The sequence below is a fragment of the Streptomyces cyaneus genome, from assembly GCF_004028635.1.
Classification (GTDB): domain Bacteria; phylum Actinomycetota; class Actinomycetes; order Streptomycetales; family Streptomycetaceae; genus Streptomyces; species Streptomyces cyaneus.
Map to the genome: position 1 here is coordinate 228,235 of NZ_RQJW01000004.1, position 230,686 is coordinate 458,920.

At 69.5% G+C, this 230,686-nt stretch carries 185 protein-coding genes, 4 pseudogenes and 1 riboswitch (1 of these 190 cut by a window edge); of the genes and pseudogenes, 110 read left to right on the forward strand and 79 right to left on the reverse strand.

Features of this window, described 5'->3' with window-relative positions; genetic code table 11:
• The 3 genes from EHO50_RS16390 to EHO50_RS16400 form a co-directional block, all read left to right on the forward strand.
• Positions 1-1,095 carry the 3' portion of a M16 family metallopeptidase gene (locus EHO50_RS16390; protein WP_128430889.1) on the forward strand. It extends 294 nt beyond the left edge of the window, so the window shows 1,095 of its 1,389 coding nt (coding positions 295-1,389); its start codon lies beyond the left edge, outside the window; the stop codon is at positions 1,093-1,095.
• A 253-nt stretch (positions 1,096-1,348) separates the two neighbouring features.
• Positions 1,349-1,512, forward strand: a riboswitch (cyclic di-AMP (ydaO/yuaA leader).
• A 12-nt stretch (positions 1,513-1,524) separates the two neighbouring features.
• On the forward strand, positions 1,525-2,310 hold the full coding sequence (locus tag EHO50_RS16395; RefSeq protein WP_128430890.1) for a M23 family metallopeptidase: 786 nt from the start codon (positions 1,525-1,527) through the stop codon (positions 2,308-2,310).
• A 187-nt stretch (positions 2,311-2,497) separates the two neighbouring features.
• The gene (locus EHO50_RS16400) at positions 2,498-3,193 is read left to right on the forward strand and encodes a GntR family transcriptional regulator (RefSeq protein WP_128430891.1); all 696 of its coding nucleotides are present in this window, start codon (positions 2,498-2,500) and stop codon (positions 3,191-3,193) included.
• A 168-nt stretch (positions 3,194-3,361) separates the two neighbouring features.
• On the opposite strand, the gene EHO50_RS16405 is transcribed toward EHO50_RS16400, so the two are convergent.
• Positions 3,362-3,643: an HPr family phosphocarrier protein gene (locus EHO50_RS16405; RefSeq protein ID WP_128430892.1), complete on the reverse strand. Its 282-nt coding sequence runs from the start codon at positions 3,641-3,643 to the stop codon at positions 3,362-3,364.
• A 179-nt stretch (positions 3,644-3,822) separates the two neighbouring features.
• On the opposite strand from EHO50_RS16405, the gene EHO50_RS16415 reads away from it, so the two are divergent.
• The 4 genes from EHO50_RS16415 to EHO50_RS16430 all read left to right on the forward strand — a co-directional run bounded on the left by EHO50_RS16415 (position 3,823) and on the right by EHO50_RS16430 (position 9,226).
• On the forward strand, positions 3,823-6,672 hold the full coding sequence (locus EHO50_RS16415; protein WP_128430893.1) for a bifunctional acetate--CoA ligase family protein/GNAT family N-acetyltransferase: 2,850 nt from the start codon (positions 3,823-3,825) through the stop codon (positions 6,670-6,672).
• A gap of 52 nt (positions 6,673-6,724) precedes the next feature.
• On the forward strand, positions 6,725-7,312 hold the full coding sequence (locus EHO50_RS16420) for a DUF5998 family protein (protein ID WP_128430894.1): 588 nt from the start codon (positions 6,725-6,727) through the stop codon (positions 7,310-7,312).
• Between the two features lies 1 nt (position 7,313).
• Positions 7,314-8,507, forward strand: coding sequence for an alkaline phosphatase family protein (locus tag EHO50_RS16425; protein WP_128430895.1), 1,194 nt, complete (start codon positions 7,314-7,316; stop codon positions 8,505-8,507).
• Positions 8,508-8,578: 71 nt separating this feature from the next.
• Positions 8,579-9,226, forward strand: a complete 648-nt coding sequence (locus EHO50_RS16430) for a thymidine kinase (RefSeq protein ID WP_128430896.1) — start codon at positions 8,579-8,581, stop codon at positions 9,224-9,226.
• A 59-nt stretch (positions 9,227-9,285) separates the two neighbouring features.
• Here EHO50_RS16430 and EHO50_RS16435 read toward each other — a convergent pair whose 3' ends face one another.
• Complete coding sequence (locus EHO50_RS16435; protein WP_128430897.1) at positions 9,286-10,089, reverse strand: VOC family protein; 804 nt, start codon at positions 10,087-10,089, stop codon at positions 9,286-9,288.
• 296 nt (positions 10,090-10,385) lie between these two features.
• On the opposite strand from EHO50_RS16435, the gene EHO50_RS16440 reads away from it, so the two are divergent.
• On the forward strand, positions 10,386-11,237 hold the full coding sequence (locus tag EHO50_RS16440) for a sulfurtransferase (RefSeq protein WP_128430898.1): 852 nt from the start codon (positions 10,386-10,388) through the stop codon (positions 11,235-11,237).
• A 106-nt stretch (positions 11,238-11,343) separates the two neighbouring features.
• On the opposite strand, the gene sepH is transcribed toward EHO50_RS16440, so the two are convergent.
• From sepH to EHO50_RS16455, 3 genes are all read right to left on the reverse strand, one after another.
• A complete protein-coding gene (gene sepH, locus EHO50_RS16445; protein WP_128430899.1) occupies positions 11,344-12,387 on the reverse strand; it encodes a septation protein SepH in 1,044 nt (347 codons plus the stop codon).
• A 463-nt stretch (positions 12,388-12,850) separates the two neighbouring features.
• Positions 12,851-14,170 carry a D-arabinono-1,4-lactone oxidase gene (locus tag EHO50_RS16450; RefSeq protein ID WP_128430900.1) on the reverse strand — a complete coding sequence of 440 codons (1,320 nt, stop codon included), beginning with the start codon at positions 14,168-14,170 and terminating at the stop codon, positions 12,851-12,853.
• On the reverse strand, positions 14,130-15,368 hold the full coding sequence (locus EHO50_RS16455; protein WP_128430901.1) for an MFS transporter: 1,239 nt from the start codon (positions 15,366-15,368) through the stop codon (positions 14,130-14,132). The genes EHO50_RS16450 and EHO50_RS16455 overlap by 41 nt, the downstream gene beginning before the upstream one ends.
• 259 nt (positions 15,369-15,627) lie before the next feature.
• On the opposite strand from EHO50_RS16455, the gene EHO50_RS16460 reads away from it, so the two are divergent.
• Together EHO50_RS16460 and EHO50_RS16465 are read left to right on the forward strand one after the other, a co-directional pair.
• Positions 15,628-16,755 (forward strand): ferrochelatase, encoded by a 1,128-nt coding sequence (locus tag EHO50_RS16460; RefSeq protein WP_128430902.1) that lies wholly within the window; start codon positions 15,628-15,630, stop codon positions 16,753-16,755.
• Positions 16,756-16,763: 8 nt separating this feature from the next.
• On the forward strand, positions 16,764-17,579 hold the full coding sequence (locus tag EHO50_RS16465; protein WP_128430903.1) for an inositol monophosphatase family protein: 816 nt from the start codon (positions 16,764-16,766) through the stop codon (positions 17,577-17,579).
• A 333-nt stretch (positions 17,580-17,912) separates the two neighbouring features.
• Here EHO50_RS16465 and EHO50_RS44035 read toward each other — a convergent pair whose 3' ends face one another.
• Positions 17,913-18,086, reverse strand: coding sequence for a hypothetical protein (locus EHO50_RS44035; RefSeq protein ID WP_164904867.1), 174 nt, complete (start codon positions 18,084-18,086; stop codon positions 17,913-17,915).
• A gap of 417 nt (positions 18,087-18,503) precedes the next feature.
• Here EHO50_RS44035 and EHO50_RS16475 point away from each other — a divergent pair, with 417 nt between their 5' ends.
• The 4 genes from EHO50_RS16475 to EHO50_RS16490 all read left to right on the forward strand — a co-directional run bounded on the left by EHO50_RS16475 (position 18,504) and on the right by EHO50_RS16490 (position 22,063).
• Entirely contained in the window at positions 18,504-19,157 is a 654-nt protein-coding gene (locus tag EHO50_RS16475) for a response regulator transcription factor (protein ID WP_007385219.1), read from the forward strand.
• A 6-nt stretch (positions 19,158-19,163) separates the two neighbouring features.
• The gene (locus EHO50_RS16480; RefSeq protein WP_128430905.1) at positions 19,164-20,411 is read left to right on the forward strand and encodes a sensor histidine kinase; all 1,248 of its coding nucleotides are present in this window, start codon (positions 19,164-19,166) and stop codon (positions 20,409-20,411) included.
• Between the two features lie 406 nt (positions 20,412-20,817).
• On the forward strand, positions 20,818-21,114 hold the full coding sequence (locus EHO50_RS16485; RefSeq protein WP_003997302.1) for a DUF4193 domain-containing protein: 297 nt from the start codon (positions 20,818-20,820) through the stop codon (positions 21,112-21,114).
• A 13-nt stretch (positions 21,115-21,127) separates the two neighbouring features.
• A complete protein-coding gene (locus EHO50_RS16490; RefSeq protein WP_128430906.1) occupies positions 21,128-22,063 on the forward strand; it encodes a hypothetical protein in 936 nt (311 codons plus the stop codon).
• A 78-nt stretch (positions 22,064-22,141) separates the two neighbouring features.
• On the opposite strand, the gene EHO50_RS16495 is transcribed toward EHO50_RS16490, so the two are convergent.
• Positions 22,142-22,603, reverse strand: coding sequence for a DUF3093 domain-containing protein (locus EHO50_RS16495; RefSeq protein WP_128430907.1), 462 nt, complete (start codon positions 22,601-22,603; stop codon positions 22,142-22,144).
• A gap of 58 nt (positions 22,604-22,661) precedes the next feature.
• Between EHO50_RS16495 and EHO50_RS16500 the strand changes: the two genes are divergently transcribed.
• The 8 genes from EHO50_RS16500 to EHO50_RS16535 all read left to right on the forward strand — a co-directional run bounded on the left by EHO50_RS16500 (position 22,662) and on the right by EHO50_RS16535 (position 30,531).
• The gene (locus tag EHO50_RS16500) at positions 22,662-23,246 is read left to right on the forward strand and encodes a PaaI family thioesterase (RefSeq protein WP_128430908.1); all 585 of its coding nucleotides are present in this window, start codon (positions 22,662-22,664) and stop codon (positions 23,244-23,246) included.
• On the forward strand, positions 23,243-23,803 hold the full coding sequence (gene dut, locus EHO50_RS16505; RefSeq protein WP_128430909.1) for a dUTP diphosphatase: 561 nt from the start codon (positions 23,243-23,245) through the stop codon (positions 23,801-23,803). Before EHO50_RS16500 ends, dut begins: the two co-directional genes overlap by 4 nt.
• 1 nt (position 23,804) lies before the next feature.
• A complete protein-coding gene (locus tag EHO50_RS16510; protein WP_128430910.1) occupies positions 23,805-24,563 on the forward strand; it encodes a DUF3710 domain-containing protein in 759 nt (252 codons plus the stop codon).
• A gap of 170 nt (positions 24,564-24,733) precedes the next feature.
• Positions 24,734-25,900 carry an alginate lyase family protein gene (locus EHO50_RS16515; RefSeq protein WP_128430911.1) on the forward strand — a complete coding sequence of 389 codons (1,167 nt, stop codon included), beginning with the start codon at positions 24,734-24,736 and terminating at the stop codon, positions 25,898-25,900.
• 139 nt (positions 25,901-26,039) lie between these two features.
• A complete protein-coding gene (locus tag EHO50_RS16520) occupies positions 26,040-28,616 on the forward strand; it encodes a sensor histidine kinase (protein ID WP_128430912.1) in 2,577 nt (858 codons plus the stop codon).
• Entirely contained in the window at positions 28,610-29,326 is a 717-nt protein-coding gene (locus EHO50_RS16525; protein WP_128430913.1) for a response regulator, read from the forward strand. The genes EHO50_RS16520 and EHO50_RS16525 overlap by 7 nt, the downstream gene beginning before the upstream one ends.
• Positions 29,327-29,403: 77 nt before the next feature.
• Positions 29,404-29,802 (forward strand): OB-fold nucleic acid binding domain-containing protein, encoded by a 399-nt coding sequence (locus EHO50_RS16530; RefSeq protein WP_037642785.1) that lies wholly within the window; start codon positions 29,404-29,406, stop codon positions 29,800-29,802.
• Between the two features lie 3 nt (positions 29,803-29,805).
• Positions 29,806-30,531 carry a DUF3159 domain-containing protein gene (locus EHO50_RS16535; RefSeq protein ID WP_128430914.1) on the forward strand — a complete coding sequence of 242 codons (726 nt, stop codon included), beginning with the start codon at positions 29,806-29,808 and terminating at the stop codon, positions 30,529-30,531.
• Between the two features lie 416 nt (positions 30,532-30,947).
• Here EHO50_RS16535 and EHO50_RS16540 read toward each other — a convergent pair whose 3' ends face one another.
• Entirely contained in the window at positions 30,948-31,625 is a 678-nt protein-coding gene (locus EHO50_RS16540; protein WP_128430915.1) for a potassium channel family protein, read from the reverse strand.
• The gene (locus EHO50_RS16545) at positions 31,625-32,296 is read right to left on the reverse strand and encodes a potassium channel family protein (RefSeq protein ID WP_128430916.1); all 672 of its coding nucleotides are present in this window, start codon (positions 32,294-32,296) and stop codon (positions 31,625-31,627) included. Before EHO50_RS16545 ends, EHO50_RS16540 begins: the two co-directional genes overlap by 1 nt.
• Positions 32,297-32,831: 535 nt before the next feature.
• Between EHO50_RS16545 and EHO50_RS16550 the strand changes: the two genes are divergently transcribed.
• From EHO50_RS16550 to EHO50_RS16560, 3 genes are all read left to right on the forward strand, one after another.
• Positions 32,832-34,880, forward strand: a complete 2,049-nt coding sequence (locus EHO50_RS16550; protein ID WP_128430917.1) for an APC family permease — start codon at positions 32,832-32,834, stop codon at positions 34,878-34,880.
• Between the two features lie 144 nt (positions 34,881-35,024).
• Positions 35,025-36,353, forward strand: coding sequence for a class I SAM-dependent RNA methyltransferase (locus EHO50_RS16555; RefSeq protein ID WP_128430918.1), 1,329 nt, complete (start codon positions 35,025-35,027; stop codon positions 36,351-36,353).
• A gap of 688 nt (positions 36,354-37,041) precedes the next feature.
• Positions 37,042-38,799 (forward strand): NaeI family type II restriction endonuclease, encoded by a 1,758-nt coding sequence (locus tag EHO50_RS16560; protein WP_164904868.1) that lies wholly within the window; start codon positions 37,042-37,044, stop codon positions 38,797-38,799.
• Positions 38,800-38,852: 53 nt separating this feature from the next.
• Here the strand turns inward: EHO50_RS16560 and EHO50_RS16565 are convergent, their stop codons facing one another.
• From EHO50_RS16565 to EHO50_RS16595, 7 genes and pseudogenes are all read right to left on the reverse strand, one after another.
• The gene (locus EHO50_RS16565; RefSeq protein ID WP_128430920.1) at positions 38,853-39,914 is read right to left on the reverse strand and encodes a phosphorylase family protein; all 1,062 of its coding nucleotides are present in this window, start codon (positions 39,912-39,914) and stop codon (positions 38,853-38,855) included.
• Positions 39,915-39,988: 74 nt separating this feature from the next.
• Positions 39,989-40,282: pseudogene (locus EHO50_RS46040) on the reverse strand (5'-methylthioadenosine/S-adenosylhomocysteine nucleosidase family protein); the annotation flags it as partial.
• 541 nt (positions 40,283-40,823) lie between these two features.
• The gene (locus EHO50_RS16575) at positions 40,824-41,174 is read right to left on the reverse strand and encodes a hypothetical protein (protein ID WP_128430922.1); all 351 of its coding nucleotides are present in this window, start codon (positions 41,172-41,174) and stop codon (positions 40,824-40,826) included.
• A complete protein-coding gene (locus tag EHO50_RS16580) occupies positions 41,171-44,560 on the reverse strand; it encodes a hypothetical protein (RefSeq protein ID WP_128430923.1) in 3,390 nt (1,129 codons plus the stop codon). The genes EHO50_RS16575 and EHO50_RS16580 overlap by 4 nt, the downstream gene beginning before the upstream one ends.
• A 177-nt stretch (positions 44,561-44,737) precedes the next feature.
• Positions 44,738-48,109 carry a PDDEXK family nuclease gene (locus EHO50_RS16585; RefSeq protein WP_128430924.1) on the reverse strand — a complete coding sequence of 1,124 codons (3,372 nt, stop codon included), beginning with the start codon at positions 48,107-48,109 and terminating at the stop codon, positions 44,738-44,740.
• 111 nt (positions 48,110-48,220) lie between these two features.
• The gene (locus EHO50_RS16590; protein ID WP_181449632.1) at positions 48,221-48,760 is read right to left on the reverse strand and encodes a GNAT family N-acetyltransferase; all 540 of its coding nucleotides are present in this window, start codon (positions 48,758-48,760) and stop codon (positions 48,221-48,223) included.
• Positions 48,757-50,040 carry an NsdA family TPR-like regulatory protein gene (locus EHO50_RS16595; protein WP_128430925.1) on the reverse strand — a complete coding sequence of 428 codons (1,284 nt, stop codon included), beginning with the start codon at positions 50,038-50,040 and terminating at the stop codon, positions 48,757-48,759. The genes EHO50_RS16590 and EHO50_RS16595 overlap by 4 nt, the downstream gene beginning before the upstream one ends.
• Positions 50,041-50,281: 241 nt before the next feature.
• Between EHO50_RS16595 and EHO50_RS16600 the strand changes: the two genes are divergently transcribed.
• The 7 genes from EHO50_RS16600 to EHO50_RS16630 all read left to right on the forward strand — a co-directional run bounded on the left by EHO50_RS16600 (position 50,282) and on the right by EHO50_RS16630 (position 59,265).
• The gene (locus tag EHO50_RS16600) at positions 50,282-50,728 is read left to right on the forward strand and encodes an ATP-binding protein (protein WP_128430926.1); all 447 of its coding nucleotides are present in this window, start codon (positions 50,282-50,284) and stop codon (positions 50,726-50,728) included.
• A gap of 227 nt (positions 50,729-50,955) precedes the next feature.
• A complete protein-coding gene (locus EHO50_RS16605; RefSeq protein WP_019759144.1) occupies positions 50,956-51,144 on the forward strand; it encodes a hypothetical protein in 189 nt (62 codons plus the stop codon).
• 190 nt (positions 51,145-51,334) lie between these two features.
• Positions 51,335-51,514: an FxLD family lanthipeptide gene (locus tag EHO50_RS16610; protein ID WP_128430927.1), complete on the forward strand. Its 180-nt coding sequence runs from the start codon at positions 51,335-51,337 to the stop codon at positions 51,512-51,514.
• A gap of 217 nt (positions 51,515-51,731) precedes the next feature.
• Positions 51,732-54,686, forward strand: a complete 2,955-nt coding sequence (locus EHO50_RS16615) for a lantibiotic dehydratase (RefSeq protein ID WP_128430928.1) — start codon at positions 51,732-51,734, stop codon at positions 54,684-54,686.
• A complete protein-coding gene (locus EHO50_RS16620) occupies positions 54,683-55,957 on the forward strand; it encodes a lanthionine synthetase C family protein (RefSeq protein WP_128430929.1) in 1,275 nt (424 codons plus the stop codon). The genes EHO50_RS16615 and EHO50_RS16620 overlap by 4 nt, the downstream gene beginning before the upstream one ends.
• Positions 55,958-55,978: 21 nt before the next feature.
• Complete coding sequence (gene fxlM, locus EHO50_RS16625; protein WP_128430930.1) at positions 55,979-58,060, forward strand: methyltransferase, FxLD system; 2,082 nt, start codon at positions 55,979-55,981, stop codon at positions 58,058-58,060.
• A gap of 86 nt (positions 58,061-58,146) precedes the next feature.
• Complete coding sequence (locus EHO50_RS16630; RefSeq protein WP_128430931.1) at positions 58,147-59,265, forward strand: hypothetical protein; 1,119 nt, start codon at positions 58,147-58,149, stop codon at positions 59,263-59,265.
• Between the two features lie 18 nt (positions 59,266-59,283).
• Here the strand turns inward: EHO50_RS16630 and EHO50_RS16635 are convergent, their stop codons facing one another.
• Positions 59,284-60,249, reverse strand: a complete 966-nt coding sequence (locus EHO50_RS16635) for a helix-turn-helix transcriptional regulator (RefSeq protein ID WP_128430932.1) — start codon at positions 60,247-60,249, stop codon at positions 59,284-59,286.
• Positions 60,250-60,341: 92 nt separating this feature from the next.
• Between EHO50_RS16635 and EHO50_RS16640 the strand changes: the two genes are divergently transcribed.
• A complete protein-coding gene (locus tag EHO50_RS16640; RefSeq protein WP_128430933.1) occupies positions 60,342-60,707 on the forward strand; it encodes a VOC family protein in 366 nt (121 codons plus the stop codon).
• A gap of 201 nt (positions 60,708-60,908) precedes the next feature.
• On the opposite strand, the pseudogene EHO50_RS16645 reads toward EHO50_RS16640, so the two are convergent.
• From EHO50_RS16645 to EHO50_RS16665, 5 genes and pseudogenes are all read right to left on the reverse strand, one after another.
• Positions 60,909-62,623, reverse strand: a pseudogene (locus EHO50_RS16645) (relaxase/mobilization nuclease domain-containing protein).
• Positions 62,620-63,189 carry a MobC family plasmid mobilization relaxosome protein gene (locus EHO50_RS16650; protein WP_128430934.1) on the reverse strand — a complete coding sequence of 190 codons (570 nt, stop codon included), beginning with the start codon at positions 63,187-63,189 and terminating at the stop codon, positions 62,620-62,622. The pseudogene EHO50_RS16645 and the gene EHO50_RS16650 overlap by 4 nt, the downstream one beginning before the upstream one ends.
• 160 nt (positions 63,190-63,349) lie before the next feature.
• Complete coding sequence (locus EHO50_RS16655; RefSeq protein WP_181449633.1) at positions 63,350-64,681, reverse strand: hypothetical protein; 1,332 nt, start codon at positions 64,679-64,681, stop codon at positions 63,350-63,352.
• Between the two features lie 91 nt (positions 64,682-64,772).
• A complete protein-coding gene (locus EHO50_RS16660) occupies positions 64,773-65,471 on the reverse strand; it encodes an ATP-binding protein (RefSeq protein WP_128430935.1) in 699 nt (232 codons plus the stop codon).
• Positions 65,468-66,391 carry a hypothetical protein gene (locus tag EHO50_RS16665; protein WP_128430936.1) on the reverse strand — a complete coding sequence of 308 codons (924 nt, stop codon included), beginning with the start codon at positions 66,389-66,391 and terminating at the stop codon, positions 65,468-65,470. Before EHO50_RS16665 ends, EHO50_RS16660 begins: the two co-directional genes overlap by 4 nt.
• Before the next feature lie 515 nt (positions 66,392-66,906).
• Between EHO50_RS16665 and EHO50_RS16670 the strand changes: the two genes are divergently transcribed.
• The 3 genes from EHO50_RS16670 (at position 66,907) to EHO50_RS16680 (ending at position 69,047) form a co-directional block, all read left to right on the forward strand.
• Complete coding sequence (locus EHO50_RS16670; RefSeq protein WP_128430937.1) at positions 66,907-67,149, forward strand: helix-turn-helix domain-containing protein; 243 nt, start codon at positions 66,907-66,909, stop codon at positions 67,147-67,149.
• Positions 67,150-67,688: 539 nt separating this feature from the next.
• Positions 67,689-67,895 (forward strand): helix-turn-helix domain-containing protein, encoded by a 207-nt coding sequence (locus tag EHO50_RS16675; RefSeq protein WP_128430938.1) that lies wholly within the window; start codon positions 67,689-67,691, stop codon positions 67,893-67,895.
• Positions 67,896-68,060: 165 nt separating this feature from the next.
• Complete coding sequence (locus EHO50_RS16680) at positions 68,061-69,047, forward strand: tyrosine-type recombinase/integrase (protein WP_246101191.1); 987 nt, start codon at positions 68,061-68,063, stop codon at positions 69,045-69,047.
• A gap of 62 nt (positions 69,048-69,109) precedes the next feature.
• Here EHO50_RS16680 and EHO50_RS16685 read toward each other — a convergent pair whose 3' ends face one another.
• The 13 genes from EHO50_RS16685 to EHO50_RS16745 all read right to left on the reverse strand — a co-directional run bounded on the left by EHO50_RS16685 (position 69,110) and on the right by EHO50_RS16745 (position 84,154).
• Positions 69,110-69,358: a hypothetical protein gene (locus tag EHO50_RS16685; RefSeq protein WP_128430940.1), complete on the reverse strand. Its 249-nt coding sequence runs from the start codon at positions 69,356-69,358 to the stop codon at positions 69,110-69,112.
• Complete coding sequence (locus EHO50_RS16690) at positions 69,355-69,930, reverse strand: hypothetical protein (protein WP_246101192.1); 576 nt, start codon at positions 69,928-69,930, stop codon at positions 69,355-69,357. Before EHO50_RS16690 ends, EHO50_RS16685 begins: the two co-directional genes overlap by 4 nt.
• 122 nt (positions 69,931-70,052) lie before the next feature.
• On the reverse strand, positions 70,053-72,299 hold the full coding sequence (locus tag EHO50_RS16695) for a hypothetical protein (protein ID WP_246101193.1): 2,247 nt from the start codon (positions 72,297-72,299) through the stop codon (positions 70,053-70,055).
• A 54-nt stretch (positions 72,300-72,353) separates the two neighbouring features.
• Complete coding sequence (locus EHO50_RS16700) at positions 72,354-73,169, reverse strand: hypothetical protein (protein WP_128430941.1); 816 nt, start codon at positions 73,167-73,169, stop codon at positions 72,354-72,356.
• 102 nt (positions 73,170-73,271) lie between these two features.
• Positions 73,272-73,961 (reverse strand): Crp/Fnr family transcriptional regulator, encoded by a 690-nt coding sequence (locus EHO50_RS16705; RefSeq protein ID WP_342786944.1) that lies wholly within the window; start codon positions 73,959-73,961, stop codon positions 73,272-73,274.
• Between the two features lie 13 nt (positions 73,962-73,974).
• Complete coding sequence (locus EHO50_RS16710; RefSeq protein WP_128430942.1) at positions 73,975-74,466, reverse strand: Pycsar system effector family protein; 492 nt, start codon at positions 74,464-74,466, stop codon at positions 73,975-73,977.
• Positions 74,467-75,101: 635 nt separating this feature from the next.
• Positions 75,102-77,054: an APC family permease gene (locus EHO50_RS16720; RefSeq protein WP_128430944.1), complete on the reverse strand. Its 1,953-nt coding sequence runs from the start codon at positions 77,052-77,054 to the stop codon at positions 75,102-75,104.
• A gap of 218 nt (positions 77,055-77,272) precedes the next feature.
• Positions 77,273-77,635: a hypothetical protein gene (locus EHO50_RS16725; RefSeq protein ID WP_246101194.1), complete on the reverse strand. Its 363-nt coding sequence runs from the start codon at positions 77,633-77,635 to the stop codon at positions 77,273-77,275.
• A gap of 14 nt (positions 77,636-77,649) precedes the next feature.
• The gene (locus EHO50_RS16730) at positions 77,650-78,345 is read right to left on the reverse strand and encodes a GNAT family N-acetyltransferase (protein WP_128430945.1); all 696 of its coding nucleotides are present in this window, start codon (positions 78,343-78,345) and stop codon (positions 77,650-77,652) included.
• 107 nt (positions 78,346-78,452) lie between these two features.
• A complete protein-coding gene (locus EHO50_RS46245; RefSeq protein WP_484422066.1) occupies positions 78,453-78,530 on the reverse strand; it encodes a 50S ribosomal protein bL37 in 78 nt (25 codons plus the stop codon).
• 31 nt (positions 78,531-78,561) lie between these two features.
• Positions 78,562-79,383, reverse strand: a complete 822-nt coding sequence (locus tag EHO50_RS16735) for an SDR family NAD(P)-dependent oxidoreductase (protein ID WP_128430946.1) — start codon at positions 79,381-79,383, stop codon at positions 78,562-78,564.
• Between the two features lie 350 nt (positions 79,384-79,733).
• Positions 79,734-81,887, reverse strand: a complete 2,154-nt coding sequence (gene kdpB / locus EHO50_RS16740; protein ID WP_128430947.1) for a potassium-transporting ATPase subunit KdpB — start codon at positions 81,885-81,887, stop codon at positions 79,734-79,736.
• Between the two features lie 707 nt (positions 81,888-82,594).
• Positions 82,595-84,154 carry a Na+/H+ antiporter gene (locus EHO50_RS16745; protein WP_128430948.1) on the reverse strand — a complete coding sequence of 520 codons (1,560 nt, stop codon included), beginning with the start codon at positions 84,152-84,154 and terminating at the stop codon, positions 82,595-82,597.
• A 172-nt stretch (positions 84,155-84,326) separates the two neighbouring features.
• On the opposite strand from EHO50_RS16745, the gene EHO50_RS16750 reads away from it, so the two are divergent.
• The 3 genes from EHO50_RS16750 (at position 84,327) to EHO50_RS45845 (ending at position 87,601) form a co-directional block, all read left to right on the forward strand.
• Positions 84,327-86,864, forward strand: a complete 2,538-nt coding sequence (locus EHO50_RS16750) for a sensor histidine kinase (RefSeq protein ID WP_128430949.1) — start codon at positions 84,327-84,329, stop codon at positions 86,862-86,864.
• A complete protein-coding gene (locus tag EHO50_RS45835; RefSeq protein ID WP_342786947.1) occupies positions 86,864-87,151 on the forward strand; it encodes a hypothetical protein in 288 nt (95 codons plus the stop codon). Before EHO50_RS16750 ends, EHO50_RS45835 begins: the two co-directional genes overlap by 1 nt.
• Before the next feature lie 123 nt (positions 87,152-87,274).
• Positions 87,275-87,601: a hypothetical protein gene (locus EHO50_RS45845; RefSeq protein ID WP_342786948.1), complete on the forward strand. Its 327-nt coding sequence runs from the start codon at positions 87,275-87,277 to the stop codon at positions 87,599-87,601.
• A 3-nt stretch (positions 87,602-87,604) separates the two neighbouring features.
• On the opposite strand, the gene EHO50_RS16760 is transcribed toward EHO50_RS45845, so the two are convergent.
• The gene (locus EHO50_RS16760; RefSeq protein ID WP_128430950.1) at positions 87,605-88,171 is read right to left on the reverse strand and encodes a hypothetical protein; all 567 of its coding nucleotides are present in this window, start codon (positions 88,169-88,171) and stop codon (positions 87,605-87,607) included.
• A gap of 228 nt (positions 88,172-88,399) precedes the next feature.
• Between EHO50_RS16760 and EHO50_RS16765 the strand changes: the two genes are divergently transcribed.
• From EHO50_RS16765 to EHO50_RS16820, 12 genes are all read left to right on the forward strand, one after another.
• Positions 88,400-90,241 (forward strand): APC family permease, encoded by a 1,842-nt coding sequence (locus EHO50_RS16765; protein WP_128430951.1) that lies wholly within the window; start codon positions 88,400-88,402, stop codon positions 90,239-90,241.
• A 72-nt stretch (positions 90,242-90,313) separates the two neighbouring features.
• Positions 90,314-90,502 (forward strand): hypothetical protein, encoded by a 189-nt coding sequence (locus EHO50_RS16770; RefSeq protein WP_128430952.1) that lies wholly within the window; start codon positions 90,314-90,316, stop codon positions 90,500-90,502.
• Positions 90,499-90,588, forward strand: a complete 90-nt coding sequence (gene kdpF, locus EHO50_RS16775) for a K(+)-transporting ATPase subunit F (protein WP_016434100.1) — start codon at positions 90,499-90,501, stop codon at positions 90,586-90,588. Before EHO50_RS16770 ends, kdpF begins: the two co-directional genes overlap by 4 nt.
• 8 nt (positions 90,589-90,596) lie before the next feature.
• A complete protein-coding gene (gene kdpA, locus EHO50_RS16780) occupies positions 90,597-92,261 on the forward strand; it encodes a potassium-transporting ATPase subunit KdpA (RefSeq protein WP_128430953.1) in 1,665 nt (554 codons plus the stop codon).
• Positions 92,258-94,387, forward strand: coding sequence for a potassium-transporting ATPase subunit KdpB (kdpB, locus tag EHO50_RS16785; protein ID WP_181449634.1), 2,130 nt, complete (start codon positions 92,258-92,260; stop codon positions 94,385-94,387). The genes kdpA and kdpB (EHO50_RS16785) overlap by 4 nt, the downstream gene beginning before the upstream one ends.
• A 24-nt stretch (positions 94,388-94,411) precedes the next feature.
• On the forward strand, positions 94,412-95,080 hold the full coding sequence (locus EHO50_RS16790) for a potassium-transporting ATPase subunit C (protein WP_181449635.1): 669 nt from the start codon (positions 94,412-94,414) through the stop codon (positions 95,078-95,080).
• 130 nt (positions 95,081-95,210) lie between these two features.
• Positions 95,211-95,894 carry a response regulator gene (locus EHO50_RS16795; RefSeq protein ID WP_128430955.1) on the forward strand — a complete coding sequence of 228 codons (684 nt, stop codon included), beginning with the start codon at positions 95,211-95,213 and terminating at the stop codon, positions 95,892-95,894.
• A 12-nt stretch (positions 95,895-95,906) separates the two neighbouring features.
• A complete protein-coding gene (locus EHO50_RS16800) occupies positions 95,907-98,450 on the forward strand; it encodes a sensor histidine kinase (protein WP_128430956.1) in 2,544 nt (847 codons plus the stop codon).
• A 232-nt stretch (positions 98,451-98,682) separates the two neighbouring features.
• Positions 98,683-99,198 (forward strand): toxin-antitoxin system HicB family antitoxin, encoded by a 516-nt coding sequence (locus EHO50_RS16805; protein ID WP_128430957.1) that lies wholly within the window; start codon positions 98,683-98,685, stop codon positions 99,196-99,198.
• Between the two features lie 96 nt (positions 99,199-99,294).
• Positions 99,295-100,137 (forward strand): DUF4097 family beta strand repeat-containing protein, encoded by an 843-nt coding sequence (locus EHO50_RS16810; RefSeq protein WP_128430958.1) that lies wholly within the window; start codon positions 99,295-99,297, stop codon positions 100,135-100,137.
• 61 nt (positions 100,138-100,198) lie between these two features.
• The gene (locus EHO50_RS16815) at positions 100,199-101,218 is read left to right on the forward strand and encodes an ATP-binding cassette domain-containing protein (RefSeq protein ID WP_246101195.1); all 1,020 of its coding nucleotides are present in this window, start codon (positions 100,199-100,201) and stop codon (positions 101,216-101,218) included.
• Complete coding sequence (locus EHO50_RS16820) at positions 101,215-102,006, forward strand: ABC transporter permease (protein ID WP_128430959.1); 792 nt, start codon at positions 101,215-101,217, stop codon at positions 102,004-102,006. The genes EHO50_RS16815 and EHO50_RS16820 overlap by 4 nt, the downstream gene beginning before the upstream one ends.
• Here EHO50_RS16820 and EHO50_RS16825 read toward each other — a convergent pair.
• From EHO50_RS16825 to EHO50_RS16850, 6 genes are all read right to left on the reverse strand, one after another.
• Positions 101,987-102,268 carry a hypothetical protein gene (locus tag EHO50_RS16825; protein WP_128430960.1) on the reverse strand — a complete coding sequence of 94 codons (282 nt, stop codon included), beginning with the start codon at positions 102,266-102,268 and terminating at the stop codon, positions 101,987-101,989. The genes EHO50_RS16820 and EHO50_RS16825 overlap by 20 nt on opposite strands.
• A 30-nt stretch (positions 102,269-102,298) precedes the next feature.
• Positions 102,299-103,021, reverse strand: a complete 723-nt coding sequence (locus tag EHO50_RS16830) for a cation efflux transmembrane domain-containing protein (protein ID WP_128430961.1) — start codon at positions 103,019-103,021, stop codon at positions 102,299-102,301.
• Between the two features lie 2 nt (positions 103,022-103,023).
• Complete coding sequence (locus tag EHO50_RS16835) at positions 103,024-103,359, reverse strand: ArsR/SmtB family transcription factor (protein ID WP_128430962.1); 336 nt, start codon at positions 103,357-103,359, stop codon at positions 103,024-103,026.
• Complete coding sequence (locus EHO50_RS16840; RefSeq protein WP_128430963.1) at positions 103,353-104,261, reverse strand: alpha/beta fold hydrolase; 909 nt, start codon at positions 104,259-104,261, stop codon at positions 103,353-103,355. Before EHO50_RS16840 ends, EHO50_RS16835 begins: the two co-directional genes overlap by 7 nt.
• 43 nt (positions 104,262-104,304) lie before the next feature.
• Positions 104,305-104,976, reverse strand: a complete 672-nt coding sequence (locus EHO50_RS16845) for a DUF4097 family beta strand repeat-containing protein (protein ID WP_128431263.1) — start codon at positions 104,974-104,976, stop codon at positions 104,305-104,307.
• A 475-nt stretch (positions 104,977-105,451) separates the two neighbouring features.
• Entirely contained in the window at positions 105,452-106,243 is a 792-nt protein-coding gene (locus EHO50_RS16850) for an alpha/beta fold hydrolase (RefSeq protein WP_128430964.1), read from the reverse strand.
• Positions 106,244-106,626: 383 nt separating this feature from the next.
• On the opposite strand from EHO50_RS16850, the gene EHO50_RS46045 reads away from it, so the two are divergent.
• The 5 genes from EHO50_RS46045 to EHO50_RS16875 all read left to right on the forward strand — a co-directional run bounded on the left by EHO50_RS46045 (position 106,627) and on the right by EHO50_RS16875 (position 110,747).
• Positions 106,627-106,854 (forward strand): hypothetical protein, encoded by a 228-nt coding sequence (locus EHO50_RS46045; RefSeq protein ID WP_246101222.1) that lies wholly within the window; start codon positions 106,627-106,629, stop codon positions 106,852-106,854.
• A gap of 32 nt (positions 106,855-106,886) precedes the next feature.
• Entirely contained in the window at positions 106,887-107,330 is a 444-nt protein-coding gene (locus tag EHO50_RS46050) for a hypothetical protein (RefSeq protein ID WP_246101196.1), read from the forward strand.
• A gap of 458 nt (positions 107,331-107,788) precedes the next feature.
• On the forward strand, positions 107,789-108,142 hold the full coding sequence (locus EHO50_RS16865; protein ID WP_128430965.1) for an SAV_915 family protein: 354 nt from the start codon (positions 107,789-107,791) through the stop codon (positions 108,140-108,142).
• Positions 108,139-109,491 carry a diaminopimelate decarboxylase gene (gene lysA / locus EHO50_RS16870; protein ID WP_128430966.1) on the forward strand — a complete coding sequence of 451 codons (1,353 nt, stop codon included), beginning with the start codon at positions 108,139-108,141 and terminating at the stop codon, positions 109,489-109,491. Before EHO50_RS16865 ends, lysA begins: the two co-directional genes overlap by 4 nt.
• A gap of 155 nt (positions 109,492-109,646) precedes the next feature.
• Positions 109,647-110,747, forward strand: coding sequence for a magnesium and cobalt transport protein CorA (locus EHO50_RS16875; RefSeq protein WP_128430967.1), 1,101 nt, complete (start codon positions 109,647-109,649; stop codon positions 110,745-110,747).
• 93 nt (positions 110,748-110,840) lie between these two features.
• Here EHO50_RS16875 and EHO50_RS16880 read toward each other — a convergent pair whose 3' ends face one another.
• Genes EHO50_RS16880 through EHO50_RS16895 form a run of 4 tightly spaced genes read right to left on the reverse strand, consistent with a single transcriptional unit; the run spans position 110,841 to position 114,670 of the window.
• Positions 110,841-111,509, reverse strand: coding sequence for a response regulator (locus tag EHO50_RS16880; protein ID WP_128430968.1), 669 nt, complete (start codon positions 111,507-111,509; stop codon positions 110,841-110,843).
• A complete protein-coding gene (locus EHO50_RS16885) occupies positions 111,506-112,870 on the reverse strand; it encodes a sensor histidine kinase (protein WP_128430969.1) in 1,365 nt (454 codons plus the stop codon). The genes EHO50_RS16880 and EHO50_RS16885 overlap by 4 nt, the downstream gene beginning before the upstream one ends.
• A gap of 25 nt (positions 112,871-112,895) precedes the next feature.
• On the reverse strand, positions 112,896-113,741 hold the full coding sequence (locus EHO50_RS16890) for an ABC transporter permease (protein ID WP_128430970.1): 846 nt from the start codon (positions 113,739-113,741) through the stop codon (positions 112,896-112,898).
• Positions 113,741-114,670 (reverse strand): ABC transporter ATP-binding protein, encoded by a 930-nt coding sequence (locus tag EHO50_RS16895; RefSeq protein WP_128430971.1) that lies wholly within the window; start codon positions 114,668-114,670, stop codon positions 113,741-113,743. Before EHO50_RS16895 ends, EHO50_RS16890 begins: the two co-directional genes overlap by 1 nt.
• 678 nt (positions 114,671-115,348) lie before the next feature.
• Here EHO50_RS16895 and EHO50_RS16900 point away from each other — a divergent pair.
• The 4 genes from EHO50_RS16900 (at position 115,349) to EHO50_RS16915 (ending at position 119,658) form a co-directional block, all read left to right on the forward strand.
• Entirely contained in the window at positions 115,349-116,779 is a 1,431-nt protein-coding gene (locus EHO50_RS16900; RefSeq protein WP_128430972.1) for a glycoside hydrolase family 43 protein, read from the forward strand.
• A gap of 254 nt (positions 116,780-117,033) precedes the next feature.
• Entirely contained in the window at positions 117,034-117,429 is a 396-nt protein-coding gene (locus EHO50_RS16905) for a prolyl oligopeptidase family serine peptidase (protein ID WP_246101197.1), read from the forward strand.
• A 345-nt stretch (positions 117,430-117,774) separates the two neighbouring features.
• Positions 117,775-118,740 carry a hypothetical protein gene (locus EHO50_RS16910; RefSeq protein WP_128430974.1) on the forward strand — a complete coding sequence of 322 codons (966 nt, stop codon included), beginning with the start codon at positions 117,775-117,777 and terminating at the stop codon, positions 118,738-118,740.
• Between the two features lie 135 nt (positions 118,741-118,875).
• A complete protein-coding gene (locus EHO50_RS16915) occupies positions 118,876-119,658 on the forward strand; it encodes a DUF899 domain-containing protein (protein WP_128430975.1) in 783 nt (260 codons plus the stop codon).
• A 25-nt stretch (positions 119,659-119,683) separates the two neighbouring features.
• Here EHO50_RS16915 and EHO50_RS16920 read toward each other — a convergent pair.
• Both EHO50_RS16920 and EHO50_RS16925 read right to left on the reverse strand, forming a co-directional pair.
• Positions 119,684-120,431, reverse strand: a pseudogene (locus tag EHO50_RS16920) (alpha/beta fold hydrolase); the annotation flags it as partial.
• Between the two features lie 34 nt (positions 120,432-120,465).
• Entirely contained in the window at positions 120,466-121,440 is a 975-nt protein-coding gene (locus tag EHO50_RS16925; RefSeq protein ID WP_128430976.1) for an SDR family NAD(P)-dependent oxidoreductase, read from the reverse strand.
• 55 nt (positions 121,441-121,495) lie between these two features.
• Between EHO50_RS16925 and EHO50_RS16930 the strand changes: the two genes are divergently transcribed.
• The 3 genes from EHO50_RS16930 to EHO50_RS16940 all read left to right on the forward strand — a co-directional run bounded on the left by EHO50_RS16930 (position 121,496) and on the right by EHO50_RS16940 (position 124,910).
• Entirely contained in the window at positions 121,496-121,939 is a 444-nt protein-coding gene (locus EHO50_RS16930; RefSeq protein WP_128430977.1) for a MerR family transcriptional regulator, read from the forward strand.
• A 105-nt stretch (positions 121,940-122,044) separates the two neighbouring features.
• Complete coding sequence (locus EHO50_RS16935) at positions 122,045-123,379, forward strand: cytochrome P450 (RefSeq protein WP_128430978.1); 1,335 nt, start codon at positions 122,045-122,047, stop codon at positions 123,377-123,379.
• Positions 123,380-123,434: 55 nt separating this feature from the next.
• Complete coding sequence (locus tag EHO50_RS16940) at positions 123,435-124,910, forward strand: flavin-containing monooxygenase (RefSeq protein ID WP_128430979.1); 1,476 nt, start codon at positions 123,435-123,437, stop codon at positions 124,908-124,910.
• 80 nt (positions 124,911-124,990) lie between these two features.
• On the opposite strand, the gene EHO50_RS16945 is transcribed toward EHO50_RS16940, so the two are convergent.
• Positions 124,991-125,485, reverse strand: a complete 495-nt coding sequence (locus EHO50_RS16945; RefSeq protein WP_128430980.1) for a DUF6174 domain-containing protein — start codon at positions 125,483-125,485, stop codon at positions 124,991-124,993.
• Between the two features lie 226 nt (positions 125,486-125,711).
• On the opposite strand from EHO50_RS16945, the gene EHO50_RS16950 reads away from it, so the two are divergent.
• The gene (locus EHO50_RS16950) at positions 125,712-126,479 is read left to right on the forward strand and encodes a carbonic anhydrase (RefSeq protein ID WP_128430981.1); all 768 of its coding nucleotides are present in this window, start codon (positions 125,712-125,714) and stop codon (positions 126,477-126,479) included.
• Positions 126,480-126,849: 370 nt separating this feature from the next.
• Here the strand turns inward: EHO50_RS16950 and EHO50_RS16955 are convergent, their stop codons facing one another.
• Together EHO50_RS16955 and EHO50_RS16965 are read right to left on the reverse strand one after the other, a co-directional pair.
• Complete coding sequence (locus EHO50_RS16955) at positions 126,850-129,987, reverse strand: FAD-binding and (Fe-S)-binding domain-containing protein (protein WP_128430982.1); 3,138 nt, start codon at positions 129,985-129,987, stop codon at positions 126,850-126,852.
• Positions 129,988-130,069: 82 nt separating this feature from the next.
• Positions 130,070-130,552 (reverse strand): MarR family winged helix-turn-helix transcriptional regulator, encoded by a 483-nt coding sequence (locus EHO50_RS16965; RefSeq protein ID WP_128430984.1) that lies wholly within the window; start codon positions 130,550-130,552, stop codon positions 130,070-130,072.
• Positions 130,553-130,660: 108 nt separating this feature from the next.
• Between EHO50_RS16965 and EHO50_RS16970 the strand changes: the two genes are divergently transcribed.
• The gene (locus EHO50_RS16970; protein ID WP_128430985.1) at positions 130,661-131,179 is read left to right on the forward strand and encodes a YceI family protein; all 519 of its coding nucleotides are present in this window, start codon (positions 130,661-130,663) and stop codon (positions 131,177-131,179) included.
• On the opposite strand, the gene EHO50_RS16975 is transcribed toward EHO50_RS16970, so the two are convergent.
• Positions 131,157-132,854: a hypothetical protein gene (locus EHO50_RS16975; RefSeq protein WP_181449649.1), complete on the reverse strand. Its 1,698-nt coding sequence runs from the start codon at positions 132,852-132,854 to the stop codon at positions 131,157-131,159. The two genes, EHO50_RS16970 and EHO50_RS16975, sit on opposite strands and share 23 nt — an antisense overlap.
• A gap of 134 nt (positions 132,855-132,988) precedes the next feature.
• Positions 132,989-137,038, reverse strand: coding sequence for a bifunctional nitrate reductase/sulfite reductase flavoprotein subunit alpha (locus EHO50_RS16980; RefSeq protein WP_128430986.1), 4,050 nt, complete (start codon positions 137,036-137,038; stop codon positions 132,989-132,991).
• Positions 137,039-137,290: 252 nt separating this feature from the next.
• Between EHO50_RS16980 and EHO50_RS16985 the strand changes: the two genes are divergently transcribed.
• From EHO50_RS16985 to EHO50_RS17000, 4 genes are all read left to right on the forward strand, one after another.
• Positions 137,291-137,680 carry a cell division protein SepF gene (locus EHO50_RS16985; protein ID WP_181449636.1) on the forward strand — a complete coding sequence of 130 codons (390 nt, stop codon included), beginning with the start codon at positions 137,291-137,293 and terminating at the stop codon, positions 137,678-137,680.
• A gap of 87 nt (positions 137,681-137,767) precedes the next feature.
• Complete coding sequence (locus EHO50_RS16990; protein ID WP_128430987.1) at positions 137,768-138,970, forward strand: AAA family ATPase; 1,203 nt, start codon at positions 137,768-137,770, stop codon at positions 138,968-138,970.
• Complete coding sequence (locus EHO50_RS16995; protein ID WP_128430988.1) at positions 138,967-139,293, forward strand: nucleotide pyrophosphohydrolase; 327 nt, start codon at positions 138,967-138,969, stop codon at positions 139,291-139,293. Before EHO50_RS16990 ends, EHO50_RS16995 begins: the two co-directional genes overlap by 4 nt.
• Positions 139,294-139,469: 176 nt before the next feature.
• A complete protein-coding gene (locus EHO50_RS17000) occupies positions 139,470-139,940 on the forward strand; it encodes a DUF6099 family protein (RefSeq protein WP_128430989.1) in 471 nt (156 codons plus the stop codon).
• 689 nt (positions 139,941-140,629) lie between these two features.
• On the opposite strand, the gene EHO50_RS44040 is transcribed toward EHO50_RS17000, so the two are convergent.
• Positions 140,630-140,806: a hypothetical protein gene (locus EHO50_RS44040; RefSeq protein ID WP_164904869.1), complete on the reverse strand. Its 177-nt coding sequence runs from the start codon at positions 140,804-140,806 to the stop codon at positions 140,630-140,632.
• A gap of 240 nt (positions 140,807-141,046) precedes the next feature.
• Here EHO50_RS44040 and EHO50_RS17015 point away from each other — a divergent pair, with 240 nt between their 5' ends.
• From EHO50_RS17015 to EHO50_RS17025, 3 genes are all read left to right on the forward strand, one after another.
• Positions 141,047-141,970, forward strand: a complete 924-nt coding sequence (locus EHO50_RS17015; protein ID WP_128430992.1) for an LLM class F420-dependent oxidoreductase — start codon at positions 141,047-141,049, stop codon at positions 141,968-141,970.
• A 366-nt stretch (positions 141,971-142,336) separates the two neighbouring features.
• On the forward strand, positions 142,337-143,842 hold the full coding sequence (locus tag EHO50_RS17020) for a 3' terminal RNA ribose 2'-O-methyltransferase Hen1 (protein WP_128431266.1): 1,506 nt from the start codon (positions 142,337-142,339) through the stop codon (positions 143,840-143,842).
• A complete protein-coding gene (locus tag EHO50_RS17025) occupies positions 143,839-146,385 on the forward strand; it encodes a polynucleotide kinase-phosphatase (RefSeq protein ID WP_128430993.1) in 2,547 nt (848 codons plus the stop codon). The genes EHO50_RS17020 and EHO50_RS17025 overlap by 4 nt, the downstream gene beginning before the upstream one ends.
• 19 nt (positions 146,386-146,404) lie before the next feature.
• On the opposite strand, the gene EHO50_RS17030 is transcribed toward EHO50_RS17025, so the two are convergent.
• Positions 146,405-147,304, reverse strand: a complete 900-nt coding sequence (locus EHO50_RS17030) for a diacylglycerol kinase catalytic domain-containing protein (RefSeq protein ID WP_128430994.1) — start codon at positions 147,302-147,304, stop codon at positions 146,405-146,407.
• On the reverse strand, positions 147,301-148,338 hold the full coding sequence (locus EHO50_RS17035) for an SPFH domain-containing protein (protein ID WP_128430995.1): 1,038 nt from the start codon (positions 148,336-148,338) through the stop codon (positions 147,301-147,303). The genes EHO50_RS17030 and EHO50_RS17035 overlap by 4 nt, the downstream gene beginning before the upstream one ends.
• A gap of 121 nt (positions 148,339-148,459) precedes the next feature.
• Here EHO50_RS17035 and EHO50_RS17040 point away from each other — a divergent pair, with 121 nt between their 5' ends.
• Together EHO50_RS17040 and argF are read left to right on the forward strand one after the other, a co-directional pair.
• Positions 148,460-149,683, forward strand: coding sequence for an arginine deiminase (locus EHO50_RS17040; RefSeq protein WP_128430996.1), 1,224 nt, complete (start codon positions 148,460-148,462; stop codon positions 149,681-149,683).
• A gap of 124 nt (positions 149,684-149,807) precedes the next feature.
• On the forward strand, positions 149,808-150,815 hold the full coding sequence (gene argF, locus EHO50_RS17045) for an ornithine carbamoyltransferase (RefSeq protein WP_128430997.1): 1,008 nt from the start codon (positions 149,808-149,810) through the stop codon (positions 150,813-150,815).
• A 28-nt stretch (positions 150,816-150,843) separates the two neighbouring features.
• Here the strand turns inward: argF and EHO50_RS17050 are convergent, their stop codons facing one another.
• Complete coding sequence (locus EHO50_RS17050) at positions 150,844-151,296, reverse strand: ATP-binding protein (RefSeq protein WP_128430998.1); 453 nt, start codon at positions 151,294-151,296, stop codon at positions 150,844-150,846.
• Between the two features lie 340 nt (positions 151,297-151,636).
• Between EHO50_RS17050 and EHO50_RS17055 the strand changes: the two genes are divergently transcribed.
• Entirely contained in the window at positions 151,637-152,464 is an 828-nt protein-coding gene (locus EHO50_RS17055) for an enoyl-CoA hydratase family protein (protein ID WP_128430999.1), read from the forward strand.
• Positions 152,465-152,466: 2 nt separating this feature from the next.
• Complete coding sequence (locus EHO50_RS17060; protein ID WP_128431000.1) at positions 152,467-154,860, forward strand: bifunctional salicylyl-CoA 5-hydroxylase/oxidoreductase; 2,394 nt, start codon at positions 152,467-152,469, stop codon at positions 154,858-154,860.
• A gap of 97 nt (positions 154,861-154,957) precedes the next feature.
• On the opposite strand, the gene EHO50_RS17065 is transcribed toward EHO50_RS17060, so the two are convergent.
• The gene (locus EHO50_RS17065) at positions 154,958-155,770 is read right to left on the reverse strand and encodes a PaaX family transcriptional regulator (RefSeq protein WP_128431001.1); all 813 of its coding nucleotides are present in this window, start codon (positions 155,768-155,770) and stop codon (positions 154,958-154,960) included.
• 15 nt (positions 155,771-155,785) lie between these two features.
• Complete coding sequence (locus tag EHO50_RS17070; RefSeq protein WP_246101198.1) at positions 155,786-157,399, reverse strand: AMP-binding protein; 1,614 nt, start codon at positions 157,397-157,399, stop codon at positions 155,786-155,788.
• Positions 157,400-157,599: 200 nt separating this feature from the next.
• Here EHO50_RS17070 and EHO50_RS17075 point away from each other — a divergent pair, with 200 nt between their 5' ends.
• Entirely contained in the window at positions 157,600-158,970 is a 1,371-nt protein-coding gene (locus EHO50_RS17075) for an acyl-CoA dehydrogenase family protein (protein ID WP_128431002.1), read from the forward strand.
• Positions 158,967-159,365, forward strand: a complete 399-nt coding sequence (locus tag EHO50_RS17080) for a RidA family protein (protein WP_128431003.1) — start codon at positions 158,967-158,969, stop codon at positions 159,363-159,365. Before EHO50_RS17075 ends, EHO50_RS17080 begins: the two co-directional genes overlap by 4 nt.
• 89 nt (positions 159,366-159,454) lie before the next feature.
• On the opposite strand, the gene EHO50_RS17085 is transcribed toward EHO50_RS17080, so the two are convergent.
• Positions 159,455-159,649, reverse strand: a complete 195-nt coding sequence (locus tag EHO50_RS17085; RefSeq protein ID WP_128431004.1) for a DUF5999 family protein — start codon at positions 159,647-159,649, stop codon at positions 159,455-159,457.
• Positions 159,650-159,899: 250 nt separating this feature from the next.
• On the opposite strand from EHO50_RS17085, the gene EHO50_RS17090 reads away from it, so the two are divergent.
• The 7 genes from EHO50_RS17090 to EHO50_RS17120 all read left to right on the forward strand — a co-directional run bounded on the left by EHO50_RS17090 (position 159,900) and on the right by EHO50_RS17120 (position 173,097).
• The gene (locus tag EHO50_RS17090; protein WP_128431005.1) at positions 159,900-160,349 is read left to right on the forward strand and encodes a DUF6299 family protein; all 450 of its coding nucleotides are present in this window, start codon (positions 159,900-159,902) and stop codon (positions 160,347-160,349) included.
• 847 nt (positions 160,350-161,196) lie between these two features.
• Positions 161,197-167,268 carry a type I polyketide synthase gene (locus tag EHO50_RS17095; protein ID WP_128431006.1) on the forward strand — a complete coding sequence of 2,024 codons (6,072 nt, stop codon included), beginning with the start codon at positions 161,197-161,199 and terminating at the stop codon, positions 167,266-167,268.
• Complete coding sequence (locus EHO50_RS17100; RefSeq protein ID WP_128431007.1) at positions 167,265-169,085, forward strand: non-ribosomal peptide synthetase; 1,821 nt, start codon at positions 167,265-167,267, stop codon at positions 169,083-169,085. Before EHO50_RS17095 ends, EHO50_RS17100 begins: the two co-directional genes overlap by 4 nt.
• A gap of 36 nt (positions 169,086-169,121) precedes the next feature.
• The gene (locus EHO50_RS17105) at positions 169,122-170,906 is read left to right on the forward strand and encodes a beta-ketoacyl synthase N-terminal-like domain-containing protein (RefSeq protein WP_128431008.1); all 1,785 of its coding nucleotides are present in this window, start codon (positions 169,122-169,124) and stop codon (positions 170,904-170,906) included.
• On the forward strand, positions 170,903-172,147 hold the full coding sequence (locus EHO50_RS17110) for a cytochrome P450 (protein WP_128431009.1): 1,245 nt from the start codon (positions 170,903-170,905) through the stop codon (positions 172,145-172,147). The genes EHO50_RS17105 and EHO50_RS17110 overlap by 4 nt, the downstream gene beginning before the upstream one ends.
• Entirely contained in the window at positions 172,147-172,353 is a 207-nt protein-coding gene (locus tag EHO50_RS17115; RefSeq protein WP_128431010.1) for an MbtH family NRPS accessory protein, read from the forward strand. The genes EHO50_RS17110 and EHO50_RS17115 overlap by 1 nt, the downstream gene beginning before the upstream one ends.
• 48 nt (positions 172,354-172,401) lie before the next feature.
• A complete protein-coding gene (locus EHO50_RS17120; protein ID WP_128431011.1) occupies positions 172,402-173,097 on the forward strand; it encodes a formyltransferase family protein in 696 nt (231 codons plus the stop codon).
• A gap of 63 nt (positions 173,098-173,160) precedes the next feature.
• On the opposite strand, the gene EHO50_RS45855 is transcribed toward EHO50_RS17120, so the two are convergent.
• On the reverse strand, positions 173,161-173,403 hold the full coding sequence (locus EHO50_RS45855; RefSeq protein WP_342786950.1) for a Beta-galactosidase C-terminal domain: 243 nt from the start codon (positions 173,401-173,403) through the stop codon (positions 173,161-173,163).
• Between EHO50_RS45855 and EHO50_RS17130 the strand changes: the two genes are divergently transcribed.
• Positions 173,340-174,158: a glycoside hydrolase family 2 TIM barrel-domain containing protein gene (locus EHO50_RS17130; protein ID WP_246101199.1), complete on the forward strand. Its 819-nt coding sequence runs from the start codon at positions 173,340-173,342 to the stop codon at positions 174,156-174,158. The genes EHO50_RS45855 and EHO50_RS17130 overlap by 64 nt on opposite strands.
• Before the next feature lie 5 nt (positions 174,159-174,163).
• Here the strand turns inward: EHO50_RS17130 and EHO50_RS17135 are convergent, their stop codons facing one another.
• From EHO50_RS17135 to argG, 4 genes are all read right to left on the reverse strand, one after another.
• Positions 174,164-175,693, reverse strand: a complete 1,530-nt coding sequence (locus EHO50_RS17135) for a helix-turn-helix domain-containing protein (protein ID WP_128431012.1) — start codon at positions 175,691-175,693, stop codon at positions 174,164-174,166.
• A 64-nt stretch (positions 175,694-175,757) separates the two neighbouring features.
• On the reverse strand, positions 175,758-175,955 hold the full coding sequence (locus EHO50_RS17140) for a DUF4236 domain-containing protein (RefSeq protein WP_128431013.1): 198 nt from the start codon (positions 175,953-175,955) through the stop codon (positions 175,758-175,760).
• Positions 175,956-176,025: 70 nt separating this feature from the next.
• Complete coding sequence (locus EHO50_RS17145; RefSeq protein WP_128431014.1) at positions 176,026-176,565, reverse strand: P-loop nucleotide/nucleoside kinase family protein; 540 nt, start codon at positions 176,563-176,565, stop codon at positions 176,026-176,028.
• Positions 176,566-176,680: 115 nt separating this feature from the next.
• A complete protein-coding gene (gene argG, locus EHO50_RS17150; protein WP_128431268.1) occupies positions 176,681-178,135 on the reverse strand; it encodes an argininosuccinate synthase in 1,455 nt (484 codons plus the stop codon).
• 316 nt (positions 178,136-178,451) lie between these two features.
• On the opposite strand from argG, the gene acnA reads away from it, so the two are divergent.
• Positions 178,452-181,169, forward strand: coding sequence for an aconitate hydratase AcnA (acnA, locus tag EHO50_RS17155; protein ID WP_128431015.1), 2,718 nt, complete (start codon positions 178,452-178,454; stop codon positions 181,167-181,169).
• A 43-nt stretch (positions 181,170-181,212) separates the two neighbouring features.
• On the opposite strand, the gene EHO50_RS17160 is transcribed toward acnA, so the two are convergent.
• Together EHO50_RS17160 and EHO50_RS45095 are read right to left on the reverse strand one after the other, a co-directional pair.
• Positions 181,213-181,515, reverse strand: a complete 303-nt coding sequence (locus EHO50_RS17160; RefSeq protein ID WP_246101225.1) for a transposase — start codon at positions 181,513-181,515, stop codon at positions 181,213-181,215.
• Positions 181,424-182,374 carry an RNA-guided endonuclease InsQ/TnpB family protein gene (locus EHO50_RS45095; protein ID WP_246101231.1) on the reverse strand — a complete coding sequence of 317 codons (951 nt, stop codon included), beginning with the start codon at positions 182,372-182,374 and terminating at the stop codon, positions 181,424-181,426. Before EHO50_RS45095 ends, EHO50_RS17160 begins: the two co-directional genes overlap by 92 nt.
• 149 nt (positions 182,375-182,523) lie before the next feature.
• Here EHO50_RS45095 and EHO50_RS17170 point away from each other — a divergent pair.
• Positions 182,524-182,923: pseudogene (locus EHO50_RS17170) on the forward strand (sensor histidine kinase); the annotation flags it as partial.
• Between the two features lie 3 nt (positions 182,924-182,926).
• Here the strand turns inward: EHO50_RS17170 and EHO50_RS17175 are convergent.
• Positions 182,927-184,177 carry an MFS transporter gene (locus EHO50_RS17175; RefSeq protein WP_246101200.1) on the reverse strand — a complete coding sequence of 417 codons (1,251 nt, stop codon included), beginning with the start codon at positions 184,175-184,177 and terminating at the stop codon, positions 182,927-182,929.
• A gap of 29 nt (positions 184,178-184,206) precedes the next feature.
• Entirely contained in the window at positions 184,207-184,956 is a 750-nt protein-coding gene (locus EHO50_RS17180) for a GntR family transcriptional regulator (protein WP_128431016.1), read from the reverse strand.
• Between the two features lie 383 nt (positions 184,957-185,339).
• Here EHO50_RS17180 and EHO50_RS17185 point away from each other — a divergent pair, with 383 nt between their 5' ends.
• From EHO50_RS17185 to EHO50_RS17195, 3 genes are all read left to right on the forward strand, one after another.
• Positions 185,340-186,434 carry a lytic polysaccharide monooxygenase auxiliary activity family 9 protein gene (locus EHO50_RS17185; protein WP_128431017.1) on the forward strand — a complete coding sequence of 365 codons (1,095 nt, stop codon included), beginning with the start codon at positions 185,340-185,342 and terminating at the stop codon, positions 186,432-186,434.
• 192 nt (positions 186,435-186,626) lie between these two features.
• Positions 186,627-187,892 (forward strand): glycosyltransferase family 4 protein, encoded by a 1,266-nt coding sequence (locus EHO50_RS17190; protein WP_128431018.1) that lies wholly within the window; start codon positions 186,627-186,629, stop codon positions 187,890-187,892.
• Positions 187,889-188,788: a transferase gene (locus tag EHO50_RS17195; protein WP_128431019.1), complete on the forward strand. Its 900-nt coding sequence runs from the start codon at positions 187,889-187,891 to the stop codon at positions 188,786-188,788. Before EHO50_RS17190 ends, EHO50_RS17195 begins: the two co-directional genes overlap by 4 nt.
• A gap of 179 nt (positions 188,789-188,967) precedes the next feature.
• Here EHO50_RS17195 and EHO50_RS17200 read toward each other — a convergent pair whose 3' ends face one another.
• Positions 188,968-190,011, reverse strand: coding sequence for an acetylxylan esterase (locus EHO50_RS17200; protein WP_128431020.1), 1,044 nt, complete (start codon positions 190,009-190,011; stop codon positions 188,968-188,970).
• A gap of 185 nt (positions 190,012-190,196) precedes the next feature.
• Between EHO50_RS17200 and EHO50_RS17205 the strand changes: the two genes are divergently transcribed.
• Genes EHO50_RS17205 through EHO50_RS17225 form a run of 5 tightly spaced genes read left to right on the forward strand, consistent with a single transcriptional unit; the run spans position 190,197 to position 196,443 of the window.
• Positions 190,197-191,192, forward strand: a complete 996-nt coding sequence (locus tag EHO50_RS17205; RefSeq protein ID WP_128431021.1) for an ABC transporter permease — start codon at positions 190,197-190,199, stop codon at positions 191,190-191,192.
• On the forward strand, positions 191,186-192,058 hold the full coding sequence (locus EHO50_RS17210) for a carbohydrate ABC transporter permease (RefSeq protein WP_128431022.1): 873 nt from the start codon (positions 191,186-191,188) through the stop codon (positions 192,056-192,058). Before EHO50_RS17205 ends, EHO50_RS17210 begins: the two co-directional genes overlap by 7 nt.
• Positions 192,059-192,080: 22 nt before the next feature.
• Positions 192,081-193,736 (forward strand): ABC transporter substrate-binding protein, encoded by a 1,656-nt coding sequence (locus tag EHO50_RS17215; protein ID WP_128431023.1) that lies wholly within the window; start codon positions 192,081-192,083, stop codon positions 193,734-193,736.
• A complete protein-coding gene (locus EHO50_RS17220; RefSeq protein WP_128431024.1) occupies positions 193,733-194,422 on the forward strand; it encodes a YesL family protein in 690 nt (229 codons plus the stop codon). Before EHO50_RS17215 ends, EHO50_RS17220 begins: the two co-directional genes overlap by 4 nt.
• A complete protein-coding gene (locus EHO50_RS17225) occupies positions 194,419-196,443 on the forward strand; it encodes a beta-galactosidase (protein ID WP_128431025.1) in 2,025 nt (674 codons plus the stop codon). The genes EHO50_RS17220 and EHO50_RS17225 overlap by 4 nt, the downstream gene beginning before the upstream one ends.
• On the opposite strand, the gene EHO50_RS17230 is transcribed toward EHO50_RS17225, so the two are convergent.
• Both EHO50_RS17230 and EHO50_RS17235 read right to left on the reverse strand, forming a co-directional pair.
• Complete coding sequence (locus EHO50_RS17230) at positions 196,437-198,383, reverse strand: alpha-glucuronidase (protein WP_128431026.1); 1,947 nt, start codon at positions 198,381-198,383, stop codon at positions 196,437-196,439. The two genes, EHO50_RS17225 and EHO50_RS17230, sit on opposite strands and share 7 nt — an antisense overlap.
• A gap of 20 nt (positions 198,384-198,403) precedes the next feature.
• Positions 198,404-202,216, reverse strand: a complete 3,813-nt coding sequence (locus tag EHO50_RS17235) for a GH92 family glycosyl hydrolase (RefSeq protein WP_181449638.1) — start codon at positions 202,214-202,216, stop codon at positions 198,404-198,406.
• Between the two features lie 354 nt (positions 202,217-202,570).
• On the opposite strand from EHO50_RS17235, the gene ngcE reads away from it, so the two are divergent.
• From ngcE to EHO50_RS17285, 10 genes are all read left to right on the forward strand, one after another.
• Entirely contained in the window at positions 202,571-204,034 is a 1,464-nt protein-coding gene (gene ngcE / locus EHO50_RS17240) for an N-acetylglucosamine/diacetylchitobiose ABC transporter substrate-binding protein (protein ID WP_128431027.1), read from the forward strand.
• Between the two features lie 49 nt (positions 204,035-204,083).
• Entirely contained in the window at positions 204,084-205,007 is a 924-nt protein-coding gene (locus EHO50_RS17245; RefSeq protein ID WP_128431028.1) for a carbohydrate ABC transporter permease, read from the forward strand.
• A gap of 14 nt (positions 205,008-205,021) precedes the next feature.
• Entirely contained in the window at positions 205,022-205,957 is a 936-nt protein-coding gene (locus EHO50_RS17250; RefSeq protein ID WP_128431029.1) for a carbohydrate ABC transporter permease, read from the forward strand.
• Positions 205,958-206,167: 210 nt separating this feature from the next.
• Positions 206,168-207,367 (forward strand): ROK family transcriptional regulator, encoded by a 1,200-nt coding sequence (locus tag EHO50_RS17255; RefSeq protein WP_128431030.1) that lies wholly within the window; start codon positions 206,168-206,170, stop codon positions 207,365-207,367.
• A 121-nt stretch (positions 207,368-207,488) separates the two neighbouring features.
• A complete protein-coding gene (locus EHO50_RS17260; protein WP_128431031.1) occupies positions 207,489-208,598 on the forward strand; it encodes a sugar ABC transporter substrate-binding protein in 1,110 nt (369 codons plus the stop codon).
• Between the two features lie 206 nt (positions 208,599-208,804).
• Positions 208,805-209,596 carry an ATP-binding cassette domain-containing protein gene (locus EHO50_RS17265; protein WP_164904870.1) on the forward strand — a complete coding sequence of 264 codons (792 nt, stop codon included), beginning with the start codon at positions 208,805-208,807 and terminating at the stop codon, positions 209,594-209,596.
• The gene (locus tag EHO50_RS17270) at positions 209,593-210,888 is read left to right on the forward strand and encodes a sugar ABC transporter permease (RefSeq protein ID WP_128431033.1); all 1,296 of its coding nucleotides are present in this window, start codon (positions 209,593-209,595) and stop codon (positions 210,886-210,888) included. Before EHO50_RS17265 ends, EHO50_RS17270 begins: the two co-directional genes overlap by 4 nt.
• Positions 210,889-211,119: 231 nt before the next feature.
• The gene (gene dxs / locus EHO50_RS17275; RefSeq protein ID WP_128431034.1) at positions 211,120-213,048 is read left to right on the forward strand and encodes a 1-deoxy-D-xylulose-5-phosphate synthase; all 1,929 of its coding nucleotides are present in this window, start codon (positions 211,120-211,122) and stop codon (positions 213,046-213,048) included.
• Positions 213,049-213,193: 145 nt separating this feature from the next.
• Positions 213,194-214,717 carry an amino acid permease gene (locus tag EHO50_RS17280; RefSeq protein WP_128431035.1) on the forward strand — a complete coding sequence of 508 codons (1,524 nt, stop codon included), beginning with the start codon at positions 213,194-213,196 and terminating at the stop codon, positions 214,715-214,717.
• Between the two features lie 95 nt (positions 214,718-214,812).
• On the forward strand, positions 214,813-216,306 hold the full coding sequence (locus EHO50_RS17285) for an ArnT family glycosyltransferase (RefSeq protein ID WP_128431036.1): 1,494 nt from the start codon (positions 214,813-214,815) through the stop codon (positions 216,304-216,306).
• A 16-nt stretch (positions 216,307-216,322) separates the two neighbouring features.
• Here the strand turns inward: EHO50_RS17285 and EHO50_RS17290 are convergent, their stop codons facing one another.
• The gene (locus tag EHO50_RS17290) at positions 216,323-216,694 is read right to left on the reverse strand and encodes a PIN domain-containing protein (RefSeq protein WP_128431037.1); all 372 of its coding nucleotides are present in this window, start codon (positions 216,692-216,694) and stop codon (positions 216,323-216,325) included.
• 31 nt (positions 216,695-216,725) lie between these two features.
• Positions 216,726-217,625 carry an NAD(P)-dependent oxidoreductase gene (locus EHO50_RS17295; RefSeq protein WP_128431038.1) on the reverse strand — a complete coding sequence of 300 codons (900 nt, stop codon included), beginning with the start codon at positions 217,623-217,625 and terminating at the stop codon, positions 216,726-216,728.
• A 98-nt stretch (positions 217,626-217,723) separates the two neighbouring features.
• Here EHO50_RS17295 and EHO50_RS17300 point away from each other — a divergent pair, with 98 nt between their 5' ends.
• Complete coding sequence (locus EHO50_RS17300; protein ID WP_128431039.1) at positions 217,724-218,740, forward strand: PLL family lectin; 1,017 nt, start codon at positions 217,724-217,726, stop codon at positions 218,738-218,740.
• Positions 218,741-219,008: 268 nt separating this feature from the next.
• On the opposite strand, the gene EHO50_RS17305 is transcribed toward EHO50_RS17300, so the two are convergent.
• From EHO50_RS17305 to EHO50_RS17320, 4 genes are all read right to left on the reverse strand, one after another.
• Positions 219,009-221,138 carry a 3-hydroxyacyl-CoA dehydrogenase NAD-binding domain-containing protein gene (locus EHO50_RS17305; RefSeq protein ID WP_128431040.1) on the reverse strand — a complete coding sequence of 710 codons (2,130 nt, stop codon included), beginning with the start codon at positions 221,136-221,138 and terminating at the stop codon, positions 219,009-219,011.
• Positions 221,135-222,361, reverse strand: a complete 1,227-nt coding sequence (locus tag EHO50_RS17310; protein ID WP_128431041.1) for a thiolase family protein — start codon at positions 222,359-222,361, stop codon at positions 221,135-221,137. The genes EHO50_RS17305 and EHO50_RS17310 overlap by 4 nt, the downstream gene beginning before the upstream one ends.
• A 228-nt stretch (positions 222,362-222,589) precedes the next feature.
• Complete coding sequence (locus EHO50_RS17315; RefSeq protein WP_128431042.1) at positions 222,590-223,624, reverse strand: LacI family DNA-binding transcriptional regulator; 1,035 nt, start codon at positions 223,622-223,624, stop codon at positions 222,590-222,592.
• Entirely contained in the window at positions 223,621-226,008 is a 2,388-nt protein-coding gene (locus EHO50_RS17320; RefSeq protein ID WP_128431043.1) for a glycoside hydrolase family 2 protein, read from the reverse strand. Before EHO50_RS17320 ends, EHO50_RS17315 begins: the two co-directional genes overlap by 4 nt.
• A gap of 152 nt (positions 226,009-226,160) precedes the next feature.
• Between EHO50_RS17320 and EHO50_RS17325 the strand changes: the two genes are divergently transcribed.
• The 3 genes from EHO50_RS17325 to EHO50_RS17335 are packed head-to-tail and all read left to right on the forward strand — an operon-like array spanning position 226,161 to position 229,254.
• A complete protein-coding gene (locus EHO50_RS17325) occupies positions 226,161-227,471 on the forward strand; it encodes an ABC transporter substrate-binding protein (protein ID WP_128431044.1) in 1,311 nt (436 codons plus the stop codon).
• Positions 227,471-228,427, forward strand: coding sequence for a carbohydrate ABC transporter permease (locus EHO50_RS17330; RefSeq protein WP_246101201.1), 957 nt, complete (start codon positions 227,471-227,473; stop codon positions 228,425-228,427). The genes EHO50_RS17325 and EHO50_RS17330 overlap by 1 nt, the downstream gene beginning before the upstream one ends.
• On the forward strand, positions 228,424-229,254 hold the full coding sequence (locus tag EHO50_RS17335) for a carbohydrate ABC transporter permease (RefSeq protein ID WP_128431045.1): 831 nt from the start codon (positions 228,424-228,426) through the stop codon (positions 229,252-229,254). Before EHO50_RS17330 ends, EHO50_RS17335 begins: the two co-directional genes overlap by 4 nt.
• A gap of 29 nt (positions 229,255-229,283) precedes the next feature.
• Here the strand turns inward: EHO50_RS17335 and EHO50_RS17340 are convergent, their stop codons facing one another.
• On the reverse strand, positions 229,284-230,564 hold the full coding sequence (locus EHO50_RS17340; RefSeq protein WP_128431046.1) for a ribonuclease D: 1,281 nt from the start codon (positions 230,562-230,564) through the stop codon (positions 229,284-229,286).
• Positions 230,565-230,686 lie beyond the last annotated feature (122 nt).

The following is a 230,686-nucleotide window of genomic DNA, read 5'->3' on the forward strand; positions in this document are numbered from 1 at the left end:
CTCGACGCCTACGCCGACCACCCCGGCATCCGCGTCAGCCTCGAGGTGCCGGTCTCCCGCCTGCCCAAGGCGCTCGGCCTGCTCGCCGACGCCCTCAGGGCACCCCTGTTCGACGACGCCGAGGTCGAGCGTCTGGTGCGCAACCGGCTCGACGAGATCCCGCACGAGCTGGCCAACCCCTCGCGCCGCGCCGCCAAGGAGCTCTCCAAGGAGCTGTTCCCGGCGACCTCGCGCATGTCGCGCCCGCGCCAGGGCACCGAGGAGACGGTCGCGGGCATCGACTCCGCGGGCGTACGCGCCTTCTACGAGCGGCATGTGCGCCCCGCCACCTCCACGGTCGTGGTCGTCGGCGACCTCACCGGCGTCGACCTCGACGACCTGCTCGGCGACAGCCTCGGCGCCTGGACCGGCTCCCCGGCCCAGCCCCGGCCGGTCCCGCCGGTGACCGCGGACGACACCGGGCGCGTAGTCATCGTGGACCGCCCCGGCGCCGTCCAGACGCAGCTGCTGATCGGCCGTATCGGCCCGGACCGGCACGACCGCGTGTGGCCCGCGCAGGTGCTCGGCACGTACTGCCTCGGTGGCACCCTCACCTCCCGCCTGGACAAGGTCCTGCGTGAGGAGAAGGGCTACACCTACGGTGTGCGCGCGTTCGGGCAGGTCCTGCGCTCCGCTCCGGACGGCTCGGGCGCGGCCATGCTCGCCATCAGCGGCTCCGTGGACACCCCGAACACCGGTCCGGCTCTGGACGACCTGTGGAAGGTCCTGCGCGGTGTCGCCGGCGAGGGGCTCACCGACGCCGAGCGGGACTTCGCCGTGCAGAACCTCGTCGGGGTGGCGCCGCTGAAGTACGAGACGGCCGCCTCTGTGGCGAACACGCTGGCCGACCAGGTCGAGCAGCATCTGCCCGACGACTTCCAGGCGACGCTGTACCAGCGGCTCGCCGCGACCGGCACCGTCGAGGCCACCGCGGCGGCCGTGAGCGCCTTCCCGGTGGACCGTCTGGTGACGATCCTCGTCGGTGACGCGGCCGAGATCCGGGAGCCCGTCGAGGCGCTCGGCATCGGCGAAGTCACCGTCGTGGCCGCCGAGTAGAGACAGCGGCAGTCGAGTAGAGACAGCGGCAGCCGAATAGAGTCAGGCACAGCGCCGGCCGGCGGCACGCGCGCGTAGGGGCCCTGGTGACGAAAGAGTCACCAGGGCTCCTTTATGCCCGAATTGAGGGAGAGGTTGCCTGTCTGGCCTGTGGGATGCGCTACAAAAGCCCGGATCCGTTTGGGGATTGAAAGTTGCCCCGCTTAGCGTCTTCCGGGCTGTCCGTCAGGCAGTGCGCCGCAGCCGCGGCACCGGACAGCCATCGCCGAGTCCCCGTACGGCGCGAGCCAGGGGAGCCGGGGACCCACCGTAGTCCCTGGGGTGAATCGGACGCCCGCGCAACTGCGAGGGGGCCCGTAGGAGACCTTCCTGCTCCGAACCCGTCAGCTAACCCGGTAGGCGAGAGGGAAGGAAAGGACCAGCCACTACATGGCGTTCACCTGCGCCACCGGGAACAAGCGTCCCAGCGGGAAGCACCGTCGTCCCAGCCGGATGCAGCGCACCACCGCCCGCGCGGCGGGCGCCGCCGCACTCACCGCCACCGGCGTCATAGGCGCCCTCGCCGCCCCGGCGCTCGCCGCCGAACCCGCCGTCGAGCAGACCGGCCTCATCCCCGTCGTCACCATCGAGGGCTCGATCGCCGACCAGCTCGACGCCCAGGCCGCCGCCCAGGAGCAGGCCGCCGAGGAGGCCGCGGCCCGGAAGAAGGCCGCCGAGGAGGCCGCGCGCAAGAAGGCGGCCGAGAAGGCCAAGCAGGAGCGCGAGGCCAAGGAGCGCGCCGCCCGCGAGGCCGAGCGCAAGCGCCTGCTGTCCTACGTGGCCCCGATCTCCGGCTCGTACGTCTCCACCGGCTACAAGGCCGGCGGCGCCGTCTGGTCCTCCGGCAGCCACACGGGCGTCGACTTCCACGCCGCCAGCGGCACCTCCGTTCACGCGGTCGGCTCCGGCACCGTCGTGGAGGCCGGCTGGGGCGGGTCGTACGGCAACAACATCGTGATCAAGATGAACGACGGCACGTACACCCAGTACGGCCACCTGTCGTCCATAGGCGTCTCGGTGGGCCAGGCCGTCACCCCCGGCCAGCAGATCGGCCTGTCCGGCGCCACCGGCAACGTCACCGGACCGCACCTGCACTTCGAGGCTCGCACGACGGCGGAGTACGGCTCCGACATCGACCCCGTCGCCTACCTCCGCTCGCACGGCGTGAACGTCTGACGACCTAGGCTCCGCCTCCCTCAGCCCCGGCTCCGCCAGCCGGGGCTTTCGGCGTTTCGGACGACCGTGTGTCCAAAAAATATCCATGGATTCCGACCCGCCATCGGAAATTCCTGCCGGTTGCAATAGAGTCACTGAACACACGTCATTCGTCGACGTTTCACGGGGATTAAAGCGGAGGTCGGTCATGCGTATTCCGGCGCACTCGGTATGCACCGCGATCCGGGACGACATCGTCGCCGGTGTCTACGAGCGCGGCAGCCGGCTCACCGAGGAACTCCTCGCGCGCCGCTACGGCGTCTCCCGCGTCCCCGTGCGGGAGGCCCTGCGCACCCTGGAGGCGGAGGGCTTCGTGGTGACCCGGCGGCACGCGGGCGCGTGCGTCGCCGAACCGACCGAGCAGGAGGCCGCCGACCTGCTGGAGATGCGCACCCTCCTGGAGCCGCTCGGCGCCTCCCGGGCCGCCCAGCGGCGCACCGAGGCCCATCTGAAGGTCCTGCGCGGCCTGGTCAGGCTGGGCCAGGAGCGGGCCAGGCGGGGCAACAGCGAGGATCTGCGCTCCCTGGGCGGCTGGTTCCACGAGACGCTGGCCCAGGCCTCCGGCAGCCCCGCCCTGACCTCGATGCTGACCCAGCTGCGCCACAAGATCGCCTGGATGTACGCGGTGGAGTCGCCGGTCAACCCCGTGGAGTCCTGGACCGAGCACGGTGCGATCGTGGACGCGGTGGCGCGCGGCGACAGCGATCGCGCCCGCGCGATCACGACGCTGCACACCGAGCGCGCGATCGGTGTGCATCGGCTGCGGTTCGGCTCCGGCGGCGACCGCGCGGAGCGTGTGAGGAATTCGCAACATCCCGTAAACATGCCGAGCCTGCGACATTAACACGGGCGCCGTATACAAAGAGGAGATATTTGGCGGCGGGTAATTTCCGCTGCCCTTTTTCGGGTAGCCCGTGAATTCCTTGGCCGCCTGCCGAAAAACAGCGAAGCCGCGTCGGCCGGAAAGGCAGACGCGGCTTCACCGTGTACGGCGGAGGCCCGCTCAGGTCATTCAGACCGTCTCGGGAAGCTCCTCGAGGCCCTCGGAGACCAGCTTCGCCAGCCGGTCCAGGGCGGCGTCCGCACCCTCGGCGTCGGAGGCGAGGACGATCTCCTCACCGCCCTGGGCGCCCAGGCCCAGAACGGCCAGCATGGAGGCCGCGTTGACGGGGTTGCCGTCGGCCTTGGTGATCGTCACCGGGATACCTGCGGCCGTGGCGGCCCGGACGAAGATGGAAGCGGGGCGGGCGTGAAGGCCCTCGGCCCAGCCGACGTTGACGCGGCGCTCAGCCATGTGATGCTGCCCTTCGGTGTTCAGGGTTGTCTAGACCAGTTTCCCACACCCGTGAAGCATGCCGGGAGGGACAAAACGTCCCCTCCTGAGGTGACCGTCGGGTCGCGGCCTCGACCCGTCATACGTCCTCCACAGACTGCCTCGCGCCGTTGTCGTACGCGAGCCGTACTCTGGGCCCCATGCAGAGCGCCTCGGACCGGCACGAGTACCCCGCCCACTGGGAAGCCGACGTGGTGCTGCGCGACGGCGGCACCGCACGCATCCGCCCCATCACCGTTGATGACGCCGAGCGCCTGGTCAGCTTCTACGAGCAGGTGTCGGACGAGTCGAAGTACTACCGCTTCTTCGCGCCCTACCCGCGACTGTCCGCAAAGGACGTCCACCGCTTCACGCACCACGACTTTGTGGACCGGGTGGGACTCGCGGCCACAGTGGGCGGCGAGTTCATCGCAACCGTACGCTACGACCGGATCGGCACCGACGGAATGCCCGCGTCGTCCCCCGCCGACGAGGCCGAGGTCGCCTTCCTCGTCCAGGACGCCCACCAGGGACGCGGCGTCGCCTCCGCCCTCCTCGAGCACGTCGGCGCGGTCGCCCGCGAGCGCGGGATCCGCCGGTTCGCCGCCGAGGTGCTGCCCGCCAACACCAAGATGATCAAGGTGTTCACGGACGCCGGGTACACCCAGAAGCGCAGCTTCGAGGACGGCGTCGTACGCCTGGAGTTCGACCTGGAGCCGACGGACCGCTCGCTCGCCGTGCAGTACGCGCGCGAGCAGCGCGCCGAGGCGCGGTCCGTGCGACGGTTGCTGGTGCCCGGCTCCGTCGCCGTCATCGGCACCGGCCGCACGCCCGGCGGGGTGGGCCGCAGCGTCCTGGGCAACATCAGGGACGCCGGGTTCACCGGGCAGCTGTACGCCGTGAACAAGGCGTTCCCGGAGCACCTCAAGGAGCTCGACGGCGTGCCCGCGCACCGGTCCGTGCGGGACATCGAGGGGCCCGTCGACCTCGCGGTGGTAGCCGTGCCGGCCGAGTACGTCCCCGAGGTGGTCACCGAGTGCGGCGAGCACGGCGTGCAGGGGCTGGTCGTGGTCTCCGCCGGGTACGCCGAGAGCGGGCCCGACGGGCGCGAGCGGCAGCGCGAACTCGTCCGGCACGCACGCGCGTACGGCATGCGCATCATCGGGCCGAACGCCTTCGGGATCATCAACACCTCCGCCGACGTACGACTGAATGCCTCACTGGCGCCCGAGATGCCCCGCCCCGGCCGGATCGGGTTGTTCGCCCAGTCCGGTGCCATCGGGATCGCGCTGCTGTCCCGGCTGCACCGGCGCGGCGGCGGGGTCACCGGGGTCACGGGTGTGTCGACCGTCGTCTCGTCGGGCAACCGGGCCGACGTGTCCGGCAACGATGTCCTTCAGTACTGGTACGACGACCCGGACACCGACGTCGTACTGATGTACCTGGAGTCCATCGGCAACCCGCGCAAGTTCACCCGCCTCGCGCGGCGTACCGCGGCGGCGAAGCCGCTGGTCGTGGTGCAGGGGGCGCGGCACGGCGGCGCGGCACCGCAGGGGCATGCGGTACGGGCCACGCGGTTGCCGCACGCCACCGTGTCCGCGCTGCTGCGGCAGGCCGGCGTGATCCGGGTGGACACGATCACCGAACTGGTCGACGCGGGGCTGCTGCTCGCACGCCAGCCGCTGCCGGCCGGGCCACGGGTGGCGATCCTCGGAAACTCCGAGTCGCTGGGGCTGCTGACGTACGACGCGTGCCTGTCCGAGGGGCTGCGGCCGTTGCCGCCGCTGGATCTGACGACGGGGGCCTCGGCCGCGGACTTCCGGGCGGCGCTGTCCCGCACGTTGGCGGACGACACCTGCGACGCGGTCGTGGTGACGGCGATTCCGGCGATCGGGGAGGTGTCACCGGGCGACGCGGAGCTGGCGGAGGCACTGCGGTCGGCGGCCGAAGGGGTGCCGGGGAAGCCGGTGCTGGTGGTGCACGTGGAACTGGGCGGTCTCGCGGAGGCCCTGTCGGCCGCGGCGAGCACCGCACCGAAGGCGGGCAGGACGCCGCCCGGCGCCACGCTCCGTGCCACCCACCCGTTCCGCCCCCTCGACTTCCCGGCCGAGACACCGCCCGAGCAGTCGGACACCTCGGAGAACGCCCCCCGCCTCATCCCCGCCTACCCCGCGGCCGAACGTGCCGTGCGCGCCCTCGCCGAAGCCGTCAAGTACTCCCAGTGGCGGCGCGAGGCGGCCGACCCCGGGAAGGTGCCGGAGTACGAGGACATCGACGAGAAGGGCGCCGCCCAGCTGATCGACCGGCTGCTCGCGCGCGGGCAGGGACTCACGCTCGGCACGGACGAGACCTGCGACCTGCTCGGCAAGTACGGCATCCAGGTGCACCGCGCCCTGCACGCGCCCACCCCCGACGCCGCCGCCGACGCCGCCCACACCCTCGGCTACCCCGTCGCCCTCAAGGCCACCGCCCCGCACCTGCGCCACCGCGCCGACCTCGGCGGCGTACGGCTCGATCTCGCGGACGAGGAGCAACTGCGGCGGGCGTACACCGAGTTGACCGAGCTGTTCGGCAGACCGGAGGAGCTGCGGCCGGTCGTGCAGAGCATGGCACCGCGCGGCGTCGACACCGTCGTACGGGCCGTGATCGACCCGGCGGCCGGTGCCGTGCTGTCCTTCGGGCTCGCCGGGGCCGCCTCGCAGCTGCTCGGTGACACGGCGCACCGGCTGATCCCGGTCACCGACCGCGACGCGACCTCGATCGTCCGCTCGATCCGGACGGCACCGCTCCTGTTCGGCTGGCGCGGCTCAACGCCCGTCGACACACCTGCCCTGGAGGAGCTGCTGCTGAGGGTGTCGCGGCTGGTCGACGACCACCCCGAGGTCGTCGCGGTCACCCTGGAGCCGGTCGTCGTGGCCACACACGGCCTGAGCGTGCTCGGCGCCTCCGTACGCCTCGCGCCACCGCCCGCCCGCGACGACCTCGGGCCAAGGACCCTCCCGACGTACTGAGACCGCCGTGAGCGGTGCCTCGCAGTCAGTGGGCCCCCGTAGGATGGGCGTCATGGCCAAGACCAGTACGACGACCCAGGGGCTGCGAGCGGCGATCGAGCGCAGCGGCTACTACCCGGCCCTCGTGGCCGAGGCGGTGGACGCCGCTGTGGGCGGCGAGCCCATCCGGTCGTACCTGGTCCATCAGGAGACGACGTTCGACCAGAACGAGGTGCGGCGGCACGTGACCGTGCTCGTCCTCACCGGCAACCGGTTCATCGTCAGCCACACCGACGAGCAGGCCGCCGACACCACCTCCCCGACGCCGTACGCGACGACGTCCACGGAGTCCGTGAAACTCGGCCGGATCTCGTCGGTGGTGGTCAGCCGTGTGGTCGCCAATCCGGAGCAGTACCAGCCGGGCACACTGCCCCGCGAGGTCGTGCTGACCATCGGCTGGGGCGCCGTCTCCCGGATCGACCTGGAGCCCGCCGCCTGCGGCGACCCCAACTGCGAGGCCGACCACGGCTACACGGGCAGTTCGACGGCGGACGACCTCAGCCTGCGTGTCAGCGAGGCCGGTGACGGCCCGGAGACGGTGCGCCAGGCGCTCGCCTTCGCGCAGTCGCTCTCCGAGGCGACGGCGGACGTCGCGCGCTGAGATGATCCAGCCCACCGCCTGGGACGCCCACCCGGAACCCCTCGCCGTCGACTCCGCGCCCGCCCCCGAGTACGGCAGCGGCTCGCTCGCCGATCTGCTGCCCACGCTGGCCGCCGGCATGGCCGTACCGGAGATGACCGCCGCCATCCCCGAGCTGACCGCCACCGACCGGAACTGCGTGTTCCTGGTCGACGGCCTAGGCTGGGAGCAGCTCAAGGCGCACCCCGATGAAGCGCCGTTCATGACCTCGCTCCTGAGCAGCTCGCGCGGCGGCACCGGACGCCCGATCACCGCCGGCTACCCGGCCACCACCGCGACCTCCCTCGCCTCCGTCGGCACCGGCCTGCCGCCGGGCGCGCACGGCCTGCCCGGGTACACCGTGCGCAACCCCGAGACCGGCGAGCTGATGAACCAGCTGCGCTGGAACCCGTGGACGTCACCGCGCGTCTGGCAGCCGTATCCCACGGTCTTCCAACTGGCGCACCAGGCCGGAGTGCACGCGGCCCAGGTGTCGTCGCCCACCTTCGAGAACACCCCACTCACCAAGGTCGCGCTGAGTGGCGGAACGTTCCACGGGCGGCTGGCCGGCGAGGAGCGCATGGACCTCGCCGCCGAGCAACTGGCCGCGGGCGACCGCTCCTTGGTCTACACGTACTACGCCGAGCTCGACGGCGCCGGCCACCGCTTCGGCGTCGACTCGGACACCTGGCGCGGCCAGCTCATGTACGTCGACCGGCTCGTCCAGCGCCTCGCCGAGCAGCTGCCCCCGCGCAGCGCGCTCTACGTCACCGCCGACCACGGCATGATCGACGTGCCCTTCGACGAGCAGCACCGCATCGACTTCGACGAGGACTGGGAACTGCGCGCCGGCGTCGCCCTGCTGGGCGGCGAGGGCCGGGCCCGGCACGTCTACGCGGTGCCCGGCGCCGCGAACGACGTCCTGACCTGCTGGCGCGAGGTGCTCGGCGAGCAGTTCTGGGTGGCCTCCCGGGACGAGGCGATCGCAGCGGGCTGGTTCGGCCCGCAGATCGACGAGCGGGTGTACGACCGCATCGGTGACGTGGTCGCGGCCGCGCGGGACGACGTCCTGATCATCGCGTCCGAGCGGGAGCCGAAGGAGTCGGCGATGGTCGGCAACCACGGTTCGATGACGCCCGCCGAGCAGTTGGTCCCCCTCCTCGAAGTACGCACCTGACACGCTGCACGTCATCGCCGGACGTCGTCACCTCCCGACCGATCTCCTCACCGAAAGGTGCTCAACTCAACATGCCCGAGCTGGTGTTCTTCTCCGGAACGATGGACTGCGGGAAGTCGACGCTGGCCCTCCAGATCGAGCACAACCGTTCGGCGCGTGGCCTCGCGGGCATGATCTTCACGCGCGACGACCGTGCGGGCGAGGGCAAGCTGTCCTCGCGGCTCGGCCTGGTCACGGACGCGGTGGAGGTCGAGGACGGCATGGACCTGTACGCCTACCTCGTCGACCACCTCTCCCGGGGACGCCGCGCGGACTACGTCATCGCCGACGAGGCCCAGTTCCTCGCACCGGACCAGATCGACCAACTCGCGCGGGTGGTCGACGACCTGGGCCTCGACGTCTACGCCTTCGGCATCACGACCGACTTCCGCTCCAAGCTGTTCCCGGGCTCCCAGCGCCTGGTGGAACTCGCCGACCGGGTCGAGGTGCTCCAGGTCGAGGCCCTGTGCTGGTGCGGCGCCCGCGCCACGCACAACGCTCGCACGATAGGCGGCGAGATGGTCGTCGAGGGCGCCCAGGTGGTCGTCGGCGACGTCAACCAGGCGGACGCCGTCGGCTACGAGGTCCTGTGCCGTCGCCATCACCGCCGCCGCATGACGGCGGCCAGCGCACGGGCGGCGGCGCTGTCCCCGGACGTCCTGCCGGTGCAGCCGGCCTGAACCGCGGCCCACTCGGCCATCCCGGCCCCCGAGCCGCCCCGCACCACCCCTGAGTGCCGTCAGCGCGGATTCTGGATCAGGGAGAACCGGGCCCCCTCCGGGTCCGCCACCGTTGCCACGCGGCCGTGCGCGCTGTCGTGGGCCGCTTCGAGGACGTGGCCGCCGAGGTCGACGATCCGCTCCAGTGCCTCGTCCGTGTCGGCGACCTCGAAGTACGTCATCCAGTGCGGGCCCCGGTCGCGGGGCAGGGCGTTGCCGACGCCGTGGATGCCGGCGACCGGGCGGCCGTCGATGTGCAGGGTGACGTAGTCGAAGTCGGCGGAGACCACCGGCTCCTCCTCGTAGGCGAACACGGACTCGTAGAACTTGGCGACGTTCACGGACTCGAAGGTCAGCAGCTCGTTCCAGGCGGGGGTGCCGGGCACGCCCGTGACGGCAGTGCCGAGGTGGGCCGCCGTCTGCCAGATGCCGAAGACGGCGCCGGCGGGGTCGGAGCAGATCGCCATCCGGCCGGCCTCGGCGGCGTCCAGCGGGCCCACTCCGACGGTGCCGCCGCACAGCCGTACCGTCTCGGCGGTCAGGTCCACGTCGTTGGAGGCGAGGTAGGGCGTCCAGGCGATGGGGAGGTGGCGGTCGGGCGGCAGCTGGCCGATGCCGGCCACCTCACGGCCGTCGAGCAGGGCCCGCACATAGGGGCCGAGTTGCTGGGGGCCGGGCTGGAACTCCCAGCCGAACAGCGCCCCGTAGAACTCCTGGGTCGCGGCCAGTCCGTGCACCATCAGGCTCACCCAGCAGGGCGTGCCGGGCGCGTGCCGGGCGTGCGTAGCACCGTTCGGGCCGGCCGACCCCCGTGCCTCGGTCATCGTCACTCTCTCCTCGGCCTCTCGTGGTGGCCGCGTCGCGTCCGTGGTCCGGACCCCCGAGCCGATGCTCGCACCACCCGTGGCCGCGCGCGCTGCGGGCACGCCGCCGCACGACGGCCGGTGCCCGGAGGATGCCCGGTGTGCGATTTACCGCCCGTTTCCGTGCGATTGCCGACGGATGTCGATCGGCTGTACAGCATGTGCCCGATCCCGTACGCCTCGTGATCGAGCCTGTCCGGCGGGCAGAGTAACCGGAGCCGGCCGATGCGGCCACCCCGTGCGCAAGGATGGTGGCCATGAACGCCATCATCTCCGCATCCGAACTCGCGATCGAACTGACGGGCGAGAACCCGCCGGTGCTGCTCGACGTCCGCTGGCAGCTGACCATGGCCAAGGCGGCCGGTGAGCCGCCGTTCGACGGCAGGACCGCATACCGGGCCGGGCACATCCCCGGCGCGGTCTACGTCGACCTGGACCGGGAACTGGCCTCCGCGCCCGGTTCGCACGGCCGTCACCCGTTGCCGGACCTGGCCGAGTTCGGCGCTGCGATGCGCCGGGCGGGCGTGTCGTCGTCGGCGCGCGTGATCGTGTACGACGGCGGGCAGGGCTGGGCAGCGTCCCGGGCGTGGTGGCTGCTGCGCTGGACGGGTCACCCGGATGTGCGGGTCCTCGACGGCGGGTTGCCGACCTGGCAGGGGCCGCTGGAGACGTCCGAGCCGCCTCCGGCGGAGGGCGACTTCGAGCCGGCGCCGGGGGCGACGGGCCTGCTCGACGCCGACGGCGCCGCGGCGCTCGCTCGGTCGGGCGTACTTCTGGACGCGCGAGCGGGGGAGCGGTACCGCGGAGAGGTCGAGCCGATCGATCCGGTCGGCGGCCACATCCCGGGCGCCGTGTCCGCCCCCACGAACGAGAACGTCGGCGCGGACGGCCGCTTCCTGCCCGCCGAGGAACTCGGCGCGCGCTTCAAGGCGCTGGGCGCGTCCGAGGGCACGGAGGTCGGCGTGTACTGCGGCTCGGGCGTCTCCGCCGCCCACCAGGTGCTGGCCCTGGCGGTAGCGGGCATTCCGGCGGCCCTGTACGTCGGCTCATGGTCGGAGTGGTCCTCGGACCCGTCCCGACCGGTGGCTGTGGGGCCGGATCCGCAGTAGGCGGGCGCAGCACGAGGGCCGCGTCGCAACCGACACGGCCCTCGTGCTCGTACGGCCGTATCCACAGCCGAACGACCGACTACTCCTGCTTGCCTACCTCTGCTGCCTACTCCTGCTTCTTCCTGCGCGTGCCGAACACGATCTCGTCCCAGCTCGGGACGGCGGCGCGGCGGCCGGGGCGGACGCCGTCCGCTTCGGCCTGGCGGTCCGTGGCGCCGATGAGGCGGTCACGGTGGCTGCCGACGGAGCGGGGCATGAGTACGTCCGCGTAGGCGGAACCGGCACCGGCCGAGGCAGCGGGGGCGGGCGGCTCCTCCGTGTCCGGTTCGGCGGCGGGTTCCTCCGGGTCCGGCTCCGACGGGCGCTCCGGGACCACCAGGTCGCCCCGGAAGCTGGGCACCGCCTCCAGCAGGCTGGTCAGCGAGTCCCGTTCCTCCGTGGTCTCCTCGGCCGGTTCGGAGGCCTGGGCCGGCAGGCTCGGCCGCGCGGTCTCCAGGGCACGGTCCATGCCACGCTCGCGCGGAAGCCGGGCGATACGCGGCACGAACGGGAAGCTGGGCTCCGGCGCGGCGAGGTCCTCGGACTCGCCGATCAGCGAGCGCGCCTCCTCGTCGACAGCCTGCACGAGCCGCCGGGGCGGGTCGTACGTCCAGCTCGCCGAATGCGGTTCGCCCGCCACCATGTAGACCAGCAGCACTTCCCAGGTGCCGTCGTCACGGCGCCACGAGTCCCACTGCACGGTGTCCTTGTCGGCGCCGCGCAGCAGCAGCCGCTCCTGGACGGCCTCGCCGAGCTGCGGCCCGGCGGCGTTCTCGCCGGGGCGGCGGACGGGAGTCTTGCGTGCCCGTTCGGCCATGAAGGCGCGCTCGGCGAGCACAGGGCCCTCGAAGCGGCGTACGCGGTCGACGGGGATGCCGGCGAGTTGGGCGACCTCTTCCGCGGTCGCACCAGCGCGTATACGCGCCTGGATGTCGCGGGGGCGGAGATGGCTCTCCACCTCGATCTCGATCTGGCCGAGACGGGGACGGTCGCCGCGCACGGCGGCGCGCAGGCGTTCGTCGATCGGAAGCGTGTACTCCGTTGCGTCGGCAGCCTTCAGCACCAGCCGTGTGCCGTCATTTGAGACGGCCACGACACGCAGTTCGGGCATGGGGACCTCCCGGGTGGTGCCTGCCGACGTCACGTGCGTCGCTGCTTCCGCTAGTCGAGTGTGGCCTGCCCGGGTGCAGCCTGCCACAACCTTGCCGAGTTGCCCGGCGTGTCGGGCGCGGGCCCTGGATCGCCGTTATGGCACGGTTACCTGTTCGCAACGCTAAGTGACCAACTCCGTCACCCTGTGCAACTAGCCCCCTCCCGGCAGTCCTTGAAGGCCACGGACGCCCTGGCGGGAGACCGGACCCAGGGCTCGCAACAGTACTCCATTTGGGCCACGTGCGTGGATTGGCGCGCCGCTCAACTTCTGGCAAGGGGTGGGACTCGGCCGTCCGTTGAGCGGTTCTCCGATCTTGAACGTGGTGCACTTCACGTAAACGCCGGAAACGGAACTAATGCTTTCGCCCGCACCTCTCCTGGCTGCGCAGTTGGTCGACCGGGTGGATCGAGCCGATCGAGTGCTACGCCCCCAACACCCTGCGCAGGTAGTCGTTCTGGAACCTGCGGTCCGGATCGAGCCGGTCCCGCAGCGCCGTGAACTCGCCGAAGCGCGGGTACACCTGGGCGAAGTACTCGGCGTCCCGCGTGTGCACCTTCCCCCAGTGCGGACGCCCCTCGTGCGCGGTGAAGATGCGCTCGGCGGCGGTGAAGTACCGCTGGTACGGGGTGCCCTTGACCATGTGGACGGCGATGTACGCGCTGTCGCGGCCCGAGGCGGTGGACAGCGTGATGTCGTCGGCCGGGGCGGTGCGCACCTCGACCGGGAAGCTGACCCTGAGGCCGGAGCGGTCGATCATGGCCTTCAGTTCGCGCAGCGTCTCGACGACGGCCTCGCGCGGGACGGCGTACTCCATCTCCATGAAGCGCACCCGGCGCGGTGATGTGAAGACCTTGTAGGGGATGTCCGTGTAGGTCCGCGCGGACAGCGCCTTGCTGGAGATCCGGGCGATCGAAGGGATCGTGGCGGGCGCCGCGCGGCCGACCCACTGGGCCACCTGGAAGACGCCGTTGGAGAGGAACTCGTCCTCGAACCAGCCGGCGACCTGCCCCACCGGCTTCTCCGGGCCCGCGCTGCGGTTGTTGCGCTTGGTGTTGGTGTTGCCGGTGTGCGGGAACCAGTAGAACTCGAAGTGCTCGTTCTCGGCCCACAGTTCGTCGAAGTCCGCCAGGACCTTGTCGAACGGCATCGGCTCCTCGCGCGCGGAGAGCAGGAAGATCGGCTCCACGGCGAAGGTGATCGCGGTGACGATGCCCAGGGCGCCGAGGCCGATGCGGGCCGCCGCGAAAACCTCCGGATTCTCTTTCTCGGAGCAGCTGAGCACTGACCCGTCGGCCGTGACCAGCTCCAGGCCCTTGATCTGGGCGGCGATGGAGGCCGACTCACGGCCTGTGCCGTGCGTGCCGGTGCTGGTGGCGCCCGAGACCGTCTGCTCCATGATGTCGCCCATGTTCGTGAGCGACAGCCCCTCGCGCGCCAGGGCCATGTTGAGCCTCTTGAGCGGGGTACCGGCCTCGACCGTGACCGTCATGGCATCCCGGTCGATGTTGCGGATGCCGGTCAACAGTTGAGGGCGGATCAGCACGCCGTCGGTGGCGGCTATGGACGTGAAGGAGTGGCCACTGCCGACCGCCTTCACCTTCAGGCCGTCCTCGGCGGCCCGGCGTATCGCCCCTGACAGCTCCTCGACTGAGGCCGGAGTGACCTCACGCGCGGGGCGGGCGGCGACATTGCCGCCCCAGTTACGCCACGTGCCGTTCCTGCCGCTCGCTGTGCTGCTCAACGGTGCCTCCCCGACGCGGAGCCGGCCTGCTGAGCCGGCGATACCCCAGGAAACCGACCACGACCGCGACGGCCCCGGACACCGCCGGAACCCCGTACCCGGCACCCGCACCGGCGGCGTCGATCACCCAGCCGGCGGCGGAGGAGCCGAGCGCGACCCCGACCGCGAGCCCGGTGCTCACCCAGGTCATGCCCTCGGTCAGTTGCGCGCGTGGTACGTGCTCTTCGATCAGGGACATGGTGGTGATCATCGTGGGAGCGACGGCCATGCCCGAGACGAACAGCGCCACGGCCAGAAACGGCAAGTTTCCGACCAGTAGGAGGGGGATCATACTCACGGCCATCGCGCATATGCCCAGCAGCCAGCGAGGTTCGGGCGCCCCCTTGAAGCGCAGCAGTCCGAAGACGAGTCCAGCCGCGCAGGAGCCCGCCGCGTACAACGCGAGGACCACGCTCGCGGCGCCCTTGTGCCCCTGCTCCTCGGCGAAGGCCACGGTGACCACGTCCACGGACCCGAAGATCGCTCCGGTCGCGACGAAGGTGGCCACCAGGACCTGCAGCCCGGGGGAGCGCAGAGCCGAGCTGCCGCCTTGGCGCTCGCGCGGATGCGGGGCGGGCTCGGTGGCCCGCTGTGCGGTCAGCCAGAAGACACCGACGGCCAGGAAGCAGCCGGCGAGCAGCGGGCCCGCCTCCGGGAACCACGCTGTGGACAGCCCGATGGAGATGATCGGCCCGAAGATGAAGCACACCTCGTCGATCACGGACTCGAAGGAGTACGCGGTGTGCAGCTGCGGCGTCTCCCGGTACAGCGCGGCCCAGCGGGCCCGGGTCATCGCCCCGACGCTGGGCACGCAGCCGATGCCGACGCAGGCCACGAACAGCACCCAGTCCGGCCACCCGTAGTGCGCGGCGAGCAGCAGCCCGGCCCCCGCCATGAGCGAGATCAGCGTCGCCGGGCGCAGCACCCGCCGCTGCCCGTACTGGTCGACCAGCCGCGAGACCTGCGGGCCCGCCACCGCCGCGGCGAGTGCGATCGTGGCCGACAGGGCGCCGGCGAGTCCGTAGCGACCGGTCAGCTGGGAGACCATCGTGACCACGCCGATGCCCATCATCGACAGCGGCATCCGGCCGAGGAAGCCCGCGGCGGTGAAGCCCTTGGTGCCGGGGGCGGCGAACAGGGCGCGGTAGGGGCTCGGCACGGGGATCTCCGGTCAGGCGGAAGTGGCGGGACTGCGGCGGACGGGGCGACTCGGAGCGGCGCGGGGCAGCTCATGACGGTCCATGGCGGCGCACGGCTGCTCAGCGCGACTCGGTAACGCCGCGACTCAGTAAGGCGCGTGGGCAGCCGATACAGCTTACGAGTTAGGTGACCCTAACGCACCCGGCCGGACGAACCGGGAACCCGGGTGGTCACCCCGCCGTTTCCCGGCTGTCAGTACCGAATGACAGGATCGATCCATGCCAGACGCGCGCGATGCCACCCCCTACGACGCCCTGCTCCTGCTCTCCTTCGGCGGCCCCGAGGGCCCGGACGACGTGATCCCGTTCCTGGAGAACGTCACCCGCGGGCGGGGCATCCCCACCGAACGCCTGAAGGAAGTCGGCGAACACTACTTCCTGTTCGGCGGAGTCAGCCCCATCAACGACCAGAACCGCGCCCTGCTCGACGCCCTGCGCAAGGACTTCGCCGAGCACGGCCTGGACCTGCCGATCTACTGGGGCAACCGCAACTGGGCGCCGTATCTGACGGACACCCTGCGCGAGATGGTCGCCGACGGCCGCCGCCGCATCCTCGTCTTGGCCACCAGCGCCTATGCCTCCTACTCGGGCTGCCGTCAGTACCGCGAGAACCTCGCCGACTCGCTCGCCGCCCTGGAGGCCGAGGGCCTGAAGCTGCCGAAGGTCGACAAGCTGCGGCACTACTTCAACCACCCGGGCTTCCTGGAGCCGATGATCGACGGTGTCCTCGAGTCTCTCGCCGACCTTCCCGAGGACGTCCGGGACGGGGCGCACATCGCCTTCTCGACCCACTCGATCCCGACCGCGGCCGCGGACAGCTCCGGCCCCGTCGAGGAGCAGGGCGACGGCGGCGCATACGTCGAGCAGCACCTGGACGTCGCGCAGCTGATCGCCGACGCCGTACGCGAGCGCACCGGCGTCGACCACCCCTGGCAGCTCGTCTACCAGTCCCGCTCCGGCGCCCCGCACATCCCGTGGCTGGAGCCCGACATCTGCGACCACCTCGAGGAGCGGCAGGCGGCCGGGGCACCGGCGGTCGTGATCGCGCCCATCGGCTTCGTCTCCGACCACATGGAGGTCCTCTACGACCTCGACACGGAGGCCAAGGCCAAGGCCGAGGAACTGGGCCTGCCGATGCGCCGCTCGGCCACCGTCGGGGACGACCCGAGGTTCGCCGCCGCGATCCGCGACCTCGTCCTGGAGCGCGCCGCCGTCGAGCGCGGCCAGGAGGTCACGCCCTGTGCCCTGGGTGCGCTCGGTGCCGATCACAACCTGTGCCCGATCGGGTGCTGCCCGGCCCGCGCCCCCAAGCCCGCCGCCGCGGGCGCCGACAGCCCGTACGCGTGAGGAGCGTCGTGACCGACCCCCTGCACTCGGAACTGCTCGGGCTGGCCCGGGAGGCCGCCCGCCGCGCCGGCGAGCTGCTGCGCGACGGTCGCCCGGCCGACCTCGCCGTCGCCGCGACCAAGTCGAGCCCGATCGACGTGGTCACGGAGATGGACATCGCGGCGGAGAAGCTGATCACCGACGTGATCTCCGAGCACCGCCCCGACGACGGTTTCCTCGGCGAGGAGGGCGCCTCCACCGAGGGCACGAGCGGCATCCGCTGGGTGATCGACCCGCTCGACGGCACGGTCAACTACCTGTACGGGCTGCCGACTTGGTCCGTCTCCATCGCCGCCGAGCAGGACGGCGAGACGGTCGTCGGCGTCGTGGCCGCCCCGATGCGCGGCGAGACGTACCACGCGGTCCGCGGGGCCGGCGCCTGGGCCACGGGACCCTGGGACGGCGAGCGCAGGCTCAGCTGCCGCCCCACCGCGCCCCTGGACCAGGCCCTCGTCTCGACCGGCTTCAACTACGTCACCGAGGTCCGCACCCACCAGGCCGACGTCGCGCAGCGGCTGATCCCCCTCCTGCGTGACATCCGCCGCGGCGGCTCGGCCGCGATCGACCTGTGCGACCTGGCCGCGGGCCGCCTCGACGGCTACTACGAGCGCGGCCTCAACGCCTGGGACGTGGCCGCGGGCGACCTGATCGCACGAGAAGCGGGCGCCCTGACCGGCGGACGCCCCGGAGAGCGCCCGTCACGCGACCTTGCGGTGGCGGCCACCCCGGGAGTCTTCGAGCCCCTTCAGCGGCTCCTGGAGGACTTGGGCGCCTGGCACGACTGACGTGGGGTGGGTACGTCGGCGCCTGGCACGACTGACGGGGGATACGTCGCCGGCGTTACGAGGCGAGTCCTGTGACGGGGTGCCGAATATTGGCTCGGTCGCCTACGGGCGCTTTCAGCCGGTGTCGAGAGCACGACCGTGCTCAGCCCTTCGGGCCTCCGCGCGCTCGTGCTCTCGACACCGGCGCGCCCTTCGGCTCCCTCGCGGCCGGGGTCGTCGGGGCAGTGGGCCTCGGTGGGCACTCGCCGGTGGCTGCGGGGGCTGTGGTGGCCGACAAAAGAGTGGGCCCCGGCGCTGGATTCGCCGGGGTCCAGTCTTCTGTTCACGTGCTGGTCAGACGCGTGACGCGCCGACTTCCACACCGTGCTCGGCGGCGAGGCGGCGCAGGTCGTCGAGCTCGCCCTGCTCCACCTCGACGAGGAAGTCGTCGCCCTCGTCACGAGCCCGCGTCAGGTCGGACTCGGTCGCCCTTATGCGCTGCAGAAGTCCTGCGGTGAATGCGTCCATGCTGCGCCCCCTCGTCCTGGGTCGTGGGTCGGTGGCACGGGGGTGTGCCGTTCGGAAGGGGCGATCACGTCTCCGGTAGGTGCCCAGCGCTGCCCTTGCTGGGCGGCGACGGTGCCGGACACCCACGCCCGCTCTGCGGGAAGCGGATCGAGTCGTACCGCATGGTGGTGCGGCACGAGCAGAGCGTGATCGCGGGGTGTAAAGCCGTCCTCCCCCCGCTCCCTTCCACGGAAACCTCAACCGGAAGAGAAAATCTCGCATTCCCGGGCTTCACACCCGTCCTGCATGGTCCGCTCACCCGTCTTACCGCCGACTTATGGCGGAAAAGGGCAGGATGGAGGCCAAGACACCAGACCAAGACCCCTGCCCGTGTGCGAGCCAAGCGCTACGCGGGTGGACACAGGAAGGACAAGCGACGTGCGCGTACTCGTCGTCGAGGACGAGCAACTGCTCGCCGATGCGGTGGCCACCGGACTGCGCCGGGAGGCCATGGCCGTCGACGTCGTGTACGACGGTGCGGCCGCCCTGGAGCGCATCGGCGTCAACGACTACGACGTGGTCGTCCTCGACCGCGACCTCCCGCTGGTGCACGGCGACGACGTCTGCCGCAAGATCGTCGAACTCGGCATGCCCACGCGCGTGCTGATGCTCACGGCCTCCGGCGACGTCAGCGACCGCGTCGAAGGGCTGGAGATCGGCGCCGACGACTATCTCCCCAAGCCCTTCGCCTTCAGCGAGCTGACGGCACGCGTGCGTGCCCTCGGCCGCCGTACGAGCGTGCCGCTGCCGCCCGTCCTGGAGCGCGCCGGCATCAAGCTCGACCCCAATCGCCGCGAGGTCTTCCGCGACGGCAAGGAAGTGCAGCTCGCGCCCAAGGAGTTCGCCGTCCTGGAAGTGCTGATGCGCAGCGAGGGCGCGGTCGTCTCCGCCGAGCAGCTCCTGGAGAAGGCCTGGGACGAGAACACCGACCCGTTCACCAACGTGGTGCGGGTGACCGTCATGACGCTGCGCCGCAAGCTGGGGGAGCCACCGGTGATCGTCACCGTGCCCGGCTCCGGCTACCGGATCTGATCGACCATGGCCGCGACTCCCGCGCCTCCCCAGGCGCCCCCCAAGCCCACGTGGGACCCCCGGAGGGTGGAACCACCCTTCCCGTGGCTGCGCCCCACCATCCGGATAAGGCTCACGCTGCTGTACGGCGGCATGTTCCTGATCGCCGGCATCCTGCTGCTGTCGATCATCTACCTGCTGGCCGCGCAGGCGATCAACACGGGCAACGAACCCCTGTTCAAGATCGTGGACGCCACCCAGCTGCGGGTCACGAGCGACAACTGCCCCGCGATCAAGTCCGACAACCTCACGTTCTCCCAGTTCAACGAGGCGATCAGCGCCTGCATCGACGACCAGCGCCGGGTCGCTCTGGACGATCTCCTCAGCCGCTCCCTGCTGGCCCTCCTCGGCCTCGCCGTCATCGCCTTCGCCTTCGGGTACGCCATGGCCGGCCGTGTCCTGTCGCCGCTGGGCCGGATCACCCGGACCGCGCGCGCCGTGGCCGGCTCGGACCTGTCCCGTCGTATCGAGCTGGACGGCCCGGACGACGAGCTGAAGGAACTCGCCGACACCTTCGACGAGATGCTGGAGCGGCTGCAGCGGGCGTTCACGGCCCAGCAGCGCTTCGTCGGCAACGCGTCGCACGAACTGCGCACCCCGCTCGCGATCAACCGCACGCTCCTCGAGGTGCACCTGTCGGACCCGAACGCGCCGATGGAGCTCCAGCAGCTCGGCAAGACGCTGCTGGCCACCAACGAGCGCAGCGAGCAGCTCGTCGAGGGCCTGCTGCTGCTCGCCCGCAGCGACAACCAGATCGTCGAGCGCAAACCGGTGGACCTCGCGGAGGTGGCCGAGCAGGCCGTCGACCAGGTGCACGCGGAGGCGGAGGCCAAGGGCGTGGTGATCCGCGGCGAGCAGAAGGCCGCGGTCGTCCAGGGCAACGGCGTGCTGCTGGAGCGCATCGCACTGAACCTGGTGCAGAACGCCGTCCGGTACAACGTCCCGGAGGGCGGCTGGGTCGAAGTCACCACCGAGGTCCAGCACGGGCAGGCCGTCCTGGTCGTGTCGAACACCGGGCCAGTGGTGCCGGCGTACGAGATCGACAACCTCTTCGAGCCGTTCAGACGGCTGCGTACGGAGCGCACGGGCAGCGACAAGGGCGTCGGCCTGGGATTGTCCATCGTGCGGTCCGTGGCCCGGGCGCACGGCGGGCACATCTCGGCGCAGCCACGCGAGGGCGGAGGTCTCGTGATGCGGGTCACCCTGCCGATCTGAGACCATGTGCGCCGACACCTGACCGACACACGGGGGATGTTCGCTTTGCGCAGAATTTTCTGGGCACTCGGCGAGCAGTCCCATGTGTGATCGATCACAAGGGCGAATTTCCGGCCATCTACTCTCAGTGATCATGCAGCCTGTCGGAAAGCCGGGAAAATCCGGGTTTTCGGGGGTCTTGATCACGGGAAGTACACGGTGAGACGCCTTTGAACTGCGGCATTAGGACCGTGTACGGTCCCGTTCGCCATCCAAGCCGATCACTCTTGAGGAGTCCGGTTGGGTGTCGATTGAGTAACAGACCTTGATGTGAGGCAAAATCTCCGCCTCGGGTCGGGCACAAGTCCGGCCTCTCACGCGTTACGTGCGCTGGAGACACCGCAGACACCCAGAGGGGGAGAGCGACATGGCAACGGATTACGACACCCCACGCAAGACCGACGACGACGTCGACTCGGACAGCCTTGAAGAGCTCAAGGCCCGGCGGAACGACAAGTCGACTTCCTCTGTGGACGTCGACGAGTTCGAGGCCGCAGAAGGCCTTGAGCTGCCCGGCGCGGACCTCTCCAATGAGGAGCTGGCCGTCCGGGTGCTGCCCAAGCAGCAGGACGAGTTCACCTGCATGAGCTGCTTCCTGGTGCACCACCGCAGCCAGCTGGCCCGGGAGAAGAACGGTCAGCCGATCTGCCGCGACTGCGACTGAGGTCGGGTCGGGCATGACTGGCTCGACCCCTCCTTGGAAGCGCCGCTCCCGGCAGTCGGGAGCGGACGAAGGGCCGTCCGACGGCCTGTACGGCGCGCGTGACGACGAGCGGGGCTCATCCGGTACGGGGGCCTCGCTCGAACCGACGTCCGGGGCTGACCTCCCGGCGTCGGCGGAGGTTCCCGCGCCCGTCGTCCGGCGGCGGGCGGCGGTGATCCGGGAGAAGGCCCGGGAGAAGGCCCGGGAAGGCCTCCGTAAGGGCGGCAGCCGCGCCAGAGCGGGCCTTGGGTACCTCGCCGACCGGATCATCGAGAACGCCCCGCGGATCCCCGTACGTGACCTCGCGACCCTTCGCCGGCAGTTCCCGGGCCTGGGGCCCGAGCAGATCGCGGACAAGCTCGTGACGGGCGCGGCGAACGCGAGCTCGACGGTCGGCGCGGGAGTCGGTGCGGCGGCGATGCTGCCGGTGCCGCCCGCGATGCCGACGGAACTGGCCGCCGAGATCACCGGCGTGGCGGCGATCGAACTGAAACTGATCGCCGAGCTGCACGAGGTGTACGGCGTGCGCCCGCCCGGCAATCTGAAGGACCGCAGTACCGCGTATCTGTCCTCGTGGTCCGAGGAGCGCGGCATCGACCCGATGAAGCCGGCGACAGTCAACGCCGCTCTCGGTGGGCAGATGAAGCGGGAGCTGCGTCAGCAGATCATGAAGCGGATGGTCCGGAATCTGCCGAACCTCATGCCCTTCATGGTGGGAGCCGCGGTGGGCGCGGTCATGAACCGCCGGGACACCAAGAGGCTCGCGGCACGGATTCGGGCGGACCTGCGGAAGATCCAGGTGCCGTGGGACGAACTGCCGGAACTGCCCCCGCTGGAGCGCCCGGCGAAGCCGCTGGAGATGGGCGACGTCGGCCGGGTGCACGGGTTCAAGAAGCTCGGGGGCGGCTGAGATCTCGGTGCCGCGACGAAGTTTTTGCCACGGCGGGCACAAATCTTGACCAGGCCGGTGAAGGCCCGCTCGGGTGTGCTAGACCGAGGCCTTCGCCGCCTTGATCGCCTCCGCCAGGCGTTCCGGCTCGCGGGTCGACAGGTACAGGTACGGGGTCGGGTCCTCGGGGTCCGTGACCTCCACGCGCAGAGCCGTCGGGATGTAGGCGCGCAGCAGGAGGAAGGCCCGGGTGTCGGCCTTGTGGGTGCGCCAGGCGCGGGCCTCCTCCGGGTCCAGGACGTGCGCCTCGCCCAGGGCCCGCACCGGGATCTTCGCCTCGCCCGCGATCAGCGAGTCGCCCACCAGACGGATGCGGACCGAGCCGTACGAGCTCGCCATGACCGCTGCCGCGGCGGTGCCGCCGGCGAGCCCCGCGAGCATGGGGAGCGTGCCGAAGGGCAGGAGGATCAGGGCCAGGGAGACCCCGACCAGGAACGAGATCAGCCACCAGGAGCGGGGGGCGGTCAGGCGTTCTTCGTACGGGGCGGCGGAGAGCTGCATGGAGCCAAGCTTGGCACGGTGTCCGGATCGTGCCGACGCGCGGGTAAGGTCTGCGGCTGTGAGTGGTATTTCCCCGTCCCTCAAGCCCCCGGCCGGCGCCGTGAAGCCGGTGCGGCATGCTGAGGCTCCCGCGCCCGGTGAGCTTCTTGGTGCCCATTACGGCCAGTGTTTCGGCTGTGGCGGCGAGCAGGCCCACGGATTGCATCTGGAGGCGCGGGCCGGCGGAGGGGTGTCCCTCACCGCCGAGTTCACCGTGCAGAGCGCCCACCAGGGCGCGCCCGGGCTCGCGCACGGCGGTGTGCTCGCGACCGCCCTCGACGAGACCCTCGGCTCGCTGAACTGGCTGCTGCGCACGATCGCCGTGACCGGGCGGCTGGAGACCGACTTCGTGCGGCCCGTTCCGGTGGGCACGGTGCTGTATCTCGAGGCCGAGGTGACGGCCGTGGCGGGCCGCAAGATCTACTCGACCGCCACCGGACGGATCGGCGGCCCCGACGGGCCCGTCGCCGTCCGTGCCGACGCCCTCTTCATCGAGGTGAAGGTCGACCACTTCATCGACAACGGCCGCCCGGAGGAGATCCGGGCCGCCATGAACGACCCGGACCAGGCCCGCCGTGCCCGTGCCTTCGAGGTGAACCCGTGAGCCGTGAGCCCCGTCGAGAACTCGACGTGCTGATCCGGCGCGTCGACCCCGACGTACCGCTTCCGACATACGAGCACCCCGGTGACGCGGGAGCCGATCTGCGCACCACCGAGAGCTGCGAACTGAAGCCGGGGGAGCGGGCCGTACTGCCGACCGGGGTGTCTGTCGCCCTGCCGGAGGGGTACGCGGCCTTCGTGCACCCGCGTTCCGGGCTCGCCGCCCGCCTCGGTGTCGCCCTGGTGAATGCCCCGGGGACGGTTGATGCCGGGTACCGTGGGGAGATCAAGGTGATCGTGGTGAATCTCGACCCGCATGAGACCGTGCGGTTCGAGCGCTTCGACCGGATTGCCCAACTGGTCGTCCAGCAGGTCGAGAGGGTTCGCTTCCAGGAGGTCGCGGAGCTTCCCGATTCGGCACGGGCCGCAGGGGGCTTCGGGTCCACCGGCGGCCATGCCGCGGTGGGCGGCACAAGCGATGCAAGCGGTCAGGCCGCCGATGGCGGCGCAACGGGTGGGAATCGATACGCTTCGGTCGTATCCGACCGGGAAGGACAGTGACGTGTTCGGACGTCGCAAGAAGAAGGGTGCCGCCGAGGACGCGGCCGGCGAGCCCGAGCAGGTCGTCGACATCGACACTGAGGCGGACGACGACGGCACGCGCGAGCGCGTGAGGCTCGAGCCGGAACCGCGGCCCGACGGGCCCTGGGACAGCACCGAGGTCCGTGAGCCCGGCGAGGGCAGGGTGGACCTGGGCGGCCTGTTGGTGCCGGGCGTCGACGGCATGGAGCTGCGCGTCGAGGTCGCGGGTGACGCGATCGTCGCGGCGACCGTCGTGCTGCGTGACAGCGCCATCCAGCTGCAGGCCTTCGCCGCGCCCAAGCGCGAGGGCATCTGGGGCGAGGTGCGCGAGGAGATCGGCTCCGGCATCACCCAGCAGGGTGGCATCATCGACGAGGTCGAGGGCCCCCTGGGCTGGGAGCTGCGGGCCCAGGTTCCGGTTCAGCTGCCGGACGGCACGGGCGGTTTCCAGGTCGTGCGGTTCGTCGGCGTGGACGGTCCGCGCTGGTTCCTGCGCGGTGTGATCTCGGGCCAGGGCGCGGTGCAGCCGCAGGCGGCCGGTCTGCTCGAGCAGATCTTCCGGGACACGGTCGTGGTCCGCGGCGAAGGCCCGATGGCCCCCCGTGACCCGATCGTCCTGAAGCTGCCGAACGACGCCCAGATGGTTCCCGAGGGCATCCAGCAGGAGGAGGCGGGTTCGCGCTTCTCCGGCGGCATGGGCCAGCTCCAGCGCGGGCCGGAGATCACCGAGGTGCGCTGAGCAACGTAGAAACATCAGGGCCGTACCCCACACACGGGGTGCGGCCCTTTCTCGTGTTCTCGTGCGTGAACTCTTGACGGCGCATTGGTCTGTACCTACCGTCTCCGGCCAACGCGTCTGTTCATAAAGGCGCTTCGCGTTCATATACGAGAACGGAAGGCCCCCCACGCATGCGCAGAACCGCACTCTTCGCGGCCGCGGCCGCCCTCGTCGCCGGTGTCCTCGCCTGGCCCGCCGACGCCGCTCCCAGCACCTTTGCCCACCCCGGAGTCACCGTCACCCAGGGTCAGTTGGACTTCACCCGCTCCAAGGTGAACGCCGGCGCCCAGCCCTGGAAGGGCGCCTTCGACCGGATGATGGCGAGCAAGTACGCCGATCTGAACCGCACCCCCAAGCCCCGCGCGGTCGTCGAGTGCGGCTCGTACTCGAACCCCAACTACGGCTGCACCGACGAGCGCGAGGACGCGATAGCCGCGTACACCCAGGCCCTCGCCTGGTACATCACCCGCGACGAGCGGCACGCGAAGAAGGCCATCGAGCTCATGGACGCCTGGTCCGCGGTGATCCGGGACCACACCAACAGCAACGCGCCCCTGCAGACGGGCTGGGCCGGCTCCTCCTGGCCCAGGGCCGCCGAGATCGTCAAGTACACGTACACCGGGAACTGGGCGAACTCCGGCCGGTTCGCCACCATGCTCCGCAACGTCTATCTGCCCGAGATCATCAACGGCTCGAACTCCAACGGCAACTGGGAGCTGTCGATGATGGAGGCTGCCGTCGGCATCTCCGTCTTCCTGGAGGACAAGGCGTCGTACGACAAGGCCATGGCGAAGTTCCGCACCCGCACCGCCGCCTACGTCTACCTGTCCTCCGACGGTGATCTGCCGAAGACCGTGCCGAGCCAGAACCTCGACACCCGGGACAAGATCGTCAAGTACTGGCAGGGGCAGACCACCTTCGTCACCGGCCTCACCCAGGAGACCTGCCGCGACCTCACCCACACCGGGTACGGCATCTCGGCCATCTCGCACGTCGCGGAGACCAGCCGGATCCAGGGTCAGGACCTGTACGGCACCGACGTCGGTGAGCGGCTGCGGCAGGCGCTCGGGTTCCAGGCCAAGTACGAGCTCGGTACGGCCGTGCCCGGCTGGCTGTGCGGCGGCTCCCTGAAGCTCGGGCTCGGACCGGTCACCGAGGTCGGGCACAACGCCCTGGCCAACCGTCTCGGGCATGCCATGACCAACACCGAGACGCTGACCGAGCGCAACCGCCCGGCCGGCAGCAACAACCTCTTCGTGGCCTGGGAGACCCTCACCCACGGCGACAACGCCGGGTGAGGCGGGGCGGCGCGGCGGCGCGGGCGTCAGAGTTGCGTCAAAGACGCTCCCGCCGCCGCACCCGGCCCCATTTGTCGCGATTATTGGCCGTAAGGTCGACGCTGCGCAGATAGCAGTGGGACCGGAAGACAATGGGGCCATGGGACGCGGCAAGCTTCGGATCTACCTCGGTGCGGCACCGGGCGTCGGCAAGACGTACGCGATGCTGTCCGAGGCGCACCGCCGTGTCGAGCGGGGTACCGACTGCGTGGTCGCGTTCGTGGAGCACCATGAGCGGGCCCGCACCGAGCTGATGCTGCACGGGCTGGAGCAGGTCACCCGTAACGAGCTGAGGTACCGAGGGGCCGTCTTCACCGAGATGGACGTCGACGCCGTACTGGCACGGCGTCCGCAGGTGGCGCTGGTGGACGAGCTGGCCCACACCAACATCCCCGGCTCGCGCAACGCCAAGCGCTGGCAGGACGTGGAGGAGCTGCTGGCGGCCGGGATCGACGTGATATCGACCGTCAACATCCAGCACCTGGAGTCGCTGGGGGACGTGGTGGAGTCGATCACCGGCGTACGGCAGCAGGAGACGGTGCCGGACGAGGTGGTGCGCCGGGCCGATCAGGTCGAACTGGTCGACATGTCGCCGCAGGCGCTGCGCCGGAGGATGGCGCACGGGAACATCTACCAGCCGGACAAGGTCGACGCGGCCCTGTCGAACTACTTCCGCCCGGGCAACCTCACCGCCCTGCGCGAACTGGCCCTGCTCTGGGTGGCGGACCGGGTCGACGAGTACCTCAACGCCTACCGCAGCGATCACCGGGTGTCGACGATATGGGGCTCGCGGGAGCGGATCGTGGTCGGGCTGACCGGCGGTCCGGAGGGCCGGACCCTGATCCGCCGGGCTGCGCGGCTCGCGGAGAAGGGGGCCGGGGGTGAGGTGCTGGCCGTGTACATCGCCCGCAGCGACGGGCTGACGTCCGCCTCGCCCAAGGAACTGGCCGTCCAGCGCACCCTCGTCGAGGACCTGGGCGGCACCTTCCACCACGTCGTCGGCGACGACGTCCCGGCGGCGCTGCTGGACTTCGCGCGGGGCGTGAACGCCACCCAGATCGTCCTCGGCTCCTCTCGCCGCAAGAGCTGGCAGTACGTACTCGGACCGGGCGTCGGCGCCACGGTCGCCCGGGATTCGGGCCCCGACCTCGACGTCCATATCGTCACGCACGAGGAGGCCGCCAAGGGACGCGGACTGCCCGTGGCCCGGGGGGCCAGTCTTGGCCGGTCCCGGATCGTGTGGGGTTGGCTCATCGGCGTCGGCGGCCCGGTGCTGCTCACCCTGCTGCTCACCCACATCGACGCCGACCTCGGTCTCGCGAACGACGTGCTGTTGTTCCTGACCCTGACCGTGGCGGCGGCCCTGCTCGGCGGGCTGCAGCCCGCACTGGCCTCGGCCGCGGTCGGATCGCTGCTGCTCAACTGGTTCTTCACACCCCCGCTGCACCACATCTCGATCGCCGACCCGAAGAACCTGCTCGCGCTCGTGATCTTCGTCTTCGTGGCGGTGTCCGTGGCCTCCGTGGTCGACCTCGCCGCCCGCCGCACCCAACAGGCGGCCCGGCTGCGGGCCGAGTCGGAGATCCTGTCCTTCCTCGCCGGGAACGTGCTGCGCGGCGAGACCGGCCTGGAGGAGCTGCTGGAGCGGGTGCGCGAGACGTTCGGGATGGAGTCGGCGGCGCTGCTGGAGCGGCAGAGCGATGTCGATCCGTGGACGTGCGCGGGCCGAGTGGGGGCGGGGCGGGCGCCGGAGCGGCCGGAGGAAGCGGACGTGGACGTGCCGGTCGGCGACCATATGGCGCTCGCGCTGGCCGGTCGGGTGCTGCCCGCCGAGGACCGCCGGGTGCTGGCCGCCTTCGCCGCGCAGGCCGCGGTGGTCCTGGACCGACAGCGTCTGCAGCGTGAGGCCGACCAGGCCAAGGAACTGGCCGAGGGCAACCGGATCCGTACGGCGCTGCTGGCCGCCGTGAGCCATGACCTGCGTACGCCTCTCGCGGGCATCAAGGCGGCGGTGTCCTCGCTGCGGTCCGATGACGTGGCCTGGTCGGAGGAGGACGAGGCCGAGCTGCTGGAGGGCATCGAGGAGGGCGCGGACCGACTCGACCACCTGGTCGGCAATCTGCTGGACATGTCGCGGCTGCAGACCGGCACGGTGACGCCGTTGATCAGGGAGATCGACCTCGACGAGGTGGTGCCGATGGCACTCGGCGGGGTGCCGGAGGACAGCGTGGAGCTGGACATTCCGGAGACGCTGCCCATGGTCGCCGTGGACCCCGGGCTGCTGGAGCGGTCCGTGGCCAACCTGGTCGAGAACGCCGTCAAGTACAGCCCGAACGGCAGCGCCGTCCTCGTCTCCGCGAGCGCCATCGCCCAACGGGTCGAGGTGCGCGTCGTCGACCGCGGCCCGGGCGTCCCCGACGAGGCCAAGGAGCGCATCTTCGCGCCCTTCCAGCGCTACGGCGACGCCCCGCGCGGTGCCGGAGTGGGCCTCGGGCTCGCGGTCGCGCGCGGCTTCGCCGAGGCCATGAACGGCACCCTCAACGCCGAGGACACGCCCGGCGGCGGCCTCACCATGGTGCTCACCCTCCGGGCGGCGGGAGCGCGCGCGGAGCTTCTCGAAGAGGAGGGTGCGCCAGTGGAGCGCCCCGTGGAACCCGAAAGGCAGGCCACATGCTGAGCCCGACCGGGGGGACCCCCCAGGCCCCCACGAGGGTGCTGGTGATCGACGACGAGCCGCAGATCGTGCGCGCCCTGGTGATCAACCTCAAGGCCCGCAAGTACGAGGTCGACGCGGCCCACGACGGGGCCACCGCCCTCGAACTCGCCGCCACGCGCCACCCCGACGTGGTCGTCCTCGACCTCGGTCTGCCCGACATGGACGGCGTCGAGGTGATCCGGGGGCTGCGTGGCTGGACCCGGGTGCCGATCCTGGTGCTGTCCGCCCGGCACTCCTCCGACGAGAAGGTCGAGGCGCTGGACGCGGGCGCCGACGACTACGTCACCAAGCCCTTCGGCATGGACGAGCTGCTGGCCCGGCTGCGGGCCGCCGTCCGCCGGGCCGAACCGACCGGGGGCGGCGAGGACGACGTCATGGTGGAGACCGGGGAGTTCACCGTCGACCTGGCCGCGAAGAAGGTCAACCGGGGGGGTAGGGACGTACGGCTGACCCCCACGGAGTGGCATCTGCTGGAGGTCCTGGTCCGCAACACCGGGCGGCTCGTCAGCCAGAAGCAGCTGCTGCAGGAGGTGTGGGGGCCGTCGTACGGGACGGAGACGAACTACCTGCGGGTGTACATGGCCCAGCTGCGCAGGAAGCTGGAGGCGGACCCGTCGCATCCGAAGCACTTCATCACGGAGCCTGGGATGGGGTACCGGTTCGAGAAATGAGCCGGTCACAGGGGGTCGGTTCGGGGGTCGGCACCGGGGGTACGAGAGTGTCGGTGCTCCCCGGTAGGCTTCAAGACATGAGTGCTGTTCCTCGTTCCGAAAAGTCGGTGGGCCGGTTCCGGCGCATGCTCGACCGGCTCTCCTCGTCGCAGGAGGACCTGGAGTCCGAGGAGCTGCGGGAGGACGCCGAGACGGCCGGATGCATCAAGATCGGTGACTGCCGTGACCGACAGATCGTGACGGTTACTGGTACCTTGCGCACGGTCACCCTGCGGCCGCGTGCGGGAGTCCCGGCCCTGGAGGCCGAGCTGTTCGACGGCTCCGCCGCCCTCGACGTGGTGTGGCTCGGCAGGCGCTCCATAGTCGGGATAGAGCCGGGGCGCCGGCTGATTGCATCGGGCCGGATCTCCATGAGCCGAGGCCGCCGGGTGCTGTTCAACCCGAAATACGAACTGAGACCCCTCGGACGGGAGTAGCCGGTGACGTCGCTCGACAAGCCGACTGAAGACACCACCGCAGACGCCGAGCACGACGCCCGGGCGGTGACCGAGGCCGCGCTGTTCGAGGCCTTCGGCGGCATGCGCGGCATGATCGAGACGGTGCTGCCCGGTCTGCTCTTCGTCACCATCTACACGATCAACAAGGACCTGCACCTGTCGGCGATCGCCGCGCTCGGAGTGTCCCTATTGCTCGTCGTGGTGCGCCTGGTGATGCGGGACACCGTCAAGCACGCGTTCAGTGGCGTCTTCGGCGTCGCCTTCGGTGTCGTGTTCGCGATGATGACCGGCAACGCGAAGGACTTCTATCTGCCCGGCATGCTCTACACGCTGGGGCTGGGGCTCGCGTACATCATCACGACCTTGTGCGGTGTGCCGCTGATCGGGCTGATCCTCGGGCCGGTGTTCAAGGAGAACCTCTCCTGGCGTAAGCGCAATCCCGGGCGCAAGAAGGCGTATGCGAAGGCCAGTTGGGCCTGGGGGCTGATCCTGCTCGCCAAGTGCGCGATTCTCTTCCCGCTGTACTGGTGGGCGGACACCACGCAGTTCGGGTGGGTGCTGATCGCGCTGAAGATTCCGCCGTTCCTGCTGGCCGTGTGGCTGACGTGGGTGTTCCTGGCGAAGGCGCCGGCGCCGATCGATGTGTTCGCGGAGATGGAGGCGGCCGAGAAGGCCGAGGCGGAGCGGAAGGCTGCGGCGGCGGAATAAACGCCTGGGGTTGTGGTCGGCGTTGTTTCTCGCCCCCGCCGCCCCTACCCTTCCCGTCCTCCAGGGGCTGCCGCCCCTTCGACCCCGCGTTCTGGGGGCCTGCGGCCCCCAGACCCCCGCTTCGGCCCTGAAGGGGCCTCGTCCTCAAACGCCGGACGGGCTGAATTGCCTGGGCCGGCGCTGGGAAGTGACCGTCAGCGCCGGGAGGCAGAGCGCCCAGCGGGTGGGTGGGGGATCGGGATGGCCGCGCCCGTCCTCAAACGCCGGACGGGCTGAATTGCCCGGGCCGGCGTCCAGAAGCGCAGCCCCGGACGGGCTGGATGATGCCAGCGGCGTCGGCATGCGCGACCAAAACCGACACGCGAAGGGCGCCCTGGGTCACAGGGCGCCCTTCGTCGTCGTAAGCCTCGAGTCGGTCAGCCCGCCGTGTCCTCGCGTCGTACCGACAGGAGGTCCTCCAGCTGCTCCTCCCTCGCCTGCGCGGCCACGAACAGCAGCTCGTCGCCTGCCTCCAGGGAGTCCTCGCGGGACGGGGTCAGGACCCGGTTGCCGCGGATGATGGTGACCAGGGAGGTGTCCTGGGGCCACTCCACATCGCCGACCTGGGTGCCGGCCAGGGCCGACTCCTCCGGGAGGGTCAGTTCGACGAGGTTGGCGTCGCCGTGGCTGAAGCGCAGGAGACGGACCAGGTCGCCGACCGAGACCGCTTCCTCGACCAGGGCCGACATCAGGCGGGGGGTGGAGACCGCCACGTCCACGCCCCAGGACTCGTTGAAGAGCCACTCGTTCTTGGGGTTGTTGACGCGGGCCACGACGCGCGGGACGCCGTACTCCGTCTTCGCCAGCAGGGACACGACCAGGTTGACCTTGTCGTCGCCCGTCGCGGCGATCACGACGTTGCAGCGCTGAAGGGCTGCCTCGTCCAACGAGGTGATCTCGCAGGCGTCGGCCAGCAGCCACTCCGCCTGGGGGACGCGCTCGACCGAGATGGCGGTCGGCGCCTTGTCGACGAGCAGGACCTCGTGGCCGTTCTCCAGCAGTTCGCCCGCGATGGAGCGACCCACCGCGCCGGCACCGGCAATGGCGACCCTCATCAGTGACCGCCCTCCTCTTCGGGACCCTTGGCGAACGCCGCCTCGACCTTGTCGACCTCGTCGGTGCGCATCATCACGTGCACCAGGTCGCCCTCCTGCAGCACCGTCTGCGAGGTGGGCAGGATCGCCTCGCCGAGCCGGGTCAGGAACGCCACGCGGACGCCCGTCTCCTCCTGCAGTCTGCTGATCTTGTGGCCCACCCAGGCCGCGGACGCGTGCACCTCGGCGAGCTGGACGCCACCGGTGGGGTCCCGCCACAGCGGCTCGGCGCCCGAGGGCAGCAGACGGCGCAGCATCTGGTCGGCCGTCCAGCGGACCGTGGCCACGGTGGGGATGCCCAGGCGCTGGTAGACCTCGGCGCGGCGGGGGTCGTAGATCCGGGCCGCGACGTTCTCCACGCCGAACATCTCGCGGGCCACGCGCGCGGAGATGATGTTCGAGTTGTCACCGCTGGAGACCGCGGCGAAGGCGCCCGCCTCCTCGATGCCCGCCTCGCGCAGGGTGTCCTGGTCGAAGCCGACGCCGGTGACCCGGCGGCCTCCGAACCCGGGGCCCAGCCGGCGGAACGCGGTGGGGTCCTGGTCGATCACGGCGACCGTGTGCCCTTGTTGCTCCAGGGTCTGGGCCAGAGCGGAGCCCACCCTTCCGCAACCCATGATGACGATGTGCACGGCGTTTACCCCGCACTCCTCGTGAGGCGTCTGACTTGCGTGAACGTGGTGCTCATATCCTTCTCTCGGTTCGCCGGGCAACAGGCGCGGGCCGATCGCGGACCGCTCGGCAAACATCATGCCGGGGAATCCCGTCGATGATCCCTCGCGGGACGGCTCGCGGGCTCGCCTGTGCCTCAGTCCACCGTAACGTCAGGGTCGGACACACAGATCAGGGCGTCCCGTGAGGGGCGAAGGCCCTCCCTCGGCAACCTTCCTCGGCAGCCTTCCCTCAGCGGCGGTTGAAGCTGCGGAGGCTGGCCAGTGCCAGGGCGGCGAGTCCGGCGAGCGAGACGAGGGCACCGACGAGCTGAGCGGTCGTCTGCGACATGAGGCCTCCCGGATGTGATGAGCGTACCGACGCAGGTCATGGAGGCATGGGGACGCCTGCGAGGCCGTCGCCCGGCGCGTGCGCGGCACGGAATTCACCCCGGCGCCGCGCGCGATTTCACCCGGATGTGCTCCGGCCCAGGCCGGGGGCCTACGATTCTCTGTTGTGTCCAAACTGACCGACGTGCCCAAGCGGATTCTGATCGGGCGCGCACTGCGCAGTGACCGGCTCGCGGAAACGCTCCTGCCGAAGCGCATCGCGCTGCCCGTCTTCGCCTCCGACCCGCTGTCCTCCGTGGCGTACGCCCCCGGAGAAGTACTGCTGGTCCTCTCCATCGCGGGCGTGTCGGCGTACCACTTCAGCCCCTGGATCGCGGTCGCGGTCGTGGTGCTGATGTTCACCGTGGTCGCCTCCTACCGGCAGAACGTGCACGCCTACCCGAGCGGTGGCGGCGACTACGAGGTGGCCACCACCAACCTCGGCCCCAAGGCCGGGCTGACGGTGGCGAGCGCCCTGCTCGTCGACTACGTCCTGACCGTCGCCGTCTCCATCTCCTCCGGCATCGAGAACCTCGGCTCCGCGATCCCGTTCGTCGTCGAGCACAAGATCGAGTGCGCGGTCGGTGTGATCGTGCTGCTCACGCTGATGAACCTGCGCGGCGTCAGGGAGTCCGGCAGCCTCTTCGCGATCCCCACGTACGTCTTCGTCGCGGGCGTCTTCATCATGATCGCGTGGGGCGCGTTCCGCGGGCTGGTCCTGGACGACACCATGCGGGCGCCCACGGCGTCGTACGAGATCAAGGCGGAGCACGAGGGACTCGCGGGCTTCGCGCTCGTCTTCCTTCTTCTGCGCGCCTTCTCCTCCGGCTGTGCCGCGCTCACCGGTGTCGAGGCGATCTCCAACGGCGTCCCGGCCTTCCGCAAGCCCAAGTCCAAGAACGCGGCGACCACTCTCGCGGCGATGGGCCTGCTGGCCGTCACGATGTTCTGCGGCATCATCGCGCTCGCCATGGTGACCAAGGTCCGCATGGCCGAGAACCCGGCCGTCGACCTGTTGAAGGACGGTGTCGCGGTCGGCACCGGCTACGTCCAGAACCCGGTGATCACCCAGGTCGCCGAGGCCGTCTTCGGCAAGGGCAGCTTCTTCTTCATCGTGCTCGCCGCGGCCACCGCGCTGGTGCTGTTCCTGGCGGCCAACACCGCCTACAACGGCTTCCCGGTGCTCGGCTCGATCCTCGCCCAGGACCGCTATCTGCCGCGCCAGTTGCACACCCGCGGCGACCGGCTCGCCTTCTCCAACGGCATCGTGCTCTTGGCGGGCGCGGCCATCCTGCTGGTATGGATCTACGGCGCTGACTCCACCCGGCTGATCCAGCTGTACATCGTCGGCGTGTTCGTGTCCTTCACGCTCAGCCAGACCGGCATGGTCCGCCACTGGAACCGCCTCCTGGCGACGGAGACCGACCAGGCCAAGCGCCGCCACATGATCCGCTCCCGCGCGATCAACACCTTCGGCGCCTTCTTCACCGGCCTGGTCCTGATCGTCGTGCTCGTCACGAAGTTCACGCACGGCGCCTGGGTGGCCCTGCTGGGCATGGTGATCTTCTACGGCACGATGACGGCGATCCGCCGCCACTACGACCACGTCTCCGAAGAGCTCGCCGCCCCCGAGGGCCCGAGCGACGACAGCGTACGGCCGTCCCGCGTGCACTCCGTCGTCCTGATCTCCAAGATCCACCGTCCCGCCCTGCGCGCCCTCGCCTACGCCAAGCTGCTGCGCTCGGACACCCTGGAAGCGCTCAGCGTCAACGTGGACCCGGCGGAGACCAAGGCGCTGCGCGAGGAGTGGGAGCGGCGCGGCATCGACGTACCGCTGAAGGTGCTCGACTCGCCGTACCGCGAGATCACGCGGCCGATCATCGAGTACGTGAAGAGCCTGCGCAAGGAGTCCCCGCGCGACGCCGTGTCGGTGATCATCCCCGAGTACGTGGTGGGCCACTGGTACGAGCACCTGCTGCACAACCAGAGCGCACTGCGACTGAAGGGCCGACTCCTCTTCACGCCGGGCATCATGGTCACCTCGGTGCCGTACCAGCTCCAGTCCTCGGAGGTGGCGAAGGCCCGGGCCCGCAAGCAACAGGAGTGGAACGCGCCGGGATCGGTGCGGCGCGGGCCGGCCCAGGAGCGGGCGAAGGAGACGGACGCCCAGCGCTGACGGAAGGCCCGGGGCGCGGCGGGGAGCACGTAGACTGGTGGGCTGTTGTCAGGCGCTGAGTGACCGCCGGTCGGGCCGCGCTCTTGCCCACCTCACGACCGCCGTTCAGGGCCGTATCCCTTCTCGATCTGGAGTCACCCCACCATGCAGGCAGAACCGAAGAAGTCGCTGGTGGGGGAGGAGTACGAGGTCGAGATCGGCCCCGTCGCCCACGGCGGGCACTGCATCGCCCGCACCGACGCCGGCCAGGTGCTGTTCGTCCGGCACACGCTGCCCGGAGAGCGGGTCGTGGCCCGGGTGACCGAGGGCGAGGAGGGCGACCGCTACCTGCGCGCGGACGCGGTCGAGGTCCTGTCGGCATCCAAGGACCGCATCGAGGCGCCCTGCCCCTTCGCCGGCCCCGGCCGCTGCGGCGGCTGCGACTGGCAGCACGCCAAGCCGGGGGCGCAGCGCCGGATGAAGGGCGAGGTCATCGCCGAGCAGTTGCAGCGGCTCGCGGGACTGACGCCGGAGGACGTCGGCTGGGACGGCACGGTGATGCCGGCCGAGGGCGACAAGCTGCCGGCGGGGCAGGTGCCGCAGTGGCGGACGCGGGTGCAGTACGCGGTGGACGCCGACGGGCACGCCGGACTGCGTCGGCACCGCTCGCACGAGGTGGAGCGGATCGACCACTGCATGATCGCCGCCGAGGGCGTCAGCGAGCTGGGCATCGAGAAGCGCGACTGGACCGGCATGGCGGGGGTCGAGGCGATCGCGGCGACGGGGTCGCAGGACCGTCAGGTGATCCTCACCCCGAAGCCGGGGGCGCGGCTGCCGATCGTGGAGCTGGACAAGCCGGTCTCCGTGATGCGGGTCGGCGAGAAGGACGGCGGGACCCACCGTGTCCACGGCCGCCCCTTCGTCCGCGAGCGCGCGGACGGCCGTACGCACCGGGTCGGCAGCGGCGGCTTCTGGCAGGTCCACCCGAAGGCCGCGGACACCCTGGTGACGGCGGTCATGCAGGGCCTGCTGCCCCGCAAGGGCGAGATGGCGCTCGACCTGTACTGCGGCGTGGGCCTGTTCGCGGGCGCACTCGCCGACCGGCTCGGCGACAAGGGCGCGGTCCTCGGCATCGAGTCCGGCAAGCGCGCGGTGGAGGACGCCCGGCACAACCTGGCCGACTTCGACCGGGTACGCATCGAGCAGGGCAAGGTCGAGGCGGTGCTGCCGCGTACGGGTATCACCGAGGTGGACCTGATCGTGCTGGACCCGCCGAGGGCGGGGGCGGGCCGGCAGACGGTCGCGCATCTTGCGTCGCTGGGGGCGCGGCGGATCGCTTATGTGGCTTGCGATCCGGCGGCGTTGGCGCGGGATTTGGGGTACTTCCGGGAGGGGGGGTATCGGGTGCGGATGTTGCGGGCGTTTGATTTGTTTCCGATGACTCATCATGTGGAGTGCGTGGCGATTCTGGAGCCGGTGGCTAAGGGCTCCTGACCTGCGGTTTTGTGCGTGCGCACTATGTGCGGTGTGGGCGTTACGGGCGATATCTTGACGCTGAAATGACGCTCGTGACGCTCATTTGACGCTCGTTCTGATGGGGTGTCAGGCGCGTTGGGGTGCTGGTTAAACGGCCGGTAGCGGCGGGGAAATGGGTGGCTCCACGCATAGCAGCGGGCTCGTGCCCGCCGGAAGCACCTACCTGACGTCCTCCCGCGCAGGGACCTCACCACCGAGATGCGACGCCCTCCCCTCCGCACCCCTCTCAAGCGATCGGAGCTCCTCCTGCCGCACTTCCACCTCAGTGGACGGAGCGACTGGCGACCGGCCCGTGCGCCAAGCGGAGTACAGGCCCGCCAGGGCGATGGTCACGGCAGCGAGGGACTCCGGTGTCAGCCCCAAGGCCACCAGCGTGACCCCGGTTGCGAGCACCATGACGAACGCAACGAGGTCCAGGGCGGGGGAGCGGCGGAGCGGGGTGGGACGGCGCACGGGCGGATTCCTCTCGGTTCAGGCTGTGGTGATCAGCTTTCCTGAGGGCGCCCCCGGTCGCTAGATTTTCTCAGTTCTATCGGAGAAAATAGCCATCTTGTCGAGAGAATTGCGGGCCGTGATGTCCCCATTCCGCGCCAGCGGACGGCCCACCGTGCCTCCATCGACAGGTTCGGATGCCGTAGATGCGCTTGTGCTGCTCCTGCTGGACATACGTACGCAGGCTCGGCTATCCGTCGAGGACGTCCACGAACTACTCAGGACCAGCGGCCAGTTTGATGGTCAACTGGCCGCCCGATCGACGCTCTACCGCAAGCTGAGCGGCGTCGGGTTGAAGAACGAACGGCGTCTGATCGAGGCCATCGTCAGGGTCTGCATCCCCGACGCCCAGCGTGCCAACATGCTCAGGGAACAGGCCATCTCCCTACTGCATCAGGCTTGGTCGGAGGATGCCGAGCCAGATCAGCCGGAGCCCGGAGTGGTTCCGGACGACGGAGGCTCGCTGGCTGAACTGGTCAGAGTTCAGCGCGAGTTGATCGATACTCAGGCCCAGCTCACTGCCGCGCTCCAAACCGCTACCGAGGCTGAGAAAGAATCTGCCAAGTCACGCGCGCTCGTTACCACGCTGTTGGTACTTGGAGCTTTGGGGCGCCCCGCAGCCGGACGGGTCTCGGCTCCTTCCCCTGATGGCCCTTCCTATGCCGTCTCCGGAATCGAGCTGTCCAGACTACGGACCCGCCTCGCGGCCGCCGAGGCCGAACGAGACGAGGCCCAGCAAGTCGCTCGCGCAGCACAACATCGACTGGCCGAAGCAGAGAACCTGCTTACCGCCCACGGCACTGGCTCCACAGACCCCACGGGTCTTTCAGCTCCTGCCGCCACAGGTCCCGTGGAGTGGCCGACGACTCGGACCGATCCTGCCGGCCAGGCTGCCCCAGCCGATACGCTCCGCAGCTCCCGTCAGGCACTGCCGGACACCACCGGCACCGCCATCGAGCGGGAGGTAGAGCAAGGGGAGGTGTCGTCGTTCGAGGGGCACAAGCGCGTCCGGTCACTGGAACAGGATCCGGAACTGGCCGAGGTTCTCGCCGAGATGCTGCGCTTGGACCCAGATGGCAGCCGCATGGGATCCGTGATCGACGGAGCGGGACGGCACCTGCTTGACCCCGCACACACCGGCCGCTACCTGTGGTCCCAGCTCACCAAGGTCGAGAAGACAGGCTTGGGCACCGCCGTGTACCACCGGATGCAGCGCGAGTTGGGCCTCGCTGACGGACTGCACCTGGACTTCATGGTGGCCGGGCACGACGTCGACATGAAGTTCACCCGGGGCAGTAACTGGATGTTCCCGCCTGAACTGCAGGGTGGCCTGTGCCTGGTCGTACGCGCTGATGACGCCAGCGGCCTGTGGAGCATCGGCCTGCTGCGGGTGAGGTCCGAACTGATGAACACGGGTTCGAACCGCGACGGGAAACGCACGCTAAGCGCGCAGGGCCGGGAGGCAATCCACTGGATCCACTCCAACCTTCCCCTGCCCGAGCATGCCCTGCGTCGACTGTCTGCTGACACAGTGAGTTCGATCTTCGCCAAGGCTTCAGGACAGGCTCGCACCGAGGAGCTGTTCCTGCAGGCACAGCTCACTCCGATCACCACTGCGGACCTCTCCGCCGTCACCATGCAGGCTGATGGGGTTAAGCGAGCGCGGGAGGCGCGGCAGAGGCTCGCCCATCGGGGCGTGCTCGTCCTTAATGGCACTCGCCCCCGCGACGTCGAGTGGGCCTGGGGCCTCGGTCTACCTGCCCTTGAACCAAGCACGTGGATGAGTGTCCGGCTCACCCCGGCACAGCCCGGACACGAAGGCACTCCCACGATCATGCTCGACGGTACCCCGTGGTGCGTGGCTCACCCGGAGGATCTAGAAGTCCCCCTGCCCACAGCTGCCTTCGCATGACCGGCGCCAGCCGCACTCGCGGTGCACACGCTCCAGGGCCTTTCCAAAGGACCCTAGCGGCCCGGAGCACGGAAGGCGTAGAGCAGGCGGGCAGCCAGTTCCTCGGCCAGGTCGCTGCCACGGCTGGCAACCACCGCCGCAGTGACAGCTTCTTCGGGTTGGACGCGGACAGGACTATCCGACATACGCATCCCGCTGGACCGGTGGGGATCGACTTCACTCAGACGTTCGACCGTGACCATCATGGTGTTTTCGATACCGGCCGCCGGTGCATATGACGGAGCGGCCTGTCCATCGACAGCTTCCAGCACCTCCAGCAGAGTCGTGATCCGTTCGCGAACATCGTCCTCGTCGAGTACGTACGTGATGCCTGGTTTGGGAAGCGAGTCCCAGGCACTCCTCTGCCCGGATCGAGTGATCGCCAGTCCAGCCGAGCGCCCCCGAGGATTGGCAACGGCGACCACCGTTATCTCAGCGGTGTTGTGGACGTCGACCTGCTCAGCCTTCGTAAACAGCCCCTTCGAACGGCCCAGGTTCACCATTTCCCCGGCCAGTTCCCGCATGCGCGTCGCGGTGATCCTGCTTGTCACCGGAACGGGCACCAAGTGGATCTCCAGCAGGGAAGGGCCATTGGTGTGGCCACTCGACGGCACGAGGTCCCTGTACCAAGCAACGCTGGCCGGTTGATCGAGGGGCTGCCAGATCAGCTCGTCTGTGGGCTGTCCGGAAGAAGGCGCCTTCGGCAGGGATGCAGCGTTCGCGGGTTTGAACTGGGTGATCACTTCCGTCAGGAAGAGGGCCGCGTGCTGCGCTGCGGTTTCCTGCATGCCGGCATCGTCGGTGCTCCGCTTGGTTCCGTTCGCCAAATCACTGATTCCCCGGACCAGAAGGAAGGGGACCCCCGCCTTGGTCGCGGCGTTGGCGAAACCGGCACCTTCCATCTCCACAGCTACGGCGTCGTTGAAGTTCCGGTCCAAGTGGACTCGGGACGGCGACTCGGCCGGAGCGTCCAGCACGAGGTCGCCCGCCGCGATGGGCTTGAAGTGCACCTTGGACGTGGCTCGTTCCGCCTCCGACAGGGCTTCCCGCCATTCATCCACGCTGTGGACGTACATGGCCACCTGCTGGAGCGGATGGGAAGTCTCCCAGCTGCGCGGGCGCCCCTTGAACCCTTCCCGACCTCAAGGGCAACCACCACGTCGCCTGGCGAAACGTCGGACTTGAGTGATCCCGCGATTCCGACGAAGAAGACGGCTTGGGGGCGCACGAAATTGATGGCCCGCTCGGCGATCACCGCCGCAGAGTCGTTCCCCGGCCCGGTGGCAGCCAGATAGACCGTCCAGGACGTACCCGGCAGCCGACCTCGCTCGAACACCGTTCCTGCTTGATCGACTCTCTCCAGCCCCTCCAACAGCCGACGCACCGCCTTGTACTCCAGCGGCAGTGCAGTCAGTACAACGAGCGTTTCCCCAGTTGCGTCCATGACCGCCCCCTTGCCGCCACCGCTGTGTGCGTCTCGCGCTCATACCGTAGATCCAGTGAGCCTCACGGAACGGGGTGGTCACCGGCGTGTCGGCGGCCACGCCGATCCCCGGCCAGCTGTTGCGCAGGCGCCGACGGGCGGGCATCGCGAACTTCCGCTCACGCAGAACCCCGAAAACGCCACAGCGCCCGACCCGACCGAAGCCGACCCGAGCGCTGCGTAGCAGGTCAGAAGGGGTTTCCCCTCCCCGCATCCGTAGGCCCTGTGGGACTCGAACCCACAACCAATGGATTAAAAGTCCTGGCCATGACATGACGGGTGGTTCCGGGCCCTGGTTCGGTGTCCGGAACCACCTGGTCAGAGCATGTGCGCCGTGAGTGCCGATCCGCCGCGCGGCGAGTTGTGCCGCACCGTCCGCTCACGCATCGCTCACGCAGAAGATGCCGCGGACCAGAGCGTTTGCTCCTGCTGCCTCACAAGGTTCGTGTACATCCGCCACTCCCTCTTCGAGTGGCCTTCTCCACCGGGCTCGCACACCGCGTCAGAGCTGGTCGTAGCCGGTGTTCGCGCGGCCACCGTCCTCGGCCCGTGCCTCTGCCGTGCCGTCGACTTCCATGCCTCCGTGCATGCTCCCATGGGCGGTTACACCAGTGTTGGCGTGCGAACTCGCCCCGACTGCGGTGGCTGGACCGGTGTTCGCAACCCGCACCGACCCGACACGGCCCGACACCAGGGCCAAGACACCCGTCCCCAGGGCCACGACGCCCACCAGCGCTGAAACGATCCCGGCGACCTGGTTGGCCCGGTCCCAGCTCAGAAAGCAGAAGACCCCGGCCAGCACCGCCACTGTCAGCCCCGTAAGACCGGCCACCAGTCGCTGCGGTCCGCTCATCGGCCCATCCCCTCCTCATCGTCGCGTCCAAGCTGGTGACCTGCCGAAGTCCCCGATCGGGTCGTAGGCCCATGGGTTGTCCCCGGACGTTTGGTGGCCATCAATCGCGCCAGAAGTTCCACGGCCTCCGGCGCGATGTCGGGCAGACACTCGACCACCTCTTGCAAGGGGCCGATGTCCAGAGCCTCGGCTAGGAGCACACGCCCGTCGAGGATGTCCCGGCACTTTCTCGCCGTGGACGTCAGCACCTTGACCCGCTGCCCAGGGTCTTTGAGGGTACGGGCTGCGTCGACAGCTTCTCGCCCAATGCCTTCGGCCTCCTCCCGACATCCCGTGCGGCTCAGGGCATAGGCTGCGCCCGTCAGTGCCGCCGCGCGTCGGCCGGGGTCCTTGAGCGTACGGGCGAGCTCGGTGGCTGCCTGGGCGAAACTGATGGCCTGCTTGTGGTGTCCGTCGTGGGCCAGCACCTCTGCGGCGGTAACCAACGTTCTTGCGTGCCAGTTCGGGTCCCTGACCTCGTGGGCGAGGTCGATGGCTGTCCGGGAGAGTTCGACGGCCTCCTGCCGGTATCCTGCTCGGTCCATGGTCCTGATTACGAGGGTTAGGGCCCTGACACGGCTGGTCGGCCGGGTGATGCTCAGGGCGAGGTCGGCGGCTTGCTGGTGACATCCCGCATGGGCCAGGGCCGTGGCGACGGCCGTCAGCGCCTTAGCCTTCCGACTGGGGTCGTCGATTCTTCCGGCGAGTTCGATCGCTTGCTGGGGGTGCCCACCATGGGCGATCACCTCGGCCACGGCCCCGTACGCCCGCTCCCGCAAGTCGGATTCGGTGACCATTCGTGCGATGTCGATCGCACGCCGATGGTGGCCGGTGTGAGCCATGGCCCTGGCGGCAAGTGTGAGGGCCATCGCACGTTGACCGGAGTCTTTGGCTAAGAGGGCGAGCTCGGCCGCCATGCTGGCGAGTTCGGCTGCCTGCCCGTGACACCCTGTGAGCGTCATGGCCTCGGCAACGACCGCCAGAATCGCAGCCTTCGGCCTGAGGGCAGGGTGGCCACGAGCGAGCTTGGCTGCCTCGTGGGCGACTTCGGCTGCCTGCTGACCGTCACCCGCGCGGGCCATTTGTGCGGCGACAGCCGCCAGGGTGTCGGCGCGCCGGTAGCTGTCCGAGATAGCGCGGGCGAGTTCGGCGGCCAGAACGCTCTGCCCTCCGCGGGCAATGGCCCGGGCAGCAACCGTGAGTACCCCGTCCCGTTCCTCATGATTGACGATGCTGCGAGCGAGGCGAGCAGCTTCATCAGCGAGCTCGGTGGCCTCCCGGTGGAATCCATTGATGGCCAAGCTCTTTGCTATGGCGCCGAGAGCCTCGGCTTGTTCGGCCGGATCGGAGATGCCGCGGGCGCGTTCGGCGGCTCGCTCTTCGTCCGCCACGAAACGGGCGCCCTCGGCGGGATCAGTCGGGACTGGTTCTTCCCAGCCGCTTGCATGAGTGACGGGGGCGTTCTTGCCGGCTGACTCATCGCCCCCAGCTTCGCCTGCAGCGGCGGACAGCGAGCGCAGGGCCTTCGTTCGTTGCTCGGGGTCGGGGATGCTTTGGGCGAGCTCTGCGGCTTGCTCGCGACGCCCCGACTCTGCCAGTGCCCTGGCCGCAGAGGCGAGGACCCCGGCCTGCTGCTCGGGGTCGGTGATGTCGCGGGCCAGCTCGGCGGCCTGGTGGGGACTTCCGCTCGTGGCCATCGCATAGACGACGACTGCGAGGGCGTCGTCACGCCGGTCCGGTCTCGCGATGCTGCGGGCGAGGTCCGCGGCTTGATTCGGATGTCCTGCGTCGCAGAGGGCGTTGGCAACGTCCCGGAGTTCCCAGGCGTCCTGGACGGGACTCAGGAGCTGACGAGCCACCGACGCCACGAGGGACACAGTGTTGCGATCTGCTCTCCCCCCAAAAAGAAGCCGTCTGACGAGGTCGGGAATCCGCCGCGAACCATGGGCCAGCTGGGCGAGGGCTAGGGCACGTCGAACATGCCCTAGCCTCGCCCAGGTCTCTATGACGGTGTCGGGGATACCGGCGACATGCCCGCGGATCTCGTCGCGGCGGTGAGCCAGGCGCACACACGCCCTCAGGTCAGGATCGCCGGCGGCTCTGTGTAGACGGATGGCGTCAGCGATCTCGGCCAGAGCCTCGGTGTCGGAGCCCGTGGTCTCCCACAGTCTCTCGTGCCGCACCGCATCGGTCGCCAATGCGGTGAGACGAGTGGTGTCCGACAGACTGCGTAATAGCTGCGGGTAGCCGACGAGGGCGTATTCCGGCGTGTCGGGTGGCCAGCCAACGTCGCGCCAGACGTCGGCGAAGGCGTGTACCCGTGCACGGTAACCCTCAAGCGCCGACCGGGATATCCGCTTCAGAGCGCCCTGTTGCAGCTCTTCGTGGGCGAAGGAGAACAGACGCGCCGGCTGTTCGCCGGGTGCCGGCCATTGGGTTGGCCGGTGCTGGAAGGACCGGCCCAATGACCCGCCAAGGACCTCTTCGACTTCCCAAGCGCTCACCTCGCCCATGAGGTCGGCCAAGTCCTGGGGGCTCAAACCACCGTTGGCGGCGGCGATCAGGCATGCCACCTCGCGCCCGAGTCCACCACAAGTCAGCAGGGCGTGAAGGTCGCGCTCTGCGGCTCTCCGAAGCGCCTGGGCCGCGGATGACGGTGCCAGCAGGTGGTTAATGCGCGCGCTGTGCAGCGGGTGGTTCTCCAGTACGTCGCTGGGGATAGGCGGATTCGGACGGCCGGCCACGATAATCCGCAGTCCCGGAGGTGGCACGCGCGGCAGCAGCGCCGCGATGCTGTAACCGCTGCTGGCCGACTCGACGCCGGTGTCCTCGTCGAGGCCGTCGACCAGCAGAGCCAGCTGTCGGCCTTCGGCCGTGGCTCTGTCGGCGGCGCGTTCGAGGGCGTCCAGGAACTGGCCTTGTGAGGCACAGTCCACGTCGGTGTCGCACAGGTACTCGCGCAACTGCCCCTGCAGAGTGGCCAGAAAGGCGGTCCGGTCCGAGCGCCCGGCGTTACGCGCGGTGATGAAGAAGGCAAGCACATCCACGTTTGGTGGAGGGTGCAGCGCGAACTGCGCCATAAGCGCGGTCTTCCCCGACCACGCCGGCGCCAGCCATCGCCAGTAGGCTGTTCCTGCATCTCCGCCCTGGACTTCTTGGAAACCATCGGGTGCGGTGGAGAACTCGGCCATGGCCTCCAGTTCGGCGGCCCGGCCCTCGAACCGGGCGGCTGCTAGCTGGGCGACCTCATGCAGATAGCCAGAACGCAGGACCAGGGGGCGGCGCTGCCCCAAGACCAGATCACCGGTGACCTTCAGGACGCCGCTATTCGCGAGGGCACCGTCCACGGCATACGCCTCACCCGTGTCCTCGGCCCGCTCCTGCCGCCTTCCCGGCCTCACTCGCAACGCTCCTTTGCTGCGCCTTGTGAGCTCCCATTGTGCACTCCTGCACCGTCTTTGCACCGTGTCGGTCGGCGCACCAAGTACGTGGCACGTGCACCCCACCAATTTTGAAAACCCGCGTCAGGAAGTAGAGGTGCTTCGTTCCAGCGTTCGGCGCACGCGCAAGTGTGTATCGGTAGCAAGCTTATCTCGTACAACTGACGAGAGTTCATTTCCCCGACTCGCAACAGCGGCGCGGACTTCGGCACTAGGATCCTCAGCCAATTTGGCAATCATCTCCGGGGTGACTGGTCCGTGTGCCGCCCCACGCGCTCTCACGATTTCATCGTTATGGAAGACCAGCCCAATGGCGTACTCCGCAAACTCCCTGATGCTAGACGCGATGGCAACAACCGTGCTGGCCCCCAGCCTTTGCACCCTTCGATCGCCTTCACGCAGTAGCGGCAGCGCCGAGGCCATAGCTTCTTGAGCGAAGCTTTGTTCCTCGGGCGTCATTTTAGAGTTGCCTTGGCAGGATGCCGCAAACATCTCAGAACTGGCTACCAGGGCCAGTACCGGCAGTTGGTCGCCACCCATATTCAACTTGAATCGACTTAGTGAATGATTTGAGTCGATTTCAAGTTTGTCTGTCTGGGTGTAGTGCGGAGCTCTATGCACTTCAATCAAGCGTAGGGCGAGATCTCTCGCGGTAGCCTTTGGCACCTTAGGTACGAGATATCGCAACGCTCTCACCGTTTCTGCGCGGAATGCAGCTCCCTGCTGCGAATCCTCGGCAATAGCCGTCATATGGGAGGCTACAGCTGCCGCGAGATTCGCTGGCGGTCCAGCAGCAATAAGTGTGGCGTTATCTAGCGTTTCATTCTCTGAGTTCTTCTCCGTATCAGTCGGTGGGGGAGAATCAGACGATGACAAAGTTTGGTGCACTGCTAGTACGCCACCAGCAGGACGAGCCTTTTTTGAGGTGAGTTCTTCGGGAGGGAAATGAGTAAGATTCTCAGCCGTAAGTAGCACGAGTAGCAGGTTCACCGTAGTCGACTGCTGTGTACCCATAGCTGTCATACTTCGCGGAACTCCGACACGCCGTCGCAGTAGTGCCGCGCAGGCCCGACGTGCGGCGAGTTGAACAGGCTGCGTTGCAACGCCCCAACCAGCCAAGACTTCGATTGCCGACTGTTGACCCTCTTCAGCGAGCGTGGTGACAACTGGCAGCAGCGGTTCACGCGCTTCTTTCGGGATGCCTTCTACCAAATTCCAGAGCTCTGGATGCGGCTGTGGAAGTTGCAGCATGCGCCCGATCGCTTTTGCGACGTCCTGGCGACGAGATTCGACTGCCCAATAGGTTTGTACAAGAAGATTCGCGATGACATCGCTGATTCGAGTGCTATTTTTCAGCGCAGGCTCTGCCATCGTAAGTACCCTATCGACAGCTGTCTCAGGGATGCGCATACCGAATCGGGCGATACCATCCAACGCATCACGCTCTGGACGTACCTGGAATGCAGGCGCTTGCCACACGCCCTCGGCAACTTCAAGAAGTCTCTCAATTACCTCTGGCACGTTGTTGTCCGGAATGGTGGAGGATTGCGCGCCGATCACTTGCACTGCAGCAGCGCGACGCCGACGTAGAGGAGAGCCAACCCACATGCTGACATCTACAGTGTCCGGAATTTTCTGAGCGACCTTCCTAGCTTGAGATGCCTCACCGGCACGGATATAGCATTCGAGCGCATCGGCCGGATGTTCGCTCGCTTCAAGGACCTCGCCGAACAGTTTCAGCGCAAGGATTTCTCCCTGTAGGTGCCCGGCCAATCGGTGCTCCCACAAGTGGCGGCGGGTGCTTTCAAATGCATCCGGAAGCCTATTACCGCGTGCAGCCTGCATCGCTTCGAGCTCTGGATCGTATGATGCAGCAAGTAGACGCTGCCGGTTCGGGAGAGAATTGGCAATGTGCTGCAGTCCAGGAAGCTCGAACCGGCCCTTATCCCATTCCAGGAGGCGTGACGACCACATTGCACCCAGTGCATCGCCGTAGTAACTTTCTTCACTGCTGGCGATCGCTGCTTGGCGCCAATAGCTGTCGGCTCGCTCAAAATCCCCGTGAGTAGCGAAAGCATAAGCAGCACGAGAAGCTACCAGGCCACGAACATGAAGGAATCGCCCAGCGAGGGCATCGTCGACCGCTCTGCGATAGGCAGCGTCAACCTCGTCTGGTGACGCTGCCGCAGTCAATGATGCATCGGCAACCGCACAGCGCAGTCGTGCGCGGATCTCTACGTCAGTGCTGGTAGCAGCCGAAGCCATCTCGCGCAATTCAACGAGTCGAGTAGCCGTCTGCTCGTCCGTTGTAGCGACGACCGAGCGTGCAGGAACAAAGTCGTATAGGCCATCAACCACTGCTTGCTCGAGAAGCAGACACGACAATAGTCCGGTTCGTGGGGCCCGTGCGGCAGTCAACGTGCGGAGCGCCGAGACACCGTCATCGAGGTTGCTTCCTTCGCCGTACCAGAAGGCGACACAAGTAAGTGCCGAAAGTTCCGCCCGTTCTACGTCACTACGATGTGGTGCCAAGCTCTCCAAATTACTCAGCAAAGAGCGCACGGTACTCGTTGACCCGGAAAGTACACGCTGCAATGCCAAGTCGAACAATACCCTGAACGCACTTTCGTGATCGCCGCCAGCTTGCGCAGCCTGCGCCTGGCGTCGACGCATTTCTGTTGCGTGCCCTGGGAAATTCCCTTGAAGCAATCCCTCTGCAACCCTCCCAAAGAGTTGGGAAGCCTTAAGTGGATCTATTGGTTCAGCCTGAGTGGCATCGGCTTCCAAAGCGTCCAACTGTAGAACAGCGATTGGGTCTTCAACGAGTCCCAGTGATTTAGGCGCTGCTAGGTCCGAGGGCGATGGTTTGTAGCCACAGTATGTTTTCGCCCACTGAGGCCCGAAAACTGCGTACACTAGATGTGGCATATCGCGCAGCATGCGACTTAGAGTTTCAGCGCCCCATGCGTCGATCTCTAGATCTCCAGCATAACTGGTCTGCAATTCTTCAAGGGTGTCGACATTTTCGGTATCTCTGTCCAGTCCAGCCGATGTCACGACTACAAACCGATATGGAGAAAATCTCCGCGCCTCACCCCTGTATTTTGGCGGCCGAGGCGGCCCTGAATACTCTTGAACAGCCTCGCGCAACTTGGCGCCGGTGAGTTCCTCAAACCGCTTTACTTGATAAAGTACCCTTGCCGATGGGGTCTCTCGCTCGACGATATCTAGGCCGTACTGCTTCTGGCCTCGTCGGCCATAAAACTGAACCCCGATATTGTTCCGGCGACTGACGATTTCTGCGATAAGCCTTTCGAAGACTTCAGGATCGAGGTCAGCGAGTGGCAATAGGGCTGGATTTTGGACAGGAACCGGAAGTTCCCCGGCCTGGGTGCGCCGGAGAACATCCGGCAAAGTCAGCTCAACGACATCGGTTCCAACCTCAACGTTCGCCACGGGATAAGAATACGACCGAACTGTCTCGCTGCCGAGCAGTTCGTAGTGCTTCCTTGTAGCGCCTTACAACCGGCTCGTAGCTCGAAGGCGGCGGATCATCGTGAGTGCTGGTCAGTCGACGCCGCGGATCATGACGTTGAGGACTGGCGAGGCCGGTGACGGCTGGCTCTGGCCGATGTCCTCGTACCCCCACGACTTATAGAGAGCGTGGACTTTTCCATCGCCGGCGGCCGGGTTGACCATGAGCGTGACATACGGCTCGTCGCGGGTGGCGAGGAGGGCGTCATGGATGCGGCGGGCGGTGCCAGTCTTCCGCCAGGTTGGCCGGACGCCGATCTCCTTCAGGGCCACCGCCGGGCGCTCGGTGTACTTCTCGGCGGGCGCCGGGCTGGTGCGCTGCCAGTAGCGGTCGCCGTGCTCGATGGTGTTGCCGTAGGCGTAGCCGACCGGATGCCCGTCCGCGTACGCGAGGACGGCCGTGAACCCCGGCTCGGCGCCGTGCCGGTCCAGGCGTTCGCCGAACGCGGTGACCGCGTAGTTCGGCAGGTGGAGGAGTGGGGCGCGTACGTCGGCGTACACGTCGAGGAGGTCGCCGCGGGCTGAGTCGAGGGTGATGAAGGTGCGCAGTTCGAGGGCGGGCGCCGTGGTCATGCGGCCATCCTCCAGGTGGCGGTGTGCTCGGTCCAGGTCTGCACGGTGGAGCTGCCGGGCGCGGTGGCGCGCAGTGCGGCCCCGAACTCCTGCAGCATGCGCGTGACCCGGGCGTGCTGGGTCGCGGCTTCGGCGGGGACCTTCATCGCGGTGGCCGTGGCTGCGTCGGGGGCGCCCTGGGCGAGCTGGGCGTGGGCGAGCCGGGTTGTGGTGATGGCCCGGGAACGGATCATGTGGGGCCGGAGGGCGGACAGGCAGCGGTGGGCGTGGTACTCGGCGGTCGAGTAGTCGCCGAGCGCCAAGTGCGCGGAGAGCGCCAGGGAGTCCAGCTCGGCCTGATCGTAGAAGGCGAGCATCCACACCGGCCGGTAGTCGGTGGGGTCGGCGCGCAGCATGGCGTCCTGCGCCTGCTCGAAGGCCCGGCGGGTGCCGGTGCGGTCCTGTGCCGTGCCGTGGATGGCGCCCTGGCGGGCCAGACCGAGGGAGGCGAACAGGGGGTCTCGGCGGGTGAGGTGCAGGTTGCGGGCGACGTCGTTGGCGGCGAACGCGTCGGCGGGGCGGCCCATGTGGCGGTACATGGTGCCAGCGTGGCTCCAGATGCGGAACTTGATCGCCTGGTCGCCGGACATCTCGGCGAGGGCCTGGGCCTCGCGCATGTGCGCCATGGCGATGTCGTAGCGCCGGCCGTCGATGGCGGCCCACATCGCGGAGGAGCGGAAGGCGGCTGCGGAGGCGTAGAGGTTGCTGCGTACGCGCTGGGTGGCGCTGCCGGCGTTCTGGAGGTTGAGTGCCTCGTCGGCGAGGGCGGCGGCCCGCTGCTCGATGCCGAGTTGTCCGCCGTGGCGGTGATCGCTGGCGATGATCTCGGCGAAGCGCTTGTTGAGGCGATTGACGTCGCTCATGCCGATACGGCGCGGCGATGCGGTGCCGGGTGCGGCTGCTGCGGCGGCAGCCGCAGCGATGCTGCCGACGAGAGTACGGCGCTTCATGTCAGGGTCCTCCTGCTGCAGTGGGGCCGGGGTGGACGAAGGCCGGCCCCGGGGCACGAACCCTAAAGCGACGGCGGGTAATCCGGTGACGTCCTCAAGTGCCCTGCGGGCAGCTGACTTTGGCCACGTGACCCGGCCCGCTTTCCATGCCCTCACCGATGAGCCGTCGAGCCCTCCAGGGCGCCCGGTCAACCGTTCAATGGCCCTGTTCACGGCCTCGGCGAGGCTGTTGGAGCTGTAGCCGTGTTCGGTCATCCACGCCTCAAGAACGGTGTTGCGGGTGGTGTCCATGCGGGCACGGTAGCCCGCGCGATCCTCACCCGCCAGGTAAAGGAGAGGTCAAAACGCCCTAGGTTGGTCCGTCGACTGAGCACCTGAACGTCCTAACCCTCCTGCTGTGAAAGGGAGTTGTCTGGGTGCTGGTCGCCCGCCGCGCCCCACCGTGCGGGCGGCTGTTGACGGCCCGGCTCGCCCCTGAGGTTCCCCCGCGGGGGCGGGCCGGGCGCCGAGACGACACGAAGGCTCCACCCCAATGACGAGTCTGAGAACACCAGTTGCGGCCCTCTCTGTCGGCCACCCGACGTACAGCCAGACCTTCCCGTGCAAGCCGTCCACGGCCGAGATCGGCCGCGGCCTCGTCCGAGACGTCCTCGGTGTGTGGCACCTCGACGGTCTCGCCCACCGAGCCGCGCTGATCGTCACAGAGCTGATCGCGAACGCCTGCCGGCACACCCCATGTTCCGAGATCCGCCTCACGGTTGCGCGACCGGATGCGACACGACTGCGTGTCGGGGTCGTGGACCGGGAACCAGCGCGTCTGCCCATGCTCAGCCAGGCGGCTGACGACGACGAGTCGGGCCGCGGACTGCTCCTCGTCGATGCGGTCGCCGACCGCTGGGGCTATGACCTGCACGGCTCGGGCAGACGCCCCTGGGGCAAAGAGGTCTGGGCGGAACTCCGCACCGGGGGCGGCGAGTGAGCATCCCGGCCACGGCACCCTCGCCCCTTCCGGATCTCGCTCGACTCCGGCCCCGCCAGCAGATGGCCATCGACTGCGCCCTCTGCGCCTGGCCGCTGGGAGCGAGCGGTCGACGGCTGGGCGAGATACGCCACCGGGGCCGGCCGTTCCAGCTCTGGGCCTGCGCTCCCAACTGCCAGGCCGCCAGATCGACCATCCCGACCAGCTGAGAAAGGGGACGTCCTTCCATGGAGTGGCCGTGGATCACCGGTGATTGCTGGCTCGGCTGCGGGCGTACCGGAGTCCTGGTGATCTGGCTCGGCCCGGTGCAGTGGGACGGGCAGCACGCACCCTTCTACGCGTGCGAGCCCTGCCTCGATCGTCTCAAGGCCCAGGCACTCGCCTACTTCATGGAGCGGCGGCCGGCATCCGCTTGATCGGACTCACGGCACACGACTTCCCGGCGTGAGGCAGGCAGCCCGCGAGGACTTTCCCACGCGGAGCACGTCCCTTCGTGCCGGGCGGCCAGGAGCCGTCCGGGGAGCAGCCGTCTGGCGACGCTCTCGTGGCGGCATCTGGTGGGCGCTCCAGCCCAGTAACACCACAACGATTGTGAGGAGTTGCAGCATGACGCGCAGCACCGATGTTCCCGGCCGCACCGAAGTACGCCCGCAGATCCCGGGGGCGTCGGACGGCTTCGACCTGGACGTCTCCCTCGTCGAGATCGCCGACCCGGCGGGCTTGGTCAACCTGACCGACGACAACTGCGGGTCCACCTGCGGCGCCTGCACCACCAACGTCGCCTGACCTGGACCCCCGGTCACCTCGGCCTGGTGCCGCCGCGTCTCCGCGCGGCGGCACCAGCCCCCGGCCCCCTCACCTACGGAGGTACTTGGTGGTTGCTTCGCCTGCAGCGTTCCGTACCGGTTCCGCTGCTCTCGTGCGCGCCGTGGCCCGGCCCTCGCTGCCGATTCCTCCATGCCCTGACCTGGATGACCGCTCGCCCAGTGGTTCGTCTGCCCGCGTGGCGTGGTTACGCGCGGTCTGGGCGAACAAGGACGTCACCGAGGCACTCCAGCACTCCAGCCCGGTCCTGGCCGCGCAAGTAGGGGCCCTGTGCACAGCCGAGGATCCCGCCCTCCGGGATGTGCAGCGCGCCGCGCTGTCCGTGGCCCGCTACCTGCTCCGGGCGCAGCACCGGGCCACACCCTTCGGCCTGTTCGCCGGCGTGGCCACCGCCGAGTTCGGCCCACAGGCCCGGGCCGACTGGAGCGAGGAGCACGTGGCCGTCGGCCGCGCAGGGGCAGAGTGGCTGGCGGCCCTGGTCGCACGGCTGGAGTCATGCCCGGACCTCCTCGAACGGCTACCCGTTGTCGTCAACAACACCGTGACGTACCGGGGAGACCGGCTCGTCGTGCCGTTCCAGCCCGACGTCCAGGACGACCGGACTCGCGCGGTCGAGGCGTCTCTGGCCCTGACCGAACCGGTGCGCGCCGTCCTTGCCGCGGGCCGACTACCGATCCGGTTCGGCACCCTCGTGGAAAAGCTCCAGGCGGAGTTCCCCCAGGCCGGTCCCGAGAAGGCGCGTCAACTGCTGGCGGAGCTGATCCGGCGGCGGGTACTGATCACGGGCCTGCACGCTCCGAGCACCGAGACCGACGCCCTCGGGTATCTGGTGGGCCAACTCGACGCGATCGGCGCCGGAATCCTCGCCCCGGTCGCCGAGACCGTACGCGAACTCCGCGCGGTCCGGGCGGGTCTGGAGGAGTGCGCCACGCACGGCGGCCGGGACAGCGTCGCGGCGCGGATGCGAGACCTCGTCCCTGGCCTGCGTCACCACCCCGTCGCGCTCGACCTCCGTCTGGACGCGCAGATCGTTCTGCCGGAAGCGGTCGCCCGAGAGATCGAGCGCGCCGCTCTCACCCTGACCCGCTTGAGCATCCGCCCGTACGGGGCCGCCGCCTGGAACGAGTACCACCAGCGGTTCTACGAGCGGTACGGCATCGGCACGATGGTGCCGCTCGCGGACGTCGTCGCGGACAGCGGCACCGGCTATCCCGACGGCTACCCAGGCGCTTCGGCCAGCGCACGCAGGCCCCGCGTCTCCGCTCGGGATGACGCCCTCGTACGGCTGGCTCAGACCGCCGCGCTCGACGGCCGCGACGAAGTGATCCTCACGGACGAACAGATTGAAGCCCTGGACGTGGGTCCCGACAAGCCTCGGTTGCCGCCGCACTTGGAGATCGGGGTGCGGGTGCACGCGGCCAGCCTGGAGGAGTTGCAGCGCGGGCAGTTCCGGTTGGAGGTCGTCAGCGTGTCCCGTGGCGCCGGCGTCTCCACAGGCCGATTCCTCAGCGTGCTGGCCCCCGCCGACCGGGATGCCCTGGTCACAGAGCTTGCCGACCTCCCAGCCGCAGACGGCAACACCATGCCCGCGCAGCTCTCTTTCCCACCCCTCCTCCCCGAGAGCGCCCACGTCACCCGCTCCCCACAGGTGCTACCCACCCTGATCAGCCTTCAGGAGCACCGCGCCCCGCAGGACACCGTCCTCACCCCGGAGGATTTGGCTGTGGGGTGCGACGGCCGCCGCATGTACCTCGCCGTCCCCGAGCGAGGCCACCGCGTCGAGGCCATCGGAATGCACGCGCTGAACCTCCACACCCACACCCCACCACTGGTGCGGTTCCTCACCGAACTGTCCCGCGCCCAGTGCGCGCAGGTCACCGTCTTCGACTGGGGCGCCGCAACGGCGATGCCCTTCCTTCCACGTCTGCGGTACGGCCGGACCGTGCTGGCCCCGGCACGCTGGCGGCTGGAAGCGTCCGAACTGCCCGGCCATGCCCGTCCTCGGGCTGAGTGGGACGTTGCGCTCAGCGACTGGCGTGCCCGGCGGAGGCTGCCGCGCCACGTCCATCTCGTAGAGAACGACCGGCGCCTCTTCCTCGACCTCGACGAGGGCGGCCACCGTGCGCTCCTGCGCAGACACCTCGACCGTACGCGCCTGGCCGTACTCGTCGAGGCCCCGGAACCAGAGGCGTACGGCTGGTGCGGCGGGCGAGCCCACGAGGTCGTGGTGCCCCTCAAAGCAACCAGGCCGTCGACATGGCCGCCACTGCCAGCCCCCAGCCGGGCCCGTGCCCTGTCTGCGGACCAGATGCAGACGCCTGCCTCTTCCTCGGTTCTTCTGGCCGCCCTGTACGGCGATCCCCGCCGCCAAGACGTCTTGCTCTCCCGGCACTTGCCCGGCCTCCTCGAACAGCTCGGCAACCCGCCGTGGTGGTTCATCCGCTTCCGAGACCCGGACCAACACCTCCGCGTACGCATCGCCCTCCCCGACCCGGAAGCCTTTGCCGGCACGGCCCGAACGGTGAGTGCCTGGGCCGACGAGCTACGAAGCATCGGCCTGCTGTCCGATCTGCGCTATCCCACCTCCTACCGGGAGATGGGCCGCTGGGGCTCCGGCGCCGCATGGGAGGCGGCTGAGGAGGTCTTCCGGGCGGACTCGCGCGCCGTCCTGGCCCAGCTCACTCAGCCTCAGCGCCCTGGACCGCGCACGCTGGTGGTGGCGCACACCGTCGCTATCGCCTCCGCGTTCCTCGGCGGCACCGCAGCAGGGATGCGGTGGCTGATCGACCACATCCCTCCGAAAGCCCCCGCTCCCGTTCCACGCCCGCAGTTCATCGACGCCGTACGGCTCGCCGACCCGTCCGACGACTGGGCGGCGCTGCGCCATGTCCCGCGCGGAGACGCCATCGTGTCGGGATGGGCTGACCGGGATACGGCGCTCGCCAGGTACCGGCCGCACCTGCCCGGCCCGGACACCCAAGGCATCTTCGTCGACGACGTCCTGACCTCCCTGCTGCACGTCCACTTCGTGCGCCACGTCGCAGTGAACTTCCCGGAGGAAGAGGTGTGCCTCTACCTGGCGCGCGCCGCCGCCCTGGCCTGGACCGCCCGCACCCGTGGGAGGACCTCGTGACCGCTCACCCCACGCTCGGCCTGGTCCACGCCATCGCCACCCGGCTCGCCGACCCCGACACCGTGCCCCTCGGCTCCAGACTGCTGTCCTCGGACCGGCAGCATCTTGCTTACGGCCCGCCCGGAATCGCGCTCCTGCACATCGAGCTGGCCGCCAACGGCCGAGGCCCGTGGCACCGCGCCCACGACTGGCTCACCGCCGCCTCCCGGCAACCGCTCACCAGCGGCCCGGACAGCCACCCGTTCTACGGAGTGCCTGCCTTCGCCCATGCCCTGAGCTGTGCCGCCGACCACCTTCCTGGCTCCTACCAGCGCGCCCTCGACGCGATGGACGGACAGATCGCAGTCGACGTCGGACGCCGTCTCGACGCCGCACACCGCCGCATCGACGCCGGACGCCTGCCGCAGCTCGTCGAGTTCGACGCCATCCGGGGCCTCACCGGATACGGCGCCTACCTACTGCGCCAAGACCCCGGCAGCTCCACGATGCGCGCCGTTCTCGACTACTGCGTGCGCCTCACCGAACCGATCACCCACCACGGCGAGACCATGCCGGGTTGGTGGACGGAGACCGGGCCCTCGGGCAGCCCCGACGACCGATTCCCTGGAGGGCACGCCAACACCGGTATGGCACACGGCATCGGCGGCGTGCTCGCGCTCCTGGCCCTCGCCGCTCGGAACGGCTTCCTCACCGACGGGCACCACGCAGCACTGCGCACCATCCTGGCCTGGCTGGACCGCTGGAAAGAGAGGGCCGACGGCGGACGGGCCTGGCCGTACTGGGTCACTCAGGGCGAACTGCGCCGGGGGCGTCTCGGCTCGTCAGGCCCCAGGCGGCCGTCCTGGTGCTACGGCACCGCCGGCCTTGCCCGCGCCCAGCAACTTGCCGCCCTCGCCCTCGGCGACACCGACCGCCAGAGCGACGCGGAGAAAGCGCTCGTGGCCGCCCTCACCGATCCCGAGCAGCTGAAGGCCACGACGGACAACGGCCTCTGCCACGGGTTCTCCGGCCTCGCCCACGCAGCCGCGCGTACGGCCGACGACGCCCACCCCTCGACCGCAGAGAAACTCCGCGCCGCGATTCCGGCCCTCCTGGCTGCGGTCACCCCTCCGGGCACCGACCCCCAACTCATGGCCACGGCGCTCATCCAGGACGAGAAAGGCGGCCCCGGTCTACTCGACGGCGCCGCCGGCATAGCCCTGGCCCTCCTCGCGCCCAGCATCACCGCACCACCCCGGTCCGCCTGGGACGCATGCCTCCTCATCGCTTGATCCACCAACCGAAGGACATCCATGCCCCCCGACCGCTGGCAGCAGCACAACATCACCTTCGTCCAGCGCGAGAGCGCCCGGCGCACCATCGCAGAACGCCTCGGCCCAGCCCTTATCGAGGCAGAGGCCGACGGGCAGCTCACCAGCTGGTGGTTCATGAACAAGCAGCCCTGGCCGCTGCGTTACCTCGCCGACGAGCCCTCACCAGCCATTGAGTCGCTCCTGAGCGACCTCATCGGCGACGGCGTGGCCGTCTCGTGCTTGCCCTGCGTCTACGAGCCCGAGACCGACGCATTCGGCGGACCCGAGGCCATGGACGCAGCCCACGAACTGTTCCACAGCGACTCCCGCCACCTGCTCACCTACCAGCCGAGCCCGATGCACTTGGGACGCCGGGAGACCGCCGTCCTGCTGGCGAGCGTCATGATGCGCGGTGCTGGACTCGACTGGTTCGAACAGGGCGACGTATGGGCGAAGGTGGCAGCTCTTCGACCGGCCACCAATCCACCACAACCGGAACGAGCCGCCGAACTGGCTCCGGCTATGCGGAAGCTCATGACCGCCGACACCCACAGCCTCTGCCGCCTGGGTCACCCACTCCACGCGCACGAGGAATGGGTGACCGCCTTCGAACAGGCCGGCGCCACGCTCGCCGAACTCGCAGGCCGCGGCGCCCTCACCCGCGGCCTGCGAGCCGTCATCGCCCACCACGTGATCTTCCACGCCAACCGCGCCGGTCTCCTCCGGGACGACCAGAGCGCCCTGTCCCACATCGCACGAGAGGTAGTCATGGGAACGAGTGACCACACCGAGTCGCCCACCGAGGCAACGGCCGACATCGATAGCGTCAGCGCGGTGAACACCGACACGATCACCACCCCCACGGCGGACGCCGAGCGCCTCCGCAACGCCCTTGTCGACCAGCTCCGTGCGGACGGACACGCCCGCACGCCCGCCGTCGAGACCGCGTTGCGGACCGTGCCCCGCCACGTGTTCGTGCCCGAGGCATCCCTCGAAGACGCCTACGCCAACGCACCGGTGCACATCAAGTACGACACCGACGGAACGTCCATCTCCTGCGCCTCCCAGCCAGGCGTCGTCGCCCTCATGTTGGACCAGCTCGAAGCCCAGCCCGGCGAGCGCATTCTCGAACTCGGTGCCGGCACCGGCTACAACGCCGGTCTGCTCGCCCACCTGGTCGGTGAGAACGGACATGTGACCACCCTCGACGTTGACGACGACCTCGTGGAGGGTGCCCGCACGCACCTCGCCGCCGCCGGGATCACCAACGTCGAGGCCGTGACCCGCGACGGGGCCCTCGGCTACGCCGAAGCAGCGCCGTACGACCGGATCATCGCCACCGTCGGCGCGCACGGTGTACCGCACGCCTGGCTGCAGCAGCTCGCACCCGGCGGCCGGCTCCTCGTCCCCCAGCGTCTCAAGGGCACCGTCTCCCGCTCCATCGCCTACGAGCAGCGCGACGGCCGGTGGGTATCCCTCGGTAGCGAGATGAACACCTTCATGCCGCTTCGGCGGGGCATCGCTGACGACGACCGCCGAGTGATCCCTCTCAGCACGGACGGCGCCGTACGACTCCAGGCCCCCGCCGGGCTCAACATCGACGCCGACGCCCTCGCGGGCGTACTTGACCAGCCGCGCACCGAGGAGTGGACCGGTATGACGGTCCGCGCCATGGAGTCGCCAGAGTGGATGGAACTGTTCGTCACCTGCTCCCTGCCCTCCGGCCTGATCCGGATGCTCTTCCCCCAGAGCGCCAAGGGCGCTCTGCTCACCGAGGACCCCTACCCCTCGTCAACTGCGGTCATCGACAAGGGCGCCGTCACCTACCTCGCCCGGCGCGTATCCAAGGAGAAGACCCCCGAGGACGACAAGCTCTGGGAGTTCGGCGTCATTGGCCACGGCCCCGGCAGCGATGAGCTGGCCGCGAGGGTCGCCGACGCCATCCGCACCTGGGACCGCGACTACCGCGACCGTGAGGCCACGTTCGAAATCCAGCCCCTCGACGCCCCGGAGATCGAGCAGCGCCCCGGCCTCTTCGCCCTCGACACCCCGCTGAACCGCATCGTCGTCGACTGGCGGTGACACCCCACGTGGGGCGGCGGTGCCCGCGGCACGCAGGCGGCGGGCACCGCCGCCCCACCAGCCCTCACTCACACACTGGGGGACCCATGGACCCGCACGGCCCCATAGCCCAGCGCTTCCCGCTCGTCGCGCGATTCCGACCCGCCTGCCTACCCCTGCCTCAACGCGTATGTGCTGTCGTCGACTTGGCCGACACCGCGGTGAGGGCGACCGACCAGGGGCTCGCATCGGCTGTCTACAACCAGGCCGCGCTCATCGCCTCCGACCTCGACCTCCCCGACCTCGCACGCGCGATGTGCCACCAGCACGCCGCCGCCTACCTCCACGCCTGTCCCCTGCCCGGCATGAGCGCGATCCGCGGACTGGAACCAGTCGTCAACCTGGCCCGCCTCCAGATCCGCGCCGGCCACGTCGATGAGGGCCGTCAGCGACTCCTCGACCTGTACAAGGCCGTCGAGTCGGGCACGGCCGCCCGCTTCGAGGGCGTCAACGTACCCGCGGATCTCACTGCGACCGACGAAGACCGCCAGGAGGTTCGCGCGTGGCTGTGGCGCGTCCTCCTCGCCGACGGCACGCGCACCCTCACTACCGAGGGGCAATGGGCCGAGGCCCTGGCGCACATCAAAGCCCACCATGGCATCGGGAAGCGGATGCTCGACGGGCGGCAGGTCGCCGTACTCGCCGCCCTCGTTGCGAACGACACGGCAGGGGCCGCTGGCCTGCTCACCGACACGTTGCCCGGCGATCCATGGGAGCAAGCTGTCACGGCCTGTCTGACCGCCTTCTCCCGGCTCAGCGCCAGGCAGCCCGTCGACAGACACCTGAAGGACCTGTTAGCCGCCTATCTCGGGCGGCAGGCCGAACCCGGGATGACCGTCTTCGACATCCGGCTCGGCCTTACGGTCCTCGACGCGATCGGCTCCGCCGAGGCGCCCGCCGCACACCTGGTGGTCGAGGACCTCCACCGCAGGACAAGGAACGCCGAGGACGGCTACGCAGCCCGCGAGAACCTGGCGCACCCCCTGTTCACCGCGATCGCCACAGACCGGCAGTCAGAGGACTGCCGTGCACTGGTTCGTGCCTGCTCCCTCAGAGCTGGGACCATCCCGGAAAAGTGGCAAGGAGAGCTGAAGGAGGCTCTGCGTGCCTGTGGCAGCGTGATCCGGGAAAGCCTCGGCGCGTCGAGCGACTGCCGGACTGACTGAACACCTAGATGTTGCGGGTCAGGACGTTGGTGACGGCGCATAGTGGTGGGCAAGGTTGGTGGCGAGGTCACGGAGGTGAGTCCTGGCTTCGGTGGGGCCGTGCACAGTGATGGTGCTCCCGAACGGCAGTAGTGTTCGCACGTCCTCCAGGTGCAGGAAGCGGATCCTCACCCTGTGGCCGGTGGCGGATTCCTCTTGATCCTCCTGGACGAGTCGTTGGCCGAGGATCCGTCGCGCTCGCTCGATCTGGGTTTGGTCGATGGTGGCGCTGACCTCTATCGCATGGTTGTGTTCCCACTGGTCAACGAGCGCTGCAGCGACGGTGGCCAGGGTCTGGCTCTCGCGGATCCGTCGTGGCTGGTCGACTTCTTTCCACGTCGTGATCCGTTCGAGTCGGTACATCCGTGGCACTCGGGCACAGTCGGCGACGAGGTACCAGATGCCGGCCTTGGCGAACAGCCCGTAGGGATCCACGACCAGGTCGCGTGAGCATGACTCGCGGGGGCTGTCGTACTCGATCCGTAGCCGGCGACCGCGCCGCACCGGGCCGATCAGCGAAGCCGGAGCCGTGCCGGAAGCACGGGCCTGGAGCCAGGGACGGCTGTCCACGTGCACTACGTCGGTGAGCGGCAGGAGCTCATCAACCCGACGTGGCTGTGCAGCGGCGATCTTGGAGAGCGCGCGCCGGCTCTCGACCGATGCGTTGAGCTCCGCACGCTGCTTCTCATCCAGCCCAGTGAGCGACAGATGATCACGCTCACCCGGCGTGAGTCGCGTGAGGTCAAGTCCGGACCCGGGCAGCATGGTCACGCCTCCGAGGCAGCCCCGTTGCGCGGTCACCGGCAGACCGGCGTCGCGGAGCCAGTTCAGGTCCCGGGTGATGGTTCGAAGGGACACCCCGAGCGCCGAGGCAAGTTCCTGTGTGGTCACGGCATCCCTCGATGCCAGGAGCAGCATCAGGGAGAAGAAGCGGTCTGGGGTCACACACCAAGCTTTTCAGGAATTGCGACATGATGCGGCGCATATCCCGGTCAGGCTGGCGGATGCGTACCCACGACCTGCGAGAAGGAAGAACCATGACCACATCCGTCGTGTCCATCGTCTACGTGAACGACGCTCCCGCCGCAGCGCGTTTCTACGGCGACCTCCTCGGCATGAGCCCGTCGTTCGAGACGCCGGGATACATCACCTTCGACCTCGGGCCAGGCGCTGACCTCGCTGTGTGGTCCGGCCGGTTCGAGGATCTGTCAGCGGACGTCCCGCGCACCAGTGAGGTGTGCCTGGCCACCGACGGTGGGCCCGACGAGGTCAACGCGATCTTCAAGCAGTGGCAGTCCAAGGGTGACACGATCCTGCGCGAGCCTCATGATCTGGGGTTCGGGCTCACCTTCCTCGCAGCCGATCCTGACGGGAACCGTATTCGCGTGGCACCGCGGGGCTGAAAGGCCACAGTGAGGCAGGCGCACACGATGGGTGTCGCGCCTGCCGTCGTCTGACTTCGCAAGGACGACGTGTGCCCCCGCGAATGCGCCCCTGAGCGTCGAGGGTCGTAGGCAGCTCGTGAAGCACGATCACCAGATCCAGCGCGATGCATGCTTGCCACTCTGGCAGTCGCGCAGAGACGCGGCAGGAGTACTCGGCAGCTACCGGCGCGGCCGACGCTGCTGTTCGGCAAGCGTCGTGTTCGCCGCTGCAGGCTGATCGTTTCGGGTCGGCTGGGCAGGGATCGAGCCTGCCATGGTCGACTGTAGGCGTGCGGCCTCGGCAAGGCGGTTGCGTGCCGGGTTTCGGCCGGTGTGTTGGATGCGGGTGATCAGCACGCGCGCGGGCTGGCGGGCGGTGGTCAACTCGCGTCGGGCGGCAGCTTCCTTGAGGAGCTGGTGAGGCTGGTGGCCACGGGCTTCGGCGTCGGCGAGGACGGTGGCGAGTGCCGGCCAGGCCGGGTCGGTGAGGATCCGCTCGGCGTGGTCGGGGAGGGCTGCTCGTACGTCGTTGGCGAGAACACGGCGGGCTTGATCCCTGGGCGGCCGGGCTGTGAGTTCGGCGAGCGTCGGAGCAAGTGCTCGGTCTGCGGCCGCCTGCAGGTGCTGGACGGCTTGACGGGCGGCGTCGGCCTGGTGGGCGTGGCTCTTCGCTTCGTGCCAGCGCCCGGCCACGACGGTCGCCCAGACGAGGGCGGCGACCAGGGCGGCCAGTGCGCTCCCGTCGGGGCCGGTGGCGGTGTGGACGATGTCGCGGGCCGCGCTGCGCAGCGCGTGAGCGGCACGGTCTTCGGCCCGTACCTGGGACCGTTGGGCTCGGGCGAACGCCTTGGCGGCGGCCTGGAGTTCGGCGCGCAGGTGATCCGGGGCCTTCTGAGCAGTGGCTTCAGTCAGTTCGCCGAGGGCGGTGACGTGCGCCTGGGCGTGGCTTTCGTCGGCGAGGTCGATGTGGAGGGTGTCGAGGGCCTCGATGGCCTGCTGCCAGGGGGTGCTGGGGCGGCTGCGGCGGGCGGTGGGGTGTTCTTCGGGGCGGCTGGATTCGAGGCGAGCCTTGATTTGGGCAGGGAGAGGTCGGGGGCGATCTTGCCTCCGGGATGGAAGATCTGCTCGCCGGCCTCGTTGACGTCGCCCGAGCGGCCGGCGGCGTAGCCGAGGAGATCTCCTGATGGGCCGCGTCGGGCCTGGACCTCGACGCCCTCAGCTTGCAGGTAGGCGATGAATTCCTCCACGTTGCTCACGTGCGGGATGGCAGCGCGGATGCGGTCCTGGAGCCACTCGCGGCTGGTCTGGTCCCAGCCGAGGCGTTCGGCCTTGTGCATCTCGGCCTGGCTGGGGCGGCGAGTACCGGTGCGGTCGCCCTTCTTCAGGCGGCGCAGCCCGTAGTCCTTCTCGATCTCGCGGCAGGCGTCGCCGACGCGCAGGCCGCTGTCGTGGAGTTTGGGGCGACGGCCGTCTTCACGGACGGTGGTGGCGAGGATGTGGATGTGGTCATCCGCGTGGCGTACGGCGATCCAGCGGCATGCCAGGTCGTCACCGGCCGGAGCGATGCCAGCGGCTTGGACGATGCGTTGGGCGATCTCGGCCCACTCGGCGTCGGAGAGGCAGCGGTCCTCGCCGGCAGCGCGGACGGGGCAGTGCCAGACATGGTCGGTGACCGGCTTGCCGAACTCGCTGTTGCGCAAGGAGACCGGCTCGTCGAGGTAGCGGGCGAGTTCGGTGAGGGTGGCGTTCTCGTCGCGGCCGGGGTCGGGCATGCCGAGCATCGCGAAGCCGGCCACGATATGCGGGTCGAGGTGCTCGTCGTGCTTGCCGGGACCGTAGAGGTAGGCGAGCAGGCCGCGGGTGTTGGACCCGGCCGGTTTGATGGCGGCGATCACGCGGACGCCTCCGTCTCCGGATCGGCGGGCTGACGCAGGGCTTCGGCGATCAGCTCCAGCAGGTGGTGGAGTTCGGTGAGGCGTTGGCGTATGTCGGGTGGGGTGTGGTCGCTGTTGAGGGCGCGGGCGATCTGGTTGATGTTGACGCCGATCCGGTTGAGCTGGCGCAGGACCTGGGCGCGGAAGATGTGGGTGCGGCGGCGGTCCTCGGACAGGGGCAGGTTGGCGGTGAACCGGCCGGTGATGAAGGCGAGGACGATGTCGGCGGCGAAGCCGGAGTCGCCCTTGTAGCCGTGCTCGGCGGCGGTCTCCTGGAGTTGGGTGTGCTCGTCGCCGGTGAAGCGCAAGGGGCCGACGCGGACGACGCGTTTGGTGCCGGTGAAGCGGCGGATCGCCGGCTGGACGCTCTTCACGACAGGCTCACCGCCGACCGCCTCAGCAGCTCCGGCGGCGCGTACGGGGTGCAGGATCTCGCGCTGAACGGTGTGGAGCGTGTCCAGTTCGGGGTTGCCCTCGGCCCCGAACGTCTGGTCCGGCGCCCCCTGGCGCTGGGCCGTCTCCGCCACCCCCGGGGCGGAGCTCCCCGAAGTCCGGCCTTGAGTCGGACTCGGGGTACTACTGGCTCCCGCCGAGGTGGGGGTGGTCATCTCTGTTGGAGCGACCGGCAGTTCGTGGTGCGAGTCGTGCATTGATCGGTCTTCCATGAGGTTGGGGGCGGGGGCGGTCTCAGTGAGGGTGGTCGGCGCGCGCGGCCTGTTCCCTGTTCTTGACGGTGCGGACGACTTCTCCGGCGATGTCGCTGCCGACGCTGTAGCCGTTCGCGCGCACGGTCTCCTCCAGCAGGTCACGGGAGAGACGTCCGTGCTCGTCGTAGAGGTGATCTGCGTAGTCGATGAGGAGCTCGCGTGTGGCGCGCGGTTTGCGGCCCTGGCCATTCGGCTCTGCCCGCGAGGTCTTGCCCGGATCGTCGCCCGGCGGTTCCTCGCCCGGTTTCGATTCCGGGCTGGAGGTCGTGCGGGCGGGCTGCTGCTGGCGGTTCTCGGGCTGAGGGCGGGCTGCCCGGTCGGCAGTGTCACCGCCCGCGACCTTGGCGGGCGGGCGGCCCGGAGCCTCTGCCCGCTTCGCTGACGTGGCCCGCGGGCGGGCGGTCACGGTGCCGCCCGTCGTGCGCTCGGCAAGATCGGGCCAACGGGCGGGCAACGGGACGGTGACCAGGGCGAGGGCCTGTTGGCGGGTGGCGAGCTTGCGCAGCAGCAGCTCGTCCTGGCGTTCGTCGCGGTCGACGTCGGCCTGCTCCAGGGCCTTGTGCAGGCGGCGGGTGAGGCGTCGGCCTCGCGGTTTGCTGCGTTTCTCGGGCTTCATGGTTTCTGCCCGGAGGATCAGGGTGACCGCCCGGTCGAGGGCGCGCTCGCGGATGATCCGGGCGGAGTCTGCGTCCCGGTCGGCGATCCCCAGGCGGGCCAGCAGCCGTTCGCGTGCCTGTCGGGTGAGGACGGCGGTCAGGCTGCGGGAGTCGGCGTGCGGGCTGCGGTTGCGTAGTTCGATGCCCATGGCCAGGTGCCACAGCACGGCCGCCAGCACCGGGCCGACGAAGGCGCGCACGGTTCCGCCGATCAGTCCGGACTCGGCGTAAGCGGGCACGATCTGCACGCCGGTGATCACCCAGGTGAGGGTGCCGGGCGCTCCGGGTGCCTGCTTGGGGCCGTTGAGGTTCTGCCGGGCCATCAGGGCGGTGGCGAACAGGGCGAGTTCGGCGGCGGCGAACATCGCGGCGCGCTCGACGGTGCCGGCCATGTCGAGGTAGTCGGCGGCGAACCGCCAGCTGGTGTCCGCGCTGTATGCGGTGCAGCCGATCGCAGCGACGGCGGCGACCGGGATGGCGGCGGTGCCACGTTGCTGCCCGTTGCCGCGGTTGCGGGCGCGCTGCCACAGCCATCCAGCGGCCAAGGCGAGGGCAACGAGTGGGACTACGGCTGCTGTGGGTGAGGGGATCCAGTGCGCCAGGGACGCTGCCTGGGACGTTGCGGCGCTTGTGGCCACGGTGCTGCCGGATGTCATGCAGGGGCTCTCCAAGGGCTCGCGCGATCGAGGGCATGCCTGTGGGCGGGCGGGTGAGGTGAAGGTTGGGGGGGGAGACGCGCGGCTGCCGTCAGGTGGCGGGCGCGGTGCGGCGTCGGTCGGGGCCGGTGAGGATGACGCGTTCGGTCATCTCGGCGAGGCGGGAGGCGACGCGGTCGCCGAGTGCGGTGCGTAGCTCGGCGGTGGGGAGGTTGGTGGTGATGAGGGTGGGGAGCATGTGCTCGTACCGGTGGTTGATGAGCCGGTAGGTGAGCTCCTCGGTCCACTCGCTGGTCTTGGCCGCGCCGAGGTCGTCCAGGAGCAGCAGCGGGCAACGGGCCAGCGTCTGCAGTTCCCGTTCTCCGTCGTGGCCGGCGCGGGGGCGGAGCCGCGCGTGGAGGTCGGCGGAGGTGGTGGCCTCCCAGCGCAGGCGGACACCTCGGGTGAGGAGGGCGCGTACGGCGCCGTACGCCTGGTGGGTTTTGCCGGTGCCGGTGGGGCCGGCGATCAGCAGCGACGGTCCCTCGGCGATACCGGGTCCGCTCGGGCCGGGGCGTCCGGCGCGGGCGATCTGGTCGGCCCAGGCAGTGATCTGGGGGTGGTCGGCCAGGGCGCGGCGGTAGCGGGCGGGGATGCGCGCGTCGGCCAGCTCCAGGGCGGTGACGCGCTCGGCAGGTGGTTCCTGGGCGGCAGCGGCGGCGGGGTCGATGCCGCGGCTGGCCAGGATGCCGTTGAGCCGGTCGGCGAGTGGACCGAGCTGGCGGGGCTCTCGGCTGAGGGTGGCGGTCAGAGCTCATCTCCGTAGGCGGCGACGACGTCGGTGGGGTTCGTCCACGCCCGGTGGGAGGCGGGCGTGGCGGGGGAGGCGGCGTTCATGACCTCGTGGACGAGGCTGGGCAGAACGCTCGGGGACAGGCCCTTGACGCGATGCCGTTCGAGGGCGACCCGGAGATGGATGGGGGAGATCCCCTCGTCGAGCAGCTTGCGCACCTGTCCGCCGAGCTGGTTCAGGAAGGCATCCGGCGGGCGGTGGTTGCACGCCGCGACGTACTCGCCGAGGAGCTGCTTGGCCGAGACGGTGTCGGGCGCGAGGGCGCTTGCGCCCCCCGAAGGGGTATCTCCTAGATCCATGATCCTAGGTCCTAGATCCGGGCAGTGAGGCTTCACCGACGGCTCCGGGAATCCTCCGTGAGTCCTCACTGAGGGCTCCGTGTATCCGGCCTGACCTGCGACTTCGTCATCGGTGTCCGGATTCACTGCGGGCTCGCGCATCTCCCGTGAGCCCTCACGGAGGGCTTCGCGAGGCGGCAGTGAGGGCTCCGTGAAGCCGACCTGTGCGGCGCTCGGCCTGGCTCCGGCGGGAACGTCGTGGTGCGGGCAGGCCGGGAGGCGGCTCTTGCTCGGCCGGTTGATCTTCTGGTGCCGGCTCCAGGTGACGATGTGCAGGTACCGCTTGTCGTCCGGCCCCTTGTAGCGGCAGAGCAGCCCGGCGTCGGCGAGCTGGGCGAGGTCCGTCTCGACATCGGACGGGGTGTGCTCCGGGCGCAGCACCCACAACTGGCCCGCGATGATCGCGGCGTGGTCGCGGTGGCGGCCCTGGTCGTCGGCCTGGGTGAGCAGGCCGATGAAGGTGCGCTCCGCAGTCAGGGAGACGGCGGCCAAGGACTCGGAGACGAAGGCTTCGGGCTTGATGGTGCGGATTCGGGCCAAGAGGGGGGTGGTTCCTCACTCGGTTGCAGATGGGCGGGCACCCATTGCTCACCGTCGATGGGCGGTACGGGCTTCAGGGGTGGGGGAGTTGACTGGTTCTGCCGCGCGGGGCGCGTCGATGGCCACTCGCGCTTTCCGGGGGTGTCGTCAACATAGCCACACCCATGCGGCGCAAGTCCAGCCCTGTCCCGCGCAATCTCTCACGGCAGAAAGGCGCAGAGAAAGGAGTCGGGAAGGGGAGGTTGCAAAACTGTAGGGCACGATCGGCGGTTGACGAAATAGTTGCCTTGGTTGCCGAGCCAGAAGCATCACATAGAGAAGCCGTTGACGCCCCGCCGAGAGGGAAGCTACAACACAACACCCCACGTCAGAGCACTCGCAGAGTGGCAGTAGATGTACCGGATTTCGATACATCCCGACCTTCCGCGGTCGCTTACCCAGCCAACCGCGCGAGCGCAACATAGACGACGATCGCCGGTTCACCAAACCGGCGAATGCGAGCTACAAATGGAGCCATGGCAGCACGACCCCTGGAAATCGGTCCGTACGGAATACGGGCCGCCCGCACCATCGAAATCCTCCGCACGGAACGCGGCCTCGCTCAACGCGAACTCGCCGCCCATGTCACCGCCCTCGGCCGCCCGATGTCCAACACGATGCTGCCCCGCATCGAACGCGCCCAACGCCGGTGCGACGTCGACGACCTAGTCGCTCTCGCCCAAGCCCTGGATGTCCCTCTCCTCACCCTGCTCCAGTGATCGGCTCGTGAGGCGAGAAGCAGCCGACTCCTGCGTGTCCGGCCCCCTGCCCTGTCGGCTCGTGAGCTGAGTCTGCCGGGGGCTTATAGCACCCGATCCCCGGTTACCGAAACCGGGGATTCTCCGGATGGTTTGAGGTGTCCAACGGGACCGACCCCTCTGTCCCACGTGGCTAGACGCGCCCCAACCCAACCAAGGGGGTACACGAAGTGCCTGCGCTTTCCCCGCGCTGCCGTACCGAAGAGCCGGCTGTCGCAGAGTTCCGCCCCCACTCCAGCGTCCTCCGACCGACCGTTTCGGCTCTTCCTCACGCCTTCAAGGCGTGAGCTCAGCCCGAGGCCCCGCCTGACAACGGCGCGGTTGCCAAACGCCTGCCCCGCACATCGCCAGCCCTCGTGCCCACGACGCGTCACGCCGTAACCGCTGACGCCTCGATGCCCTGGCAAGGCTGATTGGCCTTCTGCTGAACCGGCCTACAGCCCGGCTGCCGAATCGCCGGGCCACTCATCCCACCCCGCCTGCACCGCCAAGGACTCCCCATGCCTGCCCGCTTGCTCTCCATACCCGCTGTCGCCGCCGCTCTGGACGTCGACCGCCGCACCGTCTACCGCTTCATCGCCGCCGGCGACTTGCCCGTCGTCGATCTCCGTACCGGGCCCGGACGTTCCCGCGTGCGTGTACCCGCTGCCGGTCTGGAGGAGTTCATCAGCAGCAGGACCGTCATCCCGGCCATGGCCCGTCGCTGACCCACACCAGTTTCCGAATCCCTCGGCAGTCGAACAAGGAGTAGATCCACGTACCTCCGGAAACTGGCATCCGGCAAGTGGCAGGCGACCGTACGCAACAGAGCGGGAGACCGGTTCAGCGAGTCGTTCCCCCTCAAAGCACAGGCCCGAGCCTGGGGCGCCGACATGGAGACCCAGTTCGCTCGCGGCGCCCTGCGCGACCCGCGAGCGGGCGAGATCTCTTTCAGCGACTGGCACGACCGGTGGTGGAACGCCCGCATCGTCGAGCCCCACACCTTGCGCGGCGACGCCTCCTCCATCAAGAACCATGTCCTGCCCTACTGGGAGGGCTGGGAGATGCGGGCCATCACCCGCATGGACATCCAGAGCTGGATCCGCGCCCTGGTGGAGAAGGGCGCGGGAGCCTCCGCGATCAAGAGGGCGTACAACCTGACGTCCTCCATGATGCGCGCGGCGGTCGACGACGACATCCTCGCGGTGAGCCCTTGCCGCAACATCGACCTGCCGGCCATCGCGGTCAAGCCGCCGCAGTGGTTCACGCTCGATCAGGCGCAGAGCATTCTGGACGAACTCCCCACGCCCTGGCGGACGATGTGCTTGCTCGGCTTCTACACCGGGCTGCGCTGGGGCGAGCTCTCCGGCCTTCACCGCCACCGCATCGACCAGCGCCGCTCGCGCCTGTTCGTGGTGGAGGTGAACACCAAGAGCGGCATCAAGGAGTATCCGAAGAGCTCCAAGAGTCGTCGCGAAGTCCCCCTCCCGCCCCACGTCCTGGAGGCCCTCGAACGCCACATCCACCGGCTCGAACGGGACGCCGTGGTGTTCACCACCATCACCAAGGGTCGTGCCGGCCGCCTCCTCAGCGACAGCAACTGGCGCACACAGACGTGGTGGCGGGCCGTCGATGGCGCCCGCTACTTCGACGGCGACGGCGAGCAAAAGCCTGTCCCGCACTACCCGCCGCACTCCATGCGCCACACCAGCGCCTCATGGCTGGTCCAGAAGGGAGTCTCGCTCTACGAGGTCCAGCACCTCCTCGGTCACGAGAGCTTCCAGACCACCCAGCGCTACGCCCACCTGCAGCCGGACGCGCACAAGGCGGTACTCGGAGCCTGGGAGCGTCTGGACGCGCCGTTGACCATTGCCGCATGAACGTCCTTTGCCCTGTCCTCCTGGACAGGGCGAAGGTGTTTGTGTGTTTGTGGAGACGTCGGTCAGGGGCGCCGGTCGGTCGGCTCGTCTTTTCTCGGCGCGGCCAAGGGCGACTGCGCACTGGATGCTTGGTCGGGTGCGGTGGCTTGGTGGCCGTGTAGTCGATAGACCATGTCGTCGGGACAACGGTCCAGGCGGGCCCGGCGCCAGGCGACGTCGTAGGACAGGGGTGTTGCGCTGCGCCGTTGAATGAACAGGGCTCGGAGGCTGGTCAGGGGTGCCAGCAGCATCCGCCACAGGGCGAGCTTCATGGGTGCGCCCTTCGGGGTGCTCCGTCAGACCCGGACATGCCCACTGCTGCGATGCCGCTGGGGAGACTGCCGCCGTTGAGAGCCTTAAGGGAGTCGGACAGCACGAGCATGGCCTGCTGTCGCTTCTCGATGTTCGTGAACCCTTGGCCGACCTGCTCCCATTGCTGCAGGAGCGGGAACCACCAGCGGTCGCAGGAGCAGATCAGGCGCGCTAGGCGCTGGAGTTCGGCAACGTGCTCGTCGCCCAGGGCGCCGGGGGCGTGGTGTTCGAGTTGGTCCAGGACGACGAGGTCCGGGTGGTCGTAGAGGTTCTCCTTCAAGAAGCGCAGGCGGCGGACGCGTTGCTCGTCCGCTGCCCGCTGCGCCAGCAGCTCCTGTGCTGCGCTGGGCAGACCGAGAGTCGCCTTGACGTTCAGCAGGCAGTAGTTCGGGGCACGGCGGGGCAGAGTGCCGAGAGCCGCGTTGACGACGTCCTGCGCGGCGGGCACGTCCGAGGCGCGCAAACGTACCGCTGTCTCGGTCGCCGTGGCATGCACGGTGGCGCGTACCGTCTCCTCCACGCTGGGAGGCATCCGCCATAGTGGTCGCCAGGTGATTGTGTATAGGGCCTCGAAGGCGATGCCATCGGTGGCACTGGGCAGCAATCGTGGCTGGGCAGACCTGCTTGTACGGACGGCGCGGCGCCATGGCCACCTCATACGAGGTTCTCTTCGAGCGGGAAGACCGTGCGCACACGGCTGTCGACGAGGTGGTTGTAGAAGTCGTCGGCCACGCTGACACCCTCAACGGTGGAGATGCCGCGCAGCCCGCTCATGAACCTCCAGCCGGCCTCGAACATGTTGTGGCCCCGCAGCGCCGGCAGAAGCTGGTCGCGCAACTGCATATAGGCGCTGGGATCGTCGGCACAAGCACGGATCCAGTCCGTCAGACGCGAGGTGACCTCGGCGGCGGTCTCCGAAGAGGACAGCAGGTCGTGGACGCCGCGCTGTACGTCGATGTCCGTGGGAGGGGTGTCCACGAGCCACGGCGTGCCGTCGTGGCCGAGGGTCATCAATGCAAGGAAGGCCAGGGCGCCGCTGCGAGCGCAGGAGACCTTGCCCTGCTGCCAGCTCACGACTTCACCGGCCAGTCGCAGGGCGACGGTGGGGTGAAGGACCAGAGAGTCGAAGGCAGCCTGGACTTGGCCGATTACGGTGCCCCCGGTGTTCTTGTGCGCGACCCGGCGCAGGCGCACCATTGCCCGCTTGGCCAGAGAAGTGGCGACGGAGGAGTCCTCCAGGACGCGTCGGCACAGTGTAATCACCGCGGGCGCGTAACTCTCCTTCTCCGCCCATCCGTACAGCGCCTCCCACGCCAGGCGTCCCACGTGTTCGTTATGCACGGCACGTTCCATGACTGCACCAAGCACCTTGGGATGACTGCTGCCGACCAGGCCGCCCAGTGTCGTGAGGTAGTCCACCGATCCGTGCCGCACGGTGAGCTCGGCCAACGCAGCCACTGCGTTGTCTTCCGGATCGGCGCTTTGAGCCGTCCCGACGAGCCAGGTCAGCAAGGGTTCACGCATGACGTCGTAGTTGTCCCAGACATACTCCAGCACGGCGCGTCCATAAGCAGGCCGGTCGAAGACCACGGTGTCCTGCAGGTCGACTTCACCCCCGACATCCTGGATGCGCCGGCGCATTCCCCGTCCGGCCAGCGAACTGAGGGGCGGTGAGAATTTTGCTGCTGCGCCGGGAGCGTCGGGGGCGTCGCCGATGGCTTTCAGCAGAGCGGCCGCACTGCGCGCGACGACGGGCATGGGTGCCGTCTGCTGCACAGCTAGGGCCAGCAGCAGACAGCGGTCCTCCACGGTGAGTGAGGGGTTGTCGTGGGCGTACAGGCTGTTCATCTCGCCGAACCGGCCGTCGAGTTCGCCGCGCCAGTCGGTCAGAGCCGCGATGATGCGTTCTTCCAGCGTGGCCGGGGTTCCGCCATCGGAGACTGCCCGCACTCGCGACTGCTGGGAACCGACGTGGATATGTTCCTTCCAAGCCGTCACGGCGGAGTAGGCGGCCCGTACGGCGGCCACCGCCGTCAGTCCGCGCAAGGAAGCCGTGGCCTTGGGGAAGGAGCGAAGCGATGTGACCAGCTGTCCGTAGCCGTTGGCGTCCAGATGCGCCTCTACGACTTCCTGGGCATCGGGAGCCTCGTGCAGACGAACCACTTGGATGCCGTCGCGATCGCTGAGACGGTGATCCTTCCACAGGTCCTGTGCCACGGTCAGCGCCAGATAGGAACCGCAACCCCGGAGGTGGGCGGCGTGTTCCGACAGCGCGTCGAGGAAGTCGGCCGATACCTGATCTTTCTCCGGGTGCTTGAGGTCAAGCTGGTAGGCGTGCGCGATCTCCAGCGGCAGGCGTCCTTTGCTGGGGGTCTTCCAGTCTGCGTCCAACTTGACCAGGGTGGCGTCGTGAGCAGTGTGCTCGGCCAGAAGCCGCAGTGCGAGGGTTGTCGAGCCGTATGAGCGGGGCGCGACGATGATGATCACGGGCTGGTGGGGGCGGCTGGTGGCGGGATTGACGATCTGCTCCCAGATCGTGTTCCAGTGCGCGCTGCGAACGAACGGCTGATCGAGCAGTCGCTCGCGACTTTGCTCGACGCCCTCCAGTAAGTCCTGCTTTCGGGTCTCAAGGATCAGCTGTTTGATGTGGTGGGCGACGACATCGGGGTTCCCATACACGTGTGTCGCCCGGTCCTGCGTTTCATGCACGCGATGCGCGGGCGAGGCGGCATCCGGTGGTAGGGGAGCGAGGGAAGGAGATGGGGCGTCAGGGGTCGCGTCCCGTCGGTCGGGAGCGCCGGATCCGGGGCGCAAGCGATGCAGCCAGCCGCCGGAGCCGTTGGAGTGGTTCTCGGTAGCTTCGCTGGTCGGTTGGATGGGGTCGAACGGCACGTCAGACATACGAGTGCTCCAGGGTGAGTGTGGGAAGAGTGGGAGGGCGGAAGGCCAGGCGACTCACCGCTGGCGGCGATCGATTCGCAGGGTGTCGATGCTGTTGGCGATCGTGGCGTCGCTGACCTGACCGTGGAACTGGAACGTGCCGCCGCTGCCGGAAACCGGTGTCACTGACGCGTCGCTCGGCTGCGCGGTGGAGGAGGGAGCAGCGGCCGGTGATGCGGCGTCCGTGACGTAGGGGCGTACGGCCGGCCCGGTCAGGCCCGGCACATGAATCCGGCAAGGCTGCTCGAAGCCGGGCTTGTCGCTGACGCGGGCAACCGCCTCAAGGAAGTGGTGTGGGCCCAGATCCTGCGTGCGGCCCGCGTGCACGGTGCGCTGGTAGACGATCTCGGAGAGCGCGGCAGCAAGGAAGCCGCCACTGTCCTTCGCGGCGGACAGCGCCTGGCGGTTCGCCTGGCTGTCGAGCAGCCGGGTGGTGTCATTGATGGCGTCACCGCGGTGGTCGGGCAGGGACAGCGGGCCGACGTGCACACTGGCCCGCAGCCGCAGGACGGGACTACTGGCCAGCCGCTGCCGCTCGTAGCGCACCAGAGCCGCATCGAGCCGGCCGAGCAGCGGGTCCACGAGACGTGCCAGCACCGAGGGCGGGAACAGCAGGATCGCCCCGTCGCCACTGTCCTTGTAGCCGCCGGGGAGTTCCTGTGGGTCGGGCAGCTGACATTCGGCGAGCACAGTCGCCACGATGTCGTCCACGTCGCACCGGGCGGCGGCCATCTTCGCCTCGGGGATCTGGCTGTACTTCTCCATGTCGATCGCCACAAGGGCGAGTTCGGCGGGCACATCCAGGGGCTCTGCGTGCAGCGGCGCATCCATTGAGCACCGTCCTTTCAGCACAGGCGGTCAGGGAAGTGCCCATGCTGATCGGGCGGGACGGCCGCCGCTGCCCAGTAGTGGGCACGCCTGAAGTGCGGCCCGTCACGCCTGCGTACGCGCGTGCAACTGAATCGAATGGATGTCGCGAACGAGGAGCCCACCGCTGGAGGTGGTGCGGACCCAGTCCTGCTCACGCCAGGGCTTGAGCGCGTTGACCACCGCGTTGCGGGAAGCGCCAATCATCTGAGACAGCTCCGTCTGGGTCAGACGCACGGCAAGATCCGAAGCCGAAGCGGATGCGGCCTCGACCAGCCGCGACAGAGCCGATGCCAGACGCAGCGGCACAGACGCAGTGGCCAGTTCGAGCCGCACGGCCTCGGATTCCCTGACTCGGGCGATGGCATGGCGCAGGAGCGGGGCCAGCAGATCATGCTCCTCAACGAACGTGAGGAAAGCGGCAGCCGGGATGATGCGGATCTGACAGGACTCGGCGGCGATGACCGTGGCCGTGCGAGGCTGGGAGTCCAACACGGCCAGTTCACCGAGTAACTCACCGGCGCCGCGCACGGCAAGAAGCGTCCTTTCTCCGCAGACCCCGGCCAGGGTGATCAGCGTTGACCCGGACTCCAGCACGATCACGTGAGTTGCTGGATCTCCCTGCCGGAGCAGCACACTCCGAGCCGGCCTGACGCGCTGCGGTGCGAGCGCCTTCAGGCGTGCCCATAACTTGTCGCCGATCACCGTGGCATGCGGCTGATACACGCGTCCCCCTGCTATGCGGCCCAAACACACTTAGGTGATCGTCTCAACTAACCAGAATGTTGCTCAATAGACACATTCCAGCCATCAGGAGTGCTGCTAGGGCAAAGTCGACGGCCAGGCGGGCCGCTCGCAGCTTCCTGTCCGCCAGCCAGGCCAGCACTTGTAGTCGGCGGCCCTCGACATGCCGTTCAAGCTCCCCACGAGCAGTCGTACTCACACCGGCCCGGTCGTGTACGAGTGCCTCGCCCATCAATTCGGTATGCAGCCCCGCCCTTGGGACCACGGGCCGCAGCGCGAGCAGCGCAGCCCCTATCGCGGCCATCAGCAACAGACACATCAGGACAAGGGAAAACACCGCGATGGGGGGCATGCCGTGTGCACTCGACAGCACGGCAACCCCTGCAGCCAGCAGGCCACCGGCTATTCCGCACAACGCCGTTGCTTTTGTATCGGCCCTCTGCACCTCGACGAAGGCGCGTTCAGCGTGCCCTTTCAGCCGGTCCATCTCCGTCGGAATACTGCCTGGCTCGCGCATGTCGTCCCACACCCCTCCGCGGCCGTCGCCTGCTTGTCGTGGCAGTTGCCAGCCTGCTCTCAGCTGACGAGGATTGATGCCAACCGCAGGGCATGAGGAGGGGTAGGTTCCTCACTCCATGGCCTTCCGTGGGGCGTAGTCACGGGGATGTGGGTCGACGTCGGCGGGGCGGCGCCAGCGCCTACCGCTGGCTGAGCCTCGTTGGGCGGAGGCCAGCTCATGCCTCGGCCGTGACGCTCGTTTGACGCTCCGGGCGTCCGTGGGGTCCTTCGGCGGGGCTACAAATGGCGGCTGACCTGCGAATACGTCAGGTCCTCCCCCTTCTGACGTCTTTCCGATGACGCACCACGTTGAGTGTGTCGCGATCCTTGAGCCTGCGGCAAAGGGCTCCTGACCTGCGGGTTCGGGCGATGTGCGTGTCCCAGTCGATCAGGAGGCTCATCACGGGGAACAACAGGGCGCAGCTCAGGGCGAGCCGGGCGCTGCCACGCCAGTGGCGGTCGCCGGCCGGGTCCGCCGGCCCGCTGTGTCGCATGTCCCCGACGCTAGGTGGCCGTACGACGTCCGACGACTGCTGACGGAATCCTGATGCCGTACGGGTCGATCCTGACGGAATCCCTACGCGCTCCCTCGTTTCAGCCGGTGTGCACGCGCGGGCGGCGGGAGCGGTCCGGCTCCGCCTCGCGGAGCACCTCGCGGGTGACCGGGGCGACCTCGCCCTGGCCGAAGAGGAAGAAGCGCAGGAAGTTGGCGAAGGGATTGCCCTCGGTCCACTCGAAGTAGATGTGCGGGATACAGCCGGTCGTGTCGCGGACGTGCAGGAGCAGGGCGGCCAGGGCGTTGGGGACGGAGGAGGACTCCAGGGTCAGGACGCGGTAGCGGTTGTGCATGACCTCGCCGCGGACCCGTAGTCCCGCCTCGAACTCGGAGGGGTCGGTGACCGTCACCTCGAGGAAGACGAAGTCCTCCTGCTCGGGCAGGTCGTTGTCGTTGCGGATCTGCTCGATCTTGTCGCGGTATTCGGCCTTGTCCCGCTGGTCGGGCTCGTTGGCGATGAACCGGATCTTGCGGCTGGCTATGTCCCTGACGAATCGTTCCGCCATGGGGTCGAGCGTCACGCTGGTCACGCGGAGCTCGAAGGCGCGCGTCAGCCGCGAAAGGAGGGAGATGAGGATGATGGCGGCGATGAAGCAGGCGCCGATCTTCACACCGTCGGGGCGCTCGACGACGTTCACGATGGTCGTGTAGAGGAACACCACCGAGATGACCGCGAAGGCGATGAACCAGTTCCGTTGCCTCGCCTTGTGGGCGGCGATGGTCACGGCGATCGCGGCGGAGCTGATCAGTACCAGGACGCCGGTGGCATAGGCGCCGCCCTGGGCGTCGACGTCGGCGTCGAAGATCCAGGTGACCAGGAAGCCCACTAGGGTGAAGACGATGACCATCGGACGGACCGCGCGTGCCCAGTGCGGCGCCATGCCGTAGCGGGGCAGATAGCGCGGCATCAGGTTGAGCAGGCCGGCCATGGCGGAGGCGCCGGCGAACCACAGGATGGCGATCGTCGAGACGTCGTAGACCGTGCCGAAGGCGTTCCCGAGGTAGTCGTGCGCGAGGTAGGCGAGCGCGCGGCCGTTGGCCTGGCCGCCCTCCTCGAACTCCTTCTCCGGGATCAGCAGGGTGGTGATGAAGCTGGTGGTGATCAGGAAGCAGCTCATGATGACTGCCGCGGCGGTCAGCAGCTTCTTGGTGTCCCGGATCCGGCCCTTGGGGCTCTCCTCCGTATCGCCCGGGTCGCCCTTGACGTGCGGCATCACGGCGACGCCGGTTTCGAAGCCGGAGAGGCCGAGCGCGAGCTTGGGGAAGATGATCAGTGCTACGCCGATCATGACGAAGACGTTGCCGTGCTCCGCGGTCAGGGCATTTGACCAGTCGGTGACGACGTGTGGCTCGGTGAGCACATGCCACAGCCCCGTCACCACCACCACGACGTTGAGCGCGAGGTAGACGCCCACCAGGGCGACGGCGACCCCGATCGCCTCCAGGAAGCCCTTGAGGAACACCGCGCCCAGCAGCGCGATGAGGATCAGGGTGATCAGCAGTTGCTTGTCGTGCAGAGGGTCCGCCAAATGGGGGTTCTCCACCAGGTGGGTGGAGGCGTCGGCGGCCGAGAGCGTGATGGTGATCAGGAAGTCGGTGGCGGCGAAGCCCAGCAGCGTCAGGACGAACAGCTTGCCCTTCCAGAACGACAGCAGCCGCTCCAGCATCGCGATCGAGCCCTCGCCGTGCGGGCTCTCCTCGGCCACGCGGCGATAGACCGGCAGGGCGCCGACCAGGGTGACTATCACCAGGACGATGGTCGCGATCGGCGACAGCAGGCCGGCGGCGAGTGCGGCGATGCCCGGCTGATAGCCGAGGGTGGAGAAGTAGTCCACACCGGTCAGGCACATGACCCGGTACCACGGCTGGCCCTTGTGGGCGGGCTCCGGCTCGGCGTGGGGCCCGGTGTGGCCGCCCGCCTTGCCCATGTCGGCCAGGCCCTCCAGCATCCAGGCGCGCAGGCGGTGCGGTGGGCGTTCGGTTGTGGCCATCGGCGTGCTCCTGTGCGTGAATCGGCGTGGGGTTCCGGCCATCACGCGGACGGCGGCTCCAGCGTAAGCACGGAGTGACGCATGGGCCCATGGATGAGTCCTCCGGACGCGTCAAGGCTGCGTTAAGACCCGGTGTGTGCACGCCGGCACCGCAACAAGAGGGCAGGTCAAGTCTTTCAGGCGTCAACTCGCCCCGCAGCCGCAGGAGATCCGCGGGGTCAGCGCCGGACACCCAGCGTGATGTCGCACGACGTTTCCTTGCCGCCCCGCAGGAAGGTCACGCGAAGCTGCAGGCTGCCGGCGTCCGGGTGCAGGGACGGCTGCGCGGTGAGGCTGCCGTCGGTGTGGCTGCCGTCAGGGTGAGTGCCGTAGGCGCCGCCGCGGTCGTCGTACTCGTTGCCCAGGTCGTCCACGGCCTCCAGGACCGGGAGTACGGGCGACTCGTCGCCGGACTCGGGCAGCGGCGGCGTGATCCGGTAGTGGAGCGTGAAGGAGTCGTCCCCGCGCTTCAGCCGGGTGATCGTGAGCTCGTGGCTGCCGCCGAGGATCGGCAGGGTGTGGAGCGGGGGCTTCCTGGGCACGGGGTCTCCTTCTTTCATGTGCGGACCGAGCAGTTCCAGCTGGGCGTGCGGTCGCGGGCGGCGATGTCCTCGCACAGGGCGTTCACGCAAGCCAGGGCGAGGCGGTGGCGTCGGTGGTCCGGGACGGTGAAGACGGCCACGTCCTCGTGGCGGTTGCCCCGGAAGTAGGTGCAGGCGACGGCCAGCACGCGGCCCTTGCGGCTCAGCGCCGCCCAGCCGTGTCCCGAGGAGGCGAGACCGAGCGGTCCGCCCCAGCTTGCCGAGAGCCACGCGGTGTCGGGGCCGAGTGCCTGGAGGGCGTCGGTGTCGGCCCCACGCGGCGGAGCCGCATATCGATGCTGCCAGCCGGCGCAGGGTGATGCCGAATGGGACGGTGGCCGGCTGTGGTTCGGCCTGCCGGGTCCAGACCATGCGCCTCCATGGCGTGAGCCGTTCGAAGGCGGCGCCGAGCGCGGGCAGGAAGCGCTCGGGGGCGTCGATCCGGCTGCTTGCCAGGGGTGCGAGCGCCTCCGGAGTGAGGACGTCCGGGGTGCCGCGCAGCACGACGTGGCCGGCGCAGGACGCGGCGACGACGCGCGGCTGGACGGCGCGGTCGGCCCAGCAGCAGCCGACGCCGGTGGCCATGACGTGCTCGGCGATGCTGGCGGGCCCGGGGGTGCCCGCCGGGAACCAGCGGGTGAGGGCGGGCAGATGGTCGGGGGAGAGCTCAAGCATGGACGCCTCGCAGACGGGGGACGGGGGACGGAGGACGGAGGACGGGGAAGGGCGGGCGAACGGGAGCGCGTTCCCTCCTCGTCGCCCGCCCTGGATGCTGGGCTTAGCGCTGACCGGCCTTGCTTCCGTGGTTCGACTTCTTCTTGCGGCGGGCCTTCTTCTTGCGGGCTCGCTTCGACATGTACGTCAACTCCCGTGCTGTTGTGTGACGTTCAAGTGGTGCGGCGGTCGACGAGCAGGTCGGCGAGCTTGTTGAGGCGCTTGACCGTGCGGTCCTCCGTGGCGGCCGGTGCCGGGTCGACGCGCTCGTCGCAGTCGTAGTAGGCGCCGTTGACGATCTCGGCGGCCGGGTCGCAGAGCCGGACCACGTGTGCGGCGCCCTCGGCGGGCGTGACGCCCTCGTGGGCGTACAGAGGGAGCAGCGCGGTGTCGCAGACGCCGGGGTGCACGGAGACCGCGGTGACGCGCGGGTCGGCTGCGAAGACCGTCAATGCCAGCTGGGACTGGGCGTAAGCGGCGAGCCGGGAGTAGCGGCGGGCGCGGTTGGGGTCGGACCACTGGATCGACGCCGTGCGGTGCAGCGACGACGACACGTTGACGACGCGGCCGCCCGGCTCGGTGGTGAGCGCAGGTTCCAGCAGGCAGGTCAGCAGGTAGTGGGCGAGGAAGTTGACCTGGAAGGCGATCTCGTTGCCGTCGGCGGTGACGGTGTGCCGCTCGGGCGCGGCCATGCCCGCGTTGTTGACGAGGACGTCCAGATGCGGGTGCTCGGCGACGACCTTGTGGGCGAGGGCCTCGACCTCGTCGAGGCGGGCGAAGTCGGCGGCGTACGTGCACAGGCGGTCCGCGTCGCTGCCCGCCGTGGCGACGAGGGCGTCGGCGGCCGCGCGGGACTCCTCGGCGGTACGGCCGTGCAGCAGCACAGTGGCGCCGCGCTCGGCGAGCTGCCGGGCGGTCTCGTAGCCGATGCCGGCGGTGGCGCCGGTGACCAGGACGGTGCGGCCGGACAAGGAGGAAAGGCTTGAGTCGGACATGATCCAATCCGGGGTTGCGGGCACGCCTGCACGGCCCGGCGAGGGCGGTGGGCGGGCGATGGGGAAGGAAGACCGAGGGGCGCCGCAGCCGATCACGGCGCCCACGAATCACGGATAGCGGCGTCGGCGGGACGCGGCGTCGGCGGTACGCGGGCGCTTCCGGTCAGCGCGGCTCACGACGCGACGGCCGAGCGGGACTCGGCGGTCGGTCGAAGAGGAGCCAGGCGCTGTTCACGAGGTCCATGGAAGCCGTACCGCACAGGCGGGGCAAGCCGAAGTCCCGTTCTCTGACGGGGCTCTGACGTGCACATACGGGTCCTTGACGGGCGAGCCACGCGGAGGGACGGGGCTCAGCCGAGGCCGGGCACCCCGGAGATCAGCAAGTCGATCAGTTTGATGCCCACGAAGGGCAGGACAAGACCGCCGAGGCCGTACAGCAGCAGGTTCCGCCGCAGCAGGTCGTGTGCGGAGGACGGGACGTAGCGCACACCGCGCAGGGCGAGCGGGATCAGGGCGACGATGATCAGCGCGTTGAAGATGATCGCGGAGGTGATCGCCGAGGTCGGGCTGTGCAGGCCCATGACGTTCAGGGCCTCCAGGCCCGGGTACGCGCCCGTGAACATCGCCGGGATGATGGCGAAGTACTTCGCCACGTCGTTGGTGATGGAGAACGTGGTCAAAGCACCGCGCGTGATGAGGAGTTGCTTGCCGATCTCGACGATCTCGATGAGCTTGGTCGGGTTGGAGTCGAGGTCGACCATGTTGCCGGCCTCCTTGGCGGCCGACGTGCCGGTGTTCATGGCCACGCCGACATCCGCCTGGGCGAGAGCCGGGGCGTCGTTCGTACCGTCACCGGTCATCGCGACCAGCTTCCCGCCCTCCTGCTCCCGCTTGATCAGCGCGAGCTTGTCTTCCGGCGTCGCCTCGGCCAAGTAGTCGTCCACGCCCGCCTCCTGGGCGATGGCGCGGGCGGTGAGCGGGTTGTCGCCGGTGATCATCACGGTGCGGATGCCCATGCGGCGCAGTTCGGCGAAGCGTTCGCGGATGCCGTCCTTGACGACGTCCTTGAGGTGGATCAGGCCGAGCACCCTGGGGCCGTGCCAGTCGTGCACGGCCACCAGCAGGGGCGTACCGCCTCCGGCGGCCACTGCGTCGGCGTACAGCCTTGCCTCGGGTGGCACTTGGCCGCCGTACATCGCCACCCACTCGATGACCTGCTGGGCGGCACCCTTGCGGATGGCACACACCGCGCCGCCCGACCAGCGCAGGTCGACCCCGCTCATCCGGGTCTGCGCGCTGAACGGCACCCACCGGGCGTTCGCCAACTCGCCCTCGGCGGGTGCCCGCAGCCCGTATCGCTGCTTGGCCAGAACCACTACGGAGCGGCCTTCGGGTGTCTCGTCGGCCAGGGAGGAGAGCTGGGCGGCGTCCGCGAGCTGCCGTTCGTCGATGCCGGGCAGGGGAACGAAGGCGGCGGCCTCGCGGTTGCCGAGGGTGATGGTGCCGGTCTTGTCCAGCAGCAGGGTGTTGACGTCACCCGCCGCCTCAACTGCTCGGCCGGACATGGCCAGCACGTTGTGCTGCACCAGGCGGTCCATGCCGGCGATGCCGATCGCGGAGAGCAGGGCGCCGATCGTGGTCGGGATGAGTGTGACGAGGAGGGCGACCAGCACGGTCGTGGACTGGGCCGCGTCCGCGTACCTGGCCATCGGCTGGAGTGTGACCACGATCAGGGTGAAGATGATGGTCAGTGCCGCCAGCAGGATGTTCAGGGCGATCTCGTTCGGGGTCTTCTGCCGGGAGGCGCCCTCGACCAGGGCGATCATGCGGTCCAGGAAGCTGTGTCCGGGGCGGGCGCTGACCCGTACGACGATCCGGTCGGACAGCACCGTCGTACCGCCCGTGACCCCGCTGCGGTCGCCGCCCGCCTCCCGGATGACGGGCGCCGACTCGCCGGTGACCGCCGACTCGTCCACCGCGGCCACGCCGTCGATGACATCGCCGTCCGCCGGGATCATCTCGCCCGCCTCGACGAGTACGACGTCCAGCGGCTTCAGGTCGGTGGCGACGACGGCCTCCGAGCGGGCGGTGCGGGCATTGGTACCCCAGCGCCAGTCCAGCAGGCGCAGCGCCACCGTGTCCGTACGGGCTCTGCGTAGCGACTCGGCCTGCGCCTTGCCGCGGCCCTCGGCGACGGCCTCGGCCAGGTTGGCGAAGACGACCGTCAGCCACAGCCAGGCGCTGATGACCCAGGTGAAGACCGCGGGGTGCAGCAGCGCCGACAGCGTGGTGAGGACCGCCCCGACGGAGACGACGAACAGCACCGGGTTCTTCACCAGTACGCGCGGGTGGAGCTTGCGCACTGCCTCGGGGAAGGAGCGGACGAGTTGAGCCGGTTCGAACAGCCCGCTCGGGGCGCGGCGCCTCACCGTGCGTTCCGGTCCGTTCCGGGCTCCGCGCTCGGGGCGTGCCGGTGGGGCCTGGTCGGGGGCAGCGGGAAGCATGGACACCTTCGTGTCTCGGTTCGGTCAGGGACAGCGGTCACGGTCCGTGCGGTGCCGGGGCCCCGGCACCGCACGGCGGGCGCACGGACGTCGGCGTGGGACGACGAAGAGACGTCGTCGTGCGCGGGTGCACGCCCTTTCGGGCGCGCACCAGACCGCCTTCGCACCGCTCCGGGGCCATGACTCCGGACCCGGGGAGGCCGCTGACACGCGCGGCCCCGGTTGGCGGCCGAGAGGGAATCTAGCCCTGATCCCGGTGCCGCCGACGCGCTCAGCAGGAAATTTGCGGTACTCATACGGCCCGGGCGCCGGAGCCGTCAAAGTGTCGTCAAGCAGGGCTGGGCAGCCGTCAGGGATCCATCAACGGGGGCCTCATGCGGCCCGGTCCGGCCGCAGACTGGGCGGCAACGGGGACGGGCGACCGTCCGTGGCGTGACGTCGGAGGGGCCGTGTCCCTCACGACCGGCTCAGCAGGGATCCTCGGATCAGGCAAGCGCACCGCCACGGAGTTACGGCGGTCGCCCCGCCCGGGGACAGCCCGGACCGCGGCGGCGAGGGGACTCAAGGCGGCCGGACCCGGTCCCTGGCTGCTCCCGGGCAGTCAGGCAGCCGAGGGCGCGCGGGCCGCTCCGCGCCGCCGCGACCCGGCATCCACGCCCACGCTGCCGCGCCTGGAGCAGGGTGGCCACATTCCCTCAGGGCATTCCTCAGGCATCCGTCAAACGCGCCTCCTCCAGGTCCAGGTTGCGCTGGATCCGGCGGCGGGTCGTGTCGCTGATGGCGTGGGCGTCGTACAGGCGCTGGAGTTCGGAGGTTTCGACGGCTATCAAGTCGCGCCGGAGCTGACGGTAGACCCGGTCGGCGGACTCGATGGACACGCCGTCGGTGCCGTCGGCGCCGTTGTGTTCGGCGAGGCGGTCGCGGGCGTCGTCGAGGCGGGCGCTCAGGCCGCGGCGGAGCCGGTCGAGGACGACGTCCGGTACGACCTCCAACTCGGCGAGCTCTTCCAGGCGGGCGAGCCCGGCGTGGGCGAGATGGGAGCGGGCCTCGGCCTCCTCGCGTGCGGTGTGGGCGGGCTCCAGGGCGATGCCGGAGCGGCGGACGACCGGGGACAGAGTGAAGCCCTGCACGACGAGGGTGACGACCACGACCGAGGTGGTCAGCACCAGGACCAGTGGCCGGTCGGCGAGGGGAGCGCCGTTCTTCATGACCTCCGGGATGGACAGGGCGGCGGCCAGCGGCATGACCCCTCGGGTGCCCGCCCAGGTCAGCACCATCGGCACCCGCCAGTTCACCCGGCCGATCCCACCCTTGCGCTGCACGACCGCGGACAGGGGTGCGAGCCACAGCAGGCGTACGGCGATGAGCGTGGCCGCAACGGCGAGTGCGTACAGCGGCCAGGCCCGGTCGCCGTCGGCCAGGGCACGGACCTGGGCAGGGAGGGCCAGCCCTATGAGGCTGAACACCACGCTCTCCAGAAGGAACACCACCGTGCCGTAGACGGCGTGCAGTTGGAGGCGTATGCGGGCGTTCGTCAGCCGGTCGCCCCGGCCGCCGAGGACCACGCCGGCCACCACGCAGGACGTCACTCCGGAGGTGTGCGCGACCTCCGCCAACAGGTAGGCGGCGTACGGGGTGACCAGGGCGATCACAGTCTCCAGCACCGGGTCCTCGGTACGGCGCCGGATCAGCATGATCACTCCGGCCACCGCCGCCCCGATCACGGTGCCGCCGCCCGCGAGCACCAGGAACTCTCCTGCCGCCGCACCCCAGTTCGCGGCGGCGGAGGCCACGGCGATGCCCGCCGCCACCCGCACCAGCACCAGGGAGGTCGCGTCGTTGAACAGGCTCTCCGCCTGGACCAGGACCTGCACCCGGGGCGGCAGGGCCAGCCGTCGGCCGAGCGCGGTGACCGCCACGGGGTCGGTGCTGGCCAGGACCGCGCCCAGCACGAACGCCATCTGCCACGACAGCGGCGTCACCAGCGCCGCCACCGCACCGACGGCGGCAGCCGAGGCGAGCACCAGCCCTATGGCGAGGATCCCGACCGGCTTCCACACCGCCCGCAGTTCCCGCCAGGGCATGTCCTCCGCACTCGCGTACAGCAGCGGCGGCAGGACCACGAGCCCGATGATCTCGGGGCTGATCTCGATCTGGGGAGTGCCCGGCAGCAGGGCCACGGCCAGACCGGCGACCACCAGCAGGGAGGGGGCGGGAATGCGCCATCGGCGCGCGAAGGTGGCGACCACCGTGGCCAGGACCCACACCCGCCCTCACCCTGTCGGGCCCAGGTCACGTCAAAACAGCGTCAAGGTCCCCGGGAGCGGCGCCAAGGAACCGCTAACAACCGCACCGTCCGATCCGTGAAAGGGCTTCCTTGGGAGGAGAAACCCTTCTGCGAAAACGAGTTGGACCAGTGAGCGGAGCGCGTCGGCAGCGATGAGTGACGTACGGCCCGGACGGCTGAAGGTCTACCTCGGGGCGGCTCCGGGGGTCGGCAAGACCTACCGGATGCTCGACGAGGGGCGGCGCCGCGCCTCGCGCGGGGCGGATGTGGTGGTGGGGTTCGCGGAGTGTCACGGACGCCCGCGCACGGAGGCGATGCTCGACGGTCTGGAGACCGTCCCCCGCGCTTCCTGCACCTACCGCGGCGGACGGTTCGAGGAGATGGACCTCGCCGCGGTCCTCGCGCGCCGCCCGCAGGTCGTGATCGTCGACGAGATCGCCCACAGCAACGTCCCCGGCGACGGCCGCAACGCCAAGCGCTGGCAGGACATCGAGGTGCTGCTCGCCGCCGGCATCGACGTGATCACCGCACTGAACATCCAGCACCTGGAATCCCTCAACGATGTGGTCGAGAAGATCACCGGTGTGCCCCAGCACGAGACGGTGCCGGACGAGGTCGTTCGCCGCGCCTGGCAGATCGAGCTGGTGGACATGGAGCCCGAGGGGCTGCGCCGGCGGATGGCGCACGGCAACATCTACGCCCCGGAGAAGGTCGACGCGGCCCTCGCCAACTACTTCCGGCCGGGCAACCTCACCGCGCTGCGGCAGTTGGCGCTGCTGTGGGTGGCCGACCGGGTCGACGAGGCGCTCCAGGAGTACCGCTCGCAGCACGGTATCGGCCGGGTGTGGGAGACCCGGGAGCGGGTGGTCGTCGCGCTGACCGGCGGCCCGGAGGGCGACACGCTGATCCGGCGGGCCGCCCGTATCGCCGACCGGTCGGCGGGCGGTGATCTGCTGGCCGTGCACGTGGCGCGGAGCGACGGTCTCGCCGCCGGTGTCTCGCACGCCTCGCTCGCCCGGCAGCGCAGGCTCGTGGAAGACCTCGGCGGCAGCTATCACTCGGTGGTCGGCGACGACGTGGCGGGCGCGCTGGTGGAGTTCGCCCGTGCCGAGAACGCCACGCAGCTGGTGCTGGGCACGAGCCGTCGCGGCCGGCTGTCACGGTTCCTGACCGGGCTCGGGACGGGGGAGACCGTGACGGCGCTGTCCGGTGACATCGACGTCCACCGGGTCACCCATGAGCGGGCCGGGCGCGGCACGCTGCTGCCGTCGAGGCGGCGCACGCTGTCGACGGCCCGGCTGATCGCCGGTCCGGTGGCCGGGCTGGTGCTGCCGGTCCTCCTCACGATCGCCCTCGCCCAGCTGCGGGGCACGCTGAACCTGACCAGCGAGGCGTTGCTGTTCCTGCTCGCCGTGGTGGGCGTGGCCTGTATAGGCGGGGTCGTCTCGGCGGTGATCGCGTCGGTGACGGCGTCCGTGTTGCTCCACTACTGGTTCATCCCGCCGATCGGCCAGTTCACGCTGGAGGATCCGAACGCCCTGCTGGCACTGGCGGTGTTCGCGGTCGTGGCGGCCACCGTGGCAGCGGTCGTGGACCGGTCCCTGCGCCTGTCGCGCCGTTCCGCCCGCGCGACGGCCGAGGCGGAGACCATGACGTCCCTCGCTGGCAGCATCGTGCGGGGCGAGGCCACCATCCCGGCTCTGCTGGAGCGGACGCGCGAGACCTTCGGCATGGAGTCGGCGGACCTGGTGGACGAGCCACCCGATACGGCTGGCGTGACGGCAGTTCCCGCAGGTCCCGGCGCCTATCTCGCGCTGTGGGGCCGCACCTTGTCGTCGTCCGAGCGACGGGTGTTGGCCGCGTTCGCCGCACATGTGGGCTCGGCGGTCGAGCGGGCCCGGCTCGCCGAGGCCGCGGCCGAGGTCGAGCCGGTGAAGGCCGCCGACCGCCTGCGCACGGCGCTGCTGCGGGCCGTCGGCCACGACCTGCGCACCCCCCTCGCCGCCGGGTGGGCCGCCGTCACCTCCCTGCGCAGCCGGGACGTCGCCTTCTCCGACGAGGACCGGGACGAACTCCTCGCCACGGCCGACGAGTCCATGGCCAAGCTGAACCGCCTGGTGGAGAACCTCCTCGATCTCAGCCGCCTGGAGGCGGGCGCACTCACTCTGAACCTGCGGGCCACCTCCCTGGAGGAGGTGCTGCCCATGGCGCTGGCGGACGTCCCAGGGGTGGACGTGGCGGACATGGAAGCGATCCCGGCAGTGCTGGCCGACCCGCCGCTGCTGGAGCGGGTCATCGCCAACCTGGTCGGCAATGCTGCCCGCCACACACCGCCCGGGAAGAAGGTGCTGGTCGGCGCCAGTGTCCTGGCGGGCCAGGTGGAGTTGCGGATCGTGGACCGGGGGCCTGGTCTGCCCGCCGACGGCCGTGAGCGGCTCTTCGAGCCCTTCCAGCGGCTCGGCGACACCGACAACACCACCGGCCTCGGCCTCGGGCTGGCCCTCGCCCGCGGACTGACCGAGGCCATGAACGGCACCCTCACTCCCGAAGACACTCCTGGCGGCGGCCTCACGATGGTCGTGTCGCTGCCGTTCGCCGGGGAGACCGGGGAGACCGAGGAGACAGAGACCGGGGAGACAGGGGAGCCCGTGGGTGCCGAACTGACCGAGCAGAGCACAGGAGGTGCGTGATGAGCACTGTGACCGGCATCTGGAAGCTGCAACGTACTGGACAAACCCGCGCCACGCCCCGAACCTGGCCGTTGCGGGACCGGCTCGCCCTGGCGGCGGGCCTGGCCGCCCCCTTCCTGGCGGCCCTCGCGCTGGTCTCGTTCCGCACGAGCCTGTCGCACACGAACGCCGCACTCATTCTCGTCGTGGCGGTCGTCGCGGTGGCAGCGCTGGGCAGCCGTACCGCGGGCGCCGTGGGGGCGTTGTCAGCGGCGGCCTGGTACGCCCGCGGCGCAGCCGCAATCTGATACAGCTTCCTGACCAGGCCCTACCAGACATTCGACATCACCGCCTCGGCGGACATCGAAACGGCGGTCCTGCTGCTCGTCGTTGGCCTGATCGTCTCCCAACTGGCGGCCCGTGCCCGCCGCTTGGAGATCATCACGGTCACGGACGCGGCTCACCTGTCCCGCATCCACCGCCGCTTCGAGTACGGCACCCTGCTGGGACAGCCGCCACGCCTGACGAACGACGGCAGCGTGACGGTGGGCAGGCGCTCCTGGGACGTGGACGCCGCCGGTTGGCCGGACGGCGAGATCGAGCTGCGCGCCTATGGCAACGGCCACTACCTCGGCCGCTTCATGCTCACCCCGGGACCGGGACCGGTACCCCCGCTCCAAGCCCGGCTCGTGGCGGTGACGCCGGCCGACCAGACGGGGGCGGCCTTGGACACAGCCGGACCGTTCGGGGAAGGCTGACGCTCACTCGAGGCCGGAGGCTTTGAACACGGCGCGGGCGGTTTCGCTGTCCACGCGCCGGCCGATGCACCGTAACGCGGTCGCGCCGCACAGCAACGAGCCGTCGGTGGCGGCCTTCCGCGCGCCCTTGTCAAGGCGGAGCCACAGCTGCGGGTTGCGCACCAGGACCTCGGAGTCGATCTCGACACGGCCACCCAGGGAATCCCGCAGCAAGAGCCGCTGGGAGACGCCGTCCAGGCAGCGGACCGACACCAACAGATCCGTTCGTACCCGGTGTTCGCGCACCAGTCGACGCGAGGCCAGCCAGTTCCCGCCCGCGGACACTCGCGCTGGATACAGCACGACGAAGAGCAGCCCGGCGAGAGCGAACCACAGTGCGGCGCGCCCCAGGGTGATCCGGCCGGAGCCCCAGTCGACCAGGAGAAGGAGAGCGAGCAGAACGCCGGCGCAGCGGATCGTGCTCCACAGCTCCTGCGTCCACGCGAGGTCGTTCGTCGCCTCACCGGATCCCTCGGGGCCCTCCGCCTGTGCGTCGAGCGGTCCTCCGCATACGTCGTCACGGCGTCCCATGCCGTCGACGCTAGTGAGCCGAGGAACCTGATCGGCACACCTTGATGCGGCTCTGACGGATGTCCAACGGTTCCTTGCCTGATGGCAGTCGCGCACATCACACGCCCATCAAGGTTCCGTCAAGGTCGGCCGGTTGGGCGCGAAGATGCCGCAAGGAACAGTCGGATGCGGCGGGAAACGGACAGAACCTGGGTGCACGCGAACACCGCACGAAGGAGCACCCGTTCCATGTCCGTTCTGACCGCCGAGCCGGATGCCGTCCCCGTCGGCGATGAGCCGCCCGATACCGGTGAACGTCACCGGCTGACCGCCGTCACGGGCCTGGCCGCCCTGTCCCTGGACGCCATGGCGTCGGTGGCGTACGGCCCCGAGGCGATCGTCCTCGTCCTGGCCGCCGCGGGTGCGCACGGCCTGGGCTTCACGCTGCCGGTCACGCTGGCCATCGCGGCTCTGCTGGCGGTGCTGGTCGCCTCGTACCGGCAGGTGATCGCGGCCTTCCCGGACGGCGGCGGGTCCTATGCCGTCGCCAAGACACACCTGGGTGCGCGCACGAGCCTGGTGGCGGCGGCCTCGCTCGTCCTGGACTACGTGCTCAACGTCGCCGTCGCCGTCACGGCCGGTGTGGCCGCGCTGACCTCCGCCTTCCCGGCCCTCTACGCCGACCGGTTGTGGTTGTGCCTGGCCGTGCTCGTGCTGATCACGGCGGTGAACCTGCGGGGCATCGTGGAATCGGCGAAGGCGTTCATCGTGCCGACCGTCGTTTTCGTCGGCTCGATCTTCGTGCTGATCGTCGTCGGGCTGTTCCGGTCCGAGCCGGTGAGTACGGCGACCGCGGCGGGCCACGCCTCCGTGCTCTCCGACAACGCCACCACCGTGGGCGCCCTGCTCCTGCTGAAAGCTTTCGCTTCCGGGTGCTCCGCCCTCACCGGTGTCGAGGCCATCGCCAACGCCGTCCCCTCCTTCCGCGTCCCGCGCGTCAAGCGCGCCCAGCACGCGGAGGTCGCCCTCGGCGCCGTGCTCGGCGTGATGCTGATCGGCCTGTCGGCGCTGATTTCCCGCTTCCATCTCCAGCCGGTCGAGGGCGTCACCGTTCTCGCCCAGCTCGCGGACGCCGCCTTCGGCCACAACTGGGCCTTCTACGTCATCCAGTTCGCGACGATGATCCTGCTGGCCCTGTCCGCGAACACGTCCTTCGGTGGCTTGCCCGTGCTGCTGAAGCTGCTGGCCCGCGACAACTACCTGCCGCACGTCTTCATGCTCAAGGCCGACCGGCAGGTGCACCGGCACGGCGTCCTCGCCCTCGCCGTCGTATCGGCCGCGCTGCTGGTCTTCTCCGGCGGCGACACCAACACCCTCGTGCCGCTCTTCGCCATCGGCGTCTTCGTAGGCTTCACCATCGCCCAGATCGGCATGGTCCGGCACTGGCGGCTCGAAAAGGGCCCCGGCTGGCAGGGCAAGGCGGTGCTCAACGGCTTCGGCGGGCTGCTGACCGGCGTCTCGGCGATCGTCGTCACCGCGACCAAGTTCGAGGAGGGCGCCTGGCTGATCGTGATCGCCCTGCCCCTGCTGGTTGCCGCCTTCGAGACCGTGCGCCGCGCCTACACCCGGATCGGCGAGCGCCTCGGCCTCGGCCGCATACCCGAGGTCCCGCATCGCGACCGCTCGGTCGTGATCGTGCCCGTCTCCTCGATCTCCCGCCTGACCTCCGAGGCGCTGACCGCCGCCGCTTCCTTGGGCGACGAGGTCCGGGCGGTGACCGTTTGCTACCCCGACCCGGAGGACCGGGCCGCGCTGTACGCCCTGGAGTTGGCCTGGGCGGAGTGGGACCCGGGGGTGCCGCTGGTCCGGCTGAACTGCGAGCGGCGCTCGCTGGGCCGTCCCATCGCCGCGTACGTCCGTGAGGTGGCCGCCACCGAGCCGGGCACGCGTGTCACCGTGCTGATCCCGGAGACGGAGCCGGAGCGGCTGTGGCAGCGGCTGCTGCAGAACCAACGGGGCGCGGTCGTCGCGCATGCCGTGCGGCGGGAGACGGACGCGGTGATCTGCCGCCTGCGCTTCCGGCTGCTGTGAGCCAGGTCACCGACCGTTACAGCGTCCTACTCACAGGTATGGATCGGGTGCCGTAAGAGTTCCGTCAAAGCCGTGGGCGCCGCCGTAAGAGAGCCGTCAACGGACGACCTGATCCGGCCACAGAGGCGCTTTCCTCTAATCGTCCGTTTTCACCGAACCTCACTCCAGGAGTTCGCGATGGCCGATCTGGCCTTCGTCGTCGTCACGATCGCGGGTTTCGCGCTCGTGGCTCTCGTCGCCAAGGGGGTGACCAAGCTGTGACTGCCGAGAACATCGTCGGCCTCGTCGTGGCCGTCGCCCTGCTGGGCTATCTCGTCCTCGCCCTGATCTTCCCGGAGAGGTTCTGAGCAGCGATATGGGTCCCGTACTTGCGGGCGTGCTGCAGCTGCTCGCCCTGATCGCGGCGCTGGCGCTCGCCTACGTCCCCCTTGGCAACTACATGGCCAAGGTCTACTCCTCCGACAAGCACTGGCGCGTCGAGAAGTGGATCTACAAGGGCATCGGTGCCAACCCCGACACGGAGATGCGCTGGCCCGCGTACCTGCGCGGCGTCCTCGCCTTCTCCGCCGTCGGAGTCCTCTTCCTCTACGCCCTCCAGCGACTCCAGGGTGTCCTGCCGGGCTCGCTCGGCTTCTCCTCGATCGACCCGGACCAGGCGTTCAACACCGCCGTGTCGTTCGTGACGAACACCAACTGGCAGTCGTACTACGGCGAGCAGGCCATGGGCCATGTCGTGCAGACCGCCGGTCTGGCCGTGCAGAACTTCGTCTCCGCGGCCGTCGGCATCGCCGTCGCGGTCGCTCTCGTACGAGGCTTCGCCCGGTCCCGCACCGGTGAACTCGGCAACTTCTGGGCCGACTTGGTGCGTGGTGTCGTACGCATCCTGGTGCCGGTGGCCGCGGTTGCCGCGGTCGTCCTGGTGGCGTGTGGTGCCATTCAGAACTTCTCCGGCATTCACGAGGTCGGTCAGTTCATGGGCGGCTCGCAGCAGTGGAACGGCGGCGCGGTCGCCTCCACCGAGGCCATCAAGGAGCTCGGCACCAACGGCGGCGGCATCTTCAACGCCAACTCCGCCCACCCCTTCGAGAACCCCACCCCGCTCTCGAACCTCTTCGAGATCTTCCTGATCCTCGTCATCCCGTTCGCGCTGACCCGCACCTTCGGCCTCATGGTCGGCTCGGTGAAGCAGGGCTACGCGATCCTCGCGACCATGGCCACCATCTGGCTCGGCTTCACGGCCCTGATGATGTGGACCGAGTTCGCCCACCACGGCCCGGCGTTCGACATCGCAGGCGGCGCGTACGAGGGCAAGGAGGTCCGCTTCGGCGTCGGCGGCTCGTCGATCTTCGCGACGTCGACCACGCTCACCTCGACCGGTGCGGTGAACTCCTTCCACTCCTCCTTCACCGGCCTCGGCGGCGGCATCGCCATGCTCGGCATGATGCTGGGCGAGATCGCGCCCGGCGGTACCGGCTCCGGCCTCTACGGCATGCTGATCATGGCGATCATCGCGGTGTTCATCGCGGGTCTGATGGTCGGCCGTACGCCCGAGTACCTGGGCAAGAAGATCGGCACCCGTGAGATCAAGCTGGCGGCCTGCTACATCCTCATCACCCCGGCGCTGGTACTGATCTTCACCGCGTTCGCGATGGCTCTGCCCACGCCGGGCAACTCGATGACCAACAGCGGGGCGCACGGATTCTCCGAGATCCTCTACGCCTACACGTCGGCCTCGAACAACAACGGCTCGGCCTTCGCCGGTCTGAACGCGGACACGCAGTGGTTCAACAGCACGCTGGGTCTGTGCATGCTGCTGGGCCGTTTCGTGCCGATGGTGTTCGTGCTGGCGCTGGCGGGCTCGCTCGCCGAGCAGAAGCCGGTGCCGGCCACCGCGGGCACGCTGCGCACCGAGAAGCCGCTGTTCACGGGGCTGTTGGTGGGCGCGATCCTGATCATCACGGGTCTGACGTACTTCCCGGCCCTGGCGCTGGGTCCGCTGGCCGAGGGGCTGGCGTCATGAGCACCGACGTAACGAACCAAGAGGACTCGATGTCCACAGCCACTCCGACCCGGGCGCCGCACAGCGACGTACCCACCGGGCACAAGTCCCCCGAGGGCCGTGTAGGAGCGGGCCTCTTCGATCCCAAGCAGCTGGTCAAGTCGCTGCCGGACGCCTTCCGCAAGCTCGATCCGCGGGTGATGGTCAAGTCCCCCGTGATGTTCGTGGTGTTGGTCGGGTCCGTGCTCACGACGGTCTTCTCGTTCAAGGACCCGGGCGACTGGTTCGGCTGGACCATCAGCGCCTGGCTGTGGCTGACGGTGCTCTTCGCCAACCTGGCGGAGGCCGTCGCCGAGGGCCGCGGCAAGGCCCAGGCCGACACGCTGCGCAAGGCCAAGACCGACACGGTGGCACGCCGGCTCGTGGGTGACCGTGAGGAGCAGGTGGCCGGCACCGAGCTGAGGATCGGCGACCTGGTCGTCTGCGAGGCAGGCGACGTCATCCCCGGTGACGGTGACGTCGTCGAGGGCGTGGCGTCGGTCGACGAGTCGGCGATCACCGGGGAGTCGGCCCCGGTCATCCGCGAGTCCGGCGGCGACCGCTCGGCCGTCACCGGCGGCACGAAGGTCCTCTCCGACCGCATCGTCATCAAGATCACGACGAAGCCCGGCGAGACCTTCATCGACCGGATGATCAACCTGGTCGAGGGCGCCGCGCGGCAGAAGACGCCGAACGAGATCGCGCTGAACATCCTGCTCGCCTCGCTGACGATCGTCTTCCTGCTGGCCGTCGCCACCCTGCCGCCGTTCGCGGACTACGCGGGCACGCACCTGACGATGGTCGTGTTGATCGCTCTGCTGGTCTGCCTCATCCCGACCACGATCGGCGCCCTGCTGTCCGCGATCGGCATCGCGGGCATGGACCGGCTGGTGCAGCGCAACGTCCTCGCCATGTCCGGCCGCGCGGTCGAGGCCGCCGGTGATGTCTCCACACTGCTGCTCGACAAGACCGGCACCATCACGCTCGGCAACCGCCAGGCCGCCGAGTTCGTGCCGGTGCGCGGGACGACGGAGGCCGAGGTCGCGGACGCCGCCCAGCTGTCGTCGCTGGCCGACGAGACGCCCGAGGGCCGCTCCATCGTCGTACTGGCGAAGGAGAAGTACGGGCTTCGCGAGCGCCACCAGGGCGAGCTGGTCGGCGCCGAGTGGATCGCCTTCACGGCCCAGACCCGTATGTCGGGTGTGGATGTGGACGGTCGCAAGGTCCGTAAGGGTGCGGCCGGTTCGGTCATCGCCTGGGTCGAGCAGCAGGGTGGCACGGTCGCCGAGGACGCGGACCAGATTGCCAACCGGATCTCCGAGGCGGGTGGCACCCCGCTGCTCGTCGCGGTGGACGACGAGCAGGGCGCCCGTGTCCTGGGTGTCATCCACCTCAAGGACGTCGTCAAGGAGGGGATGCGGGAGCGGTTCGAGGAACTGCGCCGCATGGGCATCAAGACCGTCATGATCACGGGTGACAACCCGCTGACCGCCAAGGCGATCGCCGAGGAGGCGGGCGTCGACGACTTCCTCGCGGAGGCGACTCCCGAGGACAAGATGGCGCTGATCAAGCGGGAGCAGGCGGGCGGCAAGCTGGTCGCGATGACCGGTGACGGCACCAACGACGCCCCGGCGCTCGCGCAGGCGGACGTCGGCGTGGCGATGAACACCGGTACGTCGGCCGCCAAGGAGGCCGGCAACATGGTCGACCTCGACTCGAACCCGACCAAGCTCATCGAGATCGTCGAGATCGGCAAGCAACTCCTCATCACCCGGGGTGCGTTGACGACGTTCTCCATCGCCAACGACGTCGCGAAGTACTTCGCGATCATCCCGGCGCTGTTCGCGGCCGTCTACCCGGGCCTGGACAAGCTCAACATCATGGGCCTGTCCTCGCCGGACTCCGCCATCCTGTCGGCGGTCATCTTCAACGCGCTGATCATCATCGCGCTGGTGCCGCTGTCGCTGAAGGGCGTGCAGTACCGGCCGGTCAGCGCCGACAGGATGCTTCGCCGCAACCTCACCATCTACGGCATCGGCGGGCTGATCGCGCCCTTCATCGGCATCAAGCTCATCGACCTGCTCATCTCCCTCATCCCCGGGCTGTAACTTTTCAAAGGCGTGCTGATCCCCATGAACAACTCCGTTACGAACACCGCCCGGTTGCTCGCGGCGGGCCTGCGCGCCCTCCTCGTGCTGACCCTGGTGACCGGTGTCATCTACCCGCTGGTGATCACCGGCATCGCGCAGGGGCTGTTCAACGACAAGGCGAACGGCTCCGAGATCAAGGCGGACGGCAAGGTCGTCGGCTCGTCCCTGATCGGGCAGTCCTACAACCTGCCGCTGAAGGAGGGTCAGGAGACCCCCGAGCCCGACCTGAAGTGGTTCCAGGGCCGCCCGCAGAACGGCCTCGGCACCAACAGCGTCAACACGCAGTACAAGCTCATCCTGTCGGGCGCGACCAACCGGTCCGGCGACAACGAAGAGCTCATCCAGTGGGTGAAGGATGCCCAGGCCGCCGTCGTGAAGGACAACTCAACCGCCGACTACACGGTCAAGCCGTCCGACGTTCCCGCCGACGCGGTGACGTCCTCCGGTTCCGGCCTCGACCCGAACATCTCGCCCGAGTACGCGGAGATCCAGGTCCACCGGATCGCCGAGAAGAACGGCCTGCCCGTCGCCGAGGTCCAGAAGCTCGTCGACGAGCACACCGAGGGCCGCACGCTCGGCTTCATGGGCGAGCCCCGGGTGAACGTCCTTCAGCTCAACATCGCGCTCAAGGAACTCGTGGCCAAGAGCTGATGGCGTTACGCGATCCCCACGGGAGTCGGCGGCCCCGGAGACATCCCGGACCCGCCGACTCCCGTAGCCATAACGTCGGTTTCCCAACCGGCGTGCACGGCCCGACGTACGACTGGAGAGGCACACACCCATGACCCGGGTGCTCGTGGTGGAGGACGACCCGCAGCTCGTGCGGGCCCTCGTCATCAACTTGCAGGCACGTCACTACGGCGTGGACGCCGCCCCCGACGGGGCCACGGCCCTCCGGCTCGCTGCCGCGCGTCAGCCCGACGTGGTCCTGCTCGACCTCGGCCTGCCCGACATGGACGGCGTCGACATCATCAAGGGCCTGCGGGGCTGGAGCCGCATGCCGATCCTGGTCCTGTCCGCCCGCCAGGCGTCCGACGAGAAGGTCGCCGCGCTCGACGCCGGCGCCGACGACTACATCACCAAGCCGTTCAGCATGAACGAACTGCTGGCCCGCCTGCGGGCCGCCGTCCGCCGCACCGAGGACACCACGGCAGCCCCCGAGACGACGCTGGTCGAGACGGACGACTTCAGCATCGACCTGCTCGCCAAGAAGGTCGTCCGCGGCGGGCGGGACGTGCGGCTCACGCCGACCGAGTGGCACCTGCTGGAGATCCTGGTGACCAACCCGGGTCGGCTGATCACGCAGAAGCACCTCCTCCAGGAGGTCTGGGGTGTTTCGCAGAGCAACAAGACCAACTACCTGCGCGTCTACATGGCCCAGCTGCGCCGCAAACTGGAGACGGACCCCTCCCACCCCCGCTATCTGATCACCGAGCCCGGCATGGGCTACCGCTTCGAAGGCTGACCAAGGGACGACATGGCACGCGGCAAGCTCCGGATCTACCTCGGCGCGGCACCCGGCGTCGGCAAGACCTACGCCATGCTGTCGGAGGCACACCGCCGTATCGAGCGGGGCACCGACTGCGTCGTCGCCTTCGTGGAGCACCACCACCGACCGCGCACCGAGGTGATGCTGCACGGCCTGGAACAGGTGCCGCGCCGGGAGATCGAGTACCGGGGCAGTACGTTCACCGAGATGGACGTGGACGCCGTTCTGCGGCGTGCCCCCGCCGTCGCCCTGGTCGACGAGCTCGCCCACACCAACGTGCCCGGCTCCCGCAACACCAAGCGCTGGCAGGACGTCGAGGAACTGCTCGCCGCCGGCATCGACGTCATCTCCACCGTCAACATCCAGCACCTGGAGTCGCTCGGCGACGTGGTCGAGTCGATCACCGGGGTGCGGCAGCGCGAGACCGTCCCGGACGAGGTCGTACGGCGCGCCGACCAGATCGAGCTGGTCGACATGTCCCCGGAGGCGCTGCGCCGCCGTATGGCCCACGGGAACATCTACAAGTCGGACAAGGTCGACGCGGCCCTCTCCAACTACTTCCGGCCCGGCAACCTCACCGCCCTGCGCGAACTGGCGCTGCTGTGGGTGGCCGACCGGGTCGACGCGTACCTGACTGAATACCGCAACGAGCACCGGGTCTCGACCATCTGGGGCTCACGCGAGCGGATCGTCGTCGGCCTGACCGGCGGCCCCGAGGGCCGCACCCTGATACGGCGGGCCGCGCGGCTCGCCGAGAAGGGCGCGGGCGGCGAGGTGCTCGCCGTCTACATCTCCCGCAGCGATGGCCTCACCGCCGCTTCCCCGAAGGAACTGGCCGTCCAGCGCACGCTGGTCGAGGACCTCGGTGGCACCTTTCACCAGGTCGTCGGCGAGGACATACCGGCCGCTCTGCTCGACTTCTCCCGGGGTGTGAACGCCACCCAGATCGTCCTGGGCGTTTCCCGCCGCAGGAGCTGGCAGTACGTCTTCGGACCCGGGGTCGGCGCCACGGTCGCCCGCGAGTCCGGTCCCGACCTCGACGTCCACCTCATCACGCACGACGAGGTGGGTAAGGGCCGCGGCCTGCCGGTCGCGCGGGGAGCACGCCTCGGACGGTCCAGGGTCATATGGGGCTGGCTCGTCGGCGTGCTGGGCCCCGCCCTCCTCAGCTGGCTCTTGACCAGCGCCTTCCCGGACGTCGGCCTCGCCAACGACATGCTGCTGTTCCTGACCCTGACGGTGGCGGCGGCCCTGCTGGGTGGTCTCTTCCCGGCGCTGGCCTCCGCGGTGGTGGGCTCCCTGGTCCTGAACTGGTTCTTCACCCCGCCCGTCCACACTCTGACGATCGCCGACCCGAAGAACATCGTCGCCATCGCGATCTTCGTCGGGGTGGCCGTGTCCGTGGCCTCGGTGGTGGACCTTGCGGCACGGCGCACCCACCAGGCGGCGAGGCTGCGCGCCGAGTCGGAGATCCTGTCCTTCCTTGCTGGGAACGTCCTGCGCGGCGAAACCACACTGGAAGCACTCCTGGAACGGGTCCGCGAGACCTTCGGCATGGAGTCGGTGGCCCTGCTGGAGCGGACCGGCGAGAAGGATCCCTGGACCTGCGCCGGCAGCGTGGGGCCCCGGCCCGCCGGGATCCCTGAGGACGCGGACGTCGACGTACCGGTCGGCGACCACATGGCCCTGTCCCTGCGCGGCCGCGTGCTGCCCGCCGCCGACCGCCGGGTGCTGGCCGCGTTCGCCGCGCAGGCCGCCGTCGTCCTGGACCGCCAGCGCCTGCTGCGCGAGGCCGACCGAGCCAAGGAACTGGCCGAGGGCAACCGCATACGCACCGCGCTGCTGGCCGCCGTCAGCCACGACCTGCGCACCCCGCTGGCCGGAATCAAGGCGGCCGTGTCCTCGCTGCGCTCCGACGACGTCGAGTGGTCAGAGGAGGACCAGGCGGAGCTGCTCGAGGCCATCGAGGAGGGTGCCGACCGGCTCGACCACCTGGTCGGCAATCTGCTGGACATGTCCCGCCTGCAGACCGGCACCGTCACCCCCATCATCCGCGAGACCGACCTCGACGAGGTCGTGCCCATGGCGCTCGGCGGGGTGCCCGAGGACAGCGTGGACCTGGACATTCCCGAGACGCTGCCCATGGTCCACGTGGATCGGGGGCTGCTGGAGCGGGCCGTCGCCAACGTCGTCGAGAACGCCGTCAAGTACAGCCCGCCGCAGGAGAAGGTCCTCGTCTCGGCCAGCGCCATCGCGGAACGCGTCGAGGTGCGGGTGGTGGACCGCGGGCCAGGCGTCCCCGACGAGGCCAAGGACCGCATCTTCGAACCCTTCCAGCGGTACGGCGACGCGCCGCGGGGTGCCGGCGTCGGCCTCGGCCTGGCGGTCGCACGCGGCTTCGCCGAGGCCATCGGGGGCACCCTGAGCGCCGAGGACACGCCCGGCGGCGGCCTCACGATGGTGCTCAGTGTGCCGACGGCAGCGCAACGTCAGCAGGAGCAGCCGGACCTGTCGGCCACGGCCACCTCCTGACGGGCGAGACCCGAGGACCTCAGCCTTCGGCCGCATGGTGCCACGTGGTGCCATTCGGTGCCGCCCGGTGCCATCTAGTGCTCTCGGGAGCTGATGGGTGCGCATGGCATCAAAATGACGCGAGCCGTCCTCCTCGTGTTTCTGCAGCTCAGGGCGGCTTTTCTTCGGCTAGAACCACGCGGGGTGCCATGCGGGGTTGCGTGTGGCGCCACGGTGGTGCCATCATGGCGTCATGGACCTCACGCCGTATGTCGACACCCTCCACCGCGAACTCGCGGTGGCCGCCGAAGCCGGCGGCGACGAAGCCCGCGAGCTGGCCGAGCGGCTCACCGCTCCCCTGGAGTCGGCGACCCGGCTGACCATGCTCAACGTGCTCTCCGCCGCGATGGACGAGATCACCCGTGAACTCGCCCCAGGCTCGGTCGATGTACGGCTGCGCGGGCTCGACCCTGACTTCGTGGTGACGCTGCCGCCCACCTACGGCGGCGCCCCCGCGGAGCCGGCCGCACCCGTCGAACCGCTCAAGGCGCAGGCGCCCGCCGACGGCGACGAGGGCGGCACCGCCCGCGTCAACCTGCGGCTGCCGGCCCACCTCAAGGCCCGTGCCGAGGAGGCCGCGAGCCGCGAAGGCCTGTCGGTCAATGCGTGGCTGGTGCGCGCCGTGTCGGCCGCGGTCGACGGCGGTACGCGACCGCGGCCGACGGAGAGGACCAGTACCGGACAGAGCTTCACGGGCTGGGCGCGCTAGCCGCGCCCGCGCCCGCACCGCCCAAAGAACAGCACTGCACCCACACCACGTCCCACCAGCGGGGACGGCCCAAGGACTCATGAGGACGGGACAGCCATGCCTTCTTTCGACACTCCCGAACCGATTTCGGTTACCGCCTACGTGTACGCAGGTTCTATCCGGTTCATCGCAGGCGACCGCCTCGACACCGTCGTCGAGGTGCGCCCCCGCGCCCCGAAGAAGGACCTGGACGTACGGGCGGCCGACCAGACCGAGGTCGCCTACGCCGGCGGCGTCCTGACCGTCACCACACCCAAGGCCAATCTGCTCGGGCGCGGCGGCACCGTCGACGTGACGGTGGAACTGCCCACGGGCTCGCACATCGACGTGACCAACGCCGCGACCAGTGTGCTCGGCGAGGGCCGGCTCGGCGAGGTCCGTGTGAAGAGCTCGGCGGGCGACGTCCGCCTCGACACCACCGGCCCGCTGAAGCTGACCGCGTCGCACGGCTCGGTCACCGTGGACCGGGTCGAGGGCGCGGCCGAGATCACCAGCAGCACCGGCAATGTGCGCGTCGGCACCGTCGACGGCCCCGCCGTCCTGAAGAACTCGCACGGCGCCACGACCGTCGGCGCCGTGACCGGCGAGCTGCGGGTGAGCGGCGCCCACGGCGGCATCGACATCGCGCGCGCCGAGGCGTCGGTCACCGGCACGGCGACGCACGGCCACCTCCGCGTCGCCGAAGTCGCCCGAGGCGAAGTCCAGTTGGAAACCTCCAACGGGTCCATCGAGATCGGCATCCGCGAGGGTACGGCCGCCTGGCTCGACGTCAGCTCCAACCGCGGGCAGGTGCGCAACACGCTCGCCGCCTCCGAGGCCCCGGAGCAGACCGAGGACACCGTCAAGGTCCGCGCACGGACCAACTGGGGCAACATCGACGTCCTTCGCGCCCGGGCATGAGCATCGGCCCCGCCAACTCGCCCACTCCTCAGTCACTTCAGCCCTCGAATGGGAGAGCTCCATGGCTTCATCTGTCATGTCCACATCCAGGAGCGCTGGCGGTCCGCAGGCGCCCGCCGCCGTCTCCGCCGTCGGCCTGCGCAAGTCGTACGGCGACAAGACCGTCCTCGACGGCATCGATCTGCGTATCCCGGCCGGGTCCGTGTTCGCGCTGCTCGGCCCGAACGGAGCCGGCAAGACCACCGCCGTCAAGATCCTGTCCACCCTCATCACCGCCGACGGCGGGCAGGCCCAGGTCGCGGGCCACGACGTCGCCACGTCACCGGACGGGGTGCGCGCCGCGATCGGCGTGACCGGCCAGTTCTCCGCCGTCGACGGGCTGATCACCGGCGAGGAGAACATGCTCCTCATGGCGGACCTGCACCACCTGCCGAAGCGCGAGGCCCGGCGGGTCACGGCCGAGCTGCTGGACCGGTTCGACCTCACCGAGGCCGCGAAGAAGCCCGCCTCCACCTACTCCGGCGGCATGAAGCGCCGCCTCGACATCGCCATGACCCTGGTCGGCACCCCGCGGATCATCTTCCTCGACGAGCCGACCACCGGCCTCGACCCGCGCAGCCGCCACAACATGTGGGGCATCATCCGCGAGCTGGTCTCCGACGGCGTCACCGTCTTCCTCACCACGCAGTACCTGGAGGAGGCCGACGAACTCGCCGACCGCATCGCCGTGTTGAACGACGGCAAGATCGCGGCCGAGGGCAGCGCCGAGGAGCTGAAGCGGATGATCCCCGGCGGGCAAGTACGGCTCCGCTTCTCCGACCCGGCCGCGTACCAGAGCGCCGCCTCCGCCCTGCGCGAAGCCTCCCGCGACGACGAATCCCTCGCCCTGCAACTGCCGAGCGACGGCAGCCAGCGCGAGCTGCGCTCCCTCCTCGACTGGCTGGACTCGGCCGGCATCGAGGCGGACGAGCTGACCGTGCACACCCCCGACCTCGACGACGTGTTCTTCGCCCTGACCGGCGGCGCCGACATCCCCAACCAGCCGAACCAGCCGAACCAGCCGAAGGAGACGGCCCGATGAGCTCACTGTCCCTCACCGTGCGCGACTCATCCACGATGCTGCGCCGCAATCTGCTGCATGTGCGCCGTTACCCGTCGCTCACCCTGAACCTGCTGCTGTCGCCGGTCGTCCTGCTGCTGCTCTTCGTCTACATCTTCGGCGATGTGATGGGCGCCGGCCTCGACGGCGGCGGGGCGGACCGCTCCGAGTACCTCTCCTACATCCTCCCGGGCATCCTGCTGCTGACCATCGGCGGCACCACGATCGGGACGGCCGTGTCCGTGGCCATGGACATGACCGAGGGCATCATCGCCCGCTTCCGCACGATGGCCATCCACCGAGGGTCGGTGATCATCGGTCACGTCATCGGCAGCGTGTTGCAGTGCCTGATGAGCGTGGTCCTCGTGGGAGCCGTCGCCGTGGCCATCGGCTTCCGCTCCACGGATGCCACCGCTCTGGAGTGGATCCTGGCGGTCGGGCTGCTGACGCTCGTCTCCCTGGCGCTCACCTGGATCGCGGTCGGGATGGGCCTGGTCAGCCCGAATCCCGAAGGGGCCAGCAACAACGCGCTGCCGCTGATGGTCCTGCCGCTCATCTCCAGCGCCTTCGTGCCGGTGGACGCGATGCCGGGCTGGTTCCAGCCGATCGCCGAGTACCAGCCGTTCACCCCGGCCATCGAGACCCTGCGTGGGCTGCTGCTCGGCACCGAGATCGGCCACAACGGGTGGCTGGCCGTGGCCTGGTGCCTGGGGCTGGCGGTGCTCGGCTACGTCTGGTCCAAGTCGCTGTTCAACCGCGACCCGAAGTAGCGGGAGAAAGACCGGTCAGCAGCTTGAGGGCCGCGGCCCGCAGCTCGTCCCGTCCCGTCCCGTCCCAGGGCGGCGTACCCCGACACCCCGTCGGCGTACGCCGCCCACAGCGCTCCGCCGATACCGTCGCGGGGACCGCCTCCCGCAGCTCGGGTTCGCCGGTGAAGCCGAACGCGGCGGCGAAGAGGAAGCCGGGCGAGCCTCGGGAGTGGAAGCGCGCCATGTGGGCTGGTTCGAGGAACCCTTCCAGCAGGTCGGCCACCGGCGTCCGGCGTCCACCACCTCGGGACGGTCAGCTGCAGCAGGCGCAGCCGGGATGGCAGCCGCACGCGTCGCTGCTCGCCCCGGTGCTGGCGCCTGAGGCCGCCGCCGAAGGCGCGCAGCAGCCCTTGCCCTGCCAGGCGTCGCGGCCTTCCTTGATGGCGATGGCGGCGATGACGAGGGCGGCGATCGGATCCGCCCAGGACCAGCCGAGGACGGCGTTGAGGACCAGGCCGACCAGGAGCACCGCCGACAGGTAGGTGCACAGGAGCGTCTGCTTGGAGTCGGCGACCGCGGAGGCGGAGCCGAGTTCCCGGCCCGCCCTGCGCTGGGCGGCGGACAGGAACGGCATCACGGCCAGGGAGAGCGCCGCGAGGATGATGCCTGCAATGGAGCGTTCGGCCTCGCCGGCGCCGGTCAGGGCGCGGACGGCGTCCACGGCGACGTATGCGGCCAGCGCGAAGAACGACACCGCGATGATCCGCAGGGTGGTCGTCTCCCGGGCCTCGCGCACGGCATGCTCCCGGGCGGAGAACTGCCAGGCGACCGCGGCGGCGGAGGAGACTTCGATGACCGAGTCCAGGCCGAAGCCGATCAGTGCGGTGGAGGAGGCGAGGGTGCCGGCGGTGAGGGCGACGATCGCTTCGATGACGTTGTAGGTGATAGTGGCCGCGACCAGCAGCCGTATCCGCCGGGTGAGCGCGTCGCGGCGGGCCGTGGACGGACCGAGGGATATCGGTATCTCGGCAGCCATGGTCAGCAGCACCCCTTCTCGCCGGCCTCGACGCACGTCCGGTCGGTCTCCACGGCCACCACGGCGGTACGCAGATCATCCAGCGCGTGGCCGAGGCGTTCGTCGGCCAGTTCGTAGCGGGTGCGGCGACCGTCAGGCACGGTGACGACCAGGCCGCAGTCACGCAGGCACGCCAGGTGGTTGGACAGACGGGTCCGCGAGATGCCGAGGGCGTCGGCCAGGTCGGCAGGGTAGGCCGGGGCGTCGCGCAGGGCGAGCAGGATGCGACAGCGGATCGGGTCGGCGAGCGCACGGCCGAACCGGGCCAGTACCTCGATGTCGGAAGCAACAGTCAGCACACCAAGACAGTACAGTGAATCCTGAATTCAGGAAACAGTGGATCGATAGTGACGTGTCCTTGAGTGCGCCCGAGGCCGTACGCGCGGTCGAGGGATGCGACCTCGCGTACGGCCTCGGCGACGGCCGCGAAGTCCTTCCTCAGGATCGCGTCGTGGTTGCTGGCGACCTTCGCGCTGAGCCGGATGTTGGGGTTGCGCTCGAAGACCGCATCGAGGCCGGCGCGGATGCGTTCCTGCTCGTCGCCCTTGCTGCCCAGGGACGACCCTGAGGCGAGCACGTACCGCACCGGGACGGTGATGTCGTCCAGCACGGGGCCCAGCTCGCGTTCGCGGGAGATCCTGCCGAGCTCGATGTTGCACTCCGCCATCTGTGCGGCGGTCATCCGCGGGGTCAGGCCTGTCAGGCGCAGCAGCGGCGCGAACCAGCTCACCCGCCGGAACAGCTTGCGGATCCGCTGCTCCATGGCCTCGTCCAGCCAGTCGTACGGTGTCGCGCCGTCGACCAGGACCGCGCCCAGGGCTCGCTCCGGGTTCCGTTCGGCCCAGTGCGCTCCGACGTACGCGCCGTAGGACCAGCCCACCACCAGTGCCCGGTCCACACCCCGGGCCGCGAGGACGGCGTCGACATCCCGGACGGCCGCCTCGAAGGAGTAGTCCGCCGAGCGCTTGGATTTCTTGCCGCGGGCCCGCTCGTCGTAGGTGATGTGTCGCCAGCCCGGGCCCAGTTCGGCGAGGACCCGCCGCCAGTAGCCCTGAGTGGCGAACTGGCCGTTGAGGTAGACCACGGGGATGCCGGGGCCGCCGGTGTCGGTGACGGCCAGGGCTGTGTCATCGACCGGAACCATGCCGGTCCACTGCGAGCCGGCCGTCGAGCTGATCGAGGAAGTGCTGTTCTTCGTCATCTGTTCCACCTGTTCGTGTCGTGGGCCGGGCTTGCTGGCTGCTTCAGAGGCTGCGGGCGGTGATGTCGCCGTAGCCGGTGGTCGCGTGGATGGTGAGCTCGGCGGCGGCGCCTTCGCTGTTCTTGAGCGCGTTGTTGATGCGGCCGTAAGAGGTGTCGGCGTCCAGTGAGGCGGAGGCTCCGCGGGCGGCGCCGACGGAGATGTCGCCGGACTCGGTGCACAGGGTGAGGGTGCCGCGTACGGCCTCGCCGATGCGGAGGGCGCCCTTCTGGGTGCTGATCTCTGCGTCGCCGTCCAGGCGGCCGACCTCGATGTCGCCGGACTGGAGGGCGAGGCGGACGCTTGCGGCCTCGTCCAGCCTGACCGGTCCCTGCGCGCTCTTGAAGGTGACGTCGCCGAGACGTCCGAGGCCCCGGAACTCGGCGCCCGCAGCCTTGGCTTCGACGCGGGAACCGGCGGGCAGCTGGACGTTCACCTCGACGGCACCGGAGGGGCCGAAGAGCTCGTTCTTCGGCTCCGGCGCCTCGATCCGCAGGACGCCGTCGCTGTAGGAGACCTCGATCCGCTCCGCCGCCTTCGCGTCACGGCTCTTCGAGGCGTCCGCGGGCAGTATCTCGACGGTGGTGTCGGCCCGGTCGCCGGCGATGAACTGGACGCGTCCGGCGGGGATGTCGAGGATGGCGGCGATCGGGGCGGGGGTGTCGAACTTCTGCATCATGCTCTCCTGTGACTCGTTGTTTCCGATACAGGAAAAGCTACGTTGCGTTCATCGATCTGACAACCGACTCGTTGCGTAGAAGTGTTATTAGTGCAGGTTAAGTCAAGGAAATCATTGCAATGACCGTAAATTTAATGCAACGTCGACCATCGGTCCGTTGCAATGGTCCGGCGGCGAACGCTATGGCGCTCACTCAAGGCCGGAGGCTTTGAACACGGCGCGGGCGGTTTCGCCGTCCACGCGCCGGGAGATGCGCCGCAAGGCGGTGGTCCCGCACAGCAGTCAGCCGTGGGGAGATGCCGTCCATGCAGCGGACCGAGACCAACAGGTCCGCCCGTACTCGGTGTTCGCGCATCAGCCGGCGTGTGGCCATCCAACGGTTCTCCACCTGTGACGTGCCGTTCGGTTGCTGCCGTAGCAGGGCTGGGCGACCACAATGATCATCACTCGTCCCCGACCGTTACGCGGTAGCTCAGGCGGCCAGGAACGGCTTGATAGTGCGGACGAGTTCCTCAGGGTGATCGAACTGCGGTGTGTGCGTGCCCGGGGTCCGCAGCAACTCAGTCCCGAGGCGGGCGGCGAGCCAGGTTCCGACCTCGTGGAAGAAATCCGGGGAGTCCTGGCTGACCAGGGCTCGGGCGGGCGCGGCGATGCCGGCGAGCGCCGCGTCGTCTGGGCAGTACGGCTCGAACTTCCCCATCTCGACGCCGAAGAGCGTCTCACCGTTCGCGAGCATCCTCTGGCGCAGCCCCGGCTCCAACTGCTCCCAGTTGACGTCGCCGGCGGCCCACCGCATGAAGCGCTCGACGGCCACCTCAGGACCTCCGGCGGCCATGCCTGCTTCGACGACCGCGCCCACGGCGGCCTGGACCTCGCCCGCGTTCTTCACAACAGACAGCAGTGGGGGTTCGTGCAGTACAGCGCCACGGACGACGGCGGGGTGCCGGACGAGCAAGTCCAGGGCGAAGATGGCCCCATAGCTGTTGCCGTACACGGCAGCGGGAGCGAGCCCGAGCGCGGTGAGCAGGGCGGCCGCGTCGTCCGCCTGCTCGGCCACCGAGGTCGTATGCCACCCGGCGGGCCGCGGACTGCGCGAGTTGCCCCGTCGGTCGTAACTGAGCACGGTGAACTCGTCGGCGAGCAGGCCCGCGACCCGGTCGAAGGCGCCGGCATCGCCGCCCGCACCGGCGATGAACAGCACCGACGGGCCGCTGCCACGCCGGTCGTAGTAGATGTCCGTCCCGTTGACAGCAACCGACGGCATGGCCACCCCCTTCACTCGGCGCGGGTCTTCCCGCTCTGCGCTCGGATACTGCCGGTCCGGCCACCCGTGCGCATCGGACGCGGCGCGCGGTGTCGCCTACGGGTGGGCGTGTCGAGCGGCTGAACGGGGGCCGCCGCGTTGCGGCTCCGAGCGGGCGCAAGACCTACTGCCGCATCAGCAAACCTGTGGTGCGGTGACGTGGCGCACCTTTTTGACTCCACTCCGCGACGCGAGTCCGTCAATCCGTGCTGGTGGCAGAGCGAGTGCGGGTTCATGAGATCGATGATGATGAGGGCAGGCGGCTGCTGCGGATCATCCGCAGGGGCACCGGGTCGGTGGTGATCTGGCGGCGGGCGCAGATGGTGTTGCTGTCCGCGCAGGGCATGCCCGTGGCGAAGATCTCCGAGGTGACGTTCACCAGCGCGGATCGAGTCCGGGATGTGATCCACAACTTCAACGCCGGCGGCTTCGACTCGCTCTCCCCCCCGAAGTACTCCGGCGGCCGGCCGGCCGGCCGAAGACCTTCACGCTGCTCGATCGCCCAGAGATCAAGAAGATCGCGAGGTCCAGGCCCACCGAGCACGGCCTGCCGTTTTCGACCTGGAGCCTGACCAAGCCGGCGGACTTTCTGGTTGCCGAGGGGGTGGTCGACGACATCAGCCACGAGGGCCTGCGCATCCTGCTCCGCGAGGAATGCGCCTCGTTTCAACGCCGGAAGACCTGGAAGACCTCCCGCGACCCTGACTACGCAACCAAGAAGGCCCGCGTCGAACACCTCTACGCGATCGCTGACGGCGAGGTCATAGCCGAGGACGGCGAGCCCGAAGCCGTCTTGTGCAAGGACGAGTTCGGGCCGCTCAACCTGATGCCCCACCCGGGGCGGCAGTGGGCCGAACGCGGCGGCAAGCACAAGGACCAAAGCCGTGAACCGCGCCGCAGGCGGCGGGCGACCAACAACCGCTGCGACGGAGTACGGCACCTGTTCGCCGCACTGGACCTGACCAGGGACCGCTACATCATCTGGCGAAACGGCCACGCCGACGACCGGCGCCTACGCGCAGTCGTCGACAGGGCGAACGTTGCCTGACGCAGCACCCGTCGGCCTCTTCCGTTCCGAGCCCGTCAGCACGGTGACGAAGACGCCGGTAGGCACGATGAACGCCTTCGCCGACTCCACGATCCCGCGCAGGTTGACGGCCGTGATCATGGCGAGCACCAGGAGGCACACACATCACCCAACGCCTTGAGCAGCCTCTCCCGCGCCAGCCGCTCCCAGTCCTCGACCAGGACGGCCGCGGCCGGTGGCCTGTGAGCCGCGCACCCCCCACACGGCACTTCTTGGCGCTCTTCTGACGGCCCTTCCCGCGCTCTCACACCGGCCGTGTCAGCACTCCGTCAAGGTCACCGGGATCGCCGTCAGCGTCCCGTCAGGGGACGCCCTGAGGTGGGGGACAGCGGGCATAACGTCGAAGGCGAGCCCCGGTCCGCCTCCCCGCGTCCGGGGCCTCACCCCTCACTCGCTCCCTGCCTTCCAGGAGACACTCCATGGCAGAACTCCTTCAGGACGACGACCCCGAGCCCTCCGATCCGTTCCCGGCCGGCCCCCTTTACGTCCCGGTCCGGCCGGGCCCCTCCGGATGTGCGGCCCGGCTCTTCCGCACCCCGCTTGGCGACCGTACGGCCGTCGGATTCACCTCCGAGCGCAGGCTGACCGCCACGCTCGGCCCGGGCCAGGCGTGGATCCGCCTCGCAGAGCCGGCCCTGAGCGCCCTGACCGCGCCGCTCGGCATCACCACCGTCACGGTGGACCCGCTGTTCTCGGCACCGGCGCCCGCGCCTGTCGAGCCCGCCGCTGCCGTGCCCGGGCCGCGGCTCGTCCGAGAGGGGCAGTCACGATGACCACGGTTCACGAACCCACCGCCAGCTCCACGGCCACCGCCACCGCCACGTCCGCCGGACTGTCGGTGTGGCCCGCCTCGACCACCGAGCCCCGGCACGGCGACCTCGCCGTGGGCGGCGTATCGCTCGCGGAGCTTGCCGACCGCTTCGGCACCCCCGTCTACGTCCTCGACGAGGCCGAGGTCCGCGACCGCTGCCGCACCTACCGGGACGCCTTCCCCGACGCCGAAGTCCTGTACGCGGCCAAGGCGTTCCTGTGCCGGGCCATGGCCCACTGGGTCGACGAGGAGGGCCTCGGCCTGGACGTCTGCTCGGCCGGTGAACTGGAACTCGCCGTCACCACCGGCTTCCCGCCGGAGCGGATCACGCTGCACGGCAACGCCAAGTCCCCTCACGACCTGGACACCGCCCTGCGCCTGGGCGTCGGCCGCATCGTCATCGACAGCCCCTCGGAGATCGCCCGGCTGGCCGCGGCGGTCGGACCCGGCGGCCACCAGAAGGTGATGGTCCGGGTGGTGCCGGGCATCAGCGCCGGCGGCCACGAGAAGATCCGCACCGGTACCGACGACCAGAAGTTCGGCCTCTCCATCACCGACGGCTACGCCCAGCACGCCATCGCCCGCATACTCGACCAGCCGCAGCTCGAACTCACCGGACTGCACTGTCACTTGGGTTCGCAAATCACCAGCGTCAAACCGTATCTGGCGGCCGTACGGCGGGTCGTGGGCCTGATGGCCCGCCTGCACGAACAGCACGGCCTGCTCCTGCCCGAGCTCGACCTCGGCGGCGGCCACGGCATCGCCTACCGCCCCGGTGAGCCCGCCCTGGACCTGACGTCACTGGCCCGCAAGGTCCGTGCCGAACTCGCCGACGCCTGCGCCACGTCCGGACTCCCCGTCCCCCGCCTGATCATCGAACCGGGACGGGCGATCGTGGGCCCGGCGGGCGTCGCGCTCTACCACGTGCTGTCCGTCAAGCACACCGGCTCGCACACCTACGTCGCCGTGGACGGCGGCATGAGCGACAACCCGCGCCCGGCCCTGTACGGCGTCCGGTACGTCCCTCGTCTGATCGGCAGGCACAGCTCCGCGGCCCCGGCCCTGGTGACCGTGGTCGGACGGCACTGCGAGGCGGGCGACATCCTGGCCGCCGACATCGAGCTCCCGGCGGACGTACGCCCCGGTGACGTCCTCGCCGTACCCGTGGCCGGGGCCTACCACCTGTCCATGGCCTCCGGCTACAACCTGGTCGGCCGCCCACCCGTGGCCGCCGTACGCGACGGCATCGCCCGTCTCCTGGTCCGCCGCGAGTCCCTGGAGGACATCCGCAGCCGGGACGTCGGCCTGTAGCGCGTCGACGTGTCGGAGGGGGCGGCAGCCCCCCTCCGACCGAGGCAGCCGTAGGCGCCACCTGGTCTTCCGCAAGAAGCGCCGGCTCTGACATCCGCCTTATCGCCGTTTGGCACACTGTGCGGATCCAACGGTCCGGTGAAGGAGAATCCCGCATGTCGATGGTCGGCAGCCTGCGCAAAGTCGCGAACCTGGCGCGGCGCACCCGCCGTCGCCGCGTGGACCTCAGCCACCCGGCCCGCTCCCCACTCGGCTCGACCGTGGTCAACTGTGTCGTCTATCACGACGGCGTCCGCCGACCCGGACGGGACTCCGTGGCCGAAGCCGTCCGGCACGCCCGCAAGCACCGGGGCGGCTTCGTCTGGCTGGGCCTGCACGAACCGGGCGAGGAGGAGTTCGCCGACGTCGCGGAACTCTTCGGCCTGCACCCGCTCGCTGTCGAGGACGCCGTCCACGCCCACCAGCGCCCCAAGATCGAGCAGTACGGCGAGGTGCTGTTCTCCGTCTTCAAGACCGTCACCTACGTCGAACACACCGAGCTGACGGCGACCAGCGAGGTGGTGAACACCGGCGAGATCATGGTCTTCACCGGCCCCGACTTCGTCGTCACCGTCCGCCACGGCCGCCACGGTTCCCTCGGCCCCCTGCGCGAGGACCTCGAAGCCCACCCGGAACTGCTGGCCAAGGGCCCCTCCGCCGTCCTGCACGCCATCGCCGACCACGTCGTCGACGACTACGTCACCGTCGCCGACGCCGTCCAGAACGACATCGACCAGGTCGAGACCGACGTCTTCTCCCCGCACAGCCCCCGGAACGCCGACGCCGGCCGCATCTACCAGCTCAAGCGTGAACTCCTGGAGCTGAAGCGGGCCGTGGTCCCGCTCGCCCGCCCCCTCGACCGGCTCGCCACCGAACCCCGTGCATGCGTCGACAAAGAGATACAGGCGTACTTCCGGGACGTCGCCGACCACCTCACCCGCGTCACCGAGCAGATCAACTCCTTCGACGCCCTGCTCGACTCCATCCTCCAGGCCCACCTCGCGCAGGTCACCGTCGCCCAGAACGAGGACATGCGCAAGATCACCGCGTGGGCCGCGATCATCGCCGTACCCACCATGGTCTGCGGTGTCTACGGCATGAACTTCGACCACATGCCCGAACTCCGCTGGACCTTCGGCTATCCCCTCGTGCTCAGCGTCATCGCCACCGCCTGCGTCCTCCTCCACCGCAACTTCAAGCGCAACGGCTGGCTGTAAGAGCAGGTTGGTGGGGGGTGGGGGCGGGGTGACCGCCGCCGTACGTCGAGCACTGTGCGGAGCTTCTGGGAACCGACCTGGTGCGGGACGCGGTTACGACTTGGCCCTGACCAGCCCGGCGTCGTAGGCCATGATCACTGCCTGGATGCGGTCGCGGGCCCCGATCTTGGCGAGGACCCTTCCGACGTGCTTCTTCACCGTGGACTCGGTGAGGACGAACCGTTCGGCGATCTCCGTGTTGGTCCAGCCCTGGCCGATGGCGACCAGCACCTCGCGTTCGCGGTCGCTGAGCGTTTGGAGCCGGGGGTCCTGCGGGGCTGGTGCGTCGGTCGGTGCGAGGACCTGGTGGGCGTAGGCGTCCAGCAGTCGGCGGGTCAGTCGGGGGGCCACGACGGCGTCGCCGGTGGCGACCGCGCGGATACCCGCGACGAGTTCCTCGGGGCGGGCGTCCTTGAGCAGGAAGCCGCTGGCTCCGGCGCGCAGACCGTCGTAGGCGTACTCGTCGAGGTCGAAGGTGGTGACGATGAGCACCCGGGTGCGGCCGCCGGTGGCGATGATGCGGCGGGTGGCCTCGATGCCGTCCATGCCGGGCATGCGGATGTCCATGAGGACGACGTCCGGGCGGAGTTCAGCGGCCATGCGGACGGCCTCGGCGCCGTGCTCGGCCTCGCCGACGGGCTCCAGGCCGGGCGTGCCTTCAAGGAGCATGCGCACGCCCATGCGCTGGAGGGGCTGGTCGTCGGCGATGAGTACGGTGGTCATGGCAGGCGGTCTCCTGGTACCGGCGGGGTGGGGGCGGAGGGTACGTCCAGCACGACGTCCACATGCCAGCCGTGTCCGATCCCCCGTGGTCCGATGTCGACGGCGCCGCCGTACATGGCGGCGCGTTGGCGGATGCCGACCAGGCCGTGCCCGGCGTTGCCTGAGTCGGTGGGCGATTCCGGCCGCGTTCGTACGGACACCCCGGGCGGTGTTCCGGTGTCGGCGACCCCGATCCGCACCTTGCCGGCATCGACCGCCACGGTGACGTCGGCCGTGGAGCCTGGACCCGCGTGCTTGAGCGTGTTGGTCAGCGCTTCCTGCACGATGCGATAGACGGTGAGCTGCACGCCGCTGCCCAATGAGTCGAGGTCGCCGACGGTCCGGTAGGTCACCGTCAGACCCGCTGCACGTACCCGAGCCAGCAAGGGATCCAGATCGCCGATCCCCGGCTGTGGGCTGAGCATGCGCACGTCGTCCCGCTCCTCGCGCAGGACGCCCAGCACCCGGCGCAGTTCACTCATGGCCTGGCGGCCGGTGTCGCCGAGGATGCGCAGGGCCTCGGCGGACTGCTCGTTCCTGTTGGCGGCGAGGGTCGCGGCGCCGTCGGCCACACTGACCATGACGGAAAGATTGTGGCCGACGATGTCGTGCATCTCGCGCGCCACCCGGGAGCGTTCGGCGGCGGCGGTGAGTTGTACGCGCTGGTCGCGCTCGATCTCCAGGCGTCTGGCACGGTCCTCCAGCGCCGCCAGATACATCCGGCGGATACGCAGGGTCAGACCGACGGCCATGGCCGCCGTCGCCGTCCCCAGCAGGAAGAAGAGGCCACGCAGCGGATTACCGACATCCACCAGGACGCAGACCGCCACGGTCATTTCGACGACGGTGACCGCGGCGGCCCAGCCCAGCACCCGCAACGAACCGTGCAGAGCCAGCGAGTACAGGGCGATCAGCGTGCTCACCCCGGCCTGCTGCCACACGCCGAACGACCACTGCACGAGGGACACGAGAGCGATCACGAAGAACGCGACGGCCGGGGCCCGGCGACGCCACCACAGCGGCACGATGAGTGCCGCGGCGAAGAGGAACAAGACGCCGGACGGCAGCTGATCGCGGCGGACCGCTTCCCCGAAGGGACCGTGGCTGGTGTCGGAGAGCAGGTCGGGCAGGCTGATGAGGGCGACGATCAGCACCACCGCGGTGTCGAGCAGCCACGGATGCCTGCGGTCCAGCCGCTGCCGGTCCCGCTGGCCGCGCCACATACGGCCCAGGACGGGATGCGCCCAGTCGGCGTCGAACCCGGGGGACGGCGACGCCCCCTGGGCGGTGTCCGCGGCGGCTGCCGCGCGTTCCGCGCTCATGGACACCATTGTCCTCAAGCCCTGGTCAGGCGTCGGTCTTGACGAGTCGGAAGGCGGCCCCGGCGAGTGTCAGCGCCACCCAGCCGGCGAAGACCGCGAGACCCACTCCGGGCGAGAGAGCGTCCGAGGACTCGTGGAGGGCGTAGACGGCCGACCCCGCGTTGCTCGGGAAGTAGGGGCTGAGCGTGTCGTACCACGAGTCCGGCAGCAGCGAGGCCAGGCCGGGAAGGATGAGCAGGACGCCGACCAGGGCCGCGATCGCCCCGGCGGAGGAGCGGATCAGTGCGCCCAGGGCCACGCCGAAGACGGCGACCAGGGCGAGGTAGACGCCGGCTCCGGCCAGGCTGCGCAGCACGCCGTCGTCGGACAGGGCCAGTGAGATCTTCTCGCCGTCCAGTCCCGGTGTCCCCAGCTGGAAGGCGGCCAGTGCGCCGATGGTGGTGAGGACCAGGGCGATGGGTCCGATCACGGCGGCCTTGGACCACAGGACGGGCAGCCGTCGAGGTACGGCGGTGAGGGTGGAGCGGATCATGCCGGTGGTGTACTCGCCCGCGGAAGCCAGCACCCCGAGGACGCCGATGGCCAGGGACGCGAAGGTCACGCCGGTCAGGGCCAGACTGACCGCGTCGCTGTCGCCGCCGGAGCCGCCAGGGCCGGGCGGCCCGCCGGTCGCGACGGCGTCGGGACTGTAGGTGTAGGCCGCCACCGCCCCGAAGAGGACCAGCAGGAACACGGCGACGCCGAGGGTGATCCAACTGGAGCGCAGAGACCAGAACTTGGCCCACTCCGAACGCAGCACCCGAAGGCCGGTCACCTTGTACTTCGTGGTGCGGGCGGAGGAGGGGGCGGGGGCGAGGCTGGTGACGGTCATCAGGCGGCCTTTCGCTCGGTGTCGGCGGGAGCGCTCTGGTACTCGACGACATCGCGGGTGAGTTCCATGAACGCCGTCTCCAGCGAGACGGCCTGCGGGGTGAGTTCGTACAGCGCCACACCGTGCTGGGCGGCGATCGCCCCGATCTCGCGGGTGTCGCGCCCGGAGACGAGAAGTTCCTCGGCGGAGGTGGAGCTGATCGTGACGTCCGGTCCGGCCAGCAGCGAACGCAGCCTCATGGCCTCGGCGGTGGCGACCTTCACGCCCCCGCCACCGGCCTCCCGGGTGAAGTCGTCGACCGTGGTGTCCGCCAGCAGCCGGCCACGCCCGATGATCACCAGGTGGTCGGCGATCAGCGCGGTCTCGCTCATCAGGTGCGAGGAGAGCATCACGGCCCGGCCTTCGTCGGCCAGCGAGCGCAGCAGGTTGCGTACCCACAACACGCCCTCGGGGTCGAGGCCGTTGACCGGTTCGTCGAGCATGACGATCGCCGGGTCGCCGAGGAGGGCCGAGGCGATGCCGAGCCGCTGGCCCATGCCGAGGGAGAAAGCGCCGACCCGCTTGCCCGCCACGCTGCTCAGCCCGGCCAACTCGATGACCTCATCGACCCGGCGCCGCGGAATGCCATGGGTGTACGCGAGTGCCATCAGGTGGTTGAACGCACTGCGGCCGGGGTGGACGGACTTGGCCTCCAGCAGGGTGCCGATCTCGTGCAACGGCGCGGCGTGCTGGGCGTAGGACCGGCCGCCGACAGTGACCGAGCCCCTGGTGGGGGAGTCCAGGCCGACGATCATGCGCATCGTCGTGGACTTGCCCGCGCCGTTGGGGCCGAGGAAGCCGGTCACCTCACCGGGCTTGACGGTGAAGCTCAGGTTGTCGACGACCGTCTTGTCGCCGTACCGCTTCGTCAGCTCACGCGCTTCGATCATGGGAGTGGGCCTTCCTGCCTCGAACCTCGAACCCGTCCGCGGGTTGCGACGTGGTGTCTGCTTTCGAAGCTACGAGCCCCGCAGGTCAGGACTTTGGGACTGCGGGGGAATCTTCGGTGGCCCACTGGTACCGCGGTACCACTCGCGGGTCTTGATCCAGGACCGACGTGACAAATCGCCGAGGTGGCTTGCGTGTGCCTGTGGGTCGCATCGCCGGTTGCCGGCCGGGCCGGCCCTCCCTGTCCGGGGCTGTGGTGCTTCGTGCGTCGAAGGGATTTGGGATCAAACTGGTCCGGCCCATTGACGTGCTCTCGACGGAATCCTATCTTCTGGTCGAACTTGCGAACAGTGTTCGATTTCTCGAACCATGGCCGTCAAAGGAGACAGCCCGTGTTCCGCACCCGCGACCGGCTCACTCCTGGGACAGCTCTGCCGGCCCTCTTCGCCGCTTTCGCCGCCTTCGTCGCCCGGCCCGCCACTGCGGAGTCTCCGGCCGCTGCCACGCTCAGGCGGAAACCGCGGCTCCTTAGCCATTGACCGGCAGATCGCGACGTTCCGCGTCGCACGGAGCAGGCTGCAAGTCCCGTCCCACCACGGGCACGGAGACCGGGCTCCGCGCTCCTCCCTCGACTCCACTTTCACCCGATCGTGGCACCCGCAGAAAGACAGGAGACACACATGGCCAGGCTCCTCGCCCGGCTGGCGGCGACGGTGATCGCCGCCTGTCTGCTCTTCACCTCCCAGGTCCTGACCACACCTCAGCGGGCGGCCGCAGCCGACCCCGGCTATCTGATGACGCACTTCATCGGGGAGGGGGCGACCGGCCAGCAGATGTACTTCTCGTACAGCGCGGACGGTCTGAACTGGACCGATCTCAACGGCGGGGGAATGACCCTGCGCTCCACGGTGGGCACGCGCGGGGTGCGCGACCCCGCACTGGTGCGCTCACCCGACGGCAGCAAGTACTGGATCATCGCGACCGACCTGTGCATCGGCTGCGGCCAGTCCTGGAGCGACGCCATCAACAACGGCAGCCGCAGCTTCGTGGTGTGGGAGTCGACGGACCTGGTCACCTGGTCCAAGCCCTGGCTGCTGAACGTGGCCGGCGCGATCCCCGAGGGGCGCAACGCGTGGGCGCCGGAGGCGATCTGGGACTCGGCGACCAACAGCTACGTCCTGTACTGGGCCACGAACGGGAGCCTCAACGGCGTACAGAAGCACCGCATTTACTTCGCCCGTACGACCGACTTCCGCACCATCACCGCTCCGCAGGTCTACATCGACCGTCCCGGCACCCAGGAGATCATCGACACCCAGATCGTCGAAGTGCCGTCCGGTGTCGGCAACTTCCGCTATGTGCGGGCCTCCGGTGACGGCCAGATCACGATCGAGGGCAGCAACTCGATCCTCGGCACCTGGACCAACCTCGGCAACCTCTCCGGCATCGGCCTCACCGGCTCCCAGGTCGAGGGCCCGATGTGGATGAAGTTCAGGGACCGCAACGAGTGGACCCTGTACCTCGACCAGTACGCGGCCGGAAAGGGCTACATGCCGGTCCTGACGACCAACCCGTCCGCCCCCGGCACCTTCAAGCTCCCGGCGTCGGGCAGCTACTCCCTGGGCGGCACCAAGAAGCGCCACGGCTCGATCCTGAACCTGACGGCCGCCGAGGACGCCCGGATCCAGGCGCGCTGGGCCAACGTCCCGGGCAAGCGGCTGCAGTCCTTCAACTTCCAGGACCGCTACGTGCGACACGCCAACTTCGACGTGCGCATCGACCAGAACGTCACCAACGCGGACGCCCAGTTCCGGCCGCGGCCCGGTCTGGCCGGTACCGGCACCGTCTCCTTCGAGTCGGTGAACTTCCCCGGCTACTACCTGCGGCACGACGGCGCCGACTTCCAGCTGGTCTACAACGACGGCACCACCGCCTTCGCCGAGGACGCCACCTTCCGCCAGGTCGCCGGGCTCGCCGACTCCTCCTGGTCCTCGTTCCAGTCGTACAACCACCCCGACCGCTACATCCGCCACTACGCCTTCCAGCTGAAGCTCGAAACGATCACCACCGCGACGGGGCGCAGCGACGCCACCTTCCGCCTGACCAGCTGATCACTGACCAGCTGACCAGCGGACCAGTTGATTCGGCCGGCTGCCGGCGCCCGCCTCAGGGGGTGCCGGCAGTGCAGCCGGGGTGAAGAACCGCCCCTTCGACGCGGAGTAGTCCGACCCGACGCCACGGAGAGCCGCCCCACTCAGCGACGCGTGTGGGGGAACTCCGGGCTCACTTCCCGAAGTACACGTCGTGGACCGAGATCGTCGACCGGTTGCCCTTCTTGCCAACGATCTGTCATCGCATTGATCCGTTGCGCTCCCCCGAGTCACGGCTGCTCGGCTGCACCATCACGCAGTGCCCGCCCGCCGAGGTCGCCGCCGCCAACCCGCTCACCTACATCGGCCACATCGGCGAGCGGCCCATCCCGCCGACGCTGATCTTCCACGGTGAGCCGGACGCCCTCGTGCCCTATCACCAGGGCCGACTGATGTACGACAAGCTGGCCGCTTCGGGGCACGACGCGCGCATGAATTCCTTCCCGAAGGCAGCACACGGCAGGCTCTTCGAAATGCTCAGCGACGACGCGACCCGCAAGGGCGCCTACGAGGAGGCCGCACGGGGCGGACACTCCACACCCGCCCGCCCGGTCACCCCGACCTGGAACACCGTCATCTCCTTCCTGAACCAGCATCTGGGGCGCGGGTAGTTCATGGTCTCCAAGCCACAGCCTGATCGCTCAGCCGGGTGATTTAGGGCATCGGGGTGGCGTGGATCGGGCCGGTGTACGGCCTGGCGCCACGAAAGCGTTCTGACGAGTACGTAGCTTGTGTGTGTGGTCAGTGCCTCATTTCCTCCGCAGACTTTTCCCCGCGCCGCAGTATCCAGAATTGCTCAGGCGTCAAGTTCACGTTCCTGGTGGGCCGGTGGGCTGTGTGTGGCGGCTTTCGCGCTCGCTGTCTACACGGGGGCTCGACTGCCGTCGCTCTGGGCGGTAACGCTCCAGACGACGTCACTGACCGATGGATTCCACCGCCGTTTCCTCGTAGCCACCGTGCTCTACCCGATCGCCGAGTTGGCAGGGCATTCCTACTGGTTCTATGCGGCGTTCTCGTTCGGAATTCTGGCACTGTTGCTCACCGTCGTCGTCACCGCTGTGCTGCGGGCGACGACACCGGTACGGCGATGGCTGCCGGTGGCGTTCTTCGTTCATCCGGTGGGTGGCTACCTCTTCCATGAGGTTGGCTACCTTGACCAGGTCCTGTTCCTTTTGCTGTTTGTCGCTCTGTGGCTCGGCAGCCGCGGAAAGTGGTGGGCGGGGACACTGGTGATGACGCTGGCGCCGACGGCCCATGAGATCAGCGCGCTGACCGTGATCCCGTTGTGGCTGCTGGCCGTGTGGCGTTCGGCGCTGCCGGTGCGCACCGCATTCGCGGTGAGCATCCTGCCCGTGGCGGTGAATGCGCTGCTGTTTTCCGTGCCACCTGTGGGTTCGGGAGCGCGAGAACATCTGATCACGCGGATCAGGGAGGGCGGATGGAACTGGCGCGAAGACGCGATCGCACTGTTCTTCCGTACGCAGGCCGACAACTGGAGCGCCTACGACCCGTGGAACATCGCTTTGTTCTTGGCTCCGCTCGCCCTTGCCGCCATCACCATGACGGCAGTCGTCGTAGGACCCGGCCACGATGCACGCGGCTGGGCGACACGTGCCCTGGCCGTGGGCGCAAGTGGGGCGCCGTTCTTGCTGGCATTCGGCGGGTGGGATCAGCACCGGTGGGCGTTCTTGCTCTGTGTGAACCTCGCTGTAGTGGCGTGGCTGTGGTGCGACGGTCGCGAGAACGTGAAGCGTGCGGTGGTCACCCTCGGGCTGGGACTCCTGCTGATCACACATGTGCCACTGGGCTACTTCGACGGGTTCAATTCCGTGCCGCTGACCGGCACCGCAGTCAGGAACTACGGAGAGGCAGCGCACTGGGATCCCCACGGTGGTCCGTTCGAAATGCCCGTTCGCTGGTAGAGCGGTCCAGGGAATGCGGCCCACTGGCGGCCCTCGCTGCGATGAGTTCCGGTCGGGTCGGGAGTCTGTTCTGGTGACCGTCGTAGAACGCCGTACGGCGGACGCAGCCCGGCACAAGACACCACGGAGGACACCATGACGACCACTCCGGACGACCCGACCACCGCGCTGCCCGGCCGGCCGCCCGTGGTCGACCTGGCCACCTGGCAGACCGCCCGGGACGAGCTGCTGGTCCGCGAGAAGGCCCACACCCACGAGGGCGACGCCATCGCCGCGGCCCGCCGTCGGCTGCCGATGGTGGAGTTCGACGGGACGGTCGAGGTCGTGGGACCCGACGGCCCGGTTCCGTTCCTGGACCTGTTCCAGGGGCGCGATGAGCTCGTCGTCTACAAGCACATGTGGTACGACGGCGCACCGCACCAGGGGCAGTGCGAGGGCTGCACCACCACCGCCTGGCACCTGAAGGACGCCGTCTACCTCAACGCCCGCGGCGTGTCGTTCGCCGTGCTGACCACGGGCCCGTGGGACGAGGTGGCCTCCTACGTCGAGTTCATGGGCTACACCCAGCCCTGGTACTCGGTGCGCGACGTGGACGGGCCGGCCGGTGGCGACATGGGTTACCTCACCTGCTTCCTTCGCGACGGCGACCGTGTGTTCCTGACCTACTCCACGACCGGCCGCGGCAACGAGCGCGTCAACGGCTCCCTCGGTCTGCTCGACATGACGCCCTACGGCCGCGGCGAGGCGTGGGAGGACAATCCCGAGGGCTGGCCCGAGGGGGACGGCCCTTGCTGGTCCTGGCGCTCGGACGCGGACGGGAACGCCACCTGGGGCCCGACCAGCCGCCCCGTTCCGCAGTGGACCCGCCCCGGCGCGACCCCCGTGGAGACCCTGGGCCGGCACGGCCACCACCACTGACGCGCCTTCGTCGACGGCGCGCCAATCAGCGCTCTCCCGCCAGGAGTGCTTCACCTTCCAGGAATTCGATGAGCGCCGCGTTCACCTCGTCGGGGCGTTCCTGCTGGGTCCAGTGTCCGCAGCCCCTCAAGGGCGGGTGGGGTGACGACGGTGCCGTCCCACGGTGCGGTCAGTTCCCAGTTGCGGTCGAGGTTGCGGTACCAGTTGAGGGCGCCCGTGAAGCCCCTGGAGAAGCTCTCGGTCAGCGCGTCGAGATCGTCCTCGGTGAGCCACGACGGCCGTACTTCAGGGTCCGGCATGGCCGCGAGCCAGCCCCGCTCGGGGTCGACCAGCGGCTGCTTGACCTCGCCGGGCGCGTCGCCGGAAGCCGAGTAGAGGAACTTCCGCAACGCGGTGCGCGTGTCCTTCGCGAACTCGGCGTCGGCGACACCGGGACGGTTGAAGTAGTTCCAGTAGAAGTGCCCGCCGAACCTCTTGTCCATGACGGTCAGCGGAGGCTCCGTCCCTCGGGAGGGCGGCGGCACGCTCAGGCCGGCCACCGCGCGCACGATGTCCGGCCGCAGGAGTGCGGTGTGCCAGGCGACCGGCGCGCCCCAGTCGTGCCCGACGACGTACGCCTTCTCCTCGCCCAGCGCCTGGATCAGCCCGACGACGTCGCCGACCAGGTGGAGGATGGTGTACGCGTCGACGTCGTCGGGATGGTCGCTGCGTCCGTAGCCACGCTGGTCGGGGGCGACCACGCGGAAGCCCGCGACGGCCAGCGGGCCGAACCTGATCTTCGGGCTGCGGCACCGGCGGTGGCTCTGTTCATCGAGTGATCGGGACGGCGGCGCCGGTCGCCGCGGCGGACAGGTCCCACAGCTGTGCCGCCGCGTCCTGGGCGATGGCGTACGCGCGGACGCCGCCGTCATCCATGGGCTCGGCGGGGGCGGAGACGCGCGCGACGTCGCAGTCTTCGAGGTAGAGCCCGCCGCGGTCGTCGAGGAGTGCGGACGTGGCCGCCCACAGACCGGTGGCGGCGCCTTGGGACGGTGTCTTGAAGTCGGCGCCGATCACGTTGCCCTGCTCGTCCACCCATCCACGGTCGATCTGCTCCTGGAGCGTCATCTCCCGCTGGAGCCCGGTAATGATCTTGCCCGGATGGAGGGCGAACGCCCGGATGCCGTCGTCGCGCCCGAGGGCGTCGAGATGCACGGCGAACAGGGAGTTGGCGGTCTTGGACTGGCCGTAGGCAAGCCACTTGTCGTATCCGGTGCGGAAGTGCGGGTCGTGCCGGCGGATGTCGGTCAGGGTGTGCCCCGCGGAGCTGTTGACGACGACGCGCGCACCGTGACCGGCGGCGAGGAGCGGGTAGAGCTCGCAGACGAGCGTGAAGTGTCCGAAGTGGTTGACGGCGAACTGGCCTTCCCAGCCCGGTCCGACGCGCCGCTCCGGGGTGGCCATGACGCCGGCGACGGCCATGAGCAGGTCGAGCCGGTCGAGGGAGTCGTTGATCTGCGCGGCGGCGCTGCGCACGCTGTCGAGGTCCGCCAGATCCATGGGGACGACTTCGCAGCCGTCCACATCCTTGAGTGCGGCGTGGGCGATGCCGGGCCGACGTGCCGGAACGATGACTCGGGCCCCGGCGGCGGCCAGGCCCCGGGTGGTTTCCAGCCCGAGTCCGGAGTAACCCCCGGTCACGACGGCGGTGATGCCGGAAAGGTCGCGGCCGGCCATGACGTCCTCGGCGGTGCTGGTGGCGGAGAAGGGCGAGCCGAGCGGCCGTTGATCAGTGGTGGTCATGCTGACGACGCTACGATCTGGAGCGAGGTCTAGATCAAGTCCTAGGCTGGCCGGCATGGCGACTACCGAGACCCCCGCGGAGCCACTGAGCATCGGCCAAGTAGCCGAGCGGACCGGACTCAGTGTGCACGCACTGCGCTTCTACGAGCGCGAGGGCCTGCTGGTCGGACCGGTCCGGCGCACCGCGGGCGGCCGACGGCGATACACCGCCGCCGACGTCGACTGGCTGCTGATCTGCGTCAGACTGAGGGAATCCGGCATGCCGCTCGCCGACCTCAAGCAGTTCGCCGAGCTGGTGCGGCGCGGTCCGGGCAACGAGGCCGAGCGCCTGCAGCTCCTCGACGCCCATCAGCGGCGTGTCGAGGAGCAGATACAGGCGCTGGAGGAGTGCCGTTCCGTCATCGCCTGGAAGGTCGGCGTCTACGCCGAGCACCTCGCCCGCGACGAGGCCGGCGGCCTCTGGGACCCGACAGTCCGAGACGGCCTGCGGCCGAGTTGACGCGGGCTGTCACCTGATGTGCCTGCTCCCGTACAGTCCGTGATGCAAGTACTCCGGTGCGGCCAAGTCCACGGCCGAGCCCAGCGGTTGACCAGGAGAAGAAACATGGAATCCGAAGCCGGTCTCGCCTCCGCTCCCGGCGTTCCCGGAACCGGGCGGCCGGTCCCCGAAGTCGAGCCGGGGCTCGTGCAGCGGTGGCGGTCGGGGGGAGGTGAACTGGTCGAGCTGCTGGGCCTGGTGCGCGAGCGGGTCGGCGGGGTCGCCGCGTTCCGGATCGGGCCGGCTCCCACCGTTCTCGTCACCGATCCGACGGCGGTCCAGCATGTACTCGCCCGGCACCCGGAGCAGTACGTCAAGCGCTCCCACCGCGCCCGCCTGCTGATCGGCGACGGCGTCATGGCCGCCACCGGTGAGGCGTGGAAGCGGCAACGCCGCGTGCTGCAGTCCCAGTTCACCGGCACCGGGATGCGCCGCTACGAGCAGCGGATCACCGCGGCCGCCCGGACCACCGCCGAGCGCTGGGACGGGTACGCCCGAACCGGGGAGACCTTCGACGTCGGGCGGGAGATGCACCGCTTCGCCCTCGACGCCATCTGGCGCTCCCTCACCGGGCACCCCCTCGACGACGCGACCGAGCGCGAACTGGCCGCCGTGGAGGCCGTGGGGGCCGCCATTCCGACCCTGCCCGCTGATGTCACCGAGGCCCAGGACGCCGTCGCCGCCGACCTCGCCCGGATCGACGCGGTCGCCCGGCGCGCCATCGAGGCCGCCCGCAGCGGGGCCGCCGGTCCCGACGGCCCGGGTCTCGTGCACGTACTGACCGACGCCGCCGCCGAGCGCCCCGAATACACCGACCGGCTGATCCGCGACGAGCTGGTCACACTGCTCGCTGCCGGGCACGAGACCACCGCGACCACGCTGACCTGGCTCTACCTGCTCCTCGACCAGCATCCCGCCGCCCGCGAACAAGCTCTCGCCGCCGGCGAGGAAGGCTCACCGCAACGCCGCCAGGCCATCCAGGCCCTGGTCCACGAGACGCTCCGGCTCTATCCCTCCGCCTGGCTCCTGCCCCGCCACGCCACCGAGGCCGACACCCTCGCCGGCCACACCATCGAGGCGGGCACCGACATCCTCGTATGCCCGTACCTCACCCACCGCGACCCCGAACTCTGGCCGGACCCCGAGCACTTCGACCCCCGGCGCTTCACCGCCCCGGACGGCCGACCCGCCCACCCGGGCGCCTACTTCCCCTTCGGCATCGGCCCCCGCGCCTGCCTCGGCCTGCAGTTCGCGCTCCGCGAATCGACCGTCCTGCTCGAACACCTGCTGCCGGTCCACAGCCCGGCCTTCTCCTCCACCCCCACGAAGGCGACGTACGGCATCACCGTCCGCCCCGACGGCCCCAGCCCCGCAACTCTGGTACCGGCACCGGGAAATTGACACCGGAAATCGACACCGGAAATCGACACCGATCACCCGAGGAGAGTGACAGCGGATGAGAGCGTGTGTGGTCGGGGCCGGCCCCGGGGGAATCGTCACCGCCAAGGTGCTGCTGGAGAACGGCTTCGACGTCACGGTCCTCGACAAGTACCAGCAGGTCGGCGGGATCTGGTCGGCACAAGGCTGCTACGACGGGCTGGCCAACCAGGCCGCGCTGCGCCTCTTCGAATTCGCGGACCTGCCCAACCGCCTGCACTTCGCCGGCGCGGCGGACACGCAGCGCTATCTGGAGAAGTACGCCGAGACCTTCGGTGTGCTGGACCGCGTCCGGCCCGGCACCGAGGTGGTCTCCGTCCGGCCGGTGGACGGGCCCGGGCGGCCGGGCGCCTCCGGCTGGTTGGTCGACTCCCGGCCCGTCGGTGACGAGGCGGCGCGGGTTCAGCGCGAGAGATTCGACTACGTCGTTGTCGCCAGTGGGGCTCATCATCACGCCCACCTGCCCGAGTTGCCCGGGCGTGAGACGTTCCGCGGGACCGTGCTGCACTCCAACGAGGTGCGGGCCGGGACGTTCGCCGGCCGCCGCGTGACCGTCGTGGGAGGCGGCAAGTCCGCGTTGGACCTGGTCACCCGCGCCGCACGCGAGGCGGCCTCGGCCACCCTCGTGCAGCGCAAGGTGAACTGGATGGTCCCCGAGCGGCTCCTGCTCGGTCTGGTCGGCTACAAGTGGATCCTGTTCAGCCGGTTCGGTGAGGCGCTCCTGCCCCGCTACCACGATCCGGCCTGCGTCCGTCCGATCGACCGCATCGACGAGCGGGTCAAGCGAGCTCTGTGGTGGCTCATCACCCGCGACATGCTTTTCTCCACCGGGCTGCACCGGCTGCCGAGGCAGCTGCGACCCGCTCACCCGCTCCCCTTCCACCTCGCGCACGCGGGAGTGATGCCACGCGGCTACGTGCGGGCCGTCCGACGCGGCCTGATCGCCGCCAAGGTGAGTGCCGTCGAGGCGTACACCGACGAGGGGCTGCGACTGGCGACCGGCGAGGAAGTGGCGGCGGACGTCATCGTGTTCGCCACCGGGCACCACAAGGTCTTCCCGTTCCTGGATCCGAGCGTGCGAGTGCACGATTCCGCCGGGCGGCTGCGGCTCTACCGAGGCATCGTGCCGCCCGGCGCCGACCGGCTGGGGTTCGTCGGTTTCCGGCAGGTCTTCAACAACATCATGGGCGTGGAACTCACCGCGCACTGGCTGACCTGCCATTTCCGGGCGGCGCTGCGCTCCAGCCCGAGCGAGCAGGAGATGCGGGAGGCCATCGAGGCCCGCCTGACCTGGCAGGAGCAGGTGCTGCCGGGCTCCGGCGGCTACGACTTCGGCCCGTACGACATCCACTGCGCGGACGAACTCCTGCACGACATGGGGTTGCCGTCCCGCCGCGCCGGCAACCTGCTGGCCGAGTACCTGCTTCCCGGCGGGGTCGCACACCGCTACGCGGGCCTGACTCGACCGAATTCAGCGACGAGATCCGCCGCGTGACGATCGATGGCATGGGGAATCGCGGCGGCGCTTCGACGGCTGACATGTCGAGCGGCTGACACGTCGAGCGGCTGACATGTTCAGCGGCTGACGCGCCGGCCGTCGGTCGGCTCGTAGGCGCTGATGACGTAGAGGGCCTCGTCGTCGATGGCGTTCTCCTCCCAGTCCAGGGAGATCCGCACCGGATGCCCGTCGGCCGCGTACTCTGCCTCGGCCGCGTCCGCGTCGTCCCGTCGCGCCCGGTCCAGTTCGTCGAGGAGTGCCCCGATGGTGGGCATCGCCTCGGGGATGTCCTCGGCCACACGTCGGCCGCTGTCGTCGAGGCCCACCGCCTTGGCCACGGCGCCGTCGTGGACGGTGATCCGGAAGGTGCCGAGCAGGGCCCGCTCGCCTCCGCTCGAGTGGAGCGTGTAGGTGTACGCGGCGGGCTCCTGCCATGTGACCCGGGTGGGCGCCGGTGCAGCCGATGACGCCGACGTCTCGGTGCCGCAGGCGGCGACCGCGCAGATCATCCCTGCGATCAGCGCGACTTGGGACACGGCACGGGCGCGGGCAGCGGGCGGTACGGCGGTCATGGCGGAGGCCCCCCTCGAAGACGGTTACCGCTATGACGCCGGTCGCCCCGGGAACGTTCGGCGGGCGCGGCCACGCTGCAGGCGGCCGCCGAACAGGCCACCACTCTTTGTGATTTGGATGCGCGCTTCCCGTCCCCTGCATCTGGCCTGTACGGGCGTTAACCGCTGCTTCGAAACAGTGGCACCACCCGCCCCACCAGGGGAAACAGCAGAAGGGAAGCGTGCCATGGGCAGTGTCTCGCAACCGCAGCGCCGAGCCGTCATCACCGGAGGGCTCGTGGCGACCGCGGCCGTGATCACCGGCTGTTCGACGAGGACCGACAACGGCGCGGTACCGAAGGCGTCGGCCGTGGCGGTGGCGTCTCCTCCGTCCTCCGCGGTCGCACCCCCCAAGACCCCCTCCGCGGCGCTCGCGCGGCTGCTGGACGGCAACAAGCGCTGGGTGAACGGGACGCTCCAGCGCCCCAACCAGGGGCGCGACCGGAGAGAGTCCGTCGCCGAGGAGCAGGACCCGTACGGCGTCATAGTCTCGTGCATCGACTCCCGGGTGCCGCCGGAGATGGTCTTCGACACCGGGATCGGCGACCTGTTCGCGATACGCACCGGCGGTCAGGTGGTCGCCCCGGTGGTCACCGGTTCCGTCGAGTACGGGCCCGTGACCTCGGGTACCCCGCTGATCGTCGTGCTCGGGCACCAGCGCTGCGGTGCGGTCAAGGCGTCGTACAAGGCCCTGAAGGAGCGCAAGCCGCTGCCGGGCAACCTCCAGTCGATCGCCGAGGCCGTCCGCCCTGCGTACGAGGCCATATCCAAGGTGAAGTACGACGACCCGGTCGACGCCATGATCCGCGCCCACGCCCAGCAGACGGCCGCCGGCCTGCGCACCGATCCCGCCCTCGCCCCGCTCGTGAAGAAGGGCGGCCTGGCCGTCGTCAGCGCCTACTACTCCCTCGACACCGGCCGGGTGGAGATCCTCGACGGGACGCCCTCCGCCTGACCAGCGGCACTTGACCGAGGCGGAGGACTGGAGCACGAGCTACCCAAGCACCGAGCTCCCGTCCACCGCCCCGCCCGGCCCTCTCGCGCCCCCCGATCAGCCGCGCAACCCCCGAACCATCCGAATCACCCCCGCAGCCGCCCCGCCCGCCACCAGGCCAGCCGAAGGGACCGCGAGAGCCGCGCGGGACGCCCTCTGGGGGTCGGCCCCCGGGTCTTTTAGGTCGTCGACGGGGCACCCCCGCCTGACCACCGGCACTTGACCGAGGCGGAGGACTGGAGCACGAGCTACCCAAGCACCGAGCTCCCGTCCACCGCCCCGCCCCGCCCCGACTCCTCTCGCTCCTCCCGGCCCCTCGCCCTCCCCCCGATCAACCGCGCAACCCCCGAACCATCCGAGCCACCCCCGCAGCCGCCCCGCCCGCCGCCACGCCGGCCGATGCGAGTGCCAGAGCGCGTGCCAGGCGTCCCGGAGGTGTCGGCCGGGCGCCCGGAGCAACCCCGTACGCACTGGCCGCCACCTCGGACGCAGGCAGCGCCGATGCCAGTAGTTCCGCGAGGTGGACCGCGTCGTGGCCGCCGCTGTCGAGCTCGTGGATCTGGGTGCGGCAGCTGAAGCCGTCCGCGAGGACCACGGTGCCGGTGTCCTCCTCCCGCAGTCGGGGCAGCAGGACGCGTTCCGCGCAGGCCCGGCTGACCTCCAAGTGGCCTTGCTCGAAGCCGAAGTTGCCGGCCAGGCCGCAGCAGCCGGAGTCCAGTCGCTCCGCGTCGACCCCGGCTCGGCGCAGCAGCTTCTCGTCGGCCTCCCAGCCCAGTACGGCGTGCTGGTGGCAGTGCACCTGGGCCAGCGCGCGGGCCGTGCGGTCGGGCACCTGCGGGGCCTCGTATCCCGGGCTGTGTTCGGTGAGCAGCTCCGACAGCGTCACCGTCTGTTCCGCCAGCCTCCGGACGTCTCGGTCGCCGGGGTACAGCTCGCCCGCGTCCGACCGGAAGACGGCCGTACAGCTCGGCTCCAGGCCGACCACCAGCCCGCCCGCGCGGAGATGACCGGCCAGGTGGCGCACCGTGCGGGACAGGACGCGTTCGGCGGCGCCCAGTTGACCGGTGGAGATCCATGTCAGCCCGCAGCACAGCGGCTCGCCGGGCATGGCCACGCGCCAGCCCGCGTGCTCCAGCAGCTCCACCGCCGCCTGACCGACGTGCGGATGGAAGAAGTTGGTGAACGTGTCCGGCCACAGCAGCACCGTCCCGCGCAACCCGGCGCCGGGGGAGTCGTTCGGCGTACGGCGCGCGAACCACCGTTGCAACGACTGCCCCGCGAACAGCGGCACTTCCCGGTCCTCGACCCCTGCCACCGCGACCGCCGCCCGCGACAGTGGCGGGGTGTGCGTGAACGCGTTGACCACCGGGCCGAGCCCACCGCGGCCCACGGCCTGGGCGACGACCGGCAGCCAGCCCATCGACAGATCGGAGCGGGGCCGCCGCCAGGGACGCCCCGCGTAGTGGTGGGAGAGGAACTCCGCCTTGTACGTCGCCATGTCGACATCGGCCGGACAGTCGCTCTTGCACCCCTTGCAGGCCAGGCACAGGTCCAGCGCGTCCTTGACCGCCTCCGAACGCCAGCCGTCGCCGATCGCGCTGTCGCCGTGCCCGTCGAGCATCTCGAACAGCAGCCTGGCCCGGCCCCGCGTGGAGTGCTCCTCCTCCCGCGTGACCTGGTAGGACGGGCACATCACCCCATCGCCCCCCGTGTCCAGGCGACGGCACTTGCCCACGCCCACACACCGGTTGGCGGCCTCGGCGAACGACCCTCCGTCGTGCGGGAAGCGGAAGTGCAGGTCGTGGGGGTCGTACGGCGCCCAGTCGCCGCCCAGCCGCAGGTTCTCGTCGAGTCCGTACGGCGCCACGACCTTCCCGGGGTTCATCCGGTCGGCCGGGTCGAAGACGGCCTTGAGCCGCCCGAACGCCGCCACCAACTCCTCCCCGAACATCCGCGGCAGCAACTCGCCCCGGCTCTGCCCGTCCCCGTGCTCGCCGGAGAGGGACCCGCCGAACTCGACCACGAGATCGGCCGCCCGCTCCATGAACCGCCGGTAGTCGGCCACGCCCCGAGCGCTGTACAGATCGAAGGGGATGCGTGTGTGCACGCACCCCTGCCCGAAGTGGCCGTAGAGGCTCGGCCCGGTGTCGCTCAGGTACCCGAACTCCTCGAACAGGCCGTGCAGGCGCCGCAGATACTCGCCGAGCCGCTCCGGCGGCACCGCCGAGTCCTCCCAGCCCTCCCAGGTGTCCGGGTGGTCGGGGATGTGCGCGGTGGCGCCGAGACCGGCCTCGCGGACCTGCCAGAGCTGCTCCTCGTGGGCGGGGTCGTCCAGGAAGGCGACCTCCGCGTCGTGCTCGGACTCGTGCAGAGCGTCCAGCATCCGGTGCGCGTGCTCGTCGGCCTCCTCGACGGTCTCGCCGCCGAACTGCACCATCAAGAAGGCGTTCCCCTCGGGCAGTTGGTCGATCGCCTGCCGATTGAGGTGCTTCAGCCGTTCGTCGTGGATCAGATGACGGTCGACGCCCTCCAGCGCGATCGGCTCGTACGGCAGGATCACCGGTACGGCGTCCGCGGCGAGCGCGATGTCGGGGAACCCCAGCACCACCAGCGAGCGTTCCTTCACCACCGGCACCAGCTTCAGCTCCGCCCGCAGGACGGTGACCAGCGTCGACTCGCTGCCGACCAGCAGCCCGGCGACGTCGAAGCCGTGCTCGGGGAGGAGGGAGTCGAGGTTGTAGCCGGAGACCCGGCGAGGGATCCGCGGGAAGCGGCGGCGCACGTCGTCGGCGTAGGCGTCGCGCAGGGCGCGCAACCGCCGGTACACGGCGGCCCGGAGATCGCCGTGCCGCTCGATCTCGGCGTACTCCTCGTCGCTCGTCTCCCCGCACCAGAAGCGGGTGCCGTCGTAGAGGAGCACCTCCAGGCGGGCGATGTTGTCGACGACCTTGCCGTGCGCCTGCGCGGTGGCGCCGCACGAGTTGTTGCCGATCATGCCGCCGATGGTGCAGTTGGCGTGGGTGGCGGGCTCGGGTCCGAAGCGCAGGCCGGTCGGGGCGAGTTGCCGGTTGAGTTCGTCGAGGACGATGCCCGGCTGGACGACGCACGTACGGGCCTCGACGTCGACCGACTCCAGGCCCGTGCAGTACTTCGACCAGTCGATGACGACCGCCGTGTTGGTGCACTGCCCGGCCAGCGAGGTCCCGCCGCCCCGCGACAGCACGGGCGCGTCGTGCTCCCGGGCCACGGCCACCGCCTCCGCGGCCGCCTCGGGGGTGTGCGGTAGGACCACGCCGATCGGCGTCTGGCGGAAGTTCGAGGCGTCGGTGGAGTACGCGGCCCGGCTTCCGGCGTCGAAACGGACCTCCCCGTCGACGCGCTCCCGCAACGCCGCCTCCAGGGCGGCCGGGTCGGGCGGGGGTGCTGTGTCGTGTCGTACGACGGGAGCGGGCAGGTCCGAGGTGCCCATGGACCCCTCCTCGGTGTCGGCGCGGGGACCGCCCGGGTACCCGCGACCGCACCGGCGACTACTCCGGCTGCTGCTACGGCGACTACTCCGGCTTCGCCTCCGCCGCGAAGTCGGGCATCAGCGCGCACATCGCCTCGCGCTGGGTGGGGCCCATGAACCGCGCCAGCGCCTCCTTGACCGTCTCGGCGAGGACCGCGGAGGCCTCCTTGATCAGGCCCCGCGCCTTCTCGGTGAGGGCGACCTCGACGCCCCGCTTGTCGCCGCAGACCGACTTGCGGGTGACCAGGCCGGCGTGCTGGAGGCAGGCGATCTGGTAGGTGAGCCGGGTCTTCGGGCGGCCCAGGAGCTCGGCGATCCGCGTCATGCGCAGCGCCTGGCCGGGGTCCGCGGCGAGCAGGCACAGGACCAGGAACTCGTCGTGCGAGACGTCCAGCCGTTCCTTGACGACGCTGCGCAGCTCCTGCTCGACGGCTCCCGTCGCGGCCAGCATCAGCATCCAGGCGTGCAGCTCGACGGGAAGGAGTCCGTCGCCGGAGGCGGAGGGGCATTCGGAGAGGTCGGCCATGATTTCGAGTGTAGCTGTTGTTCAAAATTGGAGTATCGGCTAGCGTGGGGTCATCCAAATTTGGACTACAACCCCCGTTGATACCCCGATGCTCAGGAGTGAAAGATCATGACCGTCGCCGTCGAAACCGGAACGTGGCAGCTCGACCCCGCCGCCTCCACCGTCGCCCTGCGGCACAAGACCTTCTGGGGCCTGGTCACCGTGAAGGGCGCCTTCGCCGCCGTCACCGGCAACGGCGAGGTACGGCCCGACGGCTCCGCCGTCGGCACGATCACCCTGGACGTCGCCTCCTTGGACACCGGCAACGCCAAGCGCGACGAGCATCTGCGCGCCGCCGACTTCTTCGACGCCGCCAACCACCCCGAGATCACCTTCTCGGTCCGCAGCGCCGAACTGCGCGCCGACGACACCGTGCACGTCGTCGGTCAGCTCACCGTCCGCGGCATCAGCCGCCCCAAGTCTTTCACCGCCCGCCTCGTCGGCGCGGACGCCGACGCGCTCACCCTGGACGCCGAGTTCACCGTGGACCGCGACCAGTTCGGCATGGGCTGGAACCAGCTCGGCATGATCCGCGGTCTGACCACGGTCGCCGGCACGCTCCGCTTCACCCGGACCGCGGCAGCCTGACGTCGGCGCTCGACAGCGTCTGCGGTACGGCCGTGAAGGCCCGCAGCCGGATCCGTACGCCCGGCCGCGGCAGGGCGAACCGCCCTGCGGGCGGACGGAGTTCATAACGCGCCGTCGTGTGAGCGGGCAGCGCGGCCGGTCCTCGTACGACCGTCCAGTACTGGTTCATGCCCTGGCCCGTGGTGAGGGTGAAGTGGGGGGTCAGGGCGGCGGCGCCCGTGTTCCTGACTTCAACATCCATACGGGTCAAGGCGGTTGGCGTCGCCCACCGTGCCGACGTCACCCGCATCCCCAGTGGCGGCGACCCGGTCGCCGCCCATACCGCGCTCACCAGGGCCGGGGTGAGCAGCAGCGCGGCCGCCGCGATCCGCGCCGGGCGGCGGGACAGGAGACGCAGGCGCGGCTGCCAGGCGGTGGCGAACTCCGACGCGGGCGCGGTGACCGCCGCCGCCAGCCACAGCGGCGTCATCATCAGGTAGTAGCCGTCCTGCGACCGGGTCGCCAGAAAGAACGCGCACCACGGCAGGACGGTCGCCGCCGGCCCCAGCCGCCGCACGAACAGCACGAAGAGCGCGAGCAGCCCCGCCGCCAGCAGCATGCTCGCGTGGGCGTACCAGTCGAGCCGGTCGCTGCCGTCGGTGAAATACAGCGAGATGCCGACCACGCCCTGCCCGTGGATCACCGCGCCCTGCGTCAACGGCAGCGCGATGCCCCGGATCCAGGTGCCCGGCTCGCTCACGATGAAGTACGTGTTGATCAGCAGCCATACGACCCCGGCGGCCCGGGCGATCCGCGCCACCACCAGAGCCGCCGCCCGCTGACCCAGCTCCCCGCGCCGCACGGCGTAGATCCCGGCCAGCAGGAACGGCGCGACGAACCACGGCAGCTGCTGCGCCGCGCACGCCGCCCCCAGACACGCCGCCCGTGCCAGCCCCCCGGCCCCGAGCCGCCCGCCCCGCCCGATCCGCGGCCACCGCACCACCACCGGCACCAGCAGAGCCAGCGCCACGATCGCCGGATAGCCGAGCCGGCCGTAGGAGGGCAGGAACCCGAAGCCCAGGTATGCCATGGTCGCCGCCGACCGCCACGGCGTGGGCAGCATCCGCCACAGCGCGACGGCGCCGGCGACGAGGGCGGCCGTGCTCAGCGCGGTGGCGGGCATGCCCCCGTGCCCCAGCCACAGCAGCGGTGCCGTCAGCAGCGGGGCCAGGGGCGGATAGCCGTACGTGAAGTCGTAGCCGCCCGTCACCGTCGGGGTGAGCGCGACGCCGTGGCCGAAGAGCCAGGGCCACGGCTGCCCGTAGACCGGGTGCCCGGCGACCAGTTCGCGGGCGGCCTGGGTGGTGAGGATCGCCTCGTCGCTGCCCGCGTGGTTCATCGCCCACGCGCACAGCGTCAGCGTCACGGCGGTCACCAGGACACAGAGGTCGAGGCGGGCCAGCGACCTCGCCCGCCGCACGACCAGCGCCAGCACGCCACAGACCAGGATCGAGGCGTAGCAGACCGAGATGGCCGCGGCCACGACGAGTCGGTGACTGGCAGCCTGGGTCCAGATCGCGCGTGTGCCGATGAAGAGGCTGATGTCCGCGAGGAGCGTCAGGACGCGGTGCCACTGGGCGGGGGGTTCCTGGATTGTGGCGGGCGCCGACCACTGCGTCCGTCGGCCGGGCGTCACCAGCTGCTGATCTGCCAACTGCACGACACCGGACGGTAATCAGGCCTGGTGAGCGGGGCGCCGAGGGAGGTGAAGAGTCCGGTGTGAGGCAGGTGAGAGATCTCCGTGCCTGCCGGGGCCGCCCCCGGCGGCGGTCAGTAGACGTCCCGGACGTACCGCTTCGCCGACGCCAGCTGCTTCACATACGCCGAGGCCTCCGCCTCCGCCAGCCCGCCGTGCGCGACCGCGATGTCCCGCAGCGCCTGGTCCACGTCCTTGGCCATGCGCGAGGCGTCACCGCAGACGTAGAAGTGGGCGCCGTCCTGGAGCCAGCGCCACAGTTCCGGACCGTGTTCGCGCATCCGGTCCTGGACGTACACCTTGTTGCGCTGGTCGCGGGAGAACGCGGTGTCGAGCCGGGCGAGGGTGCCCTCGTCGAGCAGCGCGGTCAGCTCGTCCTCGTAGTAGAAGTCGCTGGCCCGGTGCTGCTCCCCGAAGAACAGCCAGTTGGGCGCCTTGTGCCCGAGCGCGTGCCGCTCCTGCAGGAAGCCGACGAAGGGCGCGACACCCGTGCCGGGGCCGACCATCACCATCGGCGTGGAGGCGTCCGCGGGCGGCCGGAAGTGCGGGGAACGCTGCACGAAGACCGGCACCTCGGTGTCCGGCTCGGCGTCGGCGAGGAACGGCGAGCAGACCCCGCCGCGAGGCCGGCCGTGCAGGTTCTCGTACCGCACGACGGAGACCGTCAGCGAGACGCTGTTCGGGTCGACGAGCGGGCTGGACGATATGGAGTACAGACGCGGCTGGAGTTTCCTGAGCACCCCGGCCCACTCCTCGGCGCCCGCCCGCACGGGGTGCTCGGCGAGGACGTCCACCGCCTGCCGACCCCAACTCCACTGCGCCAGACCGTCCTTGTTGTCGGGCCGCAGCAGCCGGCGCAACTCCCGGTCGTCACGGACGCGCTCGGCGACGAAGCGGAGCAGGTCAGAGGTGATCTTCGTGATGTCCAGGTGCCAGTGCAGGGCCTCCGCGAAGGAGACCTCGCCCACGCCGTCCAGTGGCACGGCGGTCGAGCCGTCGACGCCCGTCACCGCGAGCCACTCCTCCACCAGCGCGGGCGAGTTGACCGGACGCACGCCGAGCGCGTCGCCCGCCTCGTACGTCAGCGAGGTCCCGCTCGTGTCGAAGGTGAAGCGCCGCACCTCCTTGCCCGCGCCGGGCCGGCTGAGCAGCCGGTTGCCGACGAGGCGGGCGGTGGTGGGGGCAGGCCTGGCGGGAGTTGCGGCATTGGTCTTCGGCTTCTCGACCGGTTTCTCGACCGGCCTCGGGAGCGCGGGTGCGTCCGTGCCGCCCAGTGCCGTGAGGACCTGGTCGAGCCACGCCCCGGCGGACGGCTCGTAGTCCGGTTCGCAGTCCGTACGCGGCGCGAGGCGCACCCCGCCCAGTTCGTCCAGCCGTGCGTCGAGCCGCCGCCCGTGCCCGCAGAAGTCGTCGTACGAGGAGTCGCCGAAGGCGAGCACGGCGTACCGAACCCCGTCCAGCCGTGGAGCCCCCGCGTCGGACAGCGTGTCCCAGAAGCCGGCCCCATTGTCGGGCGCGTCACCGTCGCCGAACGTGCTGGTGATGAAGAGGAGGTCGGCCGCGCGGGTGAGAGCGCGGACATCGGCCTCGTCCATGTCGACCACGGTGGCCCGGTGCCCCGCCGCACCCAACCGCTCGGCGGTGGCGGTGGCGAACTCCTCGGCGTTGCCGGTCTGCGAGGCCCACAGCACGACGACCTCACGGCCGTCATGCGTGACCGGTTCCGCCGCCGTCCGTGAGTACATCCCGGCGAGTACGCCGTTGACCCACATCGCGTGCTCGGGGCTGAAAGGCGCGTCCGGAGGCAGGACAGGGATCCCGGGCGCGCCGGTCTGGATTCCGGCGAGGAAGCCGGTCAGATAGAGGCGTTCCTGGGCGGTCAGCACGGGCGGCGGGGTGGGTTCCAGACCGAAGGGATCAGCCGAGCCGGGGGTGACGGCCGTGGGCGTCAGCGCTTCCACCGGCCCCTCCGGCACCGGAGCCGCCACCCTGGTCAAGGACACCGCGCACACCTTGAACTCGGGCTGGAAGGAGATCGGATCGACCGCGTCGCTCGTCACCGCGTTGACGCTCAGATACTCCCCGAACAGGTCGTTCCAGTGGAACGGAGCGAAACAGCCCCCGGGCCGCACCCGATCGGTCACCACCGCCGGCAGCACCGCCCGCCCGCGTCGCGAGGCGACCTCCACCCGATCACCCTCGGCGATCCCCAGCGCACGCGCGTCCTCGGGATGCACCTCCACGAACGGCCCCGGGTTCAGCTTGTTGAGCTTGGCGACCCTTCCGGTCTTGGTCAGCGTGTGCCACTGGTGCTGAACCCGCCCCGTGTTCAGTACGAAGGGGTAGTCGTCGTCCGGCATCTCGGCGGCCGGCATGTGCGGCCGCGCGTGGAAGACACCCCGCCCGCTCGCGGTCGGGAACCGCAGCTCGCCGTCCGCGTCGACGTACCGGATCGGATTGCGCTCCGGCCCGTCCACCTCGGCGGCCGGCCATTGCACGGGCGTGGCGCGCAGCCGCTCGTACGTCACCCCGCGCAGGTCCCAGCCGGTCACCGGGTTCCAGGCCCGCCGTATCTCCTCGAAGACGTCCTCGGCGCTGTCGTACGAGAACCCCTTCTCGTACCCCATCGCACACGCGACGGCCGCGATGATTTGCCAGTCGGCCATCGCCTCCCCGGGCGGGTCGGCCACCGGCCGGGTCAGCGTCAGATTGCGCTCGCTGTTGACGAAGACACCCTCGCCCTCGGTCCACATGGCGCCCGGCAGCACGACATCCGCGTACGCGTTGGTCTCGGTCTCACCGAAGACGTCCTGCGTGACGACGAACTCGGCGGTCTCAAGGCCCTCGATGACGGTACGGCGATTGGCGACCGAGGCGACGGGGTTGGTGCAGATGATCCAGCAGGCCTTGATCTCCCCGTCGGCCATCTTCTGGAACATCTCGACGGTGCCCTTGCCGACCCCGTCGGCGCGCAGCGTCCCCGGCGACACCTCCCACAGCTCCTCGACGAAGGCCCGCTCGGCGTCGACGAGCACCGACCGCTGCCCCGGCAGCCCCGGCCCCATGTACCCCATCTCACGGCCGCCCATCGCGTTCGGCTGCCCGGTGAGAGAGAAGGGCCCGCTGCCCGGCCGGCAGATGGCACCCGTCGCCAGATGCAGGTTGACCAGGGCGTTCGTGTTCCAGGTGCCGTGCGTGGACTGGTTGAGCCCCATCGTCCAGCAGCTCATCCACTCGCCGGCCTCACCGATCAGCCGGGCGGCCGCGCGCAGGTCGCTCTCGTCGATCCCCGTGATCTCCGCGACGGCGGCGGGCGTGTAGTCGGCGAGGAAGGCGGGCATCGCCTCCCAGCCCTCGGTGTGGGCGGCGATGAAGTCGGGGTCGGTGTGGCCGTTCTCGACGAGCAGGTGCAGCAGCCCGTTCAGCAGCGCGAGGTCCGTACCCGGCTTGACCTGCAGAAACAGATCGGCCTTGGCGGCGGTCGCGGTACGTCGCGGATCGACCACGATGAGTTTCGCGCCCGCCTTGACCCGCTCCATCATCCGCAGGAAGAGGATGGGGTGGCAGTCGGCCATGTTCGAGCCGATGACCAGGAAGACGTCCGCCTTCTCGAAGTCCTCGTACGACCCCGGCGGCCCGTCCGCGCCGAGGGACAGCTTGTATCCCATGCCCGCGCTGGCCATGCACAGCCGCGAGTTCGACTCGATCTGGTTCGTCCCCACGAACCCCTTGGCCAGCTTGTTGGACAGGTACTGCGCCTCCAGGCTCATCTGCCCGGACACATAGAAGGCGACCGCGTCCGGCCCGTGCTCGTCGACGATCGCGCGCAGCCGGCGAGCCGTCTCGGCGATCGCGTCGGCCATCGGGGAGGGCACCGGCTCCTCACCCCGGTCGTCCCTGACCAGGGCGGTCGTCAGCCGCCCGGGCGCGGCGAGCATCTCGGCCGTCGTCGCGCCCTTGGTGCACAGCCGGCCCGCGTTCGCCGGGTGCGCCTTGTCACCGGAGGCCTTCAGGACCGTACGCCGCCCGTCGGGCCCCATCCCGACGTCCAGCAGGATTCCGCAGCCGACCCCGCAGTACGTGCAGACCGTCCGGACCTGAGTCGTGGAGGTGGTCTCGGTCACACGCTGCCCTTCTCCGGCGGTCGGGGTGATGCATGAAGCGTACGAATTGCCCGTTACGTCGATGTCACATCCCTTGATCATGAGGAGTTACGTCGGCCACACAGCCGCCGAAGGCCCGATGTGAGGGCGATGTGAGGGGTGCGGGACGGCGCGATGCGGTCGCGCATCGTGTCGCTGTTGGGCCGAACGGGTGACTTGGCGTAAGAATTGGCTGGTGCAGGCATTGAAGGCGAGTCAAGGCGGGGGGAGCCGGTGAACAGCCACGACGTCACCGATGAACAGTGGGAGGGGCTCGCCCAGGTTGTGCCGTTGCGCGGCCGAGACGCCTGGCCGTCCGCGGTGGACCACCGAGTGCCCCCGGAGGCGGTGACGGAGCCGCGTCGCCGGTTCGTCGTCCTACGGGTCAACGTGTTCGCGGACGCCCGCGACGTCGCCGAGACGCTGATGGCGGGGATTCCGGTGCTGCTGGACCTGACCGGGGCGGAGACCGAGGTCGCCAAACGGGTCCTCGACTTCAGCACGGGCGTGGTCTTCGGCCTGGCGAGCGGGATGCACCGGGTGGACCGGAACGTGTTCCTGCTGACGCCGCCGGGGACCGAGGTGAGCGGGTTGATGGAGGGGGCTGGGGCTCCGGGCTCGTGAGGGGGCTGGGCGGGCCGGTCCCTCGATCGTAGGAAGGGTGCCGGGGTGGAACGGTTCGCCTGACGGCAGGGGTCCTACGGTCCGGACATGGCCGTGTCGTCTGTGTCTGGTGCCGCTTCCCCTGTGTCCGGTGTCGCTTCCCTCTCGTCCTCCGTGCTGTCCGTGGGCGAGGCGCATGCCGCCCGGCCCCGCGTCACCGAGCTGCGGCTGTCCGCGTTCGCGGGGCATCGGCGGGCCGCGCTCCCGCTCGGGGCGTTCACGCTCTTCGCCGGGCCGAGCGGGTGCGGCAAGACGACCGCGCTGCGGGCGTACGAGGCGCTGGCCCGGCTCGGTGCGGGTGCCGGGGTGGGAGAGGTGTTCCCCGATCCGGTGGCTTGCGTTCCGGAGCGGGCTCGGCCCGATGCTCAGCGGCGGCGTGGGTTTCGTATCGGTTGTACCGCCGACGGTCCCGAGGGGCCGGTCCGGCTCGATGTCGCGGTACAGGCCGAGCCCGGACTGCGCATCGTGGGGGAGCGGTTGAGCGCGGGGGGTGTCGTTCTGCTGGAGACGGCCCTGCGTGATCCGAGCCGTCCCTGTGTGCAGGCCGCCTGGCACACGGCCGGTCAGTCGCCGGTGACACGGGCGCCGCTGCCCGACGATCGGCTCGGTACCGCTCTGCTGCCGCTGCGGGTGGCCGGCAAGACGGACGGGCAGCGGCGGGTGCTCGCGGCGGCGGAGCAGATGGTCGTCGCGCTGCGGTCGGTGTTCGCCTGTGATCCTCGGCCCGAGCGGATGCGGGGTGCGGTGTCGATCGGTTCCGGGCGGCTGCTCCGGGGCTGCGACAACCTCGCCGATGTGCTGTGGCGGACCCGTGCCGAGTGCGGGCGACGGCATGCGCAGTTCGTGGCGTCGGTGGGGGCGGGGTGTGCCGGGGCGGTGGCGGATGTGGTCGCCGAGGTGCTGGGGGACGGGACGGTGCGGGGGGTGCTCGACCGGGGGGACGGTGTTCGGACGGAGCTCGGGCGGCTGGGCGACGGTGAGCTGCGGTATCTCGCGCTGTCCTTGGTGCTGTTGACCGGGCCCGGGGTGCTGGAGGTCGACCCGGTCGGTGAGGTGCCCGCGGCGATGCAGACGCTGACCGTGCTGGCGGATGGGCTCGATCGGGGGCTGGATTCGGGGCAGCGCGGGGAGTTGGTGCGGCTGGCGGCGCGGATGTGTGAGCGGGGGCATATTCGGCTGGTCGGGGCGGTGAGTGACGTGACGGCGGTGGCGGGAGTGGATGGCGTCACGGTGGTACACCTGGAGCCGTGAACGAACCCCTTGATGTGGCCGGGCTGCAGCGCCGGCTGGCCGAGTTCGCCGCCGTGCGCAACTGGCAGCCGTATCACACGCCGAAGAACCTCGTCGCCGCGCTCAGCGTCGAGGCGTCCGAACTGGTGGAGATCTTCCAGTGGTTGACGCCGGAGGAGTCGTCCCGGGTCATGGACGACTCGGAGGTCGCGGCGCGGGTGACCGATGAGGTCGCGGATGTGCTGGCGTATCTGTTGCAGCTGTGCGAGGTGCTCGGGATCGATCCGTTGGCGGCGTTGGACGCGAAGATCGACCGGAACGAGCGGAGGTTTCCGGCGCCGTAGGAGGAACAGCGTCCGTTTTCACTCTCTGTGTTCATTTGGAGGGCTGTAGCAGAAAAGTTGTCCGCAGATTTCCGTCTTCCTCTGGCTTTTCGTCTCAAGGGCCTTCACTCTGGGTAGTGGACAAGGGAGTTCGGGCGGACGCGTGGGCAGCGCGTCGGGACAGACGGGGACTGCGGATGGACGCGGTGCGGCTGATCGTGACGAGCAGGCGGGCGCTGGCGGGGGGCAGGGGTGCGCCGGAAATCATGACCGAGGTGTGGCAGGCGCAGGCTCTGGCTCAGGCGATAGGGAGTCGGCTCGCGGTGTTCGGGCCACCTGAACTACGGGGTGAGGCGCTGGGGTTGACGGAGCTGGCGGGGCGTGGCTGCGGGGTCCTTCAGGTGCCGGATCTGGCGGACGGGGACTTACGTGCGGCCCAGCTGACGGAGCTGGGCGATGCGCGGCAGTCGCTGATGCATCTGGGCAGCCTGTTGGGGGAGGTGGGGATCGCGCTTGTCGGGATCGCCAGTTCCGCGGATGACGAAGCGACGTACTGGCAGTGCATGGAGGCGATCGACGCGGCGGACGAGTCTCGGGATCGAGTGCTGGAGATGCTGCGAAGACTGGCGGATCGGGATCAGGTGTTGCCGGAGAGGGAGGCGGGGTAGCGGGGGCCTCCGGCGGTTGAGCGGGGATGCCTGCGGCGGCCTGTGCCGGTTCGGTGGGGGTGCGCGTAGCGCCCAGGGTTCGGTGGGTGGGTCGGGGCCGCGCCGGGGGGTGTCCGTCCTCGGACCGGCGGTCCCCTTATTCCGAGAGGTCCCGCGTGTTGACGCCGGCCACTGCGGGCGGACACCCCCCGGCACGTCCCCTTGCCGCCGTGGGCGACTGCGGCGCCGCGGGGGTGCGCGCCATACCCCCCACACGGCGCGCCACCGATTCCGCCCCGCCACACCTAGCCGGGCAGCCGGCTGGGCGGCGCGCGTAGCCCCGTCGGTCCCAGCCGGAGCAGTGACCCGGCCGCGGCGTGCAGCCTCGTCCGCCTCAGCCGGGGCAGTGACCCCGGCGATGGCGCTACGTCCGTCCCGGGCGGGGCAGTGGCTCGGTGGCGGCGCGTGACCCGTTCGCCCCAGCCGCGGCGCGTAGCCCCGCCCGTCCAGCCGTGGCAGTCGCAACCCGCTCTGCCGGAGCCGCGGGCAGTCGTGCCGCTGGAGCGGTGCGGGTGGGCGCGGGCGCACGCCGTTGGCGCCGGGTTGCGCGGCCCACCCCCCCGCCCAGCCACAACGCCGGGCAACCCGTGAAGCGAACGGCACCCGGGATTTGGCCCAGCCGACGCGGTGAGCCGTAAGCAGGCGGACCGTCAGCCGGTCTCCCCGTCCTGCAGTTGGCCGCGGCCGGGCCCCCCGGTCGACTGCAGGTCCGCGTCGAGGGCCGAGAGGTCCGCGTTCAGGGCTGCCATCAGCTCCTCCATCTGCTGCAGCAGTCCCTTCGGCTGGCCGGTGCCGCCGCCCTGCTCTGGCGGGAAGTTCTCGGACATGACGGCCTCCTCGGCCTCCGGCCCCGATGGAAGTGGGCCGACACGGTGACGCTCCGGCGGTCGACGGCCGGCGCGGGGGCCAGGCGGTCCGGCTCCGACCGAGCCAACGATCACCGTCGGGGGCGGTCACTGGCCCGGGCTAGGGGCGGCAACAGCGCAGCCGGAATTCACCCGACCGTGGCTGCGGAGGCCAGGGGGACCGGTTCGGTCGGCCGGTGTCGCGGAGTGCAGGATGGAGGTATGGATCTTCGCATCTTCACCGAGCCCCAGCAGGGCGCCACCTACGACACCCTCCTCACCGTGGCGAAGGCCACCGAGGACCTCGGCTTCGACGCGTTCTTCCGGTCGGACCACTATCTGAAGATGGGTTCCGGGGACGGCCTTCCCGGCCCCACCGACGCCTGGATCACGCTCGCCGGCCTCGCGCGGGAGACCAAGCGGATTCGCCTCGGGACCCTGATGACCGCCGGCACCTTCCGGCTGCCCGGCGTGCTCGCCATCCAGGTCGCCCAGGTCGACCAGATGTCCGGCGGCCGGGTCGAACTCGGCCTGGGGGCGGGGTGGTTCGAGGAGGAGCACCAGGCGTACGGCATCCCGTTCCCGAAGGAGAAGTTCGGGCGGCTGGAGGAGCAGCTCGCCATCGTCACGGGGCTGTGGGCGACCGAGGTCGGGGAGACCTTCGACTTCCACGGGAAGTACTACGACCTCAGCGAGTCGCCTGCGCTGCCCAAGCCCGCCCAGGGCAAGGTTCCGGTGCTGATCGGCGGGCACGGTGCCACCCGTACTCCGCGGCTGGCCGCCAGGTACGCCGACGAGTTCAACATGCCGTTCGCCTCGATCGAGGACAGCGAGCGACAGTTCGGGCGCGTACGGGCCGCCGCCGAGGAGGCCGGCCGCAAGGGGGACGAGCTCGTCTACTCCAACGCCCTTGTCGTGTGCGTCGGCAAGGACGACCAGGAGGTCGCCCGTCGCGCCGCCGCGATCGGACGTGAGGTGGACGAGCTGAAGCTCAACGGGCTCGCCGGCTCCCCGGACGAGGTCGTCGAGAAGCTCGGCCGATACCAGGAGATCGGGTCGCGGCGGATCTACCTTCAGGTCCTCGACCTGGCCGACCTGGACCACCTCGAGCTCATCTCCTCCCAGGTCCAGTCGCAGCTGTCGTAGGTCGTGCGGGAACCGGGGGGGGGCTTCGGCTGTGGCGTCGGCGCCGCATGTCGTCCGGCCGGGAGACCGCGTGACCGTCGCGGTCGAGGAAGTCGACATCGAGGTCGGATTCGTCATTGGGTCCATCTGGTAAGTCCTCGGTAATTCCGCGGCGCACCGCGGCACCGTGAAAGGGGGGGGCGGGCGTCGCAGCCGGTGGAATTCTCGATTCCCTTTGGGTTTTTCCGCTCCACGGGCAGCCATCTCCGTCGACTCGCTGCACAGCTCGGGCGGAGGCGCTGTGCAGTGGAAAATGCCTGCGTACGGCCGGGTGGTGGGCTGTACGTTGTGGTGTCCGCAGTTCAGACCACATTCGAGGCAACCACCGTGTTCCTGACGATCAGTACCACCGGCACGCCGGAACGCCCGGCCACCGATCTCGGCTTCCTGCTGCACAAGCACCCCGAGAAATCGCAGGCGTTCTCCACCTCCTACGGCAAGGCGCACGTCCTTTACCCAGAGGCGGACGCCGAGCGTTGCACGGCGGCGCTGCTACTGGAGGTCGATGCGGTGGCACTGGTCCGGCGCGGTAAGGGCAAGGGACGGGGCGGTGCGCCCGACGCGGCGTTGGCGCAGTACGTCAACGACCGCCCGTACGCGGCCTCGTCCCTGCTGGCCGTAGCGCTGAGTGCGGTGTTCTCCAGTGCGATGCGGGGCGTGTGCAACGCGCGGCCCGAGCGCGTCGCACAGCCGCTGCCCCTGCGGATCGAGGTGCCCGCGCTGCCGGCCCGAGGCGGCCCGGAGCTCGTACGACGGCTCTTCGAGCCGCTCGGCTGGGCGGTCACCGCCGAGCCCGTGCCGCTGGACGTGGAGTTCCTCCAGTGGGGCGACTCGCGCTATGTGCGGCTCGTACTGGAGTCGGAGGCGTTGACCCTCGCCGAGGCCCTGCGTCACCTGTACGTCCTGCTCCCCGTCCTCGACGACGCCAAGCACTACTGGGTCGCCTCCGACGAGGTCGACAAGCTGCTGCGGGCCGGTGAGGGCTGGCTGCCGGACCACCCGGAGCAGAAGGTGATCACCAGCCGGTATCTGTCGCGGCGCTGGTCGCTGACCCGGGAGGCGATGGAGCGGCTGGAGCTGGTGCGGCTCGCCGAGGCCGACGACAGCGAGGTCGAGGACATCGACAACGCCGTCGAGGCCGAGAGCGAGACGGAGGAGAAGCCGACGCCGCTTGCCGTGCAGCGCCGGGACGCGATCCTCGCCGCGCTCAGGGCGTCCGGTGCCGCCCGCGTGCTCGATCTCGGGTGCGGGCAGGGGCAGTTGGTGCAGGCGCTGCTCAAGGACCCGGCGTTCACCGAGATCGTGGGCGTGGATGTGTCGATGCGGGCGCTCACCATCGCCGGGCGGCGGCTGAAGCTGGACCGGATGGGGGAGCGGCAGGCCTCGCGCGTGAAGCTGTTCCAGAGCTCCCTCGCCTACACCGACAAGCGGCTCGGGGGCTACGACGCCGCAGTGCTCAGCGAGGTCATCGAGCACCTCGACCTGCCACGGCTGCCCGCCCTGGAGTACGCCGTGTTCGGTTCGGCCCGGCCGCGGACCGTCCTCGTGACCACCCCGAACGTCGAGTACAACGTCCGCTGGGAGAGCCTGCCGGCCGGCCACGTCCGGCACGGCGACCACCGCTTCGAGTGGACCCGCGAGGAGTTCCGGGCGTGGGCGCGGACGGTGGCCGAACGGCACGGGTACGGCGTGGAGTTCGTGCCCGTGGGGCCGGACGACCCGGAGGTCGGGCCGCCCACCCAGATGGCCATTTTTGAGATGAGCACAGCCGACCTGGGCACAGCCGACATGAACAGCACCACGAAGGACGAGAAGGAGGCGAAGGCCGCATGACCGAGAACCAGACACCGCAGGGACGCGTCCTGCCCGTCACCGACCTCTCCCTCGTTGTGCTCATCGGCGCCTCTGGCTCCGGGAAGTCCACCTTCGCCCGCCGGAACTTCAAGCCCACCGAGGTCATCTCCTCCGACTTCTGCCGCGGCCTGGTCTCCGACGACGAGAACGACCAGAGCGCGACCCGGGACGCCTTCGACGTCCTGCACTACATCGCGGGCAAGCGCCTGGCCGCCGGCCGCCGTACCGTCGTCGACGCCACCAGCGTGCAGCAGGACTCCCGGCGGCAGCTGGTCGAGCTGGCCAGGCAGTACGACGTGCTGCCGATAGCCATCGTGCTCGACGTGCCCGAGGAGGTGTGCGCCGAGCGCAACGCGGCCCGCACCGACCGCGCCGACATGCCGCGCCGCGTCATCCAGCGGCACACCCGCGAACTCCGTCGGTCCCTGCGGCACTTGGAACGCGAGGGCTTCCGCAAGGTGCACGTCCTGCGGGGGGTGGAGGACGTCGAGAACGCCACCGTCGTCACCGAGAAGCGCTTCAACGACCTCACCCACCTCACCGGCCCCTTCGACATCATCGGCGACATCCACGGCTGCGCCTCCGAGTTGGAGTCGCTGCTCGGCAAGCTGGGCTACGTCGACGGCGCGCACCCGGACGGCCGTACCGCCGTCTTCGTCGGCGACCTCGTCGACCGCGGCCCCGACAGCCCGGGCGTGCTGCGGCGCGTGATGTCGATGGTGAAGTCGGGCAACGCGCTGTGTGTGCCGGGCAACCACGAGAACAAGTACGGCCGTCACCTCAAGGGCCGCAAGGTCCAGCACACGCACGGACTCGCCGAGACCATCGAGCAGATGGAGGGCGAGAGCGACGAGTTCCGGGCCGAGGTACGGGAGTTCATCGACGGACTGGTCAGCCACTACGTCCTCGACGGCGGCCGGCTGGTCGTCTGCCACGCCGGTCTGCCGGAGAAGTACCACGGCCGTACGTCGGGACGGGTGCGTTCGCACGCGCTGTACGGCGACACCACCGGGGAGACCGACGAGTTCGGGCTGCCGGTGCGCTACCCGTGGGCCGAGGACTACCGAGGCCGGGCGGCTGTGGTGTACGGCCACACTCCGGTCCCGGAGGCCACATGGCTGAACAACACCATCTGCCTCGACACCGGCGCCGTCTTCGGCGGCAAGCTGACCGCGCTGCGCTGGCCGGAGCGGGAACTGGTCGACGTACCGGCCGAGCAGGTCTGGTACGAGCCGACCAAGCCGCTGCGGACGGAGGCACCCGGCGGGCACGACGGGCGACCGCTGGACCTGGCGGACGTGCACGGGCGCAGGGTCGTGGAGACGCGGCACGCCGGCCGGGTGTCCGTCCGTGAGGAGAACGCGGCGGCGGCCCTGGAGGTCATGAGCCGCTTCGCGGTCGACCCGCGCCTGCTGCCGTACCTGCCACCGACGATGGCACCGACGGCGACGTCGCACATCGAGGGCTACCTCGAGCACCCGGCCGAGGCCTTCGCGCAGTACAAGGAGGACGGGGTCGAGCGGGTCGTGTGCGAGGAGAAGCACATGGGTTCGCGCGCGGTGGCTCTGGTGTGCCGGGACGCGGAGGCTGCGCGCAAGCGATTCGGGGTCGACGGCCCTACGGGGTCGCTGTACACCCGTACCGGTCGCCCCTTCTTCGACGACGAGTCGGTGACGGAGACGATCCTGGAGCGGTTGCGGACGGCGATCGGAGAGGCCGGCCTCTGGGACGAGCTGGCGACCGACTGGCTGCTGCTCGACGCCGAGCTGATGCCGTGGTCGCTGAAGGCGCAGGGCCTGCTGCGCTCGCAGTACGCGGCGGTCGGCGCCGCCTCCGGGGCGGTGTTCCCGGGTGCGCTGGCCGCCCTGGAGGGTGCTGCGGCGCGCGGCGTCGACGTGTCCGGCCTGCTGGCGCGCCAGCGCGAACGGGCCTCGGACGCCTCGGCGTTCACGGAGGCGTACCGCCGCTACTGCTGGCCGACGGACGGCCTGGACGGCGTACGCCTGGCCCTCTTCCAGCTCCTGGCCGTCCAGGGCCGCAGCCTCGCCGGGCTCCCGCACGACGAGCAGCTCGCGCTCCTCGACCGGCTGGTGGAGCACGACAGCACGGGTCTGCTCCAGACGACCCGTCGCCTGTACGTCGACACCGGCGACCCGGAGTCGGTGCGGGCCGGCGTCGACTGGTGGCTGGAGATGACGGGCCGCGGCGGCGAGGGCATGGTCGTCAAGCCGCTGGGTGCGGTCGTACGCAGCGAGCAGGGGCGGCTGGTACAGCCCGGCATCAAGTGCCGGGGCCGTGAGTACCTGCGGATCATCTACGGTCCGGAGTACACGCGCCCGGACAACCTGGCCCGGCTGCGGCAGCGGTTCCTCAACCACAAGCGGTCCCTCGCCATCCGCGAGTACGCGCTGGGGCTGGAGGCCCTGGACCGGCTGGCGGAGGGCGAGCCGCTGTGGCGGGTGCACGAGGCGGTGTTCGGGGTGCTGGCGCTGGAGTCGGAGCCGGTGGACCCCCGGCTGTGAGGTCAGCGGCTGTTACCCGTCAGTCGACGAGTCGCAGCCGCTCCCGGCACACGCCCACGCGGAGGGTCTGACCCCAGGTCAGCTCGACCGCGTCCGTCTCCATTCCGTCCCCGAAGGCGACGAGCCGCTCGGACTCGACGGTGAGGTGGAGACGGGTCGCGGCGGCGAGTTCCCCGGCCACCAGTGACGTACCGGTGGCCGGGGAGGGCCAGGCCTCCCGTACGAACCACAGCAGGCGTTCCTCCGTGGGGGCGGGCAGCCGCAACTGCCCGCCCCTCTCCTGCCACACCGACCGGATCCATCCGGTCGCCCCCGTCCCGGTGCCGATCAGCACCCCGGACGAAGCCTGGGCCTCGACGACACCCCCGTCGTCCTCCAGGCCCAGGCGGTATCGGGCCGTCTGGTGTCCGACGGCGCCCAGGTAGATCTCGTTCAGGGCCACGAGCCGCTGTGTGTCGTCGGCGACGGCCTCGACCATGGTGAGTTCTTCGCAGTGGCCCCTTCCGGATTGCGTGGCGGTGAGCAACGGGCCTGCGTCCTCGGGGCGATGGCGCACCAGGATTCCGGGGTTGCGACCAGGATCGGTGTCGATGCCCAACACCGGCTGCCCGGCGAGGTACTTGGCGACGTTGGCCACCAGGCCGTCCTGTCCGACCACGACCACGACGTCCTCGGGGGCGAACAGGAAGCGGTCCAAGTCGGCCCGCTCGACCCGGGTCTGACGCCAGGTCAGGGGGATCGCCGAGGCGACCTCCGCCAGCGCCTGTCGCGTCCGGCGATGGCGTTCGGCGACTTCCTCGATGTCGCGGCCCCGGGAGGCGAGGAAGAAGGCGGCCTGGCCGTGCGTACCGTGCCGGGCCACCAACTCCTCGTACTCCGTGGTGCGATGGACGAGGACGACGCGGGGCGCGAGGCTCACGCCCGCTCCTGCGTCCCGAGCCTGGCCAGCAGGCCCGTCAGCACGTCCGGCGACACCGTCACGCTGTCGATCCGCGGCAGGTTCTCCGCCAGCCGTGTCCCGGTGAGCGCGTGCAGCGTGGCCACGTCCACCTCCGCGTGCACCCGCAGCCAGGCCGCCTGCGCCTGCGCCCGCGCCTCACCGACCTCGCGCGCGCCCTCGGCCTCGGCCCGGGCCAGCCGTACGGACCGGGTGGCCTCCGCCTCGGCGAGCCGTACGGTCCGTGCCGCCTCGGCCTCGGCCCTGACCGCGTCCGCGGCGGCGTGCTCCTCGGCCTCCCGCCGCGCGTTCGTGCCCCGCTGGTCGACCAACTGCTCCTCGCGGCGGGCGAGTTCGATCTGGCTGGCCAGTTCGTTCTCGGCGATCGCGCGCTCCCGCTCGACGGCCACCGCCCGCCGCTCGTACGTCGCCCGGTCCGCCTCCTGCTGGATCTGCTCACGGGCAGGGGTGCGCAGCGCCCGCTCCACCTCGGGTTCCGGACGCAGCGCCATGACGCGTACGGCGACCACCTCGATGCCGGTCGCCGGGAGGCGGGGCTCCCCGGCCAGGCCCGCCGCGATCCGCTCCCGTACCGCGGTCACGCCGTCGACCAGCGCCGCCGACAGGGGAGTGCGGGCGAGGACGTCCAGCGCGTGCTGCTGGGCCGTCTCCGTCAGGAGCGTCCCGAGCTGCTCCAGCGGTGTGCCGCGCCAGGCGCCCGTGTCCGGGTCGACGGAGAAGTCCAGGCGGGTCGCGGCCACCGCGGGGTCGCTGATCCGGTAGGTGACCGTCGCCTGTACGGCCACGTCCTGGAAGTCGGACGTACGGGCATGGAAGGTCATCGCCAACTCCCGGTCGTCGACCGGCACTTCGGAGAGCGCGGCGGTCAGGGAGCGGAACCAGAAGCTCAGTCCCGGGCCGTCGTGCACAAGCCGGCCGGAGCGGTGGTGGCGGATGTGCGCCGTCGGAGCGCCCCGCAGATGGCGCCACCCCAGGCGCCGGGTGATGTCGGCCATGAGATCCCCTCGCTTTTCGTCATGCAGACGATAATCGCGAGAGTCGCTTGTCGTCAAGGGGACGAAAAAGGAAACGGTCGAGCAGGGGGTGAACCCGGTCGTCGATGGTCAGGATGGAGTCATGGGATTCCATGTCGACTCCGAGGCCGGGCGGCTGCGCCGCGTCATCCTGCACCGGCCGGATCTCGAGCTCAAAAGGCTCACCCCCAGCAACAAGGACGCGCTGCTCTTCGACGACGTGCTGTGGGTGCGCCGGGCGCGCGCCGAGCACGACGGGTTCGCCGACGTCCTGCGCGACCGCGGGGTCACCGTCCACCTCTTCGGCGATCTGCTCACCGAGGCCCTGGAGATCCCGGCGGCCAGGAGGCTCGTCCTGGACCGGGTCTTCGACGAGAAGGAGTACGGGGTGCTGGCCACGGACCACCTCCGTGCCGCCTTCGAAAGCCTGCCCTCCGCCGAGCTGGCCGAGGCCCTCGTCGGCGGCATGACCAAGAGGGAGTTCCTGGAGGCGCACCCCGAGCCGACCTCCGTGCGCTTCCACGTCATGGAGCTCGACGACTTCCTCCTCGCCCCCCTCCCCAACCACCTCTTCACCCGCGACACCTCCGCCTGGATCTACGACGGCGTCTCCGTCAACGCCATGCGCTGGCCGGCCCGGCAGCGCGAGACGGTCCACTTCGAGGCGATCTACCGGCATCACCCCCTCTTCCGTGACGAAACGTTCCACGTCTGGTCCGAGGGGCAGGCCGACTACCCCTCCACCATCGAGGGCGGGGACGTCCTGGTGATCGGCAGCGGCGCGGTCCTCATCGGGATGAGCGAGCGGACCACCCCCCAGGCCGTCGAGATGCTCGCGCACAAGCTGTTCGCCGCCGGGTCGGCCCAGACGATCGTGGCCCTCGACATGCCCAAGCGGCGCGCCCTCATGCACCTCGACACCGTGATGACGATGGTCGACGGCGATGTCTTCACCCAGTACGCCGGGCTCGGCATGCTCCGCTCGTACACCATCGAGCCGGGCGTCGGCGACAAGGAGTTGAAGGTCACCGACCATCCGCCGGAGCACATGCACCGCGCGATCGCCGCCGCCCTGGGCCTCAGCGAGATCCGCGTCCTGACCGCGACCCAGGACGTCCACGCGGCCGAGCGCGAGCAGTGGGACGACGGCTGCAATGTGCTGGCCGTCGAGCCGGGGGTCGTGGTCGCCTACGAGCGGAACTCCACCACCAACACGCATCTGCGCAAGCAGGGCATCGAGGTGATCGAGATCCCGGGCAGCGAACTGGGGCGGGGGAGGGGCGGGCCGCGCTGTATGAGCTGTCCGGTCGAGCGGGAGGCCGTGTGAATACCTATGGGGTCGCACGTGTGGCCGCGTGAAGCTCAGCCGGCTCGAACGTGCGGCCGTATAGAAATGCTGAAGGTCGTATAGACTTCCAGGGTCCTTGTACTCGTACCTCTGGAGCGCCCCCATGGCGACTGTCCCGACCGCCCTCGCCGGCCGCCACTTCCTCAAGGAGCTCGACTTCACCGAGCAGGAGTTCCGCGGGCTGATCGAGCTGGCCGCCGAGCTGAAGGCCGCCAAGAAGGCCGGGACCGAGACGCAGTACCTGCGCGGCAAGAACATCGCGCTGATCTTCGCGAAGACCTCGACTCGTACGCGCTGCGCGTTCGAGGTCGCGGCCGCCGACCAGGGTGCCTCGACGACGTACCTCGACCCGTCCGGCTCGCAGATCGGCCACAAGGAGTCCGTGAAGGACACCGCGCGCGTGCTGGGGCGGATGTACGACGGGATCGAGTACCGCGGGGGCAGCCAGGCGAAGGTGGAGGAGCTGGCCGCGTACGCCGGCGTGCCCGTCTACAACGGCCTGACCGACGACTGGCACCCCACCCAGATGCTCGCCGACGTGCTGACGATGACGGAGCACAGCAGCAAGCCCCTCAACGAGATCACCTTCGCCTACCTGGGCGACGCCCGCTTCAACATGGGCAACTCCTACCTCGTCACCGGCGCCCTGCTCGGCATGGACGTCCGCATCGTCGCGCCCAAGGAGTACTGGCCCGGTGACGAGGTCGTGGCCCGGGCCCGCAAGCTGGCGGAGGGCAGTGGTGCCACCATCACGCTCACCGAGGACGTCACCGAGGGTGTCCGCGGCGCCGACTTCGTCGCCACCGACGTCTGGGTCTCCATGGGTGAGCCCAAGGAGGTCTGGGACGAGCGGATCGCCGCGCTCGGCTCCTACGCCGTGACCATGGACGTCCTGCGCGCCACCGGGAACCCGGACGTCAAGTTCCTGCACTGTCTGCCGGCCTTCCACGACCTCGGCACGAAGGTCGGCCAGGAGATCTTCGAGAGCCACGGCCTGGACTCTCTCGAGGTGACCGACGAGGTCTTCGAGTCGGCGCACTCGGTGGTCTTCGACGAGGCGGAGAACCGGATGCACACGATCAAGGCGGTTCTGGTGGCGACGCTGGGTTGAGTGAGGGATCGCGCCGTAGAGGCCCGGGTTACGTCGGGCGGCGTTGAGCGGGTACGACCGGCAGTCTGAACCACACCGCCTTGCCGGAATCGGTGGGGCGGTGGCCGCAGGACGAGCTCAGGGTGCGGATCAGCAGCAGGCCGCGGCCGTGCTCCTGCCAGGGGTCGGGCTCCCCGTCGGCGGGCCGGGTCAGATTGCCCGGCGGTGCCGGGTCCGGGTCGTGCACCTCGACCTGGCAGCCGGACGGCAGCAGCTCCAGCACCAGCTCTATCGGGCCGTTCCCCGCGGTGTGCTCCACCGCGTTCGCGACCAGCTCCGCCGTGAGCAGCTCCGCGGTGTCGCTGTCGGCGGAATGCTCCAGCTCGGCCAGCGCCGTACGGACCAGTGCGCGGGCGACGGGCACGGCCGCGACCGTGTGCGGCAGTGCGATACGCCAGGAGGCGGAGGCTGCGGGGCGATCTTGCAAGGCGGGTCCGTTCATGAGCAGGCTGTCCTGCTTTCAACCTTATGAATGGTACGGCGCCACCCGGCAGACGCATCCGAAGGGCACCGTTCGGGACCTTCGGCCCCGACTGCTGGGCGGCTTACCCGGGTGAACGGTCGGCCTCGCACGGCTGATCCCGCCGTTACGGGGGTGTCGCCGAGCCGTGACGGATGTGACGGGGCCAGGTCACATCCAGCGCGGGCCGTGGCCGCACCCGAATGGCTTATTGCGCGACCGTGACGACAGTCAAAGTTGAGTGATAGCTTCGAAGGGTAGAGCTCCAGGGGTAGAGCTCAGTGAGGCAGTGCCCGCCGTCCGCCCGAGGAGGCCGCACGTCATGAGTCCCTTCACCGGCTCCGCCGCCCGCACCTCCGACTGGAAGCATCTGCGGGTCGAGCATGCCGACGGGGTCGCCACCGTCACCCTCGCCCGCCCCGAGAAACTCAACGCGCTCACCTTCGGCGCCTACGCCGACCTGCGAGATCTGCTCGCCGAGCTGTCCCGGGAGCGGGCGGTACGGGCCCTGGTGCTGGCCGGCGAGGGCCGCGGCTTCTGCTCCGGCGGCGACGTCGACGAGATCATCGGCGCGACCCTGTCCATGGACACCGCCCAGCTCCTCGACTTCAACCGGATGACCGGGCAGGTCGTACGGGCCGTACGGGAGTGCCCGTTCCCGGTGATCGCGGCGGTGCACGGGGTGGCCGCCGGGGCCGGAGCGGTACTGGCACTCGCGGCCGACTTCCGGGTCGCCGACCCCACCGCCCGCTTCGCCTTCCTCTTCACCCGGGTCGGCCTGTCCGGCGGCGACATGGGCGCGGCGTATCTCCTGCCGAGGGTGGTGGGTCTCGGTCACGCGACCCGGCTGCTGATGCTGGGCGAACCGGTCCGCGCCCCGGAGGCCGAGCGTATCGGCCTGATCAGCGAACTGACGGAAGAGGGCCAGGCGGATGAAACCGCCCAAGCCCTCGCCCGCCGCTTGGCCGACGGCCCGGCACTGGCGTACGCCCAGACGAAGGCCCTGCTGACGGCCGAGCTGGACATGCCGCTCGCGGCGGCGGTGGAGATGGACGCGGCCACGCAGGCCCTCTTGATGAACGGCGAGGACTACGCAGAGTTCCACGCGGCCTTCACAGAGAAGCGTCCACCGAAGTGGCAGGGGAGGTAGGGATGTTTCCGGCTGACGGGGCTGTGCCAACCAAAGGGGCGCGGGGCTCTGTTGAATTTGCGGCTACCGCCGCGCGGGCGCGACCCGCCACGACGAACCAGCAGCCGCCGAACCGGACCAGCCACCCCCTACGAGTCGCCGTCATCGGCGGCGGCCCCGGCGGCCTCTACGCCGCAGCCCTCCTCAAACGCCTCGACCCGTCCCGAGAAGTGACCGTCTGGGAACGCAACGCCCCCGACGACACCTTCGGCTTCGGAGTGGTCCTCTCCGACGAAACCCTCGGCGGCATCGAACACGCCGACCCAGTCGTCTACGAGGCCCTGCAACAGCACTTCACCCGCTGGGACGACATCGACATCGTCCACCGAAGCACCCGCCAAACCTCCGGAGGACACGGCTTCGCCGCACTCGGCAGGAAACGGCTCCTGGAAATCCTCCACGACCGGTGCCGCGACCTCGGCGTAGAACTCCGCTTCCGCTCCGAGGCCCCGTACCCGGCCTGGCTCGCGGAAACATACGACCTGGTCATCGCCGCAGACGGTGTGCACAGCACCACCCGCGAGGCCTACACCCATGTGTTCCGCCCCCATGTGGCCACCCACCACTGTCGCTACATCTGGCTGGCCGCAGACTTCGCCTTCGACGCCTTCCGTTTCGAGATCGCCGAGACCGAGCACGGCGTGATGCAACTGCACGGCTACCCCTACGCGGCCGACGCCTCCACCGTCATCATCGAAATGCGCGAGGAGGTGTGGCACGCGGCCGGGTTCGACGAAGTTACCCCGCAGGAGTCCGTCGAGCGCTGCGCCAAGATCTTCGCGGATGCGCTCCGCGGACGGCCCCTCAAGTCCAACAAGTCGGCCTGGACAACCTTCCGTACCGTCGTCAACGAGCGCTGGTCGCACGACAACATCGTCCTGCTCGGCGACGCCGCCCACACGGCCCACTTCTCCATCGGCTCCGGCACCAAGCTCGCCGTCGAGGACGCCCTCGCGCTCGTCGCCTGCCTGGAGGAACAGCCCGACATCGCAAGCGCGCTCAGCGCGTACGAGGAGGAACGCAAGCCCGTCGTCGCCTCCACGCAGCGCGCCGCCCGCGCCAGCCTGGAGTGGTTCGAGAACCTCGGCCTCTACCTCGACCAGCGGCCCCGCCAGTTCGCCTTCAACCTCCTCACCCGCAGCCGTCGCGTCACCCATGACAACCTGCGCCTGCGCGACGCCCACTTCACCGAGGCGGTGGAGCGCGACTTCGGCTGCCCGCCCGGCACGCCCCCGATGTTCACACCGTTCCGGCTGCGCGGTCTGACCCTGCGCAACCGGGTCGTCGTGTCCCCGATGGACATGTACTCGGCCACGGACGGCGTTCCCGGCGACTTCCACCTGGTCCACCTCGGCGCCCGCGCCCTCGGTGGTGCCGCCCTGGTGATGACCGAGATGGTGTGCGTCAGCCCGGAGGGACGCATCACCCCTGGCTGCGCGGGCCTCTATACCGGCAAACAAGGGGAGGCCTGGCGGCGGATCGTCCAGTTCGTGCACGCACAGGCACCCGGCACCGCGATCGGCGTGCAGCTCGGACACAGCGGGCGCAAGGGCTCGACCAAGCTGATGTGGGAGGGCATCGACGAGCCCCTGGAGGACGGCAACTGGCCCCTGGTGGCCCCGTCCCCGATCCCCTACAAGCCGTACAGCCAGACCCCGCGCGAGCTGACCCGTGCCCAACTCACAGACATTCGCGAGCAGTTCACATCAGCCGCCTGGCGTGCCGCCCGGGCCGGCTTCGACCTCCTCGAACTGCACTGCGCGCACGGCTATCTGCTCTCCGGCTTCCTCTCCCCACTGACCAACCGCCGCACGGACGCCTACGGCGGCTCCCTCGACAAACGGCTCCGCTTCCCGCTGGAGGTCTTCGACGCCATACGGGGCGTATGGCCCGAGGAACGGCCCATGACCGTCCGTATCTCCGCCACCGACTGGGCCGAGGGCGGGACAACGGCCGAGGAAGCCGTCGAGATCGCCCGCGCCTTCGCCGCGCACGGCGCCGACGCGATCGACGTGTCGACCGGGCAGGTCGTGGCCGACGAGCAGCCGGAGTACGGGCGGTCGTACCAGACGCCGTACGCGGACCGGATCCGGCACGCAACCGGCCTGCCGGTGATCGCCGTCGGCGCCATCTCCTCCTGGGACGACGTCAACTCCCTGATCATGGCGGGCCGTACGGACCTGTGCGCCCTCGCCCGCCCCCACCTCTACGACCCGCACTGGACGCTGCACGCGGCGGCCGAGCAGGGCTACGAGGGGCCGGGCGTCGTCTGGCCGGCCCCGTACCGGGCAGGCAGCCGCCGTCCGCAGACAGGACGCACGGACGCCCCCAAGCCCCGCCTGACGCTCGGGACTTGAGGGCGTACGCCCTATGTGTAGAGCGCACATTCTGTTTGCAAGGGAGGCGTGCTACAGCCCCACCATCCCCGCGGTCGGCGTTGCCCCGGGCCTGAGGTCACAGACCGGCGTAAGCGGCCCCTGCGTCCCGCAGCCGCTCGTGCAGTCCCCGGAAGACGGCCGCCGAGCGGGCGCCCGGCCAGTCCTCGGGCAGCAGCCGGGAGGGCAGGCCGGGGTCGGTGTAGGGGAGGTGGCGCCAGGAGTCCAGGGCGAGGAGGTAGTCGCGGTAGGCCTCCTCGGGCGGGGTGTCCGGCCGGCGCTCCCAGTCGTGCAGCACGCGCGCGTGGCGGTCGAGGAACGCCTCGTGCTCCTTGGCGATGGCGGCCAGGTCCCACCAGCGGGCGACGGCCTCGGCGGTCGGCGCGAAGCCGAGGTGCTCGCCCCGGAAGAAGTCGACGTACTCCTCCAGGCGCAGCCGCTGCAGGGTGTGGCGGGCCTCCTCGTAGAGCCGCGCCGGCGCGAGCCACACGCCCGGAGCCGCCGTCCCGAAGCCGAGCCCGGCCAGCCGGGAGCGCAGCACATGCCGCTTCTGCCGCTCGGACTCCGGTACCGAGAACACCGCGAGCACCCAGCCCTCGTCCTCGGGCGGGGCGGCGGTGTAGATGCGCCGGTCGCCGTCGTCCAGCAACTGGCGGGCGTCCGGCGACAGTTCGTACCCCGCCGCGCCCTGTGCCGTACGGGCCGGCAGCAGCAGCCCGCGTCGCTTCAGCCGCGACACCGAGGAACGCACGGAGGGGGCGTCCACGCCGACCGCGGCCAGCAGTCTGATCAGCTCGGCGACCGGCACCGGCCCGGGCATATAGCGGCCGTAGGCGCCGTAGAGCGTGACGATGAGAGACCGTGGTGCATGCTGGTCGGACACGTTGATCATCTTAGGTCGTACGGATCACTGCTGGTCACCCTGCGGGTCACCACCCGCGCGCAGTCGGAAACGCTGAAGCTTGCCGGTCGCGGTGCGCGGCAGAGCGTCCAGGAAGACGATCTCGCGCGGACACTTGTACGGCGCCAGCTCGCCCTTGACGAACGTGCGCAGCGCCTCCGTGTCCCGTCGCGCACCCTCCCTGAGCACCACGTATGCCACCACGACTTGGCCGCGCGCCTCGTCCGGCCGCCCCACCACCGCCGTCTCCAGCACGTCCGGGTGGCGCAGCAGGGCCTCCTCGACCTCCGGGCCCGCGATGTTGTAACCGGCAGAGATGATCATGTCGTCCGCGCGGGCGACATAGCGGAAGTAGCCGTCACTCTCTCGGACGTAGGTGTCGCCCGTGATGTTCCAGCCGTCGCGCACGTACTCGCGCTGCCGGGGGTCGGCGAGATAGCGGCAGCCGACCGGCCCGCGCACGGCGAGCAGCCCCGGTTCCCCGTCGGGTTGTTCCCGGCCCTCGCCGTCGACCACGCGCGCGTGCCACCCGGGTACCGGCACCCCCGTCGTGCCGGGCCTGATGTGCTCGTCGGCCGCCGAGATGAAGATGTGCAGCAGCTCTGTGGCGCCGATGCCGTTGATGATGCGCAGGCCGGTCCGCTCGTGCCAGGCCTGCCAGGTGGCGGCGGGCAGGTTCTCGCCCGCGGAGACACAGCGGCGCAGCGAGGAGATGTCGTGCGAATCGAGCTCGTCGAGCATCGCGCGGTAGGCCGTCGGCGCGGTGAACAGCACGGACACCCGGTGCGCTGCGATCGCGGGCAACAGTTGCTTGGGACCGGCCTGTTCGAGGAGCAGGGCGCTGGCACCGGCCCGCATCGGGAAGATGACGAGCCCGCCGAGGCCGAAGGTGAAGCCGAGCGGGGGACTGCCGGCGAAGACATCGCCCACATGTGGGCGCAGCACATGTTCCGCGAAGGTGTCCGCTATCGCGAGCACATCCCGGTGGAAGTGCATACATCCCTTGGGCCGTCCGGTGGTACCGGAGGTGAAGGCGATGAGCGCGACGTCGTCGGCCGCGGTGTCGACGGCGGGGTACGGCCCCTCGGGCGCCGGCCGGTGCAGCAGGTCGTCGGGGGCGTCACCGCCGTACGTCGCGATCCGCAGCCCCGGTATCTCGGCCTTGGCGAGCTCGTCGACGGCCCGGACGTCGCACAGCGCGTGCCGCACCTGGGCGATCTCGCACATGGTCCGCAGCTCGTGCGGCCGCTGTTGGGCCAATACGGTGACGGCGACCGCGCCGGCCTTCAGTACCGCCAGCCAGCAGGCAGCCAGCCAGGGCGTCGTCGGGCCGCGCAGCAGCACCCGGTTGCCCGGGACGACGCCGAGGTCGCCGGTGAGCAGATGCGCGAGCCGGTCGACGCGGGCGCGCAGTGTGCCGTACGTCCATGTGGCGCCGGACGGGGTGTGGAACACGGGCCGCTCGTCGTCGGGGCCGTCGAGCAACTCGGCGGCTGCGTTGAGCCGATCGGAGTAGCGCAGCGCCGGAAGGTCGAAGCGGAGCTCGGGCCACTGGTCGGGCGGTGGCAGGTGCTCGCGGGCGAAGGTGTCGACGTGGGCGGAGCGGTGCAGACCGGCCATGGCGGTTCGCCCCCTTGCCGTGTGGGCTGCCTTGTGGGCGTCGTGCTTCTGGGCATCGTGGTGGGCTCGCACAGGGAGCGTATCGTGTTGGTGACGACAGTCAATGGTGCGCGATATCGTCGGGTAGGTCCGTCGAATAGGTCCGTCGAGGGGGTCTGTCGAGAGGGTCCGTCGCGGACGGCCCCGCAGGGAGGTCGGCAATGCCCGCATTCTCACTCGATCCACCGCAAACCGCATGGTGTGCCGAGCTACGTGCCCTGGCCGCCGAACGGCTGCGCCCGCTCGCGGAGAAGGGCGAACCCGGGCACGTCAACCGCCCGCTGGTCGCCGAGCTCGGTCAACTGGGGTTGTTGGAGCGGCTGTTCACCTCGGGAGCCGTCGACCTGTGCCTGATGCGGGAGTCCCTCGCGTATGCCTGCACGGAGGCAGAGACCGCGCTGGCCCTGCAGGGTCTGGGCGCGTATCCCGTCCACGCGTACGGCACCCCGGCCCAACGGGAGCGCTGGCTGCCCCGGGTGGCCGAGGGGAGCGCGGTGGCGGCCTTCGCGCTGAGCGAGCCGGGGGCCGGGTCGGACGCGGCGGCGCTGGAGCTGCGGGCGGAACGGGAGGCGCGGCGGCTGGGGGAGCCGGGGGGACTCGGGGAGCCGAGAGAACTCGGGGAGCTGGGGGCGCTGGGTGGACCGGGGGAGCTGGGGGGACCAAGGGAGCCGGGGGAGCTGGGAGGACCAGGAAAGCTGGAAGGGCCAGGGAGGCCGGGGGAGCCGGGAGGGCCAGGGAAGCCGGGGGAGTCGCGGAAGCTGGGAGGGGCGGGGGATTCGCCGGTCGCCTCACTTGCCGCTGAGCCCGACGGTCCCGCCCGCTGGCGGCTCACCGGCGAGAAGTGCTGGATCTCCAACGCCCCCGAGGCCGACTTCTACACCGTCTTCGCCCGCACCACCCCCGGCGCCGGCGCCCGTGGCGTCACCGCCTTCCTGGTCCCCGCCGACCGTCCCGGCCTCACCGGAGCGGGCCTCGACATGTTGTCCCCGCACCCCATCGGCAGCCTCACTTTCGACGCCGTCCCCGTCACCGCCGACGACATGCTCGGCGAGGCCGACCGCGGGTTCCGGGTCGCGATGGGGACCCTCAACCTCTTCCGGCCCAGCGTCGGCGCCTTCGCCGTCGGCATGGCCCAGGCGGCCCTGGATGCGACCCTCGCGCACACCGCCCAACGGGACGCGTTCGGCGGCAAGTTGAAAGACCTTCAGGCGGTCGCCCACCAGGTCGCCGAGATGGCCCTGCGCACGGAGGCCGCCCGTCTCATGGTGTACGCGGCGGCGACGGCGTACGACGAAGGCGCCCCGGACGTCCCGAAGCGCGCCGCGATGGCGAAGCTGCTCGCCACCGAGACCGCGCAGTACGTCGTCGACAAGGCCGTCCAACTGCACGGCGCCCGCGCCCTGCGCCGCGGTCACCTGCTCGAACACCTCTACCGCGAGGTGCGGGCCCCGCGCATCTACGAGGGGGCCAGCGAGGTTCAACGCGGCATCATCGCCAAGGAGTTGTACGCGAACATGGAGGCCGGCCAGTGAGCACCGAGCGCGTCAACCCGCCCGACCTCTCCCCGCCCACCGGCTTCTCCCACGCGGTCGTGGCCACCGGCTCACGGGTCGTCTTCCTGGCCGGTCAGACCGCCCTCGACGCGGACGGCAAGGTCACCGGGGACACCCTGCCCGAGCAGTTCGAGCGGGCCCTGGCCAATCTGCTGGCCGCGCTCGACGCCGCCGGCGGCACCGCCGCCGACCTCGCCCGGGTCACGGTCTACGCCACGGACGTCGCCGCGTACCGCGCCCAGGTCGCCGAACTCGGCCGTATCTGGCGGCGGTTGGCGGGGCGGGACTATCCAGCGATGGCGGTCGTCGAGGTCGTGCGCCTCTGGGACGAAGAGGCGATGGTGGAGCTCGACGGGTTCGCCGTACTGCCGTAGGGCTCCGCCGTGGTGCCGTAGGGCTTCGCCGTACCGATGTGGTTCCTACTCACCCCTCGCAGGTCTCGCTCACCCCTCGCAGGGCTCGCTCACGCCGCCATGGCGAGCCGCTCGGCCGGTACCCGGTGCGGTGCGACCACGCGGCCGTCGGGCAGCAGCTCACCACTGTCGTCGAACACGATCGCGCCGGTGCAGAGCAGGCTCCAGCCCTGCTCGGGGTGTGCGGCCACCACATGGGGGGCTCGGCCATCGGAGGAAGGGCACGAAGGCTGGTGGGAACACATGGCGCACCTCCACATTGGGCGGACGAGCCGTGTGGGTCGTCCATATGGGTAGACCATGCTCCCCTCTCGAACTCGCCGGAACGGCCCAACGTGAACCGTGACAACACACGGACAACACTCTGACCGAACGCTGACCGATCCACGAAGGTCGGGGCGGACTCGCCACCGAAGGGGTGACGGTCACGCCCATGGGCGCACCTGCCGGGTACCAGTGGAAGGCCCCACTCCGATTATCCGGGAGGTTCATCCCATGCCCCTGCGCCCCGCTCTCGCCACCGCCGCCGGCGCCGCCCTGCTTCTGCTGGTCGCCGCCCCGTCCGCCCCCGCTGCCGTCGCCGGTCCCAAGGAGATGGTGACGGTCGATGACACCGGCCGTGTTGCCGCGGACGGCACCGTCACCCTGTCCGGCACCTACCGCTGCGTCGACAACACGGGGCCGACGTTCGTGAGCTCCACCATCGGCCAGAGGTCCTCCGACCTCCGGTACGGCATCGGCGGCACCCTCGCCGTGTGCGACGGCAAGGTGCACAGCTGGAAGAACACGGGCACGCCCCAGACAGGCCAGTCCTTGGCTCCCCTCCAGGCCGGCAAGGCGTACGTCGAGGCCACCATCGTCGAACTCCACCCCGTGGGCGGCCTGCCCCTGCCCCGCTTCCACGCCCTGCAGGACAAGCAGGAGATCACCCTGACCAAGAGCTGAACCCGACGTCCCTGCGGGGCGAGCACCGGCAGGGACACGACATCACCGCGGCAGGGCGGGGCCCTCGAGCCCTGCCCTGTCCTGTCCTGTCGTGTCCTGTCCTGCCCACGCCGCCGAAGGCACGACCGGGGGGGGGGCGGGCTTCATCCCCGACGCCCGCCACTTCGCGACTGACCTGCAGTCCCGGCGTCGCGCTCGTCGCGAATGCGGGAAGACCACAACGACCCAACCACTTTCCGTGAACTTTAAAATTTCTCACGGTCGTCGCGTGAGAGGGCGAGAGAACTGGCCACATCGGGGTCAGTTCACGCCAGTGCGCCTTCCTGCAAGCCATTCGCACTTGTCTCAACCAATCACCGAATGGCAGCCTGATGTCGTCCGGTCGGGCGAGCGCCGAAAATCCGGTGCTGTAAATACAGTCGTCGATCAGCTCGAACCGGGAGAAGGACGCTTAAAACCAGATGGCGATCTGATTCGGCCAGGTTGGCTCAACGGGGGTAGTTCGCAGTGCACGCACGGGTTCTTCGTCAGTCACGCTTACCTGTCCGGGGCGGTGTGCGAGGGCAGGTTGCCCAGCGCCGCGCGGACTTATTTGCCCTGGTGAGGCCGTGCCTCGCCCCTCAAACCTGACGCAGCGTTGCGTCATTTTTGCGTTGTGGCCGATTTTCGATCACGCGCGTCTCAGACACTCGATGGCGAGCTGTCTGTCACTTGATGGCCATTTCGTGAATAGCCGACTTCAGTCGTGTGTCCATGGCCACTTCACCCCGCTGCTTTGCCGGGAAAAGCGTGCCGAATAACGGAGCCACCCTCCTGATAATTCCGTCCGCCCTGCTGAGGAGCCGAATTGCCCCAAGAACGCGGAGCACGTGACTTACATTCCATTACGGAGTTTTTACTTTCGCGCGTCGTTGAGCTGCTGGATGTGCCCAAGGACGCGGTGGACCGGTGGGCGCCATTGCATCGATACGGACTGGACTCGTTGAAGTCGACGAGGCTTGTCGCCTCGTTGTCCGAATTCCTCGGCTGGCAGGTTCCGGTCACATGGATGTGGCAGTACCCGACCGTCGACGAGCTGTCCCGTGCGCTCGTCGAGGGGCCGCGTGCCGCGCAGACCGCCCCGAGTGCCGATCGCCGCGTGGTGTCGCGCGAGCCCATCGCGATCGTGGGCATCGGCTGCCGGTTCCCCGGCGGCCCTGACCCCTCCGCGTTCTGGCGGATGCTGGTCGAGGGCGGCGACGCCGTCGGACCGGTACCGGCCGCACGGCGCGAGCTCATCGGCGATTCGGCGCGCTGGGGCGGGTTCATCGACGGCATCGACCAGTTCGATCCGCTGTTCTTCGGCATCTCACCCCGGGAAGCCGTCCAGATGGACCCGCAGCAGCGTCTGGTGCTGGAGCTTTCCTGGGAGGCCCTCGAGGACGCGGGTGTCGCGCCGATGAGTCTCGTCGGCAGTGACACCGGCGTGTTCATGGCCTCCTGCTGGGGCGACTACGCCGCGTTGGCGCACTATCGCGGCCCCGACTCCCAGATCACCCCGCACACCGCGACCGGCATGCACGACGGCATCATCGCCAACCGCGTCTCCTACATCCTCGGCCTGCAGGGCCCGAGCATGGCCATCGACGCCGCCTGCGCGGGCTCGCTGGTCTCGGTGCACCTGGGATGCCAGTCGATCTGGATGGGCGAGAGCGAGCTGGCGCTCGCCGGTGGCGTGAACCTGAGCTTCGTCTCCGACTACTACACCGCCATGGACGCGATGGGCGCGCTCGCCCCGGACGGCCGCTGCAAGACGTTCGACGCCCGCGCCGACGGCTACGTCCGCGGTGAGGGCGCCGGGGTCGTCGTACTCGCTCCGCTGAGCGTGGCGCTCGAGCGCGAACTGCCGGTGTACTGCCTGATCAAGGGCAGCTCGGCCAACAACGACGGCCTGAGCAACGGGATGACCGCGCCGAACCCCCAGGCGCAGGAGTTGATGCTCCGCACCGCCTACCGACGGGCCGGCATCGCACCGTCCCTCGTGGACTACATCGAGTGCCACGGCTCCGCCACGCCACTCGGTGACCCGATCGAGGTCAATGCCATCGGCGCGGTCCTCGGCGGTGACCGGCCGGAGCCGCTGCGACTCGGCTCCGTCAAGTCCAACGTCGGGCATCTGGAGGCGGCCGCAGGCATCGTCGGCCTGGTCAAGCTCGCGCTGTCGATCCGCAACGGCGTACTGCCGCCGAGCCTGCACTACGTCACCCCGAACCCACAGATCCTGTTCGACCAGTACAACCTCACCGTCCAGGACCGGTTGGCGGCTTGGCCTCGACGGTCCGACGCGCGCCGGGCGGGCGTCAGCTCGTTCGGCTTCGGCGGCGCGATCTGTCACGTCGCCGTCGAGGAGCTGCCGCGCCCCGAAGCCTCGCTCCTGCTGTTGGCCGAGGACTCCCGGGAGGCACTGGCCGAGCGGGTCCTGGCGCTGCGTGACGAGGACGACCTGCGGGCGATCTGCGGGCGGACACCCGGCGAGGGCAGGTTCCGGCTCGCGGCCGCCGCCCGCGACCTGACCGAACTCAGGGCGCAGCTGGACGCCTTCACCGCCGGCACGACTGTTCCCGGGCTGAGCGTCGGGGAGGCCGGGGAGAAGACCGAACGTAAGCCGCGGGTGGCGTTCCTGTTGTCGGGCAACGGTTCGCAGTGGGTGGGCATGGGCCGGCAACTGCTCGCCGGTATGCCCGTGTTCCGGCGGTCCATGATGCGCTCCGACAAACGGATGCGCGAACTGCTGGGCTTCTCGCTGGTCGACCAGCTGCTGGCCTCCGACGGCCGTATCGACGACATGGACGTCTTCCAGCCACTGCTGTTCTGCATGCAGGTCGCCCTGGCCGACGCCTGGCGTTCGCTGGGGGTGGAGCCGGACGTCGTCCTGGGACAGAGCGTCGGTGAGTTCGCCGCCTCCCACATCGCCGGGGCGCTCGACTTCGACGACGCCGCCCGCCTGGCCGCCGGCCACGGTCGGCTCCTGCAGCAGCTGGCCGTCGGACGCGGCGACGGCATCGTGGTCACGACCGGTCCGGACGCCGTCAAGAAGCACCTGACCGGCCGGCTCACGGTGTCCGGCTACAACGGCCCGAACTCCACACTGGTCACCGGCACACCACCGGAGATCGACGGCCTCGTCCAGCGCCTGACCGAAGAGGGCATCACGAGCCATCGGGTCCGGATGGGCCACGCGCCCCACTCGCCGCTGGTCGACCATGTGCTCGCCCCGCTGCGGGCCGAACTCGACGGCATCACGCCCCGGACCACCCGCGTCCCGATGATCTCCACGGTCACCGGCGAGCCGGTCGACGGCGCCGAGCTCGGGCCGGACTACTGGGCGAACAACCTGCGACAGGAGATCCGGGTCACCGACGCTCTGACGACCCTGCGCGGCCACGACATCGACGCCGTGGTCGAGCTCAGCCCGCATCCCGTACTGCTCAAGTCCGTGGGGGAGGTCCTGACGGCGACCACCCTGCCCTCGCTCCGGCGTGGCACCGACGAGGCCTGGACCCTGCTCAGCTCGCTCGGCGCGCTGTACACCGCCGGCCACCCCGTCACGGCCGCCCCGTTCCTCGCGGGTGACCGGGGACGACACGTCACGCCGAGCCAGGGCGGCGGCACGGCCGACGAGCAGGTGCATCTCGTACCCGTCACGGCGCAGTCGGCGGCCGCGCTGGCCGACACCTGTCGTGAGCTGTCCAACCATGTCGAACGCGACGCGGGCCTGCGGGTGTCCGACCTCGCCTACACGCTCGCGACCAGGCGCACCCACCACAACCACCGGACAGCGCTGTTCGCCCGCAACCGGGGGGAAGTCCTGGACGGACTCGCCCGGGTCGCCGCCGGTCAGCCGCACCCCGATGTCGTCACGGGCGCGGTCGCGGGCAACAGCGACCGGCGGGTGGCGCTGGTGTTCTCCGGCGGTGGAACGCAGTGGGTCGGCATGGGCCGGGAGCTCATGCGCTCGCATGCCGGCTTCCGCGAGTGGATGCACGCCTGCGACGCCGCCGTGCGCGCGGCCGGCGGCTGCTCGGTGCTGGACCATCTCGCCGCCCCGGCCGACGAGGCGCGGTTCGAGGAGATGGACTTCCAGCAGCCCGTCCTGTTCGCCTTGCAGGTCTCGCTGGCGAAGGTCTGGCTCGAACTCGGGATCCAACCGACCGCCGTCGTCGGGCACAGCCTGGGCGAGGCCGCCGCCGCGTGCGTCGCCGGCGCGCTGTCGCTGGACGACGCCGCCCGTGTCGTGGTCGCCCGGTCGCACCTGCTCGAACGGAAAGCGGCTCCCGGCGCCATGATCTCGGTCGACCTGCCGGAGCAGGAGCTGCTGCCGAGGATCGCCCCGTACGCCGAGCACCTGGCCATCGCCGTGGTGAACAGCCCCACCAGCGCGGCGGTCTCCGGCTCACCCGACGCCGTACGCGCCCTGGAGGCCGACCTGAAGCGGGCCGGGATCTCGACCAGGAACATCCGGGTCGAACGGCCGGTGCACAGCCCCGGCATGGATCCGCTGATCCAGCCGCTGCGCGAACTCATCGACGGCATCACCCCGCTGACGAACACCATCGACTTCCATTCCACGGCACTGGCCGACACCGTGAACCCGGTCGCCGACGTCGACTACTGGGTGCACAACCTGCGCAACCAGGTCCGGTTCGCCGAGACGATCGGTGCCCTGGTCGAGGACGGTGTGAGCACCTTCATCGAGATCGGCCCGCACGAGACGTTGCGCGGTGCGGTCGAGGAGATCGCGCTGACCCGGGGTGCCCCCGTGCACGCGATCAACTCCCTGCGGCGGGGTGAGAGTGACGTCCGTTGTCTGCTGGGGGCCATCGCGTCGCTGTACGTCAGGGGCGTACCGCTGACCTTCGACTCGCTGTTCGCCGACGACGTCGAGGTCGTCGAGACCCCGCTCGTGCAGTGGCAGAAGGACCGCTACTGGCTGGACACCGACACCAGGCCTCGCGTCGCGTCCGCGCCGGCACCGGCCGCCGCGACCACGGCCCAGGCCGTGAGCGTGGCCGCGACCGCAGCCGGGACCGTGACCGAGACCGCGGCGGTGGCCGTGGCCGTCGAGAGCAGGCCGGTGGAGGAGATCGTCCTCGGCGAGATCGCCGACGCGGTGGGCGTGCCGCAGGACAGGTTCCACGAAGGTGCCAGCCTGCGCGACTTCGGTCTCGACTCGATGCTGGCGATCCGCCTGGTCAACAGGTTGCAGTCGCTGTTCGGTGAGCGGGTGTCTCCGGTGGTGTTCCTCGACGGCCGCTCCATACCCGACATCGTCGCCCACGTCGTCGAGACCGTCGGTCGGCCCACCGCGCCCACCGCGCCCGCTGCGGTCGAACCGGCACCGGCACCGGCACCCGAACCGGCACCGGCGCCCGAACCGACGCCCGAGACCAAGCCGACCCGGACGTTCCTCGACGACCTTTCCGAGCTGGACGCCGAGGAACTGCTGGACGAACTGGCCGCCCGCGGGCTGCTGGACCCCACCGACGCACCGCCGCACGACCAACTGCGCGCCGACGGCCTCGGTTTCGAACTGGCACCGGCGTCCCACGGCCAGGCCGCCCTGTGGTTCATGCAGCAGGTCGCACCGGACGCCGTGCCCTACAACTTCATGGTGGCCGCCCGGATCCGGACCGCGGTCGACGAAGAGGCCCTCGACCGCGCCGTACGGGCCGTGATGGAGCGGCATCCGGCGCTGCGCACGATCTTCGTCGAGGCCGGCGGCAGCCCGCACCAGGTCATCCTGGACGAACCGGTCTACGAGTTCCTGGTCGTGGACAGCACGGAGCTGGACGACGAGGAAGCCCGCGAGGAACTGGCCGAGCACGGGCACCTGCCGCTGAACCTGGACGACGGGCCGCTGGTGCGTGTGGTGCTGATGACACGTGGGCCGGCGGACCACTACCTGCTGGTGCTCGTGCACCACATCGCGTCGGACGCGGCGTCGGCCGACGTGATGATCCGCGAACTCCAGGAGTTCTACGAGGGCGCCGACCCCGCCGACAGCGAGCCGGTCGCCCCCTACACGGAGTTCGTCGAGTGGGAGCGCCAGTGGCTGGCGAGCCCGGCGGCCGACGCGGCACTGAGCTGGTGGTCAAAGGCCCTGGCCGACCCGCCCGCCCACCTCGACCTGTCCACCATGGAGCGACCTCCCGGCGTCACCTACGAGGGCCGCGACCTCACCTTCCGCTGGAGCGCCGAGGAGACCAGCCGGCTCAGGGAGTTCGCGGTGCGCGAAGGCGTGTCGATCAGCACCGTCGTGCTGGCCGGCTTCTTCGCCACGCTCAACCGGGCGGCCGACGTCGAGGACTCCGTACTGGCGACCGCCATCGCCCAACGCGGCGAGCCCGGCTGGGAGTCCGCCATCGGCTACTACCTGAACACCGTGCTGGTGCGGGCGAAGCCGGCCGGCGACCGCAGTTTCCGAGATCTGCTGCGCGACGTCCACGCGTTCTCGCTCGGTCTGCTCGAGCACATGAACTACCCCCTCGACCTGCTGGCGTCCACCCTGAAACCGCCCAGGGCCGAGGGCCGCTCCCCGTGGTTCGACGTCGTCGTGAACTGGCTGTCCTCGGACGCGTTCCCCCGCTCCGTCAAGCTCTTCCACGGCCTCGGCGACACCATCGCACCCGAGGGCGCCCTGCCGCTCGAACCGCTGCAGGTGCGCAGGCACCTCGCCAAGTTCGACCTGGAGATCTCGATGGCCGACATTTCCGGCGAGGTGGTCGGCCACGTCCAGTACAAACCCAGCTACCTGGAGAGGCAGACCGTGACGGCACTGCTCGCGCTCTACCGCACTGTGCTCTTCGACTCGATCGCCCACCCCGACCTGGCACTTGAGGACATCACGCCGAGCAGCCGTCCCGAGGAGAGGGACCAGTGACCGAAACCCTGCACGCCGCGTTCGTCGAGCAAGCGGTCAAGAACCCCGACGCGCCCGCGGTCTACTCCGACGCCGGCGTCCTGACCTACGGCGACCTGGACGAGAAGTCCCGCGCGCTGGCCGAACGGCTCGTCGCCGACGGCGCCGGCCCCGGTGTCCCCGTCGGCGTCTGCGTCGAGCGCACACCCGACCTGGTCGTCGGCATCCTGGCCGTCCTGCGCGCCGGCTCCTGCTATGTGCCGCTGGACCCGAGGTATCCGGCCGAGCGGCTGAACCTCATGGTCCGGGACAGCGGCACCCACCTGCTGCTGACCACGCCCGCGTCCCGGGCCAACTGCCCGGCCGGCCCGACCGTGCTCGTGCTGGGTGAGACGGTGACGACCGAGCCCGGCGAGAAGCCCGTGCCGGTCGTGCCCGAGGACACCGCGTACGTGATCTACACCTCCGGCTCCACCGGCCGGCCCAAGGGCGTGGCCGTCCGGCACAGCGGCTGCGTCACCATGCTGGCCGAGATGGACCGGGTGCTCGGCGACTGCGACCGCAGCGGTGTCTCCGCCGCCAGCTCGATCTGCTTCGACATGTCCGTGATGGAGATCTTCTGCGCGCTGTGCCGGGGCGGCGCCGTCGTGCTCGTGGAAAGCGCCGTCCATCTGCCGGAGAGCCCGCACGTCGACAAGATCACCCATCTGCACGCCATCCCGTCGGTGATGAACACCCTGCTCGACGCCGGCGGCCTGCCCCCGAACCTGCGCACGGTCGTGTTCGGCGGCGAGCCCCTGCGGCGCAAGCTGGTGGACCGGACGTACCAGGAGACCGCAGCCGACCGGGTCTTCAATGCCTACGGCCCGACCGAGGGCACCGTGTTCTGCACGTTCGGACCGGTGCCGAAGGACGGGGCCGGCGAGCCCACGATCGGCTCGCCCTCGGTCAGCGCCCGGATCCACGTGCTCGACGAGAACCTGAAGCCGCAGCCGGACGGCGTGCCCGGCGAGCTGTACCTCGGCGGCGCCGGCCTCGCCCACGGCTACGTCAACCGGCCGCGCACCACCGCCGAACGGTTCGTGCCGGACCCGTTCCAGGACGGCGAACGCATGTACCGCACAGGCGACGTCGTCAAGTTCACCGACGACGGCCAACTGGAGTTCGTCGGCCGCACCGACCACCAGGTCAAGATGCGCGGCTACCGCGTCGAGCTGGAAGAGGTCGAGGCCCGGCTCACCGGCACCCCCGGAGTCCAGGAAGCCGCCGCCGCCGTACGCGACGACAGGCTCATCGCCTACGTCGTGCCCGAGGGCGACACCCGGGACGGCGTCTGGCTGGACGCCGGCCTCCAGACCACCATCACCGGCAAGCTCGCCGCCGAGGTGCCCGACTTCATGGTCCCCCGGACGCTCGTGTTCCTGACCGCGCTCCCGCTGGGGCCCGGCGGCAAACTCGACCGCACCGCGCTGCCCGAGCCGCCGACCGCCGCCCCGGAACGGGCCACGGAGACCGCCGGCACGCCGACCGAGGTGGCGCTGTCGGAGATCTGGGGCCAGTTGCTGAGCCGCGAACCGTCGAGCATCGGGGTCCGGGACACCTTCTACGACCTCGGCGGCGACTCGCTGCTGCTCGTCCGGCTGGCCAGGATGATGACCCGGCGCTTCGGCCGCCGCGTCGGCGTGCCCGACCTGTTCCGTTTCCGCGACATCTCCTCCCTCGGCCGCTGGCTCGACGACGACAGCGGCGACGACTCCGAAATGGTTCAGTCGGCTCGCCGCCGCGCCACCGCCCGCCGCGCCGTGCTGCGCGGCCGCGCCACCTCCAGCGGCAGCTGAGCTACCCCCAACCCCCCTCGAAGCAGGAGCCTTTGCATGTCCGACAGCCCTGAGCAGGACTACGACCCGGGCGATGTGGCCGTCATCGGCGCGTCGTGCCGGTTACCCGGCGCCCGCAACAAGGAGCAGTACTGGGACAACCTCGTGCACGGCAGGGAGTCCGTGACGCTCCTGAGCAAGGACGAGATCGAGGTCGACGAAACTCTGATCCACAACCCGTTCTACGTGGGGGCCGTCGGCCTGCTCGACGGCTACGACGAGTTCGACCCGTCGGTGTTCGGCATCACCGACCGGCTGGCGACCCTGATGACCCCGGAGCACCGGCTGTTCCTGGAGAGCGCGTGGGAGACCCTGGAGGACGGCGGCTACGACCCGGAGCGGATCAAGGGTGAGGTGGGCATCTACGGCGCCAACAACCCGCAGACCGCCGCGCGTTACATATCCCCGCCGGACTGGGCGTCGGTCGGCCCCGAGGTGATGGACCGCAGCCTGGCGTGGACGCCGGACACCATGACGTCCAACGCGCTGTACTACATGGGTCTGACCGGTGAGGCCCTCACCGTCACCGCCGTCTGCGCCGGCTTCCACTACTCGGTGCACCTGGCCTGCCAGTCGCTGCTGCTCGGCCAGACCGACATGGCGGTCGCCGGCAGTGTGCTGGTCCGTCTGCCGCACCGCCGTGGCTATCTGTGGGAGGAAGGCCGCATCCTCTCCCGGGACGGCCGCTGCCGCCCGTTCGACGCCAACGGCACCGGCACCGTCCTGGCCAGCGGTGTCGCCACGGTGCTGCTCAAGCCGCTGGCCCAGGCCGTCGCCGACCGCGACCACATCTACGGCGTGGTCAAGGGGACGGCCATCAACAACAACGGCGTCAATGTGATGGCCTACGGTCTGGCGCAACCCGAACGGCTGAGCGCGTGCATCGCGGGCGCCATGGAGGTCGGTGGCGTCGCCCCGGACACCGTGTCCATGTACGAGGCCAACGGTTTCGGTCTGCCGATGACCGACGGGCTCGAGGTGACCGCGGCGACCATGGCGTTCGGCAAGCAGACCGGCACCTGTGCGATCGGCTCGGTCAAGGGCAACATCGGCCACGGCGGGGTGGTCGCCGGCGGCGCCGGTTCGATGAAGGCTCTGATGTCCCTGCACCACAAGACACTGGCACCGACGATCAACCTGACGGAGGTCAACCCGGACCTCGACTTCCCCAGCACCCCGTTCGTACCGCAGCGGGAGCTCGCGGACTGGGAGCCGGAGAGCGGCATCCGCCGTGCGGGCGTCACCGCGATCGGCGGCGGTGGCTACAACGCGCACTTGGTGCTGGAGGAGGCGCCGACCGTCGCCGAGCGTGCCCCCGAAGCCGTCGGCAGGCCGCGGCTGGCCACCCTGTCCGCCCTGGACGACGAGGCGCTGGCCCGTCAGCGCGCGCGGCTGAAGGACCGGCTGGTGGCCGACCCCGACCTGCGCCTGGACGACATCTGCTTCAGCCTCAACGTGGGCCGCAAGGTGATGGCCCGCCGCTGGGCGGCCGTGGTCCGCAGCCGTCAGGAGCTGATCGAAGCGCTGTCCGCCGACTCCACCCCCGCCACGGTCGCCGCGACCGGTGCCGCGCCCCGGGTGGACGTGGACTCCTTCCGCCGCAACGACGACGGGATCGTGCCGTCCGGAGACGACGAGCAGGCGCTGCTCGATCTGGCTGCCGCCTGGGTGAACGGCCGGCAGGTGGACTTCGACTCCCTGCACCTGGAGGAGACCAGCCACCGGGTGCCCCTGCCCACCTACCCGTTCCAGCCGCGCCGGTTCTGGCGTACGGACTGGTGACCGTGAGCACACCGGCACTGGACACCATGGACCTGGGCGACCCGAACACGTTCGCGGACCACGACCACGACCTCGACGAGTACTGGCGCACCCTGCGGGACACCGCCCCGGTGCACTGGAACCCGCCGGCCGACGGCCGCCGCGGATTCTGGGTGCTCACCCGCTACGACGACATCCTGGCCGCCTACCGGGACGACGTGAACCTCACGTCCGAGCGCGGCAACGTACTCGTCACGCTGCTGGGCGGCGGTGACGCCGGCGCCGGCCGGATGCTGGCCGTCACCGACGGACACCGGCACCACGAGCTGCGCAAGATCCTGCAGCGGGTGCTCTCGCCGAGGGTGCTCAGCGAGGTCGCGGCGGCGGTGCGGGTCAACACCCGGCAGCTGATCCGCGAGGCGGTCGAGACCGGCGGCTGCGACTTCGCCGAGCAGATCGCCAGCCGGATCCCGATGACCACGATCTCGAACCTGCTCGGCGTGCCCGAGCAGGACCGGGACTTCCTGCTCGCCCAGACCAAGACCGCGCTGTCGACCGAGGACGAGGACGTCGACGAGCTCGACTCCGAGATGGCCCGCAACGAGATCCTGATGTACTTCATGGACATCGTCGAGGAGCGCCGCGAGTCGCCCGGCGACGACGTGATCAGCATGCTGATCGGCAGCTCCATCGACGGTGTGCCGCTGTCCGACGAGGACATCGTGCTCAACTGCTACAGCCTGATCATCGGCGGCGACGAGACCAGCCGCCTGACGATGATCGACAGCGTCCACACGCTCGCGGCCCAGGCCGAGCAGTGGCGGCGGCTCAAGCACGGCGAGGTCGCGATCGACACCGCCGTCGACGAGATACTGCGCTGGGCGTCACCCACGATGCACTTCGGGCGCAGCGTCGTCCGCGAGACCGAACTGCACGGCGTACAGCTGCGACCGGGCGAGATCGTCACGCTCTGGCACGCCTCCGGCAACCGGGACGAACGGATCTTCGACCGGCCCGGGGTGTTCGACCTCGGCCGCACCCCCAACAAGCACATGGCCTTCGGCTACGGCCCGCACTTCTGCGTCGGCTCACACCTGGCCAAGGTGGAGATCTCCGAACTGCTCATGGCGTTACGGGACTTCACCACCGGATTCGAGCAGACCGGTGAGGCGCTGCGCATCCGGTCCAACTTCCTGACCGGGTTCTCCACGCTGCCGGTGCGGTTCCGGCCCGACCACCGCGGACTGAAAGAGGTCGACTGATGAGCGGCAACCCCTTCGACGGCGGCGACGGCTACGACGGCGGCTGGCTGGTGGTGACGAACGCCGACAGCCAATACGCGCTGTGGCGGCCGCACCTGGACGTGCCGAAGGGCTGGCAGATCGTCTACTCCGGCCCTGACCGTGACGGTGCCCTCGACTACGTCGAGCAGAACTTCACCGCGACGGCGGCAGCACCGACGACCTGACCACGGCGCACCGAACAGACACCTGACCAGCGACCGCGGAGAGCGCGAGTGAACATCTACATTTCAGGACGAGGGGCATTCGCCGTACAGGTCGCGGAGGCCCTGCTGGACGAAGGACACCGGATCGTGGGCGTGGCCGCCCCCCGGCTGCGCAACGGGCACTCCGACGAGAGCAACGCGTTGTCCTGGGACCGGCTGCGCGCCTGGGCCTACCCCAGGGGAATCCACTGGACGGACTCGGTCGAGCTGCGCGCCATGCATGTCCCGGACGGAGTGGACATCATCATCGCCGCGCACTCACACGCCTTCATCGGCCGCCGGACGCGTGCCAGGGCCGAGGTCGCCGCCATCGGCTATCACCCCAGCCTGCTGCCGTTGCACCGCGGCCGGGACGCGATCCGATGGACGATCCGCGACGGTGACAAGGTGACGGGCGGGAGCGTCTACCACCTCACCGAGCGCACCGACGGCGGCCCCATCGCCGCACAGGAGCACCTGTTCGTGCCCCCGGGCTCGACCGCGCAGAGCCTGTGGCGCGAGCACCTGGCCCCGCTGGGTGTGCGGTTGCTCCTGCGGGTGGTCGCCGACCTCGCCGAGGGCAGGCGGATCGAGGTCCCGCAGGAGGAAGAGCTGGCGACCTGGGAGCCGGCGATGGGCGCACCACCCCTGTTCAAACCCGAACTGATAGCGCTGCCCGGCACGGAGGCCGTCGACGGCAGCAGGTGGGCACTCCACGTGGGGTGAGCCGAGGCTCCTGTGCCGGTGACCAAGAGGCCGTACACCTCTCGACGGCACAGGAGCCTCGGCCTACGGTCGGCGCGGCTCGCGCACCACGGCAAGGCCCCCGTCGGGAACGGTGACCGAGCCGTGGACGGACTTGCCGGTGAGGAGTTCCACACCGTGGGCCGGGATCTCGGCGCCCGCTCCGGAGTGGTCGATGAGGAACAGGTAGTCCGCGTCGGGAGCTCGGCGCCAACGCCGTCCGGATGGCGCACTACCAGCACGACCAGAAGGACTACAACCTCGCCGACGAACACGGGCTGGTCGTATGGGCGGAGATTCCGCTGGTCAACTCCGTCACCGACTCGACAGCCTTCACCGCGAGCACCCAGAACCAACTGCGTGAGCTGATCCGGCAGAACTACAACCACCCGTCGATCGCGTTCTGGGGCATCGGCAACGAACTCACCGACTACAACGGCACCGCCACGAACACCCTGCTCGCCTCACTGGCCGGCATCATCGAGTCCGAGGACCCCGACCGGCTCTCCACCTACGCGGTGCGTGGCGAAGACCCCGACGACGCGCAGTCCGGGCTGCACACGCGGACAACAGGCTTCAACAAGTACTTCGGCTGGTACTACGGCTCCAAGGACGGCGAACTCGGTGCATGGGCCGACAGCCTGCACGCGAACTCCCCGTCCCGCAGGATCGCCATGTCGGAGTACGGCGTGGGCGCGAACCCCACCCAGCACGCCCTCAACCCGCCGAAGCCCGAACCGGGTGGATCCTGGCACCCCGAGGAGTACCAGTCGCTGTTCCACGAAGCGGCCTGGAAGCAGCTCGCCGCCCGCCCGTACATCTGGGGCACGTTCGTCTGGGACATGTTCGACTTCGCCTCCGACGGCCGCAACGAAGGAGGCCGGCCCGGGATCAACGACAAGGGCCTGGTCACCCACGACCGGCAGATCCACATCTTCAGGTGGACCGGCATCACCCTGAAGCAGGGCGAGAACACCGTGGCAGTGACCGCGACCATCAACGGAGCCACCTACACCGACAGCGTCGTGTGGACTCTCGGCTGAGGCCTCTAAATGTCCCGGAAGATCTCGATCTGTGCCCCGATGGAGTTCAGTCGCTCGGCGAGGTCCTCGTAACCGCGGTTGATGACGTACACGTTCCGCAGTACGGACGTGCCCTCCGCCGCCATCATCGCCAGCAGGACGACCACGGCGGGCCGCAGGGCGGGCGGGCACATCATCTCGGCGGCGCGCCAGCGGGTCGGGCCCTCGACCAGGACGCGGTGCGGGTCCAGCAACTGCAGGCGGCCGCCGAGGCGGTTGAGGTCGGTCAGGTAGATCGCGCGGTTGTCGTAGACCCAGTCGTGGATGAGGGTCTTGCCCGACGCGACGGCCGCGATGGCCGCGAAGAACGGGACGTTGTCGATGTTCAGGCCCGGGAACGGCATCGGGTGGATCTTGTCGATCGGCGCCTCCAGTTTGGAGGGCCGGACGGTGAGGTCCACCAGCCGGGTACGGCCGTTGTCGGCGAAGTACTCGGGCGTACGGTCGTGGTCGAGGCCCATCTCCTCCAGGACCGCCAGCTCGATCTCCAGGAACTCGATCGGCACCCGGCACACCGTCAGCTCCGACTCGGTGACCACGGCGGCCGCCAGCAGGCTCATCGCCTCGACCGGGTCCTCGGACGGCGAGTAGTCCACGTCCACGTCGATGTTCGGTACGCCGTGCACGGTGAGTGTGGTGGTGCCGATGCCCTCGACCCGGACGCCGAGCGCCTCGAGGAAGAAGCAGAGGTCCTGGACCATGTAGTTGGAGGACGCGTTGCGGATGACGGTCACGCCGTCGTGCCGCGCGGCGGCCAGCAGCGCGTTCTCGGTCACGGTGTCGCCGCGCTCGGTCAGCACGATCGGCCGGTCGGGGCGTACGCCACGGTCGACCATGGCGTGGTACTGGCCCTCGGTCGCCGCCACGTCCAGGCCGAACCGGCGCAGCGCGATCATGTGCGGCTCGATGGTCCGCGTACCGAGGTCGCAGCCGCCGGCGTACGGCAGCTTGAAGTGGGTCATACGGTGCAGCAGCGGGCCGAGGAACATGATGATGGACCGCGTGCGTACGGCGGCCTCGGCGTCGATCGCCGCCATGTTCAGCTCGGCCGGCGGCACGATCTCCAGATCGACGCCGTCGTTGATCCAACGGGTGCGCACACCGATGGAGTTGAGGACCTCCAGGAGGCGGTAGACCTCCTCGATGCGGGCGACGCGGCGCAGCACCGTGCGGCCCTTGTTGAGCAGCGAGGCGCACAGCAGGGCCACGCAGGCGTTCTTGCTGGTCTTGACGTCGATGGAGCCGGACAGTCGACGTCCGCCGACGACCCTCAGATGCATCGGACCGGCGTATCCCAGGGACACGATCTCGCTGTCCAAGGCCTCACCGATTCGGGCGATCATCTCAAGGCTGATGTTCTGGTTGCCGCGCTCGATGCGATTGACGGCGCTCTGGGAGGTGCCGAGCGCCTCGGCCAGCTGCGTCTGTGTCCAGCCTCGGTGTTGCCGGGCGTCACGGATGAGCTTGCCGATGCGTACGAGGTAATCGTCTGCCATGAGGTTGAGGTTATCTCAGATATGAGATGGCACATCCCAGGGGGGCTGTTCGGGTGACGGGCCGTCAATGTCGCCTGGCGGAACGCGTGCGACGCCATCCGAAAGGTCCGGGCAAATCCATCGATGTCGTACGACGTCCGGTGCTGCTGTGTGTGCGTCGTGGACCGTGCTTACCGCCGGTGGTGATGGACCAGGAGTGCCGGTTGATGTTCAGCCGCACTCCGGGCAGGATCCGAAAACTCTTGCGGAACGTGAGGGGCATGAATGCCTCCCTCCGAGGTTGCGGTACTTGTCCCTCGGTTACCCCGACTTGGCCGATTGATGGCAGCTCCTCATGGAGAGGGTGCGGGGACGGTGTCCGCGACCAGCCGGGCGACCTGTGACGGAGACAGCCGGGCGGTGTCGACGACCTTGCCCTCTCGGGTGAGCCACGGCAGGGCGTCGAGGTAGGCGGCGCGATGGTCGAGGCGCCATTGGCGGGCTTTCGGGAACCGGGTGTTGGTCTCGCCGTCCGACTCGATCCGCTCGGTGAGCGTGTCCGGGTCGCCGTGGAGTACGAAGTGGTGGACCGGGATGCCGTACTTCTCCAGGCCGCTGCGGATCTCCGTCCAGTACTGCTCGACGAGCACCGTCTGGGGGACGACCAGCGTCCCGCCGATGTAGCCGAGCAACTGCGCGGCGCTCTCCACCACCAGGTGGCGCCATGGCGGCCAGTGCTGGAAGTCATCCACCCGGGGGAGCTTCTCGACGTGCCCCAGCATGTAGCCGACCTGCTCGGTGTCGAAGATCGTCGCGTCCGGAACGAGGCCGACCAACTCGTTGGCTGTGGTCGTCTTGCCCGCGCCGAAGGTTCCGTTCAGCCAGATGATCACCAGGTGAGCCTAGTCGCGCGGGCCCTGGGGCAGGCGGGGAATGCGCCGAAAAAGGCCGGCTCGGCGCACTCGGCGCCGAGTCGGCCTTTCGTGGGGTCCGTCTCCTCGTGGTCGGTCAGTCCGTGCCCGACTCCATCGCGGCGCGGTCCAGCAGGGCGTCCTGCTCGGAGACCTCGCCGCGCGAGGCGATGGCCTCGGCGCCGCCCTCGGGCATCTCCGGCATGGTGCCGATGAGCCCGGTCGCAGCCGCCTGGGAGGCGCCGACGGCGGGGCTGCCGGTGCCGATCAGGCCGAGGCCGACGTACTGCTCCAGCTTGGCGCGCGAGTCGGCGATGTCGAGGTTGCGCATGGTGAGCTGGCCGATCCGGTCCACCGGTCCGAACGCCGAGTCCTCGGTGCGCTCCATCGACAGCTTGTCCGGGTGGTAGCTGAACGCCGGGCCGGTGGTGTCGAGGATCGAGTAGTCCTCGCCGCGCCGCAGGCGCAGGGTGACCTCGCCGGTGATCGCCGCGCCGACCCACCGCTGCAGCGACTCGCGGATCATCAGCGCCTGCGGGTCCAGCCAGCGACCCTCGTACATGAGGCGACCCAGGCGCCGGCCCTCGTTGTGGTACTGGGCGAGGGTGTCCTCGTTGTGGATCGCGTTGACCAGACGCTCGTACGCGGCGTGCAGCAGAGCCATGCCGGGCGCCTCGTAGATGCCGCGGCTCTTGGCCTCGATGATCCGGTTCTCGATCTGGTCCGACATGCCCAGGCCGTGGCGGCCGCCGATGGCGTTGGCCTCCATCACCAGGTCGACGGGGGAGGCGAACTCCTTGCCGTTGATGGTGACCGGGCGGCCCTGCTCGAAGCCGACCGTCACGTCCTCGGCGGCGATCTCGACCGACGGGTCCCAGAACCGCACGCCCATGATGGGCTCGACGGTCTCGACGCCGGTGTCCAGGTGCTCCAGGGTCTTGGCCTCGTGGGTGGCGCCCCAGATGTTGGCGTCGGTGGAGTACGCCTTCTCGGTGCTGTCCCGGTAGGGCAGGTCGTGGGCGACCAGCCACTCGGACATCTCCTTGCGGCCGCCGAGCTCGGTCACGAAGTCCGCGTCCAGCCAGGGCTTGTAGATCCGCAGGTTCGGGTTGGCCAGCAGGCCGTACCGGTAGAACCGCTCGATGTCGTTGCCCTTGAAGGTCGAGCCGTCGCCCCAGATCTGGACGTCGTCCTCGAGCATCGCCCGCACCAGCAGGGTGCCGGTGACGGCACGGCCGAGCGGCGTGGTGTTGAAGTACGCCCGCCCGCCCGAGCGGATGTGGAACGCCCCGCAGGTGAGTGCGGCCAGGCCCTCCTCGACCAGCGCCGCCCGGCAGTCGACCAGGCGCGCGACCTCGGCGCCGTAGGTCTTCGCGCGGCCGGGCACCGAGGCGATGTCGGGCTCGTCGTACTGGCCGATGTCGGCGGTGTAGGTGCACGGGACGGCGCCCTTGTCGCGCATCCAGGCGACCGCGACCGAGGTGTCGAGTCCGCCCGAGAAGGCGATGCCGACGCGCTCGCCGGTGGGGAGGGAGGTGAGGACCTTGGACATAGGAAGAGTATGCATGATTGCGCATGATCATGCAAAGGGGGTGCGCCGAAGGCCTCTCTTCATGGGGAACTTCATGAGGAACTTCATGGGAAGAAGGGCTCTGGCGCGCGCGGGAGGGAGGCTGGGCATGACCATCCCGGCCCCATGTACTAGAGTTATCTCGACATCGAGATATCTGCCGAGGTGCACCGCAGCCGCGCGGCATCCCCGGTCCGACGGTAAGGGTTACCTAACTTAGCCTTACCTTAGCGGATCGGCCAAGTAGTCGTCGCGGCAGGATCGTGGTGGTACGCGCACATCAATGAAGGAGACTGTCGTGTCGGCGAACAGCTTCGACGCCCGCAGCACGCTGCAGGTGGGCGACGAGTCGTACGAGATCTTCCGGCTGGACAAGGTCGAGGGCGCCGCGCGCCTCCCCTACAGCCTGAAGGTGCTGCTGGAGAACCTCCTCCGCACCGAGGACGGCGCGAACATCACCGCCGACCACATCCGCGCCCTCGGCAGCTGGGACTCCCAGGCCCAGCCGTCGCAGGAGATCCAGTTCACGCCGGCCCGCGTGATCATGCAGGACTTCACCGGCGTGCCCTGTGTCGTCGACCTCGCCACCATGCGTGAGGCCGTCAAGGAGCTCGGCGGCGACCCGGCGAAGGTCAACCCGCTCTCCCCGGCCGAGCTGGTCATCGACCACTCCGTCATCGCCGACAAGTTCGGCACCAACGACGCCTTCGCGCAGAACGTCGAGCTGGAGTACGGCCGCAACCGCGAGCGCTACCAGTTCCTGCGCTGGGGCCAGACCGCCTTCGACGACTTCAAGGTCGTCCCGCCGGGCACCGGCATCGTCCACCAGGTCAACATCGAGCACCTCGCTCGGACCGTCATGGTGCGTAACGGCCAGGCCTACCCCGACACCCTCGTCGGCACCGACTCGCACACCACCATGGTCAACGGCCTCGGTGTCCTGGGCTGGGGCGTCGGCGGCATCGAGGCCGAGGCCGCGATGCTCGGCCAGCCGGTCTCCATGCTCATCCCGCGCGTCGTCGGCTTCAAGCTGACCGGTGAGCTCAAGCCCGGCACCACCGCCACCGACCTCGTGCTGACCATCACCGAGATGCTCCGCAAGCACGGCGTCGTCGGCAAGTTCGTCGAGTTCTACGGCGAGGGCGTCGCCGCCACCTCCCTCGCGAACCGCGCCACCATCGGCAACATGTCGCCGGAGTTCGGCTCGACCGCCGCGATCTTCCCGATCGACGGCGAGACCATCAAGTACCTGAAGCTCACCGGCCGCTCCGAGCAGCAGCTCGCGCTCGTCGAGGCGTACGCCAAGGAGCAGGGCCTCTGGCTGGACCCGAAGGCCGAGCCCGACTTCTCCGAGAAGCTCGAGCTGGACCTGTCGACGGTCGTCCCGTCCATCGCCGGTCCGAAGCGCCCGCAGGACCGCATTGTCCTCGCCAACGCTGCCGAGCAGTTCAAGCAGGACGTGCGCAACTACGTCGACGACGTCGACGAGGCGGGCAAGGAGTCCTTCCCGGCCTCCGACGCTCCGGCCGTCCACCCCAACGGCGCCCCGTCCAACCCGGTCACCGTCACCGCCCCCGACGGCTCGACCTACGAGATCGACCACGGTGCGGTGACGGTCGCGGCCATCACCTCCTGCACCAACACCTCCAACCCGTACGTCATGGTCGCCGCCGCGCTCGTCGCGAAGAAGGCCGTGGAGAAGGGTCTGACCCGCAAGCCGTGGGTCAAGACCACCCTCGCCCCGGGTTCGAAGGTCGTCACCGACTACTTCGACAAGGCGGGCCTGACCCCGTACCTCGACAAGGTCGGCTTCAACCTCGTCGGCTACGGCTGCACCACCTGCATCGGCAACTCCGGCCCGCTGCCGGAGGAGGTCTCCAAGGCCGTCAACGACCACGACCTCGCGGTCACCTCGGTCCTCTCCGGCAACCGGAACTTCGAGGGCCGGATCAACCCCGACGTCAAGATGAACTACCTGGCCTCCCCGCCGCTGGTCGTCGCGTACGCCCTCGCGGGATCCATGAAGGTGGACATCACGCGCGACGCCCTGGGCACCGACCAGGACGGCAACCCGGTCTTCCTGAAGGACATCTGGCCCTCCGAGGCCGAGGTCAACGACGTCGTGGCGAACGCCATCGGCGAGGACATGTTCAACAAGTCCTACTCCGACGTCTTCGCGGGCGACGCCCAGTGGCAGGCGCTGCCGATCCCGACCGGCAACACCTTCGAGTGGGACGCCGAGTCGACCTACGTCCGCAAGCCCCCGTACTTCGAGGGCATGACGATGGAGACCACCCCGGTCTCCGACATCACCGGCGCCCGCGTCCTCGCCAAGCTCGGCGACTCGGTGACGACGGACCACATCTCGCCCGCCGGTGCCATCAAGGCCGACACCCCGGCCGGCAAGTACCTCACCGAGCACGGTGTGGAGCGTCGTGACTTCAACTCCTACGGCTCCCGCCGAGGCAACCACGAGGTCATGATCCGCGGTACGTTCGCCAACATCCGCCTGCGCAACCAGATCGCGCCGGGCACCGAGGGCGGCTACACCCGCGACTTCACCCAGGACGGCGGTCCGGTGTCGTTCATCTACGACGCCTCCCGCAACTACATCGAGCAGGGCGTCCCGCTGGCCATCCTGGCCGGCAAGGAGTACGGCTCCGGCTCGTCCCGCGACTGGGCCGCCAAGGGCACCGCGCTGCTCGGCGTCAAGGCCGTCATCGCCGAGTCGTACGAGCGCATCCACCGCTCGAACCTCATCGGCATGGGCGTCCTGCCGCTCCAGTTCCCGGAGGGCGCGAGCGCCGAGTCCCTCGGCCTGACCGGCGAGGAGACCTTCTCCTTCACCGGCGTCGAGGAGCTCAACAACGGCACCACGCCGCGCACGGTCAAGGTCACCACCGACACGGGCGTCGAGTTCGACGCGGTCGTCCGCATCGACACCCCCGGTGAGGCCGACTACTACCGCAACGGCGGCATCATGCAGTACGTGCTGCGCAGCCTGATCCGCAATTGATGTGCCCCTTGGCATGAGTGCCTAGGGTTCTGGCCGTCGCCCTTCACGGGGCGGCGGCCAGTGCTGCACGCATCCGAGCGCCACTCGTTTGGCCTCTCGCCCCCGCCTGGAGACTGCGCGTGCTCTTGGTGACCGTGTCGCCCATCCGGCGTGCACGGGCCTCGATTTCGATCGAGGCGATGTGATCCGCGTGGTCGAGGTGTCCACAGTGAACGCAAGCGAACTCTCGGCCGCAACGGAGACGGTTCCTCGGATCACGCTTCTTGCAAGAAGGGCACGTCTGGGATGTTCCCTGTGGGGGGACCGGACGTAGATCGCTCCCATACAGGGGGCATTTGTATGCCAGTTGGCGACGCCGTTCGCCAGGAGTGTTGTCCAGAACACCTCTGGTTGTGAGTGAAGTCGAGCCTTCTTCTGGCTTGCCTGGCCCGGAGCGCTCCGATCGCGGCAATCGTGCGCATCAGCCGTTTTGAACGCGCACCACGGTTGTACTTCTCGGCATATGTGAGTTGGCGCTCCTTCCGTTGTTCCAGAGCCGTTAGGCGTTTCTCCTCACCGGCTGTCAGCGTGGGGCGCATGGACCGTCCCGTCGGCTCAGTGGACACCCATGCCGAGATGGAGACCCCGAAGTCGACACCGCAGCCGGGGCCTCCGTTGGGGGCTGCCGGCTTGGCGCCGGAGTGAACACCGAGGGAGACGTGCCATCCAAGTCCGTCACAGGCGATGGTCGCGTTGCGAATGGCTCCACCCACCGCTCGGGAAAGCCTGATTCTCAGCCACCCCAGAACCGGGAAACGGATCTCCGCCCAGTGCCTGTTGAGCTTGCGGAACTGGACCGCCTGGCCGGTGAAGGGAATCCCCATTCGATCGCCACGGCGCTTGAAGGCAGGGGGACCTGCCGGATGATCAGAGTTGGCCATGTTGGCGAACGCTCGATCAAGGCGGCGCAGGATCTGCTGTCCGGACTGGGCCGGGAGGTCACGGATCCAGTTGACGGAGGGATCGGCGTCATTTCGGATCTCGGTCAACAGGACACACTGCTCTGCTGACCACACCCAACTTCCGTCATGCTTGCGGCCGACCATCAGTCGGTGGTCGAGAGCGAGATTCCGCAGGGCACGTGCGTCATGCCCCCATTCGATCAGGATCCGCTCCTGATCTGCGCGCGGATAGGCGCGATATTTCCGTCCGGCATCAGCCCTCATGGTCCACCTCCCTGGCTGTTAAACGGACTAACGCCCAGGTGGCGAATGGGTTACGGCGCGTGTGTGCGATCGCCGACAGTTCGTTCAGCGGGTGGGGAGCCGACGGTGCCGCCTCGCGCGAGATAGCGGTCGCCATTCCGGGTGCCTGAGGCCAAGAGGCCCCGCTGCAGCAGGCGGTGGCCCACCTGCTGGCCAACGTGCGCGTGCACACGCCTACGGGACGACGGTCCAGGCCACGGTGGAGGCACAGGACAGGCACCGCGTCGTCCTGCGGATCCGCGATGACGGCCCCGGCAGCCCGCCCGCCCTGATCCAAACGGTCTTCGACCGCTTCACCCGCGCCGACACCTCCCGCCCCCGAAGAGGCCCGCACACGGCGGATCCGGGCTGGGCATCGTCGTCGTGGCTGCGATCGTGTCGGCACACGGTGGGCGGATCGAGGTCGAGAGCGAGCCGGGCCGTACGGAGTTCACCATATGGCTCCCCCTCGCGGTGACGCTTCCGATGGCGCTGCTCCCGGACGCGGCGACTGCGGGGCAGCGCGTCTGAGGATCAGGTCCCCATGCGTCGGCGGACGAGCGCGGCGGCTTCCTCCTTCGGCGCGGTGCGCATGCTGCGAAGCGGTGACAGGAAGGTCGGGACGGCACTGAGCGTCATGCCGACCGCACCGATCCACAAGGTGGCCGTCGCGCCGAACGCCGAGCCGAGAGCTCCACCCGACAGTCCGCCCAGCGGAATCCCGCCCCAGGAGACGAAGCGGGCCGTCGCGCTCACCCGGCCCAGGAGCCGATCCGGGGCGAGGACCTGCTGGAAGCTCGACTGGGCAACTACGCGCACGACGCCGCCCAGCGAGAGGCCCGCGAGCCCGACGGCCGCCGCGTACACGCTCCACCCCGGTCGGGCCGACGCCATTAAGGCCGTCGGGGGACAAGTGACGAGCGGCGCCAGCCAGATGACCGGCCCCTGTCCGACCCACCGTGAAATGCGGGTCGCCACCAGCGCCCCGACGAGCGCACCACCCCCCATCCCTGACAGAACGGCGCCGATACCGAAGGAGCCGAGGCCGATTTCCCTCTCCAGGAAGACCAGCAGCATGGCCTGATACATGACCAGAAAGAGATTGAACGTCGCGTCGCCCAGCATGATCGCGCGCAGGCCGGGATTCCGGAGCACGAATTTCAGGCCGTCCCTGATTTCCCGGCCCAGTTGGGGAGGCCGACTCGGCTCCGGCTTCCGCTCGCGTTTGCGGATGCCGATCGCGAGTACTCCCGACAAGGCCATCCCGGCCGAACCCACCAGCACCGTCACGGGCGCCCCGACGCAGTCGACCATCGGCCCTGCCAGCCCGGGCCCGCTGATACTGGTCGTCGAGCGAATCGCCGAGAGCTTCGAGTTGCTCTCCATGAGATGGTCGCGCCCCACCAGATGCGGCAGATAGCTGACGTACGCGACGTCGAAGAAGACCGTCAGCACCCCATGAACCAGTGCCACCGCGTACAGCCACCAGATGCTCAGCAGATCCGCCCACCACGCCAACGGGATGGTGAGCAGGACCAGTGCCCTCGCCAGATCGGTGCTGATCAGCACCGATCGCTTCCGCATCCGGTCCACCCAGGCGCCGGCCGGCAGCCCGACAAGGAGCGAGCCCGCCGTCGTCATCGTGGTCAGCAGTCCGACCTGGAACTCGTCGGCCTGCAAAGCCGTGAGGGCGACCAGCGGAAGCGCCAGGAACACGACGCGGTCCCCCAGTTGACCGAATGCGGTGGCGGCGAACAGCCGGCGGAAATCCGGATCCCGTAACACTCCGGGCCGGGGGAGTATCGATATACGGGTCACTTGGTGTGCCGCTCAACCGCGAACTCGTAGGCCACTTCCCGCCGTGCGTCCGGAATGACGATGTCGGCGGTTTCCACCGGACGTCCGTCGGTGTCGTAAATAATGCGCTCGATCCGGAGCACCAGATCCCCGACGCCGACACCCAGGAGGTTCGCCTGTTCTCGGGTGGCGCGAGCCGGGCGCGGCAGCTCGATCACCGTTTCGATGTCCACGCCGATGGCGCGCATCCGCTCGACCACTCCCTTTCCCGCGAGCGGCCCCTTTTCGGGCAGCATGATCGGTGTTCCGTCCGTGATGGCCATCGGTTCCCAGGAATCCGAGAGCTGGACCGGCTGCCCGTCGGCGAGGAACTCGTAGTGGGTGTTGATGCAGAGATCGCCGGGTCCGATCGCGAGCCGCTCGGCGATCGCCGCCGGGGCCGGGACCCGGACCTCGCTGTGCGCATCCCAGGCCCCGGCCCTGCCCCGCTCCTTCATGGCGGCGAGCGACGGAGCGCCGTGCCGCGAGCGGACCATCCGCAGGCGCTCACGCGGCACCCGGACGTACGTCCCCGAGCCCGCGCGCCCTTCGAGGAGGCCCTCGACGATCAAGTGGTCCACGGCCCGCTGCGTGACATTGCGCCCGACCCCGTACTCCTCGGCGAGCCGCGCCCGCGACGGCAGCCGCTCCCCGATCGCCCACTCGCCCGCGAGGATCCGCGCATGCAGCGCGTCGGCCACTTCCAGGTAAGGCGCCTGTCGGGGCATGCACGACCCTCCGGTTGCTCTGCTGCACGGCAGCTCACGACTGCAATGGAGTTGGGAAGCTACTGCACCGCGGGAAAGCTGATGGAGCAGCAATACGCTCGGCGTTCACCGCGACGCCCGCGCCCGCCTCCCCTCCGGTTCCTCTCGCGCCAGGCGTTTACAACCACGCCCCACGGCGCTACCTTCCGCAAGAGACGGGGTGGGAGCGCTCCCATAGGGCGGTGGACCGGAACCCGCCGCTCCGGCCCGCTCCTACCCCGCACCCACAAGCGCGACCCGCACGCACCTGCAAGCGCCACCCGCACGCACGCGCGCGCACCAACGCACGCATCCTCACACACGCATCCGCACGCCCCGTACCTCAAGGAACGGACTCGTCTGTCATGATCCTGACAACCTTGCGCGCGGCGGACGCCCCGCCCCGCCGATTAACTCTCCCCACCCGCGCCAGAGCCCTCTTCCTCGTCCTGGTCTCCCTGCTCGCGACCATCCCGGCCGTCGCCCTGGTCATGAGCACCGGCGGCGAGGCAGAGGCCCACGGCACCCCCATGAAGCCGGGCAGCCGCACCTTCCTGTGCTGGCAGGACGGCCTCACCGACACCGGTGAGATCAAACCGGTCAACCCGGCCTGCAGGGCGGCCCAACAGATCAGCGGCACCACGCCGTTCTACAACTGGTTCTCGGTGCTCCGCTCCGACGGCGCCGGCCGCACCCGTGGCTTCGTGCCCGACGGTGAACTGTGCAGTGGCGGCAACACCAACTTCACCGGCTTCAACGTGCCGCGCGACGACTGGCCGCTCACCCACCTCACCTCCGGCGCGACGGTCGACTTCTCCTACAACGCCTGGGCGGCGCACCCGGGTTGGTTCTACGTCTACATCACCAAGGACGGCTTCGATCCGAAGCAGGCCCTCACCTGGGACGACATGGAGGAGCGGCCCTTCCTGTCGGTCGACCACCCGCCGCTCAACGGCTCCCCGGGCACGGTCGAGGCCAACTACTCCTGGACAGGAAAGCTTCCTGACAACAAGTCGGGCCGCCACATCGTCTACATGGTCTGGCAGCGCTCCGACAGTCAGGAAACCTTCTACTCCTGCTCCGACATCGTCTTCGACGGCGGCAACGGCGAGGTGACCGGCATCAAGGAGCCGGGCAACCCGACCGATCCGGTGCCCGGCGAGTGCTCCGCCACCCGCCGCACGACCGGCAGTTGGTCCGGCGGCTACCAGTCCGAGGTGACCGTCACCAACTCCGGCGACGTCCCGATGCTCGGCTGGATGGTCGACTGGAAGCTCCCCGCCGGGCAGAAGGTCGAAAGCCTGTGGAGCGGCAACGCGACCTACAACGGCCAGGACGTGATGGTCCACAACGCCGACTGGAACGGCTCCCTGAGTCCCGGTCAGAGCACGACGTTCGGCTACGTCGTCTCCGGCTCGGGCGGAGACAGTACGACGACTCTGCCCTGCCGAGTCGGCTGAACCCCCGTTCGGTGCGGACCCGGTGGGCGTCGAGCCGTCGCCGCCGGGTCCGTCGCCGCCGGGTCCGTTGCCCGCCGGGGCCGTCATCGACCGTGCACGGCAGAGTCCGAGGAGTGCCGAAGGAGTGTTTGACAGGAAAACAAACTGGTAACAGCGGGCAACTGAAAGACATCCGGCTTGGTCTAGCCCGCCATGAAGATCTCTTTCCTGCTGCACAACGCCTACGGGATCGGAGGCACGATCACCACCACGTTCAATCTGGCCCAGGCGCTGGCCGAGCGGCACGAGGTGGAGATCGTCTCCGTGCTGCGCCACCGGGAACGCCCGAACTTCACCCTGGACCCGAGGGTGTCCTTACGGCCCCTGGTGGATCTGCGCCACGAGAAGGAACACCCCCTGCATCTGAGACCGGCAAGAGTGTTTCCTGTTGCCGAGTACCGCTACCAGCAGTACAGCGAGCTGACCGACCAGCGGATCGGGGAGTGTCTGGCGGCGATCGACGCCGACGTCGTCATCGGCACCCGGCCGGGCCTCAACGTGCACCTCGCGCTCCAGGCACCGGAGCACGTCGTCCGCGTCGGGCAGGAGCACCTCACCCTCGACAACCATCCACCCCGGCTGCGCACCGCCCTGCGCCGGGCCTACCGCCGACTCGACGTGCTCACCACGGTCACCGAGGCGGACGCCGCCGCCTACCGGCGCAAGATGCGGCTGCCGGGCGTCCGGGTGGCGGCTCTCCCGAACAGCGTCCCCGATCCGGTGCTGCCCGCGGCGGACGGCACCGCGAAGGTGGTGGTCGCGGCCGGCCGACTGGTCCCGGTGAAGCGTTACGACCTGCTCGTCGAGGCCTTCGCCCTGGTCACCGCCGAACGCCCCGACTGGCAGCTGCGCATCTACGGCAAGGGGGAGGAGTACGCCCGGCTGCGGCAGCTCGTCCACCGCCTCGGCCTGAGCGAGAACGTCTTCCTGATGGGCGCGGCCGCCCCCATGGAGGCGGAGTGGGTCAAGGGCTCGATCGGCGCGGCCGCGTCCAACTTCGAGCCGTTCGGCATGACCATCGTCGAGGCGATGCGCTGCGGTCTGCCGGTGGTGAGCACCGACTGCCCGTACGGGCCCGGCGAGATCATCGAGGACGGCGTCGACGGCCGGCTGGTCCCGGTAGGGGACCGGGACGCGCTGGGCGCCGCCCTGCTGGACCTGGTCCGCGACGACGAGCGACGCCGGCGGATGGGCCGTACGGCGATGGAGAACGCGCGACGGTTCGCCCCGGTCCCGGTCGTGGAGCAGGCGGAGCGCCTGATCGGCGAGGCGATGTCGGCTCGCAGGGCCGGGCAGCTGGTCACGCCGCAGAGCGGCCGAATACAACGCGCCCTGGTCAGCCAGGGCTTCGCCGCACGCGACGCCGCGTATGCAGTGGCCTCCGGCGCCCTGCGCACGGTACGGAGGGGACGTCGATGAACACCCAACCCGACAAGTCACGCGACACGACGCGCGACAAGACCCGTGACACGACTCATGACGCGCACCTTCGGGTCCACTGCACGGCCGCCGCGGACGGCCGGATCACCTTCGTCCTTCAGCAACCAGCGACCGCCGCCCTCCAGTCGCCCCAGCTGCTGCTGAGGCTGCGCCCCAAGAAGGGCCAACCCGAAAAGCTCCTGCATGTGCTCGATCTGGAGCTCGCGGACGACAGCCGCCTGAGCGCCGTCCTGGAACCGCAGCCCACACTCGCCGAGGGCCGGTGGGACGTCTACCTGCTCCCCGCACCTGGAGCGCAACGACAGCGCATGCGCCCCGGGCTGCGCGACCAGCGCGCCCTGGTCGACGGACACACCCGTGACCACCCGTCACCGGTGGCCGTGCGCATCCCGTACACCACCAAGGACGGCTACCTCGCGGTGCGGACCTGGCTGCGCACCGCCCACGCGGAGGTCGAGCGGCTCGACGTCACGGACCGGTCCATGACGGTCAGGGCCCGGCTGCACGGCGCCACGCTCGCCGAGACAGCCGCGGCCGTACGGCTGCGCCGGCGGGGCGGTGACGGTGTCGTACGGACGTTGGGGCCGCAGGCCGAGAGCGACGGCCGGGCGTTCTCCTTCACCGTGGACTACGAGGAGTTGGCCGCAGACCACGGGCCGACTGCCGGCGCCGGAGCCCGAGTCTGGGACATCTCCGTCCAGCCCGGACCCGCCGCGGGAACCCCTCCCATCCGGATCGGCCGCCTGCTGGACGATGTGGCGGACCGCAAGGAGATCTTCGTCTATCCGACCGCCGCGGTCGGCGATGTCACCGTGCGCCCCTACTTCACGGTCGACAACGACCTCTCCGTGGAGGTGGCGGCCGCGACGGAGTGATGTCGGTTCTCGGGCGGACCCGGTGGGCGTTGAGCCGTCGTCCACCGGGTCCGCGAGCCGGACGGGCCCGAGGGGGGAAGTGGGACCGTCCGGTCGGTGAGTGGCTTGCGTGACGTCGCGGTGCGACAACGTTGTCGACTGGTCCGTGCATGACTCTATCGCGTCAACGGACAACGACGTCAAGCCAGTTGGGCGTCGCTGGGCGCCGGGCGGACCACCGGTGCGGTCGGCTGAGGTGCGTCCAACACATCGGCCAGCCAGTCCAGTTGGCGGCGCACATGCACCGCGTCGCCGCCTTCGTGGCCGTTGAACGGGTAGGCGTGGAGCTCCTTGCGCGGATCGGCGCCCGACAGTTCGGCATAGCGGTTGAAGGCGCCGTACGCCCCGCTCGGCGGGCACACCGTGTCGCGCAGGCCGACCCCGAAGTGGACCGGCGCGAGGGCGCGGCGGGCGAAGGCGATCCCCTCCATGTAGGAGAGCGTGTCGTACGCGGCCCGCTCGGCGCCCCGGTGCACGGAGAGGTACGCGGCGATCTCGCCGTACGGTGACGCGTCGGTGAGGTCGAGTGCGCGCCGGATGCCGCACAGGAACGGGGCGGTGACCAGGAGCGCGGCGAGGTCGGGGACCAGTCCCGCGACGGCCAGGGCGAGCCCGCCGCCCTGACTGTTGCCGACGGCGGCGATGTGTGCGGCGTCCACGCCCGGCAGTGCGCGCAGTGCCGCGACCGCACGTACCGCGTCTGTGATCAGGCGGCGGTAGTGGTAGTCGTGCGGGGACAGCAGGCCGCGAACCGCGGGGCCCGGTCCGCCCGGCGCCGTGGCGTGCGGGTCCGGGGTGGCGCCGCCGTTGCCGTACTGGTCGCCCTGGCCCCTGTTGTCCATCAGCAGATGCGCGTACCCGGCGTTCACCCAGGTCAGCCGCTCGTGCGGGAGGCCGCGGCCGCGGCCGTAGCCGGCGTACTCGACGACGGCGGGCAGCGGTTCGCGTACCCCGGCCGGTCTGCTGAACCACGCCCGCACCGGATCGCCGGCGAACCCCCGGAACGTCACGTCCCAGGTCTCGGTGAGCCGCAGACCGGTCGCCACCGGGTCGGCCGACACCAACACCTCTTGCCGGGCCGCCTCCTTGAGGGTGTCGTGCCAGAACTCGTCGAAGTCGTCGGGCTCCTGGGGGTCCGGGCGGTAGCGCTCCAGGTCCTTGAGCGGCAGGTCGAACGCGGGCAATGGCCACCTCCGATTGTTGCGCCTCTGTCGCAGAATGTTTCGCCGTCTCTGGCTCGCTCCAGTAACAGTCTTCCCAACTGACCTTCCGTGTCAGCCCCATTGACAGCCATTACACCCGCCCCTAACCTCGCCGCAAAGTTGCCGGTACGACTCCGAAACTTTCGGTGCCACCGGGAGGCCACCGCATGAGCAGCACCTCCACCACGTCGGCTCCACCGCCCGGCACCCAGGAGCCGCCGCCGACCAAGGCTCCACCCCGCCGAGGGCGGCGTACCAAGCGCACCGGCTGGCGGTCGGCGCTGCGCCGGGACTGGCAGCTGTACTCGCTGGCCGTGCTGCCGCTGCTGTTCTTCCTGGTCTTCCGCTATCTGCCGATGATCGGCAACGTGATCGCCTTCCGGCGCTTCGAGCCGGGCGGTTCGATCTTCGGTGAGCAGTGGGTGGGCCTGCGCTATGTCGAGATGTTCCTCAGCGACCCCACCTTCTGGCAGGTGTTCCGGAACACCCTGTGGCTCGGCGGGCTCACGCTCGTCTTCTGCTTCCCGATCCCGATCGTCCTGGCGCTGCTGCTCAACGAGGTGCGCCGGCGTTCGCTGAAACGATTCGTGCAGTCGGTGTCGTATCTGCCGCACTTCCTGTCGATCGTGATCGTCGCGGGCATCACGATGCAGATGCTCGCCACGGACGGCCCGATCAACCACGCGCTGGGCTGGTTCGGCCACGAGCCCATCCGGTTCATCCAGGAACCCGAGTGGTTCCGCACCGTCTACATCGGTTCCGAGATCTGGCAGACCGCCGGCTGGGGCACGATCCTCTATCTCGCCGCGCTCACCACCATCGACGAGGACCTCTACGAGGCCGCCCGCATCGACGGCGCCAACCGCTGGCAGCAGATCTGGCACGTCACCCTGCCCGGCATCCGCCCGACCATGATCACGCTGCTGATCCTCAACATCGGCACGTTCATGGCAGTCGGCTTCGAGAAGGTCCTGCTGCTGTACAACCCGCTGACCTATCCGACCGCCGACGTGATCTCGACGTATCTGTACCGCACGGGCGTCGAGTCCAACAGCTTCAGCTACGCCGCCGCCATCGGGCTGTTCGAGGCGATCATCGGCCTGGTGCTGATCACGTCCGCGAACCAGCTCTCACGCCGCACAGTGGGGACCAGCCTGTGGTGAAGCCGAGCCGTTCCTACCGCGTCTTCCAGGGCGTCAACGGCGTCATCCTCACCCTGGTCGTGATCGTCACCCTGTACCCGTTCGCCAACATCGTCGCCCGCTCGTTCAGTTCGGAGCGGCAGATCCGGGCCGGTGAGGTGACGCTGTGGCCCGAGGGGTTCAACCTCACCACGTACAAGATCGTTTTCCAGGACTCGGTCTTCTGGCGGAACTACGGCAACACCGTGCTGTACACGGTGGTCGCCACCGCCGTCGCCATGGTCCTGACCACCTGTTACGCCTACGTCCTGTCGAAGAAGCACCTCAAGGGACGCGGCGTACTGGTCGGCGTCGCCGTGTTCACCATGTTCTTCACCGGCGGCCTGATCCCCAACTACGTCCTGGTCACCAGCCTCGGCCTGAAGAACAGCGTCTGGGCCATAGCGCTCCCCAACGCGATCAGCGTGTTCAACCTGCTGGTCATGAAGGCCTTCTTCGAGAGTCTGCCGACCGAACTGGAGGAGGCCGCGCAGATCGACGGCCTGAGTACGTACGGCACTCTGCTGCGGATCGTGCTGCCCCTGTCGAAGGCGGTCGTCGCGACGATGGTGCTGTTCTACTCGGTGTCCTTCTGGAACTCCTGGTTCAGCGCCTTCCTCTACATGGACAAATCCGAGCTCATGCCGGTCACCGTCTATCTGCGCAACCTCATCTCCGGCGCCACCACGGGCGGCAACGCCGGTGCCGCCGACGCGCAGCTCAGCCAGGTCGGGGCCAACATCCAGGCCGTCACGATCGTGCTGACCTCGCTGCCGATCCTCTGCGTGTACCCGTTCGTCCAGCGCTACTTCGTCTCGGGCGTGATGCTCGGCGCGGTCAAGGGCTAACAAAGGAGTGCCTGTGTCATCCGTGAACAACGCAGGACAGCTGTCGCGGCGTCAGATACTCGCCGCCGCCGGCTTCATCGGCCTCGCCACCCTCACCGGCTGCGGCAGCGGCGACGACGGCGGGGACTCCAAGGACCTGTCGAAGAAGCAGAACGGTGCGATGAAGGAGTACCGAGTCGGCCAGCAGTTCAAGGCGACGAAACCGCTGTCCTTCTCCGTCCTGCACAACAACAACCCGGTCTACCCGATGAAGAGCGGCTGGTTGTTCTGGAAGGAGATCACCAAGCGCACCGGCGTCACCTTCGAGCCCGTCGACGTCCCCCTGGTCGACTACGAGAAGAAGCGCAGCGTCCTGATCGGCTCGGGCGACGCCCCCTTCCTGATCCCCAAGACGTACCACCCCTCGGAGATCGCGTTCGTGTCGTCGGGCGCGATCCTCCCGGTCAGCGACTACGTGCACCTGATGCCCAACTTCCAGGACAAGGTGAAGCGCTGGAAGCTGGAGCCGGAGATCGACTCCATCCGGCAGTCCGACGGCAAGTTCTATCTGCTGCCCGGTCTGCACGAGAAGGCCAGAGCCGGCTACTCGCTGGCGCTGCGCACGGACGTCCTCGACCGGCTCGGACTGAGCCTGCCCGCCACCTGGGACGAGGTCTACGAGGTCTTCAAGGCGATCAAGGAGGAGTACCCGGACCGCTACCCGTTCTCCGACCGCTGGAGCAAGAACACGCCCTACCCGGCCGCCGCCCTCTTCAGCTACCTCGGCCAGGCCTACGGTGTCCGGGCCGGCTGGACGTACGACAACATCAGCTGGGACGCCGGCGCGCAGAGGTACGTCTTCACCGGAGCGACGGACGCCTTCCGGCAGATGATCGAGTACGTGCGGAAACTGGTCGCCGAGAAGCTGGTGGACCCGGAGAGCTTCACCCAGACCGACGACGAGGCCGCGCAGAAGCTGCTGGGTGAGAAGTCCTTCGCGATCAGCGCCAACCCACAGGTACTGGTGCAGGAATACCGGTACAACCTCAACAAGCAGGTCAAGGGCGCGGAGATCGAGATGATTCCGGTGCCGCTGGGACCCGCCGGTCCCGTGGTGCTGGGCGGCGTCCGGCTGGAGAACGGCGTCATGATCTCCAGCAAGGCACTCAAGAGCGACAGCTTCGTCGCGATGATGCAGTTCGTGGACTGGCTGTGGTACTCGGACGAGGGCCAGCGGTTCGCGCGGTGGGGCGTCGAGGGTGTCACCTACACCCGCACCGGAAGCCAGTACAAGGTGAAGCCCGGCATCAGCCTCATGGGCTCCGACCCGGACGCCCCGAAGGACATGCAGAAGGACTACGGCTTCTACAACGGCGTCTTCGCCTACGGCGGCAGTTGGGAGCTCGTCTCCTCCACGTTCAGCCCGGACGAGAAGAAGTTCCAGGACGCCATGTCCCAGCGCGAACAGACGCCCATCGGCCCCGCCCACCCGCTCCAGTCCGTCGAGCAGGAGCAGGCCACGCTCTGGGACACCCCGCTCAGGGATCACGTCACCCAGAACACCCTCAAGTTCGTCCTCGGCAAGCGCCCCCTGTCCGAATGGGACGCCTACGTCACCGAGTTGAAGGCCAAGAACTTGGACCAGCTCCTCGACCTGCACAACAAGGCGTACGAACGCTTCAAGAAGGAGAACGGGTGAGCAGCGGCGTACCACACGCGGCCGACTTCGGCGCCGGAGCCCTCTCCCGTGCCGCCGCCCTGATCCACACCCTGGTCACCGTCGAAGCCCTGCTGCTCCTGGCCGCCGCGCCCGGACTCGCCGGCCTGCTCCTCGTCGGCCCCGACCCGGCCAACCTGCCGCTGGCCGCCGTATGCCTCCTCCCGCTCGGCCCGGCCCTGTCCGCCGCCCTGTACGCCCTGCACCACCGCGGCCGGGACCTCACGGAACTGCACCCGGCCCGGACCTACGCACGCGGCTGGCGGCTCAACGCCCTCCCCGCGCTGAAGCTCTGGACGCCCCTGCTGGCCTGGCTGACCGTCATCGCCTTCACCCTCACCCACTTCTCCGCCACCGGCCTGCCCGGCTGGTGGGCGGTGCTGCTCGGCGTGATCGGCGCCGGCTCCCTGCTGTGGGGTGCGCACGCACTGGTCCTCACCTCGCTGTTCACGTTCCGAGCCCGCGACACCGCCCGCCTCGCCGCGTACTTCCTCGTCCGGCACGCCCGGGCCACCCTCGGCGCCGCCTCCCTGCTCCTGCTGACGGCCGCGTCGACAGCCCTGCTGACCGAAGCCCTGCCGGCCCTGCTGGCCGCCCCGCTGCTGCTCTCCCTGCTGCACAGCAGCCGCCCGGTGATCGCCGAGACCCAGGAGGACTTCACCGCATGACCGCGCCGCGCACCCCGAGGATCCCGTACGGCGGCGACTACAACCCCGAGCAGTGGCCGGAACCCGTCTGGGACGACGACCACCGCCTGTTCACCCAGGCCGGCATCGACACCCTCACCGTCGGCGTCTTCTCCTGGTCCCTCACCCAACCCGCCCCCGACACCTACGACTTCACGGTCCTCGACCGCATCCTCGACCGCGCCGCCGCCGAGAACCGCCGGATCTGCCTGGCCACCGGCACCGCGGCCCTCCCACCCTGGCTCGCGAATCGGCACCCCGAGGTCAACCGGACCGACTTCGAGGGCCGCCGCCACCGCTACGGCCAGCGACACAACTTCTGCCCCAGCTCACCGGCGTACCGCAGCCACGCCACGGCAATGGCCGCCCGCCTCGCCGAACGCTACGCGCAGCACCCGGCGTTGCTCGCCTGGCACATCAACAACGAGTACGGCGGTGTCTGCTACTGCGACCTGTGCGCGGCCGCCTTCCGCAGCTGGCTCCGGGACAGGTACGGCACCCTCGACGCCCTCAACGACGCCTGGTGGACCACCTTCTGGTCCCACCGCTACACCGACTTCGACGAGATCGAGCCCCCTAACGCCCTCACCGAGCACTGGCGCGGCCCCGACCACACCGCTTTCCAGGGCATCACGCTCGACTACTCCCGCTTCACCACCGACGCGCTGCTCGGCTGCTTCCTCGCCGAGAAGGAGGTGATCCGCGCCCATGACCCCCAGACCCCCGTCACCACCAACTTCATGGGCATGTTTCGTCCCCTCGACTACCACCGCTGGGCGCCCCACCTCGACTTCGCGTCCTGGGACAGCTACCCGCCCTTGGAGGCCCCGCCCACCTGGCCCGCGCTCGCCCATGACCTGATGCGCGGCCTGAAGAACGGCGCCCCCTTCTGGCTGATGGAGCAGACCCCGTCCACGACGGCCTGCCGTGACGTCAACCCCCTGCGCCGCCCCGGCGAGCTCCGCCTCGCCACCTTCCAGGCCATCGCCCACGGCGCCGACGCCGCCCTCTACTTCCAGATGCGCGCCTCACGCGGCGCCTGCGAGAAGTACCACGGCGCGGTCATCGGCCACGCGGGCCGCGACGACACCCGCTTGTTCCGTGAAGTGACCGAACTGGGGCGGGAGTTGGCGACTCTCGGCGACGCGACCCTCGGCGCCCGCACCCCCGCCCGCACCGCCCTGCTCTTCGACTGGGACAGCTGGTGGGCCCTGGAGATCTCCGACGGACCGTCCCGGCTGGTCAAGTACCAGGAGGTGGTGCACGCCTACTACCGCGCCGCCCGCGAGGCCGGCGCGGACGTGGACGTCGTCCCGGTCACGGCCGACCTGACCTCGTACGACGTGGTTCTCGCCCCCGTCCTGCACATGGTGAAGGGCGACCTCGCCGATCGCCTGGAAGCCGTCGCCGCACGCGGCGGCACGGTCCTGACGACCTTCCTCTCGGGCCGCGTCGACGAACACGACCGCGCCTTCCTCACGGACGTCCCCGGCCCGCTCGCCCCGCTCATGGGCGTCCGCGTCGACGAGTGGGACGCCCGGCCGCCGGAGGTCGTACAACCCGTCCAACTGGGGGAGCTGACCTGCGAGGCACGCCTGGTCTTCGAGATCGTGCTGCCACGCGACGCCGAGCCGGTCGGGACCTACGGCACCGACTTCTACGCCGGCACCCCGGCCGTGACCCACAACCGCTTCGGCGAGAGCGAAGGCGAGGGCTGGTACGTCGCCACCGCCCTCGACCAGCCCGGCGTGAACTGGATCGTCCGCCGGATCCTGGCTCGCCACGACCTGCTCGGCCCCTACGCCGACCACCCCGCCCTGGAGACCGCGACCCGGGTCGCCCCCGACGGCACCCGCCTCGTCTTCCTCCTCAACCACGCGCCGGAACCGGCCCATCTGACGGCCCACACCACCGCCACCGACCTGCTGACCGGCAAGCGGGTCGAGGAGGGCGAGCCACTGACCCTCGACCCGCTCGGCACAGCAATCCTCAGCATTCAGTAGATGCGGCGCCCATGTGCGTCGGGCACACCCGACTTGCGGAGGAAGTAGCTGTTCACCTGGTCACGCCACTCGCGGGCGCTCCGGAGCTGCTCCTCGAACCGCTCCGCCACCCGCGCGTGGCGCGCCCGGTCCACGAGGTCCACCAGTGAGGCCCACACATCCCGGGCGGCCTCCACCTCCTCCACGCCCTCGAAGTGCGTGTCGTAGATGTGCTGGATCACTGTCTTCCCGCTGTGCAGCATGTGCCCGTACGACATGTGGTGGAAGAACAGCAGCAGCTCGTCGGGGCAGGTGTCCGGCGACTCGTACATCTCGGCCCACGGCTTGGCGTACTGCCCCGCGAACCCGGATCCCGTCGCCGCGCTCCGGTCGACACCGATGCCGTCGCGGTCGGCGAAGTGGTAGGTGCCCCAAGGGCTGTACTCATAGCCGTCGACGCTCGGCCCGTAGTGGTGCCCCGGCTGCACCATCCAGCCCACGCCGAGGGGAGCGGTGTACTTCTCGTACGTCCGCCACGAGCCGTCCAGGACCGCGCGCAGCCCTGCCGCCGGACCGGTGCCGAAGGTGAGCAGGATCCATTCGTCGAGGATCTGATGCGGATCCGCGTGCGGCTGCCAGGCCAGTCGGCCGAAGGTGTACAGGTTCGCCTGAGCCAGCGGATGCCCGGTCCAGAACGGGTCGTCACCGACATTGGACACGGCGACGAGCCCGCCGCGCGCCACCTCCCCGACAGAGCACTCCCCGTCGGCCCGGAACCGCAACACCTCGCTCCACATCGGCCCCAGCCAGCACACATGCCGCTGCTGCCCGGTGTACTCCTGCGTGGCCTGCAGCTCCACCGCCAGCCGGGTGCGCGGCATCGCGCCGATCAACGGCGAGACCGGCTCGCGCACCTGGAAGTCCATCGGCCCGTGCTTGACCTGGAGCACGGCGTTGTCGGCGAACTCGCCGTCCAGCGGCACGAAGTGGTCGTGCGCGGCTCGCGCCCGGTCCGTCGTCCGGTCCCGCCAGTCCTGGCGGTGGTTGTAGACGAACGCCCGCCAGTGCACCGTGCCGCCGTGCGGTTCGAGCGCGGCGGCCAGCATGTTGGCGCCGTCCGCGTGGCTGCGGCCGTAGGCGAACGGGCCCGGCTGGCCCTCGGAGTCTGCCTTCACCACGTACCCGCCGAAGTCGGGTATCGCCTCGTACACCCGCGCGCTCGCCTCGGCCCACCAGCCACGCACGTCGTCGTCCAGCGGATCGGCCGTGGACAGCCCGCCGAGCACGATGGGCGCGGCGAAGGTGACCGACAGATGGGTGCGGACGCCGTACGGCCGCAACGCGCCCGCGATGTCGGCCACTTCGCCGAGCCGGTCGGTCAGCAGATGCGCCTCGGTCGCGTGCACGTTGACGTTGTTCACAGCGACGGCGTTGATCCCGCAGGCCGCCAGCAGCCTGCCGTACGCCCGCACCCGGCCCAGCAGCTCACCGCGTGCCCGTCCGTCCTGCCAGAACAGCGACCCGCCGGCGTATCCGCGCTCCACCTGGCCCATGACCGGATGCACGGCCACGTTGTCCCAGTGATCGAGCATGCGCAACGCGAGCGCGGGACCGTGTGTCTCCCGGGGCCGCTGCTTGCGGAAGGCGTCCTCGCCGAGCCGGACGACGTGGAACAGGCCGTACAGCAGCCCGGACTGCCCGGTTGCGGTGACGGTCGTACAGCCGTCACCGCGCTCGAATGTGAACCCCTCGGACGCGTCGGCGCCGGTCAGCTCCAGCACCAGGTCGAACGGGCCGGGGGACGCGTCGCGCTCGACACGTCCCCCGAACCGGTCACACGCCCCGGCCACTTCCCCGTGCACCGTGTCCACCAGTGGACCCGAGCCGCGGATCAGCGTCCGCCGGGTGCCGATCGGCCGGAACACCTCGTCCGGCAGCCAGGCCGGATCGACACCCTGCATGAGGCCCCCAATGCACCTGCTCAGGCGAGCAGTTCGACTTCCGACACCACCGCCTCACCGTCGAACACCAGGCGGTACTTCCCGTACGTACCCGCAGACCCCACGGAGAACGCCCGTGTCTGCCGGTCCCAGGCGAACGACTCCCCGGAGCGTTTGTCGAGGGTCAGCCACGTGGTCCCGTCGTCCGAACCCTGCAGCGTCCAGCCGGTCGGCGCCTTCGTCCGGTCCGACGGCGACGTCAGGGTGTACTGCACGGCCTTGGTGCGCCCGGGCGCCGGCAGATCCAGCGAGGAGAGCGAGGAGACACTCGCCTCGGTCGCGGACGTGTCGTCGAACGGCGCCCCCTCACCCTTCAGCACATCCGCCCGCGGCACGGGCACCTCGTCGTCCTTGGTGATCGACACCGGTGCCGCGTTCTTGCCGGTGCCCCATGAGGAGGGCCGCGGCCCCATGTCGAACTCCAGGACACCGCCCTTCGCGATCAGCGAGTGGGGGAGTGAAGTCGACCTCCACGGAACGCCGTTGACCTTCAGACCCTGTACGTACACATTGCGCGCGCTGTTCTTCGGCGCCTTGACGACCAGCTCCCGGCCGTTCTCCAGATGGACCGTCGCCTTGGTGAACAGGGGCGACCCGATGGCGTACTCGCCACTGCCCATCACCAGCGGATAGAAGCCGAGCGCGGAGAACAGGAACCAGGCCGACTGCTCGCCGTTGTCCTCGTCACCGTGGTAGCCCTGCCCGATCTCGCTGCCGACGTACAGCCGCGACAGCACCTCGCGGACGTTCTTCTGCGTCTTCCAGGGCTGTCCGGCGGCGTCGTACATGTAGTTCGCGTGGTGGGCGACCTGGTTGGAGTGGCCGTACATGCCCATCCGGACGTCCCGCGCCTCCGTCATCTCGTGGATGACGCCGCCGTAGGAGCCGACGAAGTCGGGCGAGGCCGTCTCCGGGGTGGCGAAGTACTCGTCGAGCTTGTCCGCGAGGCCGCCGCGGCCGCCGTAGAGGTTGGCCAGGCCCCGGCTGTCCTGCGGGGCGGTGAAGGCGTAGCCCCACCCGTTCGTCTCCGTGTAGTCGTACCCCCACACCCGCGGGTCGTACTTGGAGGATTCGACGCGCCAGTCACCCTTGTCGTCCCTGCCCTGGAAGAAGCCGGCCTTGGGGTCGAAGAGGTTGACGTAGTCCTGGGCGCGGTTGAGGAAGTACTCCGACTCCTCCTTGTACCGCTTGTCGCCGGTCTTCTTGTACAGGGCCTGGCCCATCCGCGCGATGCCGTAGTCGTTGAGGTAGCCCTCCAGCGCCCACGACAGGCCCTCGTGCGTCTCGGTGCTGGTGTAGCCGCGGAAGGGCGAGGTCACCATGCCCTTGCGGCCCACGCCCGATGACGGAGGCACGACCGTCGCGTTCTTCACGGCCGCGTCGTACGCCGACTTCGCGTCGAAGTCCACGCCCTTGACGTACGCGTCCGCGAAGGCGACGTCCGACGACGTGCCGGTCATCAGGTCCGCGTAGCCGGGGGAGGACCAGCGGGAGGTCCAGCCGCCGTCCTTGTACTGCTGCACGAAGCCGTCGACCATCTCACCCGCCTGACTGGGCGTCAGCAGTGAGTACGCCGGCCACGTCGTCCGATAGGTGTCCCAGAAGCCGTTGTTGACGTACACCTTGCCGTCAACGATCTTCGCGCCGGTGTGCGTCGGGGTGTCGGGGCCCGGCATCGGGGAGAACGGGGACGCGTACTGGTACTTCGAACCGACCTTCTCAAAACCGGAGTTGGGGTACAGATACAGCCGGTACAGGCTGGAGTACAGCGTGGTCAGCTGGTCCGGCGTCGCCCCCTCGACCTCGACCTTGCCGAGCAGCCGGTCCCACTGGCGCTGGGCGCGCGACTTGACCGTGTCGAAGGAGGTGCCGTCGGGGATCTCCTGGCGCAGGTTGTCCTTCGCCTGGTCGATGCTGATCAGCGAGGTGGCGAGGCGGAGAGTGACGGTTCGGTCGTCGCCGGCGTCGAAGCGCAGGTATCCCTTCACCCCGTCGGCGGACCCCTCGGTCACGGGCTTGTCGAACTCGCCGTACACGAACAACCGTGTCGCACCCGTCGACAGCCCGGACTTCACGTCCGAGTAGCCGGTGACGATCCCGTTCTCCTTGTCGAGCGTGAGCCCCGCCTGGTCGGTCACGTTGTCGAAGAGGACGCTCGCGTCGTCGCCCGGGTAGGTGAAGCGCAGCGCCGCCGCGTGGTCGGTCGGCGCCATCTCCGCCTTCAGCCCGTTCTCGAACCGCACCCCGTAGTAGTACGGCCGCGCGGTCTCGTTCTCGTGCCGGAAGGCCAGCTCACGCGCCTCACGGCCGGTGTCCGGGGTGCCGGAGGCGGCCGACGGCATCACCTGGAAGGTCTGCCGGTCACCCATCCAGGGGCTGGGCTCGTGGCTGGCGCTGAACGCCTGGATCGTCGGCAGGTTGTCGTCGTTGTTCGATCGGGCGTAGTCGTACAGCCAGCTCAGCGACCCGGCGTTCGTCACCGGTGTCCAGAAGTTGAAGCCGTGCGGCACGGCGGTCGCCGGGAAGTTGTTGCCGCGCGAGAACCCGCCGCTGGAGAGGGTGCCGCGGGTCGTGAGCGCGTAGTCGGACGGGTGCGCCTTGGGCTTCTCGGGCGCGACGGACCTCAGAGCGATGTCGTCCAGCCAGCCCCGGAACTTCGCCGGGCCCTCGGGGGAGTCGTACGCCACGAGTATCCGGTCGACGGTCTTGCCGGCCGCGACCGACCCGATCCGCGAGGCCACGTTGTTCCACTGGTTGACGTACAGCACCTTGGCCGCGCCCTGCCCGCGCGGCGACAGCGGGAAGCCGTGCTGGTCGGTGGCGCCGAGGTCGCTCAGGTAGGTGCCGTCGGTGAAGGCGAGGTCGACGGAGACGTTCGTGGCGTCGTAGTCGAGGTCGCCGTCGGCCATCGACGGGAAGAGGCGGTAGGACAGGCGGGTGTCGCGGCCGACGGCCACGTTCACGTCGTAGACCTTGTTGTACGAGTACGCCCGCCCGTTGGCCGTATGCCGGCCGGCGTACCTGAGCGCCCGCTTGCCGGTGAAGCCCGCGCCCGCCTTCGCGGTCGGCGAGCCGCTCGGGCCGCGGTCGACGAGGGAGAGCATGTCCTGCGGGACCGGGCCGTCACTGCCGCCCGTCGAGAACTGGACGTCGGCGAGCTGGAGGATGTCGGCGGCGCCGTTGTTCCTGGTGACGTCCAGCCGGAAGTGCTGGTACTCGGCCGGCTCCGCTATGTCGTACGTCTTTGTCTGGAACCGTTCGGCGAACGTCTCGCCGGAGCGGGTGTCGAGGGTCTTCCACTCCTTGCCGTCCGTGGAGCCCTTCAGGGTCCAGTCCTGCGGGTCGCGCTCGGCGTAGTCGTTGGCCGACGTGAGCGCATATTTCGCGAGCTTTACCGGTTTGTCCAGGTCGAACTCCACCCATCCGGTGGGCGCGAAGACCAGCCACTTGCTGCTCGGCTCCCCGTCGGCGAGGTTCTCCTTCACCTCCCCGCCGCCGGTGTTCTCGCCGCTCGCCCGTACGTCCGTGACATGGTCGGTCACATTGCCCGGAATGCCGCTGCTGTAGCCACCGTCGACACCCGAGGCCCGCTTGCCGCCGTCCGGCGCGGTGTCGACGGTATTGAGCCAGTCGGGTGCCGGATCGGCCGCCTCGAACGAGGACGCGAACTCCCCGTCGGCCGTCGCGGGCGCCTGAGGCAGGGCGACCGCCGCGCCCTGTGAGCCCACGGTCAAACAAAAGGCGGCCGCCGACACGACCGCCGTACCCCATCTGTGCCGAGCTCTCTGCTGCATAAGCCGGTACCCTCCCTGCGCACGGGACAACGTTGTCAACTTCGCTGCGCAAGGATCAGTTGTGGCTCAAGTGCCAAGCATTGTCAAGGGTGTTGCCTGTGGCATTCGAGGCCTATGTCGCGGATTTTTCCGGCAAGCCGCCCACAGGGCGCTCATATTTCCGTGAGGTCTCAACTCGGAAAAGACCATCGGCCAAACTTGCATTCGATCTTGCTCCGCTGGCGGGAAGTGGACTATACCTGTCGGCACTTCACATGATTCCGCACTTCCTGCACAACCCCAGCTTGACCCGATCGCGGTGCCGGGGAGGATCCGGTTCACCGCCTGAGTCCTGGAGAAGGCGAGGACTTGAGCATGGGATCCACTTCCGCCGAGAACCCTGAGAAGAACGGCTCCGCAGCTGTGGGGCGCCGCGATCTGATCAAGCGGTCCGCCGCGCTGGGTCTGATCGCCGTACCGACGATGAGCTTCCTGTCCGCGTGTGCCACCGGCGGTGGTGGGGGCGAGGAGAAGGAGACCAAGGCGCCCGGTGGTGCGAAGTCCGCCACCAACCCGCTCGGCGTCGAGAAGGGCGTCGCCCTGGAGGCGTTCATCTTCAAGGGCGGCCTGGGCGACCAGTACGCCAAGGACGCGGAGGCCGACTACAAGGCCACCTACGGCGCCTCCGTCAAGCACACCGGCACCCAGCAGGTCGGCCCGAAGCTGACCCCGCGCTTCGCGGGCGGCAACCCGCCGGACGTCATCGACAACTCCGGCGCCGACCACCTGGACATGAACAAGCTGTCCACCCAGGGTCAGCTCCAGGACCTCCAGGCGCTGCTCGACGCCCCCTCGATGGACGACCCGAGCAAGAAGATCTCGGACGTCATCCACCCGAGCACCATCGAGAAGGGCAAGCACGGCGACACCTTCGACGTGCTGTACTACGCCTTCACCATCTACGGCACCTGGTACTCGCAGAAGGCCCTCGACGACAACGGCTGGGAGTACCCCAAGACCTTCGACGAGATGGTCAAGCTCTGCGGCGAGATCAAGAAGAAGGGCATCGCGCCCTGGACGTACGCCGGAAAGTATCCGTACTACGTCCACTTCAACCTGTTCGCCCAGATCGCCAAGATCGGCGGTATGGAGGGCTGGATCGCCATCGACAACCTGGAGGCGAACGCCTGGACCAGTAACGACGCGGTCAAGCAGGTCGTCGAGCACTACGAGGAGCTGGCCGCCAAGAAGTACTTCCTTCAGGGCAGCCAGGGCCTGACGCACATTCAGTCGCAGACCGCCTGGAACAAGGGCAAGGCCATCTTCATCCCCAACGGCTCCTGGGTGGAGAACGAGGCCGCCCCGACCACGCCCAAGGACTTCCAGATGTCCGTCGGCGCCCTCTTCGACGGCGGCGGCGACAAGATGCCGCACGGCACCCTGCGCGCCGAGCCCAGCGAGCCGTACATCGTGGCGAGCAAGGGCAAGAACCCGGCCGGCGGCATGGAACTCCTGCGCATCATGCTGTCCAAGAAGCACGCCCAGAACTTCGCCAAGCTGGTGAAGTCCCTGACCTGTGTCGTCGACGCCACCGAGGGCATGAGTCTGTCGCCGGGCCTCGCCTCGGCGAGCAAGGCGTTCAAGGACGCCGGTGACAACATCATCAGCCTCCAGCTCCAGGAGTGGTACCCCTCGCTCACGGACGAGAAGATCGGCGGTCTCACCGGGCAGCTGCTCACCGGTGAGATGAAGGCGGCCGAGTGGATCAAGAAGACACAGGCATACGCCGACGCCGTGGCGAAGGACGACTCGGTGAAGAAGTTCAAGCGCGAGAGCTGAAAGTCCGGTCAGGCACCACGGCACTCAAGGGGAAGGGCCGGGAAGTACCATGCAACACGGCAAATACCGATTCATCGTGGGCTTCCTGGCCCTGCCCATCATCGTCTACGCGGTCTTCGTGATCTCGCCGTTCGTCCAGGCATTCCAGATCTCGCTGACCGACTGGTCGGGGCTCGTCGGCACGGCGAAGTTCGTCGGATTCGAGAACTTCGAAAAGCTGTGGCACAACGAGGACTTCTGGAACGCGCTGTGGCACAACGTCTGGATGCTGATCGCGGTGCCGATCGTGACGCTGGGGCTCGGCCTGTTCTTCGCCTTCATGCTCAATGTCGGCGGAAAGCGACGTAAGAACGAAGTCATCACCGGGGTCGCGGGTTCGAAGTTCTACCGTTTCGTCTTCTTCTTCCCGCAGGTCATCTCCATCACCATCATCGCCGTCATCTGGTTCAACATCTACAACCCGGACCCGCAGGACGGCATGCTCAACTCCCTGCTGGGCGCGGTCGGTCTGGACAGCCTCCAGAACGCCTGGCTGGGCGAGAAGAGCCTCGCCCTGCTGTGCATCATGGCGGTGATGATCTGGTCGCACGTCGGCTTCTACGTCGTGCTCTTCTCGGCGGCGATGGCGTCCATCCCGCGGGACATCTACGAGGCGGCGCTGCTGGACGGCGCGGGCCGCTTCCCCACCTTCTTCAGGATCACCCTGCCGCTGCTGTGGGACACCGTGCAGACCGGCTGGGTGTACATGGGCATCATCGCCCTGGACGGCTTCGCCCTGGTGCAGATCATGTCGGTCAACATGGGCGGCCCCGACGGCGCCACGGACGTCATGCCGCTGCGCCTGTATCTGACGGCGTTCCGCGACAGCCAGTTCGGCTACGCGTCCGCGATGGGCGTCGCGATGCTCATCGTCACCATGACGTTCGCAGTGCTCACCATGCGCTTCGCGCGGCGTGAGCGGATCGAGTTCTAGGGGTACGGGGCGACATGACGACGGACACGACGAACACCGGCACGGTCACCAAGACGGACGGGGAGGACCGCCCGAGCCTCACCAAGAAGCTCGGCGCGACCGACGGCCGCAGCTCCGAGGGCGGTGTCCTGCACGTCTTCTCGCACGGCATGCTCGTGCTGTGGGCGCTGATGGTCGGTGTGCCACTGCTGTGGGTGCTGTGGAGCTCCTTCAAGACGAGCAACGGCATCCTCTCCGACCCGTGGGGGCTGCCGACCTCGCTGCACTTCGAGAACTGGGCCAACGCCTGGAACAAGGCGAACATGGGCCAGTACTTCCTCAACACCCTGATCGTGGTGGGGGGTTCGGTGACCGGCACCATGGTGCTGGGCTCCATGGCCGCGTACGTGCTGGCCCGGTTCACCTTCCCGGGCAACCGGTTCATCTACTTCATGTTCGTGGCCGGCATGTCCTTCCCCGTCTTCATGCTGGTCATCCCGCTCTTCTTCGTGCTGCGGGACTTCCCGGGCAGCTCGCTGCTGGCGACGTACCAGGGTCTGATCCTCGTCTACATCGCCTATTCGCTGCCGTTCACGGTCTTCTTCATGACCGCGTTCTTCCGCACGCTGCCCACGTCGGTCGCGGAGGCAGCGCTGATCGACGGCGCCTCGCACACGCGGACGTTCTTCCAGGTGATGGTGCCGATGGCCAAGCCGGGCCTGATCAGCATCGGCATCTTCAACTTCCTGGGGCAGTGGAACCAGTACCTGCTGCCGATGGTCCTCAACCAGAACGAGGACAAGTACGTACTCACCCAGGGCCTGGCGATGATCGCCCTGCAGCAGGGCTACGAGAACGACTGGGGCGCGCTGATGGCCGGCATGATGATCGCGATGCTGCCGGTGCTGATCGTGTACTTCATCTTCCAACGGCAGGTGCAGGCGGGTCTGACGGCCGGTGCGCTGAAGTAAACGCTCTCTGTTCGCTCCACCGTAAGCATCACATCACCCCACGTCACACGTGAGCCGTCCCACACCGGGGCGGCTCGCGCGCGCGTGTACACACTCCCGGATCCGGTTCAACCTCTTGACGGGAGGCAACCCGAACGGCTCAGCTTAGAGTTCACTAGTTGGACACGTAACGGGGCCTCGTCGAAGCGGTCCCGCGCGCAGGAGGTCGTCGTGGAGACTCCGGGGTCGCAGTCGTCGCTGCACCGAGCCAACCTGGAGCGGGTCGTACGGGCCGTCCGGCTGGCCGGATCCCTCACCCAGGCGGAGATCGCGAGGACGACGGGTCTGTCCGCGGCGACGGTCTCCAATATCGTCCGGGAACTCAAGGATGGCGGAACGGTCGAGGTCACGCCCACCTCGGCGGGTGGCCGCCGGGCCCGCAGCGTCTCCCTGAGCGGAGACGCCGGGATCGTCATAGGGGTCGACTTCGGCCATACGCACTTGCGCGTGGCGGTCGGGAACCTCGCCCACCAGGTGCTGGCCGAGGAGTCCGAGCCGCTGGATGTGGACGCTTCCTCGACACAAGGGTTCGACCGGGCCGAGCAGCTGGTCAACCGGCTGATCGCGGCGACCGGCGTCGACCGCTCCAAGATCGCCGGGGTCGGCCTCGGTGTGCCCGGCCCGATCGACGTCGAGTCCGGCACCCTCGGCTCGACCGCCATCCTGCCGGGCTGGACCGGCACCAAGCCCGCCGAGGAGCTGCGCGGCCGGCTCGGCGTGCCCGTGCACGTGGACAACGACGCCAACCTCGGTGCCCTGGGCGAGCTGGTCTGGGGCAGCGGGCGGGGCGTGCGGGACCTGGCGTACATCAAGGTCGCCAGCGGTGTGGGCGCCGGTCTGGTCATCGACGGCAAGATCTACCGGGGCCCGGGTGGCACAGCGGGAGAAATCGGTCATATTACTCTTGATGAGTCCGGCCCGGTCTGCCGCTGTGGAAACCGGGGCTGCCTGGAGACCTTCGCGGCCGCGCGCTATGTGCTGCCGCTCCTCCAGTCCAGTCACGGCACGGATCTGACCATGGAGGGTGTCGTACGGCTGGCCAGGGACGGAGACCCGGGCTGCCGTCGGGTGATCGCCGACGTCGGCCGCCATATCGGCAGTGGAGTCGCGAACCTCTGCAATCTCCTGAACCCGAGCCGCGTGGTCCTGGGCGGTGATCTCGCCGAGGCCGGTGAGCTGGTGCTCGGGCCGATCCGGGAGTCCGTCGGCCGCTACGCCATCCCCAGCGCGGCGCGCCAACTGTCCGTTCTCCCCGGGGCACTTGGCGGTCGTGCGGAGGTGCTCGGAGCACTCGCTCTCGCGCTCAGTGAGATGGGTGATTCAACCCTTTTGGACAGCACGCTGCATGCGGCCGCGCCTGCCTTCACTTAGAGAACGGATGGCACCGTTGCCATCTCGTTAAGGATTTACTTCTTGACGTCGCACGTGTGGCCGAGTTGACTTCCAGCCACCTCGGCCGCAACGTCGCGGCCTCGTCAGGGAGGTTTCTGAAGTGAACACGCGTATGCGTCGTGCCGCCGTTGCCGTTGCCGCTGGTGCGATGGCCATCTCGCTGGCTGCCTGTGGCAGCGCCGAGGAAGCGGGCGGGGACAACGACTCCACCGCCACCGCAAAGGGCGACAACATCAAGGTCGGTCTCCTGCTCCCGGAGAACAAGACCGCGCGTTACGAGAAGTTCGACCGCCCCTTGATCGAGAAGAAGGTCAAGGAGCTCACGAACGACAAGGCGGAGTTCCTCTACAACAACGCCAAGCAGGACGCCAACCTTCAGGCCCAGCAGGTCGACACCATGATCACCAACAAGGTGGACGTGCTGATCCTGGACGCCGTCGACGCCAAGGCGATCAAGAACTCCGTGCAGAAGGCCGTGGACCAGGGCATCAAGGTCGTCGCCTACGACCGCCTGGCCGAGGGCCCGATCAGCGCCTACACCTCGTTCGACAACGAGGAGGTCGGCCGCACGCAGGGCGAGGCCCTGCTGAAGGGCCTGGGCGACAAGGCCACCAAGTCCTCCAAGATCGTCATGATCAACGGCTCGGTCACCGACCCGAACGCCGCCCAGTTCAAGAAGGGCGCCCACTCCGTCCTCGACGGCAAGGTCACCATCGCCAAGGAGTACGACACCAAGGAGTGGTCGCCGGACAACGCCAACGCCGAGATGGAGGCCGCGATCTCCGCGGTCGGCGCGAAGAACATCGCCGGCGTCTACTCCGCGAACGACGGCATGGCCGGCGGCATCATCACCGCCCTCAAGGCCGCCGACCTCACGGTCCCGGTCACCGGCCAGGACGCGGAGCTCGCCGCCGTACAGCGCATCGTCGCCGGTGAGCAGTACATGAGCGTGTTCAAGTCGTACCCGTCGGAAGCCAACGCCGTCGCCGAGATGGCCGTCGCGCTGGCCAAGGGCGAGAAGCTGGACTCCATCGCCAAGGACAAGGTCTCCAGCGACAGCGCGAAGGACGTCCCGTCCGCGCTGATCCCGGTCGTGTCGCTGACCACGGACAACATCAACGACACGGTCATCAAGGAGGGCTTCTACACGGTCCCCGAGATCTGCACCGCGAAGTACAAGAGCGCCTGCGACAAGATCGGCCTCAAGTAAGCAACGTCAGGTCCCTTTCCAAGGTGCGGGAATTCAGCCTTGAATTCCCGCACGGGACATGACTGCTCCAGACTCCTCCGGCGCCCCGCGCATACGTCAGCCCCGCAAGCTCGGTGCGGGGCGCCGGACGGAACCCTGCGGGTATCCCCCCGCCCACCCACCTGCATTCTCTGCACAACCTTCCGCCGGGTCAGGCGGCGAAGGAGATGGTTCACGTGTCCGCTACGCCCGTGTTGGCGTTGCGCGGGGTCTCCAAGCGATTCGGTGCCGTCCAGGCGCTCACCGACGTAGAGCTTGAGGTCCACGCCGGTGAAGTGGTCGCCCTGGTGGGCGACAACGGCGCCGGAAAGTCCACGCTGGTCAAGACGATCGCCGGCGTGCACCCCATCGATGAGGGCGTCATCGAATGGGAAGGCAAGGCCGTTTCGATCAACCGGCCGCACGACGCCCAGAGCCTGGGCATCGCGACGGTCTACCAGGACCTCGCGCTGTGCGACAACATCGACGTCGTCGGCAACCTGTACCTGGGCCGTGAGGTCCGCAAATGGGGCGTCCTCGACGAGGTCGAGATGGAGCGCCGCTCGCGCGAGCTGCTCCAGACGCTGTCGATCCGCATCCCCAGCGTGCGTATCCCGATCGCCTCGCTCTCCGGCGGTCAGCGCCAGACCGTGGCCATCGCCCGCTCCATGCTCGGCGAGCCCAAGCTGGTCATCCTCGACGAGCCCACCGCCGCCCTCGGTGTCGAGCAGACCGCCCAGGTCCTCGACCTGGTCGAGCGGCTGCGCGAGCGCGGCCACGCGGTCATCCTCATCAGCCACAACATGGCCGATGTGAAGGCCGTCGCGGACAAGGTCGCCGTGCTGCGCCTCGGCCGCAACAACGGCGTCTTCGAGGTCAAGACGACCTCGCAGGAGGAGATCATCTCCGCCATCACCGGCGCCACCGACAACGCCGTGACCCGCCGTGCGGCGCGCACGACCGGGGAGGTTTCCAAGTGAGCATCGACAAGACCTCCGCGACGGCGCAGGACGAGCACGAGGTCCTGAACACCGAGGCCGCAGCGGCCGCGGTGACCGCGGTCGACCCGCGCCTGCTGGTGCAGGAGCAGGGCCTGGCCGGCTACCTGACCGAGTTCCGGCGCAAGATGAAGGCCGGTGAGCTGGGCTCCCTGCCGGTCATCGTCGGCCTGGTCGTCATCTGCGTCATCTTCCAGAGCCTGAACTCGGCCTTCCTGTCCGCGCAGAACATCAGCGACATCACCGTCACGATGGTCGGCACGGGCATGATCTCCGTCGGCATCGTCTTCGTGCTGCTGCTCGGCGAGATCGACCTGTCCGTCGGCTCGGTCAGCGGCGCGTCCAGCGCCATCGCGGCCGTGCTCGCGGTCAACCAGGGCTGGCCCGAGTGGGCGGCCGTGCTCTTCGCCGTCGCGGCAGGTGTCGTCATCGGCGCGGCGCACGGCTTCTTCTTCGCGGTGCTGGGCGCGCCGGCCTTCGCCGTCACGCTCGCCGGTCTGCTCTTCTGGCTCGGCTTCATGCTCCAGACGCTGGGCGAGAACGGCACGATCAACCTCGACAGCGACGGTCTGATCGGCAAGCTGACGACGTACTTCTTCACGGACGTCGCGGCCGCGTACGGGCTGGCTGCCGTGATGACCGCGGTGTTCTTCATCACCTCGTTCCTGAGCAACCGCCGCCGCGACGCCGCGGGGATCCCGTCCCGGCCGCTGAGCGACACCATCCTGCGGACGGTGCTGCTGGGCGTGGTCTCGTTCGCCGCGGCGATCATGTACAACCAGTACAAGGGCCTGCCGCTGGCCACGGTGATCTTCCTGGTCTTCCTGGTCGGCACGGACTTCCTGCTGCGGCGTACCTCGTACGGCCGCAAGGTGTTCGCGCTCGGTGGCAGTGTCGAGGCCTCGCGTCGTGCGGGTATCAACGTCACCGCGGTGCGGATCTCCGTGTTCGCGATCTCGGGTGGCTTCGCCGCGATCGGTGGTCTGTTCCTGGCCTCGAAGATCGCTTCCGCCAACCAGAGCGCCGGTACGGGTGACCTGCTGATGAACGCCATCGCCGCGGCCGTCATCGGTGGTACGTCGCTCTTCGGTGGGCGTGGGCGTACGTGGAACGCGCTGCTCGGTGTGCTGGTGATCGTGTCGATCCAGTACGGGCTCCAGTTGGAGTCGATCGCCGAGCCGGTGAAGTACATGATCACCGCGGGTGTGTTGCTGACCACGGTGGTCATCGACTCCATCACCCGTAAGACGCAGAAGACCGCGGGGCGCGCCTAGCGCATTTGACGCGGAGCGCCGTAGGGGCGTGGGTGAACTGGCGGGTGCCGGTCCGTTGTGGCCGGTCGCGCAGTTCCCCGCGCCCCTCGCGGCGTTGTAGCACGGGGCGTCGATGGGTAGAGCCGAATGCGTGACCTATGAGGTGTGGGCCGGGAACCTTCCGTCTGAGCGGAACATTAGACTCGACGAGCCCGGCAACAGCTCGAACAGCTCTACTGCAAGGAGGCACGGGTGCCGCTGCTGACCCGCATCACGGGACCGCGCGATCTGGACCGGCTCAGCCCTGAGCAGCTGGACCAGCTGGCAGAGGAGATCCGGACCTTCCTCGTCGAAGCGGTGTCCAAGACCGGCGGCCACCTCGGCCCCAACCTCGGTGTGGTGGAGCTGACCATCGCCCTGCACCGGGTCTTCGACTCGCCCAAGGACAAGGTGCTCTGGGACACCGGCCACCAGTCCTACGTCCACAAGCTGCTCACCGGCCGCCAGGACTTCAGCAAGCTCAAGATGAAGGGCGGCCTGTCCGGCTACCCCTCGCAGGCCGAGTCCGAGCACGACGTCATCGAGAACTCGCACGCCTCGACCGTCCTCGGCTGGGCCGACGGCCTCGCCAAAGCCAACCAGCTGCGCAAACGCGACGACCATGTCGTGGCCGTCATCGGTGACGGCGCGCTGACCGGCGGTATGGCCTGGGAGGCGCTGAACAACATCGCCGAGGCCAAGGACCGCCCGCTCGTCATCGTCGTCAACGACAACGAGCGGTCGTACGCGCCGACGATCGGCGGCCTCGCGAACCACCTGGCGACGCTGCGCACGACCGACGGCTACGAGCGCTTCCTCACCCGCACCAAGGAGATCCTCGACCGCACGCCGGTCGTCGGCAAGCCCCTCTACGAGACCCTGCACGGGGCCAAGAAGGGCCTGAAGGACTTCATCGCGCCGCAGGGCATGTTCGAGGACCTGGGCCTGAAGTACGTCGGCCCGATCGACGGGCACGACATCGAGGCCCTGGAGTCGGCCCTCGCGCGGGCCAAGCGGTTCGGCGGCCCGGTCATCGTGCACTGCCTCACCGAGAAGGGCCGCGGCTACCAGCCCGCCCTCCAGGACGAGGCCGACCGCTTCCACGGCATCGGCCCCATCCACCCCGACACCGGCCTGCCGATCAAGGCCTCGGGTGCCGACTGGACGTCCGTCTTCGGCGACGAGATGGTCAAGCTCGGCAAGGAGCGCGAAGACATCGTGGCGATCACCGCGGCGATGCTGCAGCCGGTCGGCCTGAAGAAGTTCGCGGACACCTTCCCGGACCGGATCTACGACGTCGGCATCGCCGAGCAGCACGCCGCGGTGTCGGCGGCGGGTCTGGCGACGGGCGGTGTGCACCCCGTCTTCGCCGTCTACGCCACCTTCCTCAACCGCGCCTTCGACCAGGTCCTCATGGACGTGGCGCTGCACAAGTGCGGTGTCACCTTCGTGCTCGACCGCGCCGGCGTCACCGGCACCGACGGCGCCTCCCACAACGGCATGTGGGACATGTCGATCCTCCAGGTCGTGCCCGGCCTGCGGCTCGCCGCCCCGCGCGACGCCGACCAGGTACGGGCGCAGCTGCGCGAGGCCGTCACGGTCAAGGACGCGCCGACCGTCGTCCGCTTCTCCAAGGGCGCCGTCGGCCCCGCCGTACCCGCCGTGGGCCGGGTCGGCGGCATGGACGTGCTGCGCGAGCCCGGCACCGACACCCCGGACGTGCTCCTGGTCTCCGTGGGCGCCCTCGCGCCGATGTGCCTGGAGATCGCCGGCCTGCTCGACAAGCAGGGCATCACCACCACCGTCGTCGACCCGCGCTGGGTCAAGCCCGTCGACGAGGCCATGGCCCCGCTCGCCGAGCGGCACCGCGTGGTCGTCACCGTCGAGGACAACTCCCGCGTCGGTGGCGTCGGCTCGGCGATCGCACAGGCCCTGCGCGACGCGGGCGTCGACGTCCCGCTGCGTGACTTCGGCATCCCGCCGCGCTTCCTCGACCACGCCTCCCGCGCCGAGGTGATGGCCGAGATCGGCCTCACCGCCCCTGACATCGCCCGCCAGGTGACCGGTCTGGTCGCCAAGCTGGACGGCCGGTTCGACCGCACGGCGGCCGAGGTCGACTCGGTGCAGCCCGCCCGCGACTGACACCCTCGTACGGCCGGATGGGCCGGTTTCTCCACCCGTGACGGTGGCGAAACCGGCCCATCTGTGTGAATCCGCCCGCGCCGGGGCAGGCGTACCACGCCCCCTCTCGATCATGTCGAGGACGCCAAGCGTGGGAGGTAAGCCCGTGAGCAGCAGTCTCTTCCGGACGAAGAGAGTCGAGCAGTCCATCCTCGACACCGAGGAGCCAGAGCACGCGCTCAAGAAGTCCTTGTCCGCGCTGGATCTGACCGTCTTCGGTGTCGGCGTCATCATCGGCACCGGCATCTTCGTCCTGACCGGTACGGTCGCCAAGAACAACGCCGGACCCTCGGTGGCCCTGGCGTTCGTAGCGTCCGGCGTCGCCTGTGCGCTGGCCGCGCTCTGTTATGCCGAATTCGCCTCCACGGTCCCGGTCGCCGGGTCCGCCTACACGTTCTCGTACGCCTCCCTCGGCGAACTGCCCGCCTGGATCATCGGCTGGGACCTGGTCCTGGAGTTCGCGCTCGGGACGGCGGTGGTGGCCGTCGGCTGGTCCGGCTACATCCAGTCGCTGATGGACAACGCGGGCTGGGAGATGCCCGCGTCCCTGGGCAGCAGAGAGGGCGCCGACGCCTTCGGCTTCGACATCCTCGCCGCCGCGCTCGTCCTTGTCCTCACCTTCATCCTCGTACTCGGCATGAAGCTGTCGGCGCGGATCACGTCCCTGGTCGTCGCCATCAAGGTGGTCGTCGTCCTGACCGTGATCATCGCCGGCGCGTTCCTGATCGACGGTGACAACTACGACCCCTTCATCCCGAAGCAGAAGGCCGTGGAGGCGGGGGAGAGTCTCCAGGCGCCACTGATCCAGTTGATGTTCGGCTGGGCGCCCTCCAACTTCGGCGTGATGGGCATCTTCACCGCCGCCTCGGTCGTGTTCTTCGCCTTCATCGGCTTCGACGTGGTGGCCACCGCCGCCGAGGAGACCAAGAACCCGCAGCGCGACATGCCGCGCGGCATCCTCGGCTCCCTCCTCATCTGCACCACGCTGTACGTCGCCGTGTCGATCGTCGTCACCGGCATGCAGCACTACAGCCGGCTGTCCGTGGACGCCCCGCTCGCCGACGCCTTCAAGGCCACCGGACACCCCTGGTACGCGGGCTTCATCAGCTTCGGCGCCGCCGTCGGCCTGACGACCGTGTGCATGATCCTGCTCCTGGGCCAGACACGTGTCTTCTTCGCGATGAGCCGCGACGGACTGCTGCCCCGCTTCTTCTCCCATGTCCACCCGCGGTTCAAGACCCCGCACCGGCCGACCATCCTGCTCGGCGTGGTCATCGCGATCCTCGCCGGCTTCACCCCGCTGACCGAACTCGCCGCCCTGGTGAACATCGGCACCCTGTTCGCCTTCGTGGTGGTGGCCATCGGCGTGATCATCCTCCGCAGGACCCGCCCCGATCTGCACCGGGCCTTCCGCACCCCCTGGGTGCCGGTCATCCCGATCCTGTCGGTGTGCGCCTCGCTGTGGCTGATGATCAACCTGCCGGCCGAGACATGGGTCCGCTTCGCCATCTGGATGCTGGTGGGCTTCGTCGTGTACTTCATCTACGGCCGCTCCCACAGCCGCCTCGGACGGCATGAGGAGACGACCGTCGGTGAAGTCACGAAGCCGCCGCGCGGAGACACCCCGTAGCCGAAACCAGCGGTTGACGGGTGGTCAACACCCGACTCCCCGGCCCCGTATGTCCTGCTTCGGTAGGAACTGCGGGGCCGGATAGCGTTCACCCCATGCTCGCCGAGCTCCTCCCACCGCCACGCTCCGTGCCCGAACCCCGCGCGGCACGCGGCTACTGGAGGCGGCTGCTCCCCACCCTGGCCCTGCTGGCCTGCGTCACCCGCGTCCCCTCCTTCACCCGCCCGCTGTGGAACCCCGACGAGGGCTATCTAGCCGTACAGGCACGGCTGCTCGCACAGGGCGGAGAGCTGTACGACACGGTCGTCGATCGCAAGCCGCCGCTGCTGCCGTGGCTGTACCAGGCCGCGTTCGCGGTGGCCGGCTCCGGATCGCTCACGCCGGTGCGGGTCCTGGCGGTCGGGGCCCAGCTGCTGACCGCCGTGCTGCTGGCCTCGCTGGCCCGTCGCCGCTGGGGCGACACGGCGGGCGGGACGGCAGGGGTGCTGTATCTGCTGGTCTCGGTCGGGCTCAACCCGGAGGACGCCCAGGCCGCGACGTTCGAGGTGTTCATGCTGCCGTGTACGGCGGCGGCGATGTGGTGCGCGGACCGGCGCCGGTGGGGCGCGGCGGGCCTCGCGGTCGCGGGCGCCTTCCTCGTCAAACAGACCGGCGGGGCGGTGCTGGTACCGGTGATGTGGCTGTGCGTGTCGGCCGGAGGGTGCCCCGGCGCGAGCCAGCAGGCACCCCTCAGGGAGGTCCGGGCCGGGGGACTGGCACGGTTGGGCGCCGGAGTGGTGGCGCCGGTGCTGGGCGTGGCCGCGGTGACCGACCCGGCGGGGTTCCTGTTCTGGACGGTCACGGGATCGGGGGCGTACGCCTCCTTCACCGGCTCCGAGATCCATGTCCTCGCACGGGGCCTGACGAACGCGGCGATCCTGGCGCTGGCCTGCGCGGGACTGATCCCGCCGGTGCTACGAGTCCTGCGGCTGGCCCGCACGGGGGCAGCGGACCTGTGGCTGTGGTCGGCCGCGTCGGCCGGCGCGGTCCTGCTCGGCTTCCACTTCTTCGGCCACTACTACCTCCAACTCCTGCCGCCCCTCACCCTGTTGGCGACGGCCGCGCTGCAGATCCTGCCGCGCGAGCGCACGACCCACGCGGTCCTGACCTCGGCCTGCTGCTGCGCCCTGTTCCTCACCTGGGGGCTGCTCGCGCCCCGACCCGAGCTCGACCACGCGAGGAGGCTGGCGGACGAGGTGGCGATCCGGACCGAGCCACAGGAGCGGGTCCTCGTCTGGGGCATACACCCCGAGACGTACTGGCTGGCCGACCGCAGACCCGCGAGCCGTTACCTGACGGCGGGGCTCCTCACCAACTACAGCGGGGGACGCGACGGCCCACAGGTGGGCGAGCGATACGCGGTCGACGGGGCATGGGCGGTCTTCGGCGAGGAGATGACCGAGCGGACGCCGGCGCTGGTCGTCGACGACTCGCGGGGTAAGCCGTACGGACCGGAGAGGGTGCCGAGCCTGCGGCGGCTGCTGGCGGCGCGGTACGAGGAGGTGGGGGTGGTGGACGGGGCGGTGCTGTACGCACGGAGCCGCACCTAGCCACGGAGCCGTACCCCTACGGCCGTACCGTGCGCGGTCCCGCCACCTCCGCCCCCAACTCCGTGACCCTTCGGCGCAGTTCCCGATCCGCGGTCACCACCAGGCAGGGCCGCCCACTGGCCCGCGCGACGAGTTCGACCATGTGATCGTCCCCGCTTCCGGCGGCGGACTCCACCCGCACGCCCGGCACGGTCTCCACTCCGCGAGCGGCGCCCTCGACCACGAGCACGATCTCGACCGGTCCCGCATGCCCCGGCACCCGGTCCGCCGCCAGCCGGTCCCGCAGCCGCTCCGCGGCCCCGCGCCGATCCCGCCACCACCCGTCGGGAACCGACCCGACGACATTCGCGGCGTCCACGATCACGAGCAGGGGGGCGTCCTCAGTCATGGGGCAAGGGTCGCACGGCTCAGTCCGCGGCCTACCTCTCCCGCTCCTCCGCCGCCTCCTCGAAGCTGGCGAAATAGGCCGCCGCCATGTCCTCGTCCCCGTGCCCCTGCGCAGCCGCCCGCTCAAAGCGCTCCGCGCTCGCCGCGGCCACGTCCAGGCGTACGCCGTACCGCTCGCCCGCCTCCACGATGAGCCGCGCGTCCTTCGCCGCCGTGGTCACCGCGAACTGGGCCGGGGTCAGCTCGTCGTTCAGCACCAGCCCGGTCTTGGCCCGCAGATACCCCATGTCGAGCGGGCCGCCGTCGATCACCTCGAAGAAGCGCTGCGGATCCACGTCCAGCGCCTTGGACAGCGCCAGCACCTCAGTGGCCGCGTTGGTCACCGCGAGCACCCAGCTGTTGGCGACCAGCTTCAGCCGGGTGGCCGTGCCCGCCCCGCCGTCCTCGCCGGTCCACACGGTACGGGCGCCGACGGCGTCGAACACCGGCGTCACGGTCCCGCGCCCCTCGGCCGGCCCCGCCGCCAGCACGGTGAGCAGGCCGGCCTCGGCGGGCTGGCGGGTGCCGAGCACGGGGGCGTCGTAGAAGACGAGGTCGTGCTCCCGGGCGAAGGCGGCCAGGTCGGCGATGGCCTCGATGCCGGCGGTCGTCGACTGGACCCAGGCGGCACCGGAGCGCAGCGCGGGCGCCGCCTCACGCATGACGTCCAGCGCAGCGGGGCCGTCGTAGAGCATGGTCAGGACGACGTCGGCCCCCTGGACCGCCTCCGCTGGGGTGTCGGCGACGAACGCGCCGTCGGCGGTCAGCGGCTCGGCCTTGGCGCGGGTACGGTTCCAGGCGCGGACGGTGTGTCCGGCGCGGGCGAGGTTGCGGGCCATCGCGGCGCCCATGATGCCGGTGCCCAGGACGCTCACGGTGAGCTTGTCGGTCATGACGTCGGCTTCCTGTTCTCGTACGGACGTTGCTGATGTGATCCAGCTTGCCCGGGGCCGGGGCGGCCCCGCGGACCGCCCCCGAATAGAGTGAACCGGTGAACGGCGACTGGCTCATCCGCGGCCGCGACGGCCGCCTCAGCGTCTATCTGCCGACCGACGACGGCGTCCTGTGCCGGGCGGAACTCGGATCCGGCGGCCCCTGGGAACCCCCGCGCCGGGTCGGCGGCGACCAGAAGCTGCGCCCCGGCCCCGCGGTCGGGCAGGGCGCCGACGCCTACGCCCACCTGGCCGCCTGGCGCCCCACCAAGGCGGGCGAGGCGGGCCTCGTCCACTCCACGCACTTCCGGCCGCGCCTGGCCGCCCTGGACTGGATCTCCATCGGCCACCCGAACAACACCGGCGACCGCACCGGCACGCCCGCCGTCACGGTCGACGCGCAGGGGCGGGCGCATGTCTTCGTGCGCAACGGGGGCGGCGGCGTGAGCATGCGCGGTCAGAAGGAGGTGGGCGGGTGGGGCCCGTGGCGTGACCTCAAGGGGCGTGAGGTCGACGACCGGCTCGCCGCGGTGACGGGGGAGTCCGGGCTCGTCGAGCTGTACGCGGCCGTCCCCGGCGCGATCCTGCACTGGCGGCAGGAGAAGCCGGGCAGCGTCCCCGTCCTGGAGGAGGCGATGGAGACCCCGGTCCGCCCGGGCACCCTGTATGCCCTGGCCACCTCCGCGGACCACACCACCCTGTTCTACGCGGACGACTCCGGCGACCTGCGCGCCTGGCGCCCCGGCACCAAACCGGTGACCTTGCTGGCCTCCGCCGGCCCCGGCCCGGTCCGCGCGATCCGCTGCGAACTCGACGGCCACGACTGCACCTTGCTCGCCCAGCGCTCGGCGAGCGGCCGCGTCGCCTTCGCCGCGTATCCGACGGAGCAGGAGTCGGCGGGGGCGTGGTGGACGGAGTCGGGCCCGCAGCTGCCGGTGGATGCGGTGGTGGGGCTGGCGGTGGACGAGAGCGAGCGAGTGGTGGCGGCTTCGGTGTCCCCGTCGACGGGGCAACTGCTGACCACAAGGCGCAAGGACGAGCCTGGGCTGGCGCTGGAGGCGTGGCGGGAGGTCTAAGGCGCCTGAGGGGTGGGCGGCTGCTCTTGTACGGCGGCTGCGGCTGGTACGTGGTTGCTCGCGCAGTTCCCCGCGCCCCTTGGGGCGTCGCTGGTTCCGGCGATTTCTGAACGCCGGGACCGGCATCTTCAGCCCGTCCGGCGTTTGAGGACGAGGCCGTTAGGCCGATACGGGGGTCTGGGGGCGGAGCCCCCAGGTACCTGCGCACAACGCCGGTGCCCTGCACGCCAAGTCGGCATACAGGGCACCGGCGTTCACAGCGGAGCGCTTACGCGGGGACGCTCGCCACGCCCGGCTCCAGGAACTTCTTGCCGTTCACGCGCTCGGAGACACCCTCGCGGTCCAGGTACGGCGTGATGCCGCCCAGGTGGAAGGGCCAGCCGGCGCCCGTGATCAGGCAGAGGTCGATGTCCTGGGCCTCGGCGACGACGCCCTCGTCGAGCATCAGGCCGATCTCCTGGGCCACCGCGTCCAGGACACGGTCGCGGACCTGCTCCTCGGTCAGGACGACATCGCCCTGCTTCAGGAGCGCGGCGACCTCGGGGTCCAGCTCCGGCTTGCCGGAGTCGTAGACGTAGAAGCCGCGCTTGCCCGCCTTGACGACGGCCGCGAGGTTCGGGGAGACCGTGAAGCGGTCCGGGAAGGCCCGGTTGAGGGTCTCCGAGACGTGCAGGCCGATCGCCGGGCCGACGAGCTCGAGCAGCACCAGCGGCGACATCGGCAGACCCAGCGGCTCGACCGCCTTCTCCGCGACCTCGACCGACGTGCCCTCGTCGATGACGTTCTGGATCTCGCCCATGAAGCGGGTGAGGATGCGGTTCACGACGAACGCCGGGGCGTCCTTGGTGAGGACCGCGGTCTTCTTCAGCTTCTTGGCGACGGCGAAGGCCGTGGCCAGCGAGGCGTCGTCCGTCTTCTCGCCGCGGACGATCTCCAGCAGCGGGAGCACCGCGACCGGGTTGAAGAAGTGGAAGCCGACGACCCGCTCGGGGTTCTTCAGCTTCGACGCCATCTCCGAGACGGAGAGGGAGGAGGTGTTCGTCGCGAAGATGGCGTGCGCCGGGGCGACCGCCTCGACCTCCGCGAACACCTGCTGCTTGACGCCGATCTCCTCGAACACGGCCTCGATGATGAAGTCCGCGTCCGCGAAGCCCTCGGCCTTGTCCAGGACACCGCTCACCAGCGCCTTGAGGCGGTTGGCCTTGTCCTGGTTGATACGGCCCTTGCCGAGCAGCTTGTCGATCTCGGCGTGGACGTAGCCCACACCCTTGTCGACGCGCTCCTGGTCGATGTCGGTCAGCACGACCGGCACCTCCAGGCGGCGCAGGAAGAGCAGGGCGAGCTGCGAGGCCATCAGACCGGCGCCGACGACACCGACCTTGGTGACCGGGCGGGCCAGCGACTTGTCCGGCGCACCGGCCGGGCGCTTGCCGCGCTTCTGCACCAGGTTGAAGGCGTAGATGCCGGAGCGCAGTTCGCCACCCATGATCAGGTCGGCGAGCGCGACGTCCTCGGCGTCGTAACCCTGCTGCAGGTCGCCGTTCTTCGCGGCGGCGATGATGTCCAGCGCACGGTAGGCGGCCGGAGCGGCCCCGTGCACCTTGCTGTCCGCGATGAAACGGCCCTTGGCGACGGCCTGGTCCCAGGCCTCACCGCGGTCGATCACCGGACGCTCGACCTCGACGTCACCCTTGAGGACGTTCGCGGTCCAGATCAGCGACTGCTCCAGGAAGTCCGCGCCCTCGAAGATCGCGTCCGCGATACCGAGGTCGAAGACCTGCTGGCCCTTGAGCTGCTTGTTCTGGTTGAGGCTGTTCTCGATGATCACCGAGACGGCCTTGTCGGCACCGATCAGGTTCGGCAGGATCGTGCAGCCGCCCCAGCCGGGCACCAGGCCGAGGAAGACCTCGGGGAGCGAGAAGGCGGGCAGCGCCTTCGACACGGTCCGGTACTTGCAGTGCAGACCGACCTCGACGCCACCGCCCATCGAGGCACCGTTGTAGTACGCGAAGGTCGGCACCGCGAGGGCCGACAGGCGCTTGAAGACCTCGTGTCCACCCTTGCCGATGGCGAGCGCGTCCTTGTGCTCCTTCAGCAGCTCGACGCCCTTGAGGTCGGCGCCGACCGCGAAGATGAACGGCTTGCCGGTGATGCCGACACCGACGATGTCGCCGGCCGCGGCCTCCGCCTCGACCTGGTCGATGGCGGTGTCGAGGTTGGCCAGCGACTGCGGGCCGAAGGTGGTCGGCTTGGTGTGGTCGAAGCCGTTGTCCAGCGTGATCAGGGCGAAGCGCCCGGCGCCGAACGGCAGGTCGAGGTGGCGTACGTGCGCCTGGGTGACGACCTCGTCCGGGAACAGCTCGGCCGCGCCCTTCAGGAGCTCAGCGGTGGTGCTCACTTGTTGCCTCCGGCGTCCTTGTGGTGCGGGTTCTCCCAGATCACCGTGGCGCCCATGCCGAAGCCGACGCACATGGTGGTGAGGCCGTAACGGACCTCCGGCTGCTCCTCGAACTGGCGGGCCAGCTGCGTCATCAGACGCACGCCGGAGGAGGCCAGCGGGTGACCGTAGGCGATGGCGCCGCCGTACTGGTTGACGCGCGCGTCGTCGTCGGCGATGCCGTAGTGCTCCAGGAAGGCGAGCACCTGGACGGCGAAGGCCTCGTTGATCTCGAAGAGGTTGATGTCCTCGATCGACAGGCCGGCCTTGGCGAGGGCCTTCTCCGTCGCCGGGATCGGGCCGTAGCCCATGACCTCCGGCTCGACACCCGCGAAGGCGTAGGAGACGAGGCGCATCTTCACCGGGAGGTTGTTCTCGCGGGCGAAGTCCTCGGAGGCGATGATCGAGGCGGTGGCGCCGTCGTTCAGACCGGCCGCGTTACCGGCGGTGACCCGGCCGTGGACGCGGAACGGGGTCTTCAGACCGGCCAGGCTCTCCAGCGTCGTACCCGGGCGCATCGGCTCGTCGGCGGTGACCAGGCCCCAGCCCGTCTCACCGGCTTCGGCGTTGGTGCGACGCACCGAGATCGGCACCAGGTCCTGCTGGATCTTGCCGTTGGCGTAAGCCTTGGCGGCCTTCTCCTGCGAACGCACCGCGTACTCGTCCGCGCGCTGCTTGGTGATCGTCGGGTAGCGGTCGTGCAGGTTCTCGGCGGTCATGCCCATGAACAGCGCCGACTCGTCGACCAGCTTCTCGCTGACGAACCGGGGGTTCGGGTCCACGCCCTCGCCCATCGGGTGGCGGCCCATGTGCTCGACACCACCGGCGATGACGGCGTCGTAGGCACCGAAGGCGATCGAACCGGCGACGGACGTCACGGCGGTCAGCGCGCCGGCGCACATGCGGTCGATGGAGTAGCCGGGCACCGACTGCGGCAGGCCCGCGAGGATGCCGGCCGTGCGGCCGAGGGTCAGGCCCTGGTCACCGATCTGCGTGGTCGCGGCGATGGCGACCTCGTCGATCTGCTTCGGGTCGAGACCGGGGTTGCGGCGCAGCAGCTCCCGGATCGCCTTCACGACAAGGTCGTCGGCACGGGTCTCGTGGTAGATGCCCTTCGGGCCCGCCTTGCCGAACGGGGTGCGGACGCCGTCGACGAAGACGACGTCCCTGACGGTACGAGGCACGATGGCTCTCCTCCAGATGCGGGATGGCACTGCTGCGGCACGCATGCGCTGAGCGCGCGCTCAGGACCCATGCTACTTACGGGTAACGTAGCTGCACAGTCCTGGAGAGTGGAGCGGTGAACGTCACATCGAAGCTGGCGGTGCGGAAGTGCCGGGAAGGGGCGCGGGGCTGTATCAATCTGCGGCTCCGCCGCGCGGGCGCGACCAGTCCGCAGCCCCCCACGAACGTCACCGAGGCGGCGCAGTGGACCCCCGAGGAGTCAGCACCGGAGTAGGCACGGGATGCGACCCCACCCCATCCCCCATGATCACTCCGAACAACGTCCGAGCCACCTCCGCCCCGAACCCGTGCACGTCATGACTCATCGCGGACAGGGTCGGATGCGTAAGCCGACACAACTGGGAGTCGTCCCAGGCCAGCAGCGAAACGTCCTCCGGCACCCGCAGCCCCATCTCGGCCGCCACCGACAACCCCGCCACCGCCATGATGTCGTTGTCGTACACGATCGCCGTCGGCCGATCCGGCGCGGACGCCGTGAGCAGCGACCGCGTCGCCCGCGCCCCCGCATCGCCCGAGAAGTCCGTCGCCACCTGCCACGCCCCGGCCAGCCCCAGCGCCCCCGCCGCCTCGTCGAACGCTGCCGCACGGATGGACGTGTGCCCGAGGGCCGCCGCCCCGCCCACCCGCGCGATCCGCCGATGCCCGAGCGCGGCCAGATACCGCACAGCCTCCGTCACAGCGGTGGCGTCGTCGGTCCACACCGACGTCAGCCCGCCCGTCAGCGACGGGTGCCCGACCGCGACCGCCGGTATCCCGAGCCGCTGCGCCGCCGCCACTCTCGGGTCGTCCGCACGGAAGTCGACCAGGATCGACCCGCCGATCTGCCGCCCCCGCCACCACGACTCCTGGAGCCCGACCTCCTCGTCCAGATTCCGCACGAGCCTGAGCAGCAGCGAGCAGGAGTGCTCGGTCAGGACGCTCTCCACGCCCGAGATGAACTCCATGTAGAAGGGCTCGAGGCCGAGCTGCCGGGCCGGCCGGCAGATCGCGAGGCCCACCACGTCCACCCGCGACCCGGCGAGCGTTCGCGCCGTGAGGTTCGGCGCCCAGCCCAGCTCCCGCGCGGCCCGGAAGATCCGGTCCCGGGTCGCCTCCGACAGCCCCGGCTTGTGGTTGAAGGCGAGGGACACGGCGCCCTTGGACACACCGGCGCGCGCGGCGACGTCCTTGATGGTGACGCGGGGGGTCGGCGTGGCCGTCATCGGCTGGGCTCCATGCAGTACAGGGCGGAGCGTGCGGCCTCCGCGTCGGGAGTCTCCCAGCCGCGCACCCCGATGGTCACCTCTTCGCCGGGCAGCAATGTGACGAGCCCCCGGTCGGCCCGGGCGCCCGGATGCAGCCGATCGGCCTGGAGCAGCAGGTCCCGTACGAGAGTACGGGCGGTCACCACGACCCCGCCCGGCACGAGCGCGACATCGAACTCCGGGCGCGGATAAGGGCTTTCCCGATCCGGCGCAGGGAAGTGCACGGCCCGCAGACCGTCCGCGTCGGCGACCAGGAACTCCTTCGGCCCGACCGGCTCCAGCTCCCTCGGTACGCCGACCCGGGCCACCGCCCGCCCCTCGGCACCGAACCTCACACTCACCTCGCCGACCACCAGCCCGTCCACGGACATCCGCCGCAGCCGCACGGCCCCCGCCCACCCCTCCGCCGCCTGATTGACGACGGCCAACTCCAGTCCGCATTCCGGCACTTGCCCGCGCTCGCGCACTTGCAGCGTCAGCAGCCGATCCGCGTACAGCCGCCGCAGCTCGTGGTAGAGCGGCTTCTCCCGCCCGTCCCCGTCGATCGCCGCCCAGGACGTCACGGGCCAGCAGTCGTTGAGCTGCCATACGACCGTGCCCGCGCACACCGGCCAGTGCGACCGCCAGTGCTCGATCCCGGCCGCCACGGCCCGCGCTTGGTTGACCTGTGTGAGGTAGTGCCAGCGGTCGAAGTCCCCCTCGGGGAAAGCGAAATGCCGCTCGAGGCCGCGCCGCAGCTTGCCGTTGCCGTCGTCCGCCTTCTGGTGGTGCAGCATGCCGGGGGAGTCCGCCGCGAGTTCCTCGCCCGGCAGCGCGCGCCGCAGCGTGGCGTACGCGGGCGGCGCCTGCCAGCCGAACTCGGCCACGAAACGCGGCACGCTCAGCCGGTAGTCGGCGTAGTCCTCGCGGTTCCACACCTCCCAGGAGTGGTGCGTGCCGTGCGCGGGGTCGTTCGGATGCCGCTCCCACGACCCGGACCAGGGACTGCCCGCCGTGTAAGGCCGCGTCGGATCCAACTCGGCCACCACACGCGGCAGTACGCCCAGGTAGTACCCCTCGCCCCAGGAGTCCCCGGCCAGCCGCGGCTCCCACTCCCAGTCCCGGAACCCCCACAGGTTCTCGTTGTTGCCGTTCCACAGCACGAGCGAGGCATGCGGCATCAGCCGTACGACGTTCTCCCGCGCCTCGGCCTCCACCTCCCCGCGCAGCGGCTGCTCCTCCGGATAGGCCGCGCAGGCGAACGGGAAGTCCTGCCACACCAGCAGCCCCAGCTCGTCGCAGGCGTCGTAGAAGTCCTCGCTCTCGTAGATCCCGCCGCCCCAGATCCGTACGAGGTCCACGCCCGCGTCGGCCGCCTGCCGCAGCCGCTCCCGGTACCGCTCGCGGGTGATCCGGGACGGGAACACGTCGTCCGGGATCCAGTTGACGCCCCGCGCGAACAGCCGCTCGCCGTTGACGACGAGGGTGAATCCGGTGCCGTGCTCATCGGCCCGGCGATCCAGCTCGATCGTCCGAAAGCCGATCCGCCGACGCCACACGTCCAGCGCGTCGTCGCCGTGCAGCAGCGTCAACTCGACGTCGTACAGCGGCTGTTCACCGTATCCGCGCGGCCACCACAGTCCGACGTCCGGCACGGTCAGCCGTACGACGCCACCCGTCCCGTCGATCTCGGCCCGCGCCCGCACCCCGCCGACCGTCGCCGCCAGGGTGAGCGGTGCCTCGACCCGGGTCCGCTCGACGTCGATCGCCAACTCGACGTGCCCGGTGCCCTGTTCGACGGTCACCAGGGGGCGCACGCGGGCGATCCGGGCCGTCGACCACTGCTCCAGCCGCACCGGCCGCCAGATCCCGGCCGTCACCAGGGTCGGCCCCCAGTCCCAGCCGAAGGAGCAGGCCATCTTGCGGATGTACTGATAGGGCTCGGTGTACGCGGCGGGCCGTTCGCCCAGCTTGCCGCGCACCGCCTCGGCCTCGGCGTACGCGGAGGCGAAACGCACCGAGAGCCGCCCGCTCAGCCCCGTCACGTCGAAGCGGTACGAGCGGTGCATGTTCCCTACCCGGCCGAGGAGTTGACCGTCGAGCGAGATCTCCGCGACGGTGTCGAGCCCGTCGAAGACGAGGTCGGTCTGCTCGTGCGGGGAGGGGGCCCGCAGATCGGTCTCATAGGTCCAGTCCCGCCGCCCCACCCACGCCACCTCGGCCTCGTCGCGTCCGAGAAAGGGATCCGGGATCACCCCCGCCGCCAGCAGATCGGTGTGCACACAGCCGGGCACGGTGGCCGGCAGCGCGGCTGACTCGTGCCGCACGATCCATCCGTCGGTGAGCGGTGTGGCCTGAAGCATGCGCGCACTCCTAAACCGATCTATCCCAGCGCTGGGAATCAGTTTGGCATCGTTGGCGAGATACGGACTTTACCGGTTAAGAAAACGTTGTCAGAGTTCGGAACCAGCCAACCCGCTCGTGCTCGTCCGTCCCGAGAACGGAGCTGATGCACATGAACCGCCGTACAGTCCTCGCCATGGTCACCGGTGCCCTGCTGCTATCGGCGTGCACCGGCACCGGAGGAAGTTCGCAGGGCGCCGAGGCCAAGGCGGCCGACGACCCGTCAAAGGTGAGCGGCACCATCACGGTTCTCACCCACCGGACCGACCTCGTGCAGGACGGGACGATGGCGAAGTACGCCACCGAGTTCAACAAGACGTATCCCAAGGTGAAGGTCGAGTTCGACGCCATCACCGACTACGAGGGCGAAGTCAAGATCCGTATGAACACGGAGAACTACGGCGACGTCCTCATGATCCCGGCCGTGATCGAGAAGAAGGACTACCCCAAGTTCTTCGCCTCGCTGGGCACTCAGGCCGAGCGGAGCAAGAAGTACCGCTTCACCGACTACACCACCGTGGACGGCAAGGTGTACGGCCAGAGCCCGCTGGGCGCGGTCCCGGGGTTCATCTACAACAAGAAGGTGTGGCAGGAGGCGGGGATCACCGACTGGCCCACGACGCCGGCCGGCTTCCTGGACGACCTGAAGGCGATCAAGTCGAAGACCGACGCGATCCCGTACTACACCAACTTCAAGGACATGTGGCCGCTCACCCAGTGGACGGATGTCAACGGCTCGGTCAGCTGCGACGAGCAGGCCACGACCAGGCTCGCCGAGGGCGACCCGTGGGCCGACGGCGCCGACCTGCGGACCGCCGACACGCTGCTGTACGACATCGTGCGCGAGGGCCTCGTCGAGAAGGACCCGACGACCACCAACTGGGAGGCGTCCAAGCCCCGTATCGCCAAGGGCGAGATCGCCACGATGTGGCTCGGCTCCTGGGCGGTCATCCAGATGCAGGGCGCGGCGAAGCAGGCGGGCGCCGACCCGGACGACATCGGGTTCATGCCCTTCCCCGCCCAGAAGAACGGCACGTTCTGCGCGGTGGCCAAGCCCGACTACAACCAGGCCGTCAACATCCACTCCGAGCACAAGGAGGCCGCCCGCGCCTGGATCGACTGGTTCACCGACAAGTCCGGCTACGCGGCGGACAACCTGGCGCTGTCCCCGCTCAAGGAGGCCCCGCTGCCCGACGTCCTGAAGCCGTACGAGGAGCAGGGCGTCAAGATCCTCGACCTCGACGACGCCTTGGGCGCCGAGGTGAAGTCCATCGACAACCAGTCCGAGATCGGCATCTACAAGCCCGACTACCGCCAGGACCTCGTCGACCTCGCCCGCGGCGCCACCAAGGGCAGCCTCGACGACTTCCTGAACGGCCTCGGCGAGAAGTGGACCGAGACCCAGAAGTCGCTGGGGTCCTGATGACGGACACGACGACCGAGAAGGCGGCTGCCACTGCCCCCACGGGGGCGGTGGGCGCCGCCCCCGAACCGGCCCCCGCCCCGCGCACGGCACGTCTGCGGCGCGGGGCCACCCCCTGGCTCTTCCTGCTCGCCCCGCTGGCCCTCCTGCTCACCTTCACCTACGCGCCGATCGCCAACATGGTCGCGTACAGCTTCACCGACTGGGACGGCGTCAGCCCCGAACTGCACTACACGGGCGCCGAGAACTACGCCGAACTCTTCACCCGCTCCGACCTGTTCGAGGTCTTCTGGGTCAGCGGCTACTACCTGGCCGCGTCCGTCTTCCAGATCGTCGCCGCCCTCTACTTCGCGACGATCCTGAGCTTCAACGTCCGCTTCCGGAACTTCTTCAAGGGCGTGCTGTTCTTCCCGTATCTGATCAACGGGGTCGCGATCGGCATGGTCTTCCTGTACTTCTTCCAGGACGGCGGCACCCTGGACGCCGTCCTCGGCCTCTTCGGCGTGGAGACGGACCGCGCCTGGCTCGGCACACCGGAGTCGGCGAACACCTCCCTCGCCGCCGTCTCCGTCTGGCGCTACCTGGGCCTGAACTTCGTCCTCTTCCTCGGCGCGATCCAGTCGATCCCGGGGGAGCTGTACGAGGCGGCCGAACTGGACGGCGCCGGCCGCTGGCACCAGTTCCGCTACATCATCGCGCCGGGCATCAAGCCGGTCCTGAGCCTGACGGTGATCCTCTCGATCTCCGGTTCGCTCTCGGTCTTCGAGATCCCCTACATCATGACCGGCGGGGCGACCGGCACCGAGACCTTCGTGATCCAGACCGTGAAGCTGGCCTTCCAGTTCAACAAGACGGGGCTCGCCTCCGCGGCCGCGGTCGTCCTGCTGCTGATCGTCCTGGCGGTGACCTGGGTACAGCGGCGCCTCGTCCCCGACGACAAGGTGGACCTCGCATGACCCGCCGCGCAGTGGCCCGCACCCTGGTGTACCTGTCCCTGATCGCCGCGACGGTGGTGGTCCTGCTCCCGCTGGCGGCGGTCGTCCTGACGTCCCTCAAGTCCGAGAAGGAGATGGCGAGCGGCAGCGGGGCGCTGTCCCTCCCCGACGACCTGCTGAACTTCCACAACTACGCGACGGCGTTCGAGGACGGCCGGATGCTCTCGGCCTTCGCCAACACGGCGATCATCCTGCTCTTCGCCATCGGCGGCACGGTCCTCATCGGCTCGATGACGGCGTACGCCATCGACCGCTTCACCTTCCGCTTCAAGAAGCTGGTCGTGGCGTTGTTCCTGATCGCCGCCCTGGTCCCGGGCGTCACGACGCAGGTGGCGACCTTCCAGATCGTCAACAGCTTCGGCATGTTCGACAGCCTCTGGGCGCCGATCGTCCTCTACATGGGCACGGACATCGTCTCGATCTACATCTTCCTGCAGTTCGTCCGCTCCATCCCGACCTCACTGGACGAGGCGGCCCGCCTGGACGGCGCGGGCGCCTTCACGATCTACCGCAAGATCATCTTCCCGCTGCTGAAGCCGGCCATCGCGACAGTGGTGATCGTCAAGGGCATCACCACCTACAACGACTTCTACATCCCGTTCCTCTACATGCCGTCGGAAGACCTTGGCGTGATCTCGACGTCCCTGTTCCGCTTCAAGGGCCCGTTCGGCGCCCACTGGGAAACGATCTCGGCAGGAGCGGTATTGGTGATCCTGCCGACGTTGATCGTCTTCCTGCTGCTGCAGAGGTTCATCTACAACGGCTTCATGAAAGGCGCGACCAGGTGAGGCGCGCCTTCAGGGCCCTGTTGCGGCGACTAGGCGGACAAAGCAGCAACCAGAACCGGCGTGACCTGCTCGACCTGCCACGCCCGAGCCCCATAACCAGCCAACGCCTCCGCGACCGACTCCGCGTCGGCGACCTTCGGCGGCTCCCAGCACACCCGTCGCACGGTGTCCGGAGTGATCAGGTTCTCCTGAGGCATGTTGAGCTGCTCGGCGAGCGCGGAAACGGCGGCCCGAGCCGCAGAAAGCCGAGCCGCAGCAGCAGGGTCCTTGTCAGCCCAAGCACGGGGCGGCGGAGGCCCCGTCACCGGCTGCCCGGGCGCCGGCAACTGAGAGTCGCTCAAAGCCTTCGCACGATCAACGGCGGCCTGCCACTGCTCCAGCTGCCGCCGCCCCATCCGCTGCCCGAACCCGTTCAGCGCGGCGAGGGCGTGCATGTTCCCGGGCAGGGAGAGCGCGGCCTCGACAATGGCCGCGTCACCGAGCACCTTGCCCGGCGACACGTCCCGCCGCTGAGCGATACGGTCCCGCGTCTCCCACAGCTCCCGCACCACGGCCAGCTGCCGGCGCCGGCGCACCTTGTGCATCCCGGACGTACGCCGCCACGGATCCTTGCGCGGCTCGGCCGGCGGTGCGGCCGCGATCGCGTCGAACTCCTGCAGCGCCCACTCCAGCTTCCCCTGGCGGTCCAGCTCCTTCTCCAGTGCGTCGCGCAGATCGACCAGGAGCTCGACGTCGAGCGTCGCGTACCGCAGCCACGGCTCGGGCAGCGGCCGGGTCGACCAGTCGACGGCCGAGTGTCCCTTCTCCAGGACGAACCCGAGCACGTTCTCGACCATCGCGCCGAGGCCGACCCGGGGGAACCCGGCGAGCCGCCCGGCCAGCTCCGTGTCGAACAGCCGGGTCGGCACCATGCCTATCTCGCGCAGACAGGGCAGATCCTGGGTGGCCGCGTGCAGCACCCACTCCACTCCGGAGAGCGCCTCGCCGAGCCCGGACAAATCGGGGCAGGCCACGGGGTCGATCAGTGCGGACCCCGCGCCCTCGCGGCGCAGCTGCACCAGATAGGCGCGCTGGCCGTAACGGTAGCCGGACGCGCGTTCGGCGTCGACGGCGACGGGGCCGGAGCCCGCGGTGAAGGCGGCGATCACCTCGGCGAGCGCCGCCTCGTCGGCGATCACGGGCGGAATGCCCTCACGCGGCTCCAGCAAAGGAATCGGCGCCTCCGTAACAGAAGATCCGCCGTCGTCCGGAGGGGCGCCTCCGGTGGTTCGCAGTGAACTGTCTGCTGCGGTCTCTTGGGCGTCGGTCACATGTCAAGGGTATCTGTAAGGATGAGCGTCTGACCTGCGCCTTCTGGACACCTCGGCGCTGACCTGGGCAAACACGGCTCGTCGTTTCTCATGGCGCACCGGTGCTTCTCGGCCACGTGGGC

Coding starts and splice junctions, on each gene's coding strand:
- EHO50_RS17130 (WP_246101199.1), top strand. CDS start 173,340: ATGGCGCACTACCAGCACGACCAGAAGGACTACAACCTCGCCGACGAA.
- EHO50_RS16935 (WP_128430978.1), top strand. CDS start 122,045: ATGGAATCCGAAGCCGGTCTCGCCTCCGCTCCCGGCGTTCCCGGAACC.
- EHO50_RS16485 (WP_003997302.1), top strand. CDS start 20,818: ATGGCAACGGATTACGACACCCCACGCAAGACCGACGACGACGTCGAC.
- EHO50_RS16430 (WP_128430896.1), top strand. CDS start 8,579: ATGCCCGAGCTGGTGTTCTTCTCCGGAACGATGGACTGCGGGAAGTCG.
- EHO50_RS17140 (WP_128431013.1), bottom strand. CDS start 175,955: ATGCCCCTCACGTTCCGCAAGAGTTTTCGGATCCTGCCCGGAGTGCGG.
- EHO50_RS17055 (WP_128430999.1), top strand. CDS start 151,637: ATGAGTCCCTTCACCGGCTCCGCCGCCCGCACCTCCGACTGGAAGCAT.
- EHO50_RS16970 (WP_128430985.1), top strand. CDS start 130,661: ATGACCGTCGCCGTCGAAACCGGAACGTGGCAGCTCGACCCCGCCGCC.
- EHO50_RS16840 (WP_128430963.1), bottom strand. CDS start 104,261: ATGACGAAGAACAGCACTTCCTCGATCAGCTCGACGGCCGGCTCGCAG.
- EHO50_RS45835 (WP_342786947.1), top strand. CDS start 86,864: ATGAGCACTGTGACCGGCATCTGGAAGCTGCAACGTACTGGACAAACC.
- EHO50_RS16600 (WP_128430926.1), top strand. CDS start 50,282: ATGACGAGTCTGAGAACACCAGTTGCGGCCCTCTCTGTCGGCCACCCG.
- EHO50_RS16845 (WP_128431263.1), bottom strand. CDS start 104,976: ATGCAGAAGTTCGACACCCCCGCCCCGATCGCCGCCATCCTCGACATC.
- EHO50_RS16435 (WP_128430897.1), bottom strand. CDS start 10,089: ATGACCGAGGCACGGGGGTCGGCCGGCCCGAACGGTGCTACGCACGCC.
- EHO50_RS16735 (WP_128430946.1), bottom strand. CDS start 79,383: ATGTCCGACTCAAGCCTTTCCTCCTTGTCCGGCCGCACCGTCCTGGTC.
- EHO50_RS16690 (WP_246101192.1), bottom strand. CDS start 69,930: ATGCCTCCCAGCGTGGAGGAGACGGTACGCGCCACCGTGCATGCCACG.
- EHO50_RS16490 (WP_128430906.1), top strand. CDS start 21,128: ATGACTGGCTCGACCCCTCCTTGGAAGCGCCGCTCCCGGCAGTCGGGA.
- EHO50_RS16940 (WP_128430979.1), top strand. CDS start 123,435: ATGAGAGCGTGTGTGGTCGGGGCCGGCCCCGGGGGAATCGTCACCGCC.
- EHO50_RS17285 (WP_128431036.1), top strand. CDS start 214,813: ATGCTCGCCGAGCTCCTCCCACCGCCACGCTCCGTGCCCGAACCCCGC.
- EHO50_RS16915 (WP_128430975.1), top strand. CDS start 118,876: ATGACGACCACTCCGGACGACCCGACCACCGCGCTGCCCGGCCGGCCG.
- EHO50_RS17000 (WP_128430989.1), top strand. CDS start 139,470: ATGGACGCGGTGCGGCTGATCGTGACGAGCAGGCGGGCGCTGGCGGGG.
- EHO50_RS16965 (WP_128430984.1), bottom strand. CDS start 130,552: ATGGCCGACCTCTCCGAATGCCCCTCCGCCTCCGGCGACGGACTCCTT.
- EHO50_RS44040 (WP_164904869.1), bottom strand. CDS start 140,806: ATGTCCGAGAACTTCCCGCCAGAGCAGGGCGGCGGCACCGGCCAGCCG.
- EHO50_RS16850 (WP_128430964.1), bottom strand. CDS start 106,243: ATGCCGTCGGTTGCTGTCAACGGGACGGACATCTACTACGACCGGCGT.
- EHO50_RS16610 (WP_128430927.1), top strand. CDS start 51,335: ATGACGCGCAGCACCGATGTTCCCGGCCGCACCGAAGTACGCCCGCAG.
- EHO50_RS16765 (WP_128430951.1), top strand. CDS start 88,400: ATGTCCGTTCTGACCGCCGAGCCGGATGCCGTCCCCGTCGGCGATGAG.
- EHO50_RS17065 (WP_128431001.1), bottom strand. CDS start 155,770: ATGATCAACGTGTCCGACCAGCATGCACCACGGTCTCTCATCGTCACG.
- EHO50_RS17235 (WP_181449638.1), bottom strand. CDS start 202,216: ATGCAGCAGAGAGCTCGGCACAGATGGGGTACGGCGGTCGTGTCGGCG.
- EHO50_RS17035 (WP_128430995.1), bottom strand. CDS start 148,338: ATGGCCGACATCACCCGGCGCCTGGGGTGGCGCCATCTGCGGGGCGCT.
- EHO50_RS16400 (WP_128430891.1), top strand. CDS start 2,498: ATGCGTATTCCGGCGCACTCGGTATGCACCGCGATCCGGGACGACATC.
- EHO50_RS17245 (WP_128431028.1), top strand. CDS start 204,084: ATGCAACACGGCAAATACCGATTCATCGTGGGCTTCCTGGCCCTGCCC.
- EHO50_RS16415 (WP_128430893.1), top strand. CDS start 3,823: ATGCAGAGCGCCTCGGACCGGCACGAGTACCCCGCCCACTGGGAAGCC.
- EHO50_RS16565 (WP_128430920.1), bottom strand. CDS start 39,914: ATGTACGTCCACAGCGTGGATGAATGGCGGGAAGCCCTGTCGGAGGCG.
- EHO50_RS17295 (WP_128431038.1), bottom strand. CDS start 217,625: ATGACCGACAAGCTCACCGTGAGCGTCCTGGGCACCGGCATCATGGGC.
- EHO50_RS16495 (WP_128430907.1), bottom strand. CDS start 22,603: ATGCAGCTCTCCGCCGCCCCGTACGAAGAACGCCTGACCGCCCCCCGC.
- EHO50_RS17230 (WP_128431026.1), bottom strand. CDS start 198,383: ATGCAGGGTGTCGATCCGGCCTGGCTGCCGGACGAGGTGTTCCGGCCG.
- EHO50_RS17060 (WP_128431000.1), top strand. CDS start 152,467: ATGTTTCCGGCTGACGGGGCTGTGCCAACCAAAGGGGCGCGGGGCTCT.
- EHO50_RS17315 (WP_128431042.1), bottom strand. CDS start 223,624: ATGACGGCCACGCCGACCCCCCGCGTCACCATCAAGGACGTCGCCGCG.
- EHO50_RS16810 (WP_128430958.1), top strand. CDS start 99,295: ATGCCTTCTTTCGACACTCCCGAACCGATTTCGGTTACCGCCTACGTG.
- EHO50_RS17265 (WP_164904870.1), top strand. CDS start 208,805: ATGGTTCACGTGTCCGCTACGCCCGTGTTGGCGTTGCGCGGGGTCTCC.
- EHO50_RS17335 (WP_128431045.1), top strand. CDS start 228,424: ATGACCCGCCGCGCAGTGGCCCGCACCCTGGTGTACCTGTCCCTGATC.
- EHO50_RS17320 (WP_128431043.1), bottom strand. CDS start 226,008: ATGCTTCAGGCCACACCGCTCACCGACGGATGGATCGTGCGGCACGAG.
- EHO50_RS17075 (WP_128431002.1), top strand. CDS start 157,600: ATGCCCGCATTCTCACTCGATCCACCGCAAACCGCATGGTGTGCCGAG.
- EHO50_RS17185 (WP_128431017.1), top strand. CDS start 185,340: ATGATCCTGACAACCTTGCGCGCGGCGGACGCCCCGCCCCGCCGATTA.
- EHO50_RS16800 (WP_128430956.1), top strand. CDS start 95,907: ATGGCACGCGGCAAGCTCCGGATCTACCTCGGCGCGGCACCCGGCGTC.
- EHO50_RS16595 (WP_128430925.1), bottom strand. CDS start 50,040: ATGGACACCACCCGCAACACCGTTCTTGAGGCGTGGATGACCGAACAC.
- EHO50_RS16525 (WP_128430913.1), top strand. CDS start 28,610: ATGCTGAGCCCGACCGGGGGGACCCCCCAGGCCCCCACGAGGGTGCTG.
- EHO50_RS16700 (WP_128430941.1), bottom strand. CDS start 73,169: ATGGATGCGCCGCTGCACGCAGAGCCCCTGGATGTGCCCGCCGAACTC.
- ngcE (WP_128431027.1), top strand. CDS start 202,571: ATGGGATCCACTTCCGCCGAGAACCCTGAGAAGAACGGCTCCGCAGCT.
- EHO50_RS17330 (WP_246101201.1), top strand. CDS start 227,471: ATGACGGACACGACGACCGAGAAGGCGGCTGCCACTGCCCCCACGGGG.
- EHO50_RS16720 (WP_128430944.1), bottom strand. CDS start 77,054: ATGGCCACAACCGAACGCCCACCGCACCGCCTGCGCGCCTGGATGCTG.
- EHO50_RS16440 (WP_128430898.1), top strand. CDS start 10,386: ATGAACGCCATCATCTCCGCATCCGAACTCGCGATCGAACTGACGGGC.
- EHO50_RS16680 (WP_246101191.1), top strand. CDS start 68,061: ATGGAGACCCAGTTCGCTCGCGGCGCCCTGCGCGACCCGCGAGCGGGC.
- EHO50_RS17135 (WP_128431012.1), bottom strand. CDS start 175,693: ATGGCAGACGATTACCTCGTACGCATCGGCAAGCTCATCCGTGACGCC.
- EHO50_RS16790 (WP_181449635.1), top strand. CDS start 94,412: ATGAACAACTCCGTTACGAACACCGCCCGGTTGCTCGCGGCGGGCCTG.
- kdpA (WP_128430953.1), top strand. CDS start 90,597: ATGGGTCCCGTACTTGCGGGCGTGCTGCAGCTGCTCGCCCTGATCGCG.
- EHO50_RS16605 (WP_019759144.1), top strand. CDS start 50,956: ATGGAGTGGCCGTGGATCACCGGTGATTGCTGGCTCGGCTGCGGGCGT.
- EHO50_RS17325 (WP_128431044.1), top strand. CDS start 226,161: ATGAACCGCCGTACAGTCCTCGCCATGGTCACCGGTGCCCTGCTGCTA.
- EHO50_RS16460 (WP_128430902.1), top strand. CDS start 15,628: ATGCCAGACGCGCGCGATGCCACCCCCTACGACGCCCTGCTCCTGCTC.
- EHO50_RS46045 (WP_246101222.1), top strand. CDS start 106,627: ATGCCCGTGGCGAAGATCTCCGAGGTGACGTTCACCAGCGCGGATCGA.
- EHO50_RS16805 (WP_128430957.1), top strand. CDS start 98,683: ATGGACCTCACGCCGTATGTCGACACCCTCCACCGCGAACTCGCGGTG.
- EHO50_RS16890 (WP_128430970.1), bottom strand. CDS start 113,741: ATGACCGTCACCAGCCTCGCCCCCGCCCCCTCCTCCGCCCGCACCACG.
- EHO50_RS16795 (WP_128430955.1), top strand. CDS start 95,211: ATGACCCGGGTGCTCGTGGTGGAGGACGACCCGCAGCTCGTGCGGGCC.
- EHO50_RS16885 (WP_128430969.1), bottom strand. CDS start 112,870: ATGAGCGCGGAACGCGCGGCAGCCGCCGCGGACACCGCCCAGGGGGCG.
- EHO50_RS16405 (WP_128430892.1), bottom strand. CDS start 3,643: ATGGCTGAGCGCCGCGTCAACGTCGGCTGGGCCGAGGGCCTTCACGCC.
- EHO50_RS16895 (WP_128430971.1), bottom strand. CDS start 114,670: ATGATCGAAGCGCGTGAGCTGACGAAGCGGTACGGCGACAAGACGGTC.
- EHO50_RS16575 (WP_128430922.1), bottom strand. CDS start 41,174: ATGAGCGGACCGCAGCGACTGGTGGCCGGTCTTACGGGGCTGACAGTG.
- EHO50_RS16950 (WP_128430981.1), top strand. CDS start 125,712: ATGGGCAGTGTCTCGCAACCGCAGCGCCGAGCCGTCATCACCGGAGGG.
- EHO50_RS16820 (WP_128430959.1), top strand. CDS start 101,215: ATGAGCTCACTGTCCCTCACCGTGCGCGACTCATCCACGATGCTGCGC.
- EHO50_RS16830 (WP_128430961.1), bottom strand. CDS start 103,021: ATGGCTGCCGAGATACCGATATCCCTCGGTCCGTCCACGGCCCGCCGC.
- EHO50_RS16630 (WP_128430931.1), top strand. CDS start 58,147: ATGGACCCGCACGGCCCCATAGCCCAGCGCTTCCCGCTCGTCGCGCGA.
- EHO50_RS16685 (WP_128430940.1), bottom strand. CDS start 69,358: ATGAAGCTCGCCCTGTGGCGGATGCTGCTGGCACCCCTGACCAGCCTC.
- EHO50_RS16530 (WP_037642785.1), top strand. CDS start 29,404: ATGAGTGCTGTTCCTCGTTCCGAAAAGTCGGTGGGCCGGTTCCGGCGC.
- EHO50_RS17025 (WP_128430993.1), top strand. CDS start 143,839: ATGACCGAGAACCAGACACCGCAGGGACGCGTCCTGCCCGTCACCGAC.
- lysA (WP_128430966.1), top strand. CDS start 108,139: ATGACCACGGTTCACGAACCCACCGCCAGCTCCACGGCCACCGCCACC.
- EHO50_RS17015 (WP_128430992.1), top strand. CDS start 141,047: ATGGATCTTCGCATCTTCACCGAGCCCCAGCAGGGCGCCACCTACGAC.
- EHO50_RS16655 (WP_181449633.1), bottom strand. CDS start 64,681: ATGACATCCGGCAGCACCGTGGCCACAAGCGCCGCAACGTCCCAGGCA.
- kdpB (WP_128430947.1), bottom strand. CDS start 81,887: ATGCTTCCCGCTGCCCCCGACCAGGCCCCACCGGCACGCCCCGAGCGC.
- EHO50_RS16865 (WP_128430965.1), top strand. CDS start 107,789: ATGGCAGAACTCCTTCAGGACGACGACCCCGAGCCCTCCGATCCGTTC.
- EHO50_RS45095 (WP_246101231.1), bottom strand. CDS start 182,374: ATGAGGGCTGATGCCGGACGGAAATATCGCGCCTATCCGCGCGCAGAT.
- EHO50_RS16640 (WP_128430933.1), top strand. CDS start 60,342: ATGACCACATCCGTCGTGTCCATCGTCTACGTGAACGACGCTCCCGCC.
- argG (WP_128431268.1), bottom strand. CDS start 178,135: ATGTCCAAGGTCCTCACCTCCCTCCCCACCGGCGAGCGCGTCGGCATC.
- fxlM (WP_128430930.1), top strand. CDS start 55,979: ATGCCCCCCGACCGCTGGCAGCAGCACAACATCACCTTCGTCCAGCGC.
- sepH (WP_128430899.1), bottom strand. CDS start 12,387: ATGCCCGAACTGCGTGTCGTGGCCGTCTCAAATGACGGCACACGGCTG.
- EHO50_RS44035 (WP_164904867.1), bottom strand. CDS start 18,086: ATGGACGCATTCACCGCAGGACTTCTGCAGCGCATAAGGGCGACCGAG.
- EHO50_RS16480 (WP_128430905.1), top strand. CDS start 19,164: ATGGCCGCGACTCCCGCGCCTCCCCAGGCGCCCCCCAAGCCCACGTGG.
- EHO50_RS16880 (WP_128430968.1), bottom strand. CDS start 111,509: ATGACCACCGTACTCATCGCCGACGACCAGCCCCTCCAGCGCATGGGC.
- EHO50_RS17090 (WP_128431005.1), top strand. CDS start 159,900: ATGCCCCTGCGCCCCGCTCTCGCCACCGCCGCCGGCGCCGCCCTGCTT.
- EHO50_RS17085 (WP_128431004.1), bottom strand. CDS start 159,649: ATGTGTTCCCACCAGCCTTCGTGCCCTTCCTCCGATGGCCGAGCCCCC.
- EHO50_RS16750 (WP_128430949.1), top strand. CDS start 84,327: ATGAGTGACGTACGGCCCGGACGGCTGAAGGTCTACCTCGGGGCGGCT.
- EHO50_RS16520 (WP_128430912.1), top strand. CDS start 26,040: ATGGGACGCGGCAAGCTTCGGATCTACCTCGGTGCGGCACCGGGCGTC.
- EHO50_RS16695 (WP_246101193.1), bottom strand. CDS start 72,299: ATGTCTGACGTGCCGTTCGACCCCATCCAACCGACCAGCGAAGCTACC.
- EHO50_RS16930 (WP_128430977.1), top strand. CDS start 121,496: ATGGCGACTACCGAGACCCCCGCGGAGCCACTGAGCATCGGCCAAGTA.
- EHO50_RS16760 (WP_128430950.1), bottom strand. CDS start 88,171: ATGGGACGCCGTGACGACGTATGCGGAGGACCGCTCGACGCACAGGCG.
- EHO50_RS17070 (WP_246101198.1), bottom strand. CDS start 157,399: ATGGCCGGTCTGCACCGCTCCGCCCACGTCGACACCTTCGCCCGCGAG.
- EHO50_RS16990 (WP_128430987.1), top strand. CDS start 137,768: ATGGCCGTGTCGTCTGTGTCTGGTGCCGCTTCCCCTGTGTCCGGTGTC.
- EHO50_RS17205 (WP_128431021.1), top strand. CDS start 190,197: ATGAGCAGCACCTCCACCACGTCGGCTCCACCGCCCGGCACCCAGGAG.
- EHO50_RS17180 (WP_128431016.1), bottom strand. CDS start 184,956: ATGCCCCGACAGGCGCCTTACCTGGAAGTGGCCGACGCGCTGCATGCG.
- EHO50_RS16540 (WP_128430915.1), bottom strand. CDS start 31,625: ATGAGGGTCGCCATTGCCGGTGCCGGCGCGGTGGGTCGCTCCATCGCG.
- EHO50_RS17050 (WP_128430998.1), bottom strand. CDS start 151,296: ATGAACGGACCCGCCTTGCAAGATCGCCCCGCAGCCTCCGCCTCCTGG.
- EHO50_RS46245 (WP_484422066.1), bottom strand. CDS start 78,530: ATGTCGAAGCGAGCCCGCAAGAAGAAGGCCCGCCGCAAGAAGAAGTCG.
- EHO50_RS17225 (WP_128431025.1), top strand. CDS start 194,419: ATGACCGCGCCGCGCACCCCGAGGATCCCGTACGGCGGCGACTACAAC.
- EHO50_RS16875 (WP_128430967.1), top strand. CDS start 109,647: ATGTCGATGGTCGGCAGCCTGCGCAAAGTCGCGAACCTGGCGCGGCGC.
- EHO50_RS16925 (WP_128430976.1), bottom strand. CDS start 121,440: ATGACCACCACTGATCAACGGCCGCTCGGCTCGCCCTTCTCCGCCACC.
- EHO50_RS17195 (WP_128431019.1), top strand. CDS start 187,889: ATGAACACCCAACCCGACAAGTCACGCGACACGACGCGCGACAAGACC.
- EHO50_RS17250 (WP_128431029.1), top strand. CDS start 205,022: ATGACGACGGACACGACGAACACCGGCACGGTCACCAAGACGGACGGG.
- argF (WP_128430997.1), top strand. CDS start 149,808: ATGGCGACTGTCCCGACCGCCCTCGCCGGCCGCCACTTCCTCAAGGAG.
- EHO50_RS17105 (WP_128431008.1), top strand. CDS start 169,122: ATGTCCGACAGCCCTGAGCAGGACTACGACCCGGGCGATGTGGCCGTC.
- EHO50_RS16670 (WP_128430937.1), top strand. CDS start 66,907: ATGGCAGCACGACCCCTGGAAATCGGTCCGTACGGAATACGGGCCGCC.
- EHO50_RS17040 (WP_128430996.1), top strand. CDS start 148,460: ATGGGATTCCATGTCGACTCCGAGGCCGGGCGGCTGCGCCGCGTCATC.
- EHO50_RS16425 (WP_128430895.1), top strand. CDS start 7,314: ATGATCCAGCCCACCGCCTGGGACGCCCACCCGGAACCCCTCGCCGTC.
- EHO50_RS17190 (WP_128431018.1), top strand. CDS start 186,627: ATGAAGATCTCTTTCCTGCTGCACAACGCCTACGGGATCGGAGGCACG.
- EHO50_RS17290 (WP_128431037.1), bottom strand. CDS start 216,694: ATGACTGAGGACGCCCCCCTGCTCGTGATCGTGGACGCCGCGAATGTC.
- EHO50_RS16420 (WP_128430894.1), top strand. CDS start 6,725: ATGGCCAAGACCAGTACGACGACCCAGGGGCTGCGAGCGGCGATCGAG.
- EHO50_RS16515 (WP_128430911.1), top strand. CDS start 24,734: ATGCGCAGAACCGCACTCTTCGCGGCCGCGGCCGCCCTCGTCGCCGGT.
- EHO50_RS16900 (WP_128430972.1), top strand. CDS start 115,349: ATGGCCAGGCTCCTCGCCCGGCTGGCGGCGACGGTGATCGCCGCCTGT.
- EHO50_RS17115 (WP_128431010.1), top strand. CDS start 172,147: ATGAGCGGCAACCCCTTCGACGGCGGCGACGGCTACGACGGCGGCTGG.
- EHO50_RS16710 (WP_128430942.1), bottom strand. CDS start 74,466: ATGCGCGAGCCAGGCAGTATTCCGACGGAGATGGACCGGCTGAAAGGG.
- EHO50_RS16815 (WP_246101195.1), top strand. CDS start 100,199: ATGGCTTCATCTGTCATGTCCACATCCAGGAGCGCTGGCGGTCCGCAG.
- EHO50_RS16955 (WP_128430982.1), bottom strand. CDS start 129,987: ATGGGCACCTCGGACCTGCCCGCTCCCGTCGTACGACACGACACAGCA.
- EHO50_RS16555 (WP_128430918.1), top strand. CDS start 35,025: ATGCAGGCAGAACCGAAGAAGTCGCTGGTGGGGGAGGAGTACGAGGTC.
- EHO50_RS16945 (WP_128430980.1), bottom strand. CDS start 125,485: ATGACCGCCGTACCGCCCGCTGCCCGCGCCCGTGCCGTGTCCCAAGTC.
- EHO50_RS16675 (WP_128430938.1), top strand. CDS start 67,689: ATGCCTGCCCGCTTGCTCTCCATACCCGCTGTCGCCGCCGCTCTGGAC.
- EHO50_RS16395 (WP_128430890.1), top strand. CDS start 1,525: ATGGCGTTCACCTGCGCCACCGGGAACAAGCGTCCCAGCGGGAAGCAC.
- EHO50_RS16590 (WP_181449632.1), bottom strand. CDS start 48,760: ATGACCACGGCGCCCGCCCTCGAACTGCGCACCTTCATCACCCTCGAC.
- kdpB (WP_181449634.1), top strand. CDS start 92,258: ATGAGCACCGACGTAACGAACCAAGAGGACTCGATGTCCACAGCCACT.